This window comes from Staphylococcus muscae (assembly GCF_003019275.1).
GTDB lineage: Bacteria > Bacillota > Bacilli > Staphylococcales > Staphylococcaceae > Staphylococcus > Staphylococcus muscae.
In genome coordinates this window covers 980,416-1,211,101 of the sequence record NZ_CP027848.1, presented here as the reverse complement: position 1 = coordinate 1,211,101, position 230,686 = coordinate 980,416, and the positions used below count along the sequence as shown (strand labels likewise).

238 protein-coding genes, 6 tRNA genes, 3 rRNA genes, 5 pseudogenes and 1 riboswitch (1 of these 253 cut by a window edge) are annotated in these 230,686 nt (G+C 37.6%); of the genes and pseudogenes, 203 read left to right on the top strand and 49 right to left on the bottom strand.

Features of this window, described 5'->3' with window-relative positions; genetic code table 11:
- Positions 1–211 precede the first annotated feature (211 nt).
- Complete coding sequence (locus tag C7J88_RS06125) at positions 212–1,378, top strand: nitrate/nitrite transporter (RefSeq protein ID WP_095117764.1); 1,167 nt, start codon at positions 212–214, stop codon at positions 1,376–1,378.
- A gap of 59 nt (positions 1,379–1,437) precedes the next feature.
- Here C7J88_RS06125 and C7J88_RS06120 read toward each other — a convergent pair whose 3' ends face one another.
- Positions 1,438–3,039: a M20/M25/M40 family metallo-hydrolase gene (locus C7J88_RS06120; RefSeq protein WP_095117761.1), complete on the bottom strand. Its 1,602-nt coding sequence runs from the start codon at positions 3,037–3,039 to the stop codon at positions 1,438–1,440.
- Positions 3,040–3,213: 174 nt separating this feature from the next.
- Between C7J88_RS06120 and C7J88_RS06115 the strand changes: the two genes are divergently transcribed.
- From C7J88_RS06115 to C7J88_RS06105, 3 genes are all read left to right on the top strand, one after another.
- On the top strand, positions 3,214–3,570 hold the full coding sequence (locus C7J88_RS06115) for a DUF3139 domain-containing protein (RefSeq protein WP_095117759.1): 357 nt from the start codon (positions 3,214–3,216) through the stop codon (positions 3,568–3,570).
- A gap of 135 nt (positions 3,571–3,705) precedes the next feature.
- Complete coding sequence (locus C7J88_RS06110; RefSeq protein WP_095117758.1) at positions 3,706–4,779, top strand: M42 family metallopeptidase; 1,074 nt, start codon at positions 3,706–3,708, stop codon at positions 4,777–4,779.
- Between the two features lie 147 nt (positions 4,780–4,926).
- Positions 4,927–5,829 (top strand): EamA family transporter, encoded by a 903-nt coding sequence (locus C7J88_RS06105; RefSeq protein WP_095117756.1) that lies wholly within the window; start codon positions 4,927–4,929, stop codon positions 5,827–5,829.
- Positions 5,830–5,884: 55 nt separating this feature from the next.
- On the opposite strand, the gene C7J88_RS06100 is transcribed toward C7J88_RS06105, so the two are convergent.
- Positions 5,885–6,244, bottom strand: a complete 360-nt coding sequence (locus C7J88_RS06100) for a DUF4889 domain-containing protein (RefSeq protein WP_095117753.1) — start codon at positions 6,242–6,244, stop codon at positions 5,885–5,887.
- A gap of 263 nt (positions 6,245–6,507) precedes the next feature.
- Here C7J88_RS06100 and C7J88_RS06095 point away from each other — a divergent pair, with 263 nt between their 5' ends.
- Positions 6,508–7,710 (top strand): CynX/NimT family MFS transporter, encoded by a 1,203-nt coding sequence (locus C7J88_RS06095; RefSeq protein WP_095117750.1) that lies wholly within the window; start codon positions 6,508–6,510, stop codon positions 7,708–7,710.
- A gap of 55 nt (positions 7,711–7,765) precedes the next feature.
- On the opposite strand, the gene C7J88_RS10640 is transcribed toward C7J88_RS06095, so the two are convergent.
- From C7J88_RS10640 to C7J88_RS06085, 3 genes and pseudogenes are all read right to left on the bottom strand, one after another.
- Positions 7,766–8,758 carry a hypothetical protein gene (locus C7J88_RS10640; RefSeq protein ID WP_229709399.1) on the bottom strand — a complete coding sequence of 331 codons (993 nt, stop codon included), beginning with the start codon at positions 8,756–8,758 and terminating at the stop codon, positions 7,766–7,768.
- 375 nt (positions 8,759–9,133) lie between these two features.
- Positions 9,134–9,439, bottom strand: a pseudogene (locus C7J88_RS10770) (helix-turn-helix transcriptional regulator); the annotation flags it as partial.
- Positions 9,406–9,864: a hypothetical protein gene (locus tag C7J88_RS06085; RefSeq protein WP_095117745.1), complete on the bottom strand. Its 459-nt coding sequence runs from the start codon at positions 9,862–9,864 to the stop codon at positions 9,406–9,408. The pseudogene C7J88_RS10770 and the gene C7J88_RS06085, both read right to left, overlap by 34 nt.
- Positions 9,865–10,444: 580 nt before the next feature.
- Between C7J88_RS06085 and C7J88_RS06080 the strand changes: the two genes are divergently transcribed.
- Positions 10,445–11,893 (top strand): sucrose-specific PTS transporter subunit IIBC, encoded by a 1,449-nt coding sequence (locus C7J88_RS06080; protein WP_095117742.1) that lies wholly within the window; start codon positions 10,445–10,447, stop codon positions 11,891–11,893.
- 66 nt (positions 11,894–11,959) lie between these two features.
- On the opposite strand, the gene C7J88_RS06075 is transcribed toward C7J88_RS06080, so the two are convergent.
- On the bottom strand, positions 11,960–12,895 hold the full coding sequence (locus tag C7J88_RS06075; RefSeq protein WP_095117739.1) for a magnesium transporter CorA family protein: 936 nt from the start codon (positions 12,893–12,895) through the stop codon (positions 11,960–11,962).
- A gap of 306 nt (positions 12,896–13,201) precedes the next feature.
- Between C7J88_RS06075 and C7J88_RS06070 the strand changes: the two genes are divergently transcribed.
- The 4 genes and pseudogenes from C7J88_RS06070 (at position 13,202) to C7J88_RS06055 (ending at position 17,465) form a co-directional block, all read left to right on the top strand.
- Positions 13,202–14,857 (top strand): Na/Pi cotransporter family protein, encoded by a 1,656-nt coding sequence (locus tag C7J88_RS06070; protein WP_095118154.1) that lies wholly within the window; start codon positions 13,202–13,204, stop codon positions 14,855–14,857.
- Positions 14,858–15,048: 191 nt separating this feature from the next.
- Positions 15,049–16,296 carry a copper resistance CopC/CopD family protein gene (locus tag C7J88_RS06065; RefSeq protein WP_095117737.1) on the top strand — a complete coding sequence of 416 codons (1,248 nt, stop codon included), beginning with the start codon at positions 15,049–15,051 and terminating at the stop codon, positions 16,294–16,296.
- Positions 16,297–16,314: 18 nt separating this feature from the next.
- Positions 16,315–16,914, top strand: a pseudogene (locus tag C7J88_RS06060) (YcnI family copper-binding membrane protein).
- A 131-nt stretch (positions 16,915–17,045) separates the two neighbouring features.
- Positions 17,046–17,465 (top strand): DUF2871 domain-containing protein, encoded by a 420-nt coding sequence (locus C7J88_RS06055; protein ID WP_095117734.1) that lies wholly within the window; start codon positions 17,046–17,048, stop codon positions 17,463–17,465.
- 41 nt (positions 17,466–17,506) lie between these two features.
- Here the strand turns inward: C7J88_RS06055 and C7J88_RS06050 are convergent, their stop codons facing one another.
- Both C7J88_RS06050 and C7J88_RS06045 read right to left on the bottom strand, forming a co-directional pair.
- Positions 17,507–18,535, bottom strand: coding sequence for an NAD(P)/FAD-dependent oxidoreductase (locus C7J88_RS06050; RefSeq protein WP_095117732.1), 1,029 nt, complete (start codon positions 18,533–18,535; stop codon positions 17,507–17,509).
- A gap of 131 nt (positions 18,536–18,666) precedes the next feature.
- A complete protein-coding gene (locus tag C7J88_RS06045; RefSeq protein WP_095117731.1) occupies positions 18,667–19,662 on the bottom strand; it encodes an oxidoreductase in 996 nt (331 codons plus the stop codon).
- 123 nt (positions 19,663–19,785) lie between these two features.
- Here C7J88_RS06045 and C7J88_RS06040 point away from each other — a divergent pair, with 123 nt between their 5' ends.
- The 3 genes from C7J88_RS06040 to C7J88_RS06030 all read left to right on the top strand — a co-directional run bounded on the left by C7J88_RS06040 (position 19,786) and on the right by C7J88_RS06030 (position 22,949).
- Positions 19,786–20,325: a GNAT family N-acetyltransferase gene (locus C7J88_RS06040; RefSeq protein ID WP_095117730.1), complete on the top strand. Its 540-nt coding sequence runs from the start codon at positions 19,786–19,788 to the stop codon at positions 20,323–20,325.
- A 91-nt stretch (positions 20,326–20,416) separates the two neighbouring features.
- On the top strand, positions 20,417–21,025 hold the full coding sequence (locus tag C7J88_RS06035) for a hypothetical protein (RefSeq protein WP_095117729.1): 609 nt from the start codon (positions 20,417–20,419) through the stop codon (positions 21,023–21,025).
- A 319-nt stretch (positions 21,026–21,344) separates the two neighbouring features.
- Positions 21,345–22,949 (top strand): L-lactate permease, encoded by a 1,605-nt coding sequence (locus C7J88_RS06030; RefSeq protein ID WP_095117728.1) that lies wholly within the window; start codon positions 21,345–21,347, stop codon positions 22,947–22,949.
- 78 nt (positions 22,950–23,027) lie between these two features.
- Here the strand turns inward: C7J88_RS06030 and C7J88_RS06025 are convergent, their stop codons facing one another.
- Positions 23,028–24,194: a glycosyltransferase family 4 protein gene (locus C7J88_RS06025; RefSeq protein WP_095117727.1), complete on the bottom strand. Its 1,167-nt coding sequence runs from the start codon at positions 24,192–24,194 to the stop codon at positions 23,028–23,030.
- A 372-nt stretch (positions 24,195–24,566) separates the two neighbouring features.
- On the opposite strand from C7J88_RS06025, the gene mqo reads away from it, so the two are divergent.
- The gene (gene mqo / locus C7J88_RS06020; protein ID WP_095117726.1) at positions 24,567–26,060 is read left to right on the top strand and encodes a malate dehydrogenase (quinone); all 1,494 of its coding nucleotides are present in this window, start codon (positions 24,567–24,569) and stop codon (positions 26,058–26,060) included.
- A 68-nt stretch (positions 26,061–26,128) separates the two neighbouring features.
- On the opposite strand, the gene C7J88_RS06015 is transcribed toward mqo, so the two are convergent.
- Both C7J88_RS06015 and C7J88_RS06010 read right to left on the bottom strand, forming a co-directional pair.
- On the bottom strand, positions 26,129–27,496 hold the full coding sequence (locus C7J88_RS06015) for a sensor histidine kinase (protein ID WP_095117725.1): 1,368 nt from the start codon (positions 27,494–27,496) through the stop codon (positions 26,129–26,131).
- Positions 27,489–28,166 (bottom strand): response regulator transcription factor, encoded by a 678-nt coding sequence (locus C7J88_RS06010; protein ID WP_095117724.1) that lies wholly within the window; start codon positions 28,164–28,166, stop codon positions 27,489–27,491. The genes C7J88_RS06015 and C7J88_RS06010 overlap by 8 nt, the downstream gene beginning before the upstream one ends.
- A gap of 181 nt (positions 28,167–28,347) precedes the next feature.
- On the opposite strand from C7J88_RS06010, the gene C7J88_RS06005 reads away from it, so the two are divergent.
- Both C7J88_RS06005 and C7J88_RS06000 read left to right on the top strand, forming a co-directional pair.
- A complete protein-coding gene (locus C7J88_RS06005) occupies positions 28,348–29,412 on the top strand; it encodes an ABC transporter permease (RefSeq protein ID WP_095117723.1) in 1,065 nt (354 codons plus the stop codon).
- Positions 29,409–30,080, top strand: a complete 672-nt coding sequence (locus C7J88_RS06000) for an ABC transporter ATP-binding protein (protein ID WP_095117722.1) — start codon at positions 29,409–29,411, stop codon at positions 30,078–30,080. Before C7J88_RS06005 ends, C7J88_RS06000 begins: the two co-directional genes overlap by 4 nt.
- Before the next feature lie 36 nt (positions 30,081–30,116).
- On the opposite strand, the gene C7J88_RS05995 is transcribed toward C7J88_RS06000, so the two are convergent.
- Complete coding sequence (locus tag C7J88_RS05995; protein ID WP_159031407.1) at positions 30,117–30,728, bottom strand: YdcF family protein; 612 nt, start codon at positions 30,726–30,728, stop codon at positions 30,117–30,119.
- A gap of 465 nt (positions 30,729–31,193) precedes the next feature.
- Here C7J88_RS05995 and tcaR point away from each other — a divergent pair, with 465 nt between their 5' ends.
- From tcaR to tenA, 3 genes are all read left to right on the top strand, one after another.
- Positions 31,194–31,679, top strand: a complete 486-nt coding sequence (gene tcaR / locus C7J88_RS05990; protein ID WP_095117720.1) for a MarR family transcriptional regulator TcaR — start codon at positions 31,194–31,196, stop codon at positions 31,677–31,679.
- A 108-nt stretch (positions 31,680–31,787) separates the two neighbouring features.
- Positions 31,788–33,179, top strand: coding sequence for a membrane-associated protein TcaA (gene tcaA / locus C7J88_RS05985; RefSeq protein ID WP_095117719.1), 1,392 nt, complete (start codon positions 31,788–31,790; stop codon positions 33,177–33,179).
- A 107-nt stretch (positions 33,180–33,286) separates the two neighbouring features.
- On the top strand, positions 33,287–33,976 hold the full coding sequence (tenA, locus tag C7J88_RS05980; RefSeq protein ID WP_095117718.1) for a thiaminase II: 690 nt from the start codon (positions 33,287–33,289) through the stop codon (positions 33,974–33,976).
- A gap of 42 nt (positions 33,977–34,018) precedes the next feature.
- Here tenA and C7J88_RS05975 read toward each other — a convergent pair whose 3' ends face one another.
- Positions 34,019–34,627, bottom strand: coding sequence for a hypothetical protein (locus tag C7J88_RS05975; protein ID WP_095117717.1), 609 nt, complete (start codon positions 34,625–34,627; stop codon positions 34,019–34,021).
- A 253-nt stretch (positions 34,628–34,880) separates the two neighbouring features.
- On the opposite strand from C7J88_RS05975, the gene C7J88_RS05970 reads away from it, so the two are divergent.
- Positions 34,881–35,783, top strand: coding sequence for an alpha/beta hydrolase fold domain-containing protein (locus C7J88_RS05970; protein ID WP_095117716.1), 903 nt, complete (start codon positions 34,881–34,883; stop codon positions 35,781–35,783).
- Positions 35,784–36,205: 422 nt separating this feature from the next.
- Here C7J88_RS05970 and C7J88_RS10635 read toward each other — a convergent pair.
- Positions 36,206–36,298, bottom strand: a pseudogene (locus C7J88_RS10635) (hypothetical protein); the annotation flags it as partial.
- Here C7J88_RS10635 and C7J88_RS05965 point away from each other — a divergent pair.
- Entirely contained in the window at positions 36,288–37,238 is a 951-nt protein-coding gene (locus tag C7J88_RS05965; RefSeq protein ID WP_308671643.1) for a PTS sugar transporter subunit IIC, read from the top strand. The pseudogene C7J88_RS10635 and the gene C7J88_RS05965 overlap by 11 nt on opposite strands.
- Positions 37,239–37,367: 129 nt before the next feature.
- On the top strand, positions 37,368–38,294 hold the full coding sequence (locus C7J88_RS05960; protein WP_095117714.1) for a lactate/malate family dehydrogenase: 927 nt from the start codon (positions 37,368–37,370) through the stop codon (positions 38,292–38,294).
- A 52-nt stretch (positions 38,295–38,346) separates the two neighbouring features.
- On the opposite strand, the gene C7J88_RS05955 is transcribed toward C7J88_RS05960, so the two are convergent.
- Positions 38,347–38,823 (bottom strand): thioesterase family protein, encoded by a 477-nt coding sequence (locus C7J88_RS05955; RefSeq protein ID WP_095117713.1) that lies wholly within the window; start codon positions 38,821–38,823, stop codon positions 38,347–38,349.
- A 140-nt stretch (positions 38,824–38,963) separates the two neighbouring features.
- Between C7J88_RS05955 and C7J88_RS05950 the strand changes: the two genes are divergently transcribed.
- A complete protein-coding gene (locus tag C7J88_RS05950) occupies positions 38,964–40,172 on the top strand; it encodes a GTP-binding protein (RefSeq protein WP_095117712.1) in 1,209 nt (402 codons plus the stop codon).
- 47 nt (positions 40,173–40,219) lie between these two features.
- Here C7J88_RS05950 and gltS read toward each other — a convergent pair whose 3' ends face one another.
- Together gltS and C7J88_RS05940 are read right to left on the bottom strand one after the other, a co-directional pair.
- Positions 40,220–41,431 (bottom strand): sodium/glutamate symporter, encoded by a 1,212-nt coding sequence (gene gltS / locus C7J88_RS05945; protein WP_095117711.1) that lies wholly within the window; start codon positions 41,429–41,431, stop codon positions 40,220–40,222.
- Positions 41,432–41,636: 205 nt separating this feature from the next.
- Complete coding sequence (locus tag C7J88_RS05940; protein ID WP_095117710.1) at positions 41,637–42,476, bottom strand: AraC family transcriptional regulator; 840 nt, start codon at positions 42,474–42,476, stop codon at positions 41,637–41,639.
- Positions 42,477–42,619: 143 nt separating this feature from the next.
- Here C7J88_RS05940 and C7J88_RS05935 point away from each other — a divergent pair, with 143 nt between their 5' ends.
- The 4 genes from C7J88_RS05935 (at position 42,620) to C7J88_RS05920 (ending at position 45,185) form a co-directional block, all read left to right on the top strand.
- Positions 42,620–43,333, top strand: a complete 714-nt coding sequence (locus tag C7J88_RS05935; RefSeq protein WP_095117709.1) for a hypothetical protein — start codon at positions 42,620–42,622, stop codon at positions 43,331–43,333.
- A gap of 162 nt (positions 43,334–43,495) precedes the next feature.
- Positions 43,496–43,816, top strand: coding sequence for a PadR family transcriptional regulator (locus tag C7J88_RS05930; protein WP_095117708.1), 321 nt, complete (start codon positions 43,496–43,498; stop codon positions 43,814–43,816).
- Positions 43,813–44,370, top strand: a complete 558-nt coding sequence (locus C7J88_RS05925; RefSeq protein ID WP_095117707.1) for an HAAS signaling domain-containing protein — start codon at positions 43,813–43,815, stop codon at positions 44,368–44,370. Before C7J88_RS05930 ends, C7J88_RS05925 begins: the two co-directional genes overlap by 4 nt.
- A complete protein-coding gene (locus C7J88_RS05920; protein WP_159031406.1) occupies positions 44,370–45,185 on the top strand; it encodes a DUF4097 family beta strand repeat-containing protein in 816 nt (271 codons plus the stop codon). The genes C7J88_RS05925 and C7J88_RS05920 overlap by 1 nt, the downstream gene beginning before the upstream one ends.
- Before the next feature lie 156 nt (positions 45,186–45,341).
- Here C7J88_RS05920 and C7J88_RS05915 read toward each other — a convergent pair whose 3' ends face one another.
- Positions 45,342–45,962 carry a DNA-3-methyladenine glycosylase gene (locus C7J88_RS05915; protein WP_095117705.1) on the bottom strand — a complete coding sequence of 207 codons (621 nt, stop codon included), beginning with the start codon at positions 45,960–45,962 and terminating at the stop codon, positions 45,342–45,344.
- Positions 45,963–46,118: 156 nt separating this feature from the next.
- Here C7J88_RS05915 and C7J88_RS05910 point away from each other — a divergent pair, with 156 nt between their 5' ends.
- The 10 genes from C7J88_RS05910 (at position 46,119) to rpiA (ending at position 52,969) form a co-directional block, all read left to right on the top strand.
- Complete coding sequence (locus C7J88_RS05910; protein ID WP_095117704.1) at positions 46,119–46,814, top strand: DUF805 domain-containing protein; 696 nt, start codon at positions 46,119–46,121, stop codon at positions 46,812–46,814.
- Positions 46,815–47,043: 229 nt separating this feature from the next.
- Positions 47,044–47,244 carry a helix-turn-helix transcriptional regulator gene (locus tag C7J88_RS05905; RefSeq protein WP_188595412.1) on the top strand — a complete coding sequence of 67 codons (201 nt, stop codon included), beginning with the start codon at positions 47,044–47,046 and terminating at the stop codon, positions 47,242–47,244.
- Position 47,245: 1 nt separating this feature from the next.
- Positions 47,246–47,746, top strand: coding sequence for a hypothetical protein (locus C7J88_RS05900; RefSeq protein ID WP_095117703.1), 501 nt, complete (start codon positions 47,246–47,248; stop codon positions 47,744–47,746).
- A gap of 1 nt (position 47,747) precedes the next feature.
- Positions 47,748–48,263 carry a hypothetical protein gene (locus C7J88_RS05895; protein ID WP_095117702.1) on the top strand — a complete coding sequence of 172 codons (516 nt, stop codon included), beginning with the start codon at positions 47,748–47,750 and terminating at the stop codon, positions 48,261–48,263.
- A gap of 81 nt (positions 48,264–48,344) precedes the next feature.
- Entirely contained in the window at positions 48,345–49,244 is a 900-nt protein-coding gene (locus C7J88_RS05890) for an ABC transporter ATP-binding protein (RefSeq protein WP_095117701.1), read from the top strand.
- Complete coding sequence (locus C7J88_RS05885) at positions 49,237–50,496, top strand: ABC transporter permease (RefSeq protein ID WP_095117700.1); 1,260 nt, start codon at positions 49,237–49,239, stop codon at positions 50,494–50,496. The genes C7J88_RS05890 and C7J88_RS05885 overlap by 8 nt, the downstream gene beginning before the upstream one ends.
- A 128-nt stretch (positions 50,497–50,624) precedes the next feature.
- A complete protein-coding gene (locus C7J88_RS05880) occupies positions 50,625–50,957 on the top strand; it encodes a YnfA family protein (protein WP_095117699.1) in 333 nt (110 codons plus the stop codon).
- Positions 50,958–50,982: 25 nt separating this feature from the next.
- Positions 50,983–51,993, top strand: coding sequence for an aldose epimerase family protein (locus C7J88_RS05875; protein WP_095117698.1), 1,011 nt, complete (start codon positions 50,983–50,985; stop codon positions 51,991–51,993).
- A 55-nt stretch (positions 51,994–52,048) separates the two neighbouring features.
- Positions 52,049–52,255, top strand: coding sequence for a helix-turn-helix transcriptional regulator (locus C7J88_RS05870; protein ID WP_095117697.1), 207 nt, complete (start codon positions 52,049–52,051; stop codon positions 52,253–52,255).
- Positions 52,256–52,285: 30 nt separating this feature from the next.
- Entirely contained in the window at positions 52,286–52,969 is a 684-nt protein-coding gene (gene rpiA / locus C7J88_RS05865) for a ribose 5-phosphate isomerase A (protein ID WP_095117696.1), read from the top strand.
- Between the two features lie 49 nt (positions 52,970–53,018).
- Here rpiA and sdpC read toward each other — a convergent pair whose 3' ends face one another.
- Positions 53,019–53,984 (bottom strand): peptidoglycan release complex CPBP-like subunit SdpC, encoded by a 966-nt coding sequence (gene sdpC / locus C7J88_RS05860; RefSeq protein ID WP_095117695.1) that lies wholly within the window; start codon positions 53,982–53,984, stop codon positions 53,019–53,021.
- A 347-nt stretch (positions 53,985–54,331) separates the two neighbouring features.
- Between sdpC and hutG the strand changes: the two genes are divergently transcribed.
- Positions 54,332–55,261 (top strand): formimidoylglutamase, encoded by a 930-nt coding sequence (gene hutG / locus C7J88_RS05855; RefSeq protein WP_095117694.1) that lies wholly within the window; start codon positions 54,332–54,334, stop codon positions 55,259–55,261.
- A 59-nt stretch (positions 55,262–55,320) separates the two neighbouring features.
- On the opposite strand, the gene C7J88_RS05850 is transcribed toward hutG, so the two are convergent.
- Positions 55,321–56,193 carry a LysR family transcriptional regulator gene (locus C7J88_RS05850; RefSeq protein WP_095117693.1) on the bottom strand — a complete coding sequence of 291 codons (873 nt, stop codon included), beginning with the start codon at positions 56,191–56,193 and terminating at the stop codon, positions 55,321–55,323.
- Positions 56,194–56,420: 227 nt separating this feature from the next.
- On the opposite strand from C7J88_RS05850, the gene C7J88_RS05845 reads away from it, so the two are divergent.
- The 7 genes from C7J88_RS05845 to C7J88_RS05815 all read left to right on the top strand — a co-directional run bounded on the left by C7J88_RS05845 (position 56,421) and on the right by C7J88_RS05815 (position 65,097).
- Positions 56,421–57,746 carry a YjiH family protein gene (locus tag C7J88_RS05845; protein ID WP_095117692.1) on the top strand — a complete coding sequence of 442 codons (1,326 nt, stop codon included), beginning with the start codon at positions 56,421–56,423 and terminating at the stop codon, positions 57,744–57,746.
- Positions 57,747–57,765: 19 nt separating this feature from the next.
- On the top strand, positions 57,766–59,433 hold the full coding sequence (gene hutU, locus C7J88_RS05840; protein WP_095117691.1) for a urocanate hydratase: 1,668 nt from the start codon (positions 57,766–57,768) through the stop codon (positions 59,431–59,433).
- Complete coding sequence (gene hutI, locus C7J88_RS05835; RefSeq protein ID WP_095117690.1) at positions 59,433–60,668, top strand: imidazolonepropionase; 1,236 nt, start codon at positions 59,433–59,435, stop codon at positions 60,666–60,668. The genes hutU and hutI overlap by 1 nt, the downstream gene beginning before the upstream one ends.
- A 124-nt stretch (positions 60,669–60,792) precedes the next feature.
- Complete coding sequence (locus C7J88_RS05830) at positions 60,793–61,986, top strand: SulP family inorganic anion transporter (protein WP_249027469.1); 1,194 nt, start codon at positions 60,793–60,795, stop codon at positions 61,984–61,986.
- Positions 61,962–63,092, top strand: coding sequence for an amidohydrolase (locus tag C7J88_RS05825; RefSeq protein WP_095117688.1), 1,131 nt, complete (start codon positions 61,962–61,964; stop codon positions 63,090–63,092). The genes C7J88_RS05830 and C7J88_RS05825 overlap by 25 nt, the downstream gene beginning before the upstream one ends.
- Before the next feature lie 109 nt (positions 63,093–63,201).
- Positions 63,202–64,512: a Na+/H+ antiporter NhaC family protein gene (locus C7J88_RS05820; protein WP_095117687.1), complete on the top strand. Its 1,311-nt coding sequence runs from the start codon at positions 63,202–63,204 to the stop codon at positions 64,510–64,512.
- Between the two features lie 96 nt (positions 64,513–64,608).
- A complete protein-coding gene (locus tag C7J88_RS05815) occupies positions 64,609–65,097 on the top strand; it encodes an SRPBCC family protein (RefSeq protein WP_095117686.1) in 489 nt (162 codons plus the stop codon).
- 38 nt (positions 65,098–65,135) lie between these two features.
- On the opposite strand, the gene C7J88_RS05810 is transcribed toward C7J88_RS05815, so the two are convergent.
- Positions 65,136–65,660, bottom strand: a complete 525-nt coding sequence (locus C7J88_RS05810) for a hypothetical protein (protein WP_095117685.1) — start codon at positions 65,658–65,660, stop codon at positions 65,136–65,138.
- A 269-nt stretch (positions 65,661–65,929) separates the two neighbouring features.
- Between C7J88_RS05810 and C7J88_RS05805 the strand changes: the two genes are divergently transcribed.
- The 5 genes from C7J88_RS05805 to C7J88_RS05785 all read left to right on the top strand — a co-directional run bounded on the left by C7J88_RS05805 (position 65,930) and on the right by C7J88_RS05785 (position 69,322).
- On the top strand, positions 65,930–66,880 hold the full coding sequence (locus C7J88_RS05805) for a bile acid:sodium symporter family protein (protein WP_095117684.1): 951 nt from the start codon (positions 65,930–65,932) through the stop codon (positions 66,878–66,880).
- A 314-nt stretch (positions 66,881–67,194) separates the two neighbouring features.
- On the top strand, positions 67,195–67,431 hold the full coding sequence (locus tag C7J88_RS05800) for a hypothetical protein (RefSeq protein ID WP_249027468.1): 237 nt from the start codon (positions 67,195–67,197) through the stop codon (positions 67,429–67,431).
- Positions 67,432–67,508: 77 nt separating this feature from the next.
- Positions 67,509–68,357, top strand: a complete 849-nt coding sequence (locus tag C7J88_RS05795) for a VOC family protein (protein ID WP_095117682.1) — start codon at positions 67,509–67,511, stop codon at positions 68,355–68,357.
- Positions 68,358–68,501: 144 nt separating this feature from the next.
- Positions 68,502–69,146, top strand: a complete 645-nt coding sequence (locus C7J88_RS05790; protein WP_095117681.1) for an HAD family hydrolase — start codon at positions 68,502–68,504, stop codon at positions 69,144–69,146.
- Positions 69,143–69,322, top strand: a complete 180-nt coding sequence (locus C7J88_RS05785) for a hypothetical protein (RefSeq protein WP_095117680.1) — start codon at positions 69,143–69,145, stop codon at positions 69,320–69,322. Before C7J88_RS05790 ends, C7J88_RS05785 begins: the two co-directional genes overlap by 4 nt.
- Positions 69,323–69,381: 59 nt before the next feature.
- Here the strand turns inward: C7J88_RS05785 and C7J88_RS10545 are convergent, their stop codons facing one another.
- Genes C7J88_RS10545 through C7J88_RS05775 form a run of 3 tightly spaced genes read right to left on the bottom strand, consistent with a single transcriptional unit; the run spans position 69,382 to position 70,800 of the window.
- Positions 69,382–69,558 carry a hypothetical protein gene (locus tag C7J88_RS10545; protein ID WP_095117679.1) on the bottom strand — a complete coding sequence of 59 codons (177 nt, stop codon included), beginning with the start codon at positions 69,556–69,558 and terminating at the stop codon, positions 69,382–69,384.
- A 1-nt stretch (position 69,559) separates the two neighbouring features.
- The gene (locus C7J88_RS05780; RefSeq protein ID WP_095117678.1) at positions 69,560–69,892 is read right to left on the bottom strand and encodes a hypothetical protein; all 333 of its coding nucleotides are present in this window, start codon (positions 69,890–69,892) and stop codon (positions 69,560–69,562) included.
- A 53-nt stretch (positions 69,893–69,945) separates the two neighbouring features.
- Entirely contained in the window at positions 69,946–70,800 is an 855-nt protein-coding gene (locus C7J88_RS05775) for a formate/nitrite transporter family protein (RefSeq protein WP_095117677.1), read from the bottom strand.
- 481 nt (positions 70,801–71,281) lie between these two features.
- On the opposite strand from C7J88_RS05775, the gene C7J88_RS05770 reads away from it, so the two are divergent.
- Positions 71,282–72,670 (top strand): amino acid permease, encoded by a 1,389-nt coding sequence (locus C7J88_RS05770; RefSeq protein ID WP_095117676.1) that lies wholly within the window; start codon positions 71,282–71,284, stop codon positions 72,668–72,670.
- Between the two features lie 86 nt (positions 72,671–72,756).
- Here C7J88_RS05770 and C7J88_RS05765 read toward each other — a convergent pair whose 3' ends face one another.
- A complete protein-coding gene (locus tag C7J88_RS05765) occupies positions 72,757–73,107 on the bottom strand; it encodes a hypothetical protein (protein WP_095117675.1) in 351 nt (116 codons plus the stop codon).
- Positions 73,108–73,228: 121 nt separating this feature from the next.
- Between C7J88_RS05765 and C7J88_RS05760 the strand changes: the two genes are divergently transcribed.
- From C7J88_RS05760 to C7J88_RS05720, 9 genes are all read left to right on the top strand, one after another.
- Positions 73,229–73,969 carry a CPBP family intramembrane glutamic endopeptidase gene (locus C7J88_RS05760; protein WP_095117674.1) on the top strand — a complete coding sequence of 247 codons (741 nt, stop codon included), beginning with the start codon at positions 73,229–73,231 and terminating at the stop codon, positions 73,967–73,969.
- 338 nt (positions 73,970–74,307) lie between these two features.
- Positions 74,308–75,006, top strand: coding sequence for a helix-turn-helix transcriptional regulator (locus tag C7J88_RS05755; protein ID WP_157728701.1), 699 nt, complete (start codon positions 74,308–74,310; stop codon positions 75,004–75,006).
- A gap of 64 nt (positions 75,007–75,070) precedes the next feature.
- The gene (locus tag C7J88_RS05750; protein WP_229709403.1) at positions 75,071–75,865 is read left to right on the top strand and encodes an inositol monophosphatase family protein; all 795 of its coding nucleotides are present in this window, start codon (positions 75,071–75,073) and stop codon (positions 75,863–75,865) included.
- 195 nt (positions 75,866–76,060) lie between these two features.
- Positions 76,061–76,966 carry an LCP family glycopolymer transferase gene (locus C7J88_RS05745; protein WP_169712275.1) on the top strand — a complete coding sequence of 302 codons (906 nt, stop codon included), beginning with the start codon at positions 76,061–76,063 and terminating at the stop codon, positions 76,964–76,966.
- Positions 76,967–77,191: 225 nt separating this feature from the next.
- On the top strand, positions 77,192–80,128 hold the full coding sequence (gene fdhF / locus C7J88_RS05740) for a formate dehydrogenase subunit alpha (RefSeq protein WP_095117670.1): 2,937 nt from the start codon (positions 77,192–77,194) through the stop codon (positions 80,126–80,128).
- Positions 80,128–80,592 carry a helical membrane plugin domain-containing protein gene (locus C7J88_RS05735; protein WP_095117669.1) on the top strand — a complete coding sequence of 155 codons (465 nt, stop codon included), beginning with the start codon at positions 80,128–80,130 and terminating at the stop codon, positions 80,590–80,592. The genes fdhF and C7J88_RS05735 overlap by 1 nt, the downstream gene beginning before the upstream one ends.
- A 125-nt stretch (positions 80,593–80,717) precedes the next feature.
- Positions 80,718–80,966 (top strand): hypothetical protein, encoded by a 249-nt coding sequence (locus C7J88_RS05730; RefSeq protein ID WP_095117668.1) that lies wholly within the window; start codon positions 80,718–80,720, stop codon positions 80,964–80,966.
- Positions 80,967–80,989: 23 nt separating this feature from the next.
- Positions 80,990–81,772: an N-acetylglucosaminidase gene (locus C7J88_RS05725; protein ID WP_095117667.1), complete on the top strand. Its 783-nt coding sequence runs from the start codon at positions 80,990–80,992 to the stop codon at positions 81,770–81,772.
- 87 nt (positions 81,773–81,859) lie between these two features.
- Entirely contained in the window at positions 81,860–82,987 is a 1,128-nt protein-coding gene (locus tag C7J88_RS05720; RefSeq protein ID WP_095117666.1) for an FAD-dependent monooxygenase, read from the top strand.
- Between the two features lie 307 nt (positions 82,988–83,294).
- Here C7J88_RS05720 and C7J88_RS05715 read toward each other — a convergent pair whose 3' ends face one another.
- Positions 83,295–84,248 (bottom strand): NAD(P)-dependent oxidoreductase, encoded by a 954-nt coding sequence (locus C7J88_RS05715; RefSeq protein ID WP_095117665.1) that lies wholly within the window; start codon positions 84,246–84,248, stop codon positions 83,295–83,297.
- A 196-nt stretch (positions 84,249–84,444) separates the two neighbouring features.
- A complete protein-coding gene (locus tag C7J88_RS05710) occupies positions 84,445–84,810 on the bottom strand; it encodes a DUF4870 domain-containing protein (RefSeq protein ID WP_095117664.1) in 366 nt (121 codons plus the stop codon).
- A gap of 212 nt (positions 84,811–85,022) precedes the next feature.
- On the opposite strand from C7J88_RS05710, the gene C7J88_RS05705 reads away from it, so the two are divergent.
- From C7J88_RS05705 to C7J88_RS05670, 8 genes are all read left to right on the top strand, one after another.
- Complete coding sequence (locus tag C7J88_RS05705; RefSeq protein WP_095117663.1) at positions 85,023–86,099, top strand: NAD/NADP-dependent octopine/nopaline dehydrogenase family protein; 1,077 nt, start codon at positions 85,023–85,025, stop codon at positions 86,097–86,099.
- A gap of 42 nt (positions 86,100–86,141) precedes the next feature.
- A complete protein-coding gene (locus C7J88_RS05700; protein WP_095117662.1) occupies positions 86,142–86,480 on the top strand; it encodes a PH domain-containing protein in 339 nt (112 codons plus the stop codon).
- A gap of 125 nt (positions 86,481–86,605) precedes the next feature.
- Entirely contained in the window at positions 86,606–87,661 is a 1,056-nt protein-coding gene (locus C7J88_RS05695; RefSeq protein WP_095117661.1) for an LLM class flavin-dependent oxidoreductase, read from the top strand.
- Between the two features lie 13 nt (positions 87,662–87,674).
- The gene (locus C7J88_RS05690; RefSeq protein WP_095117660.1) at positions 87,675–88,028 is read left to right on the top strand and encodes a DoxX family protein; all 354 of its coding nucleotides are present in this window, start codon (positions 87,675–87,677) and stop codon (positions 88,026–88,028) included.
- A gap of 293 nt (positions 88,029–88,321) precedes the next feature.
- Positions 88,322–88,669, top strand: a complete 348-nt coding sequence (locus C7J88_RS05685; protein WP_095117659.1) for a transcriptional regulator, SarA/Rot family — start codon at positions 88,322–88,324, stop codon at positions 88,667–88,669.
- Positions 88,670–88,974: 305 nt separating this feature from the next.
- A complete protein-coding gene (locus tag C7J88_RS05680) occupies positions 88,975–90,135 on the top strand; it encodes an acyl-CoA dehydrogenase family protein (protein ID WP_095117658.1) in 1,161 nt (386 codons plus the stop codon).
- 141 nt (positions 90,136–90,276) lie between these two features.
- Positions 90,277–90,654 carry a YbaN family protein gene (locus C7J88_RS05675; protein ID WP_095117657.1) on the top strand — a complete coding sequence of 126 codons (378 nt, stop codon included), beginning with the start codon at positions 90,277–90,279 and terminating at the stop codon, positions 90,652–90,654.
- A gap of 172 nt (positions 90,655–90,826) precedes the next feature.
- A complete protein-coding gene (locus tag C7J88_RS05670; protein ID WP_095117656.1) occupies positions 90,827–91,744 on the top strand; it encodes an ABC transporter substrate-binding protein in 918 nt (305 codons plus the stop codon).
- A gap of 39 nt (positions 91,745–91,783) precedes the next feature.
- Here C7J88_RS05670 and C7J88_RS05665 read toward each other — a convergent pair whose 3' ends face one another.
- On the bottom strand, positions 91,784–93,304 hold the full coding sequence (locus C7J88_RS05665) for a sodium:solute symporter family protein (protein WP_095117655.1): 1,521 nt from the start codon (positions 93,302–93,304) through the stop codon (positions 91,784–91,786).
- Between the two features lie 169 nt (positions 93,305–93,473).
- Positions 93,474–94,355, bottom strand: a complete 882-nt coding sequence (locus tag C7J88_RS05660; RefSeq protein ID WP_095117654.1) for an N-acetylneuraminate lyase — start codon at positions 94,353–94,355, stop codon at positions 93,474–93,476.
- Positions 94,356–94,582: 227 nt separating this feature from the next.
- On the opposite strand from C7J88_RS05660, the gene C7J88_RS05655 reads away from it, so the two are divergent.
- The 9 genes from C7J88_RS05655 to C7J88_RS05615 all read left to right on the top strand — a co-directional run bounded on the left by C7J88_RS05655 (position 94,583) and on the right by C7J88_RS05615 (position 101,993).
- A complete protein-coding gene (locus tag C7J88_RS05655) occupies positions 94,583–95,281 on the top strand; it encodes a FadR/GntR family transcriptional regulator (protein WP_249027467.1) in 699 nt (232 codons plus the stop codon).
- Positions 95,262–96,125, top strand: a complete 864-nt coding sequence (locus tag C7J88_RS05650; protein WP_095117652.1) for an ROK family protein — start codon at positions 95,262–95,264, stop codon at positions 96,123–96,125. The genes C7J88_RS05655 and C7J88_RS05650 overlap by 20 nt, the downstream gene beginning before the upstream one ends.
- A 102-nt stretch (positions 96,126–96,227) precedes the next feature.
- Positions 96,228–96,788, top strand: a complete 561-nt coding sequence (locus C7J88_RS05645; RefSeq protein ID WP_095117651.1) for a biotin transporter BioY — start codon at positions 96,228–96,230, stop codon at positions 96,786–96,788.
- Positions 96,789–96,822: 34 nt separating this feature from the next.
- Positions 96,823–97,560: a GNAT family N-acetyltransferase gene (locus tag C7J88_RS05640; protein ID WP_249027466.1), complete on the top strand. Its 738-nt coding sequence runs from the start codon at positions 96,823–96,825 to the stop codon at positions 97,558–97,560.
- A 211-nt stretch (positions 97,561–97,771) separates the two neighbouring features.
- Positions 97,772–98,491 (top strand): hypothetical protein, encoded by a 720-nt coding sequence (locus C7J88_RS05635; RefSeq protein ID WP_211295801.1) that lies wholly within the window; start codon positions 97,772–97,774, stop codon positions 98,489–98,491.
- Positions 98,492–98,569: 78 nt separating this feature from the next.
- Positions 98,570–99,001 carry an Rrf2 family transcriptional regulator gene (locus tag C7J88_RS05630; protein WP_095117648.1) on the top strand — a complete coding sequence of 144 codons (432 nt, stop codon included), beginning with the start codon at positions 98,570–98,572 and terminating at the stop codon, positions 98,999–99,001.
- Between the two features lie 76 nt (positions 99,002–99,077).
- Complete coding sequence (locus tag C7J88_RS05625; protein WP_095117647.1) at positions 99,078–99,914, top strand: alpha/beta fold hydrolase; 837 nt, start codon at positions 99,078–99,080, stop codon at positions 99,912–99,914.
- Between the two features lie 4 nt (positions 99,915–99,918).
- Entirely contained in the window at positions 99,919–100,785 is an 867-nt protein-coding gene (locus C7J88_RS05620; RefSeq protein WP_095117646.1) for an SDR family NAD(P)-dependent oxidoreductase, read from the top strand.
- Entirely contained in the window at positions 100,782–101,993 is a 1,212-nt protein-coding gene (locus C7J88_RS05615) for an NADH:flavin oxidoreductase/NADH oxidase family protein (protein ID WP_095117645.1), read from the top strand. The genes C7J88_RS05620 and C7J88_RS05615 overlap by 4 nt, the downstream gene beginning before the upstream one ends.
- Before the next feature lie 158 nt (positions 101,994–102,151).
- Here C7J88_RS05615 and fdhD read toward each other — a convergent pair whose 3' ends face one another.
- The gene (fdhD, locus tag C7J88_RS05610) at positions 102,152–102,979 is read right to left on the bottom strand and encodes a formate dehydrogenase accessory sulfurtransferase FdhD (RefSeq protein WP_095117644.1); all 828 of its coding nucleotides are present in this window, start codon (positions 102,977–102,979) and stop codon (positions 102,152–102,154) included.
- Positions 102,980–103,156: 177 nt separating this feature from the next.
- Between fdhD and modA the strand changes: the two genes are divergently transcribed.
- The 5 genes from modA to C7J88_RS05585 all read left to right on the top strand — a co-directional run bounded on the left by modA (position 103,157) and on the right by C7J88_RS05585 (position 106,996).
- Complete coding sequence (gene modA, locus C7J88_RS05605; protein WP_229709401.1) at positions 103,157–103,921, top strand: molybdate ABC transporter substrate-binding protein; 765 nt, start codon at positions 103,157–103,159, stop codon at positions 103,919–103,921.
- Positions 103,922–103,932: 11 nt separating this feature from the next.
- Positions 103,933–104,604 (top strand): molybdate ABC transporter permease subunit, encoded by a 672-nt coding sequence (gene modB / locus C7J88_RS05600; protein WP_095117642.1) that lies wholly within the window; start codon positions 103,933–103,935, stop codon positions 104,602–104,604.
- A complete protein-coding gene (locus tag C7J88_RS05595) occupies positions 104,605–105,210 on the top strand; it encodes an ATP-binding cassette domain-containing protein (RefSeq protein WP_095117641.1) in 606 nt (201 codons plus the stop codon).
- Positions 105,211–105,469: 259 nt separating this feature from the next.
- A complete protein-coding gene (locus tag C7J88_RS05590) occupies positions 105,470–106,474 on the top strand; it encodes a ThiF family adenylyltransferase (RefSeq protein WP_095117640.1) in 1,005 nt (334 codons plus the stop codon).
- 21 nt (positions 106,475–106,495) lie between these two features.
- Positions 106,496–106,996: a MogA/MoaB family molybdenum cofactor biosynthesis protein gene (locus C7J88_RS05585; protein WP_095117639.1), complete on the top strand. Its 501-nt coding sequence runs from the start codon at positions 106,496–106,498 to the stop codon at positions 106,994–106,996.
- 352 nt (positions 106,997–107,348) lie between these two features.
- Here the strand turns inward: C7J88_RS05585 and moaC are convergent, their stop codons facing one another.
- Positions 107,349–107,825: a cyclic pyranopterin monophosphate synthase MoaC gene (gene moaC / locus C7J88_RS05580; protein WP_095117638.1), complete on the bottom strand. Its 477-nt coding sequence runs from the start codon at positions 107,823–107,825 to the stop codon at positions 107,349–107,351.
- 69 nt (positions 107,826–107,894) lie between these two features.
- On the opposite strand from moaC, the gene C7J88_RS05575 reads away from it, so the two are divergent.
- The 10 genes from C7J88_RS05575 to C7J88_RS05530 all read left to right on the top strand — a co-directional run bounded on the left by C7J88_RS05575 (position 107,895) and on the right by C7J88_RS05530 (position 118,719).
- On the top strand, positions 107,895–109,154 hold the full coding sequence (locus tag C7J88_RS05575) for a molybdopterin molybdotransferase MoeA (protein WP_095117637.1): 1,260 nt from the start codon (positions 107,895–107,897) through the stop codon (positions 109,152–109,154).
- Complete coding sequence (mobB, locus tag C7J88_RS05570) at positions 109,151–109,636, top strand: molybdopterin-guanine dinucleotide biosynthesis protein B (protein ID WP_095117636.1); 486 nt, start codon at positions 109,151–109,153, stop codon at positions 109,634–109,636. The genes C7J88_RS05575 and mobB overlap by 4 nt, the downstream gene beginning before the upstream one ends.
- Complete coding sequence (locus C7J88_RS05565) at positions 109,633–110,091, top strand: molybdenum cofactor biosynthesis protein MoaE (RefSeq protein WP_095117635.1); 459 nt, start codon at positions 109,633–109,635, stop codon at positions 110,089–110,091. Before mobB ends, C7J88_RS05565 begins: the two co-directional genes overlap by 4 nt.
- Positions 110,088–110,321: a molybdopterin converting factor subunit 1 gene (gene moaD, locus C7J88_RS05560; protein ID WP_095117634.1), complete on the top strand. Its 234-nt coding sequence runs from the start codon at positions 110,088–110,090 to the stop codon at positions 110,319–110,321. Before C7J88_RS05565 ends, moaD begins: the two co-directional genes overlap by 4 nt.
- A gap of 9 nt (positions 110,322–110,330) precedes the next feature.
- Entirely contained in the window at positions 110,331–110,933 is a 603-nt protein-coding gene (gene mobA / locus C7J88_RS05555; protein WP_095117633.1) for a molybdenum cofactor guanylyltransferase MobA, read from the top strand.
- Between the two features lie 20 nt (positions 110,934–110,953).
- Positions 110,954–111,976: a GTP 3',8-cyclase MoaA gene (gene moaA, locus C7J88_RS05550; protein WP_095117632.1), complete on the top strand. Its 1,023-nt coding sequence runs from the start codon at positions 110,954–110,956 to the stop codon at positions 111,974–111,976.
- Positions 111,977–112,141: 165 nt separating this feature from the next.
- The gene (locus C7J88_RS05545) at positions 112,142–112,909 is read left to right on the top strand and encodes a VOC family protein (RefSeq protein WP_095117631.1); all 768 of its coding nucleotides are present in this window, start codon (positions 112,142–112,144) and stop codon (positions 112,907–112,909) included.
- Between the two features lie 32 nt (positions 112,910–112,941).
- A complete protein-coding gene (locus C7J88_RS05540; RefSeq protein ID WP_095117630.1) occupies positions 112,942–114,201 on the top strand; it encodes a lipid II:glycine glycyltransferase FemX in 1,260 nt (419 codons plus the stop codon).
- Between the two features lie 137 nt (positions 114,202–114,338).
- The gene (locus C7J88_RS05535; protein ID WP_095117629.1) at positions 114,339–117,464 is read left to right on the top strand and encodes an efflux RND transporter permease subunit; all 3,126 of its coding nucleotides are present in this window, start codon (positions 114,339–114,341) and stop codon (positions 117,462–117,464) included.
- 100 nt (positions 117,465–117,564) lie between these two features.
- Positions 117,565–118,719 carry an aminotransferase class I/II-fold pyridoxal phosphate-dependent enzyme gene (locus C7J88_RS05530; protein ID WP_095117628.1) on the top strand — a complete coding sequence of 385 codons (1,155 nt, stop codon included), beginning with the start codon at positions 117,565–117,567 and terminating at the stop codon, positions 118,717–118,719.
- Positions 118,720–118,782: 63 nt separating this feature from the next.
- Here the strand turns inward: C7J88_RS05530 and mspA are convergent, their stop codons facing one another.
- Together mspA and C7J88_RS10540 are read right to left on the bottom strand one after the other, a co-directional pair.
- Complete coding sequence (gene mspA, locus C7J88_RS05525) at positions 118,783–119,100, bottom strand: membrane stabilizing protein MspA (protein ID WP_095117627.1); 318 nt, start codon at positions 119,098–119,100, stop codon at positions 118,783–118,785.
- Positions 119,101–119,200: 100 nt separating this feature from the next.
- The gene (locus C7J88_RS10540; RefSeq protein WP_095117626.1) at positions 119,201–119,365 is read right to left on the bottom strand and encodes an SE1832 family protein; all 165 of its coding nucleotides are present in this window, start codon (positions 119,363–119,365) and stop codon (positions 119,201–119,203) included.
- 112 nt (positions 119,366–119,477) lie between these two features.
- Between C7J88_RS10540 and C7J88_RS05520 the strand changes: the two genes are divergently transcribed.
- The gene (locus C7J88_RS05520; protein ID WP_095117625.1) at positions 119,478–120,392 is read left to right on the top strand and encodes an AEC family transporter; all 915 of its coding nucleotides are present in this window, start codon (positions 119,478–119,480) and stop codon (positions 120,390–120,392) included.
- A 138-nt stretch (positions 120,393–120,530) separates the two neighbouring features.
- Here the strand turns inward: C7J88_RS05520 and C7J88_RS05515 are convergent, their stop codons facing one another.
- Positions 120,531–121,391: a GNAT family N-acetyltransferase gene (locus tag C7J88_RS05515; protein ID WP_095117624.1), complete on the bottom strand. Its 861-nt coding sequence runs from the start codon at positions 121,389–121,391 to the stop codon at positions 120,531–120,533.
- Positions 121,392–121,559: 168 nt separating this feature from the next.
- Here C7J88_RS05515 and C7J88_RS05510 point away from each other — a divergent pair, with 168 nt between their 5' ends.
- Both C7J88_RS05510 and C7J88_RS05505 read left to right on the top strand, forming a co-directional pair.
- A complete protein-coding gene (locus tag C7J88_RS05510) occupies positions 121,560–123,692 on the top strand; it encodes a DNA topoisomerase III (RefSeq protein ID WP_095117623.1) in 2,133 nt (710 codons plus the stop codon).
- Between the two features lie 117 nt (positions 123,693–123,809).
- A complete protein-coding gene (locus C7J88_RS05505) occupies positions 123,810–125,144 on the top strand; it encodes an NCS2 family permease (RefSeq protein ID WP_095117622.1) in 1,335 nt (444 codons plus the stop codon).
- Between the two features lie 85 nt (positions 125,145–125,229).
- On the opposite strand, the gene C7J88_RS05500 is transcribed toward C7J88_RS05505, so the two are convergent.
- Complete coding sequence (locus tag C7J88_RS05500) at positions 125,230–125,613, bottom strand: hypothetical protein (RefSeq protein WP_095117621.1); 384 nt, start codon at positions 125,611–125,613, stop codon at positions 125,230–125,232.
- 324 nt (positions 125,614–125,937) lie between these two features.
- Here C7J88_RS05500 and rpsJ point away from each other — a divergent pair, with 324 nt between their 5' ends.
- From rpsJ to rpsI (C7J88_RS05310), 38 genes and pseudogenes are all read left to right on the top strand, one after another.
- The gene (rpsJ, locus tag C7J88_RS05495; protein ID WP_001118667.1) at positions 125,938–126,246 is read left to right on the top strand and encodes a 30S ribosomal protein S10; all 309 of its coding nucleotides are present in this window, start codon (positions 125,938–125,940) and stop codon (positions 126,244–126,246) included.
- A gap of 28 nt (positions 126,247–126,274) precedes the next feature.
- Positions 126,275–126,934: a 50S ribosomal protein L3 gene (gene rplC, locus C7J88_RS05490; RefSeq protein ID WP_095117620.1), complete on the top strand. Its 660-nt coding sequence runs from the start codon at positions 126,275–126,277 to the stop codon at positions 126,932–126,934.
- 26 nt (positions 126,935–126,960) lie between these two features.
- A complete protein-coding gene (gene rplD, locus C7J88_RS05485; protein WP_095117619.1) occupies positions 126,961–127,581 on the top strand; it encodes a 50S ribosomal protein L4 in 621 nt (206 codons plus the stop codon).
- The gene (gene rplW, locus C7J88_RS05480; RefSeq protein WP_095117618.1) at positions 127,581–127,856 is read left to right on the top strand and encodes a 50S ribosomal protein L23; all 276 of its coding nucleotides are present in this window, start codon (positions 127,581–127,583) and stop codon (positions 127,854–127,856) included. Before rplD ends, rplW begins: the two co-directional genes overlap by 1 nt.
- A 32-nt stretch (positions 127,857–127,888) precedes the next feature.
- The gene (gene rplB / locus C7J88_RS05475) at positions 127,889–128,722 is read left to right on the top strand and encodes a 50S ribosomal protein L2 (RefSeq protein ID WP_095117617.1); all 834 of its coding nucleotides are present in this window, start codon (positions 127,889–127,891) and stop codon (positions 128,720–128,722) included.
- A 64-nt stretch (positions 128,723–128,786) separates the two neighbouring features.
- Positions 128,787–129,065, top strand: coding sequence for a 30S ribosomal protein S19 (rpsS, locus tag C7J88_RS05470; protein ID WP_044359572.1), 279 nt, complete (start codon positions 128,787–128,789; stop codon positions 129,063–129,065).
- Positions 129,066–129,097: 32 nt separating this feature from the next.
- Entirely contained in the window at positions 129,098–129,451 is a 354-nt protein-coding gene (gene rplV, locus C7J88_RS05465; protein ID WP_016426354.1) for a 50S ribosomal protein L22, read from the top strand.
- 24 nt (positions 129,452–129,475) lie between these two features.
- Entirely contained in the window at positions 129,476–130,129 is a 654-nt protein-coding gene (rpsC, locus tag C7J88_RS05460; protein ID WP_044359571.1) for a 30S ribosomal protein S3, read from the top strand.
- Between the two features lie 2 nt (positions 130,130–130,131).
- Positions 130,132–130,566, top strand: coding sequence for a 50S ribosomal protein L16 (gene rplP, locus C7J88_RS05455; protein WP_095117616.1), 435 nt, complete (start codon positions 130,132–130,134; stop codon positions 130,564–130,566).
- Positions 130,556–130,765 carry a 50S ribosomal protein L29 gene (gene rpmC / locus C7J88_RS05450; protein ID WP_014613220.1) on the top strand — a complete coding sequence of 70 codons (210 nt, stop codon included), beginning with the start codon at positions 130,556–130,558 and terminating at the stop codon, positions 130,763–130,765. Before rplP ends, rpmC begins: the two co-directional genes overlap by 11 nt.
- Positions 130,766–130,789: 24 nt before the next feature.
- The gene (gene rpsQ / locus C7J88_RS05445; RefSeq protein WP_000004086.1) at positions 130,790–131,053 is read left to right on the top strand and encodes a 30S ribosomal protein S17; all 264 of its coding nucleotides are present in this window, start codon (positions 130,790–130,792) and stop codon (positions 131,051–131,053) included.
- A gap of 30 nt (positions 131,054–131,083) precedes the next feature.
- On the top strand, positions 131,084–131,452 hold the full coding sequence (rplN, locus tag C7J88_RS05440; protein WP_095117615.1) for a 50S ribosomal protein L14: 369 nt from the start codon (positions 131,084–131,086) through the stop codon (positions 131,450–131,452).
- A gap of 39 nt (positions 131,453–131,491) precedes the next feature.
- Positions 131,492–131,809, top strand: coding sequence for a 50S ribosomal protein L24 (gene rplX / locus C7J88_RS05435; RefSeq protein ID WP_095117614.1), 318 nt, complete (start codon positions 131,492–131,494; stop codon positions 131,807–131,809).
- A 24-nt stretch (positions 131,810–131,833) separates the two neighbouring features.
- Positions 131,834–132,373, top strand: coding sequence for a 50S ribosomal protein L5 (gene rplE / locus C7J88_RS05430; RefSeq protein ID WP_044359552.1), 540 nt, complete (start codon positions 131,834–131,836; stop codon positions 132,371–132,373).
- A gap of 21 nt (positions 132,374–132,394) precedes the next feature.
- Positions 132,395–132,580 carry a type Z 30S ribosomal protein S14 gene (locus C7J88_RS05425; RefSeq protein ID WP_095117613.1) on the top strand — a complete coding sequence of 62 codons (186 nt, stop codon included), beginning with the start codon at positions 132,395–132,397 and terminating at the stop codon, positions 132,578–132,580.
- 32 nt (positions 132,581–132,612) lie between these two features.
- Positions 132,613–133,011, top strand: coding sequence for a 30S ribosomal protein S8 (rpsH, locus tag C7J88_RS05420; protein WP_095117612.1), 399 nt, complete (start codon positions 132,613–132,615; stop codon positions 133,009–133,011).
- Between the two features lie 28 nt (positions 133,012–133,039).
- On the top strand, positions 133,040–133,576 hold the full coding sequence (rplF, locus tag C7J88_RS05415; protein WP_095117611.1) for a 50S ribosomal protein L6: 537 nt from the start codon (positions 133,040–133,042) through the stop codon (positions 133,574–133,576).
- A 30-nt stretch (positions 133,577–133,606) separates the two neighbouring features.
- A complete protein-coding gene (gene rplR, locus C7J88_RS05410) occupies positions 133,607–133,966 on the top strand; it encodes a 50S ribosomal protein L18 (RefSeq protein ID WP_095117610.1) in 360 nt (119 codons plus the stop codon).
- Between the two features lie 20 nt (positions 133,967–133,986).
- Complete coding sequence (gene rpsE, locus C7J88_RS05405) at positions 133,987–134,487, top strand: 30S ribosomal protein S5 (protein ID WP_095117609.1); 501 nt, start codon at positions 133,987–133,989, stop codon at positions 134,485–134,487.
- A gap of 15 nt (positions 134,488–134,502) precedes the next feature.
- Complete coding sequence (gene rpmD / locus C7J88_RS05400; RefSeq protein WP_095117608.1) at positions 134,503–134,682, top strand: 50S ribosomal protein L30; 180 nt, start codon at positions 134,503–134,505, stop codon at positions 134,680–134,682.
- Between the two features lie 16 nt (positions 134,683–134,698).
- On the top strand, positions 134,699–135,139 hold the full coding sequence (gene rplO / locus C7J88_RS05395; RefSeq protein WP_095117607.1) for a 50S ribosomal protein L15: 441 nt from the start codon (positions 134,699–134,701) through the stop codon (positions 135,137–135,139).
- Positions 135,139–136,431 (top strand): preprotein translocase subunit SecY, encoded by a 1,293-nt coding sequence (gene secY, locus C7J88_RS05390; protein WP_095117606.1) that lies wholly within the window; start codon positions 135,139–135,141, stop codon positions 136,429–136,431. The genes rplO and secY overlap by 1 nt, the downstream gene beginning before the upstream one ends.
- An 18-nt stretch (positions 136,432–136,449) precedes the next feature.
- Positions 136,450–137,100 (top strand): adenylate kinase, encoded by a 651-nt coding sequence (locus C7J88_RS05385; protein ID WP_095117605.1) that lies wholly within the window; start codon positions 136,450–136,452, stop codon positions 137,098–137,100.
- Positions 137,101–137,262: 162 nt separating this feature from the next.
- A complete protein-coding gene (gene infA / locus C7J88_RS05380; protein WP_001118443.1) occupies positions 137,263–137,481 on the top strand; it encodes a translation initiation factor IF-1 in 219 nt (72 codons plus the stop codon).
- A gap of 32 nt (positions 137,482–137,513) precedes the next feature.
- Positions 137,514–137,627 carry a 50S ribosomal protein L36 gene (rpmJ, locus tag C7J88_RS05375; RefSeq protein WP_002509257.1) on the top strand — a complete coding sequence of 38 codons (114 nt, stop codon included), beginning with the start codon at positions 137,514–137,516 and terminating at the stop codon, positions 137,625–137,627.
- 22 nt (positions 137,628–137,649) lie between these two features.
- Positions 137,650–138,015 (top strand): 30S ribosomal protein S13, encoded by a 366-nt coding sequence (rpsM, locus tag C7J88_RS05370; protein WP_095117604.1) that lies wholly within the window; start codon positions 137,650–137,652, stop codon positions 138,013–138,015.
- A gap of 24 nt (positions 138,016–138,039) precedes the next feature.
- A complete protein-coding gene (rpsK, locus tag C7J88_RS05365) occupies positions 138,040–138,429 on the top strand; it encodes a 30S ribosomal protein S11 (protein ID WP_014613235.1) in 390 nt (129 codons plus the stop codon).
- 74 nt (positions 138,430–138,503) lie between these two features.
- Positions 138,504–139,448, top strand: coding sequence for a DNA-directed RNA polymerase subunit alpha (locus C7J88_RS05360; protein WP_095117603.1), 945 nt, complete (start codon positions 138,504–138,506; stop codon positions 139,446–139,448).
- A gap of 16 nt (positions 139,449–139,464) precedes the next feature.
- A complete protein-coding gene (rplQ, locus tag C7J88_RS05355) occupies positions 139,465–139,833 on the top strand; it encodes a 50S ribosomal protein L17 (RefSeq protein WP_037567144.1) in 369 nt (122 codons plus the stop codon).
- 375 nt (positions 139,834–140,208) lie between these two features.
- Positions 140,209–141,018 carry an energy-coupling factor transporter ATPase gene (locus C7J88_RS05350; protein WP_095117602.1) on the top strand — a complete coding sequence of 270 codons (810 nt, stop codon included), beginning with the start codon at positions 140,209–140,211 and terminating at the stop codon, positions 141,016–141,018.
- Positions 141,015–141,881 (top strand): energy-coupling factor transporter ATPase, encoded by an 867-nt coding sequence (locus C7J88_RS05345; protein WP_095117601.1) that lies wholly within the window; start codon positions 141,015–141,017, stop codon positions 141,879–141,881. The genes C7J88_RS05350 and C7J88_RS05345 overlap by 4 nt, the downstream gene beginning before the upstream one ends.
- A complete protein-coding gene (locus C7J88_RS05340; RefSeq protein WP_095117600.1) occupies positions 141,871–142,674 on the top strand; it encodes an energy-coupling factor transporter transmembrane component T family protein in 804 nt (267 codons plus the stop codon). Before C7J88_RS05345 ends, C7J88_RS05340 begins: the two co-directional genes overlap by 11 nt.
- Before the next feature lie 15 nt (positions 142,675–142,689).
- A complete protein-coding gene (truA, locus tag C7J88_RS05335; protein WP_095117599.1) occupies positions 142,690–143,496 on the top strand; it encodes a tRNA pseudouridine(38-40) synthase TruA in 807 nt (268 codons plus the stop codon).
- 189 nt (positions 143,497–143,685) lie between these two features.
- The gene (rplM, locus tag C7J88_RS05330) at positions 143,686–144,123 is read left to right on the top strand and encodes a 50S ribosomal protein L13 (RefSeq protein WP_095117598.1); all 438 of its coding nucleotides are present in this window, start codon (positions 143,686–143,688) and stop codon (positions 144,121–144,123) included.
- Between the two features lie 19 nt (positions 144,124–144,142).
- Positions 144,143–144,535 carry a 30S ribosomal protein S9 gene (rpsI, locus tag C7J88_RS05325; protein ID WP_229709397.1) on the top strand — a complete coding sequence of 131 codons (393 nt, stop codon included), beginning with the start codon at positions 144,143–144,145 and terminating at the stop codon, positions 144,533–144,535.
- Positions 144,536–145,305: 770 nt separating this feature from the next.
- Positions 145,306–145,767, top strand: coding sequence for an AlbA family DNA-binding domain-containing protein (locus C7J88_RS05320; protein ID WP_095117596.1), 462 nt, complete (start codon positions 145,306–145,308; stop codon positions 145,765–145,767).
- 50 nt (positions 145,768–145,817) lie between these two features.
- Positions 145,818–146,507, top strand: a complete 690-nt coding sequence (locus tag C7J88_RS05315) for an ATP-binding protein (RefSeq protein WP_095117595.1) — start codon at positions 145,818–145,820, stop codon at positions 146,505–146,507.
- Positions 146,508–146,743: 236 nt separating this feature from the next.
- A pseudogene (rpsI, locus tag C7J88_RS05310) lies at positions 146,744–146,818 on the top strand (30S ribosomal protein S9); the annotation flags it as partial.
- Positions 146,819–147,189: 371 nt separating this feature from the next.
- Here the strand turns inward: rpsI (C7J88_RS05310) and C7J88_RS05305 are convergent.
- Complete coding sequence (locus C7J88_RS05305) at positions 147,190–147,771, bottom strand: TetR/AcrR family transcriptional regulator (protein ID WP_142380983.1); 582 nt, start codon at positions 147,769–147,771, stop codon at positions 147,190–147,192.
- Between the two features lie 118 nt (positions 147,772–147,889).
- Between C7J88_RS05305 and C7J88_RS05300 the strand changes: the two genes are divergently transcribed.
- The 10 genes from C7J88_RS05300 (at position 147,890) to C7J88_RS05255 (ending at position 156,925) form a co-directional block, all read left to right on the top strand.
- A complete protein-coding gene (locus C7J88_RS05300; protein ID WP_197696960.1) occupies positions 147,890–148,885 on the top strand; it encodes an NAD(P)H-dependent flavin oxidoreductase in 996 nt (331 codons plus the stop codon).
- An 82-nt stretch (positions 148,886–148,967) separates the two neighbouring features.
- On the top strand, positions 148,968–149,324 hold the full coding sequence (locus tag C7J88_RS05295) for an MmcQ/YjbR family DNA-binding protein (RefSeq protein ID WP_095117592.1): 357 nt from the start codon (positions 148,968–148,970) through the stop codon (positions 149,322–149,324).
- 157 nt (positions 149,325–149,481) lie between these two features.
- Positions 149,482–150,261, top strand: a complete 780-nt coding sequence (locus tag C7J88_RS05290) for an amino acid ABC transporter substrate-binding protein (RefSeq protein WP_095117591.1) — start codon at positions 149,482–149,484, stop codon at positions 150,259–150,261.
- On the top strand, positions 150,242–150,961 hold the full coding sequence (locus C7J88_RS05285) for an amino acid ABC transporter permease (RefSeq protein WP_095117590.1): 720 nt from the start codon (positions 150,242–150,244) through the stop codon (positions 150,959–150,961). Before C7J88_RS05290 ends, C7J88_RS05285 begins: the two co-directional genes overlap by 20 nt.
- Positions 150,958–151,686, top strand: coding sequence for an amino acid ABC transporter ATP-binding protein (locus tag C7J88_RS05280; protein ID WP_095117589.1), 729 nt, complete (start codon positions 150,958–150,960; stop codon positions 151,684–151,686). The genes C7J88_RS05285 and C7J88_RS05280 overlap by 4 nt, the downstream gene beginning before the upstream one ends.
- Before the next feature lie 153 nt (positions 151,687–151,839).
- Positions 151,840–153,015: a glycerate kinase family protein gene (locus tag C7J88_RS05275; RefSeq protein ID WP_095117588.1), complete on the top strand. Its 1,176-nt coding sequence runs from the start codon at positions 151,840–151,842 to the stop codon at positions 153,013–153,015.
- Complete coding sequence (locus C7J88_RS05270; protein WP_095117587.1) at positions 153,005–154,378, top strand: SLC13 family permease; 1,374 nt, start codon at positions 153,005–153,007, stop codon at positions 154,376–154,378. Before C7J88_RS05275 ends, C7J88_RS05270 begins: the two co-directional genes overlap by 11 nt.
- 10 nt (positions 154,379–154,388) lie before the next feature.
- Positions 154,389–155,072 carry a response regulator transcription factor gene (locus tag C7J88_RS05265; RefSeq protein WP_095117586.1) on the top strand — a complete coding sequence of 228 codons (684 nt, stop codon included), beginning with the start codon at positions 154,389–154,391 and terminating at the stop codon, positions 155,070–155,072.
- Complete coding sequence (locus tag C7J88_RS05260) at positions 155,062–156,423, top strand: sensor histidine kinase (protein WP_095117585.1); 1,362 nt, start codon at positions 155,062–155,064, stop codon at positions 156,421–156,423. Before C7J88_RS05265 ends, C7J88_RS05260 begins: the two co-directional genes overlap by 11 nt.
- Positions 156,416–156,925 carry a hypothetical protein gene (locus C7J88_RS05255; protein WP_095117584.1) on the top strand — a complete coding sequence of 170 codons (510 nt, stop codon included), beginning with the start codon at positions 156,416–156,418 and terminating at the stop codon, positions 156,923–156,925. The genes C7J88_RS05260 and C7J88_RS05255 overlap by 8 nt, the downstream gene beginning before the upstream one ends.
- 73 nt (positions 156,926–156,998) lie before the next feature.
- Here C7J88_RS05255 and C7J88_RS05250 read toward each other — a convergent pair whose 3' ends face one another.
- The 4 genes from C7J88_RS05250 to C7J88_RS05235 all read right to left on the bottom strand — a co-directional run bounded on the left by C7J88_RS05250 (position 156,999) and on the right by C7J88_RS05235 (position 159,698).
- Positions 156,999–158,027, bottom strand: coding sequence for a sensor histidine kinase (locus C7J88_RS05250; protein ID WP_095117583.1), 1,029 nt, complete (start codon positions 158,025–158,027; stop codon positions 156,999–157,001).
- Entirely contained in the window at positions 158,028–158,711 is a 684-nt protein-coding gene (locus C7J88_RS05245) for a response regulator transcription factor (protein ID WP_095117582.1), read from the bottom strand.
- On the bottom strand, positions 158,686–159,147 hold the full coding sequence (locus C7J88_RS05240; protein ID WP_095117581.1) for a DoxX family membrane protein: 462 nt from the start codon (positions 159,145–159,147) through the stop codon (positions 158,686–158,688). The genes C7J88_RS05245 and C7J88_RS05240 overlap by 26 nt, the downstream gene beginning before the upstream one ends.
- A gap of 104 nt (positions 159,148–159,251) precedes the next feature.
- Positions 159,252–159,698 (bottom strand): DM13 domain-containing protein, encoded by a 447-nt coding sequence (locus tag C7J88_RS05235; RefSeq protein ID WP_095117580.1) that lies wholly within the window; start codon positions 159,696–159,698, stop codon positions 159,252–159,254.
- 354 nt (positions 159,699–160,052) lie between these two features.
- Here C7J88_RS05235 and hchA point away from each other — a divergent pair, with 354 nt between their 5' ends.
- The 7 genes from hchA to arsC all read left to right on the top strand — a co-directional run bounded on the left by hchA (position 160,053) and on the right by arsC (position 164,761).
- A complete protein-coding gene (gene hchA, locus C7J88_RS05230; protein WP_095117579.1) occupies positions 160,053–160,919 on the top strand; it encodes a glyoxalase III HchA in 867 nt (288 codons plus the stop codon).
- A 359-nt stretch (positions 160,920–161,278) separates the two neighbouring features.
- The gene (gene amaP / locus C7J88_RS05225) at positions 161,279–161,821 is read left to right on the top strand and encodes an alkaline shock response membrane anchor protein AmaP (protein ID WP_095117578.1); all 543 of its coding nucleotides are present in this window, start codon (positions 161,279–161,281) and stop codon (positions 161,819–161,821) included.
- Between the two features lie 12 nt (positions 161,822–161,833).
- Complete coding sequence (locus C7J88_RS05220; protein ID WP_095117577.1) at positions 161,834–162,079, top strand: DUF2273 domain-containing protein; 246 nt, start codon at positions 161,834–161,836, stop codon at positions 162,077–162,079.
- 69 nt (positions 162,080–162,148) lie between these two features.
- Complete coding sequence (locus C7J88_RS05215) at positions 162,149–162,634, top strand: Asp23/Gls24 family envelope stress response protein (protein WP_095117576.1); 486 nt, start codon at positions 162,149–162,151, stop codon at positions 162,632–162,634.
- A gap of 112 nt (positions 162,635–162,746) precedes the next feature.
- Entirely contained in the window at positions 162,747–163,061 is a 315-nt protein-coding gene (locus tag C7J88_RS05210; protein ID WP_095117575.1) for an ArsR/SmtB family transcription factor, read from the top strand.
- Positions 163,058–164,350 (top strand): arsenite efflux transporter membrane subunit ArsB, encoded by a 1,293-nt coding sequence (arsB, locus tag C7J88_RS05205; protein WP_169712260.1) that lies wholly within the window; start codon positions 163,058–163,060, stop codon positions 164,348–164,350. The genes C7J88_RS05210 and arsB overlap by 4 nt, the downstream gene beginning before the upstream one ends.
- A gap of 15 nt (positions 164,351–164,365) precedes the next feature.
- Positions 164,366–164,761: an arsenate reductase (thioredoxin) gene (arsC, locus tag C7J88_RS05200; RefSeq protein ID WP_095117573.1), complete on the top strand. Its 396-nt coding sequence runs from the start codon at positions 164,366–164,368 to the stop codon at positions 164,759–164,761.
- Between the two features lie 48 nt (positions 164,762–164,809).
- Here the strand turns inward: arsC and C7J88_RS05195 are convergent, their stop codons facing one another.
- Together C7J88_RS05195 and C7J88_RS05190 are read right to left on the bottom strand one after the other, a co-directional pair.
- Positions 164,810–165,967, bottom strand: a complete 1,158-nt coding sequence (locus tag C7J88_RS05195) for an MFS transporter (protein WP_095117572.1) — start codon at positions 165,965–165,967, stop codon at positions 164,810–164,812.
- A 187-nt stretch (positions 165,968–166,154) separates the two neighbouring features.
- Positions 166,155–168,113 carry an IucA/IucC family protein gene (locus C7J88_RS05190; RefSeq protein WP_095117571.1) on the bottom strand — a complete coding sequence of 653 codons (1,959 nt, stop codon included), beginning with the start codon at positions 168,111–168,113 and terminating at the stop codon, positions 166,155–166,157.
- Positions 168,114–168,224: 111 nt separating this feature from the next.
- Here C7J88_RS05190 and C7J88_RS05185 point away from each other — a divergent pair, with 111 nt between their 5' ends.
- From C7J88_RS05185 to C7J88_RS05155, 7 genes are all read left to right on the top strand, one after another.
- Positions 168,225–169,397, top strand: coding sequence for an MFS transporter (locus C7J88_RS05185; RefSeq protein ID WP_095117570.1), 1,173 nt, complete (start codon positions 168,225–168,227; stop codon positions 169,395–169,397).
- On the top strand, positions 169,394–171,163 hold the full coding sequence (locus tag C7J88_RS05180) for an IucA/IucC family protein (protein ID WP_095117569.1): 1,770 nt from the start codon (positions 169,394–169,396) through the stop codon (positions 171,161–171,163). Before C7J88_RS05185 ends, C7J88_RS05180 begins: the two co-directional genes overlap by 4 nt.
- A gap of 1 nt (position 171,164) precedes the next feature.
- Positions 171,165–172,238: an alanine racemase gene (locus tag C7J88_RS05175; RefSeq protein ID WP_095117568.1), complete on the top strand. Its 1,074-nt coding sequence runs from the start codon at positions 171,165–171,167 to the stop codon at positions 172,236–172,238.
- A gap of 87 nt (positions 172,239–172,325) precedes the next feature.
- Positions 172,326–173,288, top strand: coding sequence for an ABC transporter substrate-binding protein (locus tag C7J88_RS05170; RefSeq protein ID WP_371866984.1), 963 nt, complete (start codon positions 172,326–172,328; stop codon positions 173,286–173,288).
- A 28-nt stretch (positions 173,289–173,316) separates the two neighbouring features.
- Positions 173,317–174,348: a FecCD family ABC transporter permease gene (locus tag C7J88_RS05165; RefSeq protein ID WP_371866983.1), complete on the top strand. Its 1,032-nt coding sequence runs from the start codon at positions 173,317–173,319 to the stop codon at positions 174,346–174,348.
- On the top strand, positions 174,345–175,307 hold the full coding sequence (locus C7J88_RS05160) for a FecCD family ABC transporter permease (protein WP_095117565.1): 963 nt from the start codon (positions 174,345–174,347) through the stop codon (positions 175,305–175,307). Before C7J88_RS05165 ends, C7J88_RS05160 begins: the two co-directional genes overlap by 4 nt.
- Positions 175,308–175,491: 184 nt before the next feature.
- Positions 175,492–176,862, top strand: a complete 1,371-nt coding sequence (locus C7J88_RS05155) for a YjiH family protein (RefSeq protein ID WP_095117564.1) — start codon at positions 175,492–175,494, stop codon at positions 176,860–176,862.
- 145 nt (positions 176,863–177,007) lie between these two features.
- Here C7J88_RS05155 and C7J88_RS05150 read toward each other — a convergent pair whose 3' ends face one another.
- Entirely contained in the window at positions 177,008–177,268 is a 261-nt protein-coding gene (locus C7J88_RS05150; protein WP_095117563.1) for a SunI/YnzG family protein, read from the bottom strand.
- A gap of 177 nt (positions 177,269–177,445) precedes the next feature.
- Between C7J88_RS05150 and C7J88_RS05145 the strand changes: the two genes are divergently transcribed.
- The 26 genes and pseudogenes from C7J88_RS05145 (at position 177,446) to C7J88_RS05020 (ending at position 201,517) form a co-directional block, all read left to right on the top strand.
- Positions 177,446–177,958, top strand: a complete 513-nt coding sequence (locus tag C7J88_RS05145; RefSeq protein ID WP_095117562.1) for a metal-dependent hydrolase — start codon at positions 177,446–177,448, stop codon at positions 177,956–177,958.
- 60 nt (positions 177,959–178,018) lie between these two features.
- Positions 178,019–179,209, top strand: coding sequence for a UTP--glucose-1-phosphate uridylyltransferase (locus tag C7J88_RS05140; protein ID WP_095118152.1), 1,191 nt, complete (start codon positions 178,019–178,021; stop codon positions 179,207–179,209).
- Between the two features lie 8 nt (positions 179,210–179,217).
- Positions 179,218–179,916, top strand: a complete 699-nt coding sequence (trhA, locus tag C7J88_RS05135) for a PAQR family membrane homeostasis protein TrhA (protein WP_095117561.1) — start codon at positions 179,218–179,220, stop codon at positions 179,914–179,916.
- Positions 179,917–180,016: 100 nt separating this feature from the next.
- Positions 180,017–181,342, top strand: coding sequence for a multidrug efflux MFS transporter SdrM (gene sdrM, locus C7J88_RS05130; protein ID WP_095117560.1), 1,326 nt, complete (start codon positions 180,017–180,019; stop codon positions 181,340–181,342).
- A 27-nt stretch (positions 181,343–181,369) separates the two neighbouring features.
- A complete protein-coding gene (locus C7J88_RS05125; RefSeq protein WP_095117559.1) occupies positions 181,370–181,825 on the top strand; it encodes a SepA family multidrug efflux transporter in 456 nt (151 codons plus the stop codon).
- A gap of 80 nt (positions 181,826–181,905) precedes the next feature.
- Positions 181,906–183,378, top strand: coding sequence for an MDR family MFS transporter (locus C7J88_RS05120; RefSeq protein WP_095117558.1), 1,473 nt, complete (start codon positions 181,906–181,908; stop codon positions 183,376–183,378).
- A gap of 172 nt (positions 183,379–183,550) precedes the next feature.
- Positions 183,551–184,615 carry an Mrp/NBP35 family ATP-binding protein gene (locus C7J88_RS05115; RefSeq protein ID WP_095117557.1) on the top strand — a complete coding sequence of 355 codons (1,065 nt, stop codon included), beginning with the start codon at positions 183,551–183,553 and terminating at the stop codon, positions 184,613–184,615.
- 527 nt (positions 184,616–185,142) lie between these two features.
- Positions 185,143–186,693, top strand: a 16S ribosomal RNA gene (locus C7J88_RS05110).
- Between the two features lie 486 nt (positions 186,694–187,179).
- Positions 187,180–190,104: ribosomal RNA gene (locus C7J88_RS05105) — 23S ribosomal RNA — on the top strand.
- A 74-nt stretch (positions 190,105–190,178) separates the two neighbouring features.
- Positions 190,179–190,293: ribosomal RNA gene (rrf, locus tag C7J88_RS05100) — 5S ribosomal RNA — on the top strand.
- Together the 16S, 23S and 5S rRNA genes with 6 tRNA genes alongside form the textbook arrangement of a ribosomal RNA operon.
- An 11-nt stretch (positions 190,294–190,304) precedes the next feature.
- A tRNA-Asn gene (locus tag C7J88_RS05095) sits at positions 190,305–190,379 on the top strand.
- Positions 190,380–190,383: 4 nt separating this feature from the next.
- Positions 190,384–190,455, top strand: a tRNA-Glu gene (locus C7J88_RS05090).
- Positions 190,456–190,463: 8 nt separating this feature from the next.
- Positions 190,464–190,539 (top strand) — tRNA-Val (locus C7J88_RS05085).
- A 16-nt stretch (positions 190,540–190,555) separates the two neighbouring features.
- Positions 190,556–190,639, top strand: a tRNA-Tyr gene (locus C7J88_RS05080).
- Between the two features lie 4 nt (positions 190,640–190,643).
- Positions 190,644–190,718, top strand: a tRNA-Gln gene (locus C7J88_RS05075).
- Positions 190,719–190,721: 3 nt separating this feature from the next.
- Positions 190,722–190,794: transfer RNA gene (locus tag C7J88_RS05070), tRNA-Lys, on the top strand.
- A 377-nt stretch (positions 190,795–191,171) separates the two neighbouring features.
- Positions 191,172–192,077, top strand: a complete 906-nt coding sequence (gene rocF / locus C7J88_RS05065) for an arginase (RefSeq protein ID WP_095117556.1) — start codon at positions 191,172–191,174, stop codon at positions 192,075–192,077.
- An 81-nt stretch (positions 192,078–192,158) separates the two neighbouring features.
- Positions 192,159–192,965 (top strand): diadenylate cyclase CdaA, encoded by an 807-nt coding sequence (cdaA, locus tag C7J88_RS05060; RefSeq protein ID WP_095117555.1) that lies wholly within the window; start codon positions 192,159–192,161, stop codon positions 192,963–192,965.
- Positions 192,966–193,898, top strand: coding sequence for a CdaR family protein (locus tag C7J88_RS05055; RefSeq protein ID WP_095117554.1), 933 nt, complete (start codon positions 192,966–192,968; stop codon positions 193,896–193,898).
- 23 nt (positions 193,899–193,921) lie between these two features.
- Positions 193,922–195,271, top strand: a complete 1,350-nt coding sequence (gene glmM, locus C7J88_RS05050) for a phosphoglucosamine mutase (RefSeq protein WP_095117553.1) — start codon at positions 193,922–193,924, stop codon at positions 195,269–195,271.
- A 525-nt stretch (positions 195,272–195,796) separates the two neighbouring features.
- The gene (gene glmS / locus C7J88_RS05045) at positions 195,797–197,599 is read left to right on the top strand and encodes a glutamine--fructose-6-phosphate transaminase (isomerizing) (RefSeq protein WP_095117552.1); all 1,803 of its coding nucleotides are present in this window, start codon (positions 195,797–195,799) and stop codon (positions 197,597–197,599) included.
- Between the two features lie 150 nt (positions 197,600–197,749).
- Positions 197,750–197,952 (top strand): annotated as a pseudogene (locus C7J88_RS10685) (heteromeric transposase endonuclease subunit TnsA); the annotation flags it as partial.
- Between the two features lie 98 nt (positions 197,953–198,050).
- Entirely contained in the window at positions 198,051–198,497 is a 447-nt protein-coding gene (locus C7J88_RS05035) for a KwaA family protein (RefSeq protein WP_249027487.1), read from the top strand.
- A gap of 196 nt (positions 198,498–198,693) precedes the next feature.
- Complete coding sequence (locus C7J88_RS05030) at positions 198,694–199,608, top strand: hypothetical protein (protein WP_249027486.1); 915 nt, start codon at positions 198,694–198,696, stop codon at positions 199,606–199,608.
- Between the two features lie 185 nt (positions 199,609–199,793).
- Entirely contained in the window at positions 199,794–200,573 is a 780-nt protein-coding gene (locus C7J88_RS05025) for an ABC transporter ATP-binding protein (protein WP_371866990.1), read from the top strand.
- An 86-nt stretch (positions 200,574–200,659) separates the two neighbouring features.
- Positions 200,660–201,517, top strand: coding sequence for an HAD family hydrolase (locus C7J88_RS05020; protein WP_095117549.1), 858 nt, complete (start codon positions 200,660–200,662; stop codon positions 201,515–201,517).
- A 56-nt stretch (positions 201,518–201,573) separates the two neighbouring features.
- Here the strand turns inward: C7J88_RS05020 and C7J88_RS05015 are convergent, their stop codons facing one another.
- Positions 201,574–202,443 (bottom strand): hypothetical protein, encoded by an 870-nt coding sequence (locus C7J88_RS05015; RefSeq protein WP_095117548.1) that lies wholly within the window; start codon positions 202,441–202,443, stop codon positions 201,574–201,576.
- 246 nt (positions 202,444–202,689) lie between these two features.
- Here C7J88_RS05015 and C7J88_RS05010 point away from each other — a divergent pair, with 246 nt between their 5' ends.
- From C7J88_RS05010 to rbsK, 6 genes are all read left to right on the top strand, one after another.
- Positions 202,690–203,388 (top strand): FadR/GntR family transcriptional regulator, encoded by a 699-nt coding sequence (locus C7J88_RS05010; RefSeq protein WP_095117547.1) that lies wholly within the window; start codon positions 202,690–202,692, stop codon positions 203,386–203,388.
- Between the two features lie 28 nt (positions 203,389–203,416).
- A complete protein-coding gene (locus C7J88_RS05005; RefSeq protein WP_095117546.1) occupies positions 203,417–203,653 on the top strand; it encodes a hypothetical protein in 237 nt (78 codons plus the stop codon).
- Between the two features lie 158 nt (positions 203,654–203,811).
- Positions 203,812–205,176, top strand: coding sequence for an EVE domain-containing protein (locus tag C7J88_RS05000; RefSeq protein ID WP_095117545.1), 1,365 nt, complete (start codon positions 203,812–203,814; stop codon positions 205,174–205,176).
- Between the two features lie 228 nt (positions 205,177–205,404).
- A complete protein-coding gene (gene nhaC / locus C7J88_RS04995; protein WP_229709414.1) occupies positions 205,405–206,769 on the top strand; it encodes a Na+/H+ antiporter NhaC in 1,365 nt (454 codons plus the stop codon).
- Between the two features lie 117 nt (positions 206,770–206,886).
- A complete protein-coding gene (locus C7J88_RS04990) occupies positions 206,887–207,270 on the top strand; it encodes a thiol-disulfide oxidoreductase DCC family protein (protein ID WP_095117543.1) in 384 nt (127 codons plus the stop codon).
- Positions 207,271–207,285: 15 nt separating this feature from the next.
- Positions 207,286–208,173 carry a ribokinase gene (gene rbsK, locus C7J88_RS04985; RefSeq protein WP_095117542.1) on the top strand — a complete coding sequence of 296 codons (888 nt, stop codon included), beginning with the start codon at positions 207,286–207,288 and terminating at the stop codon, positions 208,171–208,173.
- Positions 208,174–208,385: 212 nt separating this feature from the next.
- Here the strand turns inward: rbsK and deoD are convergent, their stop codons facing one another.
- Complete coding sequence (gene deoD, locus C7J88_RS04980) at positions 208,386–209,096, bottom strand: purine-nucleoside phosphorylase (RefSeq protein WP_095117541.1); 711 nt, start codon at positions 209,094–209,096, stop codon at positions 208,386–208,388.
- Between the two features lie 408 nt (positions 209,097–209,504).
- On the opposite strand from deoD, the gene C7J88_RS04975 reads away from it, so the two are divergent.
- Positions 209,505–210,806, top strand: a complete 1,302-nt coding sequence (locus C7J88_RS04975; protein ID WP_095117540.1) for a pyrimidine-nucleoside phosphorylase — start codon at positions 209,505–209,507, stop codon at positions 210,804–210,806.
- 19 nt (positions 210,807–210,825) lie between these two features.
- Positions 210,826–211,179, top strand: a complete 354-nt coding sequence (locus C7J88_RS04970; protein WP_095117539.1) for a DoxX family protein — start codon at positions 210,826–210,828, stop codon at positions 211,177–211,179.
- Between the two features lie 46 nt (positions 211,180–211,225).
- On the opposite strand, the gene C7J88_RS04965 is transcribed toward C7J88_RS04970, so the two are convergent.
- Entirely contained in the window at positions 211,226–211,693 is a 468-nt protein-coding gene (locus C7J88_RS04965) for an S-ribosylhomocysteine lyase (RefSeq protein WP_095117538.1), read from the bottom strand.
- Between the two features lie 237 nt (positions 211,694–211,930).
- A riboswitch (SAM riboswitch) is annotated at positions 211,931–212,035 on the top strand.
- A gap of 96 nt (positions 212,036–212,131) precedes the next feature.
- Between C7J88_RS04965 and C7J88_RS04960 the strand changes: the two genes are divergently transcribed.
- The 3 genes from C7J88_RS04960 to C7J88_RS04950 all read left to right on the top strand — a co-directional run bounded on the left by C7J88_RS04960 (position 212,132) and on the right by C7J88_RS04950 (position 215,622).
- Complete coding sequence (locus C7J88_RS04960; RefSeq protein WP_095118150.1) at positions 212,132–213,313, top strand: M20 family metallopeptidase; 1,182 nt, start codon at positions 212,132–212,134, stop codon at positions 213,311–213,313.
- The gene (gene ldmS, locus C7J88_RS04955; protein WP_095117537.1) at positions 213,310–214,506 is read left to right on the top strand and encodes an L-aspartate--L-methionine ligase LdmS; all 1,197 of its coding nucleotides are present in this window, start codon (positions 213,310–213,312) and stop codon (positions 214,504–214,506) included. The genes C7J88_RS04960 and ldmS overlap by 4 nt, the downstream gene beginning before the upstream one ends.
- Before the next feature lie 444 nt (positions 214,507–214,950).
- Entirely contained in the window at positions 214,951–215,622 is a 672-nt protein-coding gene (locus C7J88_RS04950; RefSeq protein WP_095117536.1) for a DUF2750 domain-containing protein, read from the top strand.
- Positions 215,623–215,678: 56 nt separating this feature from the next.
- Here C7J88_RS04950 and coaW read toward each other — a convergent pair whose 3' ends face one another.
- A complete protein-coding gene (coaW, locus tag C7J88_RS04945) occupies positions 215,679–216,476 on the bottom strand; it encodes a type II pantothenate kinase (RefSeq protein WP_095117535.1) in 798 nt (265 codons plus the stop codon).
- A 179-nt stretch (positions 216,477–216,655) separates the two neighbouring features.
- The gene (locus C7J88_RS04940; RefSeq protein WP_095117534.1) at positions 216,656–218,248 is read right to left on the bottom strand and encodes a BCCT family transporter; all 1,593 of its coding nucleotides are present in this window, start codon (positions 218,246–218,248) and stop codon (positions 216,656–216,658) included.
- A gap of 208 nt (positions 218,249–218,456) precedes the next feature.
- On the opposite strand from C7J88_RS04940, the gene C7J88_RS04935 reads away from it, so the two are divergent.
- From C7J88_RS04935 to glpT, 4 genes are all read left to right on the top strand, one after another.
- The gene (locus C7J88_RS04935) at positions 218,457–219,317 is read left to right on the top strand and encodes a GNAT family N-acetyltransferase (RefSeq protein ID WP_095117533.1); all 861 of its coding nucleotides are present in this window, start codon (positions 218,457–218,459) and stop codon (positions 219,315–219,317) included.
- Between the two features lie 178 nt (positions 219,318–219,495).
- Positions 219,496–220,041 (top strand): DNA-directed RNA polymerase subunit delta, encoded by a 546-nt coding sequence (gene rpoE, locus C7J88_RS04930; RefSeq protein WP_095117532.1) that lies wholly within the window; start codon positions 219,496–219,498, stop codon positions 220,039–220,041.
- A gap of 381 nt (positions 220,042–220,422) precedes the next feature.
- Complete coding sequence (pyrG, locus tag C7J88_RS04925; RefSeq protein ID WP_095117531.1) at positions 220,423–222,030, top strand: CTP synthase; 1,608 nt, start codon at positions 220,423–220,425, stop codon at positions 222,028–222,030.
- A 209-nt stretch (positions 222,031–222,239) separates the two neighbouring features.
- On the top strand, positions 222,240–223,598 hold the full coding sequence (gene glpT / locus C7J88_RS04920; RefSeq protein WP_095117530.1) for a glycerol-3-phosphate transporter: 1,359 nt from the start codon (positions 222,240–222,242) through the stop codon (positions 223,596–223,598).
- A gap of 335 nt (positions 223,599–223,933) precedes the next feature.
- Here the strand turns inward: glpT and C7J88_RS04915 are convergent, their stop codons facing one another.
- Positions 223,934–224,455, bottom strand: a complete 522-nt coding sequence (locus C7J88_RS04915; protein WP_095117529.1) for a DUF2529 family protein — start codon at positions 224,453–224,455, stop codon at positions 223,934–223,936.
- Between the two features lie 231 nt (positions 224,456–224,686).
- Here C7J88_RS04915 and fdaB point away from each other — a divergent pair, with 231 nt between their 5' ends.
- From fdaB to C7J88_RS04890, 5 genes are all read left to right on the top strand, one after another.
- On the top strand, positions 224,687–225,559 hold the full coding sequence (fdaB, locus tag C7J88_RS04910) for a class IIb fructose-bisphosphate aldolase FdaB (protein WP_095117528.1): 873 nt from the start codon (positions 224,687–224,689) through the stop codon (positions 225,557–225,559).
- A 304-nt stretch (positions 225,560–225,863) separates the two neighbouring features.
- The gene (murA, locus tag C7J88_RS04905) at positions 225,864–227,126 is read left to right on the top strand and encodes a UDP-N-acetylglucosamine 1-carboxyvinyltransferase (protein ID WP_095117527.1); all 1,263 of its coding nucleotides are present in this window, start codon (positions 225,864–225,866) and stop codon (positions 227,124–227,126) included.
- Between the two features lie 48 nt (positions 227,127–227,174).
- A complete protein-coding gene (locus tag C7J88_RS04900) occupies positions 227,175–227,504 on the top strand; it encodes a winged helix-turn-helix transcriptional regulator (RefSeq protein WP_095117526.1) in 330 nt (109 codons plus the stop codon).
- Positions 227,505–227,636: 132 nt separating this feature from the next.
- Positions 227,637–229,064, top strand: coding sequence for an aldehyde dehydrogenase family protein (locus C7J88_RS04895; RefSeq protein WP_095117525.1), 1,428 nt, complete (start codon positions 227,637–227,639; stop codon positions 229,062–229,064).
- A gap of 203 nt (positions 229,065–229,267) precedes the next feature.
- Positions 229,268–230,686: the 5' portion of an aldehyde dehydrogenase family protein gene (locus C7J88_RS04890; protein WP_095117524.1), read on the top strand. Its footprint extends 9 nt past the window's final position; the window shows 1,419 of its 1,428 coding nt (coding positions 1–1,419); the start codon lies at positions 229,268–229,270; the stop codon falls past the right edge of the window.

Genomic DNA, 230,686 nt, shown 5'->3' with positions numbered 1-230,686 from the left:
CATTTTAAAAAGGATTTAACAGTGCAGTGATATGCTTTTTAGATGTGTCTGTTTTGTGTTAGGGGATACCCCTGCAAGAGTATAGGGGAAGTCCTTATGTTATGTATTTCACAATAACGTTACACTGAAAGTGAACAAGCGTATCAAAAGTTAATAGCATCATAACCCTTTTTGATACAAGAGATCTATTAAAGAAAAAGGTGAATCAATTATGGATAAGTCAAAAGCTGGTTTGCAGTTAGGGCTTCAAACGCTCAGTTTAGTTGCTGGGTTTATGGCATGGACAATCATTGCACCATTAATGCCATTTATTTCCCAAGATATTGAAATTACAAGCGGTCAATTATCAATCATTTTAGCTATCCCTGTTATTTTAGGTTCAGTATTACGTGTGCCATTCGGTTACTTAACAAATATCGTTGGTGCGAAATGGGTATTCTTTACAAGTTTCGTTGTATTACTTGTCCCAATTTTCTTATTGAGCCAAGCATCAACACCAGGTAACTTAATGTTCGCAGGTTTCTTCCTAGGTGTAGGGGGCGCGATCTTCTCAGTAGGTGTTACATCAATTCCTAAATACTTCGCAAAAGATAAAGTCGGTCTTGCAAATGGTATTTACGGTATGGGTAACTTAGGTACAGCTGTATCAGCATTCTTAGCACCACCAATCGCAGGAATTATCGGTTGGCAAAACACAGTAATGAGCTATTTAGCAGTTATGGTTGTATTTGCACTTATCATGTTCTTCTTAGGTGACGGTAACGAACCTAAAGTAAAAGTACCTTTAGTAGAGCAATCACGTATTCTATTGAAAAACTACAAATTGTACTACTTAAGTTTCTGGTACTTCATCACATTCGGCGCGTTCGTAGCATTCGGTCTTTTCTTACCGAACTTCTTAGTTGAACACTTCGGTGTAGACAAAGTAGACGCAGGTATTCGTACGGGTGTATTCATCGCTATCGCAACATTACTTCGTCCTATCGGTGGTATGTTAGGGGATAAATTTGATGCGGTAACAATGTTAAAAGCATTCTTCTCAATTATGATTGTAGGTGCATTAATCATTGGTTTATCTGACGGTATCTTCTTATTCACAGTGGGTTGTTTAACAGTAAGTGTTTGTGCGGGTATCGGTAACGGTCTTATCTTCAAACTTGTACCACACTATTTCTCAAAAGAAGCGGGTGTTGCAAACGGTATCGTATCAATGATGGGTGGTCTTGGTGGTTTCTTCCCACCACTTGTTATCTCTGCAGTCACTTCAATGACAGGTAGCAGTAACTTAGCATTCATTCTACTTGCTATTTTCGGTGTTGTTGCATTGTTAACAATGTTTAACTTAGCAAAACGCGAAAAAACAGCAGGTGTTCAATAATTATTTAAATAAAAGACACTGTATTTATCAATTACGGTAAATACAGTGTCTTTTGTTATTTATGTGTTTAAAAAGTGTTTTTGTATTATAGTCGATAAGACGACTGGTAATTCTTCAAAAGCACTTTTTTTATGAATACGTTCAGTGACTTTGTGCGCATCTTTGCCAATAGGACCGCAATTCATAAGAGGGGCTTGAATATTTTTGATCGCTTGGAATGGGATAGAATAAGTATTATTGAAAACAGGTGTATTATTCTCATAAGCTTCAAACCCTGCTCCGTTTGGTGAAGGTGAGACATAACTCAGGTCACTAATACCGTTGAAGTAGTGAATGCGTTTTGATGTACGTCCAAAGTGTTCTCGCAATGTTGTATCTATTGTTGAACCAATTGCTTCAGTCAGTGGATGATAAGAAGCATTGGTCGCTGGATAATAAGGTGGTGCAAAGAATGTCACAACAGTTGGTCCAAGCTCTCGACATAGATTCATCAAAGCATCTACAATTGCGATGGATTGAAGATGTGGCTCACTTTCGGTTTGGATTTGTGTCTCAATGAGTTGATGTACGGTATCTTGCCCATAGTTTTCAATCGCATATTGCAGTAAACGATCGTACGTCATCAACTGCATGTTGAGTGGTTTGACATCGGTCTTTGCAATGCGTTGTTGATACTCAGACAGACCTTTTTGTAATCCTTTGGCAGCGGCATCATTGAATAGGTCAAAGAGTTCATTCGCATGACGTTTGAAGAGAAATAGATTGAAAAGTGCCACTGATCGGAAAGGTGTTTGAACATCATAATGTTGTTTAATATCTGTGACACGCAAACTGACCGGTAAGGGTGTTTCTTCATCTTCAAACTGTTCTTGAAAACGTGTGTGATATTCAATTTCTTGTTGGATATAACTCAAAATAAAATTAGAACTCAATCCGATAGCAGGTGTGCCAACATGTGTTTCACGACCATAAACAAGTACGCTCGGCATAATCTTTCCAATAGAGCCTGTGTAGTGATAGTGGTTCGTATCGTGATGGGCTTGTTGAAATGTTGGCTCACTATTTAGATGCAAGGAGATGGATAAATTATGTTGTTTACATAGTGTGTCTAGGTGCGCAACTGCCGCATGCATCCCTTTTGATGTGACTTCTTCATCAGGCACGGTCATCAATACAAGATTGACGTCCCATTGCTCTAATATAGCTTGCTCGATCAATGACATATGAAGCATTAAACCGGGTTTCATATCCATAGAACCTCGTCCAAATAGATATTCCCCAGATAATAAATCTTCCTTGCTCATATCATCTAAATAGCGCATATCTTCTTGAAATGTTGCAGTGAGTTTCTCCATATCAAATGCATATTTCTGATAAGGACCATAATCTTCAATGCCTACTGTATCAAAGTGACTGATTAAAGTGACTGTTTGAGTAGCTTTTGGGGATAGATATGTTGCCACAACGGCATGACGATGATCAACAGTAGGAACAAGTTGTATGTATTCTGGATGTTGCTGGAAGTAAGGGAGTGACATGAGTAAATCATGTACATATGTAGGGAAAGTGACTTCTCCTTGTGAATGCGTCACACTCGAATGTGCAACGAGTTGTTTTAAAAGTTTTGACCGCCCTTCTGGTGTTTGCCAGTTTGTTTCCATAAAAAAATCTCCCTTCATTGTAAAATGTGGATATTTATATTGTAAGTGTTTTCTTATAGGATGTTCAAATGATTTAAGATTTCTAACGATTATGTGACGTAGCATAGCGTGTATGATGAAAATTGTATAATTGTGATAAGATGTATCATATAGACGAAGTTGGAGGCGCATCATATGGCAAAAAAAATTCTAGGCTTTTTATTAGCGGCAGTTGTACTGTTTGTTTTAGTCGGTGCAGGTTTTTTCGGATATAAAGGCTATCAGAAGAGTCAAAACTTAAAGCTGATTGATCAATATTTAACAGAGCAGCATTTGGATAGTAAGATTATTAAAGAAAAAGAAGAATACGACCCGCGTAAAGGTATTTTTTATAAGGAACTGACTTTAGAAGGAGATTCAAAAAATACTTACATTGCGCAACCGATTCATTTAAAACGTGGTCTTTTCTTACAAGGGTTTAATACAGAAACAAAAAAACACGACAAAAAGGCGAAATATAATTTCTTTGATGAAAATTATAAGATGAAGTAAGTATAAATCTTAGTAAAGTATTTACAACATATGACTTTACTAAGATTTTCTTATTTTCAAACATAGAATATACATCATCTTTTGTCTTTTGGTATGATGGTGAATAGAAAGAGATTAAAGGGGAGTGTATCAACAATGACAGAAACAAAGAAATTATTAAAACACTTAACAGATTTGGATGGGATTGCTGGCCATGAATATGATGTCAAAAAAGCAATGAAAGAATTGCTAGAGCCTAACAGTGATGAGATGATTTATGATAATCTCGGCGGTGTTTTTGGAAAAAAAGCATCTCAAAAAGGTCAACGTACACTTATGATTGCTGGCCATCTAGATGAGATTGGATTTATGGTGACGAAGATTGATGAGAATGGCTTTATTAAGTTTACACCAATCGGGGGATGGTGGAACCAAGTGATGCTTTCACAAAAAGTGACGATTACAACAGAAGAAGGTAAAAAAATTCGTGGCATCATTGGATCAAAACCACCACATGTACTTGAAGAGGCAGAACGTAAACAGCCAGTTGCGATTAAAAATATGTTTATCGATGTCGGCGCACGTGATAAAGCTGAAGTAGAAGCGGCAGGTATTGATATTGGTGATATGGTAACGCCATACTCAGAATTCGAAACGTTATTGAACGATGATTATATGACTGCGAAAGCATTTGACAATCGATACGGTTGTGCACTTGCTGTCGACGTATTACGTGCTTTAAAAGATGAATCTGTCGATATTAACTTAGTGGCAGGTGCGAATGTTCAAGAAGAGGTTGGCTTACGTGGTGCACAAGTTGCAGCGCATAAGATTAAGCCAGATCTTGCTATCGCTGTGGATGTTGGTGTTGCGTATGATACACCAGGTATGACGAATGATGGTGACGTCAAAGTAGGCGGCGGCCCATTAATCTTGAACATGGATGCAAGCAATATCGGTCACGTTGGATTGATTCGCCATATTAAGAAAGTTGCCAAGGATCAAGGTATTGAAGTTCAATGGGATTCGTTACCGGGTGGCGGAACGGATGCTGGGAATATTCACAAATCATTAGATGGTATTCCGTCTATCGCATTATCAGTGCCACTCCGTTACATGCATTCAAATGTGTCTGTGATGAGCCAGTCAGATTACGAACAAGCTGTGAAACTTGTTGTTGAAGTCGTTAAGTCATTAAGTGATGACATTGTCGACGAGATTATCTGGTAATGATATAACAATGTAAAGATAAACCTTGTTTATGTGCTGTGGATGGCATAGCAAGGTTTTTCTTATTTACGCAGAAAAAACAGGATTGCAGATTGTAAAAGAAACATGTTAGATTGGTAGAAATAGCGTTTAATAAGGGGGAGTCATATGTCACAACAACATCAAAAACGCTGGATTGGTTATTTACTTGTCATTGTTGGTGCATCTTTTTGGGGGATAGGTGGCACAGTTTCCCAGTGGTTGTTTCAACATGCAAATATTGAAGTGTCATGGTTTGTGGCAGTCCGATTGATCATCTCAGGGCTCCTTTTAATTATGATTGCTTTTATGACACAAGGTGTAAAAGTCTTTGTCATTTGGTGGGATAAACGTGCAGCCGTTCAAATGATTATCTATGGTATTTTCGGTATGCTCGCCGTACAGTATACATTCATGTCTTCAATCAGTCATGGGAATGCGGCGGTTGCGACGTTGTTACAATATTTAGGACCTATTTTTATTATTTTTTATTTAGTGATGACAAAAGTTACAAAGTTTGGTGTAAAAGAAGCGCTCGCCATTTTGTTAGCTTTATCCGGTACATATTTGTTACTGACAAACGGTCATCTCGAAAATCTACAAGTACCTAAGCCTGCGATCATTTGGGGGTTGTTATCTGCATTGGCGCTTGCGTTTTACACAGTGTATCCCGTTCGTCTATTAGCACGTTGGGGATCATTAAATGTCGTAGGATGGGGCATGCTTATTGGTGGTATTGCTTTAAGCTTTGTTCATCCGCCATGGCATGTCATATTATCTGACTGGACATTGCAAACACACCTGCTCTTTTGGTTTGCGATTATTTTCGGTACGATGCTCGCATTTTGGTTCTATATTGACAGTCTACATTACTTGTTTCCACATGAAGCGGGGCTATTAGGAACCATTGAACCATTAACGGCATTATTAACATCTGTCATATGGCTGAATGTTTCTTTTGGTGTATGGCAATTATTAGGGATTGTTTTCATTATTTTAATGGTTGTTGTACTCTCAGTCGTTAAAAAATAATAAACAAACAAGCATCGGTGTATATTTACCGATGCTTGTTTGTTTATTATGAAGTTTAGTGATGATGTGAATGTGATTCCATGTGCATATCGTGAATTTTCATCATCAAACCATGTGGAATATCATCGTGTGCAACCACTTCTTGTTTTACGAACTCATGATCGCCACCTTTTTTAGCAATCAATTTAACGAAGTCACCTTTTTGCGGTTTGAATTGATCATCTGTCTCCAAAGTGACATGTTCTTCTACCTCATTATTAGAAGCATTGACAATCTTTTCTGCCGTTGTATCATCCATCATGTAGCCATAATAAGTTTCTTTTTGGCTCGACATCATAATAGCAATTACAATCCCAGCTGTTACAACGAGCATAGCAACAATAATAACTATACCGAGTGTTTGTTTTTGTTTCATCACGTATTGACTCCTTTATGTAAGATAGACCTATTGTATCGAAAGAAAACGGATACAGAAAGTGATAACTTACATTCTTTGTGTGACAAAATTGTGACTTTAAGTAGTTTTATTATAAATTTTACGGGAAATCCCTTTAGAAAGTGTTAAAAGAAGTTCAATATATAAAAGCTACGGAGAATGCATCATTTCTATCTTTTATAGCCAAAACACCGGTTTAATTATGATAAGATTAAGATAAATTATTGTAGGAGGAAGTATGAATGACCAATCAATTGAAAGGAAATCGTATCCAGGATCAGTGGCTTATCGTCATTGGAATTGTCTTAATAGCAGGTACACTTAGAGCACCTTTGACAGCTGTTGGTCCTATTCTCAATCAAATTAAAGAGGATTTACATATTAACAACGGTATTGCAGGTCTGATTACAACGATACCATTAATTATATTTGGAATTGTTTCACCGATTGTATCAAAAGTGTTAACACGATTTTCAATGACACATGTATTATTTTATGCAATATTACTTTTGATCGTAGGGTTGGTTATACGTGTGAGTGGGGGGATTGTTTCTTTCTTTATTGGTACAGTTATTTTAGGGATTGCAATTGCTTTTAGTAATGTCACATTGCCGGCATACGGTAAATGGCGTTTCCCATTACAGATTGGTCTGATTACCGGTATTTACAGTGTAACAATTAATTTCAGTGCGGGATTAGGTGGAGGACTGAGTTATCCATTTTCAACCATGACACCATTATCTTATCGTTTTTCATTGGTGTTTTGGGGATTAATAGCGATATGTGCTATTTTAGTATGGTTGCCACAGTTAAGAAAAACGAATGACAGTATAGACGATGTCGATATGGACACAGAAGGCGATCAAATGTCGCTTAAAATTTATCGCTCTAAATTGGCATGGGCCGTTGCACTTTTAATGGCATTTCAATCAATGATGTTTTTTAGTATGGTTACATGGTATCCATCTATTTTGGTGAGTAAAGGAATAGCACCAGAATCAGCAGGTTACTTCTTAATGTTGAATCAATTTGCACAGTTGCCGATGACTTTTACATTTCCTATCATAGCAGCCAAAATGCAAAGTCAACGTAATCTTGTTTTTATCATTGTAGGATTAATGGGAGTGGGATTTAGTCTTTTATTTACAGAAAGTTACTGGTTATTAATTCTTGCAATGATATTAACAGGTATGGGAATTGGGGCATGTTTTAGCTTATGCATGACACTTTTCTCAATTCGTGCGAGAACAACACGTGTCAGTATGGCGCTCTCAGGTTTTGGTCAATCAGTTGGTTATTGGGTAGCTGCAATCGGTCCATTTTTAATCGGTGTTGTATACGATATGATGTACACGTGGTCAATTGTGATTATTCTATTATTAGTCATGAACTTAATGGTATTAATCTTTGGCTGGTATGCAACGAAAAATGAATATATCGGGTAGCAAAAAAAGCTGGATGCGAATATCCAGCTTTTTTAGAAGCGGCAACGTGTGTCAGTTAAAGCAATTGCTGACGTTTTGTCGCTTTTGTTTTATATATCTTAATCAGTTTTACTTCGTTATGATGTAATGTGATGTGCAAAGCTTTGTTATAAAAATCATGGATAGTAATGTGTGGTTGCAGTTGAAATGTCTGATGGAGATGTTGAATAACTGGAAGCGGAATATAGTAATCTTCAACATCGGGCGCAATGCCATTTGTCACATTGGAATATTGTGCATCATATGTATATGTTGTGACGAGTTGTTTTGCTAGTGTATCAGATGACGTAATGCGAAAGTAGTAAGATTGTTCTGCTGTCTGTTCAGTGTCGGGTTCAAATGTATTTGAATCTGACAACAGAAGGATATACGCATCTTCAGTTTCATGCAATATATAGTGGTTTGTCTCTATATTGAGATGACCTGCAAAACATTGGTGTATTTGATACATATAACCATAGGACAACTGATGTCCATAAGTATTGAAGTAGCCGATAGGTTGATGTTTCGTTGCTACAAATGAGATACCCACACCTAAAATGTTCGCCGGTAATTGTAATAACAATGCCAAAAATTGTTGCGGGAAAGCACTGGATGTTGGTGGACAGAGATGATTCAATGTCGTTGTAGATAAACCTGTCAAAACGATAGGGCTATCAAAGTCTTCAAGCAATGTTCTAAACGGGTTGGTTGAACGTGTCTCACATGAGATAAAGGCTTCGAAAGGTATGCAATAAAAGTCTACTTGGACAGACTTTTCATTAAATAACTCCTGCCATTTTTGTTGTATCAGCATATCAGAATATGATGTATGCAATGCAAATTGGCAATCCGGTAAATATTGATGAACCCGTTGCTGAATGAATTTGACTTCGTGCACATTGAAAGATTGTGGTCTGACAGCAATAGACAATGTGAAGTCATTTGGTGCTAGAATAGACGGTTGTGTAGTCATCATGCGTATGAGTGGCTGTAAAAATAAGTGATCAAATGTCTCAAATTGTTGCATGTTATTTAAACAAAATACAAGGTGATAACAACGTTTTTTGAGTAGATGACAAAAGTGGTCGAAATCAGCCGTGTTGAGAAACTTCAGATTTTCATTAGTAAAATCTTGGAAAAGTAATGTCCAAGTTGTCTTTGTAAACGTATAGTTCGTTTGAGAGACGATCTGCTTCAATACTTCATATATATGGCAATTGGTGATTTCGAGAAATAATTGCCGAGAATAGGTATAAGTTTGTTGTTTCAATTCGTTGAGATCAACGGTAAGGTTAACGGTTGATTTTGGAACATTAATGAATGATAAATAACGATTGAAGTGTTCGTTATCATAAGGACGAACGGATACTATCGTTTCAGGATAATCTGATTGATTGCGATAGTCGGCTGGACTCGTACCTAAATGAGACCTGAATATTTTAGAGTAATGATTATAATTGGAAAATCCATATTGTACCGCAATGTTTTGTATTGTTTCATTTGTTGTTAATAGTGATGGAATGGATAATCCAAGCCTTAAAGTATCCAGGAATATTTTGAAACTAAAACCTAAATGTTTCGTGAAAAGAATAGAAATATAAGATGGTGATACGTAAAAGTGTTCACTTAGTTTTTTTAGAGATAGACGTCTATCCAAATTGTCGTATATATAATCTAAAACTTCTTTAAGTAATGTGTGTGTGTGCACATCATTGTTGGTAAAAAATTAGTTGAGGTTAATATGAATGCTTCATCGAAAAGCAATTCTAAAATATCATACATTAAAATACGATGTTGCTTCTGGATAGGCTGCTGTATAGCATGCTTCAATAATGTGATGATGCGTTCATGAGATGCGAGTGCATTTTGGTCAAAATAGCAGTCGCAATATGTAGGGATATATTTTGAGAAGAAATGCATTGGGATACGGACTTTGATAAGCGATTGAGCGTGAGATATTTGAATGGTATCTAAGCGATTCACAATCAATAGTTGATCATAACAAGAAGTGTGTCTACCATTGTGCTGTACTTCAAGGATACCATCTAAGGATACGAATAATTGTACTTCATCTAACAAGCGATAGGTCTCAGATTGGTGATGCGTCAATAAGTCAATTGTAATACCTCGCATAGTTTCCCCATCCATTCTAAAGAGACGTAATAAATATTTTTAATTATATAATTGTGCAATGGACACTCTCAATGCATTTTAGTGAAGTGTAAATTTTTAGCATGTTTTAAAACAAAACAACATATTGATGGGTATAAAAAGAGTAAAAAATTAGCACATGAGTAAAGAAATGAAGTAAAGTATTAAAAAAATGAGTAGAGAAAAGGAAGATAAAGATAAAAAATCTATGCATTTGATAAAAGGATGAAAGGTTTTATGAAGTATAAGTTAATGGGATAAGAAAAAAATGATGAATCCTAGACTTAAATACGATATTGTCAGAAGCTAATGATGTCTAAAAATGAGCATGTTCATAATATAACACAGAACATACGTTCTGTAAACAAGAATATACATTCGCTTTATGACTAATTTCTAAACGTTAATAAAAAAATTTCACCATTTCAAAAAAATAAGATTGATAATATATGTTTAATTGATTAAAATGAAACCAAGAAGTTTTGGTACCGGTTCCATTATTGAAATGACGGTCATTAATTACAATGAAATACTTAGATTATTCATATATAGGAGGGATTGTATGGCTTACGAAAAAGAATCCAAAATTATCTTAGATGCCATTGGTGGTAAGGATAATATTGAAGAGATGGGTCATTGTGCTACACGTTTAAGATTATCGTTAAAAGATGAAAGTATTGTAGATGAGAAAACATTGAATGACTTAGATGTTGTTAAAGGAACATTCTCAACGTCAGATCAATACCAAATCATTATTGGTTCGGGGACAGTCAATCAAGTATATGCACAAATTGATCAATTGACAGGTGGTACTTCTCAAGCAGATGAGTCAAAAGATACAAGTGCTAAGAAAGAGAAGAAAAAAGGGAATCCATTACAAAGATTTGTCAAAATGTTATCAGATATCTTTGTACCAATCATTCCTGCTATCGTAGCAGGTGGTTTGTTAATGGGATTGAACAACATTTTTACAGCAAAAGGTATCTTTGCTGATAGTCAATCTCTTGTTGATATGTATCCGCAATTTGCACAGTTTGCAAATATGATTAATATTTTTGCAAGTGCACCTTTCGCATTATTACCTATTTTGATTGGTTTTAGTGCAGCGAAACGTTTTGGCGGAAATGCATTCTTAGGTGCTGCATTAGGTGCGATCATGGTACACCCTGATTTGATGAATGGTTATGCTTATCCAGAAGCTATTGCTAATGGTGACCCAATTCCGAAATGGGAATTCTTAGGTCTATCTATTGCACAAGTAGGTTATCAAGGACAAGTCTTACCAATTCTTGTTTCAGCATATATTTTAGCGATGTTAGAGCGTGGTTTACGCCGCATTATTCCAACAGTATTAGACAACTTATTAACACCGTTATTTGCATTATTATTTACAGCATTCGTTACATTCTTATTCGTAGGACCTATCACACGTACAATGGGTTATTGGTTAACAGACGGGTTAACATTCTTATATGAAGCGGGTGGCGCAATTGGTGGTTTGATCTTCGGATTGTTCTATGCACCGATTGTTATTACAGGTATGCACCATAGCTTTATTGCTGTTGAAACATCATTGATTGCAGAACAAGCGAAAACAGGTGGTTCATTCATCTTCCCAATTGCAGCAATGTCAAACATGGCACAAGGTGGCGCAGCACTTGCAGCATTCTTATTAATTAAGCAAAATAAAAAGTTAAAAGGGGTTGCATCTGCAGCAGGTGTATCGGCTGTATTAGGTATTACAGAACCAGCGATGTTCGGTGTAAACTTGAAGTTACGTTATCCGTTCATTGGTGCGATGATTGGCTCAGGACTTGGCGCAGCATATGTTGCATTCTTCAAAGTTAAAGCAACAGCATTAGGTGCAGCAGGAATTCCAGGTGTTATCTCTATCGCACCAGGTTCTTGGACACACTACATTATCGGTATGTGTATTGCGTTCGTAGCAAGTATTGTTGTGACACTGGTCTTGTCTAAACAAAAGAAATACCGTAATGCAGAAGAATTATAAAAATAGGGCATATAAAGAAGCGAGTAAAATTTGGGGATTTTACTCGCTTTTACTTATGTGTAGAGATTATTTGTTGCTTCGCCATAACAATGTGGATGTAATCAATACAAGTGTAAAAGAAATAACAATGATAATAATCCAAGAAAGCGCGCTATGATCGTCGATAGGCAGTGGTACATTCATACCAAAGAAACTAAAAACTAATGTGGGTAAGGTGAGTAGTACGGTAAAGATCGTCAAAGTTTGCATCGTTGTATTGAGTTGATTAGATAAGAGTGATGTATAGGAGTTTGACATACTTTCAACAATACGCAAATATAGTTCAGTTGTTTCTACCGCTTGTTGGTGTTCGTTCTGCAAGTCTTCAAGTAGTTCTTCGTCTTCATCAAACCGTTTGATGGCAGGCAGCCGGAATAATTGACGAATTGTTGATGCATTTGTTTTAAGTGAACCTAAGAAATAAACTAAGCTTTTCTCAATCTCGCTCAACAAATAGAGACGTGTATTTGTGACACGTTGTTGCAAATTATGCTCGACTTGTCGACGTTCTTTGTTTAATAAGCGTAAACTTCGATTGTATTGTGCGGCCATCTCGTACATTAACTTCAAAGCAAATTGACTCTTATAGTTCAAATTGATGCACTTCAAGGTGAGATGTTCTAAGTATGGGACAGGTTTGGCACAAACAGTCACAATCAGATCTTTACCGATTATGATACCGAGTGGTAGTGTTGTGAAGCTTTTTAGTTCATATTTTCCAGACTTACTAATCGGCAAGTCACTAATGATCAGTGAGTAGCCGCTGTCATCATCATATTCAATACGAGAACTTTCTTCGCTGTCGAGTGCATCTTCGAGAAAGTCTTTTGGGAAGCCATATGTTTGAATTAATGATTGCACTTCTTCTTGAGTGGGTTTAGTCACGTTCAGCCATTGTGCACCTTGCCATGTCTCAGTAGTGATAACTTCAAGTGCGTCATTGTTTCGATATGCTGTAATCATAGAGTATCTCCTTTGTTTCAATTGAATAAGATTATCATACGCTTTTTTTGATGTAAAGAACATACAGGATCAGATATAGTGGTGATTTATTTATGGAAAACGAGATGAAACAACGAAATCTATTATAAACTTTTAAGGTTTTTGTCCCATTTCCATGAGCAAGTGAGCGTAATAAATGAAATTAAAACAAACTTCACACCACCTTAACATTAAATTTACAATCATACGTCATACTGTGGATTGTATAGATTATGAATAATTTGTAAAAAAATAAAAGACACACATTTTAGAGGTGAAATCATGGAAATGTCAATCACGCAAGTCATCTTTTCATTTTTAGGAGGACTTGGTATTTTCCTTTACGGATTGAAAGTAATGGGAGACGGTTTGCAAGCTTCGGCAGGAGATCGTTTGCGCGATATCTTAAACAAGTTTACATCTAATCCACTATTAGGTGTATTAGCAGGTATGATCGTGACAATTTTGATTCAAAGTAGTTCAGGGACAACAGTTATTACAATTGGACTTGTTACTGCTGGATTTATGACATTAAAACAAGCCATCGGTGTTATTATGGGGGCAAACATTGGAACAACGGTAACAGCCTTCATCATCGGTATCGACTTAGGCGAATATGCGATGCCTATTCTTGCTCTTGGTGCATTCTTAATTTTCTTCTTTAAAAAGTCTAAGATTCAAAATATTGGACGTATTTTATTTGGTTTCGGTTCACTTTTCTTCGGTTTGGAGTTTATGGGTGGTGCCGTAAAACCATTAGCCGAATTAGACAGCTTCAGACAGATTATGCTTGATATGTCATCCAACCCATTATACGGCATTTTAGCAGGTGTTGGCTTGACAGCTCTTGTACAAAGTTCAAGCGCAACAATTGGTATTCTTCAAGAATTTTACGGGCAAGGTTTAATTGAACTACACGGGGCAATCCCAGTTTTACTCGGTGACAACATTGGAACAACGATCACAGCGGTATTAGCAAGTTTAGCAGGTTCATTAGCAGCGAAACGTGCCGCATTCGTACACGTTATCTTTAATGTAATTGGTGTGATTATCTTCTCACTCTTTATGCCATTGGTTATCCATGCAGTTGGCTTTATTCAAGAAGCTTGGAACATGAAACCGGCGATGGCGATTGCCTTTGCGCACGGTGCATTTAACGTAACGAATACAATGATTCAATTACCATTCGTTGGCGCCCTTGCATGGATTGTAACGAAGATTGTACCAGGTAAAGATGTTACAGAAGAGTACAAACCACAGCACTTAAATCATGACCTTGTATACCATGCACCAAGTGTGGCATTACAAGAAACACAAAAAGAATTACAAAATGTGGGTCGTATCGTACAAACGATGTTAGATGATGTGCACAATGCAGATGCAATTGATAAGAAGTTCTTAAAACAAATTGAACAAAAACATCAAGCTGTCGAAACAATTACAGACAGTATTCGAAGTTATCTTGTACGTATTTCAACAAAAGATGTTAATAAAAAAGATGTTGAGCGTTTAGCAGTGATGTTAGATGTAAATCGTACAGTCTTAAAAGTATCAAATCGTATTAAAGAATATATCGATCTCATTAATCGTCAGAAGCAAAAAGATATCAATCTTACAGAAGATGCACAAAAGGGTATCGACAAACTCTTTACGTTCGTAGAGGAGTCGTTCGACAAAGCATTAGAAACACTTGATGTATACGATACAACGAAAAAAGATGAAGTGGCAGCACGTAGTCAAGAAGCCTTCACAATTGAACATCGATTGCGTAAAGACCACATCAAACGTCTTAACCGAGGTGTATGTTCAACAGATGGTGGATTGCTATATGTTGATATGATCGGTGTATTAGAACGCATCGGATACAATTCACGTAACATCTCAGAAGCGATGGTAGGTCTGAATGATGATGTAGTTGTTGAAGAAGAAGCAGTAACAACTTAATAGATAGTTGGTATAGCACCTTTTAATCGGTATAAAGTCCGATTGAAAGGTGTTTTTTTAGCATGTCCTAAAATTAATACTTGAAACAAACATAAATGTAGCGCATGATAGATAATATATGATAATTATATTGTCTTAAAGCATTGTTTATATCGTATGCTTTGAGAATGATGTATTACGGGAGGTAAGTTATGAGTATTGCAAGACGTACGGGGCTATTATGGTGGATACTTATTGCGATGATTTTTGTATTGGGTGGATATTTTAATGTGGCATCTGCACATGTTTCATTAGAGAACTACCAGCCTATGCAAGATGAAGTGGTATCTAATGCACCTGACGAGATTAAGTTAAAGTTCAGTGATCCTGTGAATGTACGTTACACAGAATTACAACTCTATAATGATAAAGGACATCAAGTCGAACAACTTCACTCTGATCAAACAGGCTATTCGGATACGGTTACATTTCGAACACAACAGCATGATGAAGGGACATACGCAGTGAAATGGCGAGCGGTGTCACCCGATGGTCATGAAGTTTCTGGACATTATCAATTTTCGATTGGCACACAAACAGCGAAGCATATAGATATGTCAAAACCATTTTATGTCGATGCGTATTGGTGGTTGGGTGTCTTACGTTTTGTCATGCAAGGGAGTGTGTTGCTCTTAACAGGTCTCTACATAGTCAATCGCATTATGGCACAGGCAAGTGCACCGACATTTGATATTTTGCCGAAGTACCGCAGTATTGCATGGATACTCGTGATGTTGATAGGAGCGACGAGTTTGGTATATTTAATGACTTTGTCGAGTAATGCCATTCAACAACTATTAAGGCTTGATTTATCAACATGGACATCTTTTCCATTTCTTCTGGCAATGGTGGCGTTGATGATAACAGTCATCTTATTTTCACTTAGACAGATGGAGCCTATTTGGTATCATGCTATGCCGATATTAATATTGATCAGTTTAGCAAGTTCAGGACATGTTTGGGCACAAGATGTTCCACTGTACGCCTTGCTACTGCGAACTTTACATTTAGCGGGAATTGCTGTGTGGCTCGGCAGTTTTGTTTACCTCTATGCTTATATACAGTCACATCAACAGCATTCCTATGTATTGATTTTGCGTGATGTATTATTAAAAACGAACATAGGAGCTGTCATCATCATTATTGTGACAGGCTTACTGATGTCAATTGATGCAACATCTATTCAGGCGATTGTGACACAACAAACAACATATAGTATTTTATGGTTAACAAAGATTAGTTTGACGATTGTATTAATGGGTTTAGGTGCAGTCCAAACATTCTGGGCGATGAACAAAAAGCGGAAAATTCATCAACCAATGTTGTATTTTGAAATATTAATAGGGGTTTTGCTTATATTAGCAGGAGTTATTATGAGTCAAATTGCAGCACCATTATAAAATAACAGGAGTGATTGGATGAAATTAAATAAATTATTGGCAAGTCTCGGATTTGTTGTCGTAACAACCATTGGGTCGGTAGGGGTGGCAGAAGCACATGTCACATTAAACCCGCAAGTTAGTGAACCGGGCTCATATGAAGAATATAATGTACGTGTACCAGTAGAGCGCAATGATCAAACAGTGAAGCTAGAGTTGGAAGTGCCTTAAGGTGTGGCGCTATCAACTGTACAACCTGTGAATGGTTTTAAACATACCTTCAAAAAAGATAATAAAGGTAATATTGAGAAGATTACTTGGACAGCAACCAACAAAGGAATTGGTCCAAATGAACATGTTGACTTTCCGATTGTAGTAGCTAACCCAGAAGAGTCAGGCGAATTCAAATGGAAGGCGATTCAAACATACAAAGACGGAACAGTTGTACGTTGGACAGATGAGAATGAGAAGAGTGAGACGCCTGCACCAGTGACGAAGGTGGAGAAGGCGGATATTGAACACGAAGAAACACCGTCAACAGGTGGACAAACAGCATTATGGATCGTGTCGATACTTGCGTTGATTGTGTCTGTGGTCGCATTGTTTAAACAGCGAAATATTACGAAAACTGACAAGTAATTGACATTGACAGTCTCTTTAGAAATAAGGATAATGATACGTGAAATAATGCAAGAGATTGGGATGCTATTTATCAAATGTTCATTTCGAATGTCTCATCTCTTTGTGTGAATATGGAGTGTGCGTTACACATGAAAAGAATTTTATATGCGTTTATGTTTTATACTGTACTAGGCTTGTTTAGTGGTTTTGGTTATCGCGAATTAACATTGCACTATAACTTCACAGGAGATACACAAATGAGTGTGATGCATACACACTTGTTGACATTAGGTATGTTTGTATTTTTAATATTAATCTCTATTGAAAAGCTATTCAAAATTAGTAGCTATTATTTATTCAATTGGTTTTATATTATTTACAATACAGGTGTGATTGTGACAGTGAGTATGCAATTTGCTAAAGGATTTATGCAAATTTCTGGACAAGAAGTACCTGCCTCATTCTCAGGGTTTGCAGGAATCGGGCATGTTGTCATTACAGCAGGTTTTATCCTGTTATTCTTCTTGCTTAGACAAGCCATTTTAAAAGAACCGAGAGACGCAGAATAATAAAAAAGTGTGACATCCAGAATAGTGGATGTCACACTTTTTTATGACGGTAAAAATTGCTTGTTAGCTTCTCGAAATACTTCGTTGTGACTGGAAACGAACCCATGTTTAGGGGCTTCGGGGTGAACATATTGTTTGGCACTGTTAGCAGCATGTGCACCATCGCTAATAGCACTAGCGATAAGGTGGACTTTGGCTGGATGTTGCACGATATCTCCGCAGGCAAAGACGCCCGGAACTGTCGTGGCAGAGTTTCCTTGTCCGGCGATGAAATATTCATCGATCAAGTCGATATCCAGGTTGACATCGTGTAGAAGGCTGATATCTCTTTCAAAACCGTGACCAATGATCACTTCATCAACCTTAACAGTCGTTTGTGAACCCGATTCCGTATGTTCTAATATCACTTCATCAATCGTATTTGGATCATGATCGGTATTGTTGAGTTGTACAATTTTATGATTCGGCATTTTTGTGACATCGAGCTCGTGAAGAATTGTAGACATCGCTTCATGTCCAGAGATGTCTTTTTTGCGGTAGACTAATGTCACACTTTTGGCATAGTTAGATAAGTCTCTCGCCCAGTCTAGAGCAGCATTGCCAGCGCCTGAAATGAGTACGTGCTTATCTTTGAAGTGCTCATATTTTTGAACAACGTAGTGTAAGTTTGTCAGTTCAAAGCGCTCTGCACCAGCAATATTTAGTGATTGTGGCTTAATAATGCCCCCGCCAATTGCCAGAATAACAGAACGAGATGCATAAGATGTTCCGTCTTCCGTGATGATCTCAAAATGCTGTTCTGCATGCTTTTTAATATCGGTGACTTTAGTGTTGAGGTGAACTTCTGGATTAAAGTGTTTTCCTTGTTGAATCATATCTTGAATAATTTCATAGCTTGTTTTCGGCGCAATCCCCCCAATATCCCAAATAATTTTCTCTGGATAGAGTTGCATCTTGCCGCCTAGATGAGGTTGCACATCAATAAGACGCACAGACATCTCTCTCAATCCTGCATAAAAACTGGCAAAAAGACCAGCTGGACCTCCACCGATAATTGTTAAATCTTTCATTTATAGACACCTCTCACGTAGTTATTACTTTTATTATCTTACAAATGATAATGAATATCAATTAACGATGTGCAAATCATCATAAAAAAGAGCAAGTGACATTTGTTCACTTACTCTAACAATCATAATCGTTATGTTGATTCTTGTCCCATATCGATAACAATACGGCCAGGCTGAGAAGAGATGTTGAATGACTTGATTCCATCAACTAGTTTATCGAAAGGAACAACTTGTTTTACTGTATGCAGGTGATCAGGTTTCAAATCAGTTGCTAAACGCTCCCAAATAGATTGACGATAAGACATTGGGGTATAAACTGAGTCGATACCGATTAAACGGACATCACGTAAGATGAATGGGAATACAGAACTTTCAAAAGCAGTTCCTCCAGCATTACCGCTTAAGGCAATCGCCCCTGATGGATGGATACGTTTAAGCACCTCTCCCAATGATGGGCCACCAACTGGATCAATGACACCTTGCCATTCTGTCTTATGAAGTGCTTTTGGTGTGAGCTCATCAATGCGGTCAATACATTGCGATGCACCTAATGTCCGGAATACTTCGGATTGTTCTGTATGGCTAGAGCTTGCAATGATATCGTAACCAAGGCGATGCAACATCATAATTGCCATCGTTCCGACACCACCAGAAGCACCACGTACTAAGACAGGCCCTTTTTCTGGTGTGAGTCCATTTTGTTCTAGTGCAGATACAGATAGTGCAGCGGTATAACCTGCTGTTCCGATAATCATGGCTTCTTCCAAAGTTAGATTATCTGGTAATGGCACGAGCCAGTCTCCTTTAACACGTGCGACTTCACTAAATCCACCATCATGTGAGACGCCAATATCGTACCCTGTTGCAAGTACACGATCGCCTGTTTGAAAGTTTGGATGGCTTGATTCGATGACAATTCCTGAGAAGTCAATGCCAGGAATACGTGGATATTGTCGGATAATTTTGTTGCCAGGTTGTGTTGCCAACATATCTTTGTAATTAATGCTTGAATAATGGATATGGATTGTCACATCCCCTTCGGATAAGTCATCAAAGGTTAATGTTTTGAATCCCGCTGTCATACCTTCTTCAGTTGTTGTTAAAACATATGATTTGAATGATTGCATGAGTGTAACCTCCTCAGTTGTTGTGAGATATGTACAACTTCACTATAACAGGCTTCGAAAGATTGTTGCAATGAAAGGCATGAATAGGTTATAACTAAAGTGACAGGGCAAGGAGGGATTGAGATGGACTATCGTTTTGAACGCGTAACGACTGAACAAGTGGAGCTATTACGACGTGTGAGTATAGAAACGTTTGAAGATGCGTATCGTGAAGATGACGAAGATGATCAATACTTTCAAGATTACATTGATTCTGCGTTTTCTTATGAATCATTGACACGAGAAGTCACACATTCACAATCACAGTTCTATTTACTTGTAGTAGAGGGAAGAGTCGCTGGATACTTCAAGTTAAATGTGGGGAATGCACAGACTGTTGATAAAGGTGAAGATTACGCTGAAATCCAACGTATCTACTTATACGAAACATATCATGGTCAACACTTAGGACAGTTAATGTTTGATAAAGCGTTAAAACTAGCAAGAGAAGCAGATAAGACTGCAATTTGGTTAGGTGTGTGGCCAAAGAATCGTCAAGCCATTCATTTTTATAAGAAACAGGGAATGGCTAAGACTGGAACATTAGACTTTGTGATGGGTGGACATGTTGAAGAAGACGATTTGATGGAGATGCCAATTGCGACAGATCGTTTGAAACAATAATGTGACATATTAGGAAGATTATTTGTTATGTGCGTGAAAAGGTGTAAAATATAGTCAAGTAGTGCATATAAATAACTTGGAGGTAATATTTATGAAAAGATTATTAGCCGGCCTTTTTGCATTCGCACTTGTATTAGCAGCATGTTCTAATGATGACAGTCATAACGAATCAAAAGACAAGAAAACAGAACCAAAAACTGAACAAAAACAGCAAAAATCAACAGAGAAAGATGAAAAAGCATCAAAAGAGAAAGAAGCAGATCATGCTGAGAAAGACAAAGCAGAGAACTCTCAAACAGAAGATCAAACGCAACAAGCAGCAACTGCTGATAATCATGGACAAACAGCAGCAGCGCAAAACAATGATCAACAGACAACTGCATCAACGAATGCGACAGGTCCTTATCAAGGTCAGAATGTCGTTCCAGTTGCACAAAACTTGGTGCGTCAACCATTAAGTGATCAACAAGCACAGGAATTGTTACCAGAATTTCAAGGTGCATTACAAAAAGCAACTGCGGAAGTAAATCAATTTAACGGTTACGATAATCCTTATAATGATTATGCGGCAGAAGGTGAAGATGGCTATTATATGTATGTTTTCAGTTTCTTGAACCAAGCAAATCCAGGTACGTATACCATTGTAACTGTTGATAAAGCAGGAGATGTAAAGATTGTAAATCCTGCATATCGTCAATAATATGAAGTGAAGGGATTGGATGTGATACATCCAATCCTTTTTCTGTTCTTAAAAGATAGTACGGTCTTTCTTTAATATTTGATTATAGATTCCAAACAACTTAATTGTTGAATATTATCGAAATAGTGTAGAATAAATTCCCTAAGAAAATATCATATATTAATAAATGATTGTGAGAAAATGGAAAATATTTTCTATTATAAAAATTAAGATAACATATTGATTTGCTATAATATAAGTGGTATATTTTTCGTGTGAAATAAATCACAATCAGATTTGTTTCAAGTAAGTAAATAAATATTAAAGGAAGATGAAAGAGATGTTAGTACATTCATTTGATCCATTCCAAAATCTTGCGCTATCTGCATTGGTCGCAAGTATCCCGATTGTTTTATTTTTACTCTGTTTAACAGTATTTAAAATGAAAGGGATTTATGCAGCATTAACGACATTAGTCGTTACAATTATTGTTGCGCTATTTGTGTTCAAGTTACCAGTTGGTATTGCGACTGGTGGGATTGTAGAAGGTTTTTATCAAGGTATATTACCAATTGGCTTCATTGTTATGATGGCAGTTTGGTTGTATAAAGTAACTGTTGCAACAGGTCAATTTTCAGTCATTCAAGATAGTATTACAACAATTTCTGAAGACCAACGTATCCAATTGTTACTAATCGGTTTTTGTTTCAACGCATTCTTAGAAGGTGTGGCAGGCTTTGGTGTACCGATTGCCATTTGTGCGGTATTACTTGCACAATTAGGTTTTGAACCATTGAAAGCTGCGATGCTTTGCCTAATCGCTAACGGTGCTGCGGGGGCTTATGGTGCGATTGGTTTACCAGTCGCAGTCATCGATACATTGAGTTTGCATGGCAACATTACTGCATTAGATGTTGCACGTTCACTCAATTATAGCTTACCGATTCTTACATTCTTTGTCCCATTTTTATTAATCTTTATTTTAGATGGTTTCAAAGGAATTCGTGAAACATTACCAGCAATTATTGCAACAGTTGTTCCTTATGTTGTATTACAAATTATTTTAAGTTTTGTTCAAGGTCCGGAATTAGTTGATATTTTACCACCATTAGCGTCTATGGCAACATTGGCAATAGTCTCTAAGAAATTCCAACCTAAAAATATCTTCCGCTTAAATGCGGAAGAATCTAAAGTTGAAGTGAAGCATCATAATTTGAAAGAAATCTTATATGCTTGGAGTCCATTCGGTATTCTAACAGTACTTGTGCTTATCTGGAGTACAAATACATTCAAAGAGTTGTTCATGGAAGGCGGCGCTTTAGCATTCTTAACAATCAAGATTCCGCTTCCAGGCACAATGAACGATGTGTCGAACGAACCGATTACATTATTATTCAACTTGTTGAACCAAACAGGAACAGCATTATTAATCACAGGTGTTATCACAGTTATTTTAGCGAAAACTATTGACTTCAAACGTGCAGGTGAGTTGCTCGCTGAAGCATTCAAAGAGTTATGGTTACCAATTCTAACAATCTGTATGATTTTAGCAATTGCGAAGTTAACAACTTACGGTGGCCTAACAGCCGCAATGGGTGAAGGTGTATCAAAAACAGGTGCGATCTTCCCATTCTTATCACCTATCTTAGGTTGGATTGGTGTATTTATGACAGGTTCTGTTGTGAATAACAATGCATTATTTGCACCAATTCAAGCATCAGTAGCACCCCAAGTAGGTACAAGTGGTGCGCTTCTAGTCGGAGCCAATACTGCCGGTGGTTCGATTGCAAAATTAATTTCACCACAATCTATTGCGATTGCAACAGCAGCCGTTAAACAAGTTGGTAAAGAATCAGAACTTCTAAAAATGACATTGAAATATAGCTTTGCATTATTAGTTATCTGGTGTATTTGGACATTCATCTTATCACTCTTGATTAGTTAATGAATGATCACCAAATAAAAAAGCGTTCATCTTTCCGAGTGAGGGGGAGATGAACGCTTTTCTCATTGTATATGAAGTTTATTTATCAAGTGCAGACAACATATTATTAAATTGCTCATAAATTTTTTCAGGTGCATGTGCTGCAACAGTCTCATAGCCTGCTGCTTTAATCTCTTTAAGATGCTGACCGTGAAGCTTTTGGATAATATCTAGTAATTGAATGCTGAGTTTTTCAACATTGCCGTAAGGAACGAGAAAACCATTGTGACCATGTTGAATCAATGATGAAGGACCTACGTTCTCATCGAAGCTTACGGTAATACTTCCTTGATTCATAGCTTCTAATATCGTCAAGCCAAATCCTTCGTTACGTGATGGGATACAAGTAATTTTACTTTCTGCCATGTGTGTACTGAGTTGCTGAGTTGTTGGACGAAGAAACACGATATCTTGAAGGCGCATATAATTAATTGTTTGTGTCAATGCTTCTTTCTCCGCTCCATCTCCAAAGATTTGTACGGTATACTCTTCTTCGCGTAGTTCCTCCTGAATGTGATAAATGGCTTCAATGAGTAAGTCAAACCCTTTCTCATATGAAAAGCGACCTGCAGCGATAATTTGATTCTTTTTCATCATATGGTGGCGTTTTTCTGCAATCATATTTGTAATGATAAAAACAGGTGTTTCAGGAAGTGCCTGTTGATAAAGCGCTTGATCTTTAGAAGTGAGTGTTGTCACTGCATCTAATTGTGTATAGTAGCGTAATATTTCTTTACGATAATCTTCCGTATGTGCAGTGAGATTCATATGTTCCATGCCGATGCGGTATTGATTTTTTTGCCCATAACGTGCAAGCAAAATATTAAAGCTTGCGCGTGTACTGATGAATACATCAGATGTATCTTGTTGAATAGCACGAATGAGTTTGTGTTCTACATAACTGGAGTATTGTGCGTATCCAGGATCATGCTTTGAAAGTTGTTTTGGCTTGAATAAAGGTGTGAACTTACGAATGCGATTAACCAACAATGGTATGACATTGCGGATTTTCAGTTGATAGTCAACAAGAGAGACAACTTCAACACGCGAATCTAACTCAAAATATGATTGTTTTTTTGATTGAAAAATAGAAATGATTTTAACAGGATGACCCTGTCTGACAAGTTCATTAGCAAGATTGCTAATGGTTTTAACAGTACCACCCATAGCATAAATATTATGCATTAAGAATGTAACTGATTTCATGATGCATCCCTCGATTTACTTCTTTTTGCTCATTATAGCATAGAAATATCAGTGGATACGATGTCAGTTATTTAAATAGTTTGTTTGGCCATTCATGGACGAATGATTTTTGAGTGTGTGTGTAAATTTTGTAAGTAAGCGCTTTTTTATTAAGGTCTTTAGCGTTATAATTGAAGTATTAAGAATTTTTATATATTCAGCACTAAAGATTACAGAGAGATGAGAATCACGTTGTCATTGAATAAGTGAGTAAAGCAACAGATTGTGAAAATGGGACTACCTATTTTTGCCGGGGAAATCATCACACTTTGTATAACGTTGATTTTTGTGTCACACAAAATATGAACAAACGAAAAGGGGGACTGGATTGTTATGAATAACTTACATAACAAGACAGATGTTGTGCTCATCGGTGGCGGTATTATGAGTGCGACGCTAGGTATGCTGTTGAAAGAAGTACAACCAGATTGGGAGATTAGTGTATTTGAACGTCTCGGAAAGTGTGCCGAAGAAAGTTCGAATGCATGGAATAATGCAGGAACAGGGCATTCTGCATTGTGTGAACTCAACTATACGAAAGAACAAGCAGATGGTTCTATTGATATTACGAAAGCGATTCATATCAATGAACAGTTCCAAGTATCTAAGCAGTTTTGGGCGCATTTAGTTAAAACGGGGCAACTACCAGAACCTAAAAAGTTTATTCGTTCTGTACCACACATGAGTTTTGTGACGGGGACGGACAATGTGCGTTTCTTAAAAGCACGTGTTGAAGCATTGAAAGACAACAATCTTTTCAAAAATATGACGATTTCTGATGAACCAGATACATTGAAAGAATGGATTCCACTAATGATGGAAGGCCGTCAAAACTTAACAACACCAATCGCTGCAACACGTGACCATTCAGGTACAGATGTGAACTTCGGTGCATTGACAGGACAATTACTCACACGCATTGAAGAGCGTGGTGCAGGTGTATATTATGAACATGAAGTGTTGGACTTGAAGCAAAACAAAGATAAGACATGGACGATTAAAATACGTGATATCAAGGAAGACAAAGTGTTTACAGTCGTGTCTAAATTTGTCTTTATTGGTGCGGGTGGTGCAAGTTTACCATTGCTCCAGAAAACAGGGATTCCAGAGTCCAAACATGTCGGTGGTTTCCCGGTAAGTGGCTTGTTCCTCGTATGTAAAAATCCAGATGTTGTAGAAAAACATCATGCGAAAGTTTACGGTAAAGCAAAAGTAGGCGCACCACCGATGTCAGTACCTCATTTGGATACACGATATATTGATGGTGAACGCACATTGTTATTCGGACCTTTTGCGGGATTCTCACCAAAATTCTTGAAACAAGGTTCATATTTTGACTTGATCAAGTCGGTGAAACCAAACAATCTTTTAACGATGTTGGCAGCTGGGGCGAAAGAGATTCCATTGACGAAATATTTAGTGCAACAACTTATGCTATCTAACGATGAGCGCATGGATGATTTACGTGAATTCGTACCGAACGCTAAAAATGAAGACTGGCGTGTTGTTGTTGCAGGTCAACGTGTTCAAGTGATTAAAGATACCGATAAAGGTAAAGGGACCTTACAATTCGGTACAGAGGTCATCGCATCTCAAGATGGCACATTAGCTGCATTACTCGGGGCATCTCCAGGCGCATCAACAGCAGTACCAGTTATGCTAGATGTATTACAACGCACATTTGGACACACATTCTCTGAGTGGGAACCAAAAATTAAAGAAATGGTACCATCATTCGGAACGAAATTGAGTGATGATGCGGCATTATATGAAACAGTCAATCAAGAGGTTGTGAAGTATTTACAATTGAATCCTGAAACGAAATAAAAAGTAGCCATTGGTTTGGACAGGTAGTCATCGAAAATGACCGCCTTTCAACCAATGGCTTTTTGTGTTTAAGTATGCGGTAATGTCATAGTAAATACCGTACCAATGTTAGGTGTACTTTGTACATCAATTGAACCACCGTGACGTTCAATAATAGATTGTGTAATGGACAATCCGAGCCCATTGCTATCGGTATGTGCAGAAGCTTTGTAGAAGCGTTCAAAAATATGTGAGATTGTTTCTGTATCCATTCCAGGGCCATCATCTTCAACTGAAATAACGATACTATGAGTTTGTTGAGATAAATTAATATCTATCATACCAAATTCTGGCGTGTATTTAATTGCATTGCGGATAATATTACCGATTGCTTGTGTCAAAAGGCGCTGATTGCCTATATAGGATATATCCGCTAATTCATAAACGATACTCAGTGATTTTTGTTCAATTGTATAGCGCTCATTCGTTAATATATCTTGAATGAGCATATTCATTTGGAAAGTCTCGTCGAATTGAAGATGTCCACCATTATCCATCTCTGATAAAAGTAGAAGTTGTTGTGTCAGCTGACTTAAACGATGAGTTTCATTGTAAATACGCTGTATATACTGTGTTTGTGTTTCTTGATTGGATTCATTTTGTAGCTGTGTCAACAAATGGTGAATATGCGTTAAAGGTGTTTTAAACTCATGTGATACATTTTGAACAAAATGCTGGCGCATATCATCGAGTTGTTTGAGAGATACACGCATCGAATCAAAATGTTGCTGTAACGTACCAATCTCATCTGTTCGTGTGACAGCAATAGGTGTTGTAAAGTCACCAGCCATCATACGTTCTGTTGCTGTTTTTAATTGTTTAACAGGCTTCACCAATGCATAAGTCGACCAAATGACAAGGATGATTGAAAATGCTACGAGTAGGAAGATTAATACAACTAAGAAATAACGAAACTCTCCCAATAAATAATTGATGTCTGGACGTATAAAGACGGCGTAGTTGCCAGATGTTGTTTCGAATCGCATACCGACAGTGTTGCGTGATTCGTTATCAAAGAATCCTGTAATGACAGGGTTAAACGGACGTTCACGAATACCGTGATAATCTTCTCCAGCAAGCACGCGATCAATCGTATCTACACTTAAATTGTACTGACGAAATGCAGCGCCATAATGCTTGGTGTTGTGCTTTTCATCGACTGCAATCACTTGATAGTTTAAATCACCAAGTAGATTCAAATATTGAGAAAACGATGCTTCGTTATGCATATTTTTTGAACTATTTGCACGTTGCAATGTCGTCATGATTTTAGCATCATTTTGTTCTTTCAATACAAAGTGATAGTACACATTGGTAACGAGAAAACTTAACATTGCACTAATCAACATAACAGTGATCGTATAAAAGGCAAGACGATAATAGAGGGATTTAAACATGATCTGTCACCCGATATCCTATCCCACGCATTGTTTCAATTTGAATTGTTGCGCCAAGCTTTTTTAAACGTCCACGCAATCGCTTGATATGTACGTCAACCGTGCGGGTGTCTCCTTCATAATCAAAACCCCAAATTTTTGTAATCAGTGTTTCTCGTTCAAATACTTGTTCAGGATAAGCAATGAGTATATTCAATAATTCGAATTCTTTATTTGGAAGCATGAGTACTTTTGAACCGATCTTAGTTGTACGTTCGGCTTGATTAATGACAACATTGCCGAGTTCAAGTTGTATTGCTGTCTGTACTTGGTAACGGCGTAACACAGCCTTAATACGAAACATCAACTCTGCCACTTCAAATGGCTTTGTGACATAGTCATCTGTTCCTGCTAGGAAAGCACGCTCTTTATCACTCAATGCATCACGTGCAGTCAGCATGATAACAGGATAGTTATAATCATATTTCAATGTTTGACATAGTTCAAAACCATTCATACCATCCATCATAACATCAACAATCGCAATATCAATGGCGTAATCTGCGACATAATTAAGTGCAGATTCCGCATTAGGTTGTGTCACTGCGTGATATCCTTCACGTGTAATATGAGTAGCAACATATGACAGAATATCGGGATCATCATCAACAATTAAACAAGTGATAGTCATAAGCATACCTCTTTCATTTTCATATAAAGTCATTCTATCATAGCACACATAATAGTGCGTGGATGTGCGTATTCATGTTACTCCGAGAATATATTTAGAAAAAACCCAAGCCGTTCATATTGTGTTCATATAAGGCCGATATAGTAGAGACACGATATGAACGAGAAGGGAGATATGAACAATGAAATTAGCGATATCAGAATTAACATTTTATAAATTCCGCTATGCACTTATCTTATTTATAGTTGTCTTATTGGCAAGCATGGTGCTATTTATTACAGGGCTTGCTCAAGGATTAGCACGTGAAAATGTATCTATGCTGAATGGTTTTCAAACAGAGCGATATGTGGTTCAAAAAGATTCTGAGGACTTGTTAGAAAAGTCACGATTTACACCTGAAACACAAGCAGAAATTGAAAAAGTGACAGAGAATCCACCGATAAAAATTGCTCAAGTGTCTACAAAGTTTAATGATTATAAAGAAGACATGCTGTTTACAAATATTCCTAAAAAAGAATGGCCTCAATTAGAAAAAGGGGAATATCCTCAAAACAATCAAGAAGTCGTTTTGAATAGTAAGTTAAAAGGGGAAGGAATTCAAGTCGGTGACTGGATTCAGATTCCAGAACATGATCAAAAAATACAAGTTGTTGGATTTTTCGACCATGCGATGCACTCACATGCCAATGTAGCAATGATGACTGATGAAGGTTTGACACGAGTTGCAGGGAAACAAGTAGCGACAGCAGTTTATCCATTGCACGATAACAGTAAAGAAACAGTGAAAGAACTTGAATCAATCGATGGTGTTAAAGTGGTAACAAAAGATGATTTGAAGGCGGCGATTCCAAGTTATCAAGCGGAACAATTACCGTTGAATATGATGGTCGTGAGTTTATTTGTGATTACAGCGATTGTCTTAACTGCCTTTTTCTATGTCATGACGATTCAAAAAACACCTGAGATTGGTATTTTGAAAGCGGTCGGTATTAAAACAGGACATCTGTTATGGGCACTCATTCTTCAAATATTATTCGTAACTATGTTAGGTGTCTTAATTGGCATCGGATTAGTTGTTGGATTATCAATGTTTTTACCAGCGACGATGCCGTTTATTGTCACACCGACATTGATTATGTTGACAATTGTCATTTTTATTTTCGTCACATTAGTTGGAGCGTTATTATCATTTATCCGTGTTTATAAAATTGATCCAATCGATGCAATAGGAGGTGGCATTGCATGAGTTTAAAAGTTAAAAACTTAGTAAAAACATTTGGTCAAGGTGATGCAGAAACAGTCGTTTTGAAAGGATTGGATTTCGAAGTGCAACCGGGAGAATTTGTTATATTAAACGGTGCATCAGGATCAGGGAAGTCTACCTTGCTGACAATACTAGGTGGTTTATTAACACCTTCTGAAGGACAAGTCGTCATAGATGGGCAAGACCTTACACAACTGTCAGCAAAAGAAAGAACAGAGAAGCGTCTAAAGAATATTGGGTTTATTTTTCAAGCGTCACATTTATTGCCGTATTTAAAAGTGAAAGAGCAATTGACTTTAGTCGGCCAAGAAGCGGGAATGTTTAAAAAAGAAGCGGATGCTCGAGCGACGACATTGTTAGAACAAATCGGTCTCGGTCATCGACTGGATGCCTATCCACACATGCTATCAGGTGGCGAGAAGCAACGTGTTGCGATTATGCGTGCATGGATGAATCAACCGAAGTTACTTTTAGCAGATGAACCAACAGCGAGCTTAGATGCAAAGCGTGCTACCGAAGTGGTAGATATGATTAAGGCACAAGTGCGTGATGAAAAGGCGATTGGCATGATGGTAACGCATGATGAAAGACTGTTTGAATATGCTGATCGTATTTTTTACTTGGATAGTGGACAACTCGTTCAGAAATAAAAGCAAAAGGATCCTACAAATGTTGTAGGGTCCTTTTTATAATATTATAGATATGATGAGCATCAGCGTTAAGGTCAACCATGCGGATAGATGATGTAATAACAATCCACAGTAGTCATGCAAGTATGAGCGTGCACGATAACGTAATGGGGAGTTAGCGCCATAGCCATTGGCAGAAAGCTTGGATTGTTGTGCGATACGTAAAGCACGCATAAGATGGAAATCACTCGTCACAATGGTACAGTGACTGTCAGGCTTTATAAGCGGTTGACTATATGTGATATTCTCCTGTGTATTCGTCGATTGAGCTTCTAATAGAATATTCGCTTTTGGCACCCCTTGTTCGATTAAATAGCGTTGCATTGCCAGTGCTTCTGAGATAGGTTCATCCGTCCCTTGCCCTCCACTGACAACCCACTTCGTATCCTTGTGTGAAATATTAAGAGCAGCATCAAGTCGTGCTTGTAATAGTGGAGAAACTTCATCTGTTTCAATCCCTGCACCGAGTACTAACAAAGTATCAGGCGCTTTTTTAGGATGGGTATGTCTTAAATACCACGAAAAAAACAAATAGTAAGGGAAGCTCAACAGAAAAACAAGTGATAGAGCACATAACAATTCAAACCAGAAGCGGATGAATGTTGGCATGATTGTTGAAAGAAGAAGACTCCCAACACACAGACTTATGATAGCTATGATATAACAACTCAAACGCCACAAAAACCATCTGCCATCTTGTTGCTTTAATAGGATATTTCGTTGTTTTATCAAAAGAACGGTGAATAAAATAATTATTACTAATATGCCTTCATATGGGACGAGGTGTGTTGTAATACTGATCCATGCAGCAAAAACATTTATCCATAAAATCACTTGGAAAGGAATTAATGGGCCGTGTTTCCATGGGATATATTTCGCCATACATAAAAGAATAAGATATAATAATGTCATAATTGAATGTATGATGCCCATGTTCAAGCTCCTTTATTAAAAATATATAGTCCATCATACTAAACTTTTTTGGTATATTGATAGGGATTTACAGTTTCTTTATTAAGAAATGATTGATGAAGGTAATGCGTTATGGGATTGAAAAACAGAGGAGTGCAAGCCATGTCAAATCATGACATTATGAATCAACATATTCGTTTTATGGGGGAATTCATGACGAATATGAACGCCTTGACAGCAGGTGTGTTAAAAGATTTACGTGAGCAATACGCTATATCAAATGAACAGTCAAGTGTCTTATTGATGTTGTCACATGAAAAGGCATTAACACTGACAGAGATTACGATACGACAAGGGGTTAACAAAGCAGCAGTCAGCAGACGTGTCAAAAAGCTTCTAGAATTAGAGCTTGTACAGTTTGCATATACGAATGATGATGCAGATCGACGATTAAAATATGTAGAGTTGACTGAATATGGGATGGACTTCGTGCATGACTCTCGAAACCTTATAACAGAGTTAGCGACAGAAGTTTTATCAGATATCCCACAAGATGAAATAGAAGAGACACGTGCAGTTTTAGAGAAAATTGATACACGTTTGAAAGGACTTGTACGGAAGAGTGCAACCTCCAATCACCCAGAGTAAAGCGGTTTTTATTTTGTTTTGGTTGGCAAGTCTTAGGGTGAGATGTTATCTTTAGCATTCATGACGATGCGATATGTGTTTGACTACGATAAAAATGGAGATGGAACTATGAAGCAATGTCCTTATTGTCACAAACAACTGAATAAACAACAAGTATGCCAGCAGTGTCGACTACAAGTACATTTTGCTGTGGATCCACCATCTAAAAATAAACGTTCTAAGACACCGAAAACAGAAAAAGATAAGTCGTCAGAAAAAGGTACAAAGTCTATAAGAAAATGGATTCCGTTCATTATTATAGGATTTATTACGTTTTTATTATTAATCTTATTTTTACTGTTACGAAATTTTAATTCTCCAGAAGCACAAGCTAAAATTTTAGTAAATGCAGTAGATAACAATGACACGGCGAAAGTCTCAAACTTGATCAGTACGAAACAAAACAAAGTTGGACGTCAAGAAGCAGAACGATATATTGCTTACATTAAAGATGAAATGGGCATCAAATCTTTTGAGAAGGAAGTACTACAACATGTAGAACAATTTGATGAAGATTCTCCTGTATCCTATACTGTTAAGACCGATAAAAATCAAGATGTCTTACACATCAGTAAAAATGGGCGCCGTTATTTAATTTTTGATAATTTAAGCTTTCAAGCACCGATGAAAAAAGCAGTGTTAAAATCAGATACAGAAGCAACGTATGAGTTTTCTGCTAATGGCAATAACAAGAAAGTGATGGGCAAAGGAAAAGAAGTGGTTGAAATTGGACGCTACATTCCCGGTGACTATGTGCTGGATGCAACAAAAACAACATCACGTGGTACATATAAAGGTAAGCTAAAGTTTAATACTGGTTCTAGTGATCATGATACAGTCAATGCCGCTGAAGACTTTGAAGAAGCACGAGTGAAGGTACATTTGAAAAATGGGGATGCATTAGATGAAGGTACACGAAAAGTAGTGATTAATGGAGAAACTTTAAATGTGTCTAAGGATGGCACGTATGGACCATTCCCATTGAACAAAGCAATGAAAGTCACTGCTCAAGGTGAAATACAAGGGAAAAAATTTAAAGCATCATCTCAAACAATTGCAGAGAAAGATGTTAAAGATACAAATGAAGTCACGGTTGAATTTGATGGCCAAGCAATTGAAAAATACAAAAAAGAGCAAGAAAAAGATATGAAAGAAAAAGTGAATGATTTTATCAAAAAATATATATCTGCACGCAATAAAGCGAGTCAAAACAACCGCATTGCTGATCTTAAACCCTATGTGCTAGAAGATACTTATTTTTATAAATCAATGACGGCAAATCTATCAAAACAGAAGCCTCTTCAAAATCCAAAAGTGACGTATATTAATAAATCTAAAGGTTTTTATTCAGTGATTGTAGAAGCAGAAACGAAACAAGGTGATGCTGTCCGTTCACATTATTTGTTACAAGATGGAGAGCATGACCAAAACTTTAAAATCGTCAACTACGAAGCATATTAAAAGTCGTAGTGACGATTTTTTCTTACAATCATTTTTCAGTTTCTGCTTGCATTTTATAATGACTTTTGAGATGTTGACATTGACTAGATGAAAAGGGGTTGAAAACTATGACAACATTTACAGAAAGATTATTTCACCGCGTTGAACCAATTTGGCAAAGTTATTTGGAACATCCATTCGTAAAAGGAATTGGCGATGGAACGCTGGATAAAGAAAAGTTTAAGCACTGGTTAAAACAAGACTATGTATATCTTATTGATTACACACGTCTGTTTGCTTTAGGTGTTACAAAAGCACGAGACTTAAAAACAATGACATTATTCGGTACACTCGTTCATGAAACGTTACATACTGAAATGCAATTACATAGAAATTACGCTGCAAAATTTGGTATTTCTGAACAACAATTAGAAGAAACAGCACCTGCCAGTACGACAACAGGTTATACAAGCTATATGTTAGACCATGCGCAACGTGGTGATATTGCACATGTAATCGCAGCGGTGCTTACGTGTACTTGGAGTTACAACTATATTGGTCGTGCGTTGAATCAGAGGGAAGGCGCATCCGAACACCCATTTTATGGAGAATGGATTCAAACGTATAGTGACGATGCATTTACTGAACTCTCTGATGAATTAATCAAGATGATGGATCATATTGCTGAAGGTAAAAGTGAAGCGGAATTGCAAGCGTTAGAAGATATCGTTGTGCGAACAAGTTATTATGAGTATATGTTTTGGGATATGGCAGAACGTCAAGAAATGTGGCCAGTAGAAGATAAGAAGATGAAATAAAAAAGTCGAATCGGGTATATGCTCGATTCGACTTTGTCACATTTATAATCGTGTACCAATTTTTCGATTACGGAAAAATAAACTAATGAGATATAAGAAAGCAGCAATACCTGTATAAATAATCGCATTATGCACAGCATTTGACTCGGCGAGCAGTGAAGTTGCTTCTATATTACCGACTAAGGCTTGTAATGGTTCAAGTGCACTTGCCAATTGTGTAGCAGCATCACGAATAATGAATAACAAGATAACTGGTATCAATAAGACACCTAAAGAAACAATAAAATTTAAGATTTTGAGTAATGTACGATTAAATACAAGCGTCAATATCGCTAAAGTAATATTTACACAGCATAATACGAAAAAGATATTAATCATTGATAATAAGCGAGATAATTCTTCTTCAAAGTTTGATACGTCGATAAGACCTTGATTACCTAGTTGTTGTGTGAAATGTTGGAATTGATGGTAATTCACCGCTTGATTGAGAAAGCTAGATGTAAATAAAGGGTCTCGATACATACTGTACGCTGCCATTGCAGTAAGTACCATGGCGATTAAAGTTAAAATGAAACTTACCCAAGAGCGTCGTTTTTTCGGTTGTCTCGTGTAATAGATCTTCTGTGCATCACTTAAGGTTGATTGATTCATAAATAGCCTCTTTTCTGTAAGCATAGTAGTATAAACAGTCCACAATAATGCTTCATTATATTATAAGATATGAATCTTTCAAAGTTATTATACAAGATTTAGCGAAAATGAAAGGGATTATGATAGACTATACAAGAATCATGGCTATATTCAAAAGTGTGAATAAAAGCATAGATTTCTCTTTAACACACTTTCAATTATAGATATAGCTCATTATAATGGGTTTATAATAAAAATAAAGTGAGGGATCGTATTGAAACGAAATATTATGAGTAAGTTAATGGGGCGTTATCTGTCTCATCAACGACATATGAAATTTAAGACAGAGCCAGAGATAGAAGCTTTTTTAGATAAACGTCGTGCGTTAAACGAAGAAAAGCATAAACAACCCGACCAGATTAATATTAAATCTAATCTCGTTAAAGATATGTTTGATGAGATGCAAGTCTTTCGTTTTAATTTCGGTCATCACATTAAGAATAAAATTTTATACATTTATGGTGGTACGTTCGTATTACAACCATCTGCATTTCATTGGCGTTTTATGGACAAGTTGGCATACGAAACATTACACGAAGTTGTAATGCCAATCTATCCCAAAGCACCAACTTACACATATCGTGAGACACATGCTGCAATTGAAGAAGCGTATCGTCGCTTATTGAAAGAAACAGAACCTGAAAATATCGTGATTATGGGTGATGCATCTGGTGCGAATATGGGATTGAGTTTTGTGCAACATTTATTAAAACAAGATGAATTACCATTGCCAGGTAAACTGTACTTAATCTCGCCATGGTTAGATTTATCATTGTCTAATCCCGATATTACAGAACAGGTACAAAAACAAGATCCAATTCAAAACATTTTTACACTGCAACAAATTGCGAAAGTATGGGCAGGTGATTTAGAACGCAAAGATCCTCGTATTTCTCCAATGTATGGTAGTATGCGTGGATTACCACCTGTATATATGTTTGGTGGAACGAGTGAAATCTTCTACCCTGATATGTGTCAGCTACGCAACTATTTTGAAGCAGAGCAACAGCCATTACATTTCTATGAATACAAAGATATGGTAACGGCATTTCCTCTTTATCCAATTGTGGAATCACATAAAGTGTTGAAACAAATTCGCAAAACAATCGATCAATAAATAAGTTTTAAAAGAGCTGATAATACGTTTTTACGTATTTCAGCTTTTTTTACGAACCTTTTTATGAAAAATTCAAAAAATTTCCGTGCAATTAATAAAAATATTTAGTAAAATAACTCTTATATAAAATTTTAGAAATAAAGTAGTTAATCAGTGGAAAAATTGTCAAAGGATATTTTCACTTTAGTAAACAAGAGGTTGGGAAGAAAAACTTACTCATTGAACACTGACAAACGAGGTTGTGAAAGGAGCGTTTAGGAATTAAGCAGAATGAGAGCAGTGATTAAAATTGCTTTTCAAATTTTAAAAAGCTGCGAAATTCTGTCGAAAGTCCTGCTCATTGAACACTGACATTCGGTTTCCTAGTGTACAAATTTGTTTTATCTCAACCCCTTGAATTTTAAGACTAAGAGGAGAGATTCCATGGATTTGTTGATTGGTACATTATTTTTGATTTTGGTTTTAGTTATTTTTACGTTATTTACTTACAAAGCACCGAATGGGATGCGCGCGATGGGGGCGTTAGCGAACGCTGCAATTGCGACTTTTTTAGTTGAAGCATTCAACAAATATGTTGGCGGTGAAGTACTCGGTATTAAATTTCTAGGTGAGTTGGGAGATGCAGCAGGTGGTTTAGGCGGTGTGGCAGCAGCTGGATTGACTGCACTTGCGATTGGTGTGTCACCTGTATATGCACTTGTAATTGCTGCGGCATGTGGTGGTATGGATTTGTTACCTGGATTCTTTGCAGGGTATATCATTGGTTATTTGATGAAGTATACAGAAAAATATGTACCAGATGGTGTGGATTTAATTGGGGCAGTTATCGTGGTAGCACCGCTGGCACGTTTGATTGCTATGGGTTTAACACCAGTGGTTAATAATACATTATTAAAAATAGGGGATATTATTCAAAGCTCAACAGACACGAACCCAATATTTATGGGAATTATGCTTGGCGGTATTATTACCGTAGTAGGTACGGCGCCACTGAGTTCTATGGCGTTAACAGCATTGTTAGGATTAACGGGTGTACCGATGGCAATTGGTGCGATGGCAGCCTTCAGCTCAGCATTTATGAATGGGACATTGTTCCATCGCTTACGACTTGGTGATCGAAAAGATACGATTTCAGTGAGTATTGAACCGTTATCACAAGCGGATATTGTGTCAGCCAATCCGATTCCTGTCTATTTAACGAACTTTGTAGGTGGGGCAGCTGCAGGTCTTGTGATTGCGCTATCAGGCTTGATTAACGACGCCACAGGAACTGCAACACCAATTGCCGGTTTTCTCGTGATGTTTGGTTTTAATGATTGGACAACGGTTGTTATGTATGGTGTTGTAATGGCAGTGATTGGCTTCATTTCAGGATTGTTAGGCGCTATTGTCTTCAAAAATTATCCTGTTGTTACAAAAAGAGAGATGATTGCGCGTGGTGCTACTGACGCATAGGTTGAAAGGCCGATTGCCATTTGGTTAATCGGCTTTTTTGTACTAAAATTCAGCAAAAGCTTGTATTGATGGGAAAGATTGTTATAGTGTAAATTAAACCAATGTCAAAGGATGAAGGGGATGGTAAGGATGAAATTAGGACTGATTGGTATTGGAAAAGTAGGGAGTCAAATTTTAACAGATATTCAATATTTGAATTTGTTTTCTGAAATTGTTGTTATTGATACGAATGAACAGTTAGCAAGGGGAGAAGTTGTAGATCATCAGCATGCGCAAGGATTAAAGTCAATGAACCGTATTCAGATTAAATGTGGTGATTATCAAGATCTATCTGATGCAGATGTTGTGGTTGTAACCGCAAGTGTTGAAACCGATCCAAATATGCCTGATCGAACAGCGTTGACAAAAGGGAATATTACAGTAGTTACGGATATTATGAATCGTATCAATCATGTGACACAGCAACCGTTGATTATTTTTGTATCGAACCCAGTGGATACGATGACGTATATCGCAACACAAGTTAATGATTATCCAAATCATAAAATTATGGGAACAGGTACATTGTTAGAAAGTGCACGTTTTAGAACTTTAATTGCAGATCATTTTGAGATTGATCCGAAAAGTGTTGAGGGCTTTGTGATTGGAGAACATGGACAACATGCGGTGCCTGTGTGGAGTAAAACAACAATTGCAGGCATGCCATTGGTAGAGTTTGAGTCACTCTCTAACAAACCTAAAATTGACCGTATGTACATTACACAACAGATTGATAAAGTATCTTTTGATGTGTTTCACGATAAAGGGTGGACGAATGTAGCAATTGCAAAAACAACGGTAGAATTAGTGAAAAGTTTGATATTCAATGAAAAGTCAATTTTGCCACTAACATCTTTAGCATCGAATGGCTATTTAGCAGTAAGTTTACCAACATTAGTGACACGTCAAGGAATCGAGCAAGTCTTTGAAATTGTATTAGATGCAACAGAACAAGAACAGTTTGAACAGGCGCAAGCCTATATTCATCAAACGATTGACACACATTACAAACGTTGATGCAAAACCACCGAACAATGAGCGAGTATGTTCATTGTTCAGTGGTTTTTGTTTATTTACGTGGAATACCAATTTGATGTCCACGTTGTTCGGGCCATTCTTGTTTGCCTTGTGATGTGTAATAGTGAGTGAGTTGTTTGTAAATGTCATCCGGATAAGGTGCTGCACGACGTGTATTGTAATCAATCCCCATCATCATCGTTTCTCCAGTAGCACATAGTGTATCTGTTTCCGTATCAAATAATTCCATAAAAAAGTGCGTTCGTTTGTTGTCATAGTCGTATATACGAACCTTTACATCAATCGTATGATCTTGTTCCACCTCGCGTAAATAGGTGATGTGTGTTTCAAGTGTGAACACCGTATAGTTACGTGCTTTACGTTCGGCAGTTGTTAACCCAATTTGATCGTGAAAATGATCGATTGCAAGGCTAAAAATACGTGCATATTCTGCATCGTTCATATGCCCATTTCGGTCAATCCAATCAGATTCTACATATGTATGGTCGATAAAGGGATAATTTAACATAACAATCACTCCTTCTGTTTCATTGTATTTTAAATATAGCATGAAGCAGTATGAAAAAACATTAAAGGTTGCGCTAGTAAGGAACCGTGTTATATACTTTAAAACGTAACGATTACGATTTAATAAAGGTGGGGCTATCAATGATAGAGAAAAAAGTACCAGTCACGGTGTTGAGTGGTTATTTAGGTTCTGGAAAAACAACGTTACTGAACCATATTTTGAATCATCGTGAAGGACGTCGTATTGCGGTGATTGTCAATGACATGAGTGAAGTAAATATCGATAAAGACTTAATCGCAGATGGTGGCGGGTTATCACGTACGGATGAGAAGCTTGTTGAATTATCGAACGGTTGTATTTGCTGTACGTTGCGTGAAGACTTGTTACGAGAAGTAAAAGCAATCGCAGAACGTGGCGGTATTGATCAAATTGTGATTGAATCAACAGGTATTTCTGAGCCAGTTCCTGTGGCGCAAACTTTCTCTTATATCGATGAGGAAATTGGTATTGATTTAACAGAGTTGTGCCAATTGGATACGATGGTAACAGTAGTGGATGCACATCGCTTTATGAGAGATTATCAATCTGAAGACTTATTATTAGATCGAGATCAAGCAGTTGCTGAAGAAGATGAACGTACCATTGCAGACTTACTTATTGATCAAATTGAATTCTGTGATGTGCTAGTACTGAATAAAACGGACTTAGTTTCTGAAGATGAATTAAATCGATTAGAAGCGATGTTGAGAAAGTTACAACCAACAGCTAAAGTGATTAGAACTGTTAAGGGTCAAGTTGACTTAGATGAAGTTTTAGATACAGGTCTCTTTAACTTTGAAAAAGCAAGCCAGTCTGCGGGGTGGATTCAAGAATTAGAAGCAGGCGGTCATGAAAACCATACACCAGAAACGGAAGAATATGGTATTTCATCTTTCGTCTACAAACGACGTCTGCCATTCCATGCAGAACGCTTTAATGATTGGTTGGAAAACATGTCTAAAAATATCGTGCGTGCTAAAGGTATTGCATGGTTAGCACAATACAATGAGGTGGCGTGTCTTGTATCACAAGCGGGAAGTGTTGTTGATATTCATCCAGTGACTTACTGGGTAGCAGCAATGCCGAAAGCTGAACGTGGCGCTATCCTTCAAGAGCGAGAAGATGTACGTGCGGATTGGGATCCAGAATACGGAGACCGCCAAACACAACTTGTTGTCATTGGTATTGATTTAGACGAAGCAGCTATTACAAAAGAACTTGATGATTGCTTGTTGAAAGCACATGAAATTGATGCAGATTGGTCACAATTAAAAGACCCATACGGTTGGCAAATTAGACGCCAAGCATAATAGAAAAGCACGATGCCAGTATAAAGTGGCATCGTGCTTTTTTAACTTTATGGTCTGAATGACTCAATGAATAATGTAATAATCGGTACGCCGAGTAAGTCAACAAGGAAGGCACCTACAATTGGTACAACCAAGTACGCGCGTGGTGAATTACCAAACTTTTTCGTAATGGCATCTAAGTTTGCCATCGCATTTGGTGTTGCACCAAGTCCGTGACCGATGAAACCACCAATCATTACGGCTGCATCGTAGTCTTTTCCAAGTAAGCGGAAGACAACGAAAATAGAGAACAATGTAACGAAAAGAATTTGGAATAACACGATCACTACAAGTGGTAATGCAAGGTTATAAATTTCAGTTAATTGAATACTCATCAATGCAAGTGATAAGAACACACTTAATGAAATGTCGCCAATTTGGTTTGTTAATTTCAAATCAACAAGGTTTAAGTTGAAGAGTTCTGAAATATTTCGAATAATAACAGCGATAAACATAGATGCTACATAAAGTGGGATGTTAAACCCAGTTGCAGCACTGAATTGCTCACCAAGATATGTCCCTAATGCCATACAGAATAAAATAATTGCCATTTGAATAAAGAATACTTCGTTTAATGAGAAGTTTTTGTGTAAACGTTTGTTAATATCGATTTCTGAATAATCTTTTTGTACGGCATTAATGTTGCTCGGTGCTAAATCATATTTTTTAATGAGATAGCGGACAACCGGTCCACCTAATAAACCGCCTGCAACAAGCCCCAATGTTGCAGCAGCAAGTGCAGCTGTAACAGCTGAATCAATCCCGTAGTTTTGAATTGTTTGACCGTATGCTGCCGCATTACCATGTCCACCTTCCATTGACATCGCACCAGCAGTTAAGCCAAGAAGTGGGTCGATATTTAATAACTTAGCCACAGATACACCGATGACGTTCTGGAATGTTGCGAGTACACCACATAAAATCCAGTAAACGATCAGTACTTTTCCACCTAATTTTAATAGTTTGAATGATGCACCAAGACCGATTGTTGTGAAGAAAGCTAACATAAAGAAGTCTTGGAAAAATTTACCGTCTAATTGAATTTTAAGAACACCTGTTGACGATAAGATAGCCGAGATAATCGCAAAAATTAAGCCACCAATAACTGGTGCTGGAATGCTCAAGCGATTAAAAATCTCAACCTTATTGATGATTGCTTGCCCAATAATGAGTAACAGACATGCGATAAATAATGTTGTAATACTATTTAATTCGATCATACTATGTATTCCCCCTTAGTTGTGAATTGAGAAAAGGCTTACAATACCACACGATACCATTATACTTTTTAAGAAATAAAAAATCTATATCAAAATGAATATTTGGTATAATTATGTAATTTGTAAAAATAACTGATTCTCAAATCATACCATAAATATACATATGTGATTGGAATATTCAGGAATAGTGCGCTGTTTACTAAAGTTAGGGTGTGTTGTGAATGCCTTTATTTTTGCGATACATCGTAGGCGTTACGCCGAAAAACTTTTTGAATGCTTTTGAAAACATCAATGGTTCGTGGTAGCCAACACGTGCGGCAATTTCTTTACTTTGCAAGGATGTTTCGTGGAGTAATTTTGCAGCTTGTGACATCCGGAGTTGCATCAAATAACTTTGTGGTGATTGATCTAAGTTTTGTTTGAACAACTTATAGAGATAACTGCGACTGATGTTGACATGACGTGCAACTTGTTCAATTGTGATGGCTTGCATGTAAAATCGATTCATATAGCGAATAGCTTCTCTTACATTTTCGTAAATACCTGCTTCTTGTTGGTCGAACTTTTTAGGTGACACTTGATAAAGCGCATAGAGTAAATTGTATAAGTCACTCATATGTTGAATGTCATCCGATTGCTCAATTGTGTAACTCTGTGCCGTGTAACACATACGTTCTACTAATTTTGAAATTGTACTTGTGTCAGTATGTGTAATGACGGGATTATCGATGAGTTGTGTTCGATTCAAATAGTCGTTGACTAGTTGCCCGCTAAAACCGACCCAATAATATATCCAAGGATCGTCTAGAGAAGCAGTGTAGTTTACATTCATTCCACGTTGTAACAAAAAGATATCCCCTGTTTCTAAAAAATGGGTTTGCCCGTTATAACTGAAAGTACCGCTTCCAGACATGACAACATGAAGTACGGCATGCTTAGTCACCTGATACTCATAGCCTGTGTGTGGCGTACCGACTTCAATGCCACACTCATCAATGTTTGCTTCTATGTATTGTTTTTTAAATTTTTTCCATAATAATTGCATTCATTCTACCATCCTGATCCATCCAATATATGGAAACATTTTAGCATATATTTTCATTATAATTGAATATAAATTTTAATATTTTTGTGCTAAATTTCTATGGTAAAAAAATAATTAAAAGAGAGGATTCAGGAGAGAAATTAATGGTTGAAAGACATTTTAAAATGTTGAAAAAAATAAAAGATTATAGTTGGATGGAGCGATATCATCTGCCTTACAGCAGCCATCAAGAATACTATCGTCATCCCGCCATCCATCAAATACATGCAATAACTGTACTGTGTGGTGAGTGGGAGTTAAATAATAATCATGTGGAAAAATCAATCAGTTATACAAGGGATTTTCAAATTAAAGACTATGATCATAGTAAGGACTACTTTCTAGATACACATCTGTTATCTCAAGAAATACGTCTATGTCTGAATGGAAAAACAATTGTAAACACAAGGGAATCTAAAGATATGTATAACATCACACACGCTATTCATTGTGGGCTTAATACGATGACTGTTTATGTGAAACCTCATTTTATGTTAGAACAATTGGAACAGTTATGGGTGATTGAACGGACTAACGATCGAATTGTCAATTTTGATGTGGCGGTTCAGAATATGTGTGAAGACAAATGCTTACATATTAAATTGCAGATTACGAATATTGAAGGTGCACCGATTCCGACATATACGTTAGTTGATTCACAAGGGAAGTCATTGTTATCAGGTGATATTCATTTGGATCGTGTTAATGATATTATTTTGACGTATGATGACATAGAGCGGTTACAAGAAGAACGATATCAACTCTTTATAGACACAGAAGATGAAACCCTCGTTCAGACGATCGAAATACTTGAATAAGATAATATTTAAGAGCGTTACAATGGAGCTTTTCATAAGTTTTCGGCGTACGCTTATATTATGATATGCTACCTTGCAATGTATAGTACTGGGTGCTATACTTTAATTAAATCTACTACTATACATTGATTAGTACTAGTTAATGCATATTGAGGTGAAAATATGAATGTACAGTTTAAGAAGGGTGCGCTAGAGATGATTGTTCTGCTCATCATTAAACGTGCACCACAATATGGTTATTCTTTAGTGCAAAATATTTCAAGGCATATGTCAATTGCAGAAGGGACGGTTTATCCGATATTAAGAAGATTGGTAAAAGAAGGATACTTGTCGACTTATTATCAACCATCCACTGAAGGACCGGCACGAAAATACTACCAGATGACACCTGAAGGGTTAGAGCGTTTGAAGGAATTGCGTATGCAGTGGGAAACATTTGCTGAAGTTGTATCAGTGTTTATCAAGGAGAGTGAGGAACAATGACGAAGAAAGATTATTTAAATACGCTATATCATCATTTGAAGCGTCTTCCAGAACAAGAAAAGCAAGAGATTGTCGCAGAGTATGATAATCATTTTATCGAAGGGATACACGATGGGAAGACAGAAGAAGAAATTATTGCGACATTAGGAGATCCAAAAGTGATTGCAAAAGAATTAGTTGCAGATTCAGCTGTGGCACAAGTGGAAGAAACGGGTGGCGCACGTAATTTACTCGCAGCGACGTTGTCAGTGATTGCGCTAAGTTTCCTTAACTTTGTGATTATCTTAGGACCAGTATTAACAGTGTTCGGCCTTTTAATAGGCTTGGCAATTACAAGTATCGTGATGATTGGATTGCCTGCATTTTTGCTATGGGTTCATTTCTTCTATGAGAATATTCAACTCGTTACGCCAGATTGGTATGCCGCACTTGGATACTTTGGCTTAGGATTAGTTCTTTATGTATGTTGTTTTTATCTTACGAAGTGGACAGTGATTTTATTAATTAAGTATTTAAAATTCAACATCAAACTTGTGAAAAGGAGTGCACAATGATGAAAAAATTCAATCTTATCGTTTTAATTCTAGGACTTGTATTTGTGCTCGTTGGGACGATTGGGGCATTCTATTATTCAAAAGTTGATAATAAATATGAAGAACAAGAGGTTAATGTATCGCGAACATTCGATTCAAAAGAGATTAAAAATATTGATATAAACTTGAAAAAAACACATTTAAGTATTGTTGCTGGTGAGACATTAAAGTTAGAAGGACACGGTGATGGGCAACAACCGAATATTACGACTAAAGGGGATACATTAAAGCTGGAACTAGAAGGGAAAGAAAACATACAAGCGAATGTGAACGTGAATCCTTTCCATATTAATAAAGGTGCCAATTATACATTAACAGTGCCTAAGTCTGAGTTGTCTCGTTTGAACATAACGAGTGAATGGGGAGCTGTCGATGTTGAAAAACTCAATACGAAACAAATGGCAGTTAAGATGAACAAAGGTGCTTTTGATATAGAGGACAGTCGAATTGATAAATTAGAGGGACAATTGACATATGGTGCCTTTGACTTAAGCGGCTCACAATTGGAAGAAGTGATGATGAAGGTGCGTAAAGGGAGTGCGACGCTTGATGATGTACCAGCTGATATTCCAATGACATTAGATAATCAGCTTGGGGAAATCGATGTAACATTTGCGAAAGCACTTCAAAATGTCAGTATCACAACGAAAAATAGTGATGGCAATGTAGACTTAGAAGAACTTACTCATTACACATCAATCATGCAGCAAAGTGAAGAACAAAGTAATGTCATCAAAATTATCAACAATAAAGGTACTGTGACGTTATTAGATTAAGAATGAAGTGAGAATAGAAATCTAGCAAAGGTGACTGAGGTAGAAAGTTTTAAATATACTTTCGTCTCAGTCACCTTTTGTCTTAAGATGTACTTCACTAAATGGCTTGTATAGGTGGCATCTTCATCCGTTCTGCTCAAGACCAAACCGCTTCTCTCACAACCTCGTTGTACGCCAAGTTTCATCTGGGTGTTGATGATCACGTACCCGCATATGTGATACAAAAGGATTACCTTTTACAGTGAAACGCAAAGGTGCATCTGTCCATTTTCCTTTATTTGGAATACCAATACGAGGGCTTTCTTCAATTTCTCTCGGATATTTTCTGTTTTTCGTATCAATCTTTAGACGGCCTTCGTTAAGGCGTGTGCCGTCAATTGTTCTAGGAATAGACATTGCTGTCGTAAACTTACCGGGACCATTGGTAACTTCGTAGCCACGCTTCCCCCGATTGCGAATCATCGCTTCTAGTCCTTCTTCAGGCTCAATCGCACGTATTAAAACACCTTCGGGAATACCTTCAGGCTGTGTGACGAAGTTGATAAGCAAATAGCGATGCATCATATGACCGTAAATCGTACCCCCTTCACGATATAACGAGTGCACACGAGGTGTATGTTTGCCTTGATAACTATGAGCTGCTTGATCAATAGTACCAAGATAAGCTTCTGTTTCTACAATATAACCAGAAAAGGTTTGGGTAGGGGATTCATAGATTAATTTGACGCCAAGTAAAGATTTGGCGATATCTATCGTAGAGTGTGTAATAAAATCCATTAGAGACTCCTTAAAAACATATTTATAATGATTGTATCGAATATGCGACATGTTTCCAATAATTGCAGATGATTCATCACTTTATAATTATTGTTTTTTATGCGAAGAAATATGATAAAATTTGAGATGTAAAAGGTAATGAAGGAGGAAAATATGATGCATGAATTTCCACGAGTGGGGTTTGTAGAAGCATTTAAACTTTTTTGGACAAACTATGTGAATTTTAAAGGGCGTAGCCGACGCAGTGAATATTGGTGGGTAGCGCTATGGCATATGATTATTACAGTGTCAATCTCATTAATTGCAGTCATCATGATTTTCGTTCCAAAGATTGGTCCTTTTATTGCGCTACTATTATGGCTTTTAATTGGATTGTATAGTTTGGCTGTCCTTATTCCTAACTTGGCACTGCTTGTACGTCGCTTTCATGATCGCAGTATGTCGATGTTGATCCCTATTTTGGGATTAGTGTTATCAATCATTTATAACGTAGTATATTTTATCGGTATGTGGGATTCAGGGATTTTGTTTTCACCTGAAGCGGTTGAAGAATCATCATCAGTATTTTCGGCAGATTCAGGCTGGTTTATCGTTGCAGGGATAGTGATTGTTATCTTGTTTATCGTACAAATTATTACATTTATTATTACGCTGCTTGATAGTAAAAAAGAAGCTAATCAATATGGTCCATCACCGAAGTATACAGAACAAGCCACACAGTCAAACAATCATCATGATGAAATAACAACAGAGAACACGGCATTACTAGATAAAGATGCCAAACCTTTGACTGATTTGGATGAATTGGAATCACAACATAGAAAACCACAAGATGATCCATATAAATATTAAATGAAGTTGTGGAAGAAGTGTTTAGGAGTTGAGCAGAACTCAAGCAATGCGTAAAATTGCGCCACACACAAATTTAATATCGCAAATCGCAGGTTACAAACGAATCGTTTGGCCTGCTTTTTTCTTGCAATATGTGTCTTATATATTTGACATAACGACTAAATGTCGTGTATATTTGACATAACGGAAGTCGGTTGCGCATCGCAAAGGGCAGAATTGGGAGGCTATCATGACACAGGTGAATAGAGTAAAAGCATATCGTGTCGCAAAAGGCGTATCGCAGTTGGAACTCGCACGGCGTGTAGGTGTATCAAGACAAACAATTAATATGATTGAGAACGATAAATACAATCCAACGCTGAACTTATGTATTCGGATTGCGGAGACATTAGATGTCACATTAAATGACTTATTCTGGGGGGAGAAATAATATGAGCATGTATAAAAAGTTTGCTGGCTTGACATCAGAACCGGATGAATATCAAAAAAGTAAAATTGATGAAACGCTCGCATTGGCTAATATTATGGGAATGCTTGGTTTAGGACTGTTAGCAACATTGTCACTATTCATAGATTTTGAGATGAATCAACTATCTGCCTTTACGATTGGTGCACCTGTATTATTATTTATTATTGGGTTACGAAGTGCGACGCTAATGAAAGATTATTCAAATCATAAATTGTATGTAGGTACAAAAGAAGAGGCACAACAACTGAAACGTCATTTAAAGAAAAAGGGCTATTTATATATAGTTTTAATATGGTTGTACGTTGTTATTTCTATCAACATATTAGCTCCTATATTAACAGGGCAATTGCCATATTGGCACCGATCAGAAACACTCAATACATTGATGATAATAGTCGTTCCAAGTATTATTTTAACGCCTTCATCATTGAATAATAAAGTGAAGGTGAGAGGGGATGAGTGACATGAAGTTTAAACAAGAACTATTAAATATATTTAATGGTGAACAAGTTAAAGATGAATATGAAATCCAACATTCTCGACATGTGCAAGCAGGAAACTTTGTCTGGTTTTTCTGGGGACTCATTATTCTCCTTAATATCTCTATTTGGATAAAGATTTTCTTACAACAAAACATTGTAATCGAAGCGTTAGGATTGTTGTTGTTTCTTAGTATTACTTTTTGGATAGAACTCAATTTAAGGAAATATCGCGCAAACAATACAGAAGTGGACGATCCACAAAGTTATGTGCAAATGATCAACAAGTTACGACGTGGTGCGGTACTTTTTGGTATCTTGATGTTCGTTGGGATGACACTTGTGGAAATATTACTTTATATGGCCTTATCAGATGGTCAATTACCAGTACAACGCATCATGTTCATATTAGCAGTTATGATTGTTTGTTCGATATTAAGCACTATCGCCATTTATATGTATGGTAAAAAGAAAATAGATAAAACTTATAAAGATAAGTAAAGTTGTCCTTTTGACAAATTAAATTGTCAAAAGGATGATTTTTATATACAATATAAATAACAAAGTAAAGGAGGGAAGACAATGTCATTAAATATTTCTCATGTGACAAAAAGATTCAAAAGTTTTACAGCAGTTGATGATATCAATTTGACATTAGAAAAAGGAAAGATGTTAGGTTTTCTCGGGCGTAATGGTGCAGGTAAAACAACAAGCTTCCGGATGATTCTAGGGTTAATGGAGCCGACAGAGGGAGAAATTACATACGAAGGTAAAGCGATTACGTCAGATATGTATGATGTGATCGGATATTTGCCAGAAGAACGTGGCTTACATCCGAAACTGACTGTAAATGAAGAACTCACATATCTTGCGACGTTAAAAGGAATGAAGCCGAAAGCGATCAAACAAGCAATTGATACGTGGTTGACGCGCTTTGAAATTACTGAAAATAAAGATAAAAAGATCGAATCCCTATCAAAAGGGAACCAACAAAAAGTTCAATTGTTGGCGAGTATTTTACATGAACCTGAGCTATTGATTTTGGACGAACCTTTTAGCGGTTTGGACCCTGTTAATGTGGAATTACTTAAAGGGGCGGTAAAAGAATTGAATGCGAATGGATCAACGATTATTTTCAGTTCTCACCGTATGGAACATGTGGAAGAACTGTGTGATGATATCTGTATTATGAATGCTGGGAAAATGGTTGTTCAAGGACCGATACATGAAGTGAAGGAAGCGTTTGGTTATAAGCGAGTGGCGATTGAAGCAGATTATGATTTGACTGAACTTGCGACATATCCTGGTGTTGTGAAGTATGAACAACTGGGCGAAACAACTCATTTAACGATTGATGATGTGGCCGTAGCAGAATCGTTGTTTGTGTATGTACAGCAGCATGGATTTGTTCGTCGCTTCCAAGTATTAGAACCAACAATCAATGAAATATTTATTCAAAAGGCAGGTGAGCAACATGTCTAAATTTTTAGCAACTTTTCGACTGACATATATCAATAAAATTAAAGCAAAGTCTTTCATTATTACGACACTTCTTATGGTGTTATTGATTGTCGGTGGTGCGAATATTGATAAGATTGTGAGCTTGTTTAATGGTGATGATCATGGAGAACAAGTGGCAATTGTGACACAAAATGATGGCGTGTATGATGCGATTCATGCGCAAGGAAAACTCATCGACAAAAATATAGAATATCAACATTTGTCTAAAGAACAAGCAACGAAGGCATTGAAAAAAGATAAAGTGGACTATGTTGTGGAAGTGACGCAAACTGAGCAAAAACAGTTAAAAGGAACAATTATTGATACGGAACATGTATCTAATGATGATAAAGCAGCATGGCAAGTAACACTCTCTCAAATTCAAAAAAGTATGGTGGCACAAGGTTTAGACTTGTCGCCAACGGAGTTGCAACAGTTACAAGCTGAGAGCCAAGTAACCGATAAGATGATAGGTGAAAGTGGAAAAGATGGGAATCAAGACGTATCAGAGATGGAAGAAGTCATATCTAGTGTGATGGTAAGTATCTTGAATGTATTAATGTTCTTTATTGTTGTAAACTACGCTAACCAAGTGGCAATGGAAGTAGCAACTGAGAAGACATCACGTGTATCTGAGATGATTATTACAAGTGTGAAACCGGTTGTCCATATCGCTGCAAAAGTGCTAAGTGTGATTGCAGTTTCATTAACACAATTGCTTGTTATCGCCGTAACCGGAATTGTGAGCTTTTATGTATTTAACTTAAGTGAAAAGCTGGGCAAAATTGATTTTGAATGGACAGCACATTTAAAACGCTTGTTAACATTTGGTATTGCATTCTTTATCATCAGTATCATTTCATTCATCATATTGGCTGCGATACTTGGTAATATGACAGCACGTATTGAAGATATTTCGCAATCATTAATGCCGGTAACACTCTTAATGATTGGTGCATTTTATGCAGGTACTTTCGGTGCAATGAATCCAGAACATATCATTGTACGCATATTAAGCTATGTACCATTCTTCTCGCCATTTGTGACGTTAACGAGGTTATCACTACCAGGCACGCCAACGATGGAAGGCATCATTGCAATTGCGATTCATATCGTATTAATTATTGTTCTCGCATGGCTTGCTGCGAAAACATATAAAAATGCGGTATTAACATTTGAAAAAGGGATCGTTGCATCATTTAAACGTGTCTTCCAAAAAGAAATGCATTCGTAAAAATGAGCCAACACCCAATTTCGCACATATAGATGCGGGATTGGGTGTGATATTATATTGACGTATTTCAGGATATTACAAATCAACAGAAGCTGATATAATAAGGGTAAAGAATATGAGGTGATGAGATGCATTTTGTCTACGCAACGACGATTTTCATTTTAGCGGGCTTATGCGAAATAGGTGGTGGTTACCTCATATGGTTATGGCTGCGTGCGGATAAGCCAATGTGGTTAGGTTTCTTGGGGGGCATTGCATTGATACTATATGGTATCGTTGCAACGCTGCAAACTTTTCCAACATTTGGGCGTGTCTATGCGGCGTATGGTGGCGTTTTTATCGTCTTGAGTCTCATGTGGGCTTATTGGGTCGATAAGGAGCCACCAGATAAGTTTGACATCATTGGTGGTATCATTTGTTTGATTGGTGTGCTAGTGATGGTTTTACCTTCTAGGGGTTGAGGAGTGAAAAGGAGTACGAGTCTGTATGCATGTTATTATTGAGCAACAAACGAACGGAATTGAATTGATTAAGATTAGTACGAAAAAAACAAAGGTTGTCTTCTCGAACTACGGTGCAAGCATTGTAAGTTGGAAAATAGATGACAACAACATTGTTTTGGGGAATGCGGTAGAAGCAGATGAATTTTACCCGTCACATCCTTTTTTCTTTGGGGCAGCAGTAGGGCGTTATGCGGGTCGCATTGAGAATGGACAGTTTATTTTGAACGGGCAGTCATATCATGTGGAACAAAATGATGCGCCCCATCATTTGCATGGGGGTAGTAACGGTCTATGGCAGCACCTTTTTGAATATGAAGTACAGGAAGATCATGATGAAGTACGTGTAATTTTTACTGCAAACTTACAAAGTACGACAGATCATTTCCCGGGTGATATTGATGTAAAAATTGTGTATACATATGACACAACGGATACGTGGACGATTGAATATTTTGCGAAGTCAACAGAAGATACGTTATTTAACCCAACGAATCACGTTTACTTCAATCTAAATAGAGATAACAAAGTCATTGATAATCATGAAATAACGAGTGATAAGTTATATATGTTTCCATTGAATGCGGTTGGTATGCCTGAACAGGATGTCATTGATTTAGGGCGTTACTTCAATACGAAATCGCTCATGCTGGATACAATTTTTACATCAACTGAACCAGCAATTGCGGAACAAGTTGCGAAGGTAGGCGGGTTAGATCATCCTTTTGAAGTGCATGAAGGAAAGCTGATTGTGTCTAATCAAGATTGTGAACTTCATGTCGAGACGGATATGCCGCAAATGGTACTTTATACTTTCAATGATCCAACTGGCTGGGGAAGTCCAATGAATATTTATAAACCACACTCAGGGATTACGATTGAAACGCAAAGTTTACCGAATGATATTAATGTATATGGTGAAGAAGCGGCTTCAATCTTACCCGCACATACGCCATTTTACTCAAAAACATCTTATCAGTTAAAGTTAAAGTCTTAAGTTGTCAGTATAAGTTAAGGATTGTAAGGGGATATTACAGAAAGAGGTGACATAGATGCGCAATCGACTTAAAGAGTTGCGAGCGAGAGATGGTTATAATCAAACACAACTTGCACAAAAAGTAGGTGTTTCTCGTCAGACCATTTCGTTAATAGAACGTAATGTATTTGTGCCATCTATTGTGACAGCCATGAAAATTGCCCGTGCATTTAATGAACCGGTAGAACATGTGTTTATTTTTGAAGAGAAAACAGTGGAATAAAATCTTTGCAGAAGAGAATGGGAGGGCCACATGGATACGAAACAATTGAAAAAAATGACATTAGAACAGGCGGTTGCACGTATTGAAGATGGTATGGTACTAGGCATTGGTACTGGCAGTACGATTGAATTGCTCGTGCCAGAAATTGGGAAGTTAGTCAACGATAAAGGATACAAATTGACGGGAGTTTGTACGTCCAAAAGAACAGAAACTCAGGCGAAATCACTCAATATACCAGTGATGCACGTCAATGATGTGACGCATATTGACCTAGCAATTGATGGTGCAGATGAAATTGATCCACAGCTGAATTTGATAAAAGGTGGAGGTGCTGCGTTATTCCGTGAGAAAGTCATTGATGAGATGGCTGAACAGTTTGTCGTATTGGCAGATGAGACGAAACTCGTTGATTATTTAGGACAAACATTTAAGTTGCCTGTCGAAGTGGATTGTTTTAATTGGCGTCTTGTCTTACAGCACATTGATGCGCATGTTGAAGGAACGGTTGAATTGCGCATGACAGATGGAGAACCACTCGTAACAGATAATGGGAATTATATTTTGGATGTGCATTTAACAGAAAAGACGGATCCTTATGCACTTCATGAATTTTTAATTCATTTAACGGGAGTCCTAGAAACGGGCTACTTCTTAGATATGGCTACGGAAGCAATTGTTGGTACACAACAAGGTGTGAAAGTGTTGAAACATTAATATGTATATATATAGCGGGATGTTCTCATTGTCGAACATCCCGCTTTGACTATGATGATGTTTTGTTTGATGTATCAATCTCTGATTCGCTTGTCACATCAGTGCCTGATTCGGAAGTCGCCACTTCTGAATGTGTATCGATAGATGTTTCCGATGTTGATTCTGAAGTGGACATCTCTGAATGTGTATCAATGGGTGTTTTCGATACAGTTTCAACTTTCGCTGCTTGACGTCTGCGGCGGAAGAAGTTGATGATGCTGAACAATACACCAAGTGTCACAACGACAATTGCAACACCACCGGTACCGTAAGCAAGTACTTTCATTGAAAAGACATCGCCGAGTTCTTCACTGAAGAAGAAGACTTTCGCAAAGCTCATAGCGGCGTGGAAAATAGTTACGATATATATCGCACGCCCTCCTGTACCACGAATCAGTTCACCAATAATCATTGAGAATGAAAAGACATAAATGGCGCTATACATTGTGTAAGGCATACCGAATGCAGTATTAACATCCCAAATTAAATATAGGAAGCTGACTAAAATATTTGCGAAAAAGTGTGGCATCTTTGATTCAACTAAGTTGAACAAATAGAGACGGAATCCGAATTCAATAAAAAATGCCATTAATAGGTGGCCAATTAAGATTGTCCAAATAGTTTCTGATAAATCTTTTGCTTGTAATAGGATGAAGCTGTCAGCATATGTATTGAACATATACATCCCAATGATAAAAATAACTAGAGGGATTGCCATCGCAAGTAATAAGCGTTCAATTACTTTAAAGTTGATAGTTAATTTGAGACCGAATAGCTGCTCACGCTTATGCTTAAAAATGATTAAGCAGACAACTGCGGCGATAAACGGCCCTAAACTATTAAGTGCAAATACAAACGGCTTAAAGCCAGATGCTTTTTGGAAGTCTTGTAAAATCAGCGGGCTTGCATAGGCTAAAATAAAGAAAATAAAAATAGACATTGCCCATTGAAAGCCTGATATACGCGATTGATTCATATTTAATCCTCCGTTAAAGGTTCACTATTATAGTAAGTATGAGTCATGATTGCCTAATATCTCGGAAACTGTGTTGTCAGTGTGATATGTGTTGTGAAAAACACTTTTTAATAAATTGTTACTACACAGTCAATCAAGTCTCGATAATAATCTATGCCCCATTATAACCATAACAATGCAATAAATAAATTGTTTCATAATATTTATCATCTAATTGTAAAGAAATGGTAGTGCTGTTGAGATACAATTTATATGACAAAAGATCATACAAGCATGTTCATGAAGGTTTGAAAATTATGTATCAACACACGTATACTAGAAGTAAGAGAGAAGAGGGGGATGAAGTTATGTATCAACAACCAAATAAAGAGATATGGACAGGTCGTTTAGATAGTAAAACGGATCGTGCCGCATTTCGCCATTTTCAAACGGTTGCGTTCGGTGACCTGTCGTCTGAAGTAGAAGAGAATACAGGTGTTGCACTGCTCGGTTATGCGATTGATGAAGGTGTGGCATTGAATCAAGGGCGCATCGGTGCGAAAGAAGGTCCAGACGCTATTCGACGAGCATTTGCTGGATTACCAACGATGTCAGACACGCCAATCACTGACTACGGAAATGTGGCGCATGATGCGGAGACATTGTATGAATCACAGCAAGCCTTCGGACAATATGTCTCACAACTATTACAACACCACTCACGCATATTTTTATTAGGTGGTGGACATGATATTGCATATGCACAATATCTCGGTGTGCGTGCAGCCAATCCAGGAAAGTCTATTGGTGTCATCAATATAGATGCACATTTTGATAATCGATATGCAGAATCTTCCACATCAGGTACAAGCTTTCATCAAATGTTAGAAGAAGATGAACAGCTGGATTACTTTGTCTTAGGTATTCAGCGTGCAGGCAATACACAAAGTTTATTTGATTATGCTGATGAAAGTAATACGGAGTATGTTCTTGCTGATGAGTTGAAGGGACGCATAGATCCACGCATTCGTAATAAAATCGAGAACTTTATTCATGAACACGATGTTATTTTGTTTACGATTTGTATGGATGTCATCGATAGTGCATACGCACCGGGCGTTAGTGCACCGGCAGTGTTAGGATTAATGCCAGGTGTTGTTTTAGAATTAGCGGAACGCATCTTGCAGTCAGACAAAGTGACGTCTTTGAGTATTGCTGAGATGAATCCAACGTACGATATCGACAATCGAACAGCAAAGCTGATTGCACATATGCTGACGTATCTGATTCATGATTAAGCATTGAATGAGAAGCATAGATATCTCTTTAAAATGAAGGGTATTTATGCTTCTTTTTGTTATATCGTTCCCCAATAGTGTTGACATGCTGCTACTAAGTCTTGAACGTGTGAACCGTATTGACGATGTCGTGCATAGTTAATGTAGATAGTTCGCTTAATGGTTGGGCGGATTTTGATCGCACTCAAATGTTGTGTGTGGCGTGATTGATAGTACACTCTTGGAATAACCGCATAGCCCATACCTTGGTGAACAAAGTTGGTTGCAGCTTCAAAACGTTCAACTTCCATGACAATATTGGGTCGTTCTTCCAAATGTGTGAAATAATCCTCGATATGTTTACGAACTTGATAAGGTTTGTTCGGGACAATGAGTGGCAGTCCTTTAATCGAGATAGATTTTTGTTGTGTGAATCGATCTTCAGGAACGAGCAAGACGTAATCTTCTTCATACAAAGGGATGGATACGACATCTTCATGACGAATTTGATCGTTAGAAATACCTAGATGTAGTTCGAAATTAACCAGCTTCTGTGCGAGTATTTCTGGGTTTAATGTCTCGGTAATTTGATAATGTTGGTCGGGATGTTTTTGATGGTGTTGCTGGATGACTAAGGAAACCCAATAAGCCGTTGATTCAATCGTAGACATTTTAATTTTCGGTGTTTGACTCAATTTCAAGTCATACATGCGTTCCATTGTTTGATGATATTGTTGCACTAACGTCACAGCATGATTGTAAAACTGAATGCCTTTTTCAGTAATAGTCATCTCTTTCGTGCTGCGCTTTAAGAGTTGATAACCTAAGTCATGTTCCATTTTTTTAATGGTTGCTGTAAGTGATGGTTGACTGATGTGCAATGCTTGAGCAGCTTTCGTAAAACTATTGCGGTTGACGACTTCAATAAAGTATTCCAACTGTACGATTTTCATATAGGCACCCCTATTTATAGTTTTAAGTTATCAATAATTAGTTTATTAATATTAGTTATTTATAGAATAGCATACTACAATGTGAATGAGGGCGATAAATGTGTCATGTCACGTTAAAAAGGTATTTGGAAAGATAGTGAGTATTGAAATCAGATAATTCCGAATGCGAAAAGGTAACAAAATTTCAGGTGCTTAAGTCACAAGAGAATATACAAAGGGGTGATGTGATGAATAGACACCAACGAGAAACACGAAGGAATGACATGAAGGGGAAAGACATGTGGCAGTTCTGGGTGTACAGTGGACTTGGTATTATTTGCTTTTTCATACCACTGAAATTAGGGGACAATGAAACGATTCTAGTCGATCATGCACATTTAGGTTTTAGAGCGTTGATGGGAGAAGCAATGCCTTACTTAGCCTTGGCAATGATATTAGTTGGTGCGTTGTTACCATTGAAAAGAAAAGATTTTCAGAAGTCTGTGACAGATGCAATTTTAGTCATTTTCAAAATACTAGGTGCCATTATCGGTGTTATGTATGTCTTCAAGTTAGGACCCGCAATTCTATTTAAAGAAAGTTATGGGCCGTTCCTATTCGATAAATTAATGATGCCACTAAGCGTGCTTATTCCTATTGGTGCTGTGGCACTCTCATTATTAGTCGGCTATGGACTTTTGGAATTTATTGGCGTACTCATGCAACCGATTATGCGACCGATATTTAAAACACCGGGTAAGTCAGCGATTGATGCCGTAGCCTCATTCGTCGGCAGCTATTCATTAGGGTTGTTGATTACGAACCGCGTATACAAAGATGGGATGTACAACAAAAAAGAAGCAGTGATTATTGCGACTGGTTTTTCTACTGTATCTGCGACGTTCATGGTAATCGTAGCCCGCACACTTGACTTAATGAGTCATTGGAATCTCTACTTTTGGTTGTGTTTGATTATTACATTCACAGTGACAGCCATTTCTGCGCATTTACCACCGATTTCTAGAGAGTCGGAAGCATATTATGACGGTCAACAAGGAGAACAAGAAGAAGCGGTAGAGGGAAGTCGTTTTGTTGCAGCATGGCAAGAAGCCAAAAAGCAATCACATCAGTCGTTGCCACTGGTAAAAAATATTTGGGTGAATATGAAAGATGGCTTAGAGATGACGATTGCAATATTACCATCCATTCTATCCATTGGGTTTATCGGCTTGTTGTTGGCGGATTACACACCTGTGATTGATTGGCTGAGTTATATTTTTTATCCAGTCGTTTATCTATTCCCAATCTCTGATCAAGCATTATTGGCAAAAGCATCAGCAATATCCATTATTGAAATGTTTCTGCCATCATTAATAGCGGCACAAGCAGCATTAGAAGTCAGATTTGTTGTAGCGATTACAAGTGTTTCAGCCATTATTTTCTTCTCAGCATTAGTACCATGTATTTTGGCTACTGAGATTAAAATTCCTGTGTGGAAACTTGCAGCAATTTGGTTTATCCGTGTGGTTTTAACATTATTAATTACGATTCCAATCAGTTTATTGATTTTCTAAAACAAAGGAGAGATGTTTTATGTCTAGAGTTGTAAAAGCAAAAAAAGGTTTAGATATTGAGTGTAAAGGATGGGAGCAAGAAGCGGTTTTACGTATGTTATACAACAATTTGGATCCGGAAGTTGCAGAACATCCAGACAAGCTTGTTGTATACGGTGGTATTGGTAAAGCGGCACGTAACTGGGAATCATTTGATGCAATTGTTGAAACATTGCGCCGCTTAGAAAGTGATGAGACAATGCTTGTACAGTCTGGGAAACCTGTTGCAGTTTTTAAGACACACGAAGAAGCACCACGTGTGTTACTGTCTAACTCTGTACTCGTACCAAAATGGGCAAACTGGGAACATTTTCATGAGTTAGATCGCAAAGGATTAATGATGTATGGGCAAATGACAGCCGGAAGTTGGATTTATATTGGGTCTCAAGGAATTGTACAAGGAACGTACGAAACATTTGCTGAGTTAGCAAATCAACACTTTAACGGTTCCTTGAAAGGGACAATTACTCTGACGGCCGGTCTCGGCGGTATGGGAGGTGCGCAGCCGCTTGCAGTCACAATGAATGAAGGGGTTGTGATCGGTGTAGACGTAGATCCATCACGCATTGAAAAACGTATTGAGACACGTTACTGTGATATGATTACTGACTCATTAGATGAGGCACTTGAACGTGCACAAGAAGCTAAAGAGAAAGGTGAAGCACTTGCGATTGGTTTAGTTGGTAACGCAGCAGAAGTGCATCACGAGATCTTACAACGTGGCTTCAAGATTGATATTGTAACAGACCAAACTTCTGCACATGATCCACTGAATGGTTATGTACCGGAAGGTTATTCGCTGGAAGAAGCGGATACATTGCGTGAGACAGATTCAGATCGTTACGTGACATTATCTAAACAATCGATGAAAAAACATGTAGAAGCCATGTTAGCATTCCAGCAACAAGGTGCAGTTGCATTTGATTACGGCAATAACATTCGCCAAGTGGCGTTTGATGAAGGGTTAGAACATGCTTTTGACTTCCCAGGATTCGTACCAGCGTACATTCGTCCGTTGTTCTGTGAAGGGAAAGGACCTTTCCGCTTTGCTGCACTGTCAGGCGATCCGAAAGATATCGAACGTGCAGATGAACTGATGCGTGAATTGTTCCCTGAAGATGAAAAGCTGATGCGCTGGTTGGATATGGCAACGGAAAAGATTGCGTTCCAAGGCTTACCATCACGTATTGCATGGCTTGGTTACGGCGACCGTGCCAAAATGGGATTGGCTTTAAACGAACTTGTGCGTAAAGGTGAAATTTCTGCACCAATTGTTATTGGGCGAGATCATTTAGATGCTGGTTCTGTGGCATCACCTAACCGTGAAACGGAGTCGATGAAAGATGGTTCGGATGCAGTTGGTGACTGGGCAATCTTAAATGCGCTCGTAAATACGGCTGCAGGGGGCTCATGGATTTCTGTGCATCACGGTGGTGGTGTTGGTATGGGTTATTCATTACATGCTGGTATGGTTGTTGTGGCAGACGGAACAGAGCGTGCAGAGCGTAGATTGAAGCGCGTCTTAACGACAGATCCAGGTATGGGTGTTGTAAGACATGCAGATGCAGGTTATGATATTGCAATTGAGACAGCGAAACAGAAAGATGTTGATATGCCAATGATTACACGTAAAGGTGAGGATAAATAATGAATGATTTAATCATCCAAAACATCAAACAATTGATTTTACCAAAATCGACGGATCGTCCATTGAAAGGGAAAGAGCTGGATGAATTGAAGATTGTTGAAAATGGGACAGTTGTCGTGAAAGATGGGCGAATTGTTTACTCTGGACCTTATAATGACACATACGAGGCACGAGAAGTGATAGATGGATCACATCATGTTGTGTCTCCTGCACTTGTAGATGCACATACACATCTTGTGCATGGCGGCTCTCGTGAACATGAGATGTCGTTGAAACGTCAAGGTTTGTCATATCTCGAAATCTTAGAACGAGGTGGCGGGATTTTATCCACAGTTGAAGCGACAAGAACGGCAACGGAAGATGAGTTATTTGAAAAGGCGGAACATGACCTATTAACGATGATTCATCACGGTGTGTTAGCTGTTGAGAGTAAGAGTGGTTATGGCTTAGATAAAGCAAATGAATTGAAACAACTACACGTATCACGCCGTTTGCAAGAGAAGTACGGCATTGAGATGCGCCATACGTTCTTAGGGCCACATGCTGTGCCAAAAGAAGCATCATCTAATGAAGCATTTTTGCAAGAGATGATTGATTTGTTGCCGGAAGTGAAAGAACTTGCAGACTTTGCAGATATTTTCTGTGAAACAGGTGTTTTTTCAATAGAAGATTCGAAACGCTATATTCAAGCAGCAAAAGCACAAGGGTTCCGTGTGAAAATTCATGCAGATGAGATTGATCCGTTAGGTGGATTAGGATTAGCCATTGATGAAGATGCGATTTCTGCAGACCACTTAGTGGCAGCGAGTGACGAAGACAAGAAGAAGTTAGCTAATACGGATACAGTAGCTGTGTTATTACCAGGCACAACATTCTATCTCGGTAAAAATGATTACGCAGATGCACGAGGTATGCTTGAGAACAATGGAGCCATCGCAATTGCGACTGACTTCAACCCGGGTAGTTGTGTGACAAACAACTTACAGATGGTGATGGCGATTGCTGCTCTGAAGTTGAAACTATCTCCGAATGAAGTATGGAATGCAGTAACGGTGAATGCGGCGAAAGCTATGGATGTTGATGCAGGTACGATTAATGAAGGTGATAAAGCCAATATCGTTCTATGGCATGCGCCAAATCATGAGTACATTCCATATCATTATGGCATCAACCATGTTGATACAGTTATTCATGAAGGACGTGTTGTCGTTAAAAAAGAATTAACTTTAAAATAACAATAAATAGATATACACGTATGTACGGATGGGGGTACATGCGTGTTTTTTTATGAAACCGCCATATGTTACACTTTACATTTATTTGATAGAATAGAACTTAACCTACATAGATAAAAAGGGGATGGAATCTATGCAAGCATGGTGGGAAGATTATCGTGCGTCATGGTTAGGGAATTACTATCAAAATATTCTTGCGGGTGTTCTCGTTGCTTTAGCGATGTTACCCGGTGCGATTGCTTACAGCTTTATAGCGGGTGTTAGTCCGACAACAAGTATGATCAGCACATCTATGATGATGGTATATATTAGTTTTTTAGGGGCACGCACACTTATGGTATCGGCACCAAGCAGTGGTGTATCTCTTATTGTCGTTATGATTACAGCGTCATATAGCTTAGATATGTTAGCCGCTTCAATTATTATCATGGGAATCATACAGATCATATTCGGTTACTGTCATGTATCTAAAGCGATTAAGCTGATTCCAGTACCTGTTGTTATTGGCTTTATGAATGCACTCTGTTATTTACTATTTGCAGCACAACTTAAACATATTTTTGGTTATAATTTTACGACTTACATATATGCGATTTTAAGTTTATTGGTCATTTGGCTTGTGCCGAGATGGACCACTAAAATACCTGCTGCTTTATTATCCATTATCGTTTTTACTTGTTTATCCTTTTTCACGCATGCCGATTTAAAACATGTGTCTGATTATGCGGATATTCATGTGAAAATTCCAAGTATGCAATTGCCGCATCTCGATTGGCAAGTGGATACGCTTTTACAAGTCATTGTATTTGGATTGATGTTGGCAACAGTTGCAACGATTCAAACGAGTCTAATTGCACAAATGATGGATGATTTGACACAAACACCCAGTGACAAAGATAAAGAATCACGTGGACAAGGTGTTTCAAACTTGCTGATTGGTTTATTCGGTGGTTTGGCAGGGAGTGGTCTTGTAGGACAGTCCAAGTTCGTTTATTTCAGTGGTGCTACTTCAAGATTATCTATGTTAGTCATTGGTGTAGTGATGGGTTTATTCGTATTTGTACTAGGTCCGATCGTTGGTCAAATTCCAATGGTCGTATTAGCGACAGTGTTGATTAAAATCGCATTGAAAGCCTTCGATCCAAAAACGAAAATATTAATTGTTAAAAGACGTTATGCAGATTTTATGATTATGTTGTTAACGGTTGGTCTAACCATTTATACCAAAAACTTAGCTTTGGGCGTACTTGCTGGAACAGCTTGTTATTATTTATATAAGGGAGTTGAAAACGTATGGCAGAATTCACGGAACAATTGATTGCTTGGAGACGTGCATTTCATCAAGCACCGGAATGTGCACATACAGAGGTTGAAACAACACAACGATTGCGTAAAATATTACAAGATCATGAAATAAATATATTAGAAACACCACTTGAAACAGGTCTGATTGCAGAAATTGGACAAGGAGATACTTTTATCGCCGTGCGTTCCGATATCGATGCATTACCAATTATTGAACAAACAGGCTTAGCATATGCATCAAACAATAATGGTGTGATGCATGCGTGTGGACATGATATGCATATGGCAGCAATTCTCGGCACAGCTATTCGATTGAAGGAACGTGAACAACAATTATCGGGGTGTGTCCGCTTTATTTTTCAAGCGGCCGAAGAAGTTAGTCAAGGTGCTGATGCGGTCGTCCAAACAGGTGTTTTAGATGGCGCAAAAGCAATCATTGGGTTTCATAATGACCCGACGTTACCAGTCGGCACATGGTGTGCGAAGACAGGCTATATGACATCAAATGTTGACCGCTTCAAAATTGATGTGACAGGTGTCGGTGCACATGCAGCAATGCCACAAGATGGGGTAGACCCACATATCATTCTCAGTCACTTGATGAGTGGGCTTCAAACAATTGTGAGTCGCAACGTGGCACCGTACGATGAAGCGGTAGTAACAATAGGACAAGTACATAGCGGTGATACGTGGAATGTCATTCCAAGTCGTGGCATGATTGAAGGGACTGTTCGCACGTTGACACCAGAAGTGTGTGACTTAATAGAGATGCGTATGCAACAGTTGTGCGAAGGGGCAGCTATACAATATCAGGCATCCGTTGTGCTGGATTATCAACGATTGACGGATGGTGTGAACAACGATGATACATTGCAGTCAATGGCATGGCAAGTAGCAGAAGAGACAGGGTATGAAGTGCAAGTTCAACCGCGCGCCCAAATGATTGGTGAAGATTTTGCGAGTTACCAGCAAGTTGCGCCTGTACATTTTGCGATGATAGGTTCAAATAGTGAGTATCCTTTACATCATCCTCAATACAATCCAGATGAAGCAATGCTCGACAAAGCACCTGATTATTTTGTAAACTTTGTAGAGCGTCTCTTTGAGCAAGAGATATAAGATATTTGATATGGCGATTCAATTTTTAAAATAAATCATAAGACAAAACGAGTATGGGGTGCAAGAATAAGAAACACCCCATGCTTATTTTCACGAAGGAGTTTCAACAATGCAAAGAGAAGAGAGAGCGCATGCATGGGCACTCATCCCGTTAGTCGTCTTTATTGGCGTGTTTTTAGGTGCAGGTATCATCACAAAAGATTTTACATTTTTACCGCTTAATGTTGCAGCATTAATCGGTGTGATTGTCGCTTTATTAATCAATCCTAAAGAAAAGTTTACCCATAAAGTAGAAGTTTTCGCACGTAAGGCAGGACACCCAAATATTATCTTAATGATGTTGGTATTTGTGTTAGCTGGTGCATTTTCACAAACAGCTGAAGCAATGGGCGGTGTGGAATCCATTGTTAATTTAGGGCTATCACTCATTCCACAACATTATTTAATTGTAGGAATTTTTATTATCTGTATGTTTATCTCTATTTCAATGGGAACATCGGTTGGAACTGTTGCTGCAATTGCACCAGTAGGATTCGGAATTAGTGAAGCGACAGATATTCCAGCTGCATTAGCAATGGCAACAGTGGTTGGTGGTGCAATGTTCGGTGATAACTTATCGATGATATCAGATACAACGATAGCTGCTGTCCGTACACAAAATACACGCATGGCAGATAAATTTAAAGTGAATTTCCGAATTGTCGTACCCGGTGCCTTTATAACACTATTAATCTTATGGTGGTTGACACACGGGAATCAGATCGACCAAACAGCAAGTTATGAATATGAAATGATCAAAGTTATTCCATATTTACTTGTTCTGATACTTGCATTAGTAGGTGTCAATGTCGTAATCGTATTGATGGGCGGTATTTTACTATCGGGCATTATCGGTGGTCTTGATGGTTCGTTCGGAATGAAAGGGTTTTTGACGGCGGCATCAGAAGGAATTATTGCAATGGAAGATATTGCGATGATTGCATTACTAATCGGTGGCATGATTGGACTAGTGGAACACTATGGTGGTGTGACATGGTTACTGAATTATGTGAAGCAACGTATCCATTCTCGACGCGGTGCAGAATTGGGTATTGCAGGACTGGTGAGTATGGCAGATATTGCGACAGCGAATAACACGATTTCTATTATTATGGCTGGACCGCTTGCGAAAGATATTGCGGATGAATACAACATCGATCCGCGAAAATCAGCAAGTATTTTAGATATTTTCGGCAGTGCTTTTCAAGGTATCTTGCCGTATAGTCCACAGGTAATTGCAGCGGCAGGTGTTGCTGGACTTTCACCGATTATGTTAATTCCATACTCTGTGTACCCGTTGATGCTTGCTTTATGTGGCATTGTAGCAATTGTTTTTAACTTACCTCGTTTAAAGTCTGATGCTGTTAACACAAGACGATAAACGAATAGGTCATATCAGTGAAATCATTGGGCAATTTGATGAAATACAGTACAATAGAAAGAGTATGACATCTCATGTAAGAACGGAAGTGATAGGATGCAAAATGAAGTGATTGAAATAGAAATTGTACGTTTGATGAAGACAACGACAGCTAGTGCGTATCGAGCATGGGTCAACCCAGATGATATGAAACAGTGGCTGATGACGACACCAGCTACCAATACAGCTGTCAAGAGTGATCCGACAGAAGGTGGCACATACGAAATCCGTGATAGAGGACGGGACAAGGAACGTGTTGTGACAGGAACGTATGAACAGCTTGTTCCACATGAACATATTCGCCTAACAATACAAATGCCTGCGATTAGTGACGAGACAGATACAATCGATGTGTATTTTGAAGAGCGCAGTCCAGGCATCACTCAGATGACGTTCGGCTATCAGAGTGTGATGGAGAAACCACGTGGTATGTCTAATCTCGTCTACAAACAAGAAAAGAAAGCGTACCATGATCATACGGCACATGGTTTTGAACTGATGTTTGATACATTGCAAGCCTATTTAGAGAATCATCCAGACGAATAGAGAAGCACCTCTTCCAAACTATGGGAGAGGTGCTTTGTTTATGAAATATAAGTTTGTTGATGTGTATGTTGTGGACGACTCGCATAGTAGATGTCGATATGTCTTGTCGCCAACGTACGGATTAATTTCATCATAACATTAGGGCGTGTTGTTACTTTTAAGCGATGTTGTGAAAAGGTATAGATGAGATGTTCAGATTGAAACTCGGCCAAAATATCGATGACTTTATCTTTAATAAAAGGATCGGTTAAGCCGTCAATCACTAACTCATAATGCTGTTCGTGTGCAGAGAGTTCTTGAATCGGTGTCAATGTGTGAACTTGTTGTGTTCGTACGAGTTGATAAATAGAAAATCGATGGAAACTGAGCAAACTTACAAAATATGGAAGTGCACGTTTTGGTAGTTGAACACGCAAATAATAGGATTGCTTAATCTTGATGCATTGATATTGGACGGGGACATCGAAAGCAATCGTATCCAATAATTTAGTTAGGCGACGACGCTCAGTACGATTTTCTAATTTGTCAATATTCAGTATATAAGATGCTATTTTATCAATCATTCTCTTCAAGCCCCATTTGAAAATATTTGTTATCTTCATTGTAGCATGTGAATGGGATGAATTCAGTCAGACTTCAGTAGTAATTCAGTGAAAGAAAATATGTACGTTAAAGTTTGTATATAGATATATCGTTCGTTTTTTATCATGCAGATAAGTTACAAATGTCTATCAAAATGTAAAAGAGTTGCAAAAAAATATAGAAATAAGGTTGTCGTCTCATTTTAATTATGCTAATATTCTGACTATTAAATAACTAAGGGGTGTCTTTCATGTTACAGCGTATTGGCCATTTTGCGTCAAAAACATTTTTAGTATGGGTATTGTTGGTAAGTATCATTGCATTTACTGCACCGCATTTATTTACTGGGGTAGGGGATATTATTCCTTATTTATTAGGTGTCGTAATGTTGGGAATGGGACTGACAATAAAAGTGAGTGATTTCAAGTTAATCTTTAAATATCCAAAACCAGTTATTACAGGTGTTGTTTTACAATATACGATTATGCCATTGTTAGCTTATTTGATTGTTAAAGCATTTCAGTTACCGCCTGATATCGCAATTGGTGTTTTATTAGTTGGATGTTGTCCAGGTGGCACGACGAGTAATGTCATGAGCTATATTGCAAAAGCGAATGTAGCACTTTCGGTGACGATTACGTCGATTTCTACAATTCTTGCGCCAGTTTTAACACCAGGATTTATGTATTTGTTTGCGAGAGAGTGGATGGATGTCTCATTTATGAGCATGTTTGCTTCTGTGACCAAAGTCGTTCTAGTTCCAATTCTGATTGGTTTACTTGTACAACGTTTCTTCAAAACCTTCTCAGAAAAAAGTGAAGATGTATTACCACTCGTGTCGGTGATAGCTATCTCTATTATTTTAGGCGCTGTGGTAGCGGGTAGTCGTGAGTTGATTATTCAAACAGGTCTATTGATCTTTACAGTTGTTATTGCACACAATGTTTTAGGGTATGCGACAGGCTATTTCTTAGCGAATGTGTTGAAGTTGAATTATCCGGATAAAAAGGCAGTTTCTATCGAAGTAGGAATGCAAAACTCTGCTTTAGCAACGTCATTGGCAACTGTACATTTTAATCCGCTTGCAGCAGTTCCGGGTGCAGTATTTAGCTTAGTGCACTGCATAACTGGTCCAATTCTCGCAAGATATTGGGCAAAACGTGCAGAACATGTAGAACGTTCAAAAAGAAGTATTGCGTAATGAGCAAGGTGTGACAAAGTTAAGACTCAGTTGGGGATGAGATATAATAAATTTGTATTTGGGAAACTAATAAACGGTGTCCCAAAAGCAGGATTTTTGATAGAACTGACACGATTTCGGTAAAGTTTGAAAGCAATTTTGCACATTATTTGGTTCTGTTCAAATCTTAAACGCTATTGCCCCGATCGCATGTCTCAGCTGTGTCACACGTTTTATTTGGTTTACAAAAATATTAGGTTATGCGAAAATAAACCTTAATATGAAAAGGATGTGACACGATGATACTTGTGCTAAGGCGTTATTTGATAACATGTATGCTCTTGTTGACAATGCTTGTTTTGGCGTTTGGTTTTTTGACGTATTATCCAAATGGTGGTCAACTATTGTTTGTGATGACAATCAGCGTGACAGTGTTTAGTGTCATATTAGAGACTTGGTTGGCACAGTCAAAACTTTCGATACAAAAAGTGCGTTTTATTCAGACGTTGGCGTTTCCTACTGCTATTATTATTATGGGGCTTGTATGTGTTGCCCTCTTTCCAAATCCATAGTAAGGTGTACGTTTAACCAGTAATGCGATGGGTAGAGAAGAATAGACAACAAGATTTACTAGCGGGGGATTGATAACATGTCATTGATTCAAGGTCATCATCATATTTCAATGTATACAAAGGATAAAGTGGAAAACAAACGATTTTATACAGAAGTATTAGGGTTGAAACTTGTCAAAGAGACGGTCAATCAAGACGATGAAGAGATGGTACATCTGTTTTATGGAGATAATCATGGAACGGTAGGAACGTTATTAACTTTTTTTGAATTGCCAAACGCAGGACAGATGCGTAAAGGAACAGATATGATTGCACGTATCGGATTGTTAGTAGAAGGCGAAGATAGTTTGAACTATTTTGAACGGCGTTTACGTCAAGAAGGGATTGCTGTTTCTAAGGGGACTTATTTAGGACATCCTGCGCGTTTTTTCGATGATCCTGAAAACTTGTCATTTGTTCTTATGGATAACCAACAGCAAACAATACCAGATGATTGGAAGAACCCAGTAGATACTGACATACCGAAGTCATATCAAATTTTAGGGCTTGGGCCAATTGAACTTCATGTACATGATGCAAATAAAACAATTGCTTATTTGCGAGGTGAATATCATTATGACGTTTATGATGCAAAAGAAGGAACGGTTATGACATTAGACGATAGTGGACATTATACAGATATTGTCGTCGTTAAAAAGGGTGGGCCAGTTGTGCGTCCGGGACGTGGATATATTCATCATCATGCACTGAGTGTGGCAGACCATCAAGCTTTAGAACAGGTTGCTATGTTACATGATGCATTGAAAGTGCAACATACGGGCATTATTGATCGCAAATGGTTTGAATCGTTATACTATCGACAAAATGGTATTACTTATGAATTTGCGACATCACAAATAAAAGATAATTTTGTTAAAAATGAATAAATTGAACAAAGCACGTGCTGTACTAGAATATAGTTGCTAGTATAGTATGTGTTTTTTATTGTATGGACGGCGTTTTGTTCATGAATTATTTCATTGTATTTGTTACACTGATTGCAACATATTGATTGAGGAGGCGTTAAATACATGTATCGAGCAGTGATATTTGATTTTGATGGAACGGTTATTGATACAGAACAACATTTGTATGATGTCATTAACCAACACTTAGTGGCGGAAGGTCATGAACCAGTGACATTGGCTTTTTATCGTGCCAATATTGGAGGCCGTGCACTAGAATTACATAATCATATTATTAACTTATTAGGCGAAGAGAAGGTTGAAAAACTGTATCGTGAACATCATGAAGGTGCCAAGTATTTATCATTGAGACCAGGTATAGAAAAACTGATGCAACAATTGAAACAACGTCATATTCCGATGGCGATTGCGACAAGTAGTGTGCGTCAAAAAATTTTACCGACGATTGAAGCACTTGGTTTGAATGACTATATTTCTGTCGTTGTTGGTAGAGAAGATGTGGAAGAGGTAAAACCAGAACCAGATTTGTATTTAACAGCAGTTCAATCATTGAATCATAACCCTGCGTATTGTTTAGCAATTGAAGATTCAGTAAGAGGTGCTACTGCGGCAATACGTGCTGGGCTCGATGTGATTGTCAATACAAATCAGATGACAGAAATCAGTGACTTCAGCCATTTGCCATTAACAGATAAAGATACAGATTTATCAACGTTAATTGAACGTTATTTTGAAGGGAGAAAGCGATGAATTTTGAACAGCTCATGTTTTTTATTGTTATTCCATTATGTTTTATTGCTGGTAATTTAGTCATCGCACCGAGAAGGCAACGACATATCCCAATGCGTATACACGTGTTGTCATGTGTTGTTGGACTCATTATTTATGCGATTGGTATGGTTATTTTATATCGCTTTTTCCTATAATAAAAACCCCCGTTCATACAAGCAATGACATTGCAGATGTATGAGCGGGGGTTATAACGTTATCTCAATAAGAAGATGGCTGCCAGAATCAAAATGATAAGTATCGCATCAATGCCAATGAGTAGTTTCATACGTGGATTGGCATTGCCTTCTTTTAATTCTTTATTATACATGTATATATTGGGAATTGAACCAACGAGTAATAGTACAATTGCAATCATACCAAGTGTATACATCTTACCGCACTCCTTTTATTCGACCGTAAATGTAACCGACGATTACAGCAATCCCAATACCAATCAGTGTACAAATAATAGGTTCACCTAGTTTTGTGCCGATTAATGCACCTGATGCTACACCGATGATTAATGGCACACCATACTGTATACGGTGTTTTTCAGAGTCGAGCAGTGTGAAAGTCAGCATGTAGAGCACACCGAATGTTAGTGCAACGAGTAATGACTTGAAAATAATTGTTGGTGTTGATGCTGTATGTGACATAAAATTGACTGTAAAAAAGATGATGCCAAGAAACAATGAAATAACGACAGCTTTCTGTGTGCGTTTCATGTGAACCTCCATCAAAAAATTTGTACAGTCAGTATACCATAGACATCTACAAACTACTTAGTGAGCTGTTGTGATTTGTTCGCTTTTTTAATCGTTTCAAACTGCCCGTGATCATTCAAGTAAGCATAGAATAAACCAATAATAAGACCACCACCGATATAGTTACCGATAAATGCAGCTACAATATTTTTTAACATACCGAGCGCATGAACAGCAGAAAAATCATAAAATAATTGACCGACGAACAAAGTGGCATTATAAACAACGTGCTCAAATCCCATAAATGCAAAGATTGTTACACCGAACATCATGACAAACATTTTTGCTAAAACATCATCGATTTGCATAGCAATCACAAGTGCAATATTGATGAAGAAGTTTGCAAAAATCGCACGCACAAGTATGTTTTGAAAATTGTATACTTCGGCTTTCGAGTGTATCATCTGATCCAACAAGGCAACCATTTCTGGTGACATGACATCACTGACACGTAATATGGCAAAAAAGATGAATGCGCCTGCAATATTACCGAAGAAGCAGAGCATAAAAATCTTTAATACACGGAGAGGTTGGATAAGGTGATAATAAAGTCCTACTGTAAAGTACATGAAATTACTGGTGAGCAGTTCGGAGTTGGTGAATAAGATTAATACGAGTGCAAAGCTGAATGTGATCGAGCCAATCATATTGACGACGCCAAGAGGTACATCAGGTGCAAACGTTGTTTTAACCATTAAAACAAATACAGAGATGATGCTAATAATAAAACCTGCCATCATCGCACGCATCAAGTAACGCTTCATGTAGAAACTGTGCAAGACATCCTTTTTTTGAATGGTTTCGATAATATTTGAAACCCATTTACGACCGTAAAAAATCGTATCCCATTTAATATTCGTATCATTCATACGACAAATTTCCTTTCGTTGTGTAATAGAATCTAGTATAACGCTTTAAACCGATAATGTGAATGTGTTCACATAACGTTTTGTGTCGATAAGATGACATTTGCAATTTTATGTGCAGATGAATAATAATTCTGATAATAGATTTTGCAAATCATATAAAGTGATGGTGGAATAAATAAATCGTCTCGCTTATTAAAATGGCATTCAGAATCGTTTTCTTTTTGAAGAAAATGATTAAATACTGTTATATCAGTACTTTTGAGGTTTTGTTACCATCTATCTTGAAGTGTTTATTCAATATAAAGTGGGTGTGACATATCATGTACGTTGTTTTTGAATATGACAATAAAAAGTTCACAGCTAAGCCAAAAAGTGTGAAGTGAAAAATCTACTTTAAACATTAGTGAAATATAGTATAATAACGAAGAAAAAGTTTACATGCTTTTGAAAATTAGGGGTTTCAAGGAGATGGTGGATTGTCATGGAAGATAATCAATTACAAAGAGGGCTGAGCTCTCGTCAAATTCAAATGATTGCGCTTGGGGGCACAATCGGTGTTGGCTTGTTCATGGGGGCATCAAGTACAATTGCTTGGACGGGACCATCTGTTATTTTCGCATATTTATTGGCTGGGCTCTTCTTATTCTTAGTCATGCGTGCGATGGGTGAGATGGTGTATTTATATCCAACGACAGGTTCATTTGCGAACTATGCAACAGATTACTTACATCCGGTTGCAGGTTACGTGACTGCTTGGGCGAACATCTTTCAATGGATTGTCGTAGGGATGTCTGAAGTTATTGCTGTCGGTGAATACATGAAGTTCTGGTGGCCAGAGTTACCAACATGGATTCCGGGAGTCATTGTTATCGTCATTTTAACTGCAGCTAATGCGATATCAGTTAAAGCTTTCGGTGAGTTCGAATTTTGGTTTGCGATGATTAAGATTGTCACAATTATTTTGATGATTATTGCAGGTTTTGGTCTGATCTTCTTCGGAATTGGTAACGGGGGCGTACCAATTGGATTGAGTAACTTAACAGAGCACGGTGGTTTCTTGCCAAACGGTTGGTTGGGCTTCTTCTTCGCATTATCTATCGTTATCGGTTCATATCAGGGTGTTGAGCTGATCGGTATTACAGCAGGTGAAACAAAAGATCCACAGAAGAATATTAAAAAAGCAGTCAACGGGGTTATCTGGCGAATTTTAATCTTCTACATCGGTGCGATTTTCGTAATCGTAACAGTGTATCCGTGGAATGAACTACAAGACCTTGGTTCACCATTTGTGGCAACTTTTGCGAAGGTCGGTATTACGATTGCGGCAGGTCTTATTAACTTTGTTGTTATCACAGCAGCAATGTCAGGTTGTAACTCAGGTATCTTTAGTTCAAGTCGTATGATTTTTACATTGGCACAACATGGTCAATTGCCAAAAATCTTCACTAAAATCATGAGAAATGGTGTACCATTCTATACAGTGTTAGCTGTATCAATCGGTATTTTTGTAGGTGTTATTTTAAACGTTGTCCTTCCATTATTCATCGAAGGATCTGAAAGTATTTTCGTTTATGTGTACAGTGCATCGATTTTACCAGGGATGATTCCGTGGTTTATGATTTTATTCAGTCATATTCAATTCCGCAAGAAGTTTCCTGAGAAGGCTGAGAATCACCCATTCAAAATGCCATTTGCACCGTTTACGAACTATTTAACAATTGCATTTTTAGTACTCGTATTAATTGGTATGTTAATCAATGGAGAGACTCGTGTTTCTGTAATTATCGGTTTCTTATTCTTAGGATTTATGGGTATTTTCTTCTTTATGCGCGGTTATCATAAGCTTGATAAAGAAGACTTAAAGTTATAATACATGAGTAACAAGAGAGATAGGGACATTCAGTATACTTCTGAATGTCCCTATCTCTTTTCGTCTGTTAAGCGTAAAATCAAGCACTAGAATAGTTCAAACGATTTCAAGTGATGCATTGCTTGTAAAATGACTGTGACATATCCCGTGTTCACTCTTTCTTGACTACCCAAATCCACATGGATAAGTGGGTTATGGTGTAGTTGTTGTAAACAGTGATAATACACGTCATAATTTGGAAAAGGGAAAGAAGGCGTTTCGTTAGGGTGGGTCACTTCTGAAAAATATTGTGCCACTTGATCTTCTAATTGTTTGAGGCGTTCTTCGATTGGACCGTTCTTTAATGCACGTGCCAAGTCATAATTGTCAACGAGTGTGAGCAATGCTTGTAAATTTTCAATAGCGATAGTCAGTGTTAATTTTTTTGAGAGATTCATAGCATCCTCCTTTTAATGTTATAAAGTAGAGAGTTTGAGTAAATTTTTAGATATTTACGTGTGAAGCGACGTGGTTGTGTTATTCTAAGATGAAGAAAAAGCAATATAGAGGAGGAAGAAAATGGCGAAATATCAATGGAAAGACATTGCATGGAGAGATTTGTGGTTGATTCCCATCTTTTTAGTCGGTCAGTTGGCGATTGGTTTTATGGTAGTTATACTGTCAGGTATTTTATTATTGGCGAATGTGAACCTTCCAGAGTGGGTTACCTCATTAGATTACTATCAAATTGTAGAAACGACATCGATTGTGGCGAGTTATCTCCTGTTCATTATTTGTTTCTGGCTTTTGCATAAAAGTGAGATGCCAGAGCGTTTTCGATTAGGATTACAAGGTGTGCGCCGATATTGGTTATGGATTGTCATAGCTTATGTTGTCATGATTATTTCATTGCAAGCGTACGGCTATTTGACACAGTTTATTCCAGAGCAATATCAATATGAAACAACGCAAAATGAAGAGATGTTAGAGTCATTAATGGCGTGGAATGCGTTACTCCCATTTAACTTTATGTTCATTGTCGTGTTAGCACCAATTGTTGAAGAGATTGTTTTCCGGAACTTTTTAATAGGAGAATTAGGAAAGAAATTTAATATTTATGTGATGGGGGTTATCTCAGTCATCCTATTTGCAGGGATTCATGTTATTTCGGCGACATCACCATTTGAAATGATTGAATATTTACTCTTAGCGATTCCAATGGTATGGATTTATATCAAAAGTGGGTGTAACCTTGGTGTGTCTATCGCATTACATATGATCAATAACTTTGTTTCTTTCGTGTTAGATATCTTCTTCTAAAATAAGTTAGAAACAAAGAAACCGGACGGTGCATATGCACTGTCCGGATAGAAAGGAAAGTAAGTAATAAATATTGAAGATGTTCAATCTAGTATAGAACAAGTACATCATGTTTCAAACTTTACTATTGACGAAATAGTTACCCCTCATTTGAAATATGCGTCTGTACCCATCCCCCTCTAGTAGCTAATTAAAATGATAACATATAAAACACACATTTGTAAACGCTTTCTTTAAAGTTTTTGAGTAAATTTTACACTTATATAATGATTATCTGCCGTATGACATCGCATGCTATAATACAAATAAGATGGTTTCGTGACCGAGGGGTGATATGTATGAAAAAGGAACAGCGGCAACAGCATTTAATCGAGCTCATTCAAGAGTTGAAGCACGTGACGGCAGACACATTGGCGAAGCATTTAGGTGTGTCGAAGCGAACGGTGTTAAGAGATATACAAGAATTAGAAGCAAAAGGTGTTCATTTACAAACGCATGCGGGACAAAAAGGGGGATACCGTATGCAATCACAGATGAACCACAATGCGCTCACTTTCTCAGATAATGAAATTCAAGCACTCTATTTAGTGTTAAAAGAAAGCTTGACTCAAACAGCTTTGCCATTTGATGAAGAGATGGATTCTGTAATGGATAAGTTATTGCGACACCCTAATGTAACAGTACGCCAAAATTTGAAGCATATAAATGAAGTGATTCGCATTGAGTCGAGCGAAACGGAGCGTCTCTCACGGTTGCTTCATGCGATTTTAGTATATGCACATGAGCGCAAGGTGATGGCGATCGAATACGAACTGAATGCTTCAGAGCAAACAGTTGTAGAAAATGTAGTGTTTATCGGATTGTTATGTGAACAGGGGCTTTGGCGTGCAGTTGTGTATCATATCGGTGGTGGCTACACGAAAGTTATTGATATGTCATCGATTAGTGATATATCCTATTCATTTTATAAGTCCATCAAGACGCAAGACATTACAATGGATAATTACAAAGTTTATTTACAAAATGAGTCGTCGTAAACTCAGTAATGCGAATGACGGCACTAAAATTAGAAGGGATCTATGCAAAGAGGTGACAGTAATGGTGGAAGTAGAACAGCTGAAGATGATTGATAAACAAGTGATGCAATGGCTTGATCGAGTACGTCGTACATTGCCATCAATGATAGAAGACATGGATACACAAACAAAAGCGAACCGATTTGATTTGGTGACGAATGTAGATAAAGCCATCGAACAAAGCTTCGAACAAATGCTTACGATGCATTTTCCAAATCATCAATTGTACGGTGAAGAAGCCCATCATAATACTGAGAAGTTGAGAGAAGGCTTTACGTGGGTCATTGATCCAATTGATGGGACGGCAAATCTTGTCAAACAGCAAGATGACTTTTGTTTAATTTTAGCTTTGTTTCACAATGGTCAACCCGTTCTCTCATATATTGACGACTTTTCACGTCAAAAACGATTTCAGGCGATTAAGGGACAAGGTGTTTATTTAAATGATGTGCCGTTATCTCCACCATCAGAAAGACCACTGAAAGAGAGTTTGATATCTTTTAATAATAAGGTTTTGAATGATGAGACGATGCACGACCTATTAGAAGTTTCGTTTGGTTATCGTTTAATTGGTGCATGTGGGCTCGATTCTGCCAAAGTATTTACAGGTCAATTTGGCGCCCATATTCACACGAATGCGAAGCCGTGGGATATAGGTGCACAGTTTTTGTTCGCTGAAATGCTTGGATTAAAAATGACAAACTTCCATCAAGAGCCGATTGACTTCATTCATGGGGGACCTTTTATTATAAGTAACGCAGGGTGTTATGATGAAACTTTAAAAATTCTACTTCAAAAAGGTGGCTATCAAAAATTGTAACTGCGACTATGGAAGTATTGTTAATTTTTGAATGTACGCTATAATCAAAATAACAAAACGAGGGTAAGACATAGGGAATTTATGCTTTTAGAAACAAATATCTAAAAGTGAGTTTTTGTCTCATCTTCAAGAAATGGAGTGAGTGTTTTGACTTACACACGGTCGAAAAAACAAAAGAGTCCAGTCATCAAGTGGATGTTGCGCATTATTGCCGTCCTGTTTATTTTGGCGGTCATTGCGATTGGCTATTTGGCATTTAAATTATTCGCTGTTGGCGGCGCGATTCATAATCCGCTTAACCGAGAACATTCAGAATTGCGATCAGGAACGGTTGACTTAGGAAAAGGTGAACCATTTACGATTGCACTATTCGGTGTTGATTCGAATGCAGAACGTGCCAGTGCAGGTGGTGGAGAACGAAGTGACACAATCATGTTGCTGTCGATTAATCCAGATAAAAAAACGACAGAGATGGTGAGTATTCCACGTGATACACAAGCTGAGATCGTTGGACGTGGAACGACTGAAAAAATCAATCATGCTTATGCCTACGGTGGTGCAGATATGGCAGTCAAAACACTTGAGAAATTGATGGATGTGCCGGTTGACCATTATGCGACAGTTGATATGGATGGGTTGCAGGATACTATTGATACAGTTGGTGGTATTGATGTTGTGAGCAATGCGACATTCTCAGCTGAAGGCTACCAATTTACACAAGGTGAGCAGCAACACCTTGACGGTGAAGCGGCGATGGCCTTTATCCGCAGTCGAAAAGAAGAAGGTGCGGGTGGAGACTTTGGTAGACAAGAACGTCAACAACTTGTATTGCAAGGATTGGCGAATAAGCTGACAAGTGTGTCATCTTTAACAAACTTCAATGGCATTATGAATCAACTTGGTGAGAATGTTCAAACAGATTTGAGTTTGTCAGAATTAAATCAAATTAGAAGTAATTATTCTGATGCGAATGAAAATGTGAATCGTCATCAACTTGAAGGATCAGGTGGTATTCAATCAGATGGCGTGTACTATTTTGTACCAGATGAGAATAGTAAAGCACAATTGACACAGCAATTACGTGAAAACTTAGGACTTTAACTTTTTTATAACTAAGAGGAGTGAGATCAAGATATCTCACTCCTCTTTTTGCTGCGTTCTTTATACTTTAAAAGACTTTTTACACTCAGTAAAATAATAGGATAATTTATTTAGATAATTATATTATCAAATATATAGAAAACGTTAACATTTCGATGTAAAAAGGGTAGAATAGAAGTACTAAGTGTGTGGGGCATCTTAGACGAAATTTTTAGGAGGGATATTATGCAAGAACATCTTGTTTTAACATTAGATGGTAAAGAGTATTTGGTTGAACCAGGCACCAATTTACTACACTTTATCAAAGCACAACAAACATTTGTACCTTCTATTTGCTATAACGAAGCTTTAGGGCCAATAGAAACATGTGACACATGTGCCGTTGAAATTGACGGCAAAATTGAACGTGCATGTAGTACAGTGGTTGATCGACCTATGGTTGTCAATACACAGAACGATCGTGTACAAGCGAGTCAAAAAGAAGCGTTAGATCGCATTCTTGAAAAACACCAATTGTATTGTACGGTGTGTGATTACAATAACGGAAACTGTGAAATTCATAATACGATGGACCAGTGGGGATTGGAACATCAAACGTATGAATACAAGCCAAAGCCATATGAAGTGGACTTCGGACCATTCTACCGCTATGATCCAAACCAATGTATCTTATGCGGACGTTGTGTCGAAGTATGTCAAGACGTGCAAGTCAATGAAACATTATCAATTGACTGGGATCGCGATCAACCACGTGTTATTTGGGACAATGATGTTGCGATTAATGAATCATCATGTGTTGGCTGTGGTCAATGTTCAACAGTATGTCCATGTAACGCAATGATGGAAAATAACATGGTAGGTAACGCTGGTTACATGACAGATATCGAACCAGGTTCACTTGCTTCAATGATTGATTTAACGAAAAAAGCAGAAACAGGCTACGGTCCGTTATTTGCTATTTCAGATTCTGAAGCGGCAATGCGTGAAGAACGTATTAAAAAGACGAAAACCGTATGTACTTACTGCGGTGTTGGTTGTAGCTTCGAAGTTTGGACGAAAGACCGTGAAATCTTGAAAGTACAACCTTCTCAAGATTCACCAGCAAACAAAATCTCATCTTGCGTAAAAGGTAAGTTTGGTTGGGACTATGTTAACTCTGAAGAGCGTCTTACAAAACCATTAATCCGTCGCAATGGACAATTTGAAGAAGTTGAATGGGATGAAGCCATTCCATATGTTGCGAAACGCATGCAAGAAATCAAAGACAAGTTTGGTCCAAATGCATTAACATTTATTTCTTCATCTAAAGCAACAAACGAAGAATCTTATTTGATGCAAAAACTGGCACGTCAAGTGATTGGTACGAATAATATTGATAACTGTTCACGTTACTGTCAAGCACCTGCAACGAAAGGTTTATTCCGTACAGTAGGACATGGGGGTGACTCAGGTTCTATCGATGATATCGGTAATGCTGAAATGGTTATCACAGTTGGTACAAACACAGCAGAAGCGCACCCAGTTATTGCGTCACGTATTAAACGTGCACACAAATTATTCGGTCAAAAGCTACATGTGTTTGATATCCGTAAACATGAGATGGCGCAACGTGCAGATGAATTCTATCAACCACACCCAGGTACAGACTTAGTATGGTTATCTGCCGTAACGAAATATATCATTGATAACGATCTTCACGATCGTGCATTTATCGATCAATGGGTAGATCATTTTGATACGTATTATGAATCATTAAAACCTTATACAATGGAGTTTGCTGAAGAAACAACAGGTATTTCAAAAGATCGCCTTGTGAAGTTAGCGCATGAAATTGTAAGTGTGAACAGCGTGTCTATCTGTTGGGCAATGGGTGTTACACAACAAGAAACAGGTTCTGACACAAGTACAGCGATTTCTAACTTATTACTTGTAACAGGAAACTACATGAAACCAGGTGCAGGTTCATATCCATTACGTGGTCACAACAACGTACAAGGTTGCTCTGACTTCGGTAGTATGCCAGATAAGTTACCAGGTTACTTAGGTGTACAAGATGATGAAGCACGCGGTTGGTTTGAAAAAGCATGGGGCGTTGAGTTACCAAAAGAACCAGGTTTCGACAACCACCAAATGATGGATCACATCCATGCTGGAGATGTACACAGTATGTTCATTTTAGGTGAAGATACAGGTATTACAGACTCTAACATTAACTACGTGCAAGCGGCTTTAGAAAAAGTAGACTTCTTAGTTGTTCAAGATGAGTTCTTAACATTCACGGCTGAATATGCGGATGTCATCTTACCAGCTTCTCCTTCTCTAGAAAAAGAAGGTACATTCACAAATACAGAACGTCGTTTCCAACGTTTATACCAAGTTTTAGAGCCACTTGGTGATTCAAAACCTGACTGGCAAATCACTCAAATGATCGCAAAAGAAATGGGTTACGACTGGGGTTACACACATCCATCAGAAATCATGGATGAAGCTTCAGACTTAACACCAATGTTTGCAGGTGTGAAATACCACCGTTTAGAAGGCTATAACAGCTTGCAATGGCCTGTAAATGCAGACGGTACAGATACACCATTGCTCTTCACAGAAGGTTTCAACTTTGACAATGGTAAAGCGAAGTTATTTGCATTAGACTTCAATAACTTCTACAAAACAAACGAAACATATGACTTACATGTGAACAATGGCCGTGTGTTAGAGCACTTCCATGAAGGTAACATGACATACAAAGTGCCTGGTCTGAAATATAAAATGCCTTCAGCGTTTATTGAAATTTCACCAGAATTAGCAGCTGACCGTGATATTCATGAAGGTGCTGCTGTGAAGTTGATTTCTGAAACAGGTGAAGCGACGGGTCACGTGCATATTACAGACCGTGTGAAAGGTAAACAAATTTTCTTACCGCAAAATGATAATAATGAAGCAGCAATTAACTATTTGACAAGTAGTGTGACAGATCCAGAAACACATACACCAGCATACAAATCAACATGTTGTCGTATGGAAGTATTGAGCAAACGTGGTAAGTCACCACTGAACCCAACGAACTTCCGTAACCAACATCGCAATCCACAGTATAGTGTACGCGTAGACAAAAAATGGGAGCGTCCAGACTATGTCTTCCCAGGGGATCAGGTGATGAAATAATGGCAGAAAGAATTACAAAAATTAAACGTATTCAGAAGTCAGAAGCAGAAATCAAAGCAGAGAACCTTGCAGAAGTAACAGACAAGATTGCTGAAAACAAAGATAGTATCTTGAAAGTCATTGATCTTGTGAAAAACTTAGATGACGCTAAAATTTTAGATGCACTGAATGGTGCGGTAAAACAACGTGGTGTCATTACCGAAAAAATTGTCACTGAACTCAATAAAGACCAATACGCCGGCTTTTTGCATAATATCGGTCAAATGGTATTTATCTTAGGAGATCTTGATACAGATGAGTTGCGCGTGCTTCTCAACAAGGTGAACAAAGGGGTTCGTGTAGCAAATCAAGCAAGTCCAAGTGCACGTACGTCAATCAAAGGATTGATGGGTGTACTCAAAGACGATGAAATGAATCAAAGCTTAACGTATTTCTTAAACATGTTAAAAGGTATGTCACGTTAATCTTTTGTCTGTATAAAAGGAGTAGCAATTGCTGCTCCTTTTTGTGTTATATGAATTTCAACTCATTGCAACACCACTATGTAAATCATGATAAAATATAGTTGAGTTAAAAGGAGGAGGCATTTATGCATCGTGAACAAACCATTATATTACTCGCTGTGATATCCAATATCATCTTAATAGCGGGACTTGTCATGTTGATCTATGTTGGACCAATATGGGCGTTGGTATGCTTTTTAATCACTTTGACAATTACATTAGTTTTATTTAACATGCTATTCAAAGAAAAAACAAAGTTAAGACGTATTGCAAATGGTATTTATGCGATTGTGATAGTATTTGTCGTCTTTATGATATGGTATTATTTTGCATAAGAGAGAAAAAGAGAGGTTGAATTATGAAGCACTGGTTGAAGTCACATCCATCAGTCATCTTTTTAAGTGCAATTCTTGTGACATTTGCCGTTTTATTAATTGTGAATGAAACATCACTTTTTAAGAAACAGAAGATGTATACATTTGAAACAGCATATGCAAAACAACTTGAAGATGGAATTTTACATACGGAATCAAGTGACAAAGGCTTTGTGAAAGCATCGCCGGAAAAAGTGAAAGAACAGATGGCTGTAAAGCGTGGGGACTCTGACATGATGTACATGGACTTGTCCAAGACGGTCAATATGTCAGAAGAAGAAGTGAATGAGATGCTTAAAGGGAAAGGTATTTTAGAAGGAAGAGGGAAACCCTTTTTAGAAGCACAAAAACGTCACAACGTAAATGTTATTTATTTAGTTAGTCATGCACAACTTGAAACGGGTCAAGGTCGTTCTGAACTAGCGAAAGGTGTAAAAAAAGGAAAACAAACATATTATAACTTTTTTGGTGTAGGTGCATTTGATAGTCATGCTGTTAAAACAGGGACGAGTTACGCTGTGAAGGCAAAGTGGACGTCACCTGACAAAGCGATTGTCGGCGGGGCGGCGTTTGTAAAACAGCAATATTTTGATAATGATCAGTTGTCGTTATATCAAATGCGGTGGAATCCACAAGCGCCTGGAACGAACCAGTATGCGAGTGATATTGACTGGGCATCTAAAATAGCAGAACAAATGGAGCATTATTATAAAGAATATGGTATTAAGAAAGACCGTGTCCATAAAAATCACTATGCCAAACAATAAGTGATTATATTAATAGGACGAGCAACACAACTGATTTAACTGCTCGATGATTGAATCAGCGTAACTGAAACTAAAGAGGTGAATGAAATGAAAATAGGTATTGTAGGTGCAGGGATTGGTGGATTAACATTAGCGGCATTATTGCGTGAACAAAAACATGAGGTTCACATTTTTGACCAGCAAGATGCAATTAGAGAAGTTGGCGCTGGGATTGGCATTGGGGACAATGTGATTGAGAAGTTGGGGGACCATGACTTAGCAAAAGGGATAAAGAACATCGGTCATATCTTGAAAACAACACGTATGCTTGATGAACAAGGTCAAGTGATCAGTGAAGTGCCATTTGCTGACGGGACAACAAATCTGACAATATTGCGCCAAACGTTAGTGGAGACAATCGCTAGTTATGTGACGGATGACATGCTTTATTTCAATCATGAAGTCACAGCAGTAGAAAGTACCGATACAATGGCACGTCTGCATTTCCGTGAACAAGAGAGCCAAACTTTTGACCTAGTTGTAGGTGCAGATGGTATTCATTCAATTGTACGCCAAACAGTACAACCGAAAGCGCAAGTACAATATCAAGGTTATACTTGCTTTAGAGGCATGGTGGAAGATGTTCCAGAATTCGGTCAAGTTGCAGATGAATATTGGGGTGCCAAAGGACGTTTTGGTATTGTGCCATTACTTGATGGTAAAGCGTATTGGTTTGCGGCAATCAATGCGAAAGAAAATGACTTGCAGTATAAACGCTACAATAAACCATACTTACAAGCGTATTTCAATCAATATCCAGAACCAGTACGTCATATTTTAGACCGTCAACCAGAAACAGGGATTTTACACCATGATATTTATGATCTGAAACCACTGCATACATTTGTATATCAAACACGTATTGTCTTGTTAGGTGACGCAGCGCATGCGACTACGCCTAATATGGGACAAGGTGCGGGTCAAGCGATGGAAGATGCCATTGTACTTGCTAACGTACTCGACAAATATGAGACTTTAGCAGAAGCATTGAAGCGCTATGATAAGCTCCGTGTCAAACATACAGCAAAAGTGATTAAGCGTTCACGTAAAATTGGGCGTATTGCTCAAAAACAGGGTGCTTTGATGATACGTTTACGCAATGGTGTTGCACGTAAGTTACCAAAATGGGTTATCTCAAGACAACTAAAATTTTTATATAAAACGAAAAGTCATTAATAAAGATAAAAGGTGTAGAGGATTGATTTCGTCCTCTACACCTTTCTTAGTTCATCATTCAATCCAAAATAAGGGCTGTGATTAGCTCTTATTTTTGTCTTTACACATATATTCTATAAAACTATAAACGATAAGACTCAAAAATATAATGATTGCTACGGGAATAATCATATCATTCAAAATAAAACAAATCGCTATTATTAATGCAAATATAAACCAAATCAACTTTAAAAGTGCTTGCATAAAAACACACCTTTTAAATTATGTTATCAATCTACTTAGATGCCAATTATCTTTACTTGTATGATTAGTTGACGATATAGTCAGGTGTATCGCCTTGTGCTTGTTTGATTAAGTTTTGTGCGACGATTTTTGCCATCATATCACGTGCTTCAAATGTGGCATTACCGATATGTGGTGTAATCACGACATTGTCTAAAGATTTAAGACCTTCAGTAATCGCTGGTTCAAACTCGTATACATCTAGAGCTGCACCTTCAATGGTTTTATTTTGCAATGCTACTAATAATGCTTCTTCATGAACAATTGGTCCACGTGCTGCATTAACGAGATATGCAGTTGGTTTCATCAATGCTAGTTGTTCAGTATCAATCATATGGTGTAACGCTGGGCTATATGCCGCATTGATCACAACGAAGTCAGCTTCCGCTAATAATGTTTCTAAGTCGACATATTTAGCGTCCAGTTCTTTTTCACGTTCTTCTTTACGGTTTGGTCCAGTATAGAGAATTGACATGTCGAATCCTTTTGCACGGCGTGCGACTGCACTACCAATCTCACCTAAACCGATAATACCAATCGTTTTACCAGACACTTCACGTCCTCTAAAGAAGAGTGGTGCCCATCCATCAAAACCTTCATGACGCATGAGTTGGTCCCCTTCAGGAATACGACGTGCGACAGCTAATAAGATACCCATTGTAAGTTCAGCTGTTGCGTTAGTAGAAGCTTTTGGTGTGTTAGATACAGAAATACCTTGTTTTCTTGCATAGTCAACATCAACATTGTTAAAGCCAGCACCGTAGTTGGCAATGAATTCAAGGTTTTTCGCATGACCAATCACTTCTTGATCTACTTCTGTGGAGAGTAAGCTAACAAGTCCAAATGCATCAGCTACCCCTTTTTTTAATGTTTCTTTATCAATGATGCCTTGTCCTTCATAAACTTCCACTTCAAAATGTTCTTGCAATAATTCTAATCCAGCATCTGGAATAGGTCCTGCAACAAATACTTTTTTCATCGTAAATCCCACCTTTCCCCTTAAGTATAGAAAACCATACGTGAGAATACAAGGCGTGGGAGTTGCATAGTAGTGATACACCATAAATTTATGCTTTCGGAAACTATTAAACGGTGTCCCAACTTATGTCGTCTTACATAAAAAATACAATAATAACACGACGATATACCGGTTATTATTGTATGAATGCGTTCAATTATTTAAAAAATGGAATGGAAAGCGGCGGTAAATAGTCTTCTCCTTGATATGCTTTAATCATACCAACAATTTGAAAAACGAATCCAAGAATTGTAATGATAGGTAAGATGATAAAGCCAATAAGTACAAAGAGTAATATTGTGCCGATAATACTCCAAATTGTGTATGACAGAATAAAGTTTAAATAGTTTTTCCCTGTTGTATCAACGAATTTTGAATCATCACGTTTGAGTAACCAAATAATTAATGGACCGATAATGAGTGCGAAAAAAGATGTTGCATATATCAAAAAAGCCATTAACTTTTCATCATCAGACGGTTTTAACGGATAGTTGTTTGGTTGGTGTGTTTCATATGTTTCCATAAATAACCTCCTTTATCGTATAATCTTTACTTATAGTTTACATGAAAATGATAAAGAATCACAATGAAGTACATGAATCGTAGTGATATAGGGTATACATAAATTGAATGATAAAAAAACAATTTCATTTGTGAGTACATTTTGGTAACATTCTGTTGAACACAATAGATGTTTGTGTCATTAGAAAACAAGAGACAGAAAGAAGGGTATATATGAAAATAGCGGTTGTAGGATCAGGGAATGGCGCTGTAACAGCAGCGATTGATATGATGGATCAAGGACATGACGTAAAGTTATATTGTCGAAACCAGTCCATCGACAAATTCGATAAAGCATTAGCGCAAGGGGGCTTTCATTACAATAACGAAGGTAAAGAAAGTTTTGTGGAATTTACGGCAGTTAGTGATAACATGGCGTATGTTTTAGAAGATGCGGAAGTTGTCATGGTTGTCATCCCATCTTCACATATTGAGTATTATGCAGAATTGATGGCACATCATGTAACAGAAAATCAAATTGTTTTCTTCAATATGGCGGCAGCAATGGGATCTGCACGTTTTATTAAAGTGCTGAATGAATACAAAATCGATGCACATCCAGTGCTTGCAGAGGCTAATACATTAACATACGGTACACGTGTTGATTTCGATGAAGCGAGAGTTGACTTATCATTAAAAGTGCGTAAGGTTTATTTTTCAACTTTTGAAGAGAAAGATCTCATTGATGCATTTAACAAAGTAGAACAAATTTATCCATATATCGTGAAAGAAGAAAGTTTATGGCGTACAAACCTTGAAAATGGTAATCCAGAAGTTCACCCAGGGCCGGTGCTATTAAATGTTGGGCGCATTGATTATAGCGATCACTTTGCGTTATACAAGGAAGGAATTACGAAACATACGGTACGTTTATTACATGCGGTAGAACTTGAACGTTTGTCATTAGGACGCAAGCTTGGCTTTGAACTCGAAACAGCGAAAGAAGCACGTATTGAACGTGGTTACTTAGAAAGAGAGATGGAAGATGAGCCGTTAAATAAAATCTTTAATCATAGTCCAGTATTCTCTCAAATACCGGGACCACACAAGGTGAATAATCGTTACCTTACAGAAGATATCGCATATGGCCTTGTGTTATGGTCAAGTTTAGGCCGTGAGATTGGTGTGCCGACACCGAATATTGATGCAATTATTACGATTGCTTCAACGATTTTAGATCGTGATTTATACAAAGAAGGCTTAACAATCGATTATTTAGGACGTGAAAATATCGGCTTAATCTCATATTAATAGGTGTATCTAAGGAACTGTAATAAACAAAGGAGAAAGATAATGATTTTAGATAAAGTGAATCCAGAAGATTTATTTCCAACTGAGAAAGCAGGACCTTCTGTATTGGGGAAGATTGAATATGCTGTCAATGGTCAACGTGAATTTGAAGGGGCATATATTGCGACAAATGAGCGCTTAATTATGAACGTTGATATGAATGGTCAATTTTATTATCGCAACATTCCATATAACCAAATCTCAAGCGTGTCTTTAGAAGATGAGACATTATGGATGGGATTTGAAGTGGGACAAGTTGCGATGAGAAATATACAAAGTAATCAAGTGGATGAATTTATTGATTATGTACAACAGCAAATAGATAAATACTCGAACGCATAAGTAAACAGTTGAAAGCGTGATATTCCATATAGATAGTGGGATGTCACGCTTTATTATGTTGACAAGTGTGAAGAAGCATCATATAATTCTAGTATAAAATTTATACTAGAAAGTGAGGGGTACGAATGACTAAAGTAGAGATCGGCTTAACATCATTTGGAGACAACCAAGATATTTATACGGAAGATGGGCATACACCTGCCTTATCTAATGGCGAACGTATCCGTCATATCGTTGAAGAGATTAAGTTAGCAGATCAAGTAGGACTGGATGTTTATGGCTTAGGAGAACATCATCGCCCTGATTATGCAGTATCGGATCCAGGGACTGTCTTAGCCGCTGCAGCAACAGTGACTGATCGTATCAAATTATCGTCGGCAGTAACTGTTTTGTCGTCAGATGACCCTGTACGTGTGTATCAACAGTTTGCGACACTTGATGCACTATCAAATGGACGTGCAGAAATTATGGTTGGTCGAGGCTCGTTTATTGAATCATTTCCACTTTTTGGTTATGATTTGAATGATTATCAACAACTCTTTGATGAAAAGTTAGATTTACTGATGACGATTAATCAACAAGATATCGTACATTGGGAAGGGCAGTTGAGACCGACTATTGATAATCTTGGTGTTTATCCAAGAGCCGAACAGCAAACACTGCCTATTTGGTTAGCTACGGGTGGAACGCCAGAATCTTCATTGAAGGCGGGACGCTTAGGACTTCCGATTACTTATGCGATTATCGGTGGAAATCCAAGACGTTTTGCGAGAAACGTTGCGATGTATCGAGCAGCTGCTGAATCAGAAGGATATGATGGTAATCAATTACAAGTAGCTACGCATTCATGGGGCTATATTGCAGAAACAGATGAACAGGCGCAACGAGAGTTTTATCGTCCAACAGAACAACATCATAACGTTCTAGCGAGAGAACGTGGATGGCCATTATTCACGATGGAACATTATTTACAAGAAGTTGGACCAGACGGTGCGATGTATGTAGGGAGCCCGGAGACAGTAGCGCAAAAGATTATTGATACAGTAGAAGCATTAGGTATTACACGTTTTATGTTACATTTACCAATTGGATCAATGCCACATGAACGTACGATGAATTCAATACGTTTATTAGGTGAAAAAGTAAAGCCAATTGTTGATGAATATTTTGCAGATAAATAAGGAGAGAAACAGAATGATTACAAGATATGCAATAAACTTAAAAGTAGCAAAAGAAATGTTCGACGCAGCACAACCGAAGTTAAAAGGTGATGAAGGGATGAAACAAGCCTTTGAACAATTCAACTTACAACCCGAATTAGTAAAAGTAGTAGGTGGAGCAGAAGCGGCAGCAGCTGGTCTATTAGGACTTAGCCTATTCAGTAAACGCTTATCACAAGCAGGTTCCATTATTACATTAGGTGTAATGAGTGTTGCGATTGCTAAACACTTACAAGCAGGACACGGTAAAGAAGGCGCACAACATGCAATTGATGTTGCTAAGCTTGCTGGAATGAGTCTAGCAGATACATTCCTTTCAAAAAAATAATATATCAATAAAGAGGTCAGCCTGATGATGGGCTGACCTCTTTGTATTTCTCACAAGAACATATGTAATTAAAATGATGAAGTGTAAAAAAGAAAATTATAACGCTAAATGTAATAAAAGTGAAGTGAAATTGAAGATGAAAACAACTGAAAAACTAAATGAGAAAATATTGCTAACGAAGTGAATAAAATTTAAAATATAGTTACAAAAGATTTAAACTTAAACGTTTATATAGTTTGTAGTTTGATTTAATATATCTATCATTACGTGGAGATATATTAGGGGGGAACGATATGGAAAAGTATGCAGTAAAAGACATGAAAGATCTTATGGTTATTAGTTACACGTCGAAGTATTTGCAATCAACGATTAAACGTCAATTTAATCTAACGTATGAAGAACTGTTTATTTTGACATTTATTCATGACAATCGCAAGGAATCATATAATGTTAAAGACATCATACGTGCGTCTGAATTCAAACCTTACTACATCACGAAAGCATTGCAGAAGTTAAAAGAATTAGGTTTCTTATCGAAAAAAAGAAATGAACAGGATGAACGTACTGTCATTGTTGAAGTCAATAAAGCACAATATCGAAAAATGGATGTATTGTTTGAAAAGATTGAAAAACTGTTTTAATGAACATGTCATATATATATGAATAATCGTTGAAAAATAAGTATAAGCTGTGTGTGAACATACAGAAATCGAGACATAATAAATTTATGTTCCGTGAAGATGATAAAAAAGTGAACCGAAATGATGGTAGTTCTAATCAAATCCTAAGCACTTTTGTCTCAACCACTGTGTATGTATTTACCGCAGCTTTTTTATTGTGCATTTGTGACAATCGTGTAGCATTTTGTAGAAGTATAGGAATTCCGAGTAAAATATATTATAATGTTGAGTAAATAACTAAGAATAAGAAGGTTGTGAATACAATTATGAGATCAGTTTTAGTTCAAACAGAGATACAACGTGAATGGATTCAAAAGTTAGAGCAACAACGTGAGGAATTTCAGTCATATGCACAATCGAACGATGAACAAAGTCGCTTTCCGTATGAAAACATTCAATGGCTTGTTGATTCAGGATACACGCAGCTCACATTGCCAAAAGAATATGGGGGTGCTGGTGCAACGATTGAAGACATGGTCGTATTACAGTCTGTTTTAGGGTCAATCGACGGTGCGACAGCATTGTCTATCGGATGGCACGTTGGACTCGTTGGAGAACTTTTTGAAAGACAATTATGGGATAAAGATGTATTAGATGAGTTTGCAGAAGCGGTTAAAGCAGGCGCATTGATTAACCGAGCTGTAAGTGAAGCAGAAACAGGCAGCCCAACTCGTGGAGGAAGACCAAGCACACATGCAACATTAGAAGGAGATACGTATACGCTCAATGGTGTTAAAACATTCACGTCAATGAGTCGAGGATTAACACACGTTATCGTTGCGGCGTATATCCCACATAAAGAAAAAGTAGGATTCTTCTATATTCCAAAAGAATCAGAAGGATTAGAAGTGGCAGATAACTGGAATGTTGTTGGTATGAGAGCAACAGAAAGCCACGACTTAGTATTGAATGATGTAAAAGTACATGAGAAATACTTAGTAGAAATTAAAGGAGAAGGGCCAAAGTTTCAAAATGGCTGGATGCTACACATTCCAAGTACCTATTTAGGCATTGCGCAAGCAGCACGTGATTATGCCATTGACTTTAGCTTAACGCACAGTCCTAACAGTATTGAAGGAACGATCAGTGACCTTCCAGTCGTACAACAAAACTTAGGGAAAATGGAGACGAAACTACTAACAGCACGTCATATGTTATGGAGTACTGCACGTGCTTATCAGACTCTAAGTGATGCAGATGATATTTCTGCTGAAACAGCTGCAAGTAAAATTATCGTGATGAATGAAGGTCTAGATGTTGTAGACATCGCAATGCGTATCGTTGGTGCGAAAAGCTTGGAAATGGATAGACCTTTACAACGCTATTATCGTGATATGCGTGCAGGATTGCACAACCCACCGATGGAAGACATGACATATACAAATATTTCACGGGGGGTCTTAGAAGAACGACGAGAACATTTGTAAATAATATCATTTTGATACTAAAAAGTATGTCATCTACTGACTTCAACTATATATGAATGATAAGTCTATATATATGACAGAGATTGAAAGTTGCTTTTACGAGCTATATAATAGAGGTATTCTATTAAAGGAGAATATTATATGCGGTTATTGTTATTACCGGTTGGCGTTATTTTTACCCTACTTGGATTTGCTGGAGCCGTATTACCTCTATTGCCGACAACACCATTTTTGTTAGTGGCTGTCATATGTTTTGCTAAAAGTTCAGATCGTCTACATGATTGGCTAGTGAAAACACATCTTTATCAAGCCTATGTGGAAGATTTCCGCAAATATAGAGGTTACACTATGCGAAAAAAGATTCAGTTGTTATTGAGTGTGTACCTTGTTGTAGGTTTTTCTATGTGGATGGTGGATATCTTGTGGGTACGTATCGGTTTGGTAATCATGTTGGCTATACAAACGATTGCGCTGTTCACATGGGTGAGAACACTGCCCGAAAGTCATGATAGTCGGTAACATAAACATTGTTGATTGAAAGACCGTTCATTATAGAAGCAGATAGTTGAAGAGTTTCGTACTACTTTAACTATCTGTTATTTTTTTTTGAAAAAATGATTGCATTAAATAGTAAAACAAAATATAATAACAATGATAATCATTATCAATTAAAATTATGGGAGATGTATTGATGAAAAGGTTACTATTTTCTTTATTAGCAGTTGTTTTTGTTCTTGCAGCCTGTGGCCAAAGTGACAACAACAAAGGTTCTAAGGCTGAGACGCAATCACTTGAATTAAAAACAGCAGACGGTTCACAAAAAGTAGATATTCCAAAAGATCCAAAACGCATTGTTGTATTATCACCAACATATGCGGGTGGACTTAAATATTTAGATGCTAACATTGCAGGTGTTGTTGAAAGTGTTGATCAAAGCCCTGTATTAGCAAAACAGTTTAAAAATGTTGAAAAAATAGGCGCTGAAGACGTCGAAAAAGTTGCAACATTAAAACCAGACTTAATCTTAACCTATAATACAGATAAGAATGTAAAAAAATTAGAAAAGATTGCACCGACACTTGCAATTGATTACGCTCAATACAACTACTTAGAACAACAAGAATTACTTGGTAAGATTGTCGGTAAAGAAGATCAAGTCAAAGAATGGAAAGCAGATTGGGAGAAACAAACGACAAAAGATGGCAAAGAAATTAGAAAACATCTCGGTGAAGATACAACAGTTTCAATCTTTGAAGGCTTCGATAAAAAAATCTATGCATACGGTAAAAACTGGGGACGTGGAAGTGAAGTTGTCTATCAAGCATTTGGCTTAAAAATGCCGACAGAACTGGAAAAAGCAACAGAAAAAGCTGGTTGGACAGAACTCTCTAAAGAAGAAATTGCGAAATATGCTGGAGATGTCATTATCAGTGCACAAACAAAAGAACAAGCTGAGCCAGACTTCCACCAAACAGATATGTGGAAAAACTTACCAGCTGTTAAAAATGACCGTGTCATCAAAGTGGACTCTAATGTATACTGGTACAATGATCCATACACTTTAGATATTATGCGTAAAGGCTTGAAAGAGCAATTGATGAATAAGTAACAAAAAAGAGGCAATATGCCTCTTTTTTTGTGTCCAAATTTAATGTTGTTTTGATTGATAAGTCACTTCACCATGTTTGTCGAAAATAGTAAGTCCTGCAATATCTTTCTTCGGTTGTGGAATGATGAGGCTTGCCACATATGCCACAACAAATGCAATCACAAATGCTAAAATCGATACGTAGAACGGAGAACCTGCGCCACCTATACCTTGTAAGAAGTAACTTGCGATAACTGCTACGATGATACCGACAATAACACCTACACCGTGTGTACGTTTTGTAAAGATACCTACTGCAAAGATTCCCGCAATTGGCACACCAAAGAGTCCTGTGATTAATAGGAATAAGTCCCAAATATCATTTGAGTCGGCAGCGATTAAATAGAGTGAAATCAGCATACCAACTAGACCGACAGCAACTGTTGCAAAACGCGCAAAGCGTACTTCTGCTTTTTCGCTTTTCTTACCGAAGAAACGTTGCTTAATATCGACAGACAGACAAGCAGCTATTGAATTTAAACTTGAAGAAATCGTTGATTGTGCGGCTGCAAAAATAGCGGCAATTAATAATCCAGCAACGAATGGTGGCATTTCAGTTAAAATGAAATAAGGTACGATTGATGATGTATTAAAATTTTCTGGCAATGTTTGATGTTGTGCATAGAACACATATAGTACAGTCCCCATACCGTAGAAAAGGGGTGCAGAGATAATTGCTAAAAGACCGTTCGTCCAGATTGACTGAGACGTTTCTTTCAGTGATTCAGATGCTTGGTAACGCTGTACAACATCTTGACTCGCAGTGTATTGCTGTAAGTTGTTAAAGACACTTCCTAAGAAAATAATTGGAATTGCAGCAGCTGTCGCATTCAATTTCCAGTTATCAATACTCAATAATTTTTTATTTTCAACGGCATCACTTACGACAGATGAAAAGCCACCGTCAATATGTGTAATCCCCATGATGATAATGACAAGCGCACCACCTAATAAGATGACGCCTTGGATAAAGTCACTCCAAACAACCCCTTCAAAACCACCAAGGAATGTATAAACGATACATAAAAGACCTACGAGACTTGCAACAACATATGGATTAATATCAGACACTGAAGTAATCGCAAGTGTTGGTAAGTAAATCACGATTGCAATACGGCCTAAATGGAAAAGGACGAAAAGTAGTGAACCGATAACACGTACTGCTGGGTTAAAGCGTGCTTCTAAGTATTCATACGCAGATGTAACACGTAATTTTTTGAAGAATGGTATATAGAAATAAATAAGTAATGGAATAATTGCAACAATTGCCACGTTACCTGCAATATATGACCAGTCTGTTAAAAATGATTTTTCTGGCGTTGACATAAAAGTAATGGCACTTAATGTTGTAGCATAAATTGAGAAACCAACAACCCAAGCTGGTAAACGACCACTCGCCGTAAAGAAACTGTCTGTATCCTTACCTGCACGTTTTGTAAAGAATGCGCCAATGCATAGCATAAGTAGTAAATAGAGAACGAGTGCAACCCAGTTCCAAAAACCAAAACCAATTGTTTCCAAAGTAAAAACCCCTTTCAGAAGTTACAAATGTATAAGTCGAATAATTTGTAAGCGTTATCATATTGTCGTGATAAAAAGGAAAGAGATAGAGTGCCAATATATGGTCTGTGGCCTTTTGTATGCTATCTCTTTCCGAATAACTAATGAGAATTATTTATACAATCGTCTATTATAAGTTGTATTTCGTAATCAAATCTTTAAGTACTGGACGATGTGTTTCATTGAATGGATGGAATGGTGCTTTTGGCAATCCTGTATCGATACCTTTTTCAGTTAAAAATGCTTTGAGTGTTGGATATAGTCCCATTGCAATAACAGATTCAATAATATCGTTTGTTTCGTGTTGTAACTCGTAAGCACGTGCCACATCGCCGTTTTGAGCAGCTTCAAATGTTTCACGAGCACGTACACCATTGATATTGTATGTTGAACCAATTGCACCATCAACACCAGAAATAGCAGCTTGTACAAGCATTTCATCAAATCCTGAGAAGATAAGTTTGTCAGGGAATGCTTTGCGTAGGCGTTCTAACAAGTAGAAGTCAGGTGCTGTGTATTTTACACCAATGATGTGTTCATTTTCGAATAAAGATTCGAATTGCTGAATTGAAATATTTACACCAGTAAGACCCGGAATAGAATAAATAATCATATTGTTTTGTGTTGCTTCGATAATTTTGAAGTAATAATCACGAATTTCTTCAAATGTAAATGGATAATAGAATGGTGTGACAGCAGATAATGCATCATAACCTAACTCTGTTGCGTATTTTCCAAGTTCAATTGCTTCGTTTAGATCTAATGAACCCACTTGTGCAATAAGACGAATTGCATCTTTTGCTTCATCTTTCGCGATGCGGAAAACTTCTTTCTTTTGTTCTGTATTCATTAAGAAGTTTTCTCCAGAACTTCCGTTAACGTATAAACCATCTAATTTTTGAACATCAATTGCATTTCTAACGATTTGGCGGAGTCCAGCTTCTTTCACTTGTCCAGCTTCATCAAATGGCACGAGTAATGCTGCATATAAACCTTTTAATTCATTCTTCACAAAAAGCCCTCCAAAAATTTATATTTGTCATATTGGTCTGACCAATTTATAATTTAATTGTAAGCGTTAACAAACTTTAGGTCAACACAAAAGATAAAAAATAATCAAGTAATCCATAAACAGAGATTGTGAAAGAAGCGCTTTCGGTTTGAGTTGAACAATTTCTATTTTCAAAAATGTGATTGCTTGTTACGATCATAAGTATATAAGTAAAAATCATTCAAAATATGATTGAAAGAGGAATGGGTAAAGTGGAATCTATCGATAAGATAACGTCACGTCAGAGTTTGAAACAAATTGTTGTTGAAAAAATTAAAGATTATATTATTAAGGAAAATTTGCAAGTAGGGGATAAGTTACCTACTGAACGTCGTCTTGCTGAAGATTATCAGGTGAGTCGTTCTGTCATTAGAGAGGCATTAAGTTATCTCGAGAATACAGGTGTGACAGAGAGTGTGCAAGGTCGTGGGACATTGGTTAAAGAACAAGATATTCGACCGCTGATAGAAGGATTCTTGTTTAGTTTCCAAGTGTCACAAGGAAATTTAAAAGACTTGATGATGTTGCGTCTCACATTTGAACTTGCGGCGATAGACGTGATTGAAAGAGAACAAGCATCTATTGAAGGCATTGCACAAACATTGATTGATGATGTTGAACAATTTGATAGTGAAGCGGATCGAGCATTTCATGCACAACTATTAATGGCAGTTGATTCAGAGTTATTTAAACAAATGAGTGCAGTTGTACATGCTTATTTTTACCGTACACCGATTGAAACATCAGAAGAACAAAATTTAAAAAGTATGCTGGAACATCAACAAATATATGAATCATTAGAAATGAAAGATTACCATAAAGCGAAAGCATTACTTACAGATCATCTCATGAAAGGGGCGGAATACTATGACGAACATCGCATTTGATATCGGTGGGACATACATTAAATCAGCTATTGTAGCACAGGACGGTTCGCTTTCTCACTATCAAAAAGTACGCACGCCAGTAAATCATAGTGATGCGATTGTAAAAGAAGTAAAAAAACAATTAGAAGCATTTAAGTACCAATATCAATTGGAAGATATTCGAGTAGGCATTTCAACTGCTGGTGCTGTAAACCGTGAACAATGTAAAATCGCATATGCTAATCCCAATATTTTAGATTATACAGGTACGGATTTTGCAGCTCACTTATCACCTTATGTAGAGAAACTACATGTGTATAATGATGTAGATGCAGCCTTGCTTGGTGAACGAACAGTGCGCTCAGATGACATAGAGAGTATGTTTTGTTTAACCTTAGGCACGGGGATTGGTGGAAGTTACTATCATAAAGCATTTGGATTGATGACAGGGGCACGTCATCGCCCAAACCAAATCGGAAATTTACTTTATGATCCTGAAACAGATACAAACTATGAGCAACGTGCATCAACAAACGGTTTAAAGAGACAGTTATCTGATAATGGGTATCCATATCTTCCCATTCCAGCGTGGTTTGAAATGGCAAGTGCTGGTGATGCAAGTGCACAAAATGAGTTAAAGCAGTGGGCGGAAGAAGTAGCACGTGGTATTGCAGAAATTCAAATTATGTATGACCCTCAAGAGATTATTATTGGTGGTGGCATTTCTGCACAAGGAGATCGATTACTGAATCTGATTGTGCCACAAGTAAAGAAATATCTACCAAAAGATTATGGGCACGCTGAGATCAGTGTGGCAAGATTACAGAACAATGCAGCACTTTTAGGTGCAGTTTCTCGACTGTAAACTCATATAGACTTTAAGTTTACAATGATGGTATAATACGGCATAGAATCTTAAAGAAAAGTGATAGGTTCTGATTTTTCGTATATACAGGAGGAACTCTTATTGAATACAAAATATTTAGTTTATGCAGCCTTAATGACAGCAATCATTGCGGTAATGGGGCTTGTTCCAGCGATTCCATTGCCTTTTATCCCTGTACCGATTGTGTTACAAAATGTGGGCGTATTTTTAGCAGGAATTATACTCGGACGTAAGTATGGCGTGTTAAGTGTCATCGTCTTTTTATTACTCGTGATGGCTGGTGCACCTTTATTATCAGGTGGCCGTGGTGGTTTTGGCGTGTTTCTAGGACCTTCAGCAGGCTATCTAATCATGTATATCATTGTTGCCTTTTTAATCGGATGGGCACGTGATCGCCACTATGATAAACTAAACTTTGGACGCACACTTGCTATCATCGTGATATATGGTGTGATTCTCCTTGATGCAGTAGGTGGAATTGTGATGGCGCTCATCATTCATATGCCAATTGACAAAGCATTATTACTGTCATTGACGTTTATTCCTGGTGATTTAATTAAGGCAGTCGTTGCAAGTTTGATTGCAGTTGCATTATATCGTAATCCAGTAACAGCACGTATTATGAGACAACTATCTGCATAATGTTAAAAAAGTAGGTGATAACATGAATGTCACAATGAACCATATACATATAGATGGCTCATTAGTAAAAGAAGATGACAGAGTGAAGTATTATCAAACACCAGATAGGCCGCTTAAGTTTGATGCTAATAAGTGGTGCTATAAAAAAATGCCAGATTTATTAACTTTTAAAAATGATATGTTTCAGCAAGGTGAGGCGCATAAAGCACAAGGGTCCACGCATCTTAACTTTGACTTTCCTCAAGATATTAAACCATCCATTGATATGTTGCAGTATTTACGTGCAGAAGGTTTTTCATTGGGGTGTGTCGAGCTTTATATGATTGAAGCAGCACAATTAAGACAACTGACGCAACAGCCAATTCAGTTTGAACGTGTGACTGAAGAAAATGTAGAAGATTATTTTACCGTTTATACGCCTTTAAGTATCGAGTATGGTGAAGCGTATATTGAAGAATGTCATCGCTATATGAAAGATATTTTGTCAGATGTATCGCATCCAATCCATTATTATATTGCCTATGAAACAAATAAGCCGATCGGTATTATCAATGTGATACAGAGTGAACACTTTGTAGAAATTGATGGTTTTGCAGTTCTAACAGAATATCGTCAAAAAGGTATTGGTTCTCGTATACAAGCAGCAGTAGGAGAAATAGCAGGAGAAAAACCGATAATACTCGTGGCAGATGCTGAAGATACAGCAAAAGATATGTATGTAAAGCAAGGCTATACATATATGGGATTTCAATATTCCGCGCTTAAAGAATAAAAGTCAGTGATATATCAGATGGGATAACTTAACGGGTTATCTCATCTTTTTTTAGATGTCATTTAACAATTATTTAAATAAATATCTTGCAAAATAGATTTTTTTCGACTAAACTTGTTCTTGTATCAGATACGAATACAAATTTAATTATAGGATTGATAATATGCCCCAAAATTATGATAAACGATTTTCACTTTCAATTTTGTTATGGATGCGACAAGATAAAGCTCGTCAGGAAGGAATGGACTATTGGCGAGGAGGACATGCACAAATAATTGCAGCTTCTCCGGGTCTTTTAGAATATCGACAGCAACATTTAAGTGAAACAGAATACGGTTTCTGGCCGAAGATAGATGATTTGGAGACGCACATACCTGAAGATCGTCGTATCGATGGAATAGCAGAAGTGACATATAATAAATTACTTGCTCCTATTGGTGGTCGTCGTCAAACAGCATTAGCATTTGAAGATGAGATTAATGTTTTTCGCCGAACGTTAATGCACATGGGGGTACCATACTCATCACGTTGGTATCATACAAATAATGTTTATTCTGAAACTAAAGTGAGAGATGTTTTTTATATTCGCAGAAAAGATAATGTAAGTCGTGCTAAGTTCAAAAACTTTGTTAATGAAAAATTGGCTAGTCAAATGGTGGAAATAACTGGTGTGACTGAAGTACGTTCACAAGTATATCTCCCATGGAATAAGGTGACGTGGAATACGCCGAATGTTGCACATGACAATCCTAAGGAAGCGCACTTACACGCCTCAATCATTATAGGCTTCTCAGATGAAGTAGCTAGACAAGAATTTTATGATCGTCATGCCTTCAACTTTAACAGCGAACTGATAGATTATGCGTCAGCAATGCACGCTTATCGTATTGATGAAACTTTACCGTTTGTTTTAGATGGTAAGAGACTATAAAACAAAAGACTTGTTATCACGTATAGAACATGATAACCTTGTTCTTGTATCAAATACAAGTTGATTGAGGGGGCACATATGGACACTAAGTTTACAGTGGCTTTGCATATTTTAGCTATGATTAGTGAGAGTGAAGAAACGTTGAGTTCTCAGACTTTAGCAGAGAGTGTTGGAACAAACCCTAGTTATATTCGTAAAGTAATCGTCCTTTTGAAAAATGCAGCGCTTATTCAATCGCAACAAGGACGCTCTGGATATCAATTAAGCAAGTCGCCAGAACAGATGTCTTTACTTGAGATATACTTTGCCACTCAAGAAATTAACAAGATTACACTTTTTGAAATTCCACAAAATATTAATCAAAATTGTCCAGTTGGTCAGCATATGGAAGGGGCAATAAAGCCGATCTTTTCGAATATTGAGCAACAGTTGGAAGAAGAACTATCTCGTCAAACACTTGACGATGTGATTGACAATCTTTATAAAACCGCAAATAGATCACGAATCTGACTTGTCAGTAAGTCAGATTTTAATTCAAATAACATGTTCTTGTATTGGATACAAGAACAACAAAAGGAGAAATATTATGTCATATATTACAACAAAAAATAGTTATATCACTGTTAATGGGAATCAGATTGCTTATCGTGAAGTAGGGAAGGGTAAGTCAGACTTACCGCTTGTGATGCTCGTTCATCTTGCTGCAACACTTGATAACTGGGATCCTAAGTTATTAGATTTAATTTCTGAAAAACATCATGTTATTGTGCTTGACTTGCCAGGTGTGGGAGCCAGTGAAGGTAAAGTAGCAGATACAATTCCAGGTATGGCTGTACAGACAATCGAAATCATTCGAGCGTTGGGATATGACAAGATTAACTTACTTGGATTATCTATGGGTGGCATGATTGCCCAGGAAATAATCAGAGCCAATAATCAACTGGTTCATCGTTTGATTCTAGCTGGTACAGCACCACGTGGTGGCATGGAAGTGGATAAGGTCACTGGGAAGACATTCAAATTTATGATCAAAGCCGCTATTAAGAAAGTAGATCCGAAGCGTTATATATTCTACAACCACGATGAAGAAGGTGGGCGAGAAGCTGAGAAAGTCCTTAATCGTATGGGAGAACGTTCTAAAGCATTCACTGATAAAGAGATGAATGTACCGGGTTTCTTAACACAATTAAAAGCCATTAAACGTTGGGGTAAGTCTGAAAAGGATGATTTACAGTATATTACACAGCCTACTTTAATTGTTAATGGAGATCACGATATGCAAGTGCCAACAGTCAACTCATATCATATGAACGATAAGATTACGGATAGTAGCGTCATTATCTACCCTAATGCAGGACATGGCTCAATTTTTCAATATGCAGAAGTATTTTCACAAGAATTGATTAATTTTTTAGGAGAATAAAGAAATGAAGACAATTATTATAACTGGTTCAACAGATGGAATTGGTAAGCATTTAGCTAAAAAACTTGCAGCAGAGGGGCATCAATTGATTATTCACGGTAGAAACCATAAGAAATTGGAAGCAACTTTATCTGAGATTAAGGCATTATCTCCCCAAGGGACTGTGACTGCTTATCGCGCTGATTTTTCTAAAATGGATGAAGTATATGACTTTGTTAATCATATAAAAGATGACTTTGACAAGATTGATGTACTCTTTAACAATGCCGGGCTTTATGCAGGAACTGAACGTACGGCGACGGCTGAGAATATCGAATTGACATTTATGTTGTCAGTACAAGTTCCATATATTTTAGCCACAGAACTTCGCCCATTATTAGATAAGGCGTCAGAAGGCCGTATTATCAATACATCATCATATATGCATCATTTTGCAAAGGTAAGAGATTTGGACTTTGGTTTTGAAAAGAAATATAGTCCAGGTCTTGCTTATAACAATGCGAAGCTCTACACGATCTGGTTAACGCGCTATCTTGCACAAAAACTTCAGCGAGAGGGTTCAAATATTACAGTCAATACGTACCATCCAGGTCTTATTTCTACTAATCTTGGCATGGATTCTAGTGATCAAAAAGTACAGAAATCATTTTTCGGCCGATTTATGAAATCTATGTCTAAAGATGTAGACCAAGGCATTGAAACGGGATACTATTTGACTTTATCAGAAAATGTTTCATCGATAACAGGTGCATATTTTGATGGTAAAAAGTTAAAGCGTGTTTCTAACAAAGGCTATAACGATGATAAAGTAAAGAAATTAATAGATTACTGTGATCAGGTGATTGCAGCTTATCGGAAGGGATTACTATGAACAAAATATTATTAGAAGAACTGGTCTTGCCTAACGGTGTGAAAATAAAAAACCGCTTTTTTAAGTCTGCAATGAGTGAAACGATGGGAGATAAAGAGAACAATCCGAGTGATGAGTTGATTGCTTTATATAAGCATTGGTCTAAGCAGTCAATGGGTGTCATAGTGAGCGGGAATATCATGGTCGACAGACGTTATTTAGCAGAACCGGGCAACATCGTATTGGATGATCAATCAGACATATCAGCATTTTCAAAATGGGCTGAGGCAGGAAAAGCGCAAGGCGTGCCTATGTGGCTCCAACTCAATCATCCGGGAAAACAGATGTATCGATCTATGAATCAGGTGCCGATTGCTCCGAGTGCAGTCCCTATCTCTGGAAGTGCTAAGTCTGCCTTTCGACCACCACGTCAAATGAGTACATTTGAAATTAAAGAAACGATTAAAAAATTTGTTTCAGCAGGCATTAAGGCGAAGGAAGCAGGATTTACAGGGGTTCAAATTCATGCGGCTCACGGATATCTTGTGAACCAATTCTTATCACCAGCAGATAACCAACGTACAGACCGCTATGGTGGTAGTTTAGAAAATCGTATGCGTTTTTTAATTGAAATTTATCAAGGTTTACGAGAAAATTTAGGGTCAGATTTCACAATTGCATTAAAGCTAAATGCTTCTGATTTCAAAGAGACTGGTTTTGGCTTTGAAGATTGTCAACAAGTCGTTAAAACAATGTCTGAGTTAGGCATTGATTTAATTGAAATTTCTGGTGGGAACTATGAGGCACCAGTATTTGGAAGTGAACATGAAAATGGAGCAAGCTTTTTAAGTTATGCTGTTGCCTTATCGGAGTTAACGAATGTGCCCATTGTTTCGACGGGAGGCTTTCGTCAAAAAGATCAAATGGAAGAAGCGATTGAAAATGGTGTGTCAATGATTGGTTTGGCAAGACCTTTCGTTCTACAATCGGACTTAGTTGAAGTTTATCAAAGAACGGGTAATATAAACTTGTCAACACCACGATTAACGACTAAAATCCCTCAGATTGATCAAGTGTTGGGTGCGATTATTGGTGTGAGTTACTATGAGGCGCAGATGAAAAGAATAGGACGTCAAAGAAATGTCAAGATTAGCACCAATGCATGGCCATACCTATTACAGACAATCAAAGCACATGGATTAACAGCATTGAAACCGAGAAGACGATAAGCAATTGGTTTTGAACAGATAAGAAGGTTTGAATGCTAGTTATCAGCTTTCCAATGCATCAATTTAATATGTTTCAGATCCATCTATGTACAAAAATACACCCCGAAAAATTGAATGATGAATTCAATTTTTCGGGGTGTATTTCATTATGATTAGCGTTATTTACGACACTGCTGTGATGCATGAAGTTGCTTGGGTGCACCATCAACTCGTTCTGGATGGCTGTAAATATTGAAGTGACCTTCTCTCACAAAACCAATAGCTGTAATATTTAAATCTTGTGCAAGTTGGACAGCAAGTGTTGTTGGTGCTGACTTAGAAATAATCATCCCTACACCGATTTTAGCTGCTTTAATTAATATTTCAGAAGAGATACGCCCACTAAAAATTAAGATTTTATCACGTACAGAAATATGACGTTTAATGCAGTAGCCGTATAATTTATCAAGCGCATTATGACGACCAATATCTTGGCGATGAACATAGAATGCGTTGCCGTCACTAATGGCTGCATTATGTAGTCCCCCAGTAGCAATGAACGTCTTACTGTGTGCTTGTAGTTGTGCCATCATGTGAAGTATTTGGGACGGCGACAATTGTATCGTAGACATAGATGTTTTGGCGATAGCAGCATCATTTTGAAAATAAAACTCTCTACTTTTACCACAACAGGAAGCGACCATTCGCTTGGTTGAAAGATAGTTTGCCTGTTCGATATCTGTTGTGACTTTTACATGTGCATAGCCACGCTGATCATCCAGTTCAAGTTGCAACAAATCTTCACGTTTGAAAATGACACCTTCAGATGCTAAAAAACCTAACACAAGTTCTTCTAAGTTGTTCGGACTACAAATAATCGTCGCAAACTCGTGCCCATTTACGATGACTGTCAACGGGAACTCTTTTACATAGTCGTCAGTTGTTTCGATTAGTTCACCATCTTGGTAGCGTATCATTGTTTGATTATAGCGAATATCGTGATCCATGTATAAGCCCCCTTTTCTCTACCGGTTTCCCCGTTTTCTATTACTATTAGTTTAAGTGTTTTTCTATAAATTTGAAAGGCTTTAAGAAATAATATGTAATAAAAAATAGCCTTTTTAATAGGGCATTTGCTAAAATGATGAATAAGAGATTGTTACATTTAAAAGGAGTTGTTCATGTTGAAATCCAAATTCTTATGGGGCATATGTATGTTGCTTGTTTTCGTATTGTCAGCATGTAGTGCATCACAATCTGAAGACAACAATAAAAATGAAAAAGATCAAATCACTGTTTCAGCAGCAGCGAGTTTAACAGATGTGACAAAAGAGTTGGAAACTGCCTTCCATAAACAGCATAAAGATATCGATGTAGCATTTAACTATGGTGGCTCAGGCGCACTCAGACAACAAATTGAAAAAGGTGCCCCTTCAGATATATTGATGTCTGCAAATACGAAAGATATTGATGCATTGAAAAAGCAAGGGAAAGTGATAGATACATATGATTATGCAACAAATAAGTTAGTATTGATTAGGCAACAGGGTAGTAAGCTTAAAAGTGTTGAAGATTTACAGGAGACAGATCAGTTGGCGTTAGGTGAAGTCGAATCCGTGCCAGCCGGTAAATATGCCAAACAATATTTAGAAGATCATAAGTTATGGGATACCGTTGTCTCAAAAATTGTCTATGCGAAAGATGTTCATGAAGTACTCAACTATGTAGATAAGGGGAATGCACAACTTGGCTTTGTTTATCAGACAGATTTATATGTAGGGGACAAACAACAAAAAGGTGTCGAAAAAGTGATGAATGCCGACTTGCAACAGCCAATTACCTACCGTATGGGACTTGTGACAGATAATAAAGCTGCAAAAGAATGGATGACATTTATGCAGTCAGATGAAGCGAAACAAATTTTAAAAAAATATCATTTTGAAGTTTAGGTGACACATTTATGTCAGAACTTACACCGTTTTGGATCTCATTACGTGTGGCAATGATCAGTACATTGATTGTAGTAATTCTTGCCACATTACTAGCCAAAATTCTATATAACAAACAAGGACGTTTGATAAAGTTTTGTGAGAGTCTTGTGCTCTTACCTATTGTATTACCACCAACAGTGATGGGGTTCTTACTCCTTATTTTATTTTCTGTAAATGGACCAGTAGGCTATTTTTTAACAGAGGTATTAGGGGTTAAAGTTGTGTTTACATTGACTGGTGCCGTTATTGCATCGGTGATTGTGAGTTTCCCATTAATGTACCAACATGCTGTACAAGGTTTTCGTAGTATTGATGATAAGATGTTGAACACAGCGCGAACGATGGGCGCTTCTGAACGTAAAATATTCTATCGTTTGATTTTACCTTTATCAAAACGAGCGCTTATTTCAGGAACGATGATGGCATTTGCCCGTGCTATTGGTGAATTTGGTGCCACACTCATGATTGCAGGATATATTCCGGGTAAAACCAATACACTGTCTTTAGAAATTTACTTTCTTGTTCAACAAGGACGAGAAAATCAAGCGTGGCTATGGGTGCTGATTCTTGTTGCCTTTGCAGTAACAGTAATGGGAACGATGAATATGCTTAATAAAGACCGATATCGTGAGGTGAGATAGGTGCTAGATATTCATTTGGAAAAGCGTATCAATGATAAAAATATTGCATTTCAAATAACAACAGATGCACCTAAGATTTATGCGTTGCGGGGTGTATCAGGTATCGGTAAAACAACATGTCTCAATATGATTGCGGGTATTCAATTGCCGGATAAAGGCTGGGTACGTATCAATGGAAGAACCGTTGTAGATACTGCACACAAAATTGACACGCCGATTAGAGAACGTCATATCGGCTACCTTTTTCAAGATTATCAACTGTTTCCCCATATGACAATCCGACAAAATATCACCTTTATGACAGAGTTTAATACACATATTGATAAGCTTGTTGATACACTTAAAATCACGCACATTTTGGATGCGTATCCGCTGAGATGTTCAGGTGGAGAGAAGCAACGTGCCGCTTTAGCGAGAGCCTTGAGTACAAAACCTGATTTATTATTATTAGACGAACCTTTTTCTAGTTTAGATGATGTTTCTAAACAAGAGAGCATGATGCTCGTTCAACATATTTTTGAAACGTGGCAAATTCCAATTATTTTTGTCACACACTCTCAGAGGGAAGCGCAACAACTGGCACATGAAATCATTACAATAGAATAAGAATCATTGAGGTACATGTACGATGACGCACATGTACCTTATTTGTTTTTATGTGTATCGAATCAGGCTACATATGATAGATTTTGAAAGATGAAATGATTCAGCGATGTGTATATTGAGAAACTTAGGGAAAACACTGAATGAATGTATTGAAATGCCTAATTGTCGCATAGTTACTGATACGTTTTAATTGATTGAGAGTATAGGTGTAACACCGTATAATGAGAAGAGACTAATAAAGTAAGAAAGGTTAAGAACCATGACACATAATCGTTATTCACGACAAATACTGTTTGATGGCATCGGTCAAGACGGACAGGAGAAGATTAATCGCAAGTCTGCATTGATCATAGGAATGGGCGCATTAGGTACACATCTGGCTGAAGGACTTGTACGTGCAGGAATTGGAAAACTTCATATTGTGGATCGCGATTATATTGAGTATTCGAACTTACAGCGTCAAACACTCTTTACAGAAGATGATGCACGCCAACAAATGCCGAAAGTGATTGCGGCAAAAAGTGCATTGCAAGCCATTCGTGAAGATGTTGAAATTGTCACGTATATCGATCATGTAGATGGTGTCTTTCTCAATGAGCTAGTCGCACAAGTAGATATCATATTGGATGCCACAGATAACTTTGAGACACGTATGATGATCAATGATGTTGCTTTTGCTCGTCAAAAGCCGTGGGTATACGGTGGTGTGGTGCGCAGTACATATGTTGAAGCAGCGTTTATTCCAGGACAAACACCGTGTTTTCAATGTTTAATCCCACAGATTCCTGCCATGAATCTTACGTGTGACACAGTAGGGGTCATTCAACCGGCTGTGACGATGACGACAAGCTTACAGTTGAGAGATGCATTAAAAATATTAACAGAAACACCGATAGAGCCTAAGTTGACGTACGGTGATATTTGGGACGGTTCACACTATGTGTTCGGATTTGGTCGCATGCAGCGTAAAGCATGTACAACTTGCGGTGAACATCCTGAATATCCGTATTTGAACCATACAGCCACACAATACGCTGCGATGTGTGGTCGTGATACAGTTCAATATCAACATGAAGGTTTAACATATGAACAGTTAGTGGAGTATTTAACCACACGTCATATTGCTTATCATTCAAACGGATATTTATTGCAGTTTGAATATGATGGTTACCGCATCGTCGCATTTCAAAATGGACGCCTATTGATACACGGTATGAAAGAAGTTAAACAAGCGAAGAAGTTGATTCATCAATTATTTGGTTAATATGAATGAGGAGGTTGTCACATGCATACAAATGTAAAGTTAGATAGAGATATACGTTGTGCAGTATTAACCGTGTCAGATACACGTACTGTTGAGACGGATAAAGGTGGACAATTGGTTAAAACATTGTTGGAAACAATTAATACAGAGATTCAACCTGATCATTACTGTATCGTAAAAGATGATAAAGATGAGATTCAAGCACAACTTGATAAGTGGTTAGCAGAAGATGTTGAAGTCATTATTACAACAGGTGGCACAGGAATTGCACCACGTGATGTCACAATCGAAACAGTTTCTCCGATGTTGACGAAAGAAATAGAAGGTTTTGGCGAATTATTCCGATACTTGAGTTACGTTGAAGATGTCGGTACACGAGCATTATTATCTCGTGCAGTCGGTGGAACGATTGGGAACAAGTTGATTTTCTGCTTGCCAGGTTCTACGGGGGCTGTCAAGCTTGGTTTAAACAAATTAATCCTTCCCGAACTAAACCATCTTATCCATGAAATGAATAAGTAATGTAAGAGGCTGTGAAAGAAGCGTTCAGGGATTGAGCAGAACCCGAACAGCGAACAAAATCGCTTTCTGGATTTTGGAGAGCTGTGAAGTTCTGTCGAAAGCCCTGCTTCTGGAACACTGACAGAAGAGGTTGTGAAAGAAGCGTTCAGGGATTGAGCAGAACCCGAACAGCGAACAAAATCGCTTTCTGGATTTTGGAGAGCTGTGAAGTTCTGTCGAAAGCCCTGCTTCTGGAACACTGACAGAAGAGGTTGTGAAAGAAGCGTTCAGGGATTGAGCAGAATAAAAAAACTGAAACAAAGCGATATTGATACGCTCTGTTTCAGTTTGAAAGTAATGGAGGGCTGTTTGACTAACGTTGGAAGTCAGACTTACCGCCGGTCTTTTTGACAAGATATGTTTCGCCGATAATCATCCCTTTATCTACGGCTTTGCACATGTCGTAAATTGTAAGTGCTGTGGCAGATGCAGCTGTTAATGCTTCCATTTCAACGCCTGTACGTCCAGTCGTTGAGACAGTTGTTTCGATTTGAAGAATAAATTGGTCATCTGAAGTATCCCAATCAAAGGCAACGTCAACGCCTGATATCGGAAGTGGATGACACATTGGAATGATAGATGAAGTATTTTTAGCAGCCATAATACCCGCTATTTGGGCAGTGTTTAGGACATTTCCTTTTTTATTTGTATTTTCTGCAATCTGTTGATAAATCGTATGATTGACAGTAATGCTTGAACGTGCAATCGCAGTTCTTTTCGTAATAGACTTATCAGAAACATCTACCATTTTAGCATTTCCTTGTTTATTAATATGAGTAAATTCAGCCATGTTATTCCTCCTTTAATATGCAAGGTAAGTATAGCATGAATTATAAAAATTGTTAGGAGTGAATGGGTTATGCCAGTTGAAAAGAGACACCCAATTCCAGTAAAAGAAGCGATTCATCGTGTACTACAACAAGAAATTTATACGTCATCTGAACGTATGAGCTTATATGAGTGTGAAGGGTATATCCTTGCTGAAGATATCGTTGCTACCTACGATATTCCACGCTTTGATAAGTCCCCATATGATGGTTTTGCAATCCGCAGTGAAGATTCACAAGGTGCAAGTCAAGAGCATCGTATTGCCTTTCAAGTGATTGATCACATTGGTGCGGGGACTGTTTCAGCAAAAACATTAGAACCCGGACAAGCGGTACGTATCATGACTGGTGCACAAATTCCTGCCGGAGCAGATGCGGTTGTCATGCTTGAGCAAACAGTAGAAACGGAAGATGGATTTACGCTGCGTAAGTCATTCAAGCATTTGGAGAATATCTCGCTTCAAGGTGAAGAAACGGCAACGGGTGACGTTGTTTTACACAAAGGGCAACGCATCAATGCAGGAGCTGTTGCGGTTTTAGCAACATTTGGTTATTCGGAAGTACCTGTTTTTCGCAAACCAACTGCTGCAATTATTGCAACGGGAAGCGAATTGTTAGAAGTAGAAGATGATTTGGAACCTGGCAAGATCAGAAATTCAAATGGACCGATGATTGCTGCGTTATTACAAAGAGAAGGTGTTCAAGTAGAGCGCTACCGCATACAAGTCGATGATTATGAGAGTAGCTTGGCTGTTGTGAAGTCAGCGCTTGAAAAACACGACATGGTTATCACAACAGGTGGCGTTTCAGTCGGAGACTTTGACTATTTGCCAGACATTTATCGTGCACTTGAAGCAGAAGTGTTGTTTAACAAAGTAGCTATGAGACCAGGTAGCGTAACAACAGTTGCTGTTGCACATGGAAAATATTTATTTGGCCTTTCAGGTAATCCTTCTGCTTGTTATTCAGGTTTTGAATTATTCACGAAACCAGCGATTTACCATATGATGGGTGCAACACGTTATTATCCAGCGATTGTACGCGCAACATTGATGGCTGACTTCAAGAAAGCAAATCCATTTACACGCTTTGTACGTGCAGACGTCACAATGACGGGGAGAGAGATGACAGTCAAACCATCAGGATTTAACAAGTCAGGTGCTGTGGTATCAATTGCACATAGCAACGGAATGATGATGTTGCCTGGTGGCACGAGAGGTTATCAAATCGGACATGAAGTAGAAGTACTTTTAACATCCCCTGAGACGTATCAACAGGAGTTGTACTTATGATTTTGCAAATCGTTGGCTATAAAAATAGTGGGAAAACGACGCTGATGACCCACACAGTTCAACGGTTAAAGCAATGGGGATACTCGGTCGTGACTGTGAAACATCATGGACATGTAGGCGAAGAGATTACATTGCCTGACGCAACGGTAGATCATATGCGCCATTTTGAAGCGGGTGCTGACCAAAGTATCGTTCAAGGACATGATTATATTGAAACGATTCAACGCAATCACTATCCAGCACTTGAGACTTTGCTGGCTGAATGTGTTACGATGGACGACAGTATTATTTTGATTGAAGGCTATAAACGGGCAACTTACCCTAAGGTGATTGTCTATAAAAATAAAGAAGATTTAGATGCATTGCGCCAACTTGAAAATGTACAATTTTCGATGCAATGGCAGTCAGGTGGATTCGATGAAACAAGCTACGATAAGTGGCTGAAACAATGGATCCGAGAAGGTGAAGGAGAGATAAGATGAAACAATTTGAAGTGACAACTGCGTCGATTGAACCTGAACAATACCGTCAGTGGACATTGAATGAAAAGCAAGGCGCTGTTGTTGTATTTACAGGACATGTTCGAGAATGGACGAAAGGGATTCGTACGGAACATCTTGAATACGAGGCATATGTTCCAATGGCGGAGAAAAAGTTGGCACAAATTGGTGATGAAATAAGTGAGCGCTGGCCGGGAACAGTCACTGCAATTGTACATCGTATCGGTGCACTGGCAATCTCCGACATTGCGGTATGTATCAGTGTCTCTTCACCACACCGAAAAGATGCCTATGCTGCAAATGAATATGCGATAGAACGCATTAAAGAAGTGGTGCCTATTTGGAAGAAAGAAATATGGGAAGATGGTGCTGAATGGCAAGGACATCAGCGCGGTTACCATGAAGATGCCGTCAAGAAGGGAGATAATCAGTCGTGAAAATATTGTATTTTGCAGAGATAAAAGAAAAGTTAGATCGTGCGGAAGATACATTTCATTTTGATTATGAAATCAGTGTGACTGAATTAAAAAAACATTTATACGAGACTTATCCTGTCATTCAAGGGAAGTCTTTCCAAGTGGCGATTAATGAAGAATTCGTACAAGAAGATGCGGTTGTTAGACCGGATGATATTGTTGCATTAATTCCACCGGTTAGTGGAGGTTAAACGACAACAATGAAAGCAATTATATTAGCGGGCGGTCAATCAACGCGCTTTGGCAACCCGAAAGCATTTGCAACGATTCAAGGTGAGTTGTTTTATCAGCGACTTGTTCAGACGTTGCAATCAACAAATATGTTCAGTGAGATTATGATCAGTAGTAATACACAGTTAGCAGGACAATTTGAAGATGTACGGGTTGTTATTGATCAAGAAGCACAAAAAGATAAAGGACCGCTGGCAGGGATATATAGTGTGATGCAGCAAGATGATGAAGACCTTTACTTTGTCATCTCTGTTGACACGCCAATGGTTAGCCAAAAAGCAATTAGTTGTTTATATCAATTTATGGTTTCAAACTTAATTGAATCACAACTCGATATTGCTGGTTTTGCTTCAGAAGGGTATCCAATTCCAACGATTGCCTTCTACCATCGTCGTGTTGAACCCATCATTGAAGACGTGTTATGGACAGATGATTTGAGTATGAAACATGTTTATGCGCAAGTGTCATCTAAATGGTTAGATGTCAGTGAGATTGATAGTCCGGAATATTGGTACTACAATGTAAATTATCCGAGTGATTTGGAGAAGCTGGAAGAAGTATTGGCACAATAAGAAGCGAAGGAGGGCGCAAGATGACAGAACAAATATTAGATAAATTAGGCCGACCGATACGTGATTTGCGCATTTCCGTTACAGATCGCTGTAACTTCCGCTGTGATTACTGCATGCCTAAAGAAATCTTCGGTGATGATTACGCATTTTTGCCTAAAAATGAATTGCTGACATTTGAAGAGATTGTCCGTGTCACACGCATTTATGCAAAACTGGGTGTTAAGAAGGTTCGAATCACGGGTGGGGAGCCATTGTTAAGACGTGATTTGGATCAATTAATTGCACAAATCAATGATATTGAAGGTATTGAAGATATCGGATTAACGACAAATGGATTGTTGTTAAAAAAACATGGACAGAAATTGTATGATGCTGGATTACGTCGTATCAATGTAAGTTTGGATGCGATTGATGACGAACTCTTTCAATCTATAAATAATCGCAATATTAAAGCGTCAACGATTATCGATCAAATAGACTATGCGGTACAACTCGGTTTTGAAGTGAAAGTAAATGTCGTAGTCCAAAAAGGGATCAATGATGATCAGATTGTTCCAATGATTGCTTTCTTCAAAGATAGAGATGTTACAATACGTTTTATTGAATTTATGGATGTCGGTAATGATAACGGCTGGGATTTCAGTAAAGTAGTGACAAAAGATGAAATGTTAACAATGATACAAGAAGCCTTTGAAATAGAGCCGGTTGCACCAAGATACTATGGAGAAGTAGCGAAGTATTATCGTCATGTCGGTGCAAAATCTAAGTTTGGTTTGATTACGAGTGTTTCAGAATCATTCTGTTCAACATGTACGAGAGCACGGTTGTCTTCTGACGGTAAGTTTTACGGGTGCTTGTTCAGTACCGTTGAAGGTTTTGATGTTAGAAACCTGTTGAGAAGTGATGCTTCAGATGAATCGGTTAAAGACACATTAAAAGGTTTGTGGAACATTCGAACTGACCGTTATTCAGATGAACGTACGGAACAGACAGTTAAAAATAGACGCAAAAAGAAAATCAATATGAACTATATTGGTGGTTAATCTTTGGATGCACTTTGTATGAAGATAGATAGTTCTATCTTGCAAGGTGCATCTTTGTTTTGGAGATAATGCATGAAAATAAAATTGAAATTATCATATGAATCAAGCGATAGTAAATAATTTTTGTTAGAATAGAAACAAGTAAATGACGTGAGGAGTGATGAGATGGTCGATATCGAGTTTGATCACATGATTCATTACATAGATGGTTTAGAACACTTTGAATTTCCTGGGAAATATTTAGAAATTCAAAAAGGCGGTCGCCACGAAAATCTTGGAACGTTCAATCGACTCGTTCACATTAATTTAAGTTATATTGAGCTATTAGATATTTTTGATCAAGGAAAAATGAAACATCAGTCAAAAACGCAAGAAGGTAAATATTCATTTGCGACGTCTATCATTCAGAATGGTTACAAGCAAGGTTTTAAAAAGATATGTTTTAGAACACACGATATTTATAAGTTAAAAGAAGACTTTTTAGCACGTGGACTTGAAGTTGTAGGACCTGTCAAAATGACACGTCAAAATAAAAAAGGACATGAAATTCATTGGCAACTGTTATATGTGAATGATCATCAATTTGATGTGATGATGCCATTTTTCATTCAGTGGGATAAATCTGATGAAGACCGAGAAGCCGATTTGAGAGATACTTTTCAAACACACTTGGATATTGATATGATTGAATTTCACTCACACCAACGTCAAACAATGACTGAGAATTGGCAGAAATGGTTTGATATGGATATTGTTGAGAAGTCCAATAAGTATACAATACTTGAGAGTCCGGCTAAAAAAGTTAAATTTAAAATTGTAGAAGGTAAAGATGACCGCATTGAAGGGATTCATTTTATCGATCAGACGATTCAGGCACCGATATTAATTCGAACACGTGGCGCAAGCTATCATTTCAAACCAGAAGAGAGATAAATAGAAAGAAAAAACTAAAGGAGCTTTAAATCATGAAATTGATGAATATTACCGATCAGGCGCATGATGCGTTTGTTAAGGCACATCCTAATGGTGACTTATTACAGTTAACACAGTGGGGTGAAACGAAAAAGCTGACAGGTTGGTATACGAAACGCATCGCTGTCGGCGAAAATGGTGAAGTACAAGGTGTTGCACAATTATTGTTCAAAAAGATTCCACGCACACCGTTTACACTGTGTTATGCATCAAGAGGGTTTGTTGTCGACTATGATAATCAACTTGCTGTGAAAACATTATTGGCTGAAGCAATCAAAATAGCTAAACAAGAGAAAGCTTATACGATTAAAATTGATCCAGACGTAGAGGTCGAACAAGGGATGACGACGGTTCAAGATTTGAAAGCGTTAGGCTTTAAGCATAAAGGGTTCAAAGATGGTTTATCTAAAGATTATATTCAACCACGAATGACGATGATTACCCCGATTGATAAGTCGGATGAAGAATTGATTAAAAGTTTTCAAACAAACAACCGCACAAAAGTCCGTGCCTCAATGAAAAGAGGGACGACGGTTGAAATTGCTGGGCGTGAACAATTGCGTATTTTCGCTGACCTGATGAAAGAAACGGGTGAACGTGACGGCTTCTTAACACGTGATGTTTCATACTTTGAAACGATTTATGATGCGCTTCATCCAGATGGTGATGCTGAACTATTTCTTGTTAAGCTTGATCCGAAACATGTACTTGATGTGTTGGGTAGTGAAGCGGAACAGTTGAAAACGGAAGAGACTGCTTTGTTAGGGAAGAATCAAGACAACAAAAAAGTCCGCAATAAGTTAAAAGATGTGCAGTTGCAGTTATCGAAAAAGCAAGAAGCCATTGCTGAGATGGAAACACTTGCTGAGAAACATCCAGAAGGTCTATATTTATCAGGGGCGTTACTGATGTTTTGTGGTAAGAAGGCATATTATTTATACGGTGCTTCTTCTAACCAGTATCGAAAGTTTATGCCAAACCATCATATGCAAATTGCTATGATGAAATATGCGCGTGATAAAGGTGCGACAACATATGACTTTGGTGGTACAGACAATGCGCCAGATAAAGATTCTGATCACTATGGTTTGTGGGAATTTAAACGCTTGTGGGGAACATATTTAAGTGAAAAAATTGGAGAGTTCGACTATGTGCTAAATCCAATCTTATATCGCATGATTGAGCAATTCAAACCACAATTGACGCAATTAAAAATTAAAGTCGTACGTCAGATTAAAGCCCGCAAAAAGTAATTGATTAAAATGTGTCCATCTCATATTGAATCTGTGATAGAACAAATATGAGATGGGCTTTTTTGTAGCTTAATAAGTATAAAAAAAGTACAATGTAAAATGTTGTATAAAACATATAAAAGGAGGCGTAAGCACACGTGGTTAAAAAGTTAATAGATTTTTCATTATCTAATAAGTTTGCCATTACATTGATGGTATTGCTTGTCATATTAGGTGGTGTTTTTGCGAGCTATAAGATGAAGTTAGAGCTTTTGCCAGATACAGAACCACCTATGTTAACAATCACAACAGCAATGCCCGGTGCCACACCTGAAACGGTGATGAAAGAAGTGAGCGATCCGATAGACGAAGCGATACGTGGCATGTCGGATGTATCAAGTGTTAAAACAGAATCTCTTGCTAACGCATCGTTGATAACAGTTAACTTTAATGAACAAACAGATATGGATCATGCAGAGCAAGAGATAGATAAAGTTTTAAAAAAACTGGAATTTGAAGAAGGTGTTGAAAAGCCAGAAATTCAACGTAATTCACTGTACGCATTTCCAGTTGTTGCATATTCTATATTGCACGAAAAAAATGATATTGAACAAAGTACAAAAGATGTCGAAAACAATTTGATTCCAAAACTTCAAGAAATCGACGGTGTCCAACGTGCGACAGTGAACGGTCAAACGAGCCGACAAGTAAATGTTGAATTTGATGATAAAAAGTTAGGGGCTGTTGGTCTTAACCAAAAACAAGTCATCGATTATATTGAAGCAGCGACAAAAGAAGTACCATTAGGGCTGTTTCAATTTGGAGATACGGAAAAGTCGATTGTGATTGACGGACAATTCGCTTCAGTAGATGCTTTGGAAAATATGGATATTCCATTATCGATTGCGCAGCAGGGAGAGCAAGGACAAAGCCCTGCATCTTCAAGTCAATCATCGCAAGATAACGGCACACAACCGCAAACTGTGACATTAAAGGATGTCGCCAAAGTATCATTAGTGAATGAACGTGCATCAATATCTAGAACGAATGGTAAGGATGCGGTTGACATTCAAGTCGTTAAAGCGCAAGATGCCAATACCGTTGCTGTCGCAAAAGAAGTCGATAAAGCTATCGACCGTTTTGTAAAGCAACATCCTGACTTAAAATCAATTCAAATTATGGACACAGCCAAGCCGATTCAAGATGCGTTAAATACGATGATTGAAAAAGCATTAATCGGTTCTATCGTTGCTGTCATCGTCATTATGTTGTTTTTACGCAACTTCCGTATGACAGCTATTTCAGTTGTATCAATTCCTTTGTCAATTCTTATCGCAATGATTGCGTTGAAATTGACAGATGTTTCACTAAATATTTTAACATTAGGTGCTTTAACCGTTGCTATCGGTCGTGTTATTGACGATTCCATTGTTGTCATTGAAAACATTTACCGTCGACTGACAAGGTTGGATGAGCGGTTGTCAGGGGATGCACTGATTGTTTCTGCGACAAAAGAAGTGTTCATTCCGATTATGTCGTCAACGATTGTAACGATTGTCGTCTTTGCACCACTTGCCTTTGTAACAGGAATGGTCGGGGAAATGTTCCGCCCGTTTGCTTACGCTGTAACGTTTAGCTTGTTAGCATCATTATTAGTGTCGATTACAATTGTGCCTGTTTTAGGGTCCGTATTCTTCAAGCGTGGTCTTCCAAGTAAAAAAACGGAACATGTGGGTGTGATGAGTCGTTATTATAAACGCATCTTAAGTTGGAGTTTAGACCATAAGTGGATTGTGATGATTGTCAGTACATTACTGTTAGTTGGAAGTATCGGATTAGGTGCGATGAAAGTAGGTACAAGCTTTATTTCTACGGGTGAAGATAAGTTCATGGCGTTAACGTATTCGCCAAAACCGGGTGAAACGGAAGGAAGTGTACTGAAACATGCTGAAGATGTGGAACGCTACTTACAAAAGAATAAGTATGTTGATAATGTACAATATTCTGTTGGGGGTGCTTCTCCAGTCGATCCAACAGGAAGTACGAACAGCATGGCATTGATGGTACAGTATGATTCAAAGACGCCCAAGTTTGACGAAGAGCCACAACGTGTGTTGAATCATATTGCAACATATAAACATCCGGGTGATTGGAAAAACTTAGATATGAGTACAGGCGCAACATCTAATGAAGTGACAGTTCAAGTGACAGGACCTTCGCCAGAGCGCATTGAAGGAACGGTCGATAAAGTTGAGCAAGAAATGAAGAAGTTGAATGGTTTGACAAACGTAAAGTCTGACTTGGCGAAAACATATGAGCAGTTTAAGGTGAAGGTTGACTCTAAGAAAGCCGGAGAATACGGCATCACAGCTGGACAGTTAGCGATGATGTTAAATGAGAATGTACCTGACACGACTGTGACGAAAGTGAAAGATGCCGAACAGACGTATGACGTTGTTGTGAAGCAAGAAAAAGAAACCCAATGGACGCAGCAAAAACTGGAAGAGACACCCTTACCATCTGCTACTGGTGATTCTCTCACACTAAGCGATATCGCAACACTCGAGAAGACAACCACACCGAATAAGCTCATCAAACAAAGTGGAGATTATGCTACGACAGTGTCGGGTAAAATCACCAATGATGATGTAGGTGCTGTTTCTCAAGATGTGATGAATGTATTGAATAAGATTGAACAGCCTGATGATGTGAAAACGTCAATGGGTGGTACGAATGAAGATATCGAGTCTGCGTTTACACAGTTAGGCTTAGCGATGCTTGCGGCGATTATGATTGTCTATCTCGTTCTAGTATTGACGTTTAAAGGTGGTCTTGCGCCATTTACGATTCTCTTCTCGCTGCCATATACAATTATCGGTGTCGTTTTAGCATTGATTGCAACGGGGGAAACATTGTCTGTTCCTAGTATGATTGGTATGCTGATGTTAATCGGTATCGTTGTGACGAATGCAATCGTCTTAATTGACCGTGTTATCAATAATGAAGCTGCTGGTATGTCAATGAAAGAAGCATTAATAGAAGCGGGTGGAACGAGAATTCGTCCAATCTTAATGACTGCAATCGCAACAATCGGTGCACTCTTACCGATGTTGTTTGGACAAGACAGTTCAGTGCTTATCTCTAAAGGTTTGGCTGCAACCGTTATCGGTGGTTTATTGTCATCAACACTGTTAACGTTGGTTGTTGTACCAGTCATTTATGAAGTGATTTTTACGATTAAAAATAGATTGACGAAAAAGTCTGAAAACATTGACGTAGATTAATTCCTTCTGTAAGATAAAAATATTATAAAATCTCGATCATGAGATAGGGGAGCTGGGGCATAAGTGTGTCTCAGCTTCTCATTACATACGGGGGGATTACATGGCTTATACAAGTATTTTGGGACAAATTCCAGATAGTTATTTTGGTAAGACAATGGGACGTAAGGTGACACATGGACCACTACCATTGATTAATTTGGCAGTCGGTATACCAGATGCAGATACACCGCAACGTATTTTAGACGCACTCGCAGAAGCGATTATCAAGCCTGAAAATCAGAAATATTTAGCTTTTCAAGGGAAGGCACACTTTAAAAAAGCAATTGTCGATTTTTATCAACGTCATTTTGGTGTCACATTAGACCCAGAGACAGAAGTTTGCCTTTTTTATGGAACAAAAAATGGGCTTGTGGCTATACCGACTTGTACGATTGAACCGGGAGATGAAGTGTTATTACCTGATCCGGGTTATACAGATTATGAAGCGGGAGTACACCTAGCGCATGGTATTCCTAAACGCTTGAAGTTATCACCTGAGCAACACTACTTGCCACAATGGGATAAGGTCGACACGACGAATACGAAGTTAGTCTATTTAACATACCCAAACAATCCAACGGGTTCTGTGGCAACGCCGGAATTTTTCCAAGAAACGATTGATCGATTTAAAGGAACTAAGACAAAGATTGTACATGACTTTGCCTACCAAGCGTTTGGATTCGATGCGCCGAATCCAAGTATATTGGCTGCGAATGGGGCAAAAGATGTTGCGGTAGAAGTTTTTTCTTTCTCGAAAGGGTATAATATGTCGGGATATCGAGTGGGTTTTGCGGTTGGGAACTCAGAGATTATCGCAAACTTACAAAAGTATCATACGCATACCCAAGCGGGGATGTATGGTGCGCTGCAAGATGCTTGTACAGTTGCTCTAAACGAATGTGATGATGTATTAGAGTTACAGAGAGAAGTTTTTAGTCGACGCCGTGATATCATTGAAGCCAAATTAACGCAACATAATATACCGCACGAACCAATCAAAGGTGGTATCTTCTTATGGTTGAAATGTCCGCCCAATATGACGAGTGATGCATTCATCACATATTTATTAGAAGAATTATCCATTTTAGCAGCGCCTGGTCATCCTTTTGGAGAAGAAGGAGAAGGATATGTACGCGTTTCGTTTGCGATAGATGAAAAACAACTTGAGCAAGCACTAGAAAGACTAGTTACATTGGATTCGCTTTACCAAGAGTAAAATGCATAAATAAGACCCTTATTCAGTACATTTGTAACTGATAAGGGCTTTTTATGTACGACATTATACGAGAATAATCGTAACGCCAATGTAGATGACTAAAATAAGCAAAGTCATCATATTTAAAATTTGGACACCTTTCGCATCTTTTTTATGATGTTTGAATGCAGTTATTTCTACATTGCCGATGAGCATTAGTAAGACGGCAACTAACCACCAAACTTGTGATGGATAATATAGTAGAGAAGTTGTTACAACGATAATTAGTAAGACAGCCATCAACAGGCGCAAAATCTTCGGTAGCAACATATCTAACTTGAAAATGCTAATATATGCCACGATGAGATACATCAATGGCAATAGAATAAGATAAGTTAACATTAGGATACATCCTTTCTATAAACGAGCCTAATATCTGCGTGTATATGGAGCATAGTAAAGCTGGCTTGATGCCAATGGCTGACTATGCATTGAAAATGGCTTATTGCTGTAGCTTTGCACGTACTTCAGCAATTTGTTGTTCGATTGATTCGAGTTGCTTAATTAACGGATCAACTTGTTGTGATGTTGATTCGCGTTTTTCTAAATCTCCTTGCAAGCGGATGTAATCCATTTTGAGTTCTTGTAATTGTTGCTCTAAGTCCATACAACATCCTCCTTGTATCAATTGTCATCATTATAGCATGTTACCATTGTAATATTAAAACGTTTTACTGTACGATATGAGCTGTAATCATTAGTAGAAAAGGGGAAGAGACATGACTGCAAACTTTTTAATCATATTATTATTGATCACATTAGGATACATATTGAAACGAATGAGATATATTTCAGGACAAGACAGTCGTGTCATATCGACCATCGTACTAAATGTCACCTTGCCATCGGTTGTCATCGTCAATTTGAATGATGTGACGTTAACCCCTTCGTTATCCATTTTGCCAGTCATGATGATTCTATACGGAACTATCACAAAAATTCTGATTGTGATGCTGTTTTTAAAGTATAACAACGAAGTGCGAGGGACGGTAGCAATTATGATAGGGAGTCTCAATATTGGAATATTTGCCTATCCACTCGTTCAACAAATATGGCCTGATGTCGGATTGATTTATTTTGGAATGGCTGACATCGGGGGTGCTGTTGTTATGTTTGGAATGACTTACTTTGCGGCATCATATTTTAAAAATATGAGTGGTGGATTGAACCCAAAGAGAGTGTTGAAAAACTTAGCGACATCTATTCCTTTGATGACGTATGTTGTAATGTTGCTACTCAACATATTCAATCTAAGCCTTCCGCAAGAGAGTATTCGTTTTTTTGATGTATTAGCTGCAGCAAACTTACCGCTCTCTATGATTTTATTAGGTGTCTTGATTGATTTTAGATTGGATAGACGCTACTTACCGATTACACTGAAATACTTAGGACTGTACTATGGGTTTGGTTTATTATTCGGTACACTCGTTTACTACTTGTTGCCTGTATCGGACGACATGATAAAGACAACACTACAACTAATCTGGCTAATGCCAGTCGGGGTTGCAGCGCTGTCTTATGCTGTACAATTTCGCTATCGGACACTTCCAGTTATCGCGATGGCGAGTAATATTACGATTGTGATTAGTATTATCACACTCTATGTGTATCAATACTTATTTGTACCCACATAATATTGTATGAATAGTTTCATACGCAATCGAACAATGATGCTTCGAGGTTGAGATGAACATGCTACTTTCGGATATATCGTATCGGTTTCCGAAATATACAAAGCGGTTACATCTCAGCTTCAGGCATTTTTTATTTTGTTAGAAATGGCATTTGAACTTATCATAGGATTCTTTGATATGAAAACCAAGTGTATCAAATCGAGACACGAGTTGGTGATTTTTACTTCTTATCTTGAAGTGAACCGTTTGAATGTCATTATCTTGGCAAGCGTGATGAATGGCGTGTTGAATGAGATCAAATGCGATGCCTCTCAACCGATAATCTGTATGTGATGAGAAGTACTTGATCTCGGCACGTTCTGTCTGCGCATCTAGTACAAGGTATAGGTAGCCTTTCAGTAGTCCTTCTTCTACATATAAAAATAACTTATGTGAGTCATCCAGATGATTTACGATTGTTTCTGCAGTTTCGGATGAATGTTGGAATGCTTTTTCGTGCAATTTTTTTAAGTGACGGAAGTAGACAGGTTGGTAGTCAATGATGAGATGATCGCGCTCTGACTCACCCAAATCTTGAGTGGCTTCTAGATGGTAATCGGTAAAAGTATAGGCAGCACCGATTGATTTCATATAAGACTTAATGGCAGGATGTGCTGTTGAAAATGAAAAATAATATGTAGAAGGTCGATGATGATGTGCAGTTGCTGATTCGAATAGTTGTTTGAGATCATGTTCTGTAAAAGTAGCACCTTGACGATAGATAGGGCCGATAACTTGATATCTATGTTCGGCATAAGGTGTGCAGATAAGTACCATTGCTAGACCATTGCTATCTTGTGTTGTATGTAGTTGGTGATGATAATCTGCATTTGATAAGTATGTCTGTAATGATTCAGTGCAATCCACTGGTAATTTATGTACGTATGATTGATTTTTTGAGAGGTTATCTTGAATGAATGTTGCGACATGAGAAAAATCTTGTATATAGTTAGTTTTCATAGTCAGTCCCCCAATAATAACGTGATACTTTTATTATAAAGACTTTGAGCGACAAATCAAACAACCACACAACCGGTTTGCCAACTGATAAAATTGACGTGTTACAATAGGAGAGGTAAATAAAATAGCGATGTAATCCCAATTGGGCATAAAAGAGGAGAAAGATGTATGAAAGCATTAATTTTAGCTGAAAAACCATCAGTAGGTCGAGATATTGCGAAGGCACTACAAGTCAATGCAACGAAGCAAGGATACTTTGAAAATAATGCGTATATTGTTACGTGGGCGCTCGGTCACCTTGTAACCAATGCGACACCTGAACAGTATGATAAGTCGTTGCAACAATGGCGTATGGAAGACTTACCGATCATACCAAAGCATATGAAAACAGTCATTATCAATAAGACGAGAAAGCAATTTAACACAGTACAAAAACTGATGCAAAGAGATGATGTTAAGCAAATTATTATTGCGACTGACGCCGGACGAGAAGGGGAACTTGTAGCACGTCTTATTATCGATAAGGCCCGTATCAAGAAGCCAATTAAGCGGTTATGGATTAGTTCTGTGACAACAAAAGCTATTCGTGATGGTTTTAAACATTTGAAGGACGGGTCACAATACCACAACTTATACCAGGCAGCATTAGCACGAAGTGAAGCAGATTGGATTGTAGGTATCAATGCGACACGTGCACTCACAACAAAATACGATGCACAGCTGTCTTTAGGCCGTGTACAAACACCAACGATTCAATTGATTCATATGCGTCAACAAGAGATTAAAAACTTTAGACCACAAGATTATTACACGTTATCAATCAAGTTGAATGGCGTGAAGTTTGATTTTCGACAAGAGCGTAGGATGACGGATCGTACCGAATTAGAGACACTTGTTAATGAATTGAAAGGGCAAGAAGTTGAAATTGTATCAATTGACACAAAGGATAAAAAATCATATCCGAGCCCACTGTTTAATTTGACAGACTTACAACAAGCGGCTTATCAACGTTACCACATGGGGGCAAAGCAAACATTAAATACATTGCAACAGTTATATGAACGACATAAGCTTGTTACATACCCTCGTACTGATTCAAACTACTTAACAACGGATATGGTAGGGACGTTGAAGGAGCGTTTACAAGCGACAATGGGGACAACGTACCTTGATGTGGCTAAGTCATTAATGCAACAGAAATTTGATGCGAAAGCAAGGTATATCAATAATCAGAAGGTATCCGATCACCATGCGATTATTCCAACTGAAGTTCGTCCTAATATGAGTGACTTATCACCGAATGAGCAAAAGATTTACTTATTGATTGTGCAACGATTTTTAGAAGTGTTATCACCACCGTATCGTTATGTTGAGCAAAAAGTGACTGCGAAATTTGGGGATGTAACTTTTGTGAATCAGATGCAACAACCGATTGAATTAGGATTTAAAAAGCTGCAAACAGACGTACAACAGCGAGAAAAGACAGCAGACTTTGAAAAGGGAAGTCGTATAAAAATACAAGATGCAACGATACAAGCACATCAAACGACACCGCCGCCTTACTTCAATGAAGGAACATTATTGAAGGCGATGGAGCGTCCTGACAAGTTCTTCTCATTGAGAGATAAGAAGTCAGCACAAACACTTAAAGAAACAGGTGGTATCGGAACGGTTGCAACACGTGCGGATATTATCGACAAGTTGTACAGTATGAATGCGATTGAGAATCAAAACGGCAGCATTAAGGTGACGTCGAAAGGAAGACAGATTTTAGAGTTAGCGCCTGAAGCACTTACATCACCAGTGCTAACTGCGAAGTGGGAGGATAAGCTGTTACGCATAGAAAAAGGACAACTAAAACGTCAGCAGTTTATTGCAGAGATGAAAGACTTCACGCAACAAATCATTGAAGAAATTAAACAGAGCGAGCAGAAGTACAAGCATGACAACTTGACGTCTGCCGAATGTCCGACGTGCGGAAAGTTCATGTTAAGAGTGAAAACTAAAAATGGTTCTATGCTCGTATGTCAAGACCCAAGCTGTAAGACGAAAAAAGATGTCAAAACCCAAACAAAAGCACGCTGCCCACAATGTAAGAAGCGGTTGACAAAGTTTGGTGTCGGAAAACAAGCTACTTATCGTTGTAGCTGCGGTTATACAGAAACACAAGAGCAGATGGATAAACGCTTTAAAAACAAAGGGAAAGATAAAGTATCCAAACGTGACATGAAAAAATATATGAAAGATGACACGATGGAAAACAATCCATTTAAGGAAGCGCTCAAAGGATTAAAAGGATAAATGTCTAAAAATCGAACAAAAATCTAAAAATTAAAGATAAAGTTCGTATTTAATATTGAAATTCTGATTGTACCGTATTAGAATGAATGAGTATTTTAAATAAAGGAGCCAATGACAGTGAGAAGATACTTCCGCTTTGACGAGCATCAGACTAACTATAAACGAGAAATTCTCGGCGGTCTTACAACGTTTTTATCGATGGCATATATTTTAGCCGTCAATCCACAAGTTTTAAGCTTAGCAGGTGTTGATGGTGTGCCTGCAGATCAGAAGATGGACCAAGGTGCTATTTTCGTAGCGACAGCACTTGCAGCATTTGTAGGTTGTTTATTTATGGGGCTTATCGCCCGCTACCCAATTGCACTTGCACCTGGTATGGGATTGAATGCGTTCTTCGCATTTACAGTTGTTCTAACTATGGGAATTCCATGGCAAGTCGGTTTAACAGGCGTATTCTTTTCCGGATTTGTATTTGCCATTTTAACAGCAACAGGTTTGAGAGAAACGATCATTAATGCAATTCCTTATGAGATGAAATTAGCAGTATCTTCCGGTATTGGTTTATTCATTACATTTGTCGGTCTACAAAGTTCAGGAATTATCGTAAACAACGATGCAACTTTAGTTACTTTAGGTAAGATTACTGACCCACCCGTATTATTAGCCGTTTTCGGTATTATTGTAACTGTGATTCTGTATACTAAGAAGGTGCCTGGTGCAATCTTCTTAGGGATGGTTCTAACAGCGATTGCAGGTCTTGTTACACAACAAATTGCACCGCCAACAGGTATTGTAGGGAAAGTTCCAAGTATCGCTCCAACATTTGGTGCTGCTTTCGAATCATTCCAAGACCCAGCGCAATTATTTACGATTCAATTTTTAATTGTTATCTTGACATTCTTATTCATCGATTTCTTTGATACTGCTGGTACAATTGTAGCAGTAGCCAATCAGGCAGGGTTTATGAAAGATAACAAGCTACCTCGTGCAGGACGTGCGTTATTTGCAGACTCATTAGCAACAATGACGGGTGCTGTGTTTGGTACTACAACAACAACATCATACATCGAATCAACGTCAGGTGTTGCAGTAGGTGCACGTACTGGTTTAGCGAGTATCGTAACAGGCATCTGTTTCTTATTAGCATTATTCTTCAGTCCACTAATGGCTGTTGTAACATCGGCAGTCACAACACCAGCATTGGTTGTAGTAGGTGTGTTAATGGCTTCTAACTTAGCTGACATTAGCTGGAAGAAGTTTGAAGTAGCTGTACCAGCATTCGTTACAATCATTATGATGCCTTTATCATATTCAATTGCGACAGGTATTGCGTGTGGTTTCATCTTCTATCCAATCACAATGTTATTAACGAAACGTCATAAAGAAGTACATCCAATCATGTATGCATTGATGATTATCTTCATCTTATATTTTGTATTTGTACATGGTTAAGGAATAAAAATAACAACAAAATAGCCCGACTACTCATCGTATAAGAAGAGTAGTCGGGCTATTTACTTTGTTAGTGATTATCATATTATTTTCGATGTGAATCGTCGTCGTATATCACACGTGCATGTGCATTAGGAAGATAAGTAGGTGTTGCAAATAAAATGATTAACATAAAAATAAGTAGAATAAGCATCAGCCAGTGCAGAATCATACCAATCACAGGAATAATCGCTACACAATTTACAATGGCACCTAATAATGGAATTAACACCATCGGGCGAATTGTATTTTGCTTATCAAAGATTAACACTAGAACCATCACAATATAAATGAAAATATTAAATGCTAAAGGCTGCCATCCTAATGCGAGAACATACCATCCACCAAGGAATGGAAACCCAGCGATAAATTCTGAAACAAGTACGATTAAGGTAAAAACTGTTAGAAGTGTTTTAACTTTTTTTGTCATAGACAATACCTCATATCTTTCTAAAAATTTGTCGTTGTCTACCATTATAATCAAACACTCATTAAAGAACAAAAAATTTTGTATAAATGGTTGAACTTAAGCGTCATTTACAGTAAAATGACATGGTATGTGATTAGATATAAAAATTCTTGAGAAACTATTGCAAAGACGCAACTTTTCTTGTAGAATATCTAATGTTGGACTTTTTAATGCGATGAAGCGAAAGGTTACTGACACACCCGGCCGCTTTGCCATGGCGTTGTGTGAGATAGTTTTCGTGGAGAAGTCTATCACTTATATGAAGACGAATAAGGAGGGTAAATAATGGCAAAACAAAAAATCAGAATCAGATTAAAAGCTTATGACCACCGTGTCATCGATCAATCAGCAGAGAAAATCGTTGAAACTGCTAAACGTTCTGGAGCGGACGTATCAGGTCCAATCCCATTACCAACTGAAAAATCAGTGTACACAATCATCAGAGCGGTGCATAAGTACAAAGATTCACGTGAACAATTCGAACAACGTACACACAAACGTTTAATCGACATTGTTAACCCTACACCAAAAACAGTTGACGCTTTAATGGGCTTAAACTTACCATCAGGTGTAGACATCGAAATCAAATTATAATTAAAAATTTTTAGGAGGTGGACTTTCGATGACCAAAGGAATCTTAGGAAGAAAAATTGGTATGACACAAGTATTCGGTGAAAACGGGGACTTAATTCCTGTAACAGTAATCGAAGCAAAAGAAAACGTAGTATTACAAAAGAAAACTGAAGAAGTAGATGGCTACAACGCGATCCAAATCGGTTTTGAAAACAAAGAAGCATATAAAAAAGGTAGCAAAACTAACAAATATGCAACTAAACCAGCTGAAGGTCACGCTAAAAAAGCAGGCACAGCACCTAAGCGCTTCATTCGTGAATTCAGAAACATCAATGTTGACGAATACGAAGTAGGTCAAGAAGTCTCAGTTGATACATTCGAAGTTGGAGACGTAATTGACGTAACAGGAACTTCAAAAGGTAAAGGTTTCCAAGGCGCAATCAAACGTCACAACCAAGCACGTGGACCAATGTCTCACGGTTCTCATTTCCACAGAGCACCAGGTTCAGTAGGTATGGCGTCAGACGCATCACGTGTATTCAAAGGACAAAAATTACCAGGCCGCATGGGTGGTAACACAGTCACTGTTCAAAACTTAGAAGTTGTTCAAGTAGATACGGAAAACAGCGTAATTTTAGTAAAAGGTAACGTACCTGGTCCTAAAAAAGGTTTTGTACAAATCCAATCAGCAATCAAAGCTAATAAATAATTAGTAGTGAAAGGAGGAAATGCATAATGGCAAATTATGATGTATTCAAAGTTGATGGAACTAAAGCAGGTTCTGTTGAACTTAACGATGCGGTATTCGCAATCGAACCAAACAACGATGTTTTATTTGAAGCTATTCAATTACAACGCGCTTCATTACGCCAAGGAACGCATGCGGTAAAAAACCGTTCAGCAGTTCGTGGTGGTGGACGTAAACCATGGAGACAAAAAGGTACAGGACGTGCACGTCAAGGTACTATCCGTGCTCCACAATGGCGTGGCGGTGGTGTGGTATTCGGACCAACACCAAGAAGCTACTCATACAAAATGCCTAAGAAAATGCGTCGCTTAGCATTGAAATCAGCACTTTCATTCAAAGTTCAAGAAAATGAATTCAAAATCGTTGACAGTTTCAACTTAGAAGCGCCAAAAACAAAAGAATTCAAAGCAACTTTAACTAACTTAGAATTACCTAAAAAAGTTCTTGTTGTTACTCTTGGTGATGTAAATGTTGAATTATCAGCACGTAATATCCCAGGTGTTCAATTCACAACACCAGAAGGCTTAAACGTATTAGAATTAACACATGCTGACAGTGTTTTAATCACTGAAGAAGCAGCTAAAAAAGTTGAGGAGGTGCTCGGATAATGGAAGCAAGAGATATTCTAAAGCGCCCCGTAATCACAGAAAAATCATCTGAAGCAATGGCTGAAGATAAATACACATTTGACGTTGATGTTCGTGCAAACAAAACACAAGTCAAAACAGCAGTAGAACAAATCTTTGATGTTAAAGTTGACAAAGTCAACATCATCAACTACAAACCTAAGAAAAAACGTGTAGGCCGTTACCAAGGTTACACAAACAAACGTCGCAAAGCGATTGTTACATTAAAAGAAGGTCAAATCGACCTATTCAACTAAAATTCCCATTACCATTAAGGAGGTAAACGACAATGGCTCTTAAACATTATAAGCCAATTACTAATGGTCGTCGTAATATGACTACATTAGATTTCTCTGAAATTACAGAGTCAAAACCTGAAAAGTCATTATTACAACCGCTACCGAAAAAAGCGGGTCGTAACAACCAAGGTAAATTGACTGTACGCCATCACGGTGGTGGACACAAACGTCAATACCGTGTGATTGATTTCAAACGTAATAAAGACGGAATCGCTGGTAAAGTTGATTCAATTCAATATGATCCAAACAGATCAGCAAATATTGCTTTAATCGTATATGCAGATGGTGAAAAACGCTACATCATCGCACCTAAAGGATTAGAAGTAGGTCAAATCGTTGAAAGTGGTTCAGAAGCTGACATCAAAGTTGGTAACGCACTTCAATTAAAAGACATTCCAGTAGGTACAGTTATTCATAATATCGAATTAAAACCAGGCCGTGGTGGCCAAATCGCACGTTCTGCTGGTGCAAGCGCACAAGTATTAGGTAAAGAAGGTAAATACGTTCTTGTAAGACTTCGTTCTGGTGAAGTTCGTATGATTCTTTCAACTTGCCGTGCAACAGTAGGACAAGTTGGTAACCTCCAACACGAACTTGTAAATGTCGGTAAAGCCGGTAAATCAAGATGGTTAGGTAAGAGACCAACAGTTCGTGGTTCTGTAATGAACCCTAACGATCACCCACACGGTGGTGGTGAAGGCCGTGCGCCAATCGGACGTCCATCTCCAATGTCACCATGGGGTAAACCAACTCTTGGTAAGAAAACACGTCGTGGTAAGAAACGTTCAGATAAACTTATCGTACGTGGACGTAAGAAAAAATAAAAATAGCTTATTTGGGTGTGCGGCGTAATCGCTGCACGCACATAATAAGAAAGGAGGCGCCATTATGGCTCGTAGTATTAAAAAGGGACCTTTCGTCGATGAGCATTTAATGAAAAAAGTTGAAGCTCAAGGTGATAGTCAAAAGAAACAAGTAATCAAAACTTGGTCACGTCGTTCAACAATTTTCCCAAACTTTATTGGACACACATTCGCAGTATACGATGGACGCAAACACGTACCTGTATACGTAACTGAAGATATGGTTGGTCACAAATTAGGTGAATTTGCTCCAACACGTACGTTCAAAGGTCACGCTGCAGACGACAAGAAAACAAGAAGATAAACCATTTCTAATAAGTAAAGGAGGAAATACGAATGGAAGCAAAAGCGGTTGCTAGAACTATCAGAATCGCACCTCGTAAAGTACGATTAGTATTAGATCTAATCAGAGGTAAAGACGTAAGAGAAGCAGTAGCTATTTTAAAATTAACAAACAAAGCCTCTTCTCCAGTAGTAGAAAAATTATTAATGTCCGCTTTAGCTAATGCTGAGCACAACTATGGTATGAACACTGACGAATTAGTTGTTAAAGAAGCATATGCTAACGAAGGACCAACTTTAAAACGTTTCCGTCCACGTGCTCAAGGGCGTGCAAGTGCAATTAACAAAAGAACAAGCCACATTACAATCGTTGTAAGTGATGGTAAAGAAGAAGCTCAAGAAGCTTAATCAAATCATTAAGGAGGGAACATTGTGGGTCAAAAAATTAATCCAATCGGACTTCGTGTTGGTGTAATTCGTGACTGGGAAGCTAAATGGTATGCTGAGAAAGACTTCGCATCACTTTTACACGAAGACTTAAAAATTCGTAAATTTATTGATAAAGCATTAAAAGACGCATCAGTATCTCATGTTGAGATCGAGCGTGCTGCTAACCGCATCAATATCGCAATTCACACTGGTAAACCAGGTATGGTAATTGGTAAAGGCGGTTCAGAAATCGAAAAACTTCGCAACAAATTAAACCAATTGACTGATAAAAAAGTTCACATCAACGTTGTAGAAATCAAGAAAGTAGATCTTGATGCACGTTTAGTAGCTGAAAATATCGCACGTCAATTAGAAAACCGTGCTTCATTCCGTCGTGTTCAAAAACAAGCTATCGGAAGAGCAATGAAACTTGGTGCAAAAGGTATCAAAACTCAAGTATCAGGTCGTTTAGGTGGCGCTGACATCGCGCGTGCTGAACAATATTCAGAAGGAACTGTACCACTTCATACATTACGTGCTGACATTGATTACGCACATGCTGAAGCAGACACTACTTACGGTAAGTTAGGTGTTAAAGTATGGATTTATCGTGGTGAAGTTCTTCCTACTAAGAAAAATAGTGAAGGAGGAAAATAATTATGTTACTACCAAAGCGTGTAAAATATCGTCGTCAACATCGTCCTGACACAAAAGGTCGTTCAAAAGGCGGTAACTTTGTAACATTCGGTGAGTATGGTCTTCAAGCAACTACAACATCTTGGATTACATCTCGTCAAATCGAATCAGCTCGTATCGCTATGACACGTTACATGAAACGTGGCGGGAAAGTTTGGATTAAAATCTTCCCTCATACACCATATACACAAAAACCTTTAGAAGTACGTATGGGTGCTGGTAAAGGTGCGGTTGAAGGCTGGATCGCAGTTGTAAAACCAGGTAGAGTATTATTCGAAGTAGCAGGCGTATCTGAAGAAGTTGCGCGTGAAGCACTACGTTTAGCAAGCCACAAACTTCCAGTTAAAACGAAGTTTGTAAAACGTGAAGAATTGGGTGGTGAATTAAATGAAAGCTAAGGAAATTAGAGACTTAACCACTTCAGAAATCGAAGAACAAATCAAATCTTCAAAAGAAGAGCTTTTTAACCTACGCTTTCAATTAGCTACAGGTCAATTAGAAGAGACTGCTCGTATCAAAACTGTAAGAAAAACGATCGCACGTCTAAAAACTGTTGCACGTGAAAGAGAATTAGAACAAGGTAAAGCAAACCAATAATAGTTGAAAGAGGAGGTTACTAAAGTGAGCGAAAGAAATGATCGTAAAGTTTACGTTGGTAAAGTTGTTTCAGATAAAATGGACAAAACAATCACTGTTTTAGTTGAAACTTACAAAACACACAAACTATATGGTAAACGTGTTAAATACTCAAAAAAATATAAAACACATGATGAAAACAATTCAGCTAAATTAGGAGATATCGTTAAGATTCAAGAAACGCGTCCTTTATCAGCGACAAAACGTTTCCGTTTAGTAGAAATTGTCGAAGAATCAGTAATTATTTAATGACTATTTAAAGATAAGGGAGGTATAATCATGATCCAACAAGAAACACGCTTAAAAGTAGCAGATAACTCTGGTGCTCGTGAAGTTCTTACAATCAAAGTATTAGGTGGATCTGGCCGTAAAACAGCGAACATCGGTGATGTCATCGTAGCAACTGTTAAAAATGCTACACCTGGTGGCGTTGTTAAGAAGGGTGATGTTGTTAAAGCTGTTATCGTACGTACAAAATCAGGTGTACGTCGTAAAGACGGTTCATACATCAAATTTGACGAAAATGCATGTGTTGTAATCCGTGATGACAAAGGCCCACGTGGTACACGTATTTTTGGACCTGTTGCACGTGAATTACGTGATGGAAACTTTATGAAAATCGTTTCCCTTGCACCAGAAGTACTTTAATTAGCGAAATCATATAAACAAATTCAAGGAGGTGCCCACATGCATATCAAAAAAGGTGACAACGTTATCGTTATCGCAGGTAAAGACAAAGGTAAAACTGGTAAAGTTGTAGAAACTCAACCTAAAAAAGACCGTGTTGTAGTTGAAGGTGTGAACATGATCAAAAAACACCAAAAACCTACACAATTCAATCCTGAAGGTGGAATCTTAGAAACTGAAGCTGCTATTCACGTTTCTAACGTACAAGTATTAGACCCTAAAACAAACGAACCTACACGTGTAGGCTACAAATTTGTTGACGGTAAAAAAGTTCGTATCGCAAAAAAATCTGGCGAAGAAATCAAGTCTAATAAATAATAATTGTTGAAAGGAGGATCCACTTTGAATCGTTTAAAAGAAAAATTTAACTCAGAAGTTACAGAGAACTTAGTTAAAAAATTCAATTATAGTTCAGTAATGCAAGTACCTAAAATTGACAAAATCGTTGTGAACATGGGTGTTGGTGATGCAGTTCAAAACTCTAAAGTATTGGACACAGCTGTTGAAGAATTAACAGCAATCACTGGTCAAAAACCATTAATCACAAAAGCTAAAAAATCAGTTGCGACATTCCGTTTACGTGAAGGTATGCCAATTGGTGCCAAAGTAACATTACGTGGTGAAAGAATGTATGAATTCTTAGATAAATTAATTTCTGTTTCACTTCCACGTGTACGTGACTTCCGTGGTGTTTCAAAAAATGCATTTGACGGTCGCGGTAACTACACATTAGGTGTTAAAGAGCAATTAATTTTCCCTGAGATTGACTATGATAAAGTATCAAAAGTACGTGGAATGGATATCGTTATCGTAACGACTGCTAACACTGACGAGGAAGCTCGTGAATTGTTAACACAATTCGGTATGCCATTTCAAAAATAATCTCTGAAGGAGGCTAATTAAGTGGCTAAAAAATCAATGGTTGCTAAGCAACAACGTAAACAAAAGTTCCAAGTCCGTGAATATACACGCTGTGAACGCTGTGGTCGTCCACACTCTGTATATCGTAAATTCAAACTTTGCCGTATTTGTTTCCGTGAATTAGCTTACAAAGGTCATATTCCTGGCGTACGTAAAGCTAGCTGGTAAAATATTAAACTCTTGAAAGGAGGCAACAAACTATGACATTGTCAGATCCAATTGCAGATATGTTAACTCGCGTAAGAAACGCAAACATGGTACGCCATGAAAAATTAGAGTTACCTGCATCAAACATTAAAAAAGAAATTGCTGAAATCCTTAAAAGTGAAGGTTTCATCAAAAATGTAGAATATATCGAAGATGATAAACAAGGTGTTATCCGCATATTCTTAAAATATGGTTCAAACAACGAGCGTGTTATTACAGGCTTAAAACGTATTTCTAAACCAGGTTTACGCGTTTATGCTAAAGCTAGCGAAATGCCAAAAGTATTAAATGGTCTTGGTATCGCTTTAGTATCTACTTCTGAAGGTGTAATCACTGACAGAGAAGCTAGAAAACGTAATGTTGGTGGAGAAGTATTAGCATACGTTTGGTAATATAAAATAAATAAGGAGGTGCCATAGCATGAGCCGTGTTGGTAAAAAAATTATCGAGATCCCTAGCGACGTTACTGTAACTATCGATGGTAATACAGTTGCCGTTAAAGGACCTAAAGGTGAATTATCACGAACTTTAAACCCAGAAATGACTTATAAACAAGAAGAAAACACACTTGAAGTTGTAAGACCATCAGATTCTAAAGAACACAGAACTGTTCATGGTACAACTCGTGCGTTAATCAATAATATGGTGCAAGGTGTATCTAAAGGATACGAAAAAACATTAGAACTTATCGGTGTTGGTTACCGTGCACAAGTACAAGGTTCTAAACTTGTATTAAACGTTGGTTATTCTCATCCTGTTGAATTCGAAGCTGCTGAAGGTATTACTTTCTCAGTAGAAAAAAATACGACTGTCAAAGTTGAAGGTATCGACAAAGAATTAGTAGGTGCAACAGCATCAAAAATTCGTGACGTTCGTCCACCAGAACCTTATAAAGGTAAAGGTATTCGTTACCAAGGTGAATATGTTCGCCGTAAAGAAGGTAAAACTGGTAAATAATAAATAAACTCTAAAGAAAGGAGTATTGACATGATCAGCAAAATTGATAAAAACAAAGTACGTTTAAAAAGACATGCACGTGTTCGTACGAAATTGTCAGGTACTAGCGAAAGACCACGTCTTAACGTATATCGTTCTAATAAACATATCTATGCACAAATCATTGATGACACTAAAGGCGTAACATTAGCGCAAGCGTCTTCTAAAGACAGTGGCGTAGATGCATCAGCAACTAAAGTTGAATTAGCAACTCAAGTTGGTGAAGCAATCGCTAAAAAAGCGACTGAAAAAGGAATCGAAGCAGTTGTATTTGATCGTGGAGGATACTTATTCCACGGACGTGTAAAAGCATTAGCAGATGCAGCTCGCGAAAATGGACTTCAATTTTAATTTAAAGGAGGGACAACTCAATGGCTCGTAGAGAAGAAGAAGTTAAAGAATTTGAAGAACGCGTTGTTACGATTAACCGTGTTGCGAAAGTTGTTAAAGGTGGACGTCGTTTCCGTTTCACAGCATTAGTAGTAGTAGGTGACAAAAATGGCCGCGTTGGTTTCGGTACTGGTAAAGCACAAGAGGTACCAGAAGCAATCAAAAAAGCAGTTGAAGCTGCGAAAAAGAACCTTATCACAGTTCACCGTGTTGACGGAACTACTCCTCACACAATTACTGGACGTTTCGGTTCAGGAAGTGTTTTAATGAAACCAGCTGCACCTGGTACAGGTGTTATCGCAGGTGGTCCAGTTCGTGCCGTACTTGAGCTTGCAGGTATCACTGATATCTTAAGTAAGTCATTAGGTTCTAACACACCAATTAACATGGTACGTGCTACAATCGACGGTTTACAAAACTTAAAAAATGCTGAAGATGTTGCCCGTTTACGTGGTAAATCAGTAGAAGAATTATACAATTAAGGAGGGAACAGATAAATGGCTAAAATTCAAATTACCCTCACTCGAAGTGTTATCGGTCGTCCAGAAACACAACGTAAAACAGTTGAAGCATTAGGTCTTAAAAAAATGAATTCTTCTGTTGTTGTTGAAGACAACGATGCAATTCGTGGACAAATCAACAAAGTAAGTCACTTAGTAACAGTAGAAGAAAAATAATCAAGGAGGTGCCGAAATGAAATTACATGAATTAAAACCATCAGAAGGTTCACGTAAAGTACGTAACCGCGTAGGTCGTGGTGCTGGTACTGGTAACGGTAAAACTAGTGGTCGCGGTCAAAAAGGTCAAAAAGCCCGTTCAGGTGGTGGCGTAAGACCAGGTTTCGAAGGTGGTCAATTACCATTATTCCGCCGTATTCCAAAACGTGGTTTCACTAACATCAACCGTAAAGAATACGCAATTGTTAACTTAGACCAACTTAACAAATTTGAAGATGGTACTGAGGTAACACCTGAGTTATTAATTGAAACAGGCGTTGTTAAAAACGAAAAATCTGGTATTAAAGTTTTAGGTAATGGTTCATTAGAGAAAAAATTAACTGTAAAAGCACATAAATTCTCAGCTGCAGCCCAAGAAGCAATTGAAGCGAAAGGCGGAGCACACGAGGTGATCTAATGTTTCATACGCTTGTAAACTTCTTTAAAACTAAAGAAGTAAGAAACAAGATACTTTTTACTCTTGCAATGTTAGTAATTTTCAAAATAGGTACGTATATTCCAGCACCTGGTGTAGATCCAGCAGCTTTTGATAATCAACGAGGTTCTCAAGGCGTCACTGACTTGTTAAACACGTTTGGTGGCGGTGCCTTGAAGAACTTTTCTATCTTTGCTATGGGGATTATGCCTTACATCACAGCTTCTATCGTTATGCAATTGTTACAAATGGATATAGTGCCTAAGTTTACTGAATGGGCAAAACAAGGTGAAACTGGACGTAAAAAGATCAGTACTTTTACACGTTACTTCACAATTATTCTTGCCTTCATTCAATCAATAGGGATGTCATTCCAATTCAACACATATTTGGATGGTGCACTTATTAAAAACCAAAGCGTATGGTCATATCTATTAATTGCAATTGTTTTAACAACAGGAACTGCATTTTTAATGTGGTTAGGTGAACAAATCACGCAATATGGTGTTGGTAATGGTATTTCTATCATTATCTTTGCAGGTATCTTATCTTCACTTCCATCAGCCTTGATTCAATTCTATCAACAAGAATTCATCGGGCAAGATGATGTGACATTAGCTTGGTTAAAAGTAGCAGGCCTTGTAATAGGTATGATTCTTTTAACAGTTGGTGCAGTTTATGTACTACAAGCGATTCGTAAAATACCGATTCAATATGCAAAGAAACAATCCAAAATGCAACTCGGTTCACAAGCAACGTATTTACCTTTGAAAGTAAACTCTGCAGGGGTTATTCCAGTCATTTTTGCAATGGCATTCTTCTTATTACCAAGAACTTTGACATTGTTTTTCCCTAAAGCAGATTGGGCGAAGTCAGTTGCGACTTATGCAGATCCATCTCACAGTGTGGGAATGATTGTATATGTTATTTTGATCATTGCATTCACATATTTCTATGCATTTGTTCAAGTTAACCCTGAAAAAATGGCAGATAACCTGAAGAAGCAAGGTAGTTATGTTCCGGGTATTAGACCGGGCATTAATACTAAAAAATATATTACGAAAGTCTTATATCGCTTAACGTTTGTAGGATCTATTTTCTTAGCAGTCATTGCGATCTTACCAATTATTGCAACGAAATTTATGAACTTACCACAATCCATTCAAGTGGGTGGTACAAGCTTACTAATCGTTATCGGTGTAGCAATCGAAACGATGAAGAGCTTAGAAGCACAAGTGAATGAAAGAGAGTATAAAGGCTTTGGTAGACGTTAATTTTTAGGAGGGCATAGTATGAACATTATTTTAATGGGATTACCTGGTGCTGGTAAAGGGACACAAGCGAGTGAAATAGTTAAAAAATATCCAATCCCTCACATTTCAACAGGGGATATGTTCAGAAAAGCAATTAAAGACGAAACTGAACTTGGAAAAGAAGCTAAGTCATACATGGATCGCGGTGAACTTGTACCAGATGAAGTTACAGTAGGAATTGTAAAAGAACGCATTTCAGAAGATGATGCAAAAAAAGGATTCTTACTAGATGGATTTCCTCGAACAATTGAACAAGCTGAAGCGCTTAATTCAATTTTAGAAGAACTAGGTAGAGAAATCGACGCAGTTGTTAACATCGAGGTTCCTGAAGAAGAGTTGATGAATCGTCTTACTGGACGTCGCATTTGTGAAACATGTGGGACAACATATCATCTTGTTTTCAATCCTCCTAAGGTTGAAGGTGTTTGTGATCTTGATGGTGGTAAGCTTTACCAACGTGAAGATGACAACCCAGAAACAGTTGCGAATCGTTTGAATGTCAATATCAAACAATCTAAACCGATTTTAGATTTCTACGGTCAACAAGGTGTATTGAAAAATATTGACGGATCTAAACAAATCGATGCTGTTTCAGAGGATGTAATCCAAATTTTAGAATCACTTAAATAGAACGACTTGGATGCAATTCGCTTTTAAGAAGTCGTTAGTAATAAATTAGTTGAAACAAATTATGTGACATTAATGATAATGATGATTTTGAAGTGAAATCCAGGCTACTATAATCGAGTTGATATTCTAGAATCCTTACAACTGAAAAGGAGGAGTTAATCAATGGCGAAACAAGACGTAATCGAACTTGAAGGTACAGTACTTGATACTTTACCAAATGCAATGTTTAAAGTAGAATTAGAAAATGGCCATGAGATTCTTGCACATGTAAGTGGTAAGATTCGCATGAACTATATTCGTATTCTACCTGGCGATAAAGTAACAGTTGAAATGTCTCCGTATGATTTAACACGCGGCAGAATCACATATCGTTATAAATAATTGTCACTCCATCATTGAAGGAGGTATAAAAAATGAAAGTAAGACCATCAGTGAAACCTATTTGCGAAAAATGTAAAGTCATTAAACGTAAAGGTAAAGTAATGGTAATTTGTGAAAACCCTAAACACAAACAAAAACAAGGTTAATTAAAAGAGAGGTGTAAATATAATGGCACGTATTGCAGGAATTGATATCCCACGTGATAAGCGCGTAGTAATTTCATTAACATATGTCTACGGTATCGGTAAAGCAACAGCACAAAAAATTCTTTCAGAAGCGAACGTTTCAGAAGATACACGTGTAAAAGATTTAACTGATGATGAGTTAGGTCGTATTCGTGAAGTTGTTGATGGTTATAAAGTTGAAGGTGACTTACGCCGTGAAACTAACTTAAACATCAAACGTTTAATGGAAATCTCATCATACCGTGGTATCCGTCACCGTCGTGGTTTACCAGTAAATGGTCAAAAAACAAAAAACAATGCGCGTACGCGTAAAGGCCCAGTTAAAACTGTTGCTAACAAGAAAAAATAATAGGTAAAGGAGGCAAATAGTACTATGGCACGTAAACAAGTATCACGTAAACGTAGAGTGAAAAAGAATATTGAAAATGGTGTAGCACATATCCGTTCTACATTTAACAATACAATTGTAACTATTACAGATGAATTCGGTAATGCTTTATCATGGTCATCTGCAGGTGCGCTTGGTTTTAAAGGTTCTAAAAAATCTACACCATTCGCAGCACAAATGGCATCAGAAACAGCTTCAAAAGCTGCAATGGAACACGGTTTAAAATCAGTTGAAGTAACTGTAAAAGGACCTGGACCAGGTCGTGAATCAGCGATCCGTGCGTTACAATCAGCTGGTTTAGAAGTAACAGCGATTAAAGACGTTACTCCAGTACCTCACAATGGTTGCCGTCCACCAAAACGTCGTCGCGTATAATTTTAATTTACTTTGTCACATGGTTAAAAAGTTTATATTTTATACAAATCGACGTATTTAAGGAGGATATGTAAATGATTGAAATTGAGAAACCTAGAATTGAAACAATTGAAGTTAGTGATGATGCTAAGTTCGGTAAGTTCGTTGTTGAACCACTAGAACGTGGTTACGGTACTACACTAGGAAACTCCTTACGTCGTATCCTACTATCATCATTACCAGGTGCGGCTGTGAAATATATCGAAATCGAAGGTGTTTTACATGAATTCTCAGCAATCGATAACGTTGTAGAAGACGTTTCAACAATTGTAATGAATATTAAAAAGCTAGCGCTTAAAATTTATTCTGAAGAAGAGAAAACACTAGAAATCGATGTTAAAGAAGAAGGCGAAGTCACTGCAAAAGATATCACACATGACAGTGATGTTGAGATCTTGAACCCAGACCTTAAAATTGCAACAGTTTCTAAAGGTGGTCACTTCAAACTACGTTTAGTTGCAAATAAAGGACGCGGATATGCTTTAGCAGACCAAAACAATTCAAGCGATATGCCTATTGGTGTTATCCCTGTTGATTCTTTATACTCACCAGTTGAGCGTGTGAACTACACAGTTGAAAATACACGTGTTGGTCAAAGTTCAGACTTTGATAAATTAACATTAGATGTATGGACAGATGGTTCAATCACACCACAAGAATCAGTTTCTTTAGCTGCGAAAATTATGACTGAGCATTTAAATATCTTTGTTGGTTTAACTGACGAAGCACAAAATGCAGAAATCATGATTGAAAAAGAAGAAGATCAAAAAGAAAAAGTACTTGAAATGTCTATTGAAGAATTAGACTTATCTGTACGTTCTTATAACTGTCTGAAACGTGCGGGTATCAACTCAGTACAAGAACTCGCTGACAAATCAGAGGCTGATATGATGAAAGTTCGTAACTTAGGTCGAAAGTCTCTTGAAGAAGTAAAACACAAATTAGAAGACTTAGGTTTAGGCCTAAGAAAAGAAGATTGATAAAGGAGGTTAACTCATGGGTTACAGAAAATTAGGTCGTACGTCAGATCAACGTAAAGCAATGTTACGCGATTTAGCAACTTCATTAATCGTTAACGAACGTATCGAAACTACTGAAGCGCGTGCGAAAGAACTTCGCAGTGTTGTTGAAAAATTAATTACTTTAGGTAAAAAAGGTGATTTAGCTTCTCGTCGTAATGCCGCTAAAACATTACGTAACGTTGAAATCTTAAACGAAGATGAAACAACACAAACAGCTTTACAAAAATTATTCGGTGAAATCGCTGAACGTTATCAAGAACGTCAAGGTGGTTACACTCGTATCGTTAAAGTTGCACCTCGTAAAGGTGACGGCGCTTTAACAGTAATTATCGAATTAGTATAATCAATACACACTACTACATTTAAAGCAAATGAGTGCAACGATAATGTTTGCCACATACAAATATTGTCTAGCTCAGAGCATCCCATCCAACTAAATATTGCAGATATAGCGTGATCTCAATAGGATGGGGTGCGCGCTTTTTTATGCATATACTTAGTATCATCGTTTAAGACCTGCCATTGTGCAGGTCTTATTTGCGTTGTGTGCATTCTAAGGTTGTACAGGTGTTATTTTTTTAGGTAAAATGAAATGGTATGTTATTGTAACTGATATGTCACAATTAGATAAATGTTCAAAAGGCACAACTATCTATCATGCTATCCAGTGCTATTTTAGAGTTACATTTTTATTTCATCAAATAAAGGAGCCAATCGTATGTCAACAGAACCATTACTAAAAATACAAAATGTTTCATTCCGATATGATGAAGAAACCGAACACATATTGAAAAATATTAGCTTTACTGTGAAGGAAGGCGAATGGGTTTCGATTGTTGGTCATAATGGCTCTGGTAAGTCTACATTGGCAAAACTCATTGCAGGTGTTGAGAACACATTTGATGGTGATATTAAAATTGAAAATCAAACGATCAAAAGCACATCTTTATCAGCTTTTCATCACCATATTGGTTTTGTATTTCAAAATCCTGACAATCAATTTGTAGGTTCAACCGTAAAATATGATGTTGCGTTTGGGTTAGAAAATAGACAAGTTTCATATGAGAAAATGCATCAAATTGTCTCACGAGTCTTGAAGGATGTTGATATGAAAGATAAAAAAAACTATGAGCCGACTGCTTTATCAGGTGGACAAAAACAGCGTGTAGCCATTGCAGGGGTTCTTGCCCTACAACCAAAGCTCATTATATTGGATGAAGCGACATCTATGCTTGATCCTGAAGGTAAGAAAGATATTATGTCGATGATTCAATACCTCAATCAAGAACAGGGGATGACTGTGTTATCTATTACACATGATTTATCTGAGGTAGTCACATCAGATAAGGTTATTGTCTTAAATAAAGGGTCTGTGGCGTTATCTGGTACAGTGGATGATATATTTGCTCACGCAGATACTTTAGTGGCATACGGGCTTGATATGCCCTTTGAGATGCGTGTAGCGCAATTGTTAGATCTACAAAAGGGCTTTTTAACATATGATGAATTATTGGAGTGTTTGACATGATAGAATTTCACGATGTTTCTTATACTTATCAACAACGCACCCCTTATGAATTTCAGGCACTCAATCTTGTGACAACTTCATTTGAACAAGGTCGTTATTACGCTATTATTGGCAAAACAGGCTCTGGCAAGTCAACGCTGATACAGCATTTGAACGGACTGCTCAAGCCAAGTCGTGGCAAATTACAAATATTAGATGTACCTGTCACACGAAAAACAAAAGATAAGGCCTTACATGAAGTGAGAAAACGTATTGGCATGGTATTTCAATTTCCAGAATCTCAATTGTTTGAACAAACAGTGGAACATGAAATATTGTTTGGTCCCAAAAACTTTGGTTTAGATTTAACGAAAGCACGTCAAAAAGCAGTGACGTTATTAGAAAAACTCAACCTTGATGCAGAACAAATGATGAAACAGTCACCATTTCTGCTCTCAGGTGGGCAGATGCGTAAAGTGGCAATCGTTGCTATTCTGGCAATGGATCCAGACATCCTTGTCTTAGATGAACCAACGGCTGGCTTGGATCCTAAGAGTAAAAGACAAGTGATGCATTTATTTAAAGAAATACAGCTTAAAGAGCACAAAACCATTATTCTTGTAACCCATGATATGAACGATGTAGCGATGTATGCAGATGAAGTGAAAGTGATGTCAAAAGGGCGTGTAATGAATAGCCAGCCACCTGAGAAGCTGTTTAGAGATACTGAGTACGTACAATCATTACATCTTGAATTACCTGATATTGTGCAGCTACAACGAGATATAGAATCTCGATTGTATATACAATTTAATCAATTAGCGATGACAGAAGAGCAGTTTGTAGAGATGTATAAAAGGTGGAGGGACGAACATGAAAGATAAGTTGATTATTGGTCGTTATTTACCTTTGGATTCAGTATTACATCGTCTAGATCCACGCAGTAAATTTTTGTTTGTTTTTTTATTTATTATTGTCATTTTCTTCAGTCATGACTGGTTAGCATATATATGGCTTGGCTTCGTTCTATATGTTTTTTTAAGATTGGGACGTATCCCCTTGTGGTTTTTACTAAAGGGATTGTTACCACTATTTGTGTTTTTAAGTTTAACGTTGTTGATGCACCTATTTTTAACAAAAGGCGGGGTACGGCTGTTTGAGTGGGGGATTATTTCAATTGATTCACACGGATTGCAAGAAGGACTGTTGATTGTTTTACGGTTATCATATATCATGATTATTTCAACCATCTTGACATTGACGACAAGTCCGCTTGATTTGACAGATGCCTTTGATCGATTATTCAAGCCGTTGAGATATTTGAAAATCCCAGTAGCAGCATTAAGCATGATGATGGCGATTGCACTGCGTTTTATTCCAACTTTGATGGAAGAACTTGATAAGATTATTAATGCACAAAAATCACGGGGCGCAGCATTTGCGAGCGGTTCTTTAATGTCGAGAATTAAAGCATTTGTTCCATTATTTATTCCATTGTTCATTTCAGCATTTCAGCGTGCAGAAGAACTCGCTATTGCGATGGAAGTACGTGGATACGATGCGAATGCAGAGCGCACAAGTTATCGACGTCTCGAATGGCAATTGCAAGATACAGTCGCATTATTCTGTATTATTCCGATTGCCGCTGTCTCTTTGACGATTCGTTATATTATATAGAGAGGATTTAAAGTGATGCCAAGAATTTTAGTAAAAATTAGTTATCATGGGGGACAATTTTTAGGCTTTCAAATTCAAAATCAAGGGCGCACAGTTCAAGGATATTTTGAGAAAATACTAAAGCGTATGCATAAACAACCTGTACGCATCCACCCGTCGAGCCGTACAGATCGCGGCGTGCACGCAAAAGAACAGTATTTTCATTTTGATACGGAGTTGAATATTGAGCCAACAAAATGGCAGTATGCGTTGAATAGAAGCCTTCCAGATGACATCTACGTTCATGATGTACAGTTTGTTGATGACAACTTTCATTGTCGTTATGATTGTGTAGGTAAAACCTATCGCTATTCGGTCTATCAATCAGAACATCGTAATCCTTTCTTATCACAATTGAAGACGTTTGAATCGAATCCATTGGATATTGTGGCAATGAATGAAGCAGCACAACATTTTATTGGAACACATGATTTTACATCTTTTTGTTCTCAAAAAACTGAGGTGGAAAGTAAAGAGCGGACAATATACGAAAGTCGCGTAGAACAGACAGCAGAAGGTTTAGACTTTGTGATAACAGGGTCTGGTTTCTTATATAATATGGTACGTGTTATCATGGCGTATATATTGGAAGTAGGAAAAGGAAAGCGAGAAGCAGCAGACGTCCCAAAATTACTTGAAGCAAAAGATCGCAATCTTGTTCCACATACAGCACCTTCAGAAGGCTTGTATTTAGAAAAGGTATACTTAAGTCCAGAAGCGTTACAAGCGGATTTTGGTGAAGGAATTAAAATTCACTATAAAAAATCCACGCAAAATTCTTAAAAGCAATTGACATTTGGGCTTATAAATTATATCATAGTTAACGGTATTGTTTTATATCCACCCCACGATAAGCCCCGGAAACTTATTGTGTTACAAGATATAGAAGCAGGAAGAGAACAGTCAACGGAAACAACAATCGTTTACTGATTGAATTTAAAAAGAAACATCTATTTTTAGGAGGACTCAATTATGCGTCAAACTTTCATGGCTAACGAATCAAACATTGAACGCAAATGGTACGTTATTGATGCTGAAGGACAAACTTTAGGTCGTTTATCATCAGAAGTAGCGTCTATCTTACGCGGTAAAAATAAAGTAACTTACACACCACACGTTGATACAGGTGACTATGTAATCATCATCAACGCTTCAAAAATCCAATTCACTGGTAAAAAAGAAACTGACAAAATTTACTACCGTCACTCAAATCACCCAGGTGGTTTAAAATCAATCACTGCTGGTGAATTAAGAGCAACTAACCCAGAGCGTTTATTAGAAAAATCAATCAAAGGTATGTTACCAAGTTCACGTTTAGGTGAAAAACAAGGTAAAAAATTATTTGTCTATGGTGGCGCTGAACATCCACACGCTGCACAACAACCAGAAAACTACGAGTTACGTGGTTAATTAGAAGGAGGAAATTACATTGGCACAAGTTGAATATAAAGGCACAGGCCGTCGTAAACACTCAGTAGCACGTGTACGTTTAGTACCAGGTGAAGGTAACATCACAGTTAACGGTAAAGATGTACGTGACTACTTACCATTCGAATCATTAATCTTAGACTTAAACCAACCATTCGACGTTACAGAAACTAAAGGTAACTATGATGTTTTAGTTAACGTTCACGGTGGTGGTTTCACTGGACAAGCACAAGCTATCCGTCACGGTATCGCACGTGCATTATTAGAAGCAGATCCTGAGTACAGAGGTTCATTAAAACGCGCTGGTCTCTTAACACGTGACCCACGTATGAAAGAACGTAAAAAACCAGGTCTTAAAGCTGCACGTCGTTCACCACAATTCTCAAAACGTTAATATCGTTTATACAAGCACTTTCCAATCTTATGTTGGGGAGTGCTTTTTTTGTGAGCCCGGCATGAGTAATAACTTGACGGTGAAAGTCCGTTACAGGCTTGGTAGTAGGAACTGTTAGTGAAAGACAAGGGTGTCCATTGCGAAGTGGAATCTGAAGAAAGTCGGACGCAAACACTCGCACTGACGAACGGAAATATCATATAAAGTTTAGAATGGATAGGTTGGTATAACAAAACAAGACAAAGTCTGATACTATCCGAGTTCTATATAGTAAATGAGGCAGTGACGTTAGTGGAAAGTGATTACTCATATCCGAGGAGGCCTCATCAGCGACTTAATCGTCATAGTAACAACGAATGATGAAAAGTCAGCAGAGATCACAGTAGGTAGAAATTTTAATGGTAAATGGTTGTATGCTTTTTTAGTTTGTTCAACATTCTCAAAAGTTAAGTATAAAGATATGTTGTTTCCTTTAAATATAAGAAGTCCTTCTGCATCATCAGATAACATTATTCTTATATTATCTAGGAGCACCTCACACATTGATCAATTTTTTCTAATTCATTTAAGACCAAATCTGCACATGTATTTTTAGGTATGTCTGTTATTTTTTCATATAAATAGTTGTCATTCCAAATATGTCTTCTATTTTTTCAATTCTCTACATTATTTGTAATTAAAAAATATGATCTTGCTTCAAAGGTCATAATTAATATCTCCATAAAACATTTGATATAATAATATTGATAATAAAAAGTGGTGGTGAAATTATGGAGAGTTATAACACGGAATATAAGGAATGTATGCCCAAACCACAACAAATGAAAGCAGAAATAGTCTCATTTTTAAACAGTAATAATGGTGGTACAATATTTTTAGGCGTAGATGATAATGGAGATCCTATTATATATGAAAGTGAAGCGCACCGAAAAAAATTATATAAAGAATGGGAAGAAACATTAATGAATTGGATTGCAACTGCATTTCGACCCGAAGTCACTGGTCTTGTAATGATTGAACCAAATGAAATCCCATTTAAAATATCAGTTAGTGCAGGAGTAAATAAACCATATTACTATACTGACGGTGATGGATTTAATTCTAAAGGAATATACATACGTACAGGAAGTTCTAAGAGGAAAGCGAGCGACGAAGAAGTTAGAAGAATGATGAATAGGCATATTGCTAATTCATTTGATGGAGAAATGAGTATTATAATAATGCAGGGCTAATTTTAAGTGATCAAAATCCATATATATCGAAATTAGCTGTTTTCGATGGTATGGATACGTTAACTTTTAAAGATAAGAAAAAGTTTTCAGGTTCGATTGTGAAGCAAATAGAAGAAATTTTGAACTATTTACGTTTGATTAATAAAAATGAGATTACTTTTGGTAGTAACGGGAGAAGAATTGAATCATTCTCTTATCCTCAAGATGCAATTCGTGAAGCATTGATGAATGCATTTACCCATAGAGACTATCTAATGACATCAGATATTAAGATAGAAATATACGATGATAGAATTGAGATTTCTTCACCAGGTTCTTTACCAGACGGATTGACGATTGAAGACATCAAAAGAGGTGCAAATGCTAAACGTAATCCAATATTAATCAATGCAATGGATAAAATGGATTATATTGAAAACTATGGTTCAGGAATAAGAAGAATCTTTTCATTATATAAAGGTTTTAATAAACAACCTATTTTGATAGCAACAGATAATCTTTTCACAGTAGTATTATTTAACAAAAATTATAAGTTAAATAAAATACCTACTAATCAGAAACTGACAGAGATTGTAGAATTTCTATCAGATGGTAAGTTAGCGAGTAGACAAGAAATTCAAGAAGCAATGGGACTTCAAAAAAGTTATACATCTGAGTTAATTGCTAAACTGAAGAAGTTAGAGATTATCGGATCTAAAGGTAGAGGTCCAGGCACTAGATATTATTTGATTAGAAACTAATAAATTCATCAAGTGATAACCGGACGATAAATTATTAATATACATATAAACATTGATAAATCAATATATTTATGACCGGACAATAACCGGACGATAACCGGACGATACCAGAGTATTTAACACTGACCTACAGTTTATTTAGTTACCGCTGAGTGATATTTGATACAATTCTATTCAATCGAAAAAACAGAAATCCTTTAATATCAATGTGTACGACAGTCTATACAACTATATGAGATCCTATAGTTTTTGAACGTAAAAAACCAGGTCTTAAAGCTGCACGTCGTTCACCACAATTCTCAAAACGTTAATATCGTTTATACAAGCACTTTCCAATCTTATGTTGGGGAGTGCTTTTTTTGTGACTTCATCTTTTGTGGTGGGATGGCATAATATGCTGTATCCCTTTTTGTTTAAATAATGTATTGATAGTTTGAAAAACAGTAGAAGTTTTTATTTGTATGTGAGATGGCTATTAAACAACAATGCCAAGTTCAAAATATATGAAATCAGAAATTGTAGAATATTTATCCAATAAAAAATTAGCAAGTAAATCAGAAATTAAAAATGCAATGAGCCTTCCAAAAATCATACTCCTGAATTTATTGCAGAATAAAAAAGAAAACGAATAATGACACTAAAAGCACTCATTTCATAAAGAGAAGTGAGTGCTTTGCTATATCTATAACGTTTTTGTAACAGTAGACATTGTGTGAATATGAATCTGATGGAGTGCTTTCTTTGCTGCTTCATCTGTAATGTCATCATTGCTGAGCCATTCAAAAATAAATCCAGTGACACTTGAAGAAAGGTACGCTGCAAATAGCTTTCGTGTCGTTAAATCTTCATGTTGGGAAAGGGAAGAAGTTTCATGATAAACGGTTGACTCTATATTTTTGTTGAATTGTTTAAAGAAAGAGCCGTCATCGTTTTTTATAAATACAGTGAGGACCCGTTTATTTTCGATGACACTATTGATGATTGCTTCATTATAAGAAATGTAGTGTTTTGTACTAATTTGACGAGCATGTTCAACATGAGACATAAAAGCACTTGCCATCTTTTCTAGTAAGGCTGTCACCATTGATTCATGCAAATGATCTTTAGATGTGTAATGTAGATAAAATGTATTACGACTACATAGTGCTTGTTCACATATTTTAGTGATTGTAATCTCTTTATCGGAGATTTTTTCTAATAAAGTTAAGTAGCTGTTGTATAAATTGAATTCAGTTTTTCGATAACGTAAATCATTTTTATTCATTGCAATCACCTTTTTTAAGATATAGGACATTATACCATGTTGTTGTGAAATAAATAACATTGCTGTCTTGAATAACCATTGTTTTGTGATTTGATGCACAATAAAATAGCCTTATTAAATGACTGAGGAAAAGGTGATTATTTTGAAAAACCGTGTAACGGAAGTATTAGGAATTGAAAAACCGATTATTCAAGGGCCAATGTTCTGGTTAACAAGTGGTAAGTTTGTTGGTGCGATTAGTAAAGCAGGGGCTTTAGGGGTATTAGGATTTAATGCAGGACAAACTGAAACAGCAGAAACGCTAGAGAAGTCAGTTGAAAATATGCGTAAAGAAATTGAAATTGCGAGATCAATCACAAGTAACCCAATTGGAATGAATGTGAGTCCATCTCCAGAAGTGGAAGAAGTTTCAAAAGCAATGTTTGATCTTATGGTAGAAACGGGTGTTGAAGTTGCTGTTATGGTAGGTTCTTTCGATAAAGAGTGGACGAAACGCTATCATGAAAATGGTATTAAAGTGGTGTTCCGTCCACATACACCATCAGTAGAAAATGTAGAAGAAGCGATTCAAGGTGGGGCGGATGTCATTGTTGCAACTGGTTTTGATGAAGGTGGCACAGTACCTGACCGTGTCATTGGAACATTCTCTATCATTCCGTTAATTGTAGATGCTGCGAAAGGACGTGTGCCAGTCATTGGTGCAGGTGGTATTGCTGATGAACGTACAGCAAAAGCAGCTATGGTACTTGGGGCGGAAGGTATTTATGTAGGAAGTGCCTTTTTGATGGCAGAAGAGTCTAATATGGCTCAAAATATTAAAGAACAAGTTAAAAATTTTGATGCGACTGATATGTTGATGTATAACGATTACAGTTCTTATTATCGTTCAATTCCAGGTGAGTTGCCGAATGAACTACAAGAAATGAGTGATAAGGGCGCAACAAAACAAGAAATTTTTGATAAACACTACGGCTACAAAGGCATGCGTAATGGTATGGTATTTGGTGATTTATCGAAAGGTTATGCATCATTTGGTCTCGGTATCTCATTTATGAATGAAATTGAGCCTGCAGCGGCAATTGTTGATCGTCTCATGCGTGGTATTGAATCATAAACACATTAGCACTTTCCAAGTCATTTGATTGGAAGGTGCTTTTTTTAGCATTATAATAGGTGTGAAAATAGGAGATGATTTGATGCTGACACGAAAAACTGTTTTGTCATATGTTCAACAACAACACGATGTGTCACCTGACTATCCGTGGGAGAAGTACCCAAATTATGTGGCTTTGAGACATAAAAAGAATGGTAAATGGTTTGCACTTATGATGGATATTACAGCAGATAAACTAGGGATAGACAGCAACAAAGTCATTGATGTTGTAAATGTCAAAGTAGAGAAGGAATTCATGGGTGTATTGAGACAAAAACAAGGTGTATATGAGGCTTATCATATGAATAAAGCAAATTGGGTGACTTTGCATTTGGAAGAGTTGTCATTACTTGATGAACTGACTGAGTTTATCGATGCGAGTTACGATTTAACAAGTTAATAATGAAAGGTGTGACGAATTTTTTAAAGATATTATGCCTTTATCTAAAAGATGAAAAAGACAAGGTATATTTCGGTTTTTATAATTGACATAGAAGGTGTTTCCGTCTAAACTGTATTTAATCCGATAAAGAAACTAAGAATAGAGGTATATGGTAATGAAAAGAATTTTGTTATTAATGGTTGCCTTTGCGATTGTACTTGCTGCATGCGGTAATGGTAACGACTCAAAGAATAGTAGTAAAAACGAAGATAAAAAGATTGTAGTGGGAACTGAAGGGACATACGCACCATTCACATTCCATGATAAAAATGACAAGTTAACAGGTTACGATGTAGAAGTAACAAAAGCAGTTGCGAAAGAAATGGGTTATGACGTTGAATTCAAAGAAACACAATGGGACTCAATGTTTGCAGGTCTTGATGCAGGTCGTTTTGATGTCATTGCTAACCAAGTGGGGATTAACGATGAAAGAAAAGAGAAATACAAATTCTCAGATCCATACACTTATTCAAATGGTGTATTAGTCGTTGCTGAAGATAATGATGATATTAAATCATTTGATGATGTAAAAGATAGAAAACTTGCACAAACATTAACATCAAATTACGGTAAGCTTGCAGAATCTAAAGGTGCAGAGATTACAAAAGTAGACGGTTTCAACCAAGCGATGGATTTATTGTTATCTAACCGTGTTGAAGGAACTTTCAATGACAATATCTCATATTTAGATTACAAAAAACAAAAACCAAATGCGAAAATTAAAGCAATCGAAGGCGATGCAGAACAAAGTCAATCAGCATTTGCATTCAGCAAGAAAACAGATGATAAAGTTGTAGAAGACTTCAATAAAGGTTTGAAAAAATTAAAAGATAATGGTGAATTAGAAAAAATTAGTAAGAAATGGTTCGGCGAAAATGTTTCAGAACCTAAATAATGAACAGATTCACGCATTAGAAGCTGCGAAACAAGCTTTTTTACCTATGTTAGAAGGCTTAATTAAGTACTCTATACCAATAACAATTGTTACATTTGTTATTGGTTTAATTTTAGCCTTATTTACTGCATTAATGCGTATTTCAAGCAGTAAAGTTTTGAGAGGGATTGCACGTTTTTATGTATCGATTATTCGAGGTACACCGATGATCGTACAATTATTCATTATCTTTTATGGTATTCCTGAAATAGGTAGACTTGCGACCGGCAATGCGGACAATCAGCTCACTTTAACACCAGTTGTAGCGGCGATTATTGGTCTGTCATTAAATGTAGGTGCTTATGCTTCTGAAATTTTAAGAGGGGGCATCATGTCTATTCCAAAAGGGCAGACTGAAGCTGCGTATTCAATAGGGATGAGCTATAAGCAAACAGTTCAACGTATTATTTTACCTCAAGCAATCAGAGTATCTATTCCAGCTTTAGGTAATACATTTTTAAGCTTAGTGAAAGATACATCATTATTAGGCTTCATCCTTGTGGCAGAGATGTTCAGAAAAGCACAAGAAGTGGCATCGACAACGTATGAATTTTTAACAATCTACTTACTTGTCGCCTTGTTATATTGGATTACATGTTTCATCATTTCTGTGATTCAATCATATTATGAATCTTATATTGAAAGAGGGTATCGCTCATGATTCAACTTCAAAATATTAAAAAGTCATTTAATGATAAAGAAGTCATCAAAGGGATTAGTCTTTCAGTAGCACAAGGTGAAGTGATTACATTAATTGGCAAGTCAGGTTCTGGTAAGACGACGCTATTGCGTATGATCAACGCATTAGAATTGCCAACTGAAGGGACTGTATATGTGAATGGTGAAACATATACGAATGATGACAAAAAGTCTCAGATCAAAGTGAGAAAGCAATCTGGAATGGTCTTCCAAAGCTATAATCTCTTTCCGCATAAAACAGCCATCGAAAATGTGATGGAAGGTCTTGTGACAGTGAAGAGGATGAACAAGCAACAAGCGCATGAAGAAGCCTTACAATTGCTTAGAAAAGTAGGTTTAGAAAGTGTCAAAGATCAAAGACCTCATGCATTATCAGGAGGTCAGCAACAACGTGTGGCGATTGCGCGTGCTTTAGCCATGAATCCAGAAGTCATGTTATTTGATGAACCGACATCTGCATTAGACCCAGAGTTAGTCAATGACGTACTCAAGGTGATCAAAGATTTGGCTAACGAAGGTATGACGATGGTCATTGTGACGCATGAAATGCGCTTTGCACGTGAAGTGTCAGATCGTGTTATTTTCATCAATGAAGGTCTCATTGGTGAAGAAGGTAAGCCAGAAGTATTGTTTAACCAGCCACAAACAGAAGAATTGAAGAAATTCTTTAATGTCATAGATATTTAGAAAAAGTAGCTATATCAAGTTTTATGTAACTTGGTATGGCTATTTTTGTTTGGATAGACTTTCTAATCGTTTTTAATTTTTGCTTAAGTAATGTCCAATAATCTCAGGTTATATTAGTGTCAATGAATCATAGACGTTAAGGAGAATCGGGATATGAAAATAGTAGTAATTCCATCTGGATTTAAAGAAAGTTTAAGTGCAGAAGAAGTTGGAATGGCGATTAAGCAAGGCATTGATAAAGTAGATAATTCACATGATGTGAATGTGATACCTATGGTAGATGGTGGAGAAGGTTTTGCCAAGACGATTGTGAAGTTGAAGGCTGGGAAGTTGATTCACCATAAAGTGACAGGTCCCATAGGTGAAGAAATTGATGCATATTATGGTGTATTTTATGAAAATGGCTTGCAAACAGCTGTTATTGAAATGGCTGTCATTGCAGGATTAAAAAATGTTCCTAAGCATATGAGAAACCCTTTGAAAACGACGACGTATGGTGTTGGAGAAATGATTTTAAAGGCGATTGAAGATGGGGCAGAGCGCATCTTAATTGGCTGTGGTGATTCCGGTACAAACGATGGTGGTATTGGTATGGCGCAAGCACTTGGTGTTCGCTGTTTTGATGCAACGGGTCATCAAATACAAGTCGTTGGTGGTGGTGATATTCATCATATCCATAAAATAGATTATAGTGACTTAAATGTAGATATTAAACGTATCCCAATTGATGTTGCAGTGAACTGGGATAATATCCTTTGCGGAGAATCAGGTGTCGCAAAAGTATATGGTCCACAAAAAGGAGCAACGCCAGAACAAGTCGCTTTATTAGCTAGAAACTTAGAATATTTAGCTGAGTTATATGGAGAAATATCAACGAAAGACCTAAAATACGGTCAAGGTACAGGCGCATCAGGCGGTTTAGGTGCAGGTCTCATTGCCATTTGTGGTGCAAAGTTGCATCCAAGATTTGAAATCATTATGAAGTATATTCAAATTTCAGATGCGATTCAAAACGCAGACTTAGTTTTTACTGCGGAAGGTTGTTTAGATTATCAAACACCGCATGGGAAAATTCCGTCAGAAGTTGCTAGGATAGCGAAAGTCTATCAGAAGCCAGTGATTGCATTAGCAGGTACAATTGGTAAAAATGCAAAGATCAATTATGATAACGGTATTGATGCGTTTGTCAGTATTATTCCCCAACCTGCGACGTTAGAAGATGCAATGATGGATGCGAGTCGATGGCTCAAGAACTGTGCAGAGAATGCGATGCGTAAAGTCATGATTGGCATTATTATCGGAAAAGCGATGAAGTCACATGTCGTTTAATCAATCTAATCGAACGTTGCTGGTGACAATCTTTTGCTTATTGTTTGCTATTATGATATTTGCGCTAAGCGACTTTAGTTATTTTGGTAAACTCAGCATTATTTTATTCGTCGTATCATTAGTGCTATTTGTGATGACATCACTGCCACCCACACTTGTCGCAATGTTATTACTTACAACGGGTATCGTACTTGGATTGCCGAAAACATTGTTATTCAATTCATTTGATCAAGATATTATTTGGTTGATGATCGGTGCATTTATGGTTAGTGGTGTGCTAGAACAAAGTGGTTTGATACAACGCATGACAACTTGGGTGTTGAGTCAAGGACAGACACGGAAAATGAATCGATTAATCTTTTCACTTGTACAAGTGGTAAGTATCGTAATTCCGTCGACATCTTCTCGAGCGGTCATCTTATTGCCACTTTATCAACAAATTATCGCAAAGTTACCGCAGTATAAGACGTTTTATAGTTTATTATTTCCCGTACTGATATTAATGGGATCTAATTTGACACTATTAGGTGCAGGGAGTCATCTCATAGGCATGGGATTACTACAAGCACAAAACAAAGATGTGCTGAGTTACTTTGAGTTTTTATATTTAGCTGCACCATTTGGTGTCATGATAGCAATCATATCCGTATGGGTGATTTATCGATATACACATATGTCGAACGTCTCAACGGGTGTTGACGAACAGTCAAAAATAAGTCAGCCGTATACGAATCATGAGAAAAAGACGTTAATACTTCTTATCATTACAGTCATTTTTTGGTTAACAGAATGGCTTCATCATATTGATATTGCTGTCATTACGTTTTTCATTGCGTTGATGATGACATTACCTGTTTTTAATATGATGACTTTTAAAGATAGTTTAAAGTTTATTAATTGGAACTTGATTTTATTTGTAGCAGCAGCAAGTGCATTAGGGACATTGCTCGTAGAATATAAAGTTATCGATCAATTACAGAAGTCATTGTTTTCAAAACTAACAACGATGACGCATATTCATGATGGGATCATACTCATATTGATTTGTGTCGTTACTGTATTATCACATCTCATCATTACAAGTCATACTACGAGAGCTGTCGTTCTGATACCTAGCTTTTTAGTCTTGTCAGAGTTATATCAGTTAAATGCAACGTCTGTTGTGTTTATTGCACTTATTGGCATGAATTATTGCTTAACGTTTCCCGTGAGTTCGAAAGCGCTTTTGGTATTTTTTGAAGGTAACGCAGGATTTAGTTCCAAACAGCTCATGCAGTTGAGTTTGATTTTAACGCCCATTTATATTATGTTGATGGTGCTATTTTATTATTGTTATTGGCAACCAATTGGACTAACACTTTAAGAGGTGAACTATGGCGCATATTTTGATTATTGAAGATGATGAAAAAATTGCACGTGTGATTGAATTGGAACTAGAGTTTGCGGGATATCAAGTGACAAAGGCGTATACAGGGAAACAAGGATTAAACTTATATGAAACTGAGAAGTTTGATTTGATTTTGTTGGATGTCATGATTCCAGAGTTAAATGGTTTAGAAGTATTGCGTCGCATCAGAATGACAGATACAGAGACACGCATTATTATGCTCACAGCACGAGATACGGTCATGGATAAAGTAGGTGGATTGGATAGTGGTGCCAATGATTACATGACAAAGCCTTTTGAAATTGAAGAGTTGTTAGCGCGCATACGTGTGCATTTAAAAGATCGACAACAAGGCACAGAACAAGATATTTTAACGTTTAAAAATTTGCAAATATATACCAATGTACGAGAAGTTTATGTGGATGAAACTTATATTTCTTTAACGCAAAGAGAGTATGACTTGTTATATTATTTTGTTTGTAATAAGAATCAGGTCTTAGCACGTGAACAGATCATTGAAGAAGTATGGGGATTTGATTATGTGGGAGATACAAATATTGTCGATGTTTATGTGCGGTATATTCGAAAAAAATTAGGCCCATCACATGACTACATTACTAGTGTGCGAGGCATTGGCTATGTGTTGAAGGATACGTCATATGAAGCTTAGAACAAAGATTCAAATGTATACGACAATGATGATCGTCATTACTTTAATTATTGTAAATGTTTTTGTCTATATGACATTTAAAAAGAATGCGATTGATAGTGAAGTGCATCAAATAGAAAACAGAGCAGTGAATATTATTAAAGAGTTAGAAAAGTCACAGCATCATCGTGGTGACAATGAAAGAATTATAGTGAATCATTTATTATCAGATGGTTCGATTGCGATTGTAGACCGTGACAATAAACGAAAAATCCAAATTATGACAAATAAAAATTATGAATCATTGGTCTCGGATTATTCCAACAAACAGGTGGATCGTTATGTCGAACATAAAGGGCATTACTTTGTCATGGTATCTGTGCCAGTCTTATGGGAGAATGATGAAACCGTCAATTTACAAATCTATGAAAATGTCGATATGAAACATGAATCATTTGAAACACTCAAGTGGATATTGATAGGATCCACGGTGATGTTGACGCTGATTATCTTTATATTAAATATGATTATTACACATAATATTTTAAAACCTATTCATTTACTCATTGATAAAATGTCTAATATTAATAAAACAAAAGGTTATCGAAAAGTGGAAAAGTTGGAACGTAGCACTAAGGAACTGGATGATTTGACTGATACTTTCAACTTGATGATGCAGCGATTAAGTGAACAAGAAGAGAAAGAACAAAGTTTCATTGCGAATGCATCCCATGAGCTTAAAACACCAATTACCGTTATTCATAGTTATAGTAAGATGTTGAAACGATTTGGTAAACAAAAACCAGAACTTCTTGATGAAGGATTAGACGTGATTCATGAAGAGTCGAAGCGGATGAAAAGTTTGGCAGATCAAATGTTACAAATTACGTCATTCCAACAGAAGAAACAACAATCAGAAATAGAAATTTTTGATGTGACACAAGTATTGCGACAGTTATCTAAAAAGTTAACATTGGCTTATGAAAGGAAGATTGTCGTCAATGGTAAAGAGACCTCGAAATATATAAAAACAAATAAAGAACAGTTGATCCAACTCTTTACGATATTTATTGATAATGCCATGAAGTATAGTGATGAAGTCATTGTGATTCAAATCCATAGTGTGAATCGAGCAATTAAAATTCAAATCAGCGATAAAGGTGAAGGTATCCCTGAAGAGAGTTTAAATAAAATATTTGACCGTTTTTATCGTGTGGATAAGGCACGGACAAGACAAAATGGGGGCAGTGGCCTTGGTTTGTATATTGCTAAAGAAATTGCCCAGAAAAATCAAGTGGATATTTCTATGGCATCAACTGTCGGAGAGGGAACAACGATAACACTTAATATAAAGGAGCATGTGATTGAATAATTTAATAAAACCTATTTTATATATGATTATCTTCGTGCTTATTTTAGTGTTGGGAATGATGATCTTTCAGAGTAATAAGTCATTATTGAGTGCCGAAGAAGGAAAAGCAATGGTGAAAGAACGTTACGCTGGAGACATCAAAAGTTTTAACATGTCTGAAGATAAACACTATTTTAAAGTAACAGTTGAAGATAAACAGAAAATTTTTCGATTTCAGATCGATCGACAGTCAGAAAAAATATCTCATTTAAAAGTGATTAAGCGAAAGGCTGAAAAAAAAGAAAAACCAAAGAAAAAGCGTGTGCAACAGTCAAAAGAGAAACAAACAGGCGATCAAACATCTGAACAGCAAAATGTGCAGCAGCAAGCACCTTCACAGACACAATCAATGGAAGATCCGTCAGTAGCACAGCAGTCTGGCGCACAAACGAATTTACAAGTCCAGCCCAATCCGTACTACTATTATTCAGACGATGATGATGACGAGATAGACGATGATTAGCATCGGAGCAATAAAAATAAAAGGCAGTCATAAAATAGAGACATTCTCTATTTTGTGACTGCCTGTTTATCATTTAAATAGGAAAATACAATGTTACGGTTGTTCCTATACCATAAGTACTTTGGACTTCAATATGACCACCAATCTGATGCGCAAGTGTTTGAGCAATATATAAGCCTAAGCCTGAACCACCACGATCAAGGTTACGTGACGGGTCTATCCGAAATGTTCGTTCAAAAATACGATTCAAATATTTTGATTCAATACCTGTCCCTTCATCTCTCACAGAAATTGCTAATTCATTTGGCGATAGTTGCTTAATATTTACATCGATGGGCGTTCCAGTTTCTGAAAATTTTAAGGCGTTATCCAAGAAGTTTGAAATAATACGTTCAATTGCCATCTTATCTTGCATAAAGCGTGGAATCGATGTGTCTGCATTAACAGTTAGAGAGCGGTCTTCCTGTTCTAATTGCTGTTGGTAAGGATCCAATATTGATATCAGCAATTGATCAACTTGCAGAGAGACTCTATCTTGTGCATGTGTTGTGACACTCACCATAGATGTTAAGTCATCAAACATATGGCTTAGTCGATCTGCTTGGTTAATCAATACATTGTATGCATGTTGTTGTGAATTTGTGCCATTAATCATACCATCTCGTAGTGCTTCGGAATATGACTTAATGCTTGCTAGCGGAGTTTTTAAATCATGTGCTAAGTTTTGAACCATGTACATTTTTTCCGCTTCTTCATCTTTAATTTGAGCCATTTGTTGTTCAACTCGTCGTACCATCACTTTGAATGAGTCATTGAGTTCCTTTAGTTCTGATGGAGATGAGATGGTGATAGGATCGATGTTAAAGTCTCCGTCTGCTACTTTTTGTGTTTCTTTATTCAGACGTTCGATTTTATGAATGGTTGGCACGATAAAAGTGAGTGCAATCATCATAGTCATCATACTTGAAATCATTGAAAACAATGTGAGAAACAGTGTTTGTTGTGCATCGAACCACATGAGTTTATAAAGGATGAATAAGAACAGTGTTGTGATGATGACAGAAGTGACAAAAGAAAGGAATAATTGTTTGCGAATTGTCATCTAATGCCTCCTTTGGAACTTATAACCAAGTCCCCAAACTGTTGTAATTGCATAGTCATCATAGCTGTGTTGTTCAAGTTTTTCTCTCAAGCGGTGAATATGAACATTTAACGTATTCATATCTTCATAGTAATCATAGCCCCATACTTGTTCGAGTAAATCAGTCTTTGATAGAGCGACATTTTCATGTGTAGCGAAATACCAGAGTAACTCAAATTCTTTCACCCTTAAATTGACTGTTTCTGTATGAATTGTCATGGTTTTTGTCAGGTTATCTAGCGTAAGTGTTCCAAATGTCAAAATGTCTTGAGCCACAGGGGTGTGCTTCACCCGTTTTAATATATTTTTAGCACGAATAACAAGTTCTCGGGGGCTAAATGGTTTTTTGACATAATCATCTGCCCCAAGCATCAGGCCATATATGGCATCAGATTCTGTTGTTTTCGCTGTGAGATAAATATATGGAATTTCTAATTGGCGTGCCTGCATTTCTTTCACAACAGTGTAACCATCTTTGTCAGGCATCATAATATCTAGAATGATGAGATCGATAGAGGCATCCAGAAGGTCCAATGCTTCTTGCCCATTGCCAGCAGTCGATACGGTATAACCTTCAAATTCAAAATAAGTTTTACATATATCACGAATATCGGGCTCATCATCTACTATGAGTATGTGTTCCATGCGCATCATTCCCTAGTTTTTTTCTTTTAAAAAAGTGAAATAGATCAATTGAATCTAAGGTGTTTTTGTTCATTAATATTATTATAAAGAAAAACAACTGTAATGGATACGTAAAAATCATATCTGCTAAAAGATAATTTAACATTACAAAGGCGCCGAAGAAGCTGGCAGTATAAGATAAGATACCGAGAATTAATCCAAGACCGATTGTAATTTCGCCAAGTGGTATGAGCCATTGAAATAGATCAAGTTGACTATTCACGATGTTGGCGAAGAAAGTTTTATACCATTCCGGAATATCTGGACTTTTTTGAACGACAGGAATTAAACCACTAATCGCAAATCCACCTGTTAGTTTTTCAAATCCTTGCATCAACATCACGATACCGCTCCCCATTCTAATGAGTAAAATAATTAGTTTCCATATTGTGTTCATCATAATTGCCTCCTTTCATTAAAAGAAGATAGAATTCCCAAGTGTGGCAGAATTCTATCTCACTGAAATGCTTCAATATTTTTTGTAAGATACGATGTCTGGGATTATTTTAACATCGCATTCCCGAATACAACGTGTGCTTTATCGCAGTAGATTGTAACTGTATCATAATCTTTCACATTGACGTCTTTAAGGTCGAAAGTTTGTTTCATTTCATCATATTTCACTTTGTCAATTTTCATACCTTTTTCTACATCACCATTTTTAGTTAAATACACATGTAAGTCTGGACCTTTATCAGATTTGAAGTCAGTTAGCATTAGTTTGCCGTCTTTGATCATTGCTTTCCCTTTAACCATTTGATCATTTTCGCCTTTGAACATGCCTTCTTTCATCATCATGTTTTTATCGTCCATTTTTTTGTCTTCCATTTTGCTTTCCATCATTTTGTCATCTTTTTTCATTTCTTTGTCATCATCCATGTTACCGCAAGCGCCTAAAAGTAATGATGTTGCAACTGTTGTTGATAGTAAGACTGATTTGATTTTCATAATTATTTCCCACTTTCATTTTTGGTTTTATTGTTTTGACACTTTGTATATTACATGAGCAAAATCTTAATTCACATTAACTATCGATTAACAATTCTTAACTAAATCTTAAATTGTAGAACGAGGTTGTGAAAAAAGCGTTTAGAATGCGAACAGAATCAGAGCAATGAGAAAAATCGCTTTTTGATTTTGTCGAATTGTGATATTCTGTCGAGAATTCTGCTTTTGGAACACTGACATCACGAGGTTGTGAAAGGAGCGTTTGATTGCTAGCAGTAACAAGCAGATTCGTTTACTTCATCTATAAATAGGCATATGATGTGTTTCATAACAACAGAGAAGGGTGTAATTCAAATGTCAGAGAATCATTTAAGTAAGCAACCAGTACCAGATAGAGCGGAAGACAATGCGTATTTCCCGTCTGAGTATTCGTTGTCATTATATACAGCACCTAAAACGAACTTTGAAGGTGTAGAACATAAAGATGCTTATACAGAAGGAAAATGGAAGGTTTTAGTTATTGCGTCAGATGAAAGATACTTGATGTTGCAAAACGGTAAAATGTTTTCAACGGGCAATCATCCAGTAGAGACGTTACTACCATTACATCATATGATGGAAGCTGGATTTGATTTAGATGTTGCGACATTGTCAGGTAACCCAGTTAAGTTGGAGCATTGGGCAATGCCAACAGAAGATGAAGCGGTAATGGAAACGTATGAGCAACTTAAAGCGAAATTAAAAGCACCGAAAAAATTATCGGATGTTGTGGCTCATGAGTTAGGAGCAGATGCTGATTACTTATCTGTTTTTATTCCAGGTGGACATGCGGCACTGATTGGCTTGCCAGAAAGTGAAGATGTTCAACAAACTTTAGATTGGGCACTTACGAATAATCGTTTTATTATCACATTGTGTCATGGACCAGCAGCATTACTTGCAGGTTCATTGAATCGTCAAACATCTACATTTGCAGGATATGAAGTGTGTGTCTTCCCAGATGCTTTGGATGAAGGAGCAAATGTTGATATTGGTTACTTGCCGGGTAAACTCCAATGGCTTGTTGCAGAGAGTTTAACGCAAGATGAGTTACATGTGGTAAATCAAGAGATGACTGGTCAAGTTCATAAAGATCGTCAATTATTAACTGGAGATAGTCCGCTAGCATCTGATGCGTTAGGTAAATTGGCAGTAAATGAAATGTTAGCGCATATTCAATAAAAGAAAAAGTGAAATAAGCTTCTAGTCATACTGGGGTGGGATAACGAAATCTTTTGTAAAAAGAAGATTTCGATTCCACCCCTAAGTTTTGTTCACATTGAAGCGTTTCTGTGGACACGCCAACTTGTGAGATGCGATTGATGGGATGGAATTATTTTCTTTTTTTATATCTAGGTTTATGAAGGATCGAAGTGGGTAAATTAAGAGAGCTTGACATTCGAAACCAATGAGTGAGAATTTGAAAGCTATTATAAAAAATTAACTTTCTGTTCACTATTTTTGAAATTTATGTTTTCAATCATACATTACGGGTATATTGAATGTGAGACAATTGACAACAAAATAGGAGGTGACGCAAGGTGAGACGACTTAAAAATTTCTGTCTAGGATTACTAATGGTGGTCATCGTAGGATTCTTATTGTTTATGTATTTAGACTACGAACCAATCAAACAATATCAAAATTATCTCTATCAATATGAGTGGTTCCAACCATTATTGATTGGCTTATCTGCGTTTTTAATTTTAATAGGATTTATTTTATTTTTCAGTGCATTTAAACCAACGCACCGTAAACCGGGGCTATACAAAGACTATCAAGATGGACATATTTATATTTCGCGCAAATCTATTGAAAATACAGCGTTGGATACAATCAAGAAATATGATGAAATTCGCCAACCGAATGTAGTAGCGAAATTATACAACAAAAAGAATAATAACTTTGTTGATATTAAAGCAGACTTTCTTGTACCAACAACGGCAGTGAACATTCAGTCTTTAACAGAACAAGTGAGAGCAGATGTTAAAGAAAATGTTGAACGTTTTTCAGAAATGCCAGTGAGAAAGTTAGAAATCAATGTGCGTGATCAACGTCAAAGCGGCGAAGCACGTGTAGTGTAAAGGAGGGGTCCTATGGCTAACCAACATCAAAATGGTCAAGGTGAACAAGTAACGAATGATCAGATTATTGCCTTATTACGCAGTTATAAATGGCGTATTATCGGGTTCTTCTCTTTCCTTATCATTGCAATCTTGTTTTTAACGCTTGGCTTTTGGAAAACAATTTTAATTTTAGTTTTATGTTTAATCGGTGTCGGAGTTGGGTATATTAAAGACCGAACACAAGATTTCTTGAATTTATTGAATCGGTTAAGCTAACTTGCAAAACGTATCGAGATTTTAGAAACAGTGTAAATACAATATTTAAAAATAAGGGAGTTTTTTATTATGACAGTAGATAACAATAAAGCAAAAGAAGCATACAACAATAACACAGGTGTAAACGAAAAAGAACAAGAAAAACGTCAAGCGAATGAACCACAATTCTCAAATAGCTTAACATTCTCTGATGAAGTTATTGAAAAAATCGCTGGTATCGCAGCTCGTGAAGTAAAAGGTATCTTAGACATGAAAGGCGGCTTTGTTGACAGCATCAGTGGTTCATTCACAAGTGGTAACAACGTAACTCAAGGTGTATCAGCTGAAGTTGGTGAAAAACAAGCAGCAATCGACTTAAAAGTTGTTTTAGAATACGGTGAATCAGCACCAAAAATCTTCCGCAAAGTAACTGAATTAATCAAAGAACAAGTGAAACACATGACTGGTTTAGAAGTTGTGGAAGTAAACATGCAAGTTGAAGATGTAATGACTCGTAAAGAATGGCAACAAAAAAATGAAAAAGGTAACAATAACGAGCAAAAAGGATTACAATAGGCCGTTATTTGGTGAGAAGAACTGAGTACATATGTGCTCGGTTCTTTTTTTGTTTGCACATAGACAATTATCTATATAGATGATAATCTATGTTAGGTGAAGGAGGTATTCTATGTCATATCAAGTATTAGCCGTACAGTTGAAAGTATTGGCAGATGCCAATCGTTTGGAAATTATTGATTTGTTATCGTGTGGTGAACTATGTGCTTGCGATATACTCGCACATTTTGATTTTTCTCAGCCAACGTTAAGTCATCATATGAAGGCACTTGTTGAGAGTGAGATGGTGACAGTGCGAAAAGATGGGAATAAGAGAATGTACAAATTGAATGCAGAACAACTCGAAGCAATTAGTATGAACTTGAATCAAGTACATAGGGGAAGCGAACAATGTATTTGTAAAACAATGAAAGGTGGAACGTGTTGATGATGCTCTTAGCAATTATCATTTTTTTAGTCACATTACTTTTTGTAATTTGGCAACCTAAAGGATTAGATATTGGTATTACAGCGCTGATTGGTGCGCTTATCGCAATTATCACAGGTGTGGTGAGTCTCGGTGATGTATGGGAAGTAACTGGAATTGTATGGAATGCAACGCTGACTTTTGTGGCGGTCATTCTTATTTCATTGATTCTAGATGAGATTGGTTTTTTTGAATGGTCAGCGATACATATGGCTCGTGCTTCAAATGGAAATGGTTTGAAGATGTTTGTCTATATTATGCTGTTAGGTGCAATCGTGGCAGCCTTTTTTGCAAATGATGGGGCAGCATTAATATTGACACCGATTGTGTTGGCAATGGTTAGAAACTTAGGTTTTAATGAAAAAGTTGTATTTCCATTCATTATAGCAAGTGGTTTTATTGCGGATACAACTTCATTGCCATTAGTTGTTAGTAACCTAGTGAATATCGTATCAGCCGACTATTTTAGCATAGGGTTTCTAGAATATTTTGGGCGTATGATCATTCCTAATATGTTTTCATTGATAGCGAGTATTGTTGTGTTATGGTTGTACTTTAGAAAGGCGATTCCGAAGTCGTTTGATGCGATACATTTAGTTGCACCGCAAACGGTCATTAAGGATGAGCGATTATTTAAAATATCATGGATCGTATTAGGCATTTTATTAATCGGTTATCTTGTGAGTGAATGGTTGAAGATTCCTGTGTCACTTATTGCAGGAAGTATCGCATTTATCTTCGTTTTATTAGCAAGAAAATCGCCTGCGGTACATACTGCACAAGTCATCAAAGATGCACCGTGGAATATTGTTGCCTTTTCAATCGGAATGTATCTCGTTGTCTTTGGATTAAAAAATGCAGGGATTACAACGTTGCTCGCAGATGTGCTCGCCAATATTTCTCAATATGGGTTATTTAGTAGTGTTATGGGAATGGGTTTTATTGCAGCATTTCTATCATCTGTTATGAATAATATGCCAACTGTTCTGATTGATGCGATTGCTATCAATCAGTCAAATGTGACGGGTATATTACAAGAGGGGATGATTTATGCGAATGTAATTGGCTCTGACTTAGGACCTAAAATCACGCCGATTGGATCACTCGCTACATTATTGTGGTTACATGTCTTGACGCAAAAAGGTGTGAAGATTTCATGGGGGACGTACTTCAAAACAGGTATTGTGATTACGATTCCTGTACTATTTGTCACACTATTAGGCTTGTATCTCACATTGATTATTTTTTAAGAAAGAGAGAATGATATGGATAAAAAAGTGATTTATTTTATTTGTACAGGAAATGCTTGTCGAAGCCAGATGGCAGAAGGATGGGGCAAGAAAATACTCGGTGATTCATGGGATGTGTATTCAGGTGGAATTGAAACGCATGGCGTGAATCCTAAAGCGATAGAAGCGATGGATGAAGTGGGTATTGATATTCGTACACATACTTCTGATTTGATCAATCCAACAATATTAAATAAGGCAGATTTGGTTGTTACATTGTGTAGTGATGCGGATAAAAATTGTCCAGTGATGCCACCACATGTAAAGAAAGAACATTGGGGTTTTGATGATCCAGCAGGTCAGCCATGGTCGGAATTTCAACGTGTAAGAGATGAAATTAAAACTGCTATTGAAAACTTTAAAAATAGATAGAAAAAACGCTACGAACTCGTCTAAAGGATGAGCCGTAGCGTTTTTTGATTAATGTGATGTCTGTGGTTTTTGTAAAGTAATTACGATGAAGAAAGCCAACAGACTTGTTGCAGCTGCAATATAGACAGTTGCGTGAAGGCTTAAATGTGAAACAATCACACCGCCGAGTAATGCGCCTAATCCTATACCAGCATTTAATGCGGACATATTCCAACTCATCACTTGGCTATGGTCACCGTGAACTTGACTGATGAGCCCAGATTGTACAGCTGGGTTCGTACTCCATTCAATAATATGCCAAGCGAATAAGGTGATGAGTAGTAGAATTGATGTTGCCCATAGCTGATTGAGTAAAGTTAAGATAACGGCAAATGCTAAGCTACTGAATATCAACCATGTCTTAAATGAAAGTTTATCGGTAAAGTAGCCACCCATTGATGTACCAAGCATACCTGCAACACCAATGACTAACAATGCGAGAGATACATATTGTAATGTATGGCCACCCGATAGAATTAGTGGATTAATATAGATATATGCGATGGAATTTGCAGTGAGTAAAATAAAAGTGACTGCCAATAGTTTGATGATTTCTTTCTTACTATGTACATTCGGTTGGTTATTACTTGTGCTATTATGTGTATGAATATTCATGTGAAGCTCACGTGGCAAGTAAATCGTAAGAAGGATCGTAACGAGTAATCCTACAAAACTAATTAAACCGAATGTGAATCGCCAACCTAACCAATCACCGATCAATGTCCCGATAGGCACTCCGAATACATTAGAAGCACTGAAACCCGTATAGACAATACCGAGCATGCGACCTCTTTTGTGTGGTTCTGAGAGAAAAGAGGTAATGGCTAATATTTTTACTACGATTAAAGCTGCGGCAGCTGATGATAAGATACGTCCAATGACTAATACGATAAAGTTAGGTGACAATGCAATCATCATATTGCCTATAATAAAAACTGCGATAGTTACTAATAAAACAGGTTTTGGTGCATAGCGTTCTGTCAATTTAACTAAGATTGGACCTGTCAAAGCAAATGTAAAAGCATATACTGTTACAAGTTGTCCAATCCAAGCTTCTGAAATATGTAGGTCAGCACTCATCAAACTCATAATACCTGCAACGACCATTTCGACCATGCCCACAATAAAAATACTTAACATAAAAGTGAATGTGCGCATCACTGTCATTGTTATCAGAACTCCTTTGAAAAATAGTCTCTGCGCACTATTGTAAACTATTTCAAGTTGTAACAACAGTGTTTAGCAAGAAATAGTAATTTTAAAAACTGAGACATCCAGTGCCACTATACTTATTTCTACAACATAAAAGAAGGAGCTGAACATATGTCTCAGCTCTATTTCGTTTATCTATATACTATTTATCTGCTAATGGATTCTCTACTTTTACATAAGTATAGGCGTGTGCTTCATCTAAAAGGCGCATTGTTGTAACGCATTTATAGTCAATGACTGAATTAAAGAATATCTTTTCAATGTTTTCAAGTCTTTGTGTATCAAATTTATGATCGCGGAAGGTTGTAAATAATGATTGTATTTGATCACGGACTATATGCCATAAGTCTGTTTCAAGAGATTCAATTGTATAATGATCGCTCAATGCAGCAACAAGTTCGCCCAGATGGTTTTGAACTGTCGCATAAAAAGCTTTATTAAAGACTGATTTCTGACTGTTTGTCAAAATACGAGATTTTTCATGAAAGTTTGATGTATCATAACCCATTTTATGAAGTTGTTGTGTATCAATGCGCAATCCTTCAAAGTCACGAATATACATATGATTGAGTAAGCCATCTTCTTTGTTAAAAACAGCAATCGTATTTTGTAAATGTGCTTCGAGTGCAATGCCATATTTAATTAAAAGTGGCATGACATAATCAATTAATGAAGCGGCATATCGAGAGAACCATTGTTGAACAGCAGTGTGTTCACTAAGTTCTGGATGATGCTCATGGTAACGTTCCACCAGTTCGATGATTAACGATGATGCTTGATGTGGTGTACTTACAATCAAACTGGAAGGAAGTAATGGTAAAACAGTGTCATCAAGATCATGATAGATGTTATGGCGCAACAGTGTACCGAGTTGTTCACTTCGGCGTTCCTGTATGTCAGGTGCGTCATTTTGATTGAAAAAGTGTACCCCTGACAATTCATCGACAGCACTTGTTGGGACATGAGAAAACCATGTATCTTGTGTGGTAATGTCATGCAATATTTGAGTCATTAGCGGACCGTTGTGTGTTGTTTGTTCTGATAGCGTACGTATTTCTCCTGTAATATGAACGTTGGTCGAGAGTTTGATGTGCGGTGATATTTTAGGATGTTTTGGCATCAACGTACGAAAAGATAAACCAGCATAATAATCAAATGTTACATCTACGGGTATGATGATTTGTTTTGCCAACTCGTCAGCATAATCAGCAGACAATATGTGATCATATTGCCAAGGATGTACAATCATGAGGTGATAATCCGAACGATTAAGCTTCGTCGTGTTAAAGGATTGTTGGCATGCTGCTTCTAAACCATCAAACGCATCATATAATATTGCATCAAATGATTTATTTAAATTTTGTACTTTTACATAGTTTTGATGCACTAATATGAAACGCAATCCCATTGGTTGTTCATACTCTGAAGAATAGGCAATCGTTTCTTCTGCTGTCATTCCTTTACGCAACTTCGCACCTGGATGAATGGGGTGACCTTCTACAACAGCTTGTTCAGACGCAAGGTAAGGGTCTGATTGTTGTTCAATCGCTGTTAATAGCGTATCTGTTGTATGACGATATTTCAATTGCTGATAACTTATTGCCAGCGCCATATAACAAGCGCTATTGCTTAGATCGTCGCGAAATTGTTCAGCTGCTGGTCCTGTGTATTGTACATTCTCAGCAATGATTGCATCGAGTACATGATTGGGATGTGCGATGCGTTCATAATAATTAGTTTGACGCCAATAAAAAGGACCTTCGACATCAATTCGGTTAAATGCATGAAGACCTGTAATTGGTGCACATAAAACCATCTGAGATTGAGAGAACTGAATTTCAAGAACAGTTTCGTGTTGAAGGGGTGATTCAGACAGGGAAGTATGATTAACCATCTTGCTGTGTATGTATCCATCTACAAGATTTTCTCGATAAATTGATGTGATGAGTCTTGCAGTAACAAGGTCACGACCTACCGACAAAGCTTGTTGAAAAGACTCTGCCCATTTTAGGTCTTTCTTGCAGAGTGTCTCATATGTTGCACGTTCATCATTTGTCATGATGGTCGTGGGTGTTTCTATTTGTTTCTGTTCAGCATTCATTTGAGCACCTCATTTATATTATATCTTTTTTATTTACAAACAATATTATAATTCGTATAATCCATAATACCGGAAATGAGAACGATTATCAATTAAAGGGGAGTGGATAACGTGGCAAAATGGTTCTATTCCGGTGCCTTTTTACTCTTTCTTGGTAATTGGATTGGACAAATTGCGTTAAACTGGTATGCCTATCAATTAAATCATCGTGCATTTGATCTTGCATGGATTAATTTCTTTCGATTAGTACCCATATTTTTATTGAGTATGTGGGCAGGTGCGATTGCCGATCGTTTTAGACGTTGTACACTTATCAAGTTAAGCATAAGTTGCTCACTCGTGATTACAGCAACATTAACGTGTGCGATTATCATAATGGGAGATATACCTGTTTATTATCTGTATCTTTATGCTTTTTTACGCGGTTGTATGAGTGCGATTGAAACGCCAGTCAGACAGGCAGTCTTACCGGATTTATCAGACAATCTTTCTATCTCGAAAGCTGTCTCTTATCAATCGTTTATTTTGAACACATGTCGTTCTATCGGTCCAGCTATATCAGGATTCCTTATCGCATCGTCAGGTATTCAAAGTGCATTTATCGTACAAGCTGTTTGTTATGTATTATCGCTGATTGTAAGTATGCCGCTTCGTTTTGAACTAACAGAACAACCGAATTGTAAAAAAAGCGGAGCATTCGCTGTTGCATGGCAATATTTTAAAATACATACACAAGGGCGTCATATTTTTATGACAGCACTTTTTATTATGGCAACAGGGTATTGTTATGCGACATTGTTACCGATATTAACAGATACACATTATCCTAATAATGCGAAACTATTTGGTGTTGCGATGGCAGTCAGTGCAGCCGGAGGAATTATAGCGACACTCATCATACCGAAGATGCTGCAATATATCCCTTCACAACGCTTATATTATATCAGCTCAATATTGTTTGGGTTGAGTTTAATGTGCATTTATCCGTTTGGCATCGTTAGATTGTTACTGATGATCTTTTTTGTCGGTTTATTTGGACAGATTGCACGCACAACAAATCGTATTTATTTTCAAAATGATGTCGATCCAGCGCATCGTGGTAAAATATTGAGTGTTGTAATGATGGATCGTGGGATGATTCCTCTCGGTGCATTACTAATGAGTATGTTATCGGAATATGTAGACATTGCGATGACATTTATGACCATGGGGATGGCGACTTTATTAATAGCGATGAGTAGTTATATTGTGATGATTAAGACGAATGGAGGCACAAGTCAATGACAATGATGCATCAACATAAAGCAGATCAACTGATTCAATATCGAGTGTTAATAGCGTGTATGAAAGAATCGCTATTCCCACCGACTACATATATTGAGACGATGAAAGGCGAAGTAAGGATTCAATATCAAGGGCGCCTATTACGTGTGAACTACATAACGAAAAGTTCATTCTTTCAAATAACGATGGAGGGGCCGATTAGTTATTCGATAGGAGAACAAACGAAAGAAGTGGCGTGTTTACGTGATCTTATTGAAATATTAAAAACGGATTTTGGTATGGATTTTCATGAGAGACTGATAGACGAATTGGAACATAGTGTGCTTGGATTATCACTGAGCCTTCGCCAATATGAACATCGAGAAACAGCGATGCGTCATGCATTAAAATTTTCACGCATGCCGAGTGAATTGAACTTTATTGCTTGGTTGGCACATATGAATGAAGACAGTGGCTTCACTGCACTCGGTTACACAGAAGGGATGATCTGGCATGGCCATCCATCACATCCATTAACGAAAACCAAGCTACCATTAACGTCCGGTGATATTCAATCCTATGCGCCAGAGTTTATGCGGATAGTACCATTAAAGATTGTATTACTACATAAAAATATGGTACAAGAAACGGCAATGAATGATGATGCCAACTTTGTATTGAATACTGTTATTCCAGATATGAAGCGCCAATTGCAACAATATATTGCACCGTATGATGTGTCACTCGAAGATTATCGGGTATTATTCGTCCATCCTTGGCAATATGAGCATGTGATTGTGGCACAATTCAGCGAGCATATCCGTACGCACCAACTGGTCCCAACACCTTTAACAGTTGATGCAAAACCAACGTTATCGTTCAGGACGATGTACTTGTTAGGACGTCCATTCCACATTAAATTACCGGTCAATGTTCAAGCGACAAGTGCGGTACGTACAGTATCGACAGTGACAACAGTGGATGGTCCACGACTCAGTCATCAACTGCAAGCGATGTTGACGCAATATCCCACGTTACAAGTAGCGATGGAGCCATATGGTATGCATATTGATGCGCCAGCTGATATTGCACGGCAATGTGCGATGATTGTACGTGAATCGCCAGAAGATACTCAGAGAGAGATCATACAAATGGTGACAGCATGTTTAATTGAACGCAATCCTGTTGATAATCAGGTTGTAGTGGACAGTTTGATTGAATACTTATATGGAAAAATAAATGAAACGACGATTTCAAGCTTCATCCGTACATATAGTCATGCATTGATGACGCCGTTAATTGCGTACATTCAGCAATACGGAATTGCTTTAGAAGCACACCAACAAAATACGATTTTAGAAGTTAATAAAAATAACCAAACATTATCTTTTATCGTTAGAGATTTGGGTGGTGCACGCTTAGATTTATCGACGTTACAGCGTGCGATTCCGGATGTAGAAGTAACTAATACAAGTCTCATTGCCGAAAATATTGATACCGTGATTGCGAAGTTTCAACATGCTGTTATCCAAAATCAACTTGGGACACTCATTCACCATTTAAAACATAAGCACCAATGTGATGAGCAAGCATTGTACGAAATTATTCGTGATGTTTTATATGAAGCAATTGATGATACGCAACAGCATGCTATGGCATTGAAGCGTATATTGTTTGGTGAAGAAGTAGTTGTTAAGGCACTCTTAAATATGCGCATGAAACAACAAGTAAAAAAATATACAACTATTGCGCTAGAAAATCCACTGTATGAAAAGAGGGTGTTGTAATATGGGTGAGATTCATATACATTTGAGCAAAATTAAGTATAATGCGTTGCTATTACAACAGATGTTGTATCAGCGCCGTATTCGTATGATACCTGTCGCAAAATGTATGGCAGGCGATGCACAAGTTGAGCATGCTTTAAGAGATTTAGGATTTGATTTACTCGCAGCATCACGGTTAAATCATATTTCTGAAGTCCAAACACAACGTAAAGATTATATGCTGATTAAAGGGACACTCTCCGAACAAGCGGCACGCACTGTGCAATTAACACGCATCAGCTTACAAACTGAGTTAGAAACAATCCATGCGTTGAACGAAGCAGCAATTGAGCAAGGAACAACACATCAATTGCTACTTATGGTGGACTGGAAAGACGGACGAGAAGGTGTATTGACTTACGAGGTAGTTTCGTATATTAAACAAATTAAGAAGATGAAAGGTATTGATTTTAAAGGTCTTGCCTTTAACTTTATGTGTTACAGACAAATGCCACCAACAGAAGAGGATTTACCTTATATGAATCAGTTCATTGAAGCGGTAGAACGAGATACAGGCGTTCATTTGCATACAATTTCAGGTGGAAATTCAAGCATGCTCATGTTAGCGATGTATCAAGATATGGGACGTATTAATGAACTGCGCATTGGAGAAGCAATATTTAGAGGTGTTGAGACAGCTTATAATATGCGCTTGCCACAACTTTATGATCAAGCAGTGACGATGACTGGAAGAATTCTTGAAATCAAACCACGTCTAGATATGAGAACACGTCAATCATACTTGCAAGCAGTTGTGGATATCGGGGAGTTGGATACAGATGTTGGTGACATGATACCAATGGATGATCAATTATCAATCGTTGGTTATACGAGTGATGTCTTGTTGATTAATCTCGGACTGGCAGATTATTATCAAATAGGCGATAGCATTTCATTTGAACTTGGATATTCAGCCATTGCACAAAGTATGCATAATCAACAGTTAGAACGTAACTATATTGAAGATGAAGGGATTGAACTGCTTATTCAAGGATTTGTTGATAAGAAAAAAGAAAAATTTAGTGTACACCATTGACAGTGATAATCATTATCAATTATATTATTGTTAAGGCTTACATTTTATATACAAAAGGAGCGCTAAATTGTGAACAAAAATAAATGGATGGGTCTAATCGCAATGATCGCTGTCATGCTGCTTGTAGCAGCGTGTGGGAATGCGAATGACTCGAAAAAAGAAAGTTCGTCTAGTTCAAAAGGGCAAGCCGTTGAAGTGAAACATGACGGTGGTACTACAAAAATAGAGAAAGAACCTAAAAAAGTTGTGGCACTTGAATATTCATTCGTTGATGCTTTGGTTGCATTAGGTGTGAAACCAGTCGGTATCGCAGATGATGGAGATAAAGAAAATATCATTGATCCAATTCGTGATAAAGTTGGCGATTATAAGTCGGTTGGTGATCGTAAACAGCCGAATTTAGAAGTTATCAGTCAATTGAAACCAGACTTAATTATTGCAGATAGCAACCGTCATAAAGGGAATTATGAACAGTTGAGCAAGATTGCACCAACAATTTTGTTACCAAGTTTAGACTCAGATTATAAACAAAACTTAGAAGCATTCAAAACAATCGGTAAAGCATTATCAAAATCAGATGAAGCGGATAAACGCCTTGATGAACATAAAGACAAGATTGAAAAGTACCAAAAAGAAATTACAATGGATAAAGACAAAAAAGTCTTACCAGCTGTTATTTCTCAATCAGGCTTACTCGCACACTCTGACAAATCTTACGTTGGACAATTCTTACATGAACTTGGTTTTAAAGAAGCATTGACAAAAGATGTTGCAGATCAGTTACCTGAGTATTTAAACGCACCATACTTAAACATGAACTCAGAACAATTATCAGATGTAAACCCTGAACGTATGTTTATTATGGTGAATGGCGAAGATGACCCATTTTACGTTAAAATGAAAGAAGACAAAGTTTGGAATGAATTAGACGCTGTGAAAAACGATCGTGTACATGTTGTGGATCGTTTAACATGGGCGAAGTTCCGTGGTTTAATCTCTTCTGAAGAAATTGCCAAAGAACTTGCAGAAATCTCTAAATCAGAAAAATAAGCAACTTGAATGACTTAAATAAAGGTGATTGGCTATGTTAAAACAAACAATGAAATCATATGATGGACATCACCAAAAGAGACGCACCACGCTCGCATTTATTGTGAGCGTGTGCTTTCTTGTTTTTGCAATCTATTTAAATCTTGCAGTCGGATCGTCCAAAATTAACTTTCAGTCGCTCGTAGATTATTTTTTCTCTGTTAAAGAAACGAAATCAACATTTATTATACATAACGTACGCATGCCTAGAATGGTTGCTGCCGTGATGATTGGTGCTGCGTTAGGTGTTGCCGGGGTATTGATGCAAGCTATCACGCGTAACCCATTGGCATCACCACAGATATTTGGTGTTAACGCCGGTGCTTCATTTGCTGTTGTGTTAATTACCGTACTTATTCCATCGTTTGCAGCCTACAACGTGGTATTTGCATTTGTCGGTGCGTTTATCGGTGGTTTGACAGTTTACTTGTTGGCAGATACAACAAAAGGTATGACACCGATTAAGTTGGCACTTGCTGGTATGACAATTCATTTGTTCTTTACAAGCTTGACGCAAGGAATTATTTTGTTACATGAAGATGCGACAACGACAGTGATGTTCTGGCTCGTCGGTGCATTGCATACGATTAAATGGGTACATATTGCGAAGGTGACACCATTTTTGATTGCAGGATTGATTGGCGCACTGTTATTAGGGAAACAACTTGCTGTACTCGATTTGGGTGATCAAATTGCAACAGGACTCGGACAAAATACACAAGTTATTAGAGCGATAGCAGGATTTTTAGTTGTTATTTTGGCGGGGTCTTGTGTTGCCATTGCAGGGCCAATCGGATTTATCGGCTTGATTATTCCACATATTGTGAAATACTATCTTAACCGTAATTACTTTTTAATTATTTTGTTATCCATGATTATGGGGGCTAACTTGTTGCTCTTATCAGATGTGTTAAGTCGACTGATTGCTTTCCCATTCGAATCGCCTGTCGGTATTGTCACTTCCTTTGTCGGTGCCTTTTACTTCTTATGGATTACTTTGAGAGGGGTGCGTACACGATGAGAGTACATTTAAAACAACGTTATATCATTGTGATCCTGCTACTGATTGTTTTTGCATGTTTAGGTTTAAGTGCAGGTGCTGTGTGGATTGCTCCTACGCAAGTACTTCAAGAAGTATGGACGAACAGTAACTTTATCCTTGCAGAATATCGCGTACCACGTATGTTATTAGCAGTATTAGTGGGGGCAGCATTATCGATTTCTGGAGCTGTCATTCAGGGAATTGTTCGCAATCCATTGGCATCCCCTGATGTGATTGGTATTACGAAAGGAGCAAGTTTAGCAGCAGTTATTGTAATTATTGTGTTTCCAACGGCACCGCTCTTCATTTTGCCAGTTGCATCATTTGCAGGGGCACTCGTGATCAGTATCATCTTATCACTTCTCATCAGCTATAAAAACGTGAAAGGCTCACAACTCGCTTTGATAGGGATGGCAATCGGTGCCATCGCTATGGCGGTTGTACAATATTTGCTAATCCGTCATCCGATGGAAGCTAACATTGCACTTGTATGGCTAACAGGTAGTTTGTTTGGTCGTTCTATGCATCACGTCATGACCATCTTGCCATGGTTATGTGTGGGCATCCCGATTATTTTATATTACAGTCACAAACTCGATATTTTACATTTAGGTGATGAAGTAGCCACTGCGCTCGGCACAGAGGTTAAACGAGTTAAAATGATGCTATTACTGGCAGCTGTAATGTTAGCAGGGTCGGCAATCTCAGTAGTAGGTGGGTTGAGCTTTTTAGGTTTAATTGCACCTCATATTGCGCGCAGTATTGTAGGGCATAAACATTTTCATATTGTTATGATGTCTGGCTTAATCGGTGGTGTGCTAATGGTAGTGGGTGATGCAGCTGCTCGTATTATTGCGCCCCCAATTGATATTCCAGTCGGTGTATTAATTGCAATTATTGGAGCACCTTATTTCTTGTTTGTTTTAAGAAAGATGTAATTGAATATGCATTTTATTGTATCAATATTCAAATGATTCTTGCATATCATCTTTATCCTATGTATAATTTATAAACAATAGGATAAAGATGATTTTTTATATAACTACATAATGATCAGAGTCACATACAATTGATATATCATTTTTAGCCATAACCACTGACAAAAAAAGAAGGATGGATAAAATGGATAACTTAACAAAACAGCAGCATACAGTAGGAAAATGGAAGTTTATTCTGTTGTCGTTAATCGGTATTATTTTATTTTTAGTACCTGTGCCAATTGTAGAAGATGGGCAACGTAAAACGACATTGCCAATCGCATTTTTAGCAGGTATTTTCAAAGACACAATTGGTGGCGTAATGCCATACTTAATTATTGCAATTATTACAATTTCCGGGATTTTAACAATTTTATATAGTTTGATTTGGCATAACAAAAAAGGTCAATCAGAATTTATGGTCAATACTTTTAATGTGACTTGGCCATGGGTTATCGTACGTCTATTTGCGGTTGTCTTTGCATGGCTTACGTTTTTACAAGTCGGACCAGAATGGGTGACATCTGAAGATACAGGTGCCTTGATCTTTGGTGACTTACTCCCAACGCTTGTTGCAGTCTTCTTCTTCGCTGCAATCTTCTTGCCATTATTGTTAGAGTACGGTTTGTTAGAATTTTTGGGACCGATCTTTAGACCCATTATGCGTCCTTTATTTACATTGCCAGGACGTTCGACTGTTGATAACTTAGCATCTTTTATTGGTGACGGTACAGTCGGTGTTATGATTACGAGTAAACAATATGAGCAAGGCTTCTATACACGAAGAGAAGCGACAGTTATTGCGACAACGTTCAGCGTTGTATCTTTAACATTTGCGATTGTTATTGCTGAAACAATTGGTTTAATCGATCGCTTTGCTGCTTTTTACTTCACAGTTATCGTAGCTTGTTTTGTAGCTGCATTAATCATGCCACGTATTTGGCCATTGCGTTCGGTAGAAGACAACTATGTAGATGGTGTTTCTGCAAAAGAACGTCCAGAGAAGCGTTATTCATACAAAGAAGCACTCGCAAAAGGATATGGTGATGCAGTTGAAACAGGCTATCATGCACCGGGCTTCCAGCGTTATGTTCATACAGCAGTACGCACTGTAATGGATATGTGGTTAGTCGTTATTCCAGTTGTCATGGCAATTGGTACAGCTGCAACAATATTAGCAACGTACACACCCATTTTTACTATTATTGGTAAACCGTTCGTACCATTTTTAGAACTATTACAAGTACCAGAAGCAGCTGCAGCATCTGAAACAATGATTATTGGTTTTGCAGATATGTTCTTACCGTCTATTCTCATTGAAGGTGTTCAAAGTGACTTAACTCGTTTCGTAGTAGGTGTGCTCAGCGTATGTCAGTTAATATACTTATCAGAAGTTGGCGGTGTGATTCTAGGTTCTAAAATACCAGTCAGTCTAGGAAAATTATTCTTGATTTTCCTAATTCGTACAATTATCACATTACCAGTTATCGTTTTATTCGCGCACATCTTTTTCTAAAATCATATATACGTTATAAAGGTGGAATGGCTTAGGCTGTTCCATTTTTTGTACGCATAAAAAAGAAAAATGTCCGGTTGATGATGATAAAAAAACGGCGCTCTCCCGAAAGAGAACGCCGTTTATTTTATAATGATATAGTTACTTATTTCGTAACTTCGTTGTAAACTTTTTTATCGTTAAATGTATAGATGATGTATTGATGATCTTCAGTATCAATAATGACACGGTTCGTTTTACCAAATGTTGAACCGATACGAGAAACGTGCTTGCTGTCTAACTCTGGTACTGCATGGATATCTTTGTCTTCTGAAACATTTTTAATAGATTCATTAGGGATGCGGATATCTGCAACTCTCCATTGAATTTGTACTTCTTTGTCGTTTTTCTTAACTGTCATAGCCATTTGACTGACACATCCTTTAACTAATTTGTAGTTATATGATAACGCATTCACACAAAAAATGCAAGTTAATATGTGATACTTTTTAAACAAATGTGACATACTATTTAAAAGCGAAAATACGTTCGTATGAAGTGGTGTTTTGTGCTATAATTTTTTATTATTGAAAGGAGCCGCTTCATGACAGGTAAAACACATGCAGCAGCTGGTTTGTTAGTCGGTACAGCAGTTGCAATGCAATTCGAGTTAGATATTTTTGAAACCGTCACAAGTATGGTCATCGCAAGTATTGCGAGTATATTTCCAGATATTTGCCATACACAGAGTAAGATAGGACGCAAAGTTCCACTTTTGAGTTGGATTGTCAAACGTTTGTTTGGTCATCGGACATTAACGCATTCGATATTGTTTATTGCCATTATATACGGGTTATTGTATACGATACAAACACCGATATACTACATGATTTCTATAATCTGTGGTATGCTTTCACATGTAATATTAGATATGTTGACCCCTAGAGGCGTTCATCTATTATTTCCGTTGCCAATCAAAGTGAGATTCCCGATTCAATTTAAAACGGGTGGCCTACTTGATTTGTCTTTGGCAACTACATTTAGTATTTTGACGATTTACATACTATTTGATGAAGGATTAAGGAACATTATTGACTCACTACTTCACGGCATGTAATTGGATAGAAAAGAGTGAAGTATATGAATGATTCATTCAAAAGGAGCGGAATACAAAGTTATGTTAGATAAGAATAAATTAGAGAAGGTTAATCAGGCACATTTGTGTGAATATGAAAAAATGATGAGTACAAATGAAAAAGAACGTCTAAATGATAAAATCCAGTCATTAGATTTGGCAGATATTCAGTCGTTATACAATGATGTTTATGTGAATAGACAAGAGATTGATGATGTTTCTGACGTTCAAGAAGTTGACTTTGAGCAACGTGCATCATTAACAGATGAAGCGATTGCTTTATATACTGAAAAAGGATTGGAAGCCATTCGTGATGGTAAGTTTGCGGTATTACTTATGGCTGGTGGGCAAGGCACTCGTCTAGGACATAAAGGGCCTAAAGGAACATTTACGCTAGGTAATAAAAGTTTGTTTGAACTACAAGCAGATCAATTGTTACAACTTCAAAAAGATACAGGGCGTTTCGTTGATTGGTATATTATGACAAGTGATATCAACGATGAAGAAACACGTGCGTTTTTTGAAACACATCGCTATTTTAATTACCCACAAGAACATATTTATTTTTACAAGCAAGATAATATGGTGGCGTTGAATGAAGCGGGACAGTTGATTTTTGATAAAACAGGTCGAATTATGGAAACGCCAAACGGTAATGGTGGTGTCTTCAAATCATTGAAAAAAGCAGGTTTTCTGTCACAGATGATTGAAAATGGTAACGAGTATGTATTTATGAACAATATTGATAATGTGCTTGTGCGTGTCTTAGATCCATTATTCGCAGGGTTTACGGTGCACCATCAAAAGGATGTAACATCGAAGTCAATTGCGCCAAAACCGGGGGAGTCAGTAGGACGACTTGTATCGAAAGCAGGCAAAGATGCTGTATTAGAGTATTCTGAGCTAGCTGATGGTGCAGCGGATAACTTTAACAATGCTAACATTGGTATTCATGCATTCCGTCTTGATTTTATCAATCAAGCAGTAGATAAAGCATTACCATATCATTTAGCAATCAAACAACTTGAACAGTTAGATGAAGACTTTGGTGTAGTAACACGGCCAACACTTAAATTTGAGTTATTTTATTTTGATATTTTCGAATACGCAAATACATTCATCACGTTACAAGTACCACGTGAAGAAGAGTTTAGTCCATTAAAGAATAAAGAAGGTAAAGACAGCGTTGAGACGGCAACTGTCGACTTGAGACGTTTGAATATTATAGAGTAGGTGATAAGATGTCGAAAGTAGATGCAGTGAATGCGAAGAAGGTGAAGAAAAAAACAGCCCTTGAGACATTCAAAGAAATCAATCCATTAACTTTTGGTGAAGAGATTGGAAATTCTGTATCTCATGGTGTGGCAGCGATTCTGATGCTGATCGCATTGCCATATGCTGCAGTTTATAGTTACATTAACCACGGTGTTTTAATGTCGGTCAGTGTTTCTATTTTTGTAATAAGTTTGTTTTTAATGTTTATGTCTTCAACGGTATATCATTCCATGCAACAAAATTCTCCGCATAAGTACGTGATGCGTATTATTGATCACAGTATGATTTATGTCGCAATATCAGGAACGTACACGCCTGTCTCACTCGTGTTAGTAGGCGGTTGGCTCGGTTGGACGATTATGATTATTTTGTGGGCAACTACAATTTGGGGAATTTTATATAAAGCGATTGCTACAAAAGTGAATCCTAAACTCAGCTTAATGATCTATTTATTAATGGGATGGGTAGGTATTATTTATGGACCTATTATCATTGGCAAAGGGTTATGGTGGTTCTTAATTTTTATTTTACTAGGTGGTATCTCATATACGATTGGTGCTTGGTTTTATGCTCAAAAGAATCGCCCATACTTCCACATGATTTGGCACATTTTTATATTGATTGCCTCACTTTTCCATTTCGTAGGCATTCTCTATTTTATGTAGTACCAAGAACTTAAATAAATAAGTAGTATTTGTTGGCTAGGAATTCATTGTTGAAGTGAACCCTAGCCTTTTGTGTGAAATGTTTGAAAGGAGAGTTATGATGAGTTTTAAAAAAATTAGTGTCATTATTTCACTCGTACTCATTATGTTTATGTCCGCAATTGAAACATCTATCGTCTCTCTTGCCTTACCTACTATTCGAGATGATCTCAATGCAACACTGCCGATTTCGCTTGTTTTTACTGTTTATTTCGTAGGGATAGTTCTCGTTATCCCGCTGTTGAGTGAGTTGATGTCACGTGTGAAGGTGATCTACGTCACAATGATAGGATTAGTGTTGTTTATTGGCGGTAGTTTACTGTCTGGTTTAAGTCCGAGCTTTGAAGTGTTAATTATTGCCCGTTTCATTCAAGGTATCGGTGCAGGGGTGAATATGTCTTTAGCACAAATAATTCCTAAGTTAGCTTTCGAAATACCCTTCCGATATAAAGTAATGGGGATTGTAGGAAGTGTTTGGGGTATTTCTAGTATTTTAGGTCCGTTTCTTGGTGGTTTTATACTAGAAGTTGCGACATGGCATTGGCTGTTTTATATCAATGTTCCGATTGGGTTGGTTGCTTTCTTTTTCGTACTTTATGCCTATCATTTTGAAGATGAAAAAGTTGTACGACAAAAAGTAGATTATGCGGGAATGCTTATATTTTATGTGCTTATTTTCTTGTTAATTGGAGCGATGGTAACACCCATCTCATTGACGCTCTCATCAATAGGTATTTTCTTGGTAGTTTTATGTAGTGTATTCTTGTTTTATGTATCGAGACGTCATACATCACCATTTTTACCGATGAGTGAGTTCCAACCTAAAATTTCACGTGCTTTTTTTACAGACTTCTTCGTTGCATTTGTATTGATTGGCTTCAATGTCTTTGTGCCAACGTATTTGCAAGACTATTTACATTTGACACCGCTACAAAGTGGTTTGATTGTTTTTCCGCTCACAATGGCATGGTTGCTCATTAATTTTACTCTGGATAAAATAGAAGCACGACTCTCGACGAAAGGGATTTACTTGTTAGCATTTACTATACTCATATTGGGAAGTATGAGTATGTTTCTCGGTGCAACAAAAATCAGTATCATTGCCATTGTGATGTTTGTCGTAGGATTGAGTTTTGGTATGCTTTATACAAAAGATAGTATTGTTGTTCAAGAAACTGCGACACAAAATCATATGAAGAAAATGATGTCGTTATTTACATTGACACGTAATTTGGGCAATGCGACTGGCTCGGCAGTAGTTGGTATAGTTTACGCATGGCAAGTATCGTGGACATCATGGCCAATTCAAAATGTAATGGCAACGAGCTTGTTTGTCGTACTCATGTTGATGATTGTATGGTCTGTCGTGAACAAACATGAAGTTTAAGAAGTGATAGGAAATGGGGGGAACAGCATGAAAGGTAAATTTAATATGATGTCCTTATTTGTTGTACTCTCTATTTTTATCATTTCAGGTATGGTTTTCTTAATATTGTTAGCATTTGGTTTATATGGTTTGAGTCGTATTTTGATTTTTTTACAGTTAGGTGAGTTTGAATACAACAAAGGATTTTATGACAATTTGATATATTATGGCAGTTATATTTTATTGAGTTATTTCGTCATATTTTGTATCGAATATACGATGGACCTTTTGCGTAAAAAATTGTATGCCAGCCCGTATTTAAAAGGGACAACATTTCACTTGATTACCTATACAGTAATGGTTGTAATGTTCTATTATATGGTGCATATTTATTATACAAAAATTCATATTGATTACTGGGTATTGATGTTGATTATTGCTTTTTTATATCTATGCAAGGAAGTCTTCTACCCAGACTCTGAAGATTTGAATCGACGTCCATAAATAGGGGGTGTCGGTTTATTAATTTGCCAATAGAAATTTATAGGCGTAGAATAAAATGGTTGAAAGAGAGGAGAATGAATATGACATCTCAAGTTCAAGTTAGTAGAGAGCAACGAAATATTATTGTTGCAGTCATGCTCATCAGCGCCTTCATTGCCATCCTGAACCAGACTTTATTGAATACAGCACTTCCTGCAATTATGCATGGATTAAACATTGATGAGAGTACATCCCAGTGGCTGGTTACTGGTTTTATGCTTGTGAATGGTATCATGATTCCGCTGACAGCCTATTTTATGGATCGCATCCCTACGCGTAGATTGTACATTATAGCAATGGGGATGTTTTTAATTGGTTCTGTGACTGCTGCCTTGTCACCAAACTTTATGACACTGATGATTGCACGTGTGATACAAGCGATGGGTGCAGGTATTATCATGCCACTGAGTCAATTTACAATGTTTTCACTTTTCCCTAAAGACCGACGTGGATTCGCCATGGGGCTTTCCGGATTGGTTATTCAGTTTGCACCGGCAATTGGACCTACGTTATCCGGTGTGCTCGTAGATCATTTTTCTTGGCGTGCGCCGCTGTATGTCGTTGTTGTTGTTGCAGTAATCGGTTATATATTCGGAATGGTTTACATGCGTAACTTTAGTGATACGAGACCTGTTGTTTTGGATAAGCTATCTGTCGTACTTTCTACATTAGGATTTGGGCTGATGCTTTATTCCTTCAGTATTGCAGGGTCACAAGGTTTCCATCATCCTATTGTCTTTGTTAGTTTATTAATTAGCCTTTTAATTGTCGGTATCTTTGTTGTTCGTCAACTTAAAATCGACAATCCAATTTTGAACTTACACGCTTTTGAAACACGCACTTTTACATTGACATCTATCGCCTCTATGATCGCTTTTACATCTATGGTAGGGCCTGCATTGTTAATTCCATTGTACGTCCAAAACTCCTTAGGCTTATCAGCAATGTTATCCGGTTTAGTTGTGTTACCTGGCGCAGTTATTAATGGTATTATGTCCGTTATTACGGGACGACTTTATGATAAATTTGGTGCACGGGTACTAGTCATACCGGGGTTTGCAATATTATTAGTTTCAACATTTATGATGTCTCAGTTAACAGGACATACAGCATATCTCTATGTTATTAGTATGTACACTATTCGTCTGTTCGCAATTTCGTTAATTATGATGCCGTTGAATACTGCGGGAATAAACTCCCTTTCAAATGAAATGATGTCACATGGCACGGCGATTATGAATACATTGCGAACAATTGCTGGCTCTATGGGAACAGCATTAATGGTGACGTTGATGTCACTTGGCGCCGCACATTATGTTGCCCCAACAGGTATGTCAACATCACTTGTACAACGAGAAGCAATGGCAGCAGGTGTTGATTTGGCATTTTATGTTACAACAGTCCTAGTGCTTATCGGATTTGTTATCAGTTTCTTCATATATGATCGCGGTAAAAAAATTAAAACGCCTAAACCACGTAAGCAATGGCAAGCGTCTAATAAAACGGCACATTAATAATTAGATATTAAGCAGAAAAAACTGACTTGGAAAGCCTTAATGTAGACTTTTCGAGTCAGTTTTTTAGGAATAGGGGACTTTTTGCGAGAAATCAGGGCTTTTACCTTATGCAATCGCTTTATATTTTGTTAAACTATATACAAACGTGTACAAAAAGGAGAGATCATCCGTGTTAACAGTAGAACAAGTGAAAACACTCGTTGGAGAAATCAATGATCCAATTATTCATGTGCCACTTAGTGAAACAGGTGGCGTCATAGATGTATCAGTTAAAGAAGAGAAAGAACATGTGAGTGTCAAAGTTGCGATGGCGCAATTAGGTGGACAAACACAATTAGATTTACAAATGGAAATTGTTGAAAAGTTAAAAGAAAACGGTGCGAAAACAGTCGGTATTCGCTTTGAAGAACTACCGGAAGAAACGGTATCCAAATATCGTGGTAGCAAGGAAGAAGAACAACAAACGATCGAACAATTTATCGCACAAGGCAATGACTTAGAATTTATAGCTGTTGCTTCAGGTAAAGGCGGCGTTGGTAAATCAACTGTTGCTGTCAACTTAGCTGTCTCACTTGCGCGTGAAGGCAAGCGTGTCGGACTGATCGACGCAGATATTTACGGTTTTAGTGTTCCTGATATGATGGGTATTGATGAAAAACCAGGTATTGAAGGTAAAACCGTAGTACCAGTTGAGCGTCATGGTGTTAAAGTCATCTCAATGGCATTCTTTGTAGAAGAAAATGCACCTGTTATTTGGCGTGGACCTATGCTAGGTAAAATGTTGACGAACTTCTTCACTGATGTAAAATGGGGAGATTTAGATTATCTTATTCTAGACCTACCGCCTGGAACAGGAGACGTGGCACTTGATGTTCATACAATGCTACCATCAAGTAAGGAAATTATTGTCACAACACCTCACCCAACAGCAGCATTTGTTGCAGCACGTGCCGGTGCAATGGCAAAACATACAGAGCATTCTATTTTAGGTGTTATCGAAAACATGTCTTACTTTGAAAGTAAAGAAACAGGTAACAAAGAATATGTATTCGGACAAGGTGGCGGTCAAAAGCTTGCAGATGAGTTGCAAACAGACCTTCTTGGCCAATTACCATTAGAACAACCATCATGGAAACCAGTAGACTTTGCACCATCTATTTATCAGCCAGAAGATAAATTAGGTGAAATCTATCAATCTATTGCACGTAAAATTATTGAGAAAACAGCGAAGTAATATGAAGAGATCATAGCTAGAAAGGGTGTTGAAGTAGCATCTTTTCTGGCTTTTTATTATATATCAGTATCGTTGTCGTATTGTGTTGTGAGACGTAAAAATAAAAATATAAAAATTAAAAATGAGACTTGATTTTTTCTTGTAAAGGCAGTAGAATAATTTCTTGTGAGCGAGAGTTCATATAAATCAAAAATAAAAAATGAATTTTATTTTATGGTTGACAACAAATAAATCACTTGTTAAGATATTAAAGTCGCAAAAACGACGATTGAGCATAAATCAAAGGCGAACGAAAACGATAGTGTAAAAGTTACTATTGATAAAGTTTTTAAAATGATTTATGATTGATTAAGTCTTGAAACAAATAAAGTTGTTAAAACTTAATTCAAGTGAAGATGAACATTGAAAACTGAATGACAATATGTCAACGTTAATTCCGATAATTTGAGTACTCAGAGTAGTACTTTCAAGAGTGATTGACTTAAACAATCAAACGAGCTATATCGAGCTATATCAAGCTTACTTCTTTTATGGAGAGTTTGATCCTGGCTCAGGATGAACGCTGGCGGCGTGCCTAATACATGCAAGTCGAGCGAACAGACGAGGTGCTTGCACCTCTGACGTTAGCGGCGGACGGGTGAGTAACACGTGGGTAACCTACCTATAAAACTGGAATAACTTCGGGAAACCGGAGCTAATGCCGGATAATATATTGAACCGCATGGTTCAATAGTGAAAGACGGTTTTGCTGTCACTTATAGATGGACCCGCGCCGTATTAGCTAGTTGGTAAGGTAACGGCTTACCAAGGCGACGATACGTAGCCGACCTGAGAGGGTGATCGGCCACACTGGAACTGAGACACGGTCCAGACTCCTACGGGAGGCAGCAGTAGGGAATCTTCCGCAATGGGCGAAAGCCTGACGGAGCAACGCCGCGTGAGTGATGAAGGTCTTCGGATCGTAAAGCTCTGTTATTAGGGAAGAACAAACGTGTAAGTAACTGTGCACGTCTTGACGGTACCTAATCAGAAAGCCACGGCTAACTACGTGCCAGCAGCCGCGGTAATACGTAGGTGGCAAGCGTTATCCGGAATTATTGGGCGTAAAGCGCGCGTAGGCGGTTTTTTAAGTCTGATGTGAAAGCCCACGGCTCAACCGTGGAGGGTCATTGGAAACTGGAAAACTTGAGTGCAGAAGAGGAAAGTGGAATTCCATGTGTAGCGGTGAAATGCGCAGAGATATGGAGGAACACCAGTGGCGAAGGCGGCTTTCTGGTCTGCAACTGACGCTGATGTGCGAAAGCGTGGGGATCAAACAGGATTAGATACCCTGGTAGTCCACGCCGTAAACGATGAGTGCTAAGTGTTAGGGGGTTTCCGCCCCTTAGTGCTGCAGCTAACGCATTAAGCACTCCGCCTGGGGAGTACGGTCGCAAGACTGAAACTCAAAGGAATTGACGGGGACCCGCACAAGCGGTGGAGCATGTGGTTTAATTCGAAGCAACGCGAAGAACCTTACCAAATCTTGACATCCTTTGACCGCACTAGAGATAGTGTTTTCCTCTTCGGAGGACAAAGTGACAGGTGGTGCATGGTTGTCGTCAGCTCGTGTCGTGAGATGTTGGGTTAAGTCCCGCAACGAGCGCAACCCTTGAGCTTAGTTGCCATCATTAAGTTGGGCACTCTAAGTTGACTGCCGGTGACAAACCGGAGGAAGGTGGGGATGACGTCAAATCATCATGCCCCTTATGATTTGGGCTACACACGTGCTACAATGGACATTACAAAGGGCAGCGAAACCGCGAGGTCAAGCAAATCCCATAAAGATGTTCTCAGTTCGGATTGTAGTCTGCAACTCGACTACATGAAGCTGGAATCGCTAGTAATCGTAGATCAGCATGCTACGGTGAATACGTTCCCGGGTCTTGTACACACCGCCCGTCACACCACGAGAGTTTGTAACACCCGAAGCCGGTGGAGTAACCATTTGGAGCTAGCCGTCGAAGGTGGGACAAATGATTGGGGTGAAGTCGTAACAAGGTAGCCGTATCGGAAGGTGCGGCTGGATCACCTCCTTTCTAAGGATAATATACGGAATATCACCTTTAGGTGATAAGCGGATTAGCGTGACATATTGTATTCAGTTTTGAATGCTCATATTTGAGGGTTCAACCTATAATTAAATTTGTATTGAAAACGTTTGTCAGTCTATGAATCATGAATAAGAATGAGTGAGCTTACTTTGTGTAAGTGATCGAGTGATTATGAAATGATGAAGACGAATGCGAACGTTTGGCAAACAAATTGTTTGTACATTGAAAACTAGATAAGTAAGTATAAATGATTTTACCAAGCAAAAACCGAGTGAATAGCGAAAGCTTGAAACTAAAAAAATTATCGCTAGTCGTCAAATGACGACTCACATAATTAATAACACAGTTTTGAATTGAAAACGCTTGTCAGTCTATAAATCATGAACAAGAGCGAGTGCGCTTACTATGTGTAAGTAATCGAGCGATTGTGAAATGATGAAGCAGAATGCGAGCGATTGTCAATCAAAAGTAGATTAAGTTATTAAGGGCGCACGGTGAATACCTTGGCACTAGAAGCCGAAGAAGGACGTTACTAACGACGATATGCTTTGGGGAGCTGTAAGTAAGCTGTGATCCAGAGATTTCCGAATGGGGAAACCCAGCACGAGTTATGTCGTGTTATCTACATGTGAATACATAGCATGTAAGAAGGCAGACCCGGAGAACTGAAACATCTTAGTACCCGGAGGAAGAGAAAGAAAAATCGATTCCCTGAGTAGCGGCGAGCGAAACGGGAAGAGCCCAAACCAACAAGCTTGCTTGTTGGGGTTGTAGGACACTCTATACGGAGTTACAAAAGGACATGTTAGACGAATAACCTGGAAAGGTTAATCATAGAAGGTAATAATCCTGTAGTCGAAAACGTGACCTCTCTTGAGTGGATCCTGAGTACGGCGGAGCACGTGAAATTCCGTCGGAATCTGGGAGGACCATCTCCTAAGGCTAAATACTCTCTAGTGACCGATAGTGAACCAGTACCGTGAGGGAAAGGTGAAAAGTACCCCGGAAGGGGAGTGAAAGAGAACTTGAAACCGTGTGCTTACAAGTAGTCAGAGCCCGTTAATGGGTGATGGCGTGCCTTTTGTAGAATGAACCGGCGAGTTACGATCTGATGCAAGGTTAAGCAGAAAATGTGGAGCCGTAGCGAAAGCGAGTCTGAATAGGGCGAATGAGTATTTGGTCGTAGACCCGAAACCAGGTGATCTACCCTTGGTCAGGTTGAAGTTCAGGTAACACTGAATGGAGGACCGAACCGACTTACGTTGAAAAGTGAGCGGATGAACTGAGGGTAGCGGAGAAATTCCAATCGAACTTGGAGATAGCTGGTTCTCTCCGAAATAGCTTTAGGGCTAGCCTCAAGTGATGATTATTGGAGGTAGAGCACTGTTTGGACGAGGGGCCCCTCTCGGGTTACCGAATTCAGACAAACTCCGAATGCCAAATAATTTAACTTGGGAGTCAGAATGTGGGTGATAAGGTCCATATTCGAAAGGGAAACAGCCCAGACCACCAGCTAAGGTCCCAAAATATATGTTAAGTGGAAAAGGATGTGGCGTTGCCCAGACAACTAGGATGTTGGCTTAGAAGCAGCCATCATTTAAAGAGTGCGTAATAGCTCACTAGTCGAGTGACACTGCGCCGAAAATGTACCGGGGCTAAACATATTACCGAAGCTGTGGATTGTCCGTAGGACAATGGTAGGAGAGCGTTCTAAGGGCGTTGAAGCATGATCGCAAGGACATGTGGAGCGCTTAGAAGTGAGAATGCCGGTGTGAGTAGCGAAAGACGGGTGAGAATCCCGTCCACCGATTGACTAAGGTTTCCAGAGGAAGGCTCGTCCGCTCTGGGTTAGTCGGGTCCTAAGCTGAGGCCGAAAGGCGTAGGCGATGGATAACAGGTTGATATTCCTGTACCACCTAAATTCGTTTTAAGCGATGGGGGGACGCAGTAGGATAGGCGAAGCGTGCTGTTGGAGTGCACGTCTAAGCAGTGAGATTGAGTGTTAGGCAAATCCGGCACTCGTAAAGATTGAGCTGTGATGGGGAGAAGAAACAAGTTTCTTCGAGTCGTTGATTTCACACTGCCGAGAAAAGCCTCTAGCTAGAAAATAGGTGCCCGTACCGCAAACCGACACAGGTAGTCAAGATGAGAATTCTAAGGTGAGCGAGCGAACTCTCGTTAAGGAACTCGGCAAAATGACCCCGTAACTTCGGGAGAAGGGGTGCTCTTTAGGGTTCACGCTCTGAAGAGCCGCAGTGAATAGGCCCAAGCGACTGTTTATCAAAAACACAGGTCTCTGCTAAACCGTAAGGTGACGTATAGGGGCTGACGCCTGCCCGGTGCTGGAAGGTTAAGAGGAGTGGTTAGCTTCTGCGAAGCTACGAATCGAAGCCCCAGTAAACGGCGGCCGTAACTATAACGGTCCTAAGGTAGCGAAATTCCTTGTCGGGTAAGTTCCGACCCGCACGAAAGGCGTAACGATTTGGGCACTGTCTCAACGAGAGACTCGGTGAAATCATAGTACCGGTGAAGATGCCGGTTACCCGCGACAGGACGGAAAGACCCCGTGGAGCTTTACTGTAGCCTGATATTGAAATTCGGTACAGTTTGTACAGGATAGGTAGGAGCCATAGAAGCGTGAGCGCTAGCTTACGTGGAGGCATTGGTGGGATACTACCCTAATTGTATTGGATTTCTAACCCGCAGCACTTAGCGTGCTGGGAGACAGTGTCAGGCGGGCAGTTTGACTGGGGCGGTCGCCTCCTAAAGAGTAACGGAGGCGCTCAAAGGTTCCCTCAGAATGGTTGGAAATCATTCAAAGAGTGTAAAGGCATAAGGGAGCTTGACTGCGAGACCTACAAGTCGAGCAGGGTCGAAAGACGGACTTAGTGATCCGGTGGTTCCGCATGGAAGGGCCATCGCTCAACGGATAAAAGCTACCCCGGGGATAACAGGCTTATCTCCCCCAAGAGTTCACATCGACGGGGAGGTTTGGCACCTCGATGTCGGCTCATCGCATCCTGGGGCTGTAGTCGGTCCCAAGGGTTGGGCTGTTCGCCCATTAAAGCGGTACGCGAGCTGGGTTCAGAACGTCGTGAGACAGTTCGGTCCCTATCCGTCGTGGGCGTAGGAAATTTGAGAGGCGCTGTCCTTAGTACGAGAGGACCGGGATGGACATACCTCTGGTGTACCAGTTGTCGCGCCAGCGGCATAGCTGGGTAGCTATGTATGGACGGGATAAGTGCTGAAAGCATCTAAGCATGAAGCCCCCCTCGAGATGAGATTTCCCAACTTCGGTTATAAGATCCCTCAAAGATGATGAGGTTAATAGGTTCGAGGTGGAAGCGTAGTGATACGTGGAGCTGACGAATACTAATCGATCGAAGACTTAATCAAATTTTTTCACAAGGTTTTGTTTGTGTAACTGATATACTTACTATCTAGTTTTGAATGTATAACATTCAAATTTATCTGGTGCCAATGGCAAAGAGGTCACACCTGTTCCCATGCCGAACACAGAAGTTAAGCTCTTTAGCGCCGATGGTAGTTGAACTGACGTTCCGCTAGAGTAGGACGGTGCCAGGTAATCTTATTAATCCACAGTAGCTCAGTGGTAGAGCTATCGGCTGTTAACCGATCGGTCGTAGGTTCGAGTCCTACCTGTGGAGCCATTAAGGCCCCTTGGTCAAGCGGTTAAGACACCGCCCTTTCACGGCGGTAACACGGGTTCGAGTCCCGTAGGGGTCACTTTTTTTGGAGAATTAGCTCAGCTGGGAGAGCATCTGCCTTACAAGCAGAGGGTCGGCGGTTCGAACCCGTCATTCTCCACCATTTTAATTTTATACGCGGAGGGGTAGCGAAGTGGCTAAACGCGGCGGACTGTAAATCCGCTCCTTCGGGTTCGGCAGTTCGAATCTGCCCCCCTCCACCATCTTTGGGCTATAGCCAAGCGGTAAGGCAACGGACTTTGACTCCGTCACTCGCTGGTTCGAATCCAGCTAGCCCAGCCATAAGAGCCATTAGCTCAGTTGGTAGAGCATCTGACTTTTAATCAGAGGGTCAGAGGTTCGAATCCTCTATGGCTCACTTGTAACCCTATCTCAATCGAGGTAGGTTTTTTTGGTTTTTTATGTTTTAAAGGATGTTCACCTTTTGTGGTGGGATGGCATGAAATGCTATCCCGCCTTTTTTATGTTTTAAATCATTTGGATACAAAAAAAGCGCTCATGCCTCTATAATTTTAAGTGACTAAACAAAAAATAAAGAGGAGACATGATGCGCCTATGTGTAATGATATATTAAAACTACTAAAAATGAAAGTCAAAATGCATGAAACTATTTAATTATATAAAAGTTAGCATATAAATACTTGATTTTATTCGATTGCTTGATTATTCTGACAATGATGCGCTTGATGCATTCAAGGGGTTATCAAGTGCGATCTAAAACAAGGGGGATTTTATATGAATAAAAAGATAGAGCTTATAGGTGCACCGGTATTATTCGGTCAAAGGAAATTCGGTGTGGATTTTGGCCCGGATGCAATTCGTTATGCAGGAGTTGTTGAAAGACTTCAAAGAATTGGTCATGAAGTATTAGACAGCGGGAATATTTCTGTTCCAAAAGTAAGTGTTGAAAAGCTACAAGCTGAGACGTCAGGACTGAGAAATTATGAAGAAATTTTCTCATACAATAAAACATTAATGGAGAAGGTATCTGAAAGCATCACACAAGGGCATTTCCCAGTTGTACTAGGTGGTGATCATTCACTAGCAATTGGTTCTGTATCAGGTGTGAGTGCTCACTACGATCAACTCGGTGTGATTTGGTATGATGCACATGGTGACTTGAACATACCTGAAGAATCACCATCTGGCAATGTACACGGCATGTCTCTTCGCATTCTTGCTGGAGAAGGGGATGAACAACTTGCACAGCTTGGTGGTATGTCACCTAAAGTCTCACCTGATCGTATTGTACTAATTGGTATGCGCGACTTAGATTATGGTGAGCGGCAATATATTAAAAAACATGGTATTAAAACGTATACGATGGCAGATATCGATGCGTTAGGAATTAAGACAGTGATTCAAGAAACGATTGTATACCTAAAAGAGCGTACGGATGGTATTCACTTGTCGTTGGATGTAGATGCTTTAGACCCAAATGAAACGCCTGGAACTGGTACGAAAGTGTCGGGTGGTTTAACATATCGCGAAAGTCATTTTGCGCTAGAGTTATTGCAGCAATCTGGGTTAATTACTTCATTGGATGTAGTAGAAGTGAATCCACTATTAGACAATGGTAATCATACAGCAGAACAAGCGGTGGCATTGTTAGGTTCGTTCTTCGGTGAAACATTATTATAATCTTCACAAATGATATATGACAAGTGACTGTTATCCTTGTTATAATAGATCTTATGGGAATAGATTACCGGAGGAGATGCTATGCATATTTCAAATCTCTTTGAAAAATTAAGTACGCTTGAAGTTGTCACGGGTATTCTAGATTTATTAATTGTTTGGTATGTCATCTACCTATTGATTGCAGTTTTTAGGGGAACGAAAGCCATTCAGTTATTAAAAGGGATATTATTTATTCTAATCGGGAAAGCCGTCAGTGAATACTTACAACTCACAACAACTTCAAGGATGTTTGATTTGGCGATGCAGTGGGGCTTTTTAGCAATCATTGTTATCTTCCAACCTGAGATCAGACGTGCGCTTGAGCAATTAGGGCGTGGCAGCTTCTTTAAACGCTATACGACCACATCTTATGAAGAAGTACCAAAACTTGTTGATGCCGTATCAAAAGCTGTTCAATATATGGCAAAGCGCCGTATTGGGGCATTGATTGTTTTTGAAAAAGAAACGGGATTACAAGATTATATTGAAACGGGTATTCCAATGCATTCAGACATTTCGCAGGAATTATTAACAAATGTCTTTATTCCGAATACACCGTTACATGATGGTGCAATGATTATTCAAGGAGATAAGATTGCGACCGCAGCGAGTTATTTGCCGTTGTCCGATAGTCCGAAAATTGCTAAAAGTTTGGGGACTCGTCATCGTGCAGCCGTTGGTATTTCAGAAGTATCCGATGCGTTCACTGTCATCGTCTCAGAAGAAACAGGTTCTATATCAGTTACTTTTGATGGCAAGCTGCGTAAAGATATTTCAGTCGAAGTTTTTGAAGAATTACTGTCTGAACATTGGTTTGGAACACACTTTGTAAAGAAAGGTGTGAATTAGATGTTAGAGTCTAAATGGGGCTTGCGCTTTTTTGCGTTAATATTGGCGCTGCTACTGTTCTTATCAGTAAATAATGTCTTAGGAGATTCTTTTACAACAGATAATATTGCAAAAGATGGGCATAAGACGATTAAGAATGTACCAGTAGAAGTGATCAATAACAACAAAGACCTATATGTGTCAGGGGCACCAGATACAGTCGATGTTGAGTTGAGTGGTCCGCAATCTAAAGTGTTACAAGCAACAAAAGTTGAAGATTACAAAGTCACGTTAGATGCGACAGATGCCGGTACAGGTGAACAAACGATTGCATTTCAGGTGCGTGGTTTAGACAGAGATATTAATTATCGTGTCTATCCTAAAGAAGCAACACTCTCTATTGAGAAGAAAGAATCACGAGAAGTGATCATCGAGCCGAATATTAGTCGATATGCAGTTGATCCAAATTACCAAGTTTCCGAAGCAACTGTTAAAAATCATACGGTGAAAGTCATCGGCGGAAAAGAACAGTTGGATCGAATTGCATTTGCAAAAGCAAGTTTAAGAGAAGATTTTCTGATCACTCAAAAAACAACAGCTAAAGCAAATGTCGCTGTTTTCGATAAAAATATGAATAAGCTAGATGTACAAGTGGTTCCTTCAACTGTCGATGTAACAGTTGATGTTGAACCGTATCATAAAAAAGTGAAGATTGATTTGACGAAAAAAGGTACAGCTGCTGACGGTTTTAAGGTAGGCGATGTGACCTTAGATAAATCGACAATTGACCTTTATGGTAATCGAGAAGCCTTAGAAGATGTCGATGAAATATCTGGAGAAGTGGATGTCAATGGTGTCTCGACTACTACGACAAGGTCAGTGAAATTGGACTTACCAGATCAAGTATCTTACACGAAACCAACAGATGTCACTGCTACGATATCCGTTGAATGAATAATATAAAGGAGATATGAATTATGGGTAAATATTTTGGGACAGACGGTGTCAGAGGCGTAGCCAACCAAGAGTTAACACCAGAGTTAGCGTTTAAATTAGGAAGATACGGTGGCTATGTTTTAGCACATAATGAACATACAGAACATCCACGTGTGTTAGTGGGGAAAGACACACGTGTATCTGGGGAGATGTTAGAACACGCATTAATTGCAGGGCTTGTATCAATTGGTGCAGAAGTGATGCGCTTAGGTGTTATCTCAACGCCGGGAGTTGCGTATTTAACACGTGAAATGGAAGCAGAATTAGGTGTAATGATTTCAGCATCGCATAACCCTGTTGCAGATAACGGTATAAAGTTTTTCGGCTCAGATGGCTTCAAGCTGAGTGATGCACAAGAACAAGAAATTGAAGCTTTATTAGATGATGAAACGACAGAATTACCACGACCAATCGGTTCTAAGATCGTACACACATCGGATTACTTTGAAGGGGCACAAAAGTATTTAAGTTACTTGAAGTCAACGATTGAAGTGAATTTAGAAGGACTGAAGATTGGTTTAGATGGTGCTAACGGTTCAACAGCTTCTCTTGCACCTTTCTTATTTGGAGACCTTGAAGCGGACACGATGACAATTGGATGCAGTCCAGATGGTTACAATATCAATGAAGGTGTCGGATCAACACACCCAGAACCTTTAGCGAAGAAGGTTGTTGAAGAAGGTTGTGATTTTGGATTGGCTTTCGATGGTGATGGAGATCGCTTAATTGCTGTGGATGAAAAAGGTAATATCGTTGATGGTGACCAAATTATGTTTATTATCGGTCAAGAAATGGCGAAAAACCAAGAATTGAATGATAACATGATTGTTTCAACAGTGATGAGTAACTTAGGCTTCTATAAAGCTTTAGAAGCAGAAGGCATTCAATCGAATAAAACAAAAGTTGGAGACCGTTACGTTGTGGAAGAGATGCGACGTGGTAATTACAACTTAGGTGGCGAACAATCGGGTCATATCGTATTGATGGACTACAACACAACAGGTGATGGCTTATTAACAGGTGTGCAACTTGCAGCTGTTGTAAAGCGTACTGGCAAAAAACTGAGTGAGTTAGCTGCCCAAATGAAGAAATACCCACAATCACTTGTAAATGTAAGGGTCACTGATAAATATGGCGTAGAAGATAATGCTGATGTCAAAGAAGTCATGGACCGTGTTGAAACGGAGATGAACGGAGAAGGACGTATTCTAGTTCGTCCTTCCGGAACAGAACCGCTTGTACGTGTCATGGTTGAAGCAAAAACAGATGAAGATGCAGTTCGTTTTGCACAAACAATTGCAGATGTTGTAGAAGAAAAAATGGGATTATAATCCTCAGAGAAACCCGATATCAAGTCGAAGATAGCGGGTTTCTTTTTATGGATGTTGATAGTATATGTTAGTGGTTATTAAAATAAGAGCATTTTTATCAGTTTTTTAATATAATGAGCATTTTTTATTTGCATTGGAAGTTTTGAACAGTGTAAAATAAAATATATTGTGTACTGATTGGAGGGAAGTATTGTAGTTAATTAAAGCGCCAGTACAAGTGATTGCCGTTCATTGTAGATTGATAAACTAGACAGAGTTTATTAAGAGATGGATGTATATGCTTGTAGACGAGGAGGATAGTGATCGAATCAGTTCGGCGGATGCTATCCCGGATGTGGCTCATTCGTAGCTTATTAATTAAAACAGAAGGGTAACCTTTTGGACAAAGTTAATAAGATCGCCAATAATTTAAAAATAATAAGTAAAACGATACATAAGTGTTATTGGTATCATGATGGATTAAACAGAATTCATATGACATCAAGATAGCTTTCTGTACCGTTCTTTTAACATGGAGGAAAAATTATGTGTGGAATTGTAGGATATATTGGTTATGAAAAAGCAAAAGAAATTTTATTAAATGGACTTGAAAAGTTAGAATATCGTGGTTACGACTCAGCTGGAATTGCAACACGTGACGACAATGATGTCACTGTAACAAAAGCAAAAGGCCGTATCGCAGAATTACGCAAAACATCAGATAACGATATTGATGGGCAAGTTGGGATCGGTCACACACGTTGGGCAACACATGGTGTCCCAAGTTATGAAAACTCTCACCCACATCAATCAACAAGTGAACGTTTTACACTTGTACACAACGGTGTTATCGAAAACTATGAAGAGTTAAGAGACACTTATATTCCAGAAGTAACACTTGTGTCAGATACAGATACAGAAGTTATCGTACAGTTAGTAGAATACTTTGCGAATCAAGGTATGAATACAGAAGAAGCATTTACAAAAGTGATTTCATTATTACACGGTTCATACGCTTTAGGATTATTAGACAGCGAAGACAATGATACAATCTATGTTGCCAAAAATAAATCTCCATTACTTGTAGGTATTGGTGACAACTTTAACGTAATCGCATCTGATGCATTGGCAATGATCCAAGTGACAAGTGAATACAAAGAATTAAAAGACCAAGAAATTGTATTGGTACAACGTGATAAAGTCACAATCAAAGATTTAGCAGGAAATATTGTTGAACGTGACAGCTATACAGCTGAAATCGATGCATCTGATGCTGAAAAAGGTGTCTATGATCACTATATGTTGAAAGAGATTCACGAACAACCCGCAGCAATGCGTCGTATTATCCAAGCATACCAAGATGAACAAGGTAACTTGAGTATGGATTCAAACATTATTGAAGATGTTAAAAAAGCAGACCGTATTTATATTATTGCGGCTGGTACAAGTTATCATGCTGGTTTAGTCGGAAAAGAATATTTAGAAAAATGGGCGGGTGTCCCAACAGAAGTGCACGTATCATCTGAATTTGTGTACAATATGCCTTTATTGTCTGAACGTCCACTATTCATCTATATTTCTCAATCAGGTGAAACAGCAGACAGCCGTGCAGTGCTTGTTGAAACTACGAAACTAGGTCATCGTTCATTAACAATCACAAACGTAGCGGGTTCAACGTTATCACGTGAAGCGGATCATACGTTATTGTTACATGCTGGTCCTGAGATTGCAGTTGCTTCAACAAAAGCTTACACAGCACAGATCGCCGTGCTGGCAATCTTAGCACAAGTTGTAGCAGAAGCACGTGGTCGTGAAACAGGCGTAGATCTATTGCCTGAATTAGCGAAAGTAACGGCTGCTATTGAAACAATTGTTGACGATGCACCGAAAATGGAACAAATTGCAAAAGATTTCCTTGAAACAGCACGTAATGCATTCTTCATCGGTCGTGCACTTGATTATCATGTCAGCTTGGAAGGCGCATTGAAATTAAAAGAGATTTCATATATCCAAGCTGAAGGTTTTGCAGGTGGCGAATTGAAACATGGTACGATTGCATTAATTGAAGATGGCACACCAGTCATTGCATTAGCAACACAAAGTCATGTGAACTTATCAATTCGTGGTAACGTTAACGAAGTCGTGGCACGTGGTGCACGTCCAAGCATTATTTCAATGGAAGGACTTGAAAAAGAAGGAGACACATATGTGATTCCTCACGTTCATGAACTATTAACGCCATTAGTATCGGTCATTACATTACAATTGATTTCATACTATGCAGCGTTGCATCGTGACTTAGATGTGGATAAACCACGTAACTTAGCAAAATCTGTAACAGTAGAATAGTTTACAGTCTCATAAAGTAAAAAGTATAGATTTAAAATAAAGATGCGACATTCGTTAAAAAGTTGCGATGAAATATCCTTTTGGATTATATTAATTCAAAGGGATATTTTTATGTCTAAAAGAGATAGAACATATAAAAATGGAAAATAGATTAAAGAAAGTAGAGATTCAGGTATTGGTTCGGATTATAAGCTGTGGTTAAATATTCAAGATGTTTTATCACTCGGTCGTTCTACACGATTAAAAGGTATTAAGATAGGAAGAGAACATGAATTTTTATCTGATTTAGAATGGAATTACTTTTATTTAACTGATATTCAAATTGTATTATCGATATTCGAGAACAATTTCCCTAACTCGACCTTTACAAAGAACAGAAGAAAGGGTTCTTGCAATAACTGTTTATTTAAGGTTTAAATTCCCCCCTTTTATTTACTGTTATTTTTAATGGATGGAGGTGTTTGATATTTTTTATGGCACTAGATTTTTTTATAAATTTTTATATTTTATAACTGCTATGACACCAGCCTATTTTTTATTCTTACTTCAAATAGATGATAAATTTCAACATCCATTCGATACTACGATTTTAAAAATGAAATTAGATGTTTATTGGTGGTGCGGAATTTTATTTTTGATTTTATTTATATTGGCTCTATTTCTAAAATGGTTAATAATCAACCAATATAAAACTCCTTCTACAGATCGAGTTTTAAATAATAAGAAAGAAAAATTTAAATTAAATAATTTAGAAGAAATAAACGGTAGTATAATTTCCTTTCTTTTAGGCAATGTTTTACCGGCGGTATTAATTATTGAAAGTAACTTATTGGTAGCTATTTTAATTTTTATTATTATTCAAATTCTGATTTATATTTTAATTATGAAAAAGTACTGATATTTTCCCAAATATTTTTCTTATAATATTGGGTATAGACTTATGCAAAACAGAAGACGATGATTATGTATTTACATTTAAATCAAAAAAATATGAAGAATTTAAAGTTTACCATATAGGTGAACCTTTGAAATCAAGATTATATATTACTATGTATGAGAAGTGAGGTTTTTATAAATGGCATTAGAGAGAATTTATGTGTACATCAAAAATTCCAAGTTATATAGAATTTATCAGTTGCAGACAGGAGATACAGAAAAATAGTATATACAATGCCTTCAACAATGATTTAAAGGAAAAGAAGGAAGCAGAAAATGATATGGAAGTTTTAAATGGGAATGCATTAATTGAAGATATACCATATTATATAGATTTCAAAAATATTTTAGAAGAAAGTTATTTATACACTTTTAAATCAGAGATAGAAAATTTATTGAATAATCAAACTGATAGAGTTATTCAATTTTCAAATTTCGGCAATAAACCAGAGCACATAAGAAATTTTGAAAAAAATGAGGGGGTAAAATTTTTAATTGTACAAGATGAAAATTCTCTTTATTTTCTATCAATTGCAAGAAATGCTGTAATTAAGAATAAACCCATCTTATCGTTTTCAATAACAGATAATACTACTGTGGTTGATGTGCCAAAAGGGATTCAAATTCCTCCTGCTGTTACAGCACGTTTAGACCGAAGTACTAAAAGACTTTTTGTATATGATGTAAATAGATTTGAAAGTATGTTGACCTTAAATGAAAATAGAAAAGCTAAGTCACAAGCTACCATTAATAGATTTATTCAAGGAGAGTACACTATTTCCGCAGATAAATATAAATTTTTAGGTTTAGACAATAATTTGGTTTTTCAAAAATTAAGTAGCAGTGCAAGGTCAGTAAGAAGATTGTCAAAATATAATACTCCTGAAACCAGCTATTCAATAGAGCAAATTAAAGAAGCTGTGGACAAACTTGACGAATCTCTAAGAGTTATTTTTGATGATAACAATAAAACAATTACCGTAACACCAGAAACAGCCAAAACATTTGTAGGTATTATTCATAACAGTATTGTTCAACGTTTGATTTCTGGAGAGGTTGAAATAGCTATTTAGTTTTAATTAATCTTTTTATAAAAAATAATTCTGATTCAAAACTAAAACTATACATTCTGATTTTTACAAAATTTATAGTTTTTTCTATTATAAAATCAACGTTTGTAGCATACTTTTAATTAACATCAAACGGCTGATTTTACCTCATTTGTGAAGTCAGTCGTTTTTTAAACATAGGGGTGGTATTGATGATTGAATTAAACAATATGACAAAGATAAAAGGTGGAAAACAGCTATTACATAATATTTCATGGCAGATTCAACCGGGAGAAAAATGGTTAGTCTATGGTATGAATGGTGCAGGTAAGAGTACTTTATTAAATGTCATGACTGCGTATGATTTTGCATCGCAAGGAGAAGTCAGTCTATTTGGTATGAAGCCTGGACATGAAGGATACTCCGCACATCGGGTTCGTGAACAAATCGGCTATGTTTCAGGTGGATTACACGATCGTTTTGCGGAAGGAGAAATAGTGCGAGATGTCGTTTTAAGCGGTATTTACAAGTCGATAGGAGTATATCAAACGCCAACGCAACAGGAAATAGAACAGGTGCAACAAATACTACGTCGCTTTGGCATGTCACATTTTGAAGGCAGTTACTTTGGGCAGTTATCAACGGGAGAGCAACAACGTGTATTGTTAGCACGTGCACTCGTCACACGCCCACGCTTGTTAATATTAGATGAGCCTTGTAATGGATTGGATTATGTAGGGCGTGAACAACTGTTGGATATGATTGTGAATTTGCAAGATGATGATAAAGAGATGGCAGTCATTTATGTGACGCATGTTGTGGAAGAAGTAACGGCAGATTTTACCCATGCCTTGTTATTGAAGGAAGGGGAAATACAAAAAAGTGGTGAGATTCATCAAACTTTGACGAGTCAAACACTCACACAATTATTTGGAATACTTGTGCAATTAGAGCAGCAAAAAGGAAGGTACCAACTGATTCGATTATAAATAGGTATTGATTGCTTTTCGTATGAGAAGATGACACACTTTATATGTATAGATTACCAAGAACAATGTGGAAAGGATCGTTAATCATGCAACAAGTGAAGGCAATATTTTTAGATATGGATGGGACTATTTTACGTGAGAATAACCGTGCAACTGATTATACATCAGAAGCGATCTCAAGATTAAGACAAACGGGGTACAAAGTCTTTTTAGCAACAGGGCGTGCAAAGGAAGAAATTTCATTGTTGATTCCCGACACATTACATTTTGATGGCATTATTTCATCCAATGGTACGAGTGGTCATATCGGAGAAGATGTGTTATTTCAACATGGTTTATCAGATGAAGGTGTACGTGCAATTGTTCGACAAGCGCAAGATGCAGGAATTTATTATGAAGTATTTCCATTTAATCAACCACGTTTTGCGTTAACAGAAGATAAGACATGGATGTTGCAACTTATTGAAGGCGAACAACCCCAATCAGTAGGAACGAGTGAATGGTTGTCTCGACAAGAAGCGGTTGAAACGAAATTATCATGGCAAGAGACATTTCCAGAAGATTTGAGTTACTCAAAAATTTATTTATTCCATCCTGATTTGGAAAAAATTGCTGCATTTCGTGAAGCGATTAAGTCACAAATAGATATGTTAAAAATTGAAGTATCGCAATCAACACCGAACAATGTGGAAACGATGGCTTATCAAGTGAATAAAGGAACTGGTATTCAGGAGATGTGTCAACATTTTAATATTGATATATCAGAGACACTTGTAATGGGTGACAGTGATAATGACCGAACGATGTTTGAAGTTGGTGGCGTGACAGTTGCGATGAAAAATGCCAGTGATGCAATTAAAGCATTAACGATGTATGAAACATCAGTGACTAATAATGATGATGGTGCAGCACGCTTTCTCATTGAACATTTAATGAATAAATGATAAAGAAAAACGTAAGTGCGTTTATGATTGAACGACACTTACGTTTATATTATGTGTTATGATACGTTTTTATGTCCTTGGTGATGAAAGTACGTGATGATTGTACCGAGCATGATGAAATAAACAGTATAACGAATAAAAAAGAATATTGCACTAACAATACCGGTAATAATTGAGGCGAGATTTTGTGAAATATGTGCTTGGCTCATTTGAATACCGTAAAAGACAGGACCTGCAAAGATAAGTAAGGTCAAGTTTAATAGGTAGAGTCCAATTAAGAATGGTAAAAATGTTTTTTGACCATTTTTGATTGTTGTCCATGCAATTTTGATATTATGACGAATTTTATTATCAGGGTTTTTAACAAATGCTGTGATGAAATTGATGATAAAAATCGCGATAAACACTGAAATAATACTAGAAATAACAGCAATAACGAATAGAATCATCATTTCAGTAAAGTTACTTGATACAAGAGGCTTTAAGAGTTGACGTAAGCCCATTGTAATAAAGTAATCGATGATGACTAACACAAGTAAGAACAGAGACGTGACGAGACCAACTAGAAGACTTTTACGCCATATTTTTCCGTTAAAAGTACTAAATAACACAGACCATTTAAGTGTCGCTTGTTGTGTAATCGCCTGGTACATCGAACGAATCGTTCCTACGAAGAGTGGGAAGGTAATCATTAAGAAAATTAATGCGATTAATAGCAATGCGCCCATTGTCACCAATATGAGTGACATCGTATTGCCTTGCCCTGTAAAGAAAGCCATTGCCCATAAGTTAAATATGAGCCCCATTGGTAATACTGAGAGACTTAAAAGTATTAACATCAACAGGAAATTGACTAAGTTCATACTATATAATTTTTTTCGCTGTAACTTTGTATGTTCTAAAAATAAACTTGTAAACTTAAACAAAGGTGAGCACTCCTTTCGACATATACTCAACGATATCAAAAACACGCCCATTTGCAAATTAATATGATAAAAGAAAAATGTAAAATTTTAATACTGTGATGTTTTATCGCATGAATAAGTTAATTGTGTTATAACATTAGTAAGAAAGCGAATGATTTTTAGAAAACATTAAAAGTAGTTCGTATAATGTCATGTTTTAGATGCAATATTCATTAAACTAACAGATTAGTTATAAGGAGGATAACAATGAAAATATCACGCCCTAAAATTTATGAGCAAATTGCAAATAGATTAATTGAGCAAATAGAAAGTGGTGTGTTAAAAGAAGGGGAACGTCTCCCTTCAATACAAAAATTAGCGGAAGATTTTGGGGTAAGTAATGCCTCTGTGCGTGAAGCTTTAAATGCATTACGGATTATCGGTTTAATTGAAATGAAACATGGTTATGGTACTTTTGTTAAACAGAAAACACCACAGCTCTTTGACTTTATTACGCAATCATTAACGCCCAAAAGAGTGAAAGAAATTTTGGAATTACGTGAAGTGGTTGAACTGTCAACGGCACAGTTTGCAGCAGAACGGCGAACGGATGCAATGTTGGAAGAAATGGAACATGCACTCAGTGATATGCGCAATGCGATTCAAACGGGAGAGTCTGGAGAAGAAGCGGATTTACGCTTTCATCTCGCCATTGCAAAAGCATCGGATAATCAGTTATTGTATGAATTATTGCACAATATATCTGATTTAATTCAACAAACGATGAAGGGGACACGCCACATTTATTTATATAATCGTCAAAAAACGATGGAACGACTTTTTCATGAACATACAGCTATTTTGGAAGCTATTCAGCAACAAGATGGTGAAACAGCGATGAAAAATATGGCGTGTCATCTAGCAGAAGTTCGTCAAACATTGATCGATCATTATATTGTCGATTAACACGTAATAATCATAAGGAGGAATTTTATTGAAAATCGGTTTATATATGGCGCTCATATGTGGCATTTTGTCGGGTGCGTGTATCTTTTTTGAGGTACCCCTCTTTCCGTCACTCATGTTTCCAGTCATGATTGGCATGTTGGGAATTATTGCCACATTGTGGACGCTCCCTAATCCAGACATTAGCCATATGTTGAAGCTAGGTGGAATACTCGTTAATGTCTTTCCAGTGATTGCTGGACTTATACAAATTTTTACAAGATAAGATTGTGTTGGAAGGGCTAGAATATCATTCGTGAGCATGCATCTAGTCAAACAGTATCTTACAATAGAGATAAGAAACTCTAGAAAATCTGTTGTTGTTTAAACTATAAACACTTATAATGAACAAGATAACTATATGGTGAAGGAGAATCATATACCATGGCTGCAGAAACAAATTACTTTTGGCTGAATTGTGGTTATAATAGATGGAATCACAATGAACCGTTAGTAGGACAAACCACTGTCTTTGAATCAGGCGCACAATTCAATCCGACACAAGGTTTTCGTGCATTTAAACAAGCACAAGTAGGAGATAAAGTTATCTTTTATCAAGTGCAGACAGATGCTGGATTACTTGGGTGGGGTGAAATCATAAGTGTCACAACAGGTGCACAGAATAAAATTCACGTACAATTTAAATTTAATGAAACGTTCAAACCTTTAACGACTGAGTATTTAAAGCGTAGTGAAGCACTAGAATTTCGCATGAATAATATGAAAGAGACATTGTTCAACAAAATCTCTTATGACGAGTTCGAATTAATAAAAGGACTTGGGACGGGGGATGTAACGATTCCACGCTATTTCTTTATGGCTGAAACAGAAACATTTGAACCAGAAGAAACATATACGATTTATACACATACACGTAACGGTATTAAACGCAATGGTTACCACCACTATACACAACTTGAAGTCGGTGACCAGATTGTGGTGTATAACAGACATATGAATCAATCGATTGTAGGACGTGCAGAAGTTGCGCATCATATTCATACACGCCCACCAGAGTCAGGAAGAACGAATAGTACAGCGATTGAGATACGTTATCTTGAAGATATTCATCCGATGAGTTTGATGACGTTGAATAAACACCCAAAACTTAAAAATCTCTATTTCTTACAAGAGAATGCGAAGCAAGCAATTGCGAGCTTAACACCAACGCAGTATCATGCGATGATGGAAATGAGTGAAAATGACGGTCTCAAAGGACAGTTTGAAACTGTGAAGGCAGATTATGAGTTGCCTAAGGAAGAAGATGTAAAGCCGTTTATTCTATTATTGGCTGACGATAAAACAGAAGGTCTCAAAGCAGCGACTTCCCTTGTAGAGAAAGCGAATGCGACACCCGTGATGACAGTTGGGCATCCGGATTTTTCTGAAGAGATGTTGTATGGTCGATATTTGCCGAACGAGGCAGGAGCATTGTATTATCGTGAAGGATTTATTACAGAATTAATGCCGAAATCAGACCGACAATACTTAGTTGTTGATCAGTTTGAACGCATTGATCCAGATATTTTCCAAACGTATATCAATGTGTTAGAAGGTTATGAGATGACTTTACCACGCTATAACAAAGATGGTAGTATGATTAAATGGAGTCGTGACAAAGATTCATTTTATCGCTTCAACCCGAACTGGCATATTGTAGGCGTGACGTACTTAACACCACAAGAAGTGAAAGAAACATACTCTACACAAATGTTGAAATATACACGTATTATTCAAGCAAAAAAATAATCATACGAAGAAGTGTCGCTTATTCAAAAATAGGCGAGACTTCTTTTTACATAAAAGTGATCGTAAGTACATAAAATATTCCGAAAATTCTTGCAGGAGAAATCGAGTCATAGTATGATATTTGTAATCGCTTACATTTTAAGTGAAGGGGAGAGGTTTAAATTGAATATTAAGAAACGTAATAAGAAAGAGATAAATGTATGGTATGCACTATTGACACTCAGCATTATGATTGTTGCAATGCTCTTTACTGTGGTAAAGCTGCAACAAGCACCACATATTCCTTTACTTATTGGAACAACTGTCGCAATTATTGTGACGATGTTTCACGATTATGAATGGGAAGAAGTAGAAGAAATGATGTACAAGGGGATTAAACATGCATTACCTGCCGTTGTGATTATCATGCTAGTTGGTTTGATCATCGGTGCATGGATTGGCAGCGGTGTTGTTGCTGCAATGATATATTATGGTTTAAAACTGATATCACCTACATATTTCTTGGCGGTTGTTGTTGTAATCTGTGGTATCGTATCATTAGCAATTGGAAGTTCTTGGTCTACAATGGCAACAGTAGGTGTTGCATCAATGGGGATTGGTATTAGTATGGGATTATCGCCGGGTATGGTAGCTGGTGCTGTTATTTCAGGGGCATATTTCGGTGATAAGATGAGTCCGTTATCTGATACGACGAACTTAGCTTCAGGGTTAACAAATGTTGATTTATTTGATCACATTAAACATATGTTCTATACAACGATTCCGGGGTTAGTGATCAGTTTGATTGCGTTCTTCGTTTTAGGTCAGATGTACGGTAGTGATCATTTGAACCGTGGACGTATTGATAGCATTATGAATGCCATTGATGATTCGTTTTTCATTACACCGTGGTTATTAGTTGTACCACTTATTGTCATTATTGCCGTTGCATTGAAAGTACCAGCGATTCCAGCTATCGTGTTAGGGGTTGTACTCGGTTTCTTTACACAAATCTTTGTACAAGGTGATTCTTTAGCAACAGCTGTTCAGTCATTGCAGACAGGTTACGTGTTAGAATCTGGCAATAAGACAATTGATGAGTTATTCAACCGTGGTGGTCTTGAGTCGATGTTCTATACGATTTCATTGACACTTGTTGCGATGACATTCGGTGGCTTGCTCGAATACTCAGGTATGTTGAAAGCATTAATTTCTGTTATATTAAAGTTTGCTAAAAATACAGGTACGTTGATCGCATCCGTGATTATTTCTTGTTTTGGTACAAACTTATCATGTTCAGAACAATATATTTCAATTATTGTGCCATCACGTATGTATGTTTCAACGTTTATTGATAAAGGGTTACATCCGAAAAACTTATCACGTGCACTAGAAGATGGTGGGACATTAACATCTGTCTTTGTCCCTTGGAATACATGTGGTGTATTCATCTTAACAACGTTAAATGTACATGTAATTGAATATGCACCATTTGCGATTTTGAATTATGTCGTCCCTATTATTTCAATTATTTATGGCTTTATCGGCTTCAAAATCATTCAATTATCAAAAGAAGAAAAGGTCTATTTCCAACAGCAACAAGCGATGGAATAAGAGATCTTTTAGAAAATTGTGGTTCAGCAACGCAATGTTTTGCTAGCCACAATTTTTTAAGTGGTATTCATTTCTATCTTATTAGAGAAACGTTAAAATAAAGTTGAGGTGAATATTATGCCAATTATTTATTATGATCACAAATGTGTTTATTGCTATAACTATGCGATTTGGTTAATTCGTCATGGATTACCCCGAAGTTATCAATTCGCACCGTTGAAAGGTAAGGCTGGTCAAATATTAGAATCACAGCAATCAGGTGTCACGAAGAAAAACAGTGTTGTGTTACAACGTGGGGAAGACCTTACTTTTGAATCGACAGCCATTGTGCATATGTTGCGGGCATTAGGCGGATACAAATACTTAGCACTTTTATTATGGATTGTGCCTAAGCCGATACGCAATATAGGTTATCGTACATTTGCAAGTAATCGAGATAAACTATGGTCAACGACTTGGGTAGAACCAACTGAGTACGAAAAATCATTTTTCATAGAATAGCGAGGATGAACAACTATGACACATAAAATTATTGTCATCGGAAGTGCGTCTATGGATTTAACGGTACAGACGCAAGTGATGCCTGATCAAGGTGAAACGATATTAGGAGAGACTTTATATATGGCGCCCGGTGGAAAAGGGGCAAACCAAGCAGTAGCAGCAGCTCGTCTGAAACGCAATCGAGATGTCTACATGATTGGTGCAGTAGGTGATGATGCATTTGGTCAAACAATCCTTAATAACTTGAGACAACATGGTGTCAATGTAGATTATATGCAAACAATTGAAGGAGAACACTCCGGAACAGCACACATTACATTGTATGAACAAGATAATCGTATTATTGTCGTACCTGCTGCAAATAATAGAATTGTACCTGAAGTTGTATTGCCCATTTTGCAGCAGTTTGAAAAAGGCGACATCATTGTCATGCAACAAGAAATACCGGCGAAAACAGTTGAAGCAGTAATAGACGAAGCCGCTCAATTAGAGTTACAAGTGATACTAAATCCAGCACCATACCGTGCTTTGGATAATCGATTATTAAATAAAGTCACTTATTTGACGCCGAACGAGAGTGAGTGTCAGCAGTTGTTTGGTGAATCTATGGACGATGCGTTAGCGCAACATCCCAATCAACTGATCGTGACACTTGGTGCAGAAGGTGCTGTGTATTTTGATCAAACACGACAAACAGTACCTGCATATCCTTGCGATGTAGTTGATACGACTGGTGCAGGTGATACATTTAACGGTGCACTTGCCGTTGCGTTAAGTGAAGGACAATCATTTGAAACAGCGATACAATTTGCGAATATGGCATCTAGCTTTGCGGTATCTGCGCTAGGGGCGCAAGGTGGTATTCCGACACGTGAAGTGGTTGATAAAGCGTTGAATCAATAAGAGAAACAAAAGATCAACAAAAGGGTCAGAAGTTAAATATATATTTTGTAAGGATTGTGGACTAGTCAATGATATAGAAGCAATTAAAGTTCAGAACTTCCAATCATAATGAATATTCAATATATGCAGTAGTGCACGTATGAGAAATTAAAAATCCCCACAATGATGGTCTAGTACCATTATTGTGGGGATAAGTATTTTATAAGAATAAATTATTCAGCGATTTCAAGTGCAACTTCCATCATTTGTGTAAATGAGTTTTGACGTTCTTCAGGTGTTGTTGCTTCGTCGCGTAATAAATGGTCAGAAACTGTGAAGATGCCTAACGCTTTTTTGCCTGCTTTAATGGCATTTAAGTAGAGACCTGCTGATTCCATTTCTACACCTAGAATGCCCATATCAATCCATTTTTGGTTGAAGTCAGCATTTGCATTATAGAATGTGTCTGAAGATAAGACATTTCCAACATGTGTACGTGCACCAATGGCATCTGCTTTTTCTTTCGCTTTAACGATTAAGTCGAAATCAGCAAGTGGTGCGAAGTTACCTGGAATTTGATACTGATCGACAAAGTTTGAATTTGTTGATGCACCTTGAGCAATGATGATGTCGTAAAGTTGAATGTCTTCTTGCATTGCGCCACAAGAACCGATACGGATAATTGTGTCTACATCGAAAAAGTTGTATAACTCGTATGAATAGATACCGATACTTGGAATCCCCATACCAGAACCCATCACTGAAACTTCTTTCCCTTTGTATGTGCCTGTGTATCCAAACATATTACGCACATCATTGAATTGTTCTACATTTTCTAAGAAGTTATCCGCAATATACTTTGCACGTAATGGGTCTCCCGGCATTAAAACCGTCTTAGCAATTTTTGTTCCGTTCGGTTGAATATGTGGTGTACCTTGTGTCATAACAAACAGCTCCTTAAGATCATTTATTTTTTTATGTGATTACTTTAAAGATAACAGACCTACTCTGAAATGTCGATTAGAGTTACTAGAAGAATAAGCGTAGAGATAAACATCTCCATTTGAAACAACAGTGCTTCTCTCACAACCTCGTATTGTCAGTGTTCAAGAAGCAGGACTTTCGACAGAATTTCGCAATTCTATAAATTTTATTCATTGCTCGGATTCTGCTCAACTCCTAAACGCTTCTCACACAACCTCGTTAGCCACTTAATCAAAATATTTCCGATTTAAAATACGAATTGTTTATCAAATGAAACATAATCGTATATAATAAAATAGAAAAGGCTTACAAAATAAATGATATTTAAATATATTGTTTAAATGTAAATAGAGAAGAGGAGAATAATCATGAGAATGGTAGACATTATCGCAAAAAAGCGAGACGGTGAAGTATTGACAACGGAAGAGATTAAGTTTTTTGTGAATGGATATACGAATGGTGATATTCCTGATTATCAAATGTCGAGTTTAGCGATGGCGATTTTCTTCCAAGATATGACTGATGAGGAACGTGCAGACTTAACAATGGCAATGGTAGAGTCTGGTGATCAAATCGATCTTTCTGATATTAATGGTATCAAAGTAGATAAGCACTCAACTGGTGGTGTCGGTGATACAACAACACTTGTGCTAGCACCATTAGTGGCTGCCTTAGATATTCCAGTAGCAAAAATGAGTGGTCGTGGATTAGGACATACAGGTGGTACGATTGATAAATTAGAAGCGGTTGAAGGTTTCCACGTTGAAATTTCTGAAGATGAATTTATTAAGTTAGTAAATGAAGACCATCTTGCAGTTATCGGCCAAACAGGAAACTTAACACCTGCTGATAAGAAAATCTATGCGCTACGTGATGTAACAGGTACGGTTAACTCAATTCCATTAATTGCATCATCTATTATGAGTAAGAAGATTGCTGCGGGTGCAGATGCAATTGTATTAGATGTTAAGACAGGTAACGGTGCATTCATGAAAACAGTTGAAGATGCTGAACAATTGGCAAATGCAATGGTGAAAATTGGTAACCAAGTTGGACGTAACACAATGGCGATTATTTCTGATATGAGCCAACCACTTGGTCGTGCGATTGGTAATGCACTTGAGTTGAAGGAAGCAATCGACACATTGAAAGGTGAAGGTCCAGAAGACTTAACAGAATTAGTTTTAACACTTGGTTCTCAAATGGTTGTATTAGCTGAAAAAGCTGAGACTTTAGATGAAGCACGTGAGTTGTTAAAAGGTGTCATTGATAACGGTAAAGCACTTGAAAAATTCAAAGTGTTCTTGAGCAATCAAGGTGGGGATGCATCTGTTGTAGATGATCCATCTAAGTTACCAACTGCGAAATACACATTTGAATTACCAGCAAAACAATCTGGTGTTGTATCTGAAATGATTGCAAATGAAATTGGTATTGCATCTATGATGTTAGGTGCAGGACGTCAAACGAAGGAAGATACAATCGACTTAGCTGTTGGTCTTGTATTAAATAAAAAAGTCGGTGACAAAGTTGAAGAAGGCGAGTCATTGTTAACAATTTATGCAAACCAAGAAGATGTTGAACAAGTGAAAGAAAAATTATATGATAATATTACAATTAGTAATCGTGGAGAAACACCTACATTAATTCACGAAGTTATTACGAAATAATTGTAAAGGATTGAATGCAATGAAGTGGATCGGTCGACAATTGTTGGCAATCTTATTTATAGGTGCAGGATATTTACACTTCAAGAGAGAGCGTAATTTCCGCAATATTGTTCCGCATTATTTACCGTTTAAAAAGGAGATTGTTTGGATAACGGGTGTTATGGAACTCATCTTTGGTATTGGTTTAGCCATAAGAAAACCTGGCTACTGGTTTAAACATGCAATCATTGCATTTTTATGGGCAGTACTTCCAGCGAATATTTATATGGCACGTCATAAACTACCACTGGGTGATAAAGAGTTACCACAATCCGTTTTATACGGCCGACTGCCATTACAATTTGTTTTAATGGCATGGATACGAAAATTATAATAACAAAAAACACGGGTGCATTTGCATCCGTGTTTTTGTTTTCAACTTATCCTTCACCGAAGACATCGTGCCATTGATTACGCTTATCTAAAAAGGCTTGTGCAATTTCTTTTGCACCTTCTAATGAGTGAGAAGCAGCCCAACCACATTGTACTTCGTTGCATGCTGGTACTTCCGTTGCATCTAGAACGTCTTGTACCGTTTTTTCAATGATGTTTAATACATCTTCATAATCGTCGTGATTGATAAATGAGACGTAAAAACCAGTTTGGCATCCCATAGGGCTTAAATCTACCACTTTGTCTGAATGGTTACGAATATTTTCGGCCATCAAGTGTTCTAATGAGTGGAGCCCAGGCATCTCCATGTGCTCTTTGTTTGGTTGTTTAAAACGAATATCGTATTTGTGGATTTCGTCACCATTGTTCCCAGTCATTTTACCAGCTAAGCGGATATAAGGAGCAACAACTTTAGTATGGTCTAAGTTAAAACTTTCAACATTCATTTTTGGCATTGTGATAACGCCTCCTTTATAGTTTATCGTTATTTTATCATATTCAGAAGAAACTAACAGGGGCATGATTTGAATTTTGACGATGTGGGTATATATTTGAAAGCAATAAAATATATGATGCAAAGTACCTGTTGTTAGATAGATATAAATACGTCTTTTATAAAGATTTTAGAAAATATTGAAAAAATGACATGACAAATAATCGTAAATCCGATAGAATAAGTAATAATTAAATATAATTTATCAAGAGTGGTGGAGGGAATTGGCCCTGTGAAGCCCTGCAACCTCATCGGTGACGATAAAGGTGCTAAATCCAACAGCAAGTTAGCTGACAGATAAATGACATGGACAAGATATTATCAACTTTGTACATATCGCACTTGATAAATGTAGCGCTCGTACAAGGTTGATATTTTTTTGAAAGGAGCTTTTATATTGATAACAGTAAAACAACAGATCCTAGACTATATAGATAATCATAGGCTGAACTATTTGGACATGAGTCATCAAATACATGAGCGCCCTGAATTAGGGAATGAGGAATTATTCGCATCACGATTATTAATCGATCATTTAAAGCAGCATGATTTTGAAGTGATACGTGATATTGCAGGTCATGCGACAGGCTTTATTGCAACTTATCAATCTGATAAACCAGGCCCTAGAATTGGTTTTTTGGCTGAGTATGATGCCTTACCTGGACTTGGACATGCTTGTGGACACAATATCATTGGAACAGCCAGTGTATTAGCTGGTGTGGCATTAAAACAAGTTGTGGACGAGATTGGCGGTACCGTTATCGTATACGGTTGTCCGGCAGAAGAAGGTGGCGAAAATGGCTCTGCAAAAGCATCTTATGTGAAAGAAGGGCTTATAGATGTTGATGTCGCATTGATGATTCATCCGGGTAATGAAACATATCCAACGATTCATACCCTTGCAGTTGACGTGTTAGATATTAAGTTTTTTGGACGTAGTGCACACGCTTCGGAAAATGCGTATGAAGCACGTAACGCACTTGATGCAATGCTAAGTTTTTTCAATGGTGTTGCACAGTTACGTCAACACATTCAATCGTCTGAACGTGTACATGGTGTGATTTTAGATGGTGGGAAAGCAGCGAATATTATTCCTGACTTTACACATGCGCGTTTTTACACGAGAGGGACAACACGAAAATCACTGGATGTTCTCACTGAACGAGTGCATGATATTGCCAAAGGGGCAGCATTACAAACGGGCTGTAACTATGAATTTGGACCGATTCAAAATGGTGTAAACGAATTTATTAAATCCCCATTGTTAGATGACCTCTTTGAGAAATATGCAACGGAACTTGGTGAAGAAGTCAGTCATGATGACTTTGGATTTGGTTCAACAGATACAGGTAATGTTAGTCACGTTGTACCAACGATTCATCCACATGTGAAAATTGGCCCAAGAAGCTTAGTAGGGCATACACATCGTTTTAGAGAAGCAGCAGCAAGTCCAATGGGAGACAAGGCGCTAATTAAAGGGGCGAAAATTATTGCGTTGATGGGCGCAAAATTAATTCAAGATCCAGCACAGCTTGAGAAGATACAACAGGAACATCAATTATTAAGGGAGCATTTATTATGACCGATGTAAAAAATACTCAGTCTTATTTAACAATGGCTGAGTTGTATTCAAATGATGTCGTATATTCATCTCGACCTTCATATGTGTCGAATCCTTGGTTAGAACCAGATGAACATCAATCTAACTTTTTATCTGCGAGAGAATTACTGATAGCAGATATGCCCGTAATTGTACATGAAGCAAGTGTGACAGATAAGTTAGCACAACTATTTGCGTTAATTCATCGTCGTATTCCTGATAATTTATATTATTTTAAAGATCAATCTTCATATGAGTCACTATTACAACGTTTGACATTAGAAGAAGACCGAAAAATTTATTTCCAATATGTGCATGGTGATGACATTGTCTCTGCTGACAAGTATGCAATGAATAAGCAAACATTTATTGATTTGAACAATAAATCCAAAATACCGGACTGGACAGATGGCAAGTATTTGCCGAAGCGAGAAGTGGTGCCGTTTAACGAATTTGAACAAGCTGTACGCCGTTGGGAATTACCTGTCGTTATCAAACCGGGCGATGACTTGCCAACAGCAGGTGGCTATGGTGTGATGATTTGTTATACACAAAAAGAACTAGAGCAAGCAATTGCCCGTGTGAAGAAAGCGGAAGCAGCGACGGATACATTAATTATTGAACAGTGTATTGATGTCGTGGATAACTATTGTGTGCAGTTTGCGAAACATCCAGATAAAGGTATTCTTTATCTTGGAGCAGCAAAGCAATTAACTAATGAATATGGCTTTTATCAAGGTAACGTCAATGCCCAACACGTCCCTCAGACGGTCATAGATGCAGGTCGGGCATTGATGGAAAGAGCAGTTGAAGAAGGTTTTATTGGTGTAGCAGGATTCGACCTGTTAGAAGATGCAGAAGGTCATGTCTATGCGATTGACTTAAACTATCGACAAAACGGATCTACAAGTATGTTATTACTTGCTGACAACTTAGAAGGAGACTATCACAAGTTTTATAGTTATGTGGCGAAAGGGAACAATGAACGTTTCTACGATGCTATTAAAACATTTGTTGAGAAAGGCGTTCTTTTCCCATTGTCATATTACGATGGAGATTGGTATACAGAAAAACATGTTGATTCACGATTTGGTTGTATTTGGCATGCGGATAGCGAAGCGGAGATTGAAGCATATGAACAGCAATTCATTGAAGAAGCAGGACTCAATTCCTAAACGCTCCTTTCACAACCTCGTATTGTCAGTGTTCAAGGAGCAGGACTATCGACAGAACTTCGCAATTTCATAAAATCAAAAAGCGATTTTACACATTGCTCGGGTTCTGCTCAATTCCTAAACGCTCCTTTCACAACCTCGTATTGTCAGTGTTCAAGGAGCAGGACTATCGACAGAACTTCGCAATTTCATAAAATCAAAAAGCGATTTTACACATTGCTCGGGTTCTGCTCAATTCCTAAACGCTCCTTTCACAACCTCGTATCTATGTTATATGTCTAAAGTATGTTATAGTCTAACTAATTAGGGATTGTCAATATGACGTTTATTCAAGTATCTTCTAGTCTCCCAAAAGATTGGATTATTGGATGACATCAAGCATTGACGGAATCATCGGTGTCATTTATAGTCGATGAAGAGAACCAACAAGTGGAGGGTTATAGCATGTCTTATAAAAGTGAACGTTTTTATAAAGATATTTTAACGAACGAGCAATTTTTTATTGCAGTCAAAGACAAAAAGATTGTCAAGCACATGTATCGAGATCGTCCTTATTTCTGTTTTTGGACACGTGAGACATTTGCAACAGAGTATTTAGAGACATTTGATGTTGCTTACGATAAGATTATCACAATGGATATTGATCGTTTTGCAACTTATGAATTAGATGATATGTTCGACGATGATGACGAAGCGCTAGTGAATGTGACGGATAAAGCAGCTGGACACGAGATTAAGATCGTTGAAGCAATGAATGAAATTATGACAGATTTGGACAACATTCGTGTACGTGAGTTTGTTCAAGATGTTGCTAAGTCAGACACGGTCTACGGTTTGACGCAAAAAGGAATGAAGCATTTTGCAGTGGTTTATGACGAGAATGATAACTTTGAACAATCTCACTTCATGCCGGTATGGAGTTTGAGTAAGCGTGCTGAGAAAGTAGCGGAAGAAGACTTTGATGCATTTGAACTCATTGATGTTGAAGGTGAAGTTTTCGCAGAGTGGCTGGATGAATTACGTGATGATAATCGTTACGTAGCTATCGATGTGAAACCGGGCGTTGTTGGGACAATTGTGTCCGCTCAGAAATTAGCGAATGAATTAACATTTTAATGAATAAAAAAGTGGGAGAACTACCTAACGAAAGGTATGTTTTCCCACTTTTTTAGTTAGAGATAAAGTGTTCCTAATGCACCTGAAAAAGCGCCGTTGTCTAAGTAGTGCGGTTTGAAACCACGTAAAATCGTATAGTCCGTAACAACTTGTTGTAATAATGGGTTGTTATGGAATGAAGAGCCGATATATACGACATCTTCAGCGTGATGTTCACGTGCCACATGAATAGATACTGTTGTTACACTCTCACCAACTACACCCATGACAGAGGCAAGCTTATCGGCATCTGTAAAAGTTTTATCCAAGTTATGAAGGACGTGTCCGAAGTTTGCGGCAGTCAATTCGCCTGAAATAGGGGGCGTATCATTTTTATAAATATGTTTTACTTTTAAATCGATAATGTCACGATTTCCATTTTGAGCAAGATTTGTTAATGTTTCGTAGTCATCAATTTCGGTAAGAAGGTACCCAAGGCCTCGAATCATGCCTCCACCTGTTCCAATACCACCAACACGTTGTTGACCTGAACTATCAGATAGGTGAATTGATGTTCCTGTTCCTACGTTTGAGAAAATGTAGCGATCTAGTTGTGTTCCTTGCTCTTTCAGTAAGATTTGAATGCCTTTTGCAGCAGCATCAAACTCAATATAAGACTGCGTTTCACAGTTGAGTAGGTCATTTAACATTTTTGCCTTACCACCTGTGATATGGATATCTTCGCATGGTTGGTCATTGAGCCATGCTGCAACTTCTTCTAGTTGTGTAGATAGATACGTTTGATAGTTACGCTGGCCATCTTGTTCAATGACCATTTTGATCAATGTCCCACCCGCATCAATACCGATTCGCATTAAGCGTCACCTCTTCATTTATATTTACATATACATATTAAATGAATTTAATGTAAAAGGACAGTATCTATGATTGGAAAAATTGTTTTTTACAATCTTATGATAGTGTAGTTGAGATAATATTTTCGACGTCTAAACAAATGAAAAAGTAGGTGGCTGACATGCCATTGTACAATGGATTACATTTCATCATTTTTCTCGCGTTCTTCAATTGTCTTAGAAAAGTCTTTTTCATCATCAATATGTGTCATTTTGAAATGCTCAGTCGGTTCACGGTGTAAAGCCCGCATCAATGAGAAAATCATCAGCAATAGAATAATCGAGAAAGGTAAACCTGTGACAACAGAAGCCGTTTGTAGACTTGTTAAGCCACCTGCAACTGTCAACGCAAGAGAAATACCGCCAATTAAAAGTCCCCATACAAGCTTGTGCTTGCGTTTCGGGTTTTCCACACCGCCTGTTGCCATGCCTGATACGATATGTGTTGTAGAGTCGGCACTTGTCACAATGAATGTAAAAATTAAAATAATCGCTAAGGCACTTGTTACTTCATACAATGGGAAGTTACGTAACAATTCAAAAAGTGCAACTGTATAATCTTTATCGACAACTTGTGCGATATCTGAGTTTTTGTGTAAAGCCCAGTTAATAGCTGTTCCACCAAAACCAGCAATCCAAGTAAATGAAATTAATGGTGGAATAATGAGAACGCCCACTACGAATTCACGTATCGTACGGCCACGAGAGACACGAGCGACGAAACCACCGATGAATGGAGACCAAGATATCACCCATGCCCAATAGAAAACAGTCCATTGTTGAATCCAACTGTTGTCACCTGAGTATGGATCAATACGCAAGCTATACGTTACAAAATGAGAGATATAGTCTCCAATAGATACAGTAAATGTTTCAACAATAAATCGTAAGTCACCGAAAATGAATATGAATATGAGCAACGCAGCACCAATGATGATGTTTAGATTACTCAACCATTTCACGCCACGTTCAATACCTGTGAGTGCAGAACTGAGAAAAATGCCTGTCATAAGTAAAGTAATGACAATCAACGTGATTGTATTGTTAGGAATATGAAAGACATGATTCAAGCCACCTGCGATTTGAAGGATACCAAGACCGATTGATGTTGCAATCCCCATTACTGTTGCGATAATCGCAAGGATATCAATTCCATTTCGAAATGGACGTCGGTATGTTTCACCGAAGACGGGTTCCATTGCAGTTGAAATGAGACCGTCACGCTGTTTTCGAAATTGGAAGTAGGCAACGATGAGACCACTCATCGCAAAAATCGACCATTGAGAGATTCCCCAGTGGAAGAATGTGTACCCCATAGCTAATCGTGCTGATTCAACGGATTCTCCTTTCACACTGTTAGGAAATGGTGAATGTAAGTAGTGGGTAAGTGGTTCGGCAACGCCCCAGAAGACGATCCCTACGCCAAGACCTGCTGAGAATAACATTCCAATCCATGATATAAATGAAAATTCTGGTTCTTCATCGTCTGGTCCTAATTTAAAACGACCGTAACGTGATGTAGCAAGAAAAATTAAAAATATATCTAAAACAAATACGATAATTAGGAAAAGCCAGCCAAAATTAATGGCCAAAAAATCATAAACGTGTTGCGCATAGTTACCAAAACCTTTTGGGAAAACAGCAGCTATGAGCGTTAAAAACAAGATGATAGAGAAAGCGACAGTATAAACAATATTACGATGCTTTTTCTTTTTTGATAATGGTTGATTCATAATATCCCCTTTCGAAAAAGTCAAATTGATATAGAAGCTTGGACCGAGACGTTATCTAAAAAACTGACATATGATGTCCCGACATATGTCTTGCAATTACTCGTTGTACATGTAGAAAATTTCCATTTTTATATGTGATATGTGTTTTGAATTTACTAAAATAGTGTATGATATCAATAAAGTATAATGCTAAAGGGTGGAGTTTTCTATGACAAAAAGTAAGCGCTTTGATGATATTACTATACAATCTTATGACAAGCAATACCGTGATGCCTTGAACAACTTTGAGTTGAGTGAAAGACAACGTATCTACTCATCTTTACCCATAGAAGTCCTTGATGAAGCACTGGAAGATGAAAATCGTGTTGCGAATGTTGTGTTGAATACACAAGATGAAGTGATTGGTTTTTTCGTGTTGCATAAGCATTATCAACATGAAGGATATGATACACCGGAAGAGGTCGTGTATGTTCGTTCACTATCGATTAATGAACGTTATCAAGGTCATGGATATGGCACTAAAATGATGATGATCTTACCACAATATGTTCAAGAAGTATTTCCACGATTTAACCATTTATATTTAGTTGTTGATGCTGAAAATGCTGCTGCATGGAACTTGTATGAACGTGCTGGTTTTATGCACGCTGCAACGAAAGAGGAAGGACCGATTGGAAAGGAGCGTCTTTACTATTTAGATTTGGACGCAAAGTATGTCTCATCTCTTAAACTTCAGTATCAAGAAGCATCTATTTCGAGCACATTCGATGTTGTTGATTTAATGCTAAATGGAGAAAAAGTTGGCTTTATCGCATTAGAGCAATTTGAACATCGTCTTATTATTCGCTCTGTCTATGTGGATGAGAGCTATCAATCAACAGGTGTTGCACAAAATGCACTTCGACAACTGGCGACTTACGTGCGCAAAAACTTTGAAGATATTAAAGTGATAGAAGTCACATTGTTTGGACCGAATCATCAGCTGAAACCACTATTTGAGAAGAGCAACTTTGTCGAGACGATGGTGACAGATGATTATCGTACATTTGAAAAGTATATCAATTACTAAGAAAGAATTATAAAAAGAGCTTTGTAAAACATTGCGAAAAGCGCCACAGTCATTTATAATCTATTTTTGTTATAGTTAATGATGTAAAGGTGAGATTATAGTAAAGATTTAGTCTCACAGTTTATTGCAATAAGAGATGAACATAATAAACGCGAATCTTTGAAAGGAAGATATGCTGATGAAATTACAAGAATACACACAAGAAATGATGGACGAAAAGTCATTTATTGATATGGCTTATACATTGCTGAGCGAACAGAACGAAACAATGAACTTATACGATATTATTGATTCATTCAAACGTATTGGCCACTATGAAGATGAACAAATTGAAAACCGTGTCGTTCAATTCTACACAGACTTGAACACAGATGGTCGCTTTCTGAGTGTTGGTGATAACGTATGGGGTCTTCGTGACTGGTATTCAGTAGACGATATTGAAGAAAAGATTGCACCAACAATCCAAAAATTTGAAATTCTTGATGAAGATGACGAAGAAGATAAAAACTTAACATTACTTGGTGAAGATGACTCAGAAGGTGATGATAACATTCCAAATCGTACTGACGATCAAGAAGAGTTAAACGACCCAGAAGATGAACACGTTGAAGATGAGATTGAGGAATCTGACCTTGTCGTAGAAGAAGACGATGAAGAAATCGATGAAACATACGATGATGAAGAACTAGAAGATGATGAGTTAGAGGAAGACGAGGCGTTATAGAGAGAAAGATGAGATTGGGATACGTCGAATCTCTAAACGTTCGCTCTTTTTTTCTCAAAGGTTGTCATGATACAGTCGAAAGTTCATAAATACTTATGATAAAAATTATTTTTTCATATCGGAAGTTTATTGACTTTTTGATTCAAAGTGATAAAATTTTAGTCGGGCTCCTTTAATTAGGACGATTGAATAAACCGATACGTCAGAAAGTGAATTCGTTCACTTCGACCTTGAATAGAGCTGTGTTACTACACAGTAGACGTAAACGTTCCCCCTTACAAACTGGACATTGTGAGAGGGAACTTTTTTTATTTTTAAAAAGCACCCATCATGTTGGTAGGGCGATGTAACTATTGAAAACTGTTGAGGAGGATTTATTGCATGACTAAATTTATTTTTGTAACGGGTGGCGTTGTATCTTCACTCGGTAAAGGGATTACTGCTGCATCACTTGGACGTTTGTTAAAGGATAGAGGACTTAAAGTCACAATTCAAAAGTTTGACCCTTATTTGAATGTTGACCCAGGTACGATGAGTCCATACCAGCACGGAGAAGTATTTGTTACAGATGATGGTGCTGAAACAGACTTAGACTTAGGACACTATGAACGTTTTATCGATATTAACTTAAACAAATATTCAAATGTAACGGCAGGTAAAGTATACTCACACGTTTTACAAAAAGAACGCCGTGGTGATTACTTAGGTGGAACAGTTCAAGTGATTCCACATATCACAAATGAAATTAAGTCACGTCTTTTGTTGGCTGGAGAAAGTACGAACGCAGATGTTGTTATCACTGAGATCGGTGGCACAACAGGTGATATTGAATCATTACCTTTCATCGAAGCAATTCGTCAAATTCGCAGTGATTTAGGCCGTGAAAATGTCATGTATGTACACTGTACGTTATTACCGTACATCAAAGCAGCAGGCGAAATGAAAACAAAACCAACACAACACAGTGTGAAAGAACTACGCGGTTTAGGGATTCAACCAGATCTAATCGTTGTGCGTACAGAATATGAAATGACACAAGACCTAAAAGACAAAATTGCGCTATTCTGTGATATTGACAAACAAAATGTCATTGAATGTCGTGATGCAGAATCATTATACGAGATTCCATTACAATTAAGCCGTCAAGATATGGATGATATTGTGATTGATCGCTTAGGTTTAGAAGTTGAACGCGATACACAACTAGATGAGTGGAAACATTTACTAGACGTTGTGAATAACTTAGAAGGTAAAGTGACAATCGCATTAGTTGGTAAATATGTAGCATTACAAGATGCGTATTTATCAGTTGCAGAAGCCTTAAAACATGCGGGTTACCAATATATGAAAGATATCGAGATCCGCTGGATTGACTCAAGTGAAGTGACAGATGAAAATGCGGCATCATACTTCCACGATGTAGATGGTATTTTAGTACCAGGTGGTTTTGGATTCCGTGCAAGTGAAGGTAAAATTTCAGCGATTAAATATGCACGTGAAAACAAATTACCATTCTTTGGTATTTGCTTAGGTATGCAACTGGCAACGGTTGAATATGCACGTCATGTTGTTGGACTATCAGATGCGCATTCAGCTGAATTGGATCCAAACACACCATATCCAGTCATTGATTTATTACCAGAACAAAAAGATATTGAAGATCTTGGTGGTACTTTAAGACTTGGATTATATCCATGTGAGATCAAACCAGGTACGTTAGCTGAAAAAATCTATGGACAAACATCTATTGAAGAACGTCATCGTCACCGTTACGAGTTCAACAATGCATATCGTGAGCGCCTAGAAGAAGCAGGTATGATCTTCTCAGGAACAAGCCCAGACGGTCGATTAGTAGAAATGGTTGAGTTAGCAGACCACCCATTCTTTATTGCATGTCAGTTCCACCCAGAATTTTTATCACGCCCAAATCGTCCACAACCGATTTTCAAAAACTTCATCGGTGCTTGTGTGGCACAACAAGATAAATAATAGAAAGATGAAAGGCTGGATTCTCTTGTTTGAAGGAGAAGCTAGCCTTTTTGTTGTTTTTTTTATAAATTCTTTATCAAAATAAAAAATAAATGTGTAATCGTTTACAAAAATAGTTCAGTTGTTATTGACAATTATTTTAACTATCATTAAAATCTATATGTCTTAACTTTTTATAATATAACAACATGATCGGAGGGTTTTTGTTAATGTTCAACTTTTTAAAACCACCAAAACCTGCACAACCAGTGGCAGATCAACATGTAGATGAAACGTACAAGAAGTTACGTTTTCAAGTTTTTATGGGGATTTTTCTAGGTTATGCAGGTTATTATTTATTGCGTAAAAACTTTTCAATTGCCATGCCTTACTTGGCAGAGCAAGGGTTTTCTACAACAGGATTAGGTTTTGCATTATCTGCTGTTTCCATCTCTTACGGTATCAGTAAATTTGTTATGGGGACGGTCAGTGACCGCAGTAATGCGCGAACATTTCTAGTATTAGGTTTGATGTTAACAGCTATTGTTAACTTATTGATGGGGTTTGTACCTGCATTTACTTCAGGTATTACAATTATGTTTATCATGTTATTCCTTAACGGTTGGTTCCAAGGGATGGGATGGCCACCTTCAGGTCGTGTCCTTGTGCATTGGTTCAGCGTAAGTGAACGTGGTAGTAAGACAGCCATTTGGAACGTTGCACATAACGTCGGTGGTGGATTAATGGCGCCATTTGCTATTTTTGGAGTGTATTTAATGTCTGTTCTCGGTTTTGACCATATGAAAGGATATGAAGGTATCTTCATCTTCCCGGCAATTATTGCAATGATTGTTGCCATTGTGTCATATTTCCTAATTAGAGATACACCACAATCAGTTGGGTTACCTCCGATTGAATCTTACCGTAATGATTACCCAACAAAAGACAAAACAACATTTGAAACAGAATTAACAACAAAAGAAATTTTATTCAAATATGTGTTGAACAACAAATGGGTTTGGATTATTGCAATTGCCAATATCTTTGTTTATTTTGTACGTTACGGTGTACTTGATTGGGCACCACTTTACTTGAGCGATGTGAAACATTTCGATGTAGAAGGTTCAAGTTGGGCATACTTCTTGTACGAATGGGCTGGTATCCCAGGAACATTACTATGCGGTTGGTTATCAGATAAAGTGTTCAAAGGACGTCGTGGACCAGCAGGCTTTATCTTTATGATTGGTGTGACGATTGCAGTTGCGGTGTACTGGTTGAACCCAGCAGGTAACCCAATTGTGGATAACCTTGCTTTAGTTACAATTGGTTTCTTAATTTATGGTCCTGTTATGTTAATCGGTTTACAAGCACTTGACTATGTACCGAAAAAAGCGGCGGGAACAGCTGCTGGATTAACAGGTTTATTTGGATACTTAGGTGGTGCCGTAATGGCGAATATCATCATGGGTATCGTTGTAGATAATATGGGATGGGATGCAGGATTCATCCTGCTCATCGTTGTAAGTATTTTAGCGACATTGAGCTTTATCTTTACATGGAATAAACGTGGACAAGAAGTCGTTCACTAACGAGGTTGTGAAAGGAGCGTTTAGGAATTGAGCAGAATCCGAGCAATGAATAAAATCGTTTTTTGATTTTATAGAATTGCGAAATTCTGTCGAAAGACCTGCTTCTTGAACACTGACAATACGAGGTTGTGAGAGAAGCGCTTAGGAATTGAGCAGAATCCGAGCAATGAATAAAATCGCTTTTTGATTTTATAGAATTGCGAAATTCTGTCGAAAGACCTGCTTCTTGAACACTGACAATACGAGGTTGTGAAAGGTTAAATATCTTTTATAATCGAATCTTATATAAAAAGTAGCACTTCATGTATCTTTTATGCATGAAGTGCTACTTTTTGTTATAGATCTAAATCACGAATCATTTCAATCATTTGCGTATAGATTTCATAGTAGATATAGTTGAGTGCGATTAAGTGTGGTACGACAACTTTATCGTAATCTTCTGTGAAAACGAGTGGACGTGGTGTAGATAAATCAATGAAATGCACGAGATGATCAGGTATGTCGGCAGATGATGGCTTGTTCGTAATCACAACGACATCGCGATTGTCATCAATCAGTTGTGTCAAATCTGCAGCCATTTCTTCGGTATAGTGTTCACCAAATAAAAAGACACGATCTGTCGAATCAAGCGCAGATAGTGAAGAAAGGATATCGAGTGGGCGACTCGCTTTTAACTTTTCTTCACTGTGTAAAACGTAGGATTCGAATGATTTGATATCTCCATAACCTCTAATGTAAATATGCCCTTCACCACCAATTGCTTGAATCAAACTTTGTGCTGCCATCTGTATATCGAGTGACTGTGCATCTAATCGGTTAAATACACCTGTCAATTGTGTTGTTAACATTTTCGACACGAAGACTCATCTCCTTAAAATATTGTGTTTTATCATAGTTTTCATGCGTTCATTCTATAAAAATAATATCAAATAAGCAATGCTAAAAAATGGATGCGTTTACATTTTTGAATTTGATAATTTTTTCACAAAAACACCTATTTTCGAGTTGATTTCGTATGCAATGATGATTATATTTTGCTATACTGTACATATAAAAATAAGTGCAAAAGCACTCAAGGAGGAACTTACATGCCTTTAGTTTCAATGAAAGAAATGTTAATCGACGCAAAAGAAAATGGCTATGCAGTAGGTCAATATAACTTAAACAACTTAGAATTCACGCAAGCTATTTTACAAGCATCACAAGAGGAAAATGCACCAGTTATTTTAGGTGTTTCAGAAGGTGCTGGGCGTTACATGGGTGGTTTCTATACAGTTGTAAAAATGGTTGAAGGTTTAATGCACGACTATGAAATTACAATTCCAGTGGCAATTCATTTAGACCATGGTTCAAGCTTTGAAAAATGTAAAGAAGCAATCGATGCTGGTTTCACATCTGTTATGATCGATGCATCACATGAACCATATGAAGATAACGTTAAAATTACTAAAAAAGTTGTTGAATACGCACATGATCGCGGTGTATCAGTAGAAGCTGAATTAGGTACTGTTGGTGGTCAAGAAGACGACGTTGTTGCTGACGGCGTAATCTACGCAGACCCAATCGAATGTCAAAACTTAGTGAAAGAAACTGGTATTGACACATTGGCACCTGCATTAGGTTCAGTACACGGACCATACAAAGGTGAACCAAACTTAGGCTTCAAAGAAATGGAAGAAATTGGTTTATCAACTGGTTTACCATTAGTATTACACGGTGGTACTGGTATTCCAACTCATGATATCAAAAAATCTATTTCATTAGGTACTGCTAAAATCAACGTTAACACTGAAAACCAAATTGCTTCAGCGAAACGTGTTCGTGAAGTATTAGCAGCTGACACTGAAGTTTACGATCCACGTAAATATTTAGGACCAGCACGTGAAGCAATTAAAGAAACAGTTGTTGGTAAAATTCGTGAATTTGGTACTTCAAACAAAGCGGATAACTTCAAAGGCTAATCATACAAATAAATGGCATCATTGCATGCTGATTATAAAAAACCTGGGACACGATATCTTTGGATATTGTTTCTCAGGTTTTCTTTGTATACAGTCATTATTTCTTGTATTTATGTTTCAAATGCACATGTTATAACTATAAATGACATCATGCATTGTCTCTCTTTAAAAAGGAACTAAAATATGTGAGAATACAATAAATTTTTCGGGAATAATACATTTTGCAATTTGAAAATTTTTACATTATAATGCCCTTAAATATGGTATTCTAGGTTTATAAGAGAGTGAAAAGGAGTTCTGAAAAATGGCACAAGATGTAATTAAAATTAGAGGTGGCCAAAAATTAAAGGGTAAGGTAGAAATTAGCGGTGCCAAAAACAGTTCGGTTGCGATTATACCAGCTGCATTGATGGCTGAATCTCCAGTAACATTAGATGGATTACCAGAAATATCAGATGTTAAAACATTAGTGAGCTTATTAGAAGACTTGAATATAAAAACAAATCTAAGTGAGGGAACATTGCAATTAGATCCGACTGATATTAAAAATGCCCCACTCCCAAATAATAAGGTTGAGTCATTGCGTGCATCTTATTATATGATGGGGGCGATGTTAGGTCGATTTAACAAATGTGTGATTGGGTTACCAGGAGGATGTCCATTAGGACCGAGACCGATTGATCAGCATATTAAAGGATTTAAAGCGCTCGGTGCCAAAATTGATGATTCTGATGATACATCAATGAAACTTGAAGCAGAACGTCTAGTAGGTGCGAATATATATTTAGATATTGTAAGTGTCGGGGCAACTATTAACATTATGATTGCTGCAACACGTGCTGAAGGACAGACAATCATTGAAAATGCAGCGAAAGAACCAGAAGTTGTAGATGTCGCAAATTTCCTAAATAGTTTGGGTGCAAAAATTTCTGGTGCTGGTACAAGTACGATTAAGATTACAGGTGTGTCTCATTTATCAGGAAGCCGTCATACAATTATCCCAGACCGCATCGAAGCTGGAACATACATGTGTATTGCAGCGGCTTGTGGAGAAGAAATGTATATTGATAACATTATTCCTGAACATGTTGAGCCGTTAACTGTAAAATTAAAAGAATTAGGTGTTAAAATCGAGTCAGGCGACGATTATATGATCGTCAAGTCAACAGCACCATATAAAAATGTTGATATCAAGACGCTTGTGTATCCGGGTTTTGCTACGGACTTACAACAGCCAATTACACCTTTGTTATTTCTAGCAGATGGTCCAAGCTTTGTGACGGATACGATTTATCCAGAACGTTTCAAACATGTCCCAGAGTTACAAAATATGAATGCAGCCATTACTGCTGATCAAGGTACCGCAACGATTAAACCTTCACAACTAGTCGGTACGGAAGTCTATGCAAGTGATTTGCGTGCAGGTGCATGTTTGATTATTGCAGGATTACTTGCTGATGGTGTAACAACAATTTATAATGTCCGTCATATTTATCGTGGTTATTCAAATATTGTTGAGACATTAAAAGCGCTAGGTGCTGATATTTGGACAGAACAACAGGCGTAAACAAGTGTTAATCCGTACGTCGAGAGTTCATTAAGTGAGGCGATAACTATGGAAGTTTGTCCATATATTGAAGCAACATTTAAAATTTTAGGGCGCAGTTGGAATGGGCTCATTCTGCATTATCTCGATAAGTGTCCAGATCAGTCTGCGCACTTTTCCGATATGAAGCGTGATCTAAAGCCTATCACGAATCGTGCACTATCTTTAAAGTTATCTGAGTTAGCAGATGCACAATTACTTGTAAAAGATGTTATTTCAGATAATCCACCATCTGTCCGCTATTATTTAACCGATAAAGGGATAGCGTTAGCAAAAGCTTTAGTCCCTTTGGAAGATTGGGCGCATACACATATGGAATTGGAACAAGAAACGCAATAAACAACTGCTAAACAAAGATAAGGCCAGAATGCTGAATCACAGCGCTGGTCTTTTTTAAGTTGTGTTTGAATTTTAATCGAAAGGGAAAAGAACCTTATATCATACTGATTTTCAAATAAGAGGTGTTTAATCATGAGAAATTATACAAAACAATATATTAATGGTGCATGGGTTGAAAGTGAAAGTGGCAAAACCATTGACGTTGTCAATCCAGCGACAGAAGAAGTATTTGGTTGTATTGCCAAAGGGAACCAAGCTGATGTAGATAAAGCAGTGCAGGCAGCCAAAGAAGTGTATGTATCATTTCGTCATACCCCAGTAGAAGAGCGTCAAGCTATGTTAGGTCGTATTATTGAAGCATATAAAGCACGCAAGCAAGATTTGATTGATGTGATGACTTTAGAGCTAGGCACACCTGTGACAAAATCAGAAAAAGTTCATTACGAGATGGGGCTTAAACATTTTCAAGCCGCTTATGATGCGTTAGAGACATTTGAATTTGAAGAACGTCGTGGCGATAACTTAATCGTTAAAGAGGCGATTGGTGTAGCAGGTTTAGTAACACCATGGAATTTCCCAACGAATCAGACATCATTGAAGTTAGCTGCAGCATTTGCAGCAGGTGCACCCGTTGTGTTGAAACCATCAGAAATGACACCTTTTGCAGCTATTATTCTTGCTGAGATCTTTGATGAAGCAGGCGTACCTAAAGGTGTGTTTAATCTTGTAAATGGTGATGGAGAAGGTGTCGGTACACCGTTAAGTCAGCATCCAGATGTTCGTATGATGTCATTTACAGGTTCTGGTGGTACAGGATCTAAAATTATGGCGGAAGCAAGTAAAGACTTTAAAAAAGTATCACTTGAATTGGGTGGTAAATCGCCATTCATACTGCTAGATGATGCAGATTTAGATGAAGCTGTGCAAGCAGCAGTTGCGAAAGTCGTAAACAATACAGGTCAAGTATGTACAGCAGGTACTCGTACACTTGTTCCTGAACATTTGAAAGATGCCTTTTTAGAAAAAGCAGCTACTGAAATGGCAAAAGTCAAAGTAGGCGACCCACAATTATCTGAAACGGAAGTAGGCCCAATTGTTAGTGAAAAACAATATAACCAAGTGCAAACTTATATTCAAAAAGGGATTGATGAAGGTGCAGCGCTTGTTTATGGTGGTTTAGGAAAACCTGAAGGCTTAACAACAGGTTATTTTGCGAAACCAACCATTTTTGCAGATGTTGACAATCAAATGACCATTGCGCAAGAAGAAATTTTTGGACCAGTCATGTCTGTGATTACGTATAAAAATCTAGATGAGGCAATTCAAATTGCCAATGATACAAAATATGGTTTGGCTGGATATGTTTATGGTAAAGATCATGAGAAACTGAAAAAACTTGCGCGCAGTATCGAAGCAGGTACAGTTATTATTAATAAAGCGCCACGTACGCCAGACTTACCATTTGGCGGTTATAAACAATCTGGTATCGGTCGTGAATGGGGCGACTACGGCATTGAAGAATTTCTAGAAGTGAAAGCAATTGCAGGTTTTTATCAGTAATAAGGAATCTTTTCCTGGGAAATAATATTGGGGGTGGAACAGAAATCTTAGATAGCAATAAAGATTTCTGTTCCACTTCTTTTAATTATGAAGCATTTAAAATTTAAACAGTGCGAGAGCAGTATCGTTTTATCTACAATAATAAAGGATTATAATGTAACTATACGATGAGAGATTAGAAATTGAAAAAGGGGTGCAAATATATGTTGAAAAAGACGAAACAATACATTAATGGTGCTTGGGTTGAAAGTGAAAGTGGCGAAACAATTGACGTCATTAACCCAGCGACAGAAGAAGTGTTTGGACAAGTTGCAAAAGGTAATAAAGCAGATGTTGATAAAGCAGTACAAGCAGCAAAAGATGTTTATGTTTCTTTCCGACACACACCTGTTGAAGAACGTCGCGCATTATTAGGGCGTATTGTAGAAGGATACAAAGCACGCAAGCAAGATTTAATAGAAGTGATGACGTTGGAGTTAGGGTCACCTGTCACAAAATCTGACACTGTGCAATACGAGCGTGGTCTTATGCACTTTGAAGCAGCTTACGAAGCGTTGGAAACATTTGAGTTTGAAGAACGTCGTGGCGACAACTTGATCGTTAAAGAAGCGATTGGTGTAGCAGGATTGGTAACACCTTGGAACTTCCCGACGAATCAAACATCATTAAAGTTAGCAGCGGCATTTGCAGCGGGGTCACCGGTTGTGCTCAAACCTTCTGAATTAACACCGTTTGCAGCTGTCATCTTGGCAGAAATTTTTGAAGAAGCAGGCGTACCTAAAGGTGTGTTCAACCTTGTAAATGGCGACGGAGAAGGTGTCGGAACACCGTTGATACAACATCCAGATGTTCGCATGGTGTCATTCACAGGTTCAGGTCCGACAGGTTCAAAAATTATGGAACAAGCGAGCAAAGACTTCAAAAAAGTTTCGCTTGAACTAGGTGGTAAGTCACCGTTCATTATTTTAGATGATGCAGACTTAGATGAAGCGGTAAAAGCAGCAGTTGGTGCTGTTGTTAACAATACTGGACAAGCATGTTCAGCAGGCACACGTACACTAGTATCTGAACACTTAAAAGATGCATTTTTAGAAAAAGCGGCTGCTGAAATGGCACGTGTGAAGGTTGGAGATCCACAGTCTCCTGACACAGAAGTAGGACCGATTGTCAGCGAGAAACAGTATCTTCAAGTACAAGATTATATTCAAAAAGGGATTGACGAAGGTGCGACAGTTGTTGCGGGGGGCTTAGGAAAACCAGAAGGATTAGAAACGGGTTATTTTGTAAAACCAACCATTTTTGCAGATGGGGATAATCAAATGACCATTGCGCAAGAAGAAATTTTCGGTCCTGTGATGTCAGTGATCACATATAAAGACCTTGATGATGCTGTTCGAATTGCGAATGATACAAAATACGGTTTAGCAAGTTATCTATTTGGTAAGGATCAAGAAACATTGAGAAATCTTGCTGGAAAAATCGAAGCTGGTCTAGTTGTGATTAATGAAGCACCACGTACACGTGACTTACCATTTGGTGGATATAAACAGTCAGGTATAGGCCGTGAGTGGGGCGATTATGGTATCCAAGAGTTTCTAGAAGTGAAAGCAATTGCGGGATTT

Bases quoted from the DNA above. Each gene is read 5' to 3' on its own strand.
- C7J88_RS05350 (WP_095117602.1), top strand. From the start codon at position 140,209: ATGTCAACAGAACCATTACTAAAAATACAAAATGTTTCATTCCGATAT.
- rplD (WP_095117619.1), top strand. From the start codon at position 126,961: ATGGCAAATTATGATGTATTCAAAGTTGATGGAACTAAAGCAGGTTCT.
- C7J88_RS05160 (WP_095117565.1), top strand. From the start codon at position 174,345: ATGAGAGTACATTTAAAACAACGTTATATCATTGTGATCCTGCTACTG.
- C7J88_RS05250 (WP_095117583.1), bottom strand. From the start codon at position 158,027: ATGACAATTCGCAAACAATTATTCCTTTCTTTTGTCACTTCTGTCATC.
- C7J88_RS05540 (WP_095117630.1), top strand. From the start codon at position 112,942: ATGAAATTGATGAATATTACCGATCAGGCGCATGATGCGTTTGTTAAG.
- C7J88_RS05010 (WP_095117547.1), top strand. From the start codon at position 202,690: ATGAAAATATCACGCCCTAAAATTTATGAGCAAATTGCAAATAGATTA.
- rplQ (WP_037567144.1), top strand. From the start codon at position 139,465: ATGGGTTACAGAAAATTAGGTCGTACGTCAGATCAACGTAAAGCAATG.
- tcaA (WP_095117719.1), top strand. From the start codon at position 31,788: ATGAAGCAATGTCCTTATTGTCACAAACAACTGAATAAACAACAAGTA.
- C7J88_RS05530 (WP_095117628.1), top strand. From the start codon at position 117,565: ATGGCTTATACAAGTATTTTGGGACAAATTCCAGATAGTTATTTTGGT.
- C7J88_RS05640 (WP_249027466.1), top strand. From the start codon at position 96,823: ATGAACCATATACATATAGATGGCTCATTAGTAAAAGAAGATGACAGA.
- C7J88_RS05725 (WP_095117667.1), top strand. From the start codon at position 80,990: ATGAAGCACTGGTTGAAGTCACATCCATCAGTCATCTTTTTAAGTGCA.
- moaA (WP_095117632.1), top strand. From the start codon at position 110,954: ATGACAGAACAAATATTAGATAAATTAGGCCGACCGATACGTGATTTG.
- C7J88_RS05885 (WP_095117700.1), top strand. From the start codon at position 49,237: ATGTCTAAATTTTTAGCAACTTTTCGACTGACATATATCAATAAAATT.
- infA (WP_001118443.1), top strand. From the start codon at position 137,263: ATGGCGAAACAAGACGTAATCGAACTTGAAGGTACAGTACTTGATACT.
- C7J88_RS05260 (WP_095117585.1), top strand. From the start codon at position 155,062: ATGAAGCTTAGAACAAAGATTCAAATGTATACGACAATGATGATCGTC.
- C7J88_RS05150 (WP_095117563.1), bottom strand. From the start codon at position 177,268: ATGGCTATGACAGTTAAGAAAAACGACAAAGAAGTACAAATTCAATGG.
- C7J88_RS05795 (WP_095117682.1), top strand. From the start codon at position 67,509: ATGTCATTGATTCAAGGTCATCATCATATTTCAATGTATACAAAGGAT.
- C7J88_RS05290 (WP_095117591.1), top strand. From the start codon at position 149,482: ATGAAAAGAATTTTGTTATTAATGGTTGCCTTTGCGATTGTACTTGCT.
- modB (WP_095117642.1), top strand. From the start codon at position 103,933: ATGTCAGAACTTACACCGTTTTGGATCTCATTACGTGTGGCAATGATC.
- C7J88_RS05915 (WP_095117705.1), bottom strand. From the start codon at position 45,962: ATGGATTTTATTACACACTCTACGATAGATATCGCCAAATCTTTACTT.
- C7J88_RS10540 (WP_095117626.1), bottom strand. From the start codon at position 119,365: ATGGACTTAGAGCAACAATTACAAGAACTCAAAATGGATTACATCCGC.
- C7J88_RS04975 (WP_095117540.1), top strand. From the start codon at position 209,505: ATGAGAATGGTAGACATTATCGCAAAAAAGCGAGACGGTGAAGTATTG.
- murA (WP_095117527.1), top strand. From the start codon at position 225,864: ATGGCACAAGATGTAATTAAAATTAGAGGTGGCCAAAAATTAAAGGGT.
- rplF (WP_095117611.1), top strand. From the start codon at position 133,040: ATGAGCCGTGTTGGTAAAAAAATTATCGAGATCCCTAGCGACGTTACT.
- C7J88_RS05910 (WP_095117704.1), top strand. From the start codon at position 46,119: ATGCATGAATTTCCACGAGTGGGGTTTGTAGAAGCATTTAAACTTTTT.
- trhA (WP_095117561.1), top strand. From the start codon at position 179,218: ATGTCGAAAGTAGATGCAGTGAATGCGAAGAAGGTGAAGAAAAAAACA.
- hutG (WP_095117694.1), top strand. From the start codon at position 54,332: ATGTATCAACAACCAAATAAAGAGATATGGACAGGTCGTTTAGATAGT.
- fdhF (WP_095117670.1), top strand. From the start codon at position 77,192: ATGCAAGAACATCTTGTTTTAACATTAGATGGTAAAGAGTATTTGGTT.
- C7J88_RS05215 (WP_095117576.1), top strand. From the start codon at position 162,149: ATGACAGTAGATAACAATAAAGCAAAAGAAGCATACAACAATAACACA.
- C7J88_RS05870 (WP_095117697.1), top strand. From the start codon at position 52,049: ATGCGCAATCGACTTAAAGAGTTGCGAGCGAGAGATGGTTATAATCAA.
- C7J88_RS04935 (WP_095117533.1), top strand. From the start codon at position 218,457: ATGACAAAAAGTAAGCGCTTTGATGATATTACTATACAATCTTATGAC.
- C7J88_RS04895 (WP_095117525.1), top strand. From the start codon at position 227,637: ATGAGAAATTATACAAAACAATATATTAATGGTGCATGGGTTGAAAGT.
- C7J88_RS05815 (WP_095117686.1), top strand. From the start codon at position 64,609: ATGCAAAATGAAGTGATTGAAATAGAAATTGTACGTTTGATGAAGACA.
- C7J88_RS06015 (WP_095117725.1), bottom strand. From the start codon at position 27,496: ATGTTTAAATCCCTCTATTATCGTCTTGCCTTTTATACGATCACTGTT.
- rpsK (WP_014613235.1), top strand. From the start codon at position 138,040: ATGGCACGTAAACAAGTATCACGTAAACGTAGAGTGAAAAAGAATATT.
- C7J88_RS05340 (WP_095117600.1), top strand. From the start codon at position 141,871: ATGAAAGATAAGTTGATTATTGGTCGTTATTTACCTTTGGATTCAGTA.
- C7J88_RS05720 (WP_095117666.1), top strand. From the start codon at position 81,860: ATGAAAATAGGTATTGTAGGTGCAGGGATTGGTGGATTAACATTAGCG.
- C7J88_RS05975 (WP_095117717.1), bottom strand. From the start codon at position 34,627: ATGAATCAATCAACCTTAAGTGATGCACAGAAGATCTATTACACGAGA.
- rplM (WP_095117598.1), top strand. From the start codon at position 143,686: ATGCGTCAAACTTTCATGGCTAACGAATCAAACATTGAACGCAAATGG.
- C7J88_RS05825 (WP_095117688.1), top strand. From the start codon at position 61,962: ATGGCAGAATTCACGGAACAATTGATTGCTTGGAGACGTGCATTTCAT.
- rpiA (WP_095117696.1), top strand. From the start codon at position 52,286: ATGGATACGAAACAATTGAAAAAAATGACATTAGAACAGGCGGTTGCA.
- C7J88_RS05830 (WP_249027469.1), top strand. From the start codon at position 60,793: ATGGAATCTATGCAAGCATGGTGGGAAGATTATCGTGCGTCATGGTTA.
- glmM (WP_095117553.1), top strand. From the start codon at position 193,922: ATGGGTAAATATTTTGGGACAGACGGTGTCAGAGGCGTAGCCAACCAA.
- C7J88_RS05930 (WP_095117708.1), top strand. From the start codon at position 43,496: ATGAATGTACAGTTTAAGAAGGGTGCGCTAGAGATGATTGTTCTGCTC.
- C7J88_RS06110 (WP_095117758.1), top strand. From the start codon at position 3,706: ATGACAGAAACAAAGAAATTATTAAAACACTTAACAGATTTGGATGGG.
- C7J88_RS05565 (WP_095117635.1), top strand. From the start codon at position 109,633: ATGAAACAATTTGAAGTGACAACTGCGTCGATTGAACCTGAACAATAC.
- C7J88_RS05700 (WP_095117662.1), top strand. From the start codon at position 86,142: ATGATTTTAGATAAAGTGAATCCAGAAGATTTATTTCCAACTGAGAAA.
- C7J88_RS05625 (WP_095117647.1), top strand. From the start codon at position 99,078: ATGTCATATATTACAACAAAAAATAGTTATATCACTGTTAATGGGAAT.
- C7J88_RS05265 (WP_095117586.1), top strand. From the start codon at position 154,389: ATGGCGCATATTTTGATTATTGAAGATGATGAAAAAATTGCACGTGTG.
- C7J88_RS05965 (WP_308671643.1), top strand. From the start codon at position 36,288: ATGCGCGCGATGGGGGCGTTAGCGAACGCTGCAATTGCGACTTTTTTA.
- C7J88_RS06045 (WP_095117731.1), bottom strand. From the start codon at position 19,662: ATGCAATCATTCAAATCATATGTTTTAACAACAACTGAAGAAGGTATG.
- C7J88_RS06065 (WP_095117737.1), top strand. From the start codon at position 15,049: ATGAGTATTGCAAGACGTACGGGGCTATTATGGTGGATACTTATTGCG.
- C7J88_RS05880 (WP_095117699.1), top strand. From the start codon at position 50,625: ATGCATTTTGTCTACGCAACGACGATTTTCATTTTAGCGGGCTTATGC.
- C7J88_RS05705 (WP_095117663.1), top strand. From the start codon at position 85,023: ATGAAAATAGCGGTTGTAGGATCAGGGAATGGCGCTGTAACAGCAGCG.
- C7J88_RS05630 (WP_095117648.1), top strand. From the start codon at position 98,570: ATGGACACTAAGTTTACAGTGGCTTTGCATATTTTAGCTATGATTAGT.
- C7J88_RS05510 (WP_095117623.1), top strand. From the start codon at position 121,560: ATGAAAGCATTAATTTTAGCTGAAAAACCATCAGTAGGTCGAGATATT.
- C7J88_RS10640 (WP_229709399.1), bottom strand. From the start codon at position 8,758: ATGCAACAATTTGAGACATTTGATCACTTATTTTTACAGCCACTCATA.
- C7J88_RS05905 (WP_188595412.1), top strand. From the start codon at position 47,044: ATGACACAGGTGAATAGAGTAAAAGCATATCGTGTCGCAAAAGGCGTA.
- C7J88_RS05655 (WP_249027467.1), top strand. From the start codon at position 94,583: ATGATTGAAAGAGGAATGGGTAAAGTGGAATCTATCGATAAGATAACG.
- C7J88_RS05780 (WP_095117678.1), bottom strand. From the start codon at position 69,892: ATGAAACGCACACAGAAAGCTGTCGTTATTTCATTGTTTCTTGGCATC.
- C7J88_RS10545 (WP_095117679.1), bottom strand. From the start codon at position 69,558: ATGTATACACTTGGTATGATTGCAATTGTACTATTACTCGTTGGTTCA.
- C7J88_RS05920 (WP_159031406.1), top strand. From the start codon at position 44,370: ATGAAAAAATTCAATCTTATCGTTTTAATTCTAGGACTTGTATTTGTG.
- C7J88_RS06070 (WP_095118154.1), top strand. From the start codon at position 13,202: ATGTCAATCACGCAAGTCATCTTTTCATTTTTAGGAGGACTTGGTATT.
- C7J88_RS05710 (WP_095117664.1), bottom strand. From the start codon at position 84,810: ATGGAAACATATGAAACACACCAACCAAACAACTATCCGTTAAAACCG.
- gltS (WP_095117711.1), bottom strand. From the start codon at position 41,431: ATGATCGAATTAAATAGTATTACAACATTATTTATCGCATGTCTGTTA.
- C7J88_RS06050 (WP_095117732.1), bottom strand. From the start codon at position 18,535: ATGAAAGATTTAACAATTATCGGTGGAGGTCCAGCTGGTCTTTTTGCC.
- C7J88_RS05995 (WP_159031407.1), bottom strand. From the start codon at position 30,728: ATGCCAACATTCATCCGCTTCTGGTTTGAATTGTTATGTGCTCTATCA.
- C7J88_RS05925 (WP_095117707.1), top strand. From the start codon at position 43,813: ATGACGAAGAAAGATTATTTAAATACGCTATATCATCATTTGAAGCGT.
- C7J88_RS05385 (WP_095117605.1), top strand. From the start codon at position 136,450: ATGAACATTATTTTAATGGGATTACCTGGTGCTGGTAAAGGGACACAA.
- C7J88_RS05940 (WP_095117710.1), bottom strand. From the start codon at position 42,476: ATGCAATTATTATGGAAAAAATTTAAAAAACAATACATAGAAGCAAAC.
- C7J88_RS05035 (WP_249027487.1), top strand. From the start codon at position 198,051: ATGGAGGTGTTTGATATTTTTTATGGCACTAGATTTTTTTATAAATTT.
- C7J88_RS05315 (WP_095117595.1), top strand. From the start codon at position 145,818: ATGGATACGTTAACTTTTAAAGATAAGAAAAAGTTTTCAGGTTCGATT.
- C7J88_RS05360 (WP_095117603.1), top strand. From the start codon at position 138,504: ATGATTGAAATTGAGAAACCTAGAATTGAAACAATTGAAGTTAGTGAT.
- C7J88_RS05805 (WP_095117684.1), top strand. From the start codon at position 65,930: ATGTTACAGCGTATTGGCCATTTTGCGTCAAAAACATTTTTAGTATGG.
- C7J88_RS05850 (WP_095117693.1), bottom strand. From the start codon at position 56,193: ATGAAAATCGTACAGTTGGAATACTTTATTGAAGTCGTCAACCGCAAT.
- C7J88_RS06025 (WP_095117727.1), bottom strand. From the start codon at position 24,194: ATGAAATCAGTTACATTCTTAATGCATAATATTTATGCTATGGGTGGT.
- ldmS (WP_095117537.1), top strand. From the start codon at position 213,310: ATGACCGATGTAAAAAATACTCAGTCTTATTTAACAATGGCTGAGTTG.
- C7J88_RS04900 (WP_095117526.1), top strand. From the start codon at position 227,175: ATGGAAGTTTGTCCATATATTGAAGCAACATTTAAAATTTTAGGGCGC.
- C7J88_RS04950 (WP_095117536.1), top strand. From the start codon at position 214,951: ATGTCTTATAAAAGTGAACGTTTTTATAAAGATATTTTAACGAACGAG.
- hchA (WP_095117579.1), top strand. From the start codon at position 160,053: ATGTCAGAGAATCATTTAAGTAAGCAACCAGTACCAGATAGAGCGGAA.
- arsC (WP_095117573.1), top strand. From the start codon at position 164,366: ATGGATAAAAAAGTGATTTATTTTATTTGTACAGGAAATGCTTGTCGA.
- rpsS (WP_044359572.1), top strand. From the start codon at position 128,787: ATGGCTCGTAGTATTAAAAAGGGACCTTTCGTCGATGAGCATTTAATG.
- C7J88_RS05000 (WP_095117545.1), top strand. From the start codon at position 203,812: ATGGCTGCAGAAACAAATTACTTTTGGCTGAATTGTGGTTATAATAGA.
- C7J88_RS05020 (WP_095117549.1), top strand. From the start codon at position 200,660: ATGCAACAAGTGAAGGCAATATTTTTAGATATGGATGGGACTATTTTA.
- C7J88_RS05775 (WP_095117677.1), bottom strand. From the start codon at position 70,800: ATGAATGATACGAATATTAAATGGGATACGATTTTTTACGGTCGTAAA.
- C7J88_RS06100 (WP_095117753.1), bottom strand. From the start codon at position 6,244: ATGAAACAAAAACAAACACTCGGTATAGTTATTATTGTTGCTATGCTC.
- C7J88_RS05055 (WP_095117554.1), top strand. From the start codon at position 192,966: ATGTTAGAGTCTAAATGGGGCTTGCGCTTTTTTGCGTTAATATTGGCG.
- C7J88_RS04940 (WP_095117534.1), bottom strand. From the start codon at position 218,248: ATGAATCAACCATTATCAAAAAAGAAAAAGCATCGTAATATTGTTTAT.
- rpmJ (WP_002509257.1), top strand. From the start codon at position 137,514: ATGAAAGTAAGACCATCAGTGAAACCTATTTGCGAAAAATGTAAAGTC.
- C7J88_RS05520 (WP_095117625.1), top strand. From the start codon at position 119,478: ATGACTGCAAACTTTTTAATCATATTATTATTGATCACATTAGGATAC.
- C7J88_RS05715 (WP_095117665.1), bottom strand. From the start codon at position 84,248: ATGAAAAAAGTATTTGTTGCAGGACCTATTCCAGATGCTGGATTAGAA.
- mobB (WP_095117636.1), top strand. From the start codon at position 109,151: ATGATTTTGCAAATCGTTGGCTATAAAAATAGTGGGAAAACGACGCTG.
- secY (WP_095117606.1), top strand. From the start codon at position 135,139: ATGTTTCATACGCTTGTAAACTTCTTTAAAACTAAAGAAGTAAGAAAC.
- rpsH (WP_095117612.1), top strand. From the start codon at position 132,613: ATGACATTGTCAGATCCAATTGCAGATATGTTAACTCGCGTAAGAAAC.
- hutU (WP_095117691.1), top strand. From the start codon at position 57,766: ATGTCTAGAGTTGTAAAAGCAAAAAAAGGTTTAGATATTGAGTGTAAA.
- fdhD (WP_095117644.1), bottom strand. From the start codon at position 102,979: ATGGATCACGATATTCGCTATAATCAAACAATGATACGCTACCAAGAT.
- rbsK (WP_095117542.1), top strand. From the start codon at position 207,286: ATGACACATAAAATTATTGTCATCGGAAGTGCGTCTATGGATTTAACG.
- C7J88_RS04965 (WP_095117538.1), bottom strand. From the start codon at position 211,693: ATGCCAAAAATGAATGTTGAAAGTTTTAACTTAGACCATACTAAAGTT.
- rpsM (WP_095117604.1), top strand. From the start codon at position 137,650: ATGGCACGTATTGCAGGAATTGATATCCCACGTGATAAGCGCGTAGTA.
- C7J88_RS05790 (WP_095117681.1), top strand. From the start codon at position 68,502: ATGTATCGAGCAGTGATATTTGATTTTGATGGAACGGTTATTGATACA.
- C7J88_RS05140 (WP_095118152.1), top strand. From the start codon at position 178,019: ATGTTAGATAAGAATAAATTAGAGAAGGTTAATCAGGCACATTTGTGT.
- C7J88_RS05820 (WP_095117687.1), top strand. From the start codon at position 63,202: ATGCAAAGAGAAGAGAGAGCGCATGCATGGGCACTCATCCCGTTAGTC.
- C7J88_RS05295 (WP_095117592.1), top strand. From the start codon at position 148,968: ATGCTGACACGAAAAACTGTTTTGTCATATGTTCAACAACAACACGAT.
- C7J88_RS05120 (WP_095117558.1), top strand. From the start codon at position 181,906: ATGACATCTCAAGTTCAAGTTAGTAGAGAGCAACGAAATATTATTGTT.
- nhaC (WP_229709414.1), top strand. From the start codon at position 205,405: ATGATTGTTGCAATGCTCTTTACTGTGGTAAAGCTGCAACAAGCACCA.
- C7J88_RS06120 (WP_095117761.1), bottom strand. From the start codon at position 3,039: ATGGAAACAAACTGGCAAACACCAGAAGGGCGGTCAAAACTTTTAAAA.
- rpmC (WP_014613220.1), top strand. From the start codon at position 130,556: ATGAAAGCTAAGGAAATTAGAGACTTAACCACTTCAGAAATCGAAGAA.
- rplN (WP_095117615.1), top strand. From the start codon at position 131,084: ATGATCCAACAAGAAACACGCTTAAAAGTAGCAGATAACTCTGGTGCT.
- sdrM (WP_095117560.1), top strand. From the start codon at position 180,017: ATGAGTTTTAAAAAAATTAGTGTCATTATTTCACTCGTACTCATTATG.
- rpmD (WP_095117608.1), top strand. From the start codon at position 134,503: ATGGCTAAAATTCAAATTACCCTCACTCGAAGTGTTATCGGTCGTCCA.
- C7J88_RS06030 (WP_095117728.1), top strand. From the start codon at position 21,345: ATGTTAGTACATTCATTTGATCCATTCCAAAATCTTGCGCTATCTGCA.
- C7J88_RS05235 (WP_095117580.1), bottom strand. From the start codon at position 159,698: ATGAAAATCAAATCAGTCTTACTATCAACAACAGTTGCAACATCATTA.
- C7J88_RS05690 (WP_095117660.1), top strand. From the start codon at position 87,675: ATGATTACAAGATATGCAATAAACTTAAAAGTAGCAAAAGAAATGTTC.
- C7J88_RS06005 (WP_095117723.1), top strand. From the start codon at position 28,348: ATGAAATTAGCGATATCAGAATTAACATTTTATAAATTCCGCTATGCA.
- moaC (WP_095117638.1), bottom strand. From the start codon at position 107,825: ATGGCTGAATTTACTCATATTAATAAACAAGGAAATGCTAAAATGGTA.
- glmS (WP_095117552.1), top strand. From the start codon at position 195,797: ATGTGTGGAATTGTAGGATATATTGGTTATGAAAAAGCAAAAGAAATT.
- C7J88_RS05935 (WP_095117709.1), top strand. From the start codon at position 42,620: ATGGTTGAAAGACATTTTAAAATGTTGAAAAAAATAAAAGATTATAGT.
- sdpC (WP_095117695.1), bottom strand. From the start codon at position 53,984: ATGAATCAATCGCGTATATCAGGCTTTCAATGGGCAATGTCTATTTTT.
- C7J88_RS06010 (WP_095117724.1), bottom strand. From the start codon at position 28,166: ATGACTATCACTTGTTTAATTGTTGATGATGATCCCGATATTCTGTCA.
- C7J88_RS05590 (WP_095117640.1), top strand. From the start codon at position 105,470: ATGACACATAATCGTTATTCACGACAAATACTGTTTGATGGCATCGGT.
- C7J88_RS05300 (WP_197696960.1), top strand. From the start codon at position 147,890: ATGACTGAGGAAAAGGTGATTATTTTGAAAAACCGTGTAACGGAAGTA.
- rplW (WP_095117618.1), top strand. From the start codon at position 127,581: ATGGAAGCAAGAGATATTCTAAAGCGCCCCGTAATCACAGAAAAATCA.
- C7J88_RS05955 (WP_095117713.1), bottom strand. From the start codon at position 38,823: ATGTTAAATTATCCCTTTATCGACCATACATATGTAGAATCTGATTGG.
- C7J88_RS05220 (WP_095117577.1), top strand. From the start codon at position 161,834: ATGGCTAACCAACATCAAAATGGTCAAGGTGAACAAGTAACGAATGAT.
- C7J88_RS05275 (WP_095117588.1), top strand. From the start codon at position 151,840: ATGAAAATAGTAGTAATTCCATCTGGATTTAAAGAAAGTTTAAGTGCA.
- C7J88_RS06055 (WP_095117734.1), top strand. From the start codon at position 17,046: ATGAAAAGAATTTTATATGCGTTTATGTTTTATACTGTACTAGGCTTG.
- C7J88_RS06115 (WP_095117759.1), top strand. From the start codon at position 3,214: ATGGCAAAAAAAATTCTAGGCTTTTTATTAGCGGCAGTTGTACTGTTT.
- C7J88_RS06095 (WP_095117750.1), top strand. From the start codon at position 6,508: ATGACCAATCAATTGAAAGGAAATCGTATCCAGGATCAGTGGCTTATC.
- pyrG (WP_095117531.1), top strand. From the start codon at position 220,423: ATGACTAAATTTATTTTTGTAACGGGTGGCGTTGTATCTTCACTCGGT.
- C7J88_RS05800 (WP_249027468.1), top strand. From the start codon at position 67,195: ATGCTCTTGTTGACAATGCTTGTTTTGGCGTTTGGTTTTTTGACGTAT.
- C7J88_RS05950 (WP_095117712.1), top strand. From the start codon at position 38,964: ATGATAGAGAAAAAAGTACCAGTCACGGTGTTGAGTGGTTATTTAGGT.
- C7J88_RS05810 (WP_095117685.1), bottom strand. From the start codon at position 65,660: ATGATTGATAAAATAGCATCTTATATACTGAATATTGACAAATTAGAA.
- C7J88_RS05145 (WP_095117562.1), top strand. From the start codon at position 177,446: ATGACAGGTAAAACACATGCAGCAGCTGGTTTGTTAGTCGGTACAGCA.
- glpT (WP_095117530.1), top strand. From the start codon at position 222,240: ATGTTCAACTTTTTAAAACCACCAAAACCTGCACAACCAGTGGCAGAT.
- C7J88_RS05345 (WP_095117601.1), top strand. From the start codon at position 141,015: ATGATAGAATTTCACGATGTTTCTTATACTTATCAACAACGCACCCCT.
- C7J88_RS05240 (WP_095117581.1), bottom strand. From the start codon at position 159,147: ATGAACACAATATGGAAACTAATTATTTTACTCATTAGAATGGGGAGC.
- C7J88_RS05575 (WP_095117637.1), top strand. From the start codon at position 107,895: ATGCCAGTTGAAAAGAGACACCCAATTCCAGTAAAAGAAGCGATTCAT.
- C7J88_RS05030 (WP_249027486.1), top strand. From the start codon at position 198,694: ATGTGTACATCAAAAATTCCAAGTTATATAGAATTTATCAGTTGCAGA.
- C7J88_RS05695 (WP_095117661.1), top strand. From the start codon at position 86,606: ATGACTAAAGTAGAGATCGGCTTAACATCATTTGGAGACAACCAAGAT.
- C7J88_RS05685 (WP_095117659.1), top strand. From the start codon at position 88,322: ATGGAAAAGTATGCAGTAAAAGACATGAAAGATCTTATGGTTATTAGT.
- C7J88_RS05545 (WP_095117631.1), top strand. From the start codon at position 112,142: ATGGTCGATATCGAGTTTGATCACATGATTCATTACATAGATGGTTTA.
- fdaB (WP_095117528.1), top strand. From the start codon at position 224,687: ATGCCTTTAGTTTCAATGAAAGAAATGTTAATCGACGCAAAAGAAAAT.
- C7J88_RS05895 (WP_095117702.1), top strand. From the start codon at position 47,748: ATGAAGTTTAAACAAGAACTATTAAATATATTTAATGGTGAACAAGTT.
- C7J88_RS05900 (WP_095117703.1), top strand. From the start codon at position 47,246: ATGAGCATGTATAAAAAGTTTGCTGGCTTGACATCAGAACCGGATGAA.
- C7J88_RS05765 (WP_095117675.1), bottom strand. From the start codon at position 73,107: ATGAATCTCTCAAAAAAATTAACACTGACTATCGCTATTGAAAATTTA.
- rplP (WP_095117616.1), top strand. From the start codon at position 130,132: ATGTTACTACCAAAGCGTGTAAAATATCGTCGTCAACATCGTCCTGAC.
- C7J88_RS05845 (WP_095117692.1), top strand. From the start codon at position 56,421: ATGAATAGACACCAACGAGAAACACGAAGGAATGACATGAAGGGGAAA.
- mobA (WP_095117633.1), top strand. From the start codon at position 110,331: ATGAAAGCAATTATATTAGCGGGCGGTCAATCAACGCGCTTTGGCAAC.
- C7J88_RS05170 (WP_371866984.1), top strand. From the start codon at position 172,326: ATGGGTCTAATCGCAATGATCGCTGTCATGCTGCTTGTAGCAGCGTGT.
- coaW (WP_095117535.1), bottom strand. From the start codon at position 216,476: ATGCGAATCGGTATTGATGCGGGTGGGACATTGATCAAAATGGTCATT.
- rplC (WP_095117620.1), top strand. From the start codon at position 126,275: ATGACCAAAGGAATCTTAGGAAGAAAAATTGGTATGACACAAGTATTC.
- C7J88_RS05760 (WP_095117674.1), top strand. From the start codon at position 73,229: ATGGCGAAATATCAATGGAAAGACATTGCATGGAGAGATTTGTGGTTG.
- truA (WP_095117599.1), top strand. From the start codon at position 142,690: ATGCCAAGAATTTTAGTAAAAATTAGTTATCATGGGGGACAATTTTTA.
- C7J88_RS05680 (WP_095117658.1), top strand. From the start codon at position 88,975: ATGAGATCAGTTTTAGTTCAAACAGAGATACAACGTGAATGGATTCAA.
- C7J88_RS05305 (WP_142380983.1), bottom strand. From the start codon at position 147,771: ATGAATAAAAATGATTTACGTTATCGAAAAACTGAATTCAATTTATAC.
- C7J88_RS05280 (WP_095117589.1), top strand. From the start codon at position 150,958: ATGATTCAACTTCAAAATATTAAAAAGTCATTTAATGATAAAGAAGTC.
- rplR (WP_095117610.1), top strand. From the start codon at position 133,607: ATGATCAGCAAAATTGATAAAAACAAAGTACGTTTAAAAAGACATGCA.
- C7J88_RS05320 (WP_095117596.1), top strand. From the start codon at position 145,306: ATGGAGAGTTATAACACGGAATATAAGGAATGTATGCCCAAACCACAA.
- C7J88_RS05785 (WP_095117680.1), top strand. From the start codon at position 69,143: ATGAATTTTGAACAGCTCATGTTTTTTATTGTTATTCCATTATGTTTT.
- C7J88_RS05515 (WP_095117624.1), bottom strand. From the start codon at position 121,391: ATGAAAACTAACTATATACAAGATTTTTCTCATGTCGCAACATTCATT.
- mspA (WP_095117627.1), bottom strand. From the start codon at position 119,100: ATGTTAACTTATCTTATTCTATTGCCATTGATGTATCTCATCGTGGCA.
- rplX (WP_095117614.1), top strand. From the start codon at position 131,492: ATGCATATCAAAAAAGGTGACAACGTTATCGTTATCGCAGGTAAAGAC.
- C7J88_RS05585 (WP_095117639.1), top strand. From the start codon at position 106,496: ATGCATACAAATGTAAAGTTAGATAGAGATATACGTTGTGCAGTATTA.
- rocF (WP_095117556.1), top strand. From the start codon at position 191,172: ATGAATAAAAAGATAGAGCTTATAGGTGCACCGGTATTATTCGGTCAA.
- rplB (WP_095117617.1), top strand. From the start codon at position 127,889: ATGGCTCTTAAACATTATAAGCCAATTACTAATGGTCGTCGTAATATG.
- C7J88_RS05615 (WP_095117645.1), top strand. From the start codon at position 100,782: ATGAACAAAATATTATTAGAAGAACTGGTCTTGCCTAACGGTGTGAAA.
- C7J88_RS05180 (WP_095117569.1), top strand. From the start codon at position 169,394: ATGACAATGATGCATCAACATAAAGCAGATCAACTGATTCAATATCGA.
- cdaA (WP_095117555.1), top strand. From the start codon at position 192,159: ATGCATATTTCAAATCTCTTTGAAAAATTAAGTACGCTTGAAGTTGTC.
- C7J88_RS05190 (WP_095117571.1), bottom strand. From the start codon at position 168,113: ATGAATGCTGAACAGAAACAAATAGAAACACCCACGACCATCATGACA.
- C7J88_RS05195 (WP_095117572.1), bottom strand. From the start codon at position 165,967: ATGACAGTGATGCGCACATTCACTTTTATGTTAAGTATTTTTATTGTG.
- C7J88_RS04970 (WP_095117539.1), top strand. From the start codon at position 210,826: ATGAAGTGGATCGGTCGACAATTGTTGGCAATCTTATTTATAGGTGCA.
- C7J88_RS06080 (WP_095117742.1), top strand. From the start codon at position 10,445: ATGGCTTACGAAAAAGAATCCAAAATTATCTTAGATGCCATTGGTGGT.
- C7J88_RS05210 (WP_095117575.1), top strand. From the start codon at position 162,747: ATGTCATATCAAGTATTAGCCGTACAGTTGAAAGTATTGGCAGATGCC.
- C7J88_RS06085 (WP_095117745.1), bottom strand. From the start codon at position 9,864: ATGCGAGGTATTACAATTGACTTATTGACGCATCACCAATCTGAGACC.
- C7J88_RS05755 (WP_157728701.1), top strand. From the start codon at position 74,308: ATGAAAAAGGAACAGCGGCAACAGCATTTAATCGAGCTCATTCAAGAG.
- C7J88_RS06105 (WP_095117756.1), top strand. From the start codon at position 4,927: ATGTCACAACAACATCAAAAACGCTGGATTGGTTATTTACTTGTCATT.
- C7J88_RS05635 (WP_211295801.1), top strand. From the start codon at position 97,772: ATGCGACAAGATAAAGCTCGTCAGGAAGGAATGGACTATTGGCGAGGA.
- mqo (WP_095117726.1), top strand. From the start codon at position 24,567: ATGAATAACTTACATAACAAGACAGATGTTGTGCTCATCGGTGGCGGT.
- C7J88_RS06125 (WP_095117764.1), top strand. From the start codon at position 212: ATGGATAAGTCAAAAGCTGGTTTGCAGTTAGGGCTTCAAACGCTCAGT.
- C7J88_RS06040 (WP_095117730.1), top strand. From the start codon at position 19,786: ATGGACTATCGTTTTGAACGCGTAACGACTGAACAAGTGGAGCTATTA.
- C7J88_RS05875 (WP_095117698.1), top strand. From the start codon at position 50,983: ATGCATGTTATTATTGAGCAACAAACGAACGGAATTGAATTGATTAAG.
- C7J88_RS04990 (WP_095117543.1), top strand. From the start codon at position 206,887: ATGCCAATTATTTATTATGATCACAAATGTGTTTATTGCTATAACTAT.
- C7J88_RS05890 (WP_095117701.1), top strand. From the start codon at position 48,345: ATGTCATTAAATATTTCTCATGTGACAAAAAGATTCAAAAGTTTTACA.
- C7J88_RS05175 (WP_095117568.1), top strand. From the start codon at position 171,165: ATGGGTGAGATTCATATACATTTGAGCAAAATTAAGTATAATGCGTTG.
- C7J88_RS05620 (WP_095117646.1), top strand. From the start codon at position 99,919: ATGAAGACAATTATTATAACTGGTTCAACAGATGGAATTGGTAAGCAT.
- rpoE (WP_095117532.1), top strand. From the start codon at position 219,496: ATGAAATTACAAGAATACACACAAGAAATGATGGACGAAAAGTCATTT.
- C7J88_RS05675 (WP_095117657.1), top strand. From the start codon at position 90,277: ATGCGGTTATTGTTATTACCGGTTGGCGTTATTTTTACCCTACTTGGA.
- tcaR (WP_095117720.1), top strand. From the start codon at position 31,194: ATGTCAAATCATGACATTATGAATCAACATATTCGTTTTATGGGGGAA.
- C7J88_RS05770 (WP_095117676.1), top strand. From the start codon at position 71,282: ATGGAAGATAATCAATTACAAAGAGGGCTGAGCTCTCGTCAAATTCAA.
- hutI (WP_095117690.1), top strand. From the start codon at position 59,433: ATGAATGATTTAATCATCCAAAACATCAAACAATTGATTTTACCAAAA.
- rpsJ (WP_001118667.1), top strand. From the start codon at position 125,938: ATGGCAAAACAAAAAATCAGAATCAGATTAAAAGCTTATGACCACCGT.
- C7J88_RS06000 (WP_095117722.1), top strand. From the start codon at position 29,409: ATGAGTTTAAAAGTTAAAAACTTAGTAAAAACATTTGGTCAAGGTGAT.
- rplO (WP_095117607.1), top strand. From the start codon at position 134,699: ATGAAATTACATGAATTAAAACCATCAGAAGGTTCACGTAAAGTACGT.
- deoD (WP_095117541.1), bottom strand. From the start codon at position 209,096: ATGACACAAGGTACACCACATATTCAACCGAACGGAACAAAAATTGCT.
- C7J88_RS06075 (WP_095117739.1), bottom strand. From the start codon at position 12,895: ATGATTACAGCATATCGAAACAATGACGCACTTGAAGTTATCACTACT.
- C7J88_RS05650 (WP_095117652.1), top strand. From the start codon at position 95,262: ATGACGAACATCGCATTTGATATCGGTGGGACATACATTAAATCAGCT.
- C7J88_RS05245 (WP_095117582.1), bottom strand. From the start codon at position 158,711: ATGGAACACATACTCATAGTAGATGATGAGCCCGATATTCGTGATATA.
- C7J88_RS05960 (WP_095117714.1), top strand. From the start codon at position 37,368: ATGAAATTAGGACTGATTGGTATTGGAAAAGTAGGGAGTCAAATTTTA.
- rpsE (WP_095117609.1), top strand. From the start codon at position 133,987: ATGGCTCGTAGAGAAGAAGAAGTTAAAGAATTTGAAGAACGCGTTGTT.
- C7J88_RS05125 (WP_095117559.1), top strand. From the start codon at position 181,370: ATGAAAGGTAAATTTAATATGATGTCCTTATTTGTTGTACTCTCTATT.
- C7J88_RS05670 (WP_095117656.1), top strand. From the start codon at position 90,827: ATGAAAAGGTTACTATTTTCTTTATTAGCAGTTGTTTTTGTTCTTGCA.
- rplV (WP_016426354.1), top strand. From the start codon at position 129,098: ATGGAAGCAAAAGCGGTTGCTAGAACTATCAGAATCGCACCTCGTAAA.
- tenA (WP_095117718.1), top strand. From the start codon at position 33,287: ATGACAACATTTACAGAAAGATTATTTCACCGCGTTGAACCAATTTGG.
- C7J88_RS05270 (WP_095117587.1), top strand. From the start codon at position 153,005: ATGTCGTTTAATCAATCTAATCGAACGTTGCTGGTGACAATCTTTTGC.
- C7J88_RS06035 (WP_095117729.1), top strand. From the start codon at position 20,417: ATGAAAAGATTATTAGCCGGCCTTTTTGCATTCGCACTTGTATTAGCA.
- C7J88_RS05730 (WP_095117668.1), top strand. From the start codon at position 80,718: ATGCATCGTGAACAAACCATTATATTACTCGCTGTGATATCCAATATC.
- C7J88_RS05735 (WP_095117669.1), top strand. From the start codon at position 80,128: ATGGCAGAAAGAATTACAAAAATTAAACGTATTCAGAAGTCAGAAGCA.
- C7J88_RS05285 (WP_095117590.1), top strand. From the start codon at position 150,242: ATGTTTCAGAACCTAAATAATGAACAGATTCACGCATTAGAAGCTGCG.
- C7J88_RS05745 (WP_169712275.1), top strand. From the start codon at position 76,061: ATGTTGCGCATTATTGCCGTCCTGTTTATTTTGGCGGTCATTGCGATT.
- C7J88_RS05155 (WP_095117564.1), top strand. From the start codon at position 175,492: ATGGATAACTTAACAAAACAGCAGCATACAGTAGGAAAATGGAAGTTT.
- C7J88_RS05500 (WP_095117621.1), bottom strand. From the start codon at position 125,613: ATGACAAAAAAAGTTAAAACACTTCTAACAGTTTTTACCTTAATCGTA.